Raw genomic sequence first — 229,585 nt, forward strand, 5'->3', positions numbered from 1 at the left:
AGACCGCCGAAGGGCAGGGCCAGCGTCGTGAGCCCGGTGGCCGCGAGGAGTTGGGTGGTGGCGAGCGAGAGGGTGGGCACGCCCTTGCCGACGAGGTGGCGGCCCATGTAGGTGAAGGCGAAGGCGTAGCTCGCTGCGGCGCCCAGGATGGCGAGCGCTCCCCAGCCCACCTGCCCCGACCGCTGCCACGGGGCGAAGATCAGCGCGGTCCCGGCGAGCCCGACCAGCAGACCGGCCACCCTGATCGCGCGGGGGCGGCGCTCGGCACGGGTGACGAGCCCGATCAGCAGCGACCACAGCGGGGTCGTCGCGTTCAGCACGCCCGCGAGCCCCGAGTCGACGCTCTGCTGGCCCACGCTGAAGAGGGCGAACGGAAGCGCGTTGCAGAAGAAGGCCGCCACCAGGACGTGGCCCCACACCACCCGGCCTGTGGGCAGCCGTTGGCGCGCGAACCGGCACGCCACCCCGAGGACGAGCGCGCCGAGCGCGCACCGGGCCAGGGTGACCTGGACCGGGGTCAGCCCCTCCAGGGCCAGGTCGATCCACAGGAACGTCGAGCCCCACAGGAGGGCGAGCACGCCGACGCGTCCGGCACTGATCACGGTTCTGCTCCTCGGGTGGCGGGTGGCGGGCCGCGGGATGGGGTCGCGGCTCCGTCCTCCCACGGTGTGGCACCCGATACGACAGGACAAGCAAATGGTTCTGCATCAACCGTTAACGTGTACTACATGCTCGATGTGCGAAGGATGCAGGTCCTGAGGGCGGTCGTCACCAGCGGATCGGTGACGGCCGCGGCGGCCCACCTGGGGTACACGCCCTCCGCGGTCAGCCAGCAGGTGGCGGCCCTGGAGCGGCAGGCCGGCATCCCCCTGCTCGAACGCGTCGGGCGGGGCGTCCGGCCGACGGCGGCGGGCCGGCTGCTCGCCGACCACGCCGCCGTCATCAGCCGCAACGTCGCCGAGGCGGAGACCGCCCTGGCCGACCTCAGGGCCGGCCGCACCGGGCGGCTCGCCGTCCGCTACTTCGCCACGGCGGGCGCGGCCCTGGTGGCCCCCGCCCTCGCCGGACTGCGCCGCGAACACCCGGACGTGCGGGTCGACTTGCGGATGACCGACCCCGAGGACCCGCTGCTGGAGGTGGAGCAGGGCCGCGCGGACCTCGCCCTGGTCATCGCGCCCCGGACGCGGCCGCGCGAGGACGTGGAGCTGATCCACCTGCTCGACGACGCGTACGACGCGGTGCTCCCGGCCGGGCACCGGCTCGCGTCCGAGGAGACGATCGCCCTCGTGGAGCTCTCGGACGAGCAGTGGGTCGGCAGCGAGCCGGCCGGCCCCTGCCTGGAGCCGGTCCTCGAAGCCTGCGCGGCGGCGGGCTTCAGCCCCGACTTCGTGGTGCAGAGCGAGGACTACCCGACGGCGCAGGGGTTCGTCGCGGCCGGGCTCGGCATCGGCCTGATGCCGCGCATGGGGCTGGGCCTCGGCCCGGGTCCCGGGGCCGGGGCCGGGGCGGGAACGGGCGCCGTGGCCCGCCATCCGGGGGTCGTCGTACGCCCGGTCCGCGATCCGCGCCCGACCAGGGCCGTCTACGCCGCGGTCCGCAAGGTCTCCATGGGCCGGCCGGCCGTACGCGCCCTGCTCGAAGCGCTCCGGCAGGGCTCGGCGCCCGCACAGGACCCCTCGGCCTGAGCCTCCCGGCCTCAGGCGGCCGAACCGACCCGCGCCGAGGCCGACTTGCCCTTCGACTCCGCGTCCGCGAGCGCCTGCGCGTACGAGGCCTCCGCGAGGGGGATGAGCCCGGCCATCGCCGGGACGGACGCGGCCAGGGTCAGCTCGGGGACGATGAAGTCGACCTCGGCGCCGAACATCTCGGTCAGGACCCCGTCCAGGTAGTTCTGCACGAACTCCATGCCCTCGCGCGGGGTGCCCGGCGCGTACGAGCCGCCGCGGCTGGCGACGACGGTGACCGGCAGGCCCTTGAGGGGGGAGTCCGGACCCGCGTTGCGGCCCATCACGATGACCTGGTCCAGCCACGCCTTGAGGGTGGAGGGGATCGAGAAGTTGTACATCGGGGCGCCGATCAGCACGGCGTCCGCCCGCTCCAGCTCGGCGACCAGCTCCAGCCGCTCGGCGAAGGACGCGGCCTGCTCGGGGCTGTGGGCGGAGGGGTCGGTGAAGGCGGCGGACCAGGCGAGGCCGTCGAGGTGCGGGACGGGGTCGGCCGCCAGGTCGCGGTAGACGACCGTGCCGTCGGGGTGCTGCTCCTCCCAGGCCTTGCGGAAGGCGGCGGTCACCGCGCGCGAGGCGGAACCTGCGGCGGCGGACTTCAGGGACGAGTCGAGGTGCAGAAGGGTGGCCATGGGAACCTCCGAGGAGAGCGCTTTTCCGTACGTCACTAGTAATAACACAGTCGCTTACTTTTTCTCACCCCCTAAGTCGCGGGTAGTACCCTGGAGCCATGGCGGACAAGGGGAAACACCAGGACGCGGGCGCCTGCAGCCGGGTGAGCGAGGGCATCACCCAGGTCTTCGGGCTGCTCGGAAAGCGCTGGACCGGCGTGATCGTGGCCTCGCTGATGGACGGCCCGGTGCACTTCGCCGACCTGCGCAGGTCCATCTCCGGCATCAGCGAGCGCATGCTCTCCGACCGCCTGGTCGAGCTCGGAGCGGCCGGCCTCGTCCTGCGCGAGGTGGACGAGGGACCGCCCCTGCGGGTCGCCTACCGGCTGACGGAGCGGGGCTCCGCGCTGAAGCCCGCGCTCACGGAGCTGGGCCAGTGGGCCGAGAAGTGCCTGATCAAGGACGGGGACGCCGGCTGACCTGCCGTAGTCGCCCCGCGTCCGCGCCAAAGTCGCTTGGGGCGTGCGGGCACGACCATTAGCGTGCCCACATGACCCTTGTACTGAACGACACCGTGCGAAAGCTCCTCGACGCCCCCCACCCCGCGGTGCTCGCCACCCTCAACCCGGACGGCAGCCCGCAGAGTTCGGTGGTGTGGCTGACCCGCGACGGTGACGACGTCCTGATCTCCACCGAGCGCGGCCGCCGCAAGGAACGCAACATCGTGGGGGACCCCCGCGTCGGCCTCACCGTCTTCGACCTGGCCAACTCCTCGCTCTACGCGGAGATCCGCGGCACCGCCACCGTCACCGAGGACATCGGCCGGGCCGTCGCCGTCCGCGTCGCCGAGGAGTACGAGGGCCCGGGCGCGGGCGAGGAGTACGCGAACCTCCCGGCCGAGAACGTCCGGGTCGTCATACGCCTCAGCCCCGCCAAGGTGCTCGGCAGCGCGGCGCGCTGAAGCCCTGCGGAAGGCCTTTTACGGGAGCCCCGGCCGCACCGCCGCCCAGGCGTCCACCGCCACCGCCAGGGGGTCGGACGCCGCGAGGTACGGCCGAGCCGGCTCCGTGCAGCGCATCAGGTTCTTGATGCGGCGCAGCCGCAGGATGGCGGGGCGCGGCAAGTCCCGCCAGCCGGGAGCCTGCTCGGCCGCCTGCGCCGGGGTCAGCTCGAAGAGCGCCAGCACGTCCCGGCACAGGGCGGCGGGGTCACGATCCGGATCGCCGTCCCCGCCGGGACCGAAGCGCTGGATCAAGTAGCTCCGTACGTACGGCCGTTCCTCGGGACGGCCCAGCCGGTCGAGCGCGGCGAGCGCGACGCGGCCCCAGCGCAGCCGCACCCCGTCGGGCAGCTCCTCGTCCTGCATCCGGAACGTGGCCAGGGACCGCAGCTGCTCCGAATCCGGCTCCTCCAGCAGCGGGGGCCCGGTGGCCAGCCACGCCTCCAGCTCCCCCAGCGCGTGCCCGGTCGGCGGTACGCACGTCAGTACCTGCCCCCGCGCGAGCAGAGCGACCACGGGCCCCGTGAGGTGCACCTTCGCCACGTGCCCCGCGTCGAAGGAGCCGACCGTGCGCCCGTACCGCTCGATCTCCCGCAGCCTGGTCCGCAGTTCGCCGGTCGCGTACACCTGCCCGGCCCGCGCCACCCCGCCGATGCACCGCACCACGCACACCCCGCCCGCGGCATCGGCCGCCTCGACGGCACACACCTGCAACTCCGCGAAGGACACCCGGCCCCACCCCTCTCCCGGCGGGGAGGCTACCCCCGGGAGCCCCGGCGCGCGGTCACTTCCGGGTTCACGGCGGGGCCCGACGGGCCGATCCGGCCGGTCATACCGAAGCCTCGCCGGCCCAGACCTCGGGCTTGACCAGCACAGGGTCCGCCACGGAGCGCGCGCCGGCCGCGTAGGCGAGCCAGCGCAGGTCCTCCCAGGAGAAGAAGGGCTCACCCCAGGTGTCCGCCCAGAGCCGCACCGCGCCCTCCTCCGCGGGCGAGCGCGTCATGTCCCACCAGGCCCAGCCCCGGACTTCCGTGTCGGGATCGAAGCGCCAGAGCCAGTCCTGCAGGCGCCAGGGCGTGTCACCGGTCCGCTCGGTGTACCGGCCGCGGCCCTCCGCCGCGAAGGGCTCCGGGGAGGCGCCGCCCCGGCAGGCGCCGGAGAACCACGCGGGAATCGTGTCGACGGGCACGTCGCCGTCGTCGTCGAAGGCCCCCGAGACGGCGATCTCCAGCACGGCGTCCAGGAGGCCGCGCAGCCTGCTCGCGTACTGCGCCGGGTCCCCGTCCACGCCGATCTCGAAATGGGCCAGGACCGGGGGCGCGCAATCTTGCTCCGGCCGGCGGGATGCCCGGGACCTCTCCGCGGCAAGGTCCGCAATTTCGTGCAGCATGTCACCATCTTCGCCAATGAGCCCGGACGTTGCCGTTCTCGTCGATGTGCACCCTCTGGGGGATGGATCCCCTCCGGCGCCGGACGGCGTCCTGAAGAAACGCGCTGTCGGGGACCCCGCCGGTTCCCTCAGGCCCCCGGGGCCGCCTCCATGACCAGGCGGATTTCCGTGACCTCGTAGCCGGCTCGGGTGAAGGCGGCGGCCATCGGGGCGTTCACGGTGTCCGTGGTGGCGGTGATGCGGTCGGCTCCCTCGGAGGCGTGGAAGCGGGTGATCTCGGCGAGGATCTCGTCGATCAGGCCCTGGCCGCGCTGCTCCGGGACCACGCCGAGGTAGCCGACGTTGCGGTGGTACGGGGTCGCGGAGGGGATCGCCATGCCGGCGAGCGTGCCGTCGGGCAGGTGGGCCAGGCGCCACCAGGAGCGCTCGCCCGGGCAGTCGGTGTAGAACTCGATGTCGTCGCGCGCCAGTTCCTCGGCGTCGATCGTGCGGAGCTCGTTCTGCGTGTGCAGGTCCAGGCTGCCCTGCGAGAGGCGGACGAAGGCGCCCTGGAACTCCTCGTCGGTGCCTTCGCGGAAGACGAGGCGGCCGGTGGGCTCGGCGGTCCCGGCGGCCGGGGTCCACTCGAAGCGGAGTCGCTCGATCTCGCGGACCAGACCGGAGGAGGCGGCCGCCTTCTGGCGCCAGGCGACCGCGTCGGCCAGGCCGTCGGGGGAGGTGCGCCAGTCGCGCGGCAGCGAGACGTTGTAGTCGGGGAGCTTGCCGAAGGCCTCGTGCCCGGCGGCGAGCAGCCCGGCGGCGACGGCGGCCGGGTCGGCCACGGAGCTCCGTACCTGGAGGCAGTCGAGCGCGATCGGCCGCTCGCTGTCGGCGCGACCCCACCACAGGGCGCGGGCCAGGATCTCGCCGTTCTCGTCCTCGGCGAACCAGGTCCACTCGGGGCGCATCTGGCCCGCGGCGAACTCTTCGCGGATCTTCTCGGGGGTGAGGGCGGGAACGGGGCCGTCGGCCGGGTAGGCCAGGGCGCGGTCCAGGTCGGTGGGGTCTGCTGTGGCAGCGCGGAAGTGCATGGCCCGATCATCACACCGGGCGGAGACGGTCTTCAAAGAGTTTCTGCACGTCAGAGGCAGTTTGGTACGGAATTCCGGCCCCCGGGTGGAATACCCGGGGGCCGGTCCGCCGGGCCGTCAGGACCAGGTGATCAGACGGCGCGGGTGCTCCAGGACGGCGGCGATGTCCGCGAGGAAGCGGGAGCCGAGTTCGCCGTCGATGAGGCGGTGGTCGAAGGACAGCGCCAGGGTGGTGACGTGGCGGGCCTTGACCTTGCCCTTGTGGACCCACGGCTGGAGCTTGATCGCGCCGACCGCGAGGATCGCGGACTCGCCGGGGTTCAGGATGGGCGTACCGGTGTCGACGCCGAAGACGCCGACGTTGGTGATGGTGATGGTGCCCTGCTGCATGTCGGCCGGGGAGGTCTTGCCCTCGCGGGCCGTGGCGACCAGCCCGGACAGGGCCTGCGACAGCTCGCCGAGCGTCTTGGCGTGGGCGTCCTTGATGTTCGGGACGATCAGCCCGCGGGGCGTGGCCGCCGCGATGCCCAGGTTGACGTAGTGCTTGAGCACGATCTCCTGGGCCGCCTCGTCCCAGGACGCGTTCACGTCCGGGTTGCGGCGGATCGCCACGAGGACGGCCTTGGCGATCAGGAGCAGCGGGTTGATCCGGAGCCCAGCGAGGTCCGGGTCCTCCTTGAGCTCCTGCACCAGCTTCATCGTGCGGGTCACGTCGAAGGTGATGAACTCGGTGACGTGGGGCGCGGTGAAGGCGGAGCCGACCATGGCCTGGGCGGTGACCTTGCGGACGCCCTTGACCGGGATACGGGTCTCGCGGGCGGAGCCGGACACCTCGGCCGGAGCCTGTACGGGGGCCGCCTGAGCCGCCACCACCGGCGCCGCCGGGGCGACCGGAACCGCCGGGGCCACCGTCTGCGGGGCAATGGCCGCAGCGGCCGCGGCGTGCACGTCCTCGCGGGTCACGACCCCGCCGTCGCCGGTGGGGGTCACCGCCGCCAGGTCGATGCCGAGGTCCTTGGCGAGCTTGCGCACCGGCGGCTTCGCCAGTGCCTTGCCCGCGCCGCCCTGGGCGGGGACCACCACGGGGGCGGCCGGAGCGGCCGGAGCCACAGGAGCCGCCGCCTGGGCCACGCCCGTGCCGTTCTGCGCGGCGACCGCGGGCTGCGGCGCAGCCTTGCGCGGGCGGCGCTTCGTAGAGGCGGTGGAGACTCCGTAGCCGACCAGAACGGGCTGGCGGGCCGCGGGGGCCTCGGGCTCCGCCTCGGCGGCGACCGGAGCGGCGACCGGAGCGGCCACAGCGGGTGCCGCTGCTGCCGCCTCTGCCGGAGCCTCGTCGCCGGAGCCGGTCTGCACCGAGATGATGACCTGGCCGACGTCGACGGTGACGCCCTCCTCGAAGAGGAGCGCGTGCACGACCCCGTCGAAGGGGATCGGCAGCTCGACGGCCGCCTTCGCCGTCTCCACCTCGCAGACGACCTGGCCGTCGGTGACGGTGTCACCCGGCTGGACGTACCACTTGAGGATCTCGGCCTCGGTGAGGCCCTCGCCCACATCGGGCATCTTGAATTCGCGGATCGTCATCGCAGGGCTCTCCTCAGTACGCCAGCGAGCGGTCGACTGCGTCGAGCACCCTGTCCAGGCCCGGCAGGTACTCGTCCTCCAGGCGGGCCGGCGGGTACGGGGCGTGGTAGCCGCCCACGCGCAGCACGGGCGCCTCCAGGTGGTAGAAGCACCGCTCCGTGATGCGAGCGGCGATCTCCGAACCCACACCGAGGAACACCGGCGCCTCGTGGACCACCACGAGCCGGCGGGTCTTCTCCACCGACGCCTGGATCCCGTCGAAGTCGACCGGGGACATCGAGCGCAGGTCGAGGACCTCCACCGACTTGCCCTCCTCGGCGGCCGCCGCGGCGGCCTCCAGGCAGACCTTCACCATGGGCCCGTAGGCCGCGAGGGTGATGTCGGTGCCCGCACGGGCCACCCGCGAGGCGTGCAGCGCGTCGGGGATGGCCTCGACGTCGACCTCGCCCTTGTCCCAGTAGCGGCGCTTCGGCTCGAAGAAGATCACCGGGTCGTCGCTGAGGATGGCCTGCTGGAGCATCCAGTAGGCATCGCTGGCGTTGGACGGCGAGACCACCTTCAGGCCCGGGACGTGCGCGAACAGCGTCTCCGGGGACTCCGAGTGGTGCTCGACCGCGCCGATGCCGCCCGCGTAGGGGATGCGGATGACGACCGGCATCTTGATCTTGCCGAGCGAGCGCGCGTGCATCTTGGCGAGCTGCGTGACGATCTGGTCGTACGCGGGGAAGACGAAGCCGTCGAACTGGATCTCCACGACCGGCCGGTACCCGCGCAGGGCCAGGCCGATCGCGGTGCCGACGATGCCCGACTCGGCGAGCGGGGTGTCGATGACCCGCTCCTCGCCGAAGTCCTTCTGGAGTCCGTCGGTGATGCGGAAGACGCCGCCGAGCTTGCCGACGTCCTCACCCATGATCAGGACCTTCGGGTCCTCTTCCAGGGCCTTGCGCAGGGAGTCGTTGAGCGCCTTGGCGATGGTGAGCTTCTGTACGGCCATGACGGTCACTCCCCGCCTTCGAAGGACGCGAGGTAGGCGGCGAACTGCGCGCGCTCCTCGTCGACGAGCGCGTGCCCGTCCGCGTAGACGTTCTCGAAGATCGCCATCGTGTCGGGGTCGGGCATGGAGCGGACGACCTCGCGCACCCGCTTGCCGAGTGCCTCGCTCTCCACCTCCAGCTCCGCGAAGTACGCCTCGTCGGCGCCTCCGGTGGCCAGCAGGTGGGCCTTCAGGCGCAGGATCGGGTCCTTGGCCTCCCAGGCCGCCGTCTCCTCGTCGCGCCGGTACTTCGTCGGGTCGTCGGAGGTGGTGTGCGCACCCATCCGGTACGTGAAGGCCTCCACCAGGGTGGGTCCCTCGCCCCGGCGGGCCCGCTCCAGCGCCCAGCGGGTCACCGCGAGGCAGGCCAGTACGTCGTTGCCGTCCACCCGGACGCCCGGGAAGCCGAAGCCCTGGGCGCGCTGGTAGAGCGGCACGCGCATCTGGCGCTCGGTGGGCTCGGAGATGGCCCACTGGTTGTTCTGGCAGAAGAACACCACGGGCGAGTTGTAGACCGCCGAGAAGGTGAAGGCCTCCGCCACGTCGCCCTGGCTGGACGCGCCGTCGCCGAAGTAGGCGATGACGGCCGAGTCGGCGCCGTCCTTGGCCACGCCCATCGCGTACCCGGTCGCGTGCAGCGTCTGGGAGCCGATGACGATCGTGTACAGGTGGAAGTTGTTGGTGGTCGGGTCCCAGCCACCGTGGTTCACACCGCGGAACATGCCGAGCAGGTTGGTCGGGTCGACCCCCCGGCACCAGGCGACACCGTGCTCGCGGTACGTCGGGAAGACGTAGTCGTCGTCGCGCAGGGCCCGGCCGGAGCCGATCTGGGCGGCCTCCTGGCCGAGCAGCGAGGCCCACAGGCCCAGCTCGCCCTGACGCTGGAGGGCGGTCGCCTCCCCGTCGAAACGGCGGGTCATGACCATGTCGCGGTACAGACCGCGCAGGTCATCGGTGGTGATGTCGGCGACGAAGGGCGCGAACTCCGCGACGTCGGGATTCTCCGCGACGTCGACGCGCACCCCCTCGGGCGTCAGCAGCTGTACGAGCTGGGGCTCGGCGTCATGCGTCTTCGCGGTGGCAGCGGCGGGCTTGGCGGCGCTTGCCGCGCCGGCCGGCCGCTTGGTGCCGCTGCGGCGCGGCTTGCGCGCGGCAGTGCTCTCCACGGTCACGATTGCTCCTCCGTCGGTCCGGCACCCGGGTTCTCCGGGGACCAGTGCGGCTCACCTGATCTCTGCCCGCGCACGGGGTGGGTGCGCTTCGGGTCTGGGATTCAGGCGTGACAGGTGCCCCGGCGAGTGCCCTGCGCAATGCACGTTACCCAGTGCGTCGCATATCTGCGAAACCCCGTTTGACCTGCGATTTTGCTTGGATTTCCAAGTAAATCGGCGGAACCGGGAACAACCACTGGTCACAGCCTTGCAGGGGGCCGGAACAACGGCACGTTATCCCGGCCGTCCCCGGCAGGGAAGGGGTGAGTGTGTGAAACTGAGTTCGTGCGCGAAAACGGAAAAATCAAGGTATTCCTCCTGGACGACCACGAAGTGGTACGTCGGGGAGTTCACGAGCTGTTGTCGATGGAATCGGACATCGAGGTGGTGGGTGAGGCCGGTACGGCCGCCGACGCGCTGGTCCGGATCCCCGCCACCCGCCCCGACGTGGCCGTTCTCGACGTCCGGCTGCCCGACGGCAGCGGCGTGGAGGTGTGCCGCGAGGTGCGCTCCCAGAACGAGGACATCAAGTGCCTGATGCTCACCTCCTTCGCGGACGACGAAGCGCTGTTCGACGCGATCATGGCCGGTGCCTCGGGCTACGTGCTCAAGGCGATCCGCGGGAACGAGCTCCTCAACGCGGTGCGTGACGTGGCGGCCGGCAAGTCCCTGCTGGACCCCGTCGCCACGGCCCGGGTGCTGGAGCGGCTGCGCGACGGCAAGAACGGCAAGGGCGACGACCGCCTGTCGAACCTCACCGAGCAGGAACGCAAGATCCTCGACCTGATCGGCGAGGGCCTGACGAACCGCGTCATCGGCGAGCGGCTGCACCTGGCCGAGAAGACCATCAAGAACTACGTCTCCAGCCTGCTGTCCAAGCTCGGCATGGAGCGCCGGTCCCAGGCCGCCGCGTACGTGGCCCGCCTGCAGGCCGAGAAGGGGCGCTAGCCTCCGCAGGCCTCCCTGCAATCGCTCCCCGCATTCGCTACACAGCGTTACGCCCCGTGGTCGCACGTTTCCACGGGGCGCGCTGTTTAATTCGGGACCAACGTCCCCGATGTGCGGGGCGGGATCCTCTTTTCCGGCAGGGTGTCGGTACCGGACAGTGGATGACATGTCCCCAGAGGAACTTCACGCCATCGAACTGCTGCGCCGCGTGCCGTACGGCCGAGCCGCCACCAGCATGCGCGCGCTGCCCTTCCTCGCGATCGCGCGCCACATCGTGGTGAACGGCAAGGTCGTCCTGAGAATGCATTCCGGTTTCGGCTACCACCAGGCCTGCAACGGCAGCGTGGTCTCGTACGGGGCCGACAACTTCAATTCCGGTGAGGCCGAGCTGTGGTCGGTGCAGTTCACCGGTACGGCGAACCTCGTCGAACCCACCACGGCCGAACTGGAACTGTTCGGACCCGCTCCGCACTTCGTGGACGGCGCGGTCTTCGACCCCGTCTACATGCGCATCGAGCCGCACCTGGTCACCGTCCACACCTTCGCGGGCACCATGGACCGGCAGTACCAGCACGCGCTCTGAGCGACCCACCGGGACTTTGGTCCCGAAGCGGAACGGCCCGGCGGCCATGTCGATGACATGGCCGCCGGGCCGTTCTCGTACCTCGGGACGACTACTCTGCGTCGGCCGGGTTGCCGTCGCCATCGGGCTTCGACGGCGTCGGCGACGGCGACGTCGGCTTCGACGGGCTCGGCGTGGGCGTCGGGGTCGGCGTGGGCGTCGGCGTGGGGGTCGGCGTCGGCGTGGGCGTCGACGACGGGGAGTACGACGGCGAGTACGAGTAGCTCGGCGTGGAGGACCTGCTGCGGCTCGGGCCCGGCGTGTACGAGCTCTCCGGCGCCGACTTGGACGTCGAGGTGTCCGGCTCCGGGGTGTCCTGCGTCGTACCCGCCGGGGAGGACACGGAGTTCGACGACGGGGTCCCGCCGTTGCCGGGGTCCTTCTTGCCGCCGAGGTTGTCGACGGCGTACGCCACGCCACCCGCGACCGCGAGGATGGCGAGGACCGCGAACAGCCACATCTTCCACTTGCCGCCGCCGGGGCGGTCGTCGTACCCGCCGTTCCCGTTGTACCCGCCCGGCCCGTTGTACCCGCCGTTCCCGCCGTGGCCGTTGCCGCCCCCGCCGGGGTAGGCGGAGCCGTCGTCCGGGTTCAGCGGCGGCACCATCGGCTGCTGGAACTGCGAGGTGTTGGAGTGCGAGCCGTACTGCGGCTGCCCCTGGCCGGGCGTGGCCATCGCCGTGGTCTGCGCCGGGCCGCGGCCGTGCGGCAGCGCCATGGTGACCGGGCCGGTGTTCCAGGTGCCGCTGTTGGGCCCCTGGTCGTGCAGCATCTGCAGGGCGTACTGGACCAGCCCGCGCATCTCCTCGGCACTCTGGAACCGGTCGTCCGGGTCCTTGGCGAGGGAGCGCATGACGAGCCCGTCGAGCTCCTGCGGGATGTGGGCGCCCTCCGGCAGCTGCGACGGCGGGATCGGCGCGTCCTGCACGTGCTGGTAGACCACCGACAGCGGAGTCTCCCCGGTGAACGGGGGACGCAGCGAGAGGAGTTCGTAGAGCAGGCAGCCCGTCGCGTACAGGTCGGAGCGGTGGTCCACGGCCTTGCCGAGGGCCTGTTCGGGCGAGAGGTACTGCGGCGTGCCCATGACCATGCCGGTCTGGGTCATCGTCGACTGCGCGCCGTGCAGGGCGCGCGCGATGCCGAAGTCCATCACCTTGACCGCGCCGGTGTCCGTGATGATCACGTTGGCGGGCTTGATGTCACGGTGCACGATGCCGTGCTGGTGCGAGTACGCGAGCGCTTCGAGCACGCCGGAGGTGATGATCAGCGCCTGGTCGGGGCCCGGGGCCTCGGCGCTGATCAGCAGGTCGCGGATGGTGCGGCCCTCGACCAGTTCCATGACGATGTAGGGGACGACGTTCGGGCCGACCCGGTCCTCGCCCGAGTCGTACACGGCGACCACGGCATGGTGGTTCAGGCCGGCGACCGACTGCGCCTCGCGCGTGAAGCGGGCCTTGGACACCGGGTCCTCGGCCAGGTCCGGGCGCAGCAGCTTGACGGCGACGGTCCGGCCCAGCCGGACGTCCTCGGCCGCGAAGACCTCGGCCATGCCGCCCCGGCCCAGACGGTGGGTCAGCCGGTAACGGCCGTCACCCACCAGGCCGCCCGCGCCCCAGTGCTCAGGACCCTCTGCCATCCCGGCGCCGCTTCCCTCGGGTTCGGGTGCCATCAGTCCTCACCGTCGTCTGTCTCGGCCGCCGCTCAGCGGTAGTCCTCATCGTGTGCTCCGACGAACGCTACAGCCTCGCAACCGGTCATTGTTCGGGTGACGACGCCCGCGGTCGACGACGCGTACCGCCTGTGGACCCCTTGTGGCCTTGTGGTCACGGAACGGGAACCCGGCTTGACGTGTGCTTGCCCTCCGGCAGACTGAGGCCGACATGCGCTCAGCCAGAGGCGTAGGGACACACCCGAGGGGAAGCAACAGTCATGAGCCAGGACGGCACTCAGGGCCAGTACGCGGGCGGCTCTCTGGCCGGTGGCCGTTACCAGCTAAGGGACTTGCTGGGCGAGGGAGGCATGGCCTCCGTTTACCTCGCCTACGACACCGCGCTCGACCGCCAGGTCGCCATCAAGACCCTGCACAGCGAGCTCGGGCGCGAGCAGTCCTTCCGCGAACGCTTCCGCCGCGAGGCCCAGGCTGTAGCGAAACTGTCGCACACCAACATCGTCTCGGTATTCGACACCGGTGAGGGCGTCGTCTCCTTCGCGGACCCCTCGATCGCCGACGGCGGTGTCATGCCGTACATCGTCATGGAGTACGTCGAGGGGCAGCCGCTCGGCTCCGTCCTGGACGGCGACATCAGGCAGTACGGGGCCATGCCGGCCGACAAGGCGCTGAAGGTGACGGCCGACGTGCTGGCCGCTCTGGAGAGCAGCCACGAGATGGGGCTGGTCCACCGCGACATCAAGCCGGGCAACGTCATGATGACGCGGCGCGGAGTGGTCAAGGTGATGGACTTCGGCATCGCGCGGGCCATGCAGTCGGGGGTCACCTCGATGACGCAGACCGGCATGGTCGTCGGCACCCCGCAGTACCTCTCCCCCGAGCAGGCGCTCGGGCGGGCCGTGGACGCCCGCTCCGACCTGTACTCGGTGGGCATCATGCTCTTCGAGCTGCTGACCGGGCGGGTCCCCTTCATCGCCGACTCCGCGCTGGGCATGGCGTACGCCCACGTACAGGAGGAGCCCGTCGCGCCCTCCTCCATCAACCGCTCGGTCACCCCGGCGATGGACGCGCTGGTGGCGCGGGCCCTGAGGAAGAACCCGAACGAGCGTTTCCCCACCGCCGCCGCCATGCTCGACGAGGTCGCGCGGGTGGCGGGCGCCGGGCACACCGGAGCCCCGGCCATCGTCCCGGGCGCGCACCCGACGAACAGCGGCGCCGGGCTCGGCTCGGCCGTGTTCCCGCCGGTGGACTCCGCCCTGCAGGCACCGCCGCCGTCGGTGCAGCAGCCGTACCAGGCGCCGCACACCCCGGTGCCGTCCGCGTACGCGCCGACGCCGCAGCCGATGGCGCACCCCGGGCCGCAGTCCGGGGCGTACGGGTACCCGCAGCAGCAGCCGCTGCACCAGCAGGCGCAGACCCCGGCGCCGTACGGGGTCCCGACCCCGCCGCCGTACACGATGTCGCCGCAGGGCGGGCATGGCGGGCAGAGCGGCCACGGGCCGGCCGCCGGTTCCGGGAAGAAGAAGAACATCCCCGTCCTGGTGGGGTCCGTCGTGCTGGCGCTGGCGGCCATCGGCGGGCTGATCGCCGCGCTGGACCTGGGCGGAGACGACAAGGACAAGGCCGGGCCGACGGACCCGGGCTCCTCGACTTCGGCGTCCGCCCCGGCGAAGGCCGGGCACAAGGGTCCGGACCCTTCGCGGACGATCGATGAGAAGAGGTGCAAGGAGGCGACGAAGGACCAGGACCCGGCCAAGGTGATGGCACCGGACTTCCGGACCATCGACCAGGTCTCGGTGAAGGCGTGCATCCGGGCCGCCGGCTGGAAGTACGACCCCAAGCCCAAGGACGAGGCGATCTACGGCGAGGGGACCGTCGTCCAGCAGCAGCCCGAACCCAACATCGCGTTCGACCCGACGAAGACCACCATCACCCTGTGGATCTCGACGGGCGACCCGGAGTAGGCGACCCGTAGTAGGCGGCCCGCAGTAGGCGCGGCGTAGAAGCCCGGCATCCCGAACGGCCTGTACGGGATGCCGGTTTTGTCCGGTTATGTAAATCTGAGTCCGTGACCTACGCCCGCGCGCTGCGCTGGACCGCCGGGGCAGCGTTGGCGACCGCCACGCTGCTGATGACGGCGCCCGGACACGCCGCGGCCTCCGGGTCCGCCCCGGGCCTCTCCCCCGGGCTGCCCTTCGCCTCCGCTTACGTCTTCGCCGCCGCTCCGGCTGCCGCGACCACTCCCGCCGCCGCTACCGATGCCGCTACCGATGCCGCCACCGACGCCGACTCTGCGGACCGGGTCTTCGAGGACCTCGCCGGAAGTTCCGCCGGGTCCGGGCGGGAACGGCCCGGGCGGCCGGTGGGCGAGCCCGCCAATCCCGAGACCGTGCTCGCCGCGCGCCCCGTCCCGGCGCACCCGCGCACCGAGCGGCTCCCGGCGGTCCCCGCGGCCCCCTCCGCACCCCCCGTGATCGGCGCGCTCGGCACCGAGCCGAACGAGCGGGCCGCCGATCTGGCCGCGCACATACTGCCGCTCGGAACGGGGTTCGCCCTGATGGGGCTGGGTCTCGGATTCATGGGAATGCGGCTGCGCCGGGGCATGTAGCCCCGGTCCCGCCATCGGTCCTGACCCCGCCCCGCCCCGGGTCCCGGCCCCGCCCCGACGCCGGTCCCGACCCCGGGTCCCCCTTGCGATGTAGGCCCCAGGATGGTTGCGGAGGGATACATACTCGGTATACATACTGAGTATGTCGATCCGCCACGGCCTTCTCGCCCTGCTGGAACGGGGCCCCCGGTACGGCTCCCAACTGCGCACCGAATTCGAGTCCCGCACCGGTTCCACCTGGCCTCTCAACGTCGGGCAGGTGTACACCACGCTCGCCCGGCTGGAGCGCGACGGCCTCGTCGCCCCCGGCGGCGAGGACACCGCCGGGCACACCCTGTACGCCATCACCGAGACCGGGCGCCACGAACTGCGCGAGTGGTACGAGCGTCCCGTCGACCGGGCCAACCCGCCCCGGGACGAGCTCGCCATCAAGCTCGCCATGGCCGTGGGCGCGCCCGGCGTGGACATCCGCGCCGTCATCCAGGCCCAGCGGCACGCCACCGTCCAGGCCATGCAGGACTACACCCGGCTCAAGGCCCAGGCGCTCGCCGCCATCGAGAGCGGGCGCGGCAACGAGCGCGACGACATCGCCTGGCTGCTGGTCCTGGAACAGCTGATCTTCCAGACCGAGGCCGAGGCCCGCTGGCTCGACCACTGCGAGTCCCGGCTCGTACGGCTGTCCGCGCGCGGGGAGCGCGCACCGGCCGAAGCCGAACCGCCCGAGGGCACCACCGTCCCGACCACACCCACACCCACGACCACCGACCGGTCTCTTTCCCGCACCGCCCGTACGCGGCGGGTCTGAACCACCGCTCAACGTCCCAGGGGGGAACCCTTCATGCCCGACCAGCCCGTATTGCAGCTGGACCAGCTCGTCCGCATCCACGGCAGCGGCGCCACCGAGGTGCACGCCCTGCGCGGGATCGACCTCTCCGTGTACCCCGGCGAACTCGTCGCCGTCATGGGCCCCTCCGGGTCCGGCAAGTCCACGCTGCTGACCCTCGCCGGCGGACTCGACACCCCGAGCAGCGGCAAGGTGATCGTCGAGGGCACCGACATCACCACCGCGAGCCGCAAGCAGCTGGCCGCCCTGCGCCGCCGCAGCATCGGGTACGTCTTCCAGGACTACAACCTGATCCCGGCGCTCACCGCCGCCGAGAACGTCTCCCTGCCCCTCGAACTCGACGGCGTCTCCGCCCGCAAGGCCCGCGTCAGCGCGCTCGCGGCCCTGGAGGAGATGAACCTCGGCCAGCTCGCCGACCGCTTCCCCGACGAGATGTCCGGCGGCCAGCAGCAGCGCGTGGCCATCGCCCGCGCCCTGGTCGGCGACCGCCGCCTCGTCCTCGCCGACGAGCCGACCGGCGCCCTGGACTCCGAGACCGGGGAATCCGTACTCGCCCTGCTGCGCTCGCGCTGCGACGCCGGCGCGGCCGGAATCCTGGTCACCCACGAGCCGCGCTTCGCCGCATGGGCCGACCGCGTGGTGTTCCTGCGCGACGGCAGCGTCGTCGACGAGACCCTGCGCAGCCGGGCCGACTCCCTCCTCTCCGGGCAGGCGGCCGCTCAGTGATCTCCTGGTACCACTCCTGGATCGCGGCGATCCGGATAGCCCGCCGCGACGCCTGGCGCTCCAAGGGCCGCAGCGCCCTCGTGCTGGCCATGATCGCCCTGCCGATCGTCGGCGTGAGCGCCGTCGACCTCACCATCCGCAGCTCGGAGCTCTCCACCGAGCAGCGCGTCGGACGGATGCTCGGCGCCGCCGACGCCCTGGTGACCGCCACTCACATGGGCACGGCCCTCTACCAGAGCCCCGACGGCGAGAACTACGCCCCGGTCGGCGGCTACGACAAGTACGAACCGAGCGCCAGCGGCCGCGACGAGGGCATGGCCGCCCCGCAACTCCCGGCCGGATCGCAGTCCGTCAAGGACAGCACCACCTACGCCAAGGTCCGCACCCGCCACGGGATCCTGGACGCCGAGCTCCGCGAGGTGGACCCGGCGAGCCCGCTGGTCAAGGGCCTGTGGACGCTGGAGCGCGGCCGGCTGCCGAAGGCCGCCGGCGAGATCCTCGCCACCGGCGCCTTCCTGGAGGAGTCCGGGTACTTCCTCGGCTCCAGCGTGACCCCGCGCGAGTCGACCACCACGTACAAGATCGTCGGCGTCTACGAGCTGCCCTCCGGCCTGAACACCCCGCAGCTCCTGGCCCAGCCCGGCACCCTGCTGGCCCCGCTCGACCGGGACCGCAAGGCCGCCGGCGGCACGGGGCTGGAGCCCCAGGACTCGTACCTGGTGAAGGTCGGCGGCGAAGGTTTCACGTGGAACATGGTCAAGGAGGCCAACGCCAAGCAGCACCTCCTCGTCAAGTCCCGCGTCGTGCTGCTGAACCCGCCGGCCGACTCCGAAGTGCCGCTCTACACGGAGCAGAACAGGGACGCGTGGCGGTACGAGGCCGGCCTCGGAACCACCGAACTCGCCATCGTCTCCACCGTCGTGGGCCTCGCCATGCTGGAGATCTGCCTGCTGGCCGGACCGGCCTTCGCGGTCGGCGCCCGGCGTTCGCGCCGCCAGCTCGGCCTGGTCGGCGCCAACGGCGGTGACCGGCGGCACATCCGGGCCATCGTGCTCTCCGGCGGCCTCGTCATCGGCGCCGCGGCGGCCGTCACCGGCACCGCCCTCGGCATCGCCCTCACCATCGGGCTCCGCCCGGTGCTGGAAGGCGTGATCGGCGAACGGTTCGGCAGCTTCGACGTCCGCCCGCTGGAACTGCTCGGCATCGGCCTCCTCGCCGTCCTGACCGGTCTCCTGGCCGCCATCGTGCCGGCCGTCAACGCCTCCCGGCAGACCGTGCTGGCCTCCCTCACGGGCCGCCGCGGCGTGCGCCGGGCCAACCGGGTGCTGCCCGTCATCGGGCTGATCGCCATCGCCGGCGGGGCCGCCATCGCCCTGTTCGGCTCCGTCGCCAAGATGGGCGAGACCGTCGTCGCGGGCGGCAGCGCCATCGCCGAGCTCGGCGTCGTCGCCCTCACCCCCACCCTGGTCGGCCTCTTCGGCCGGGCCGGCCGGTGGCTGCCGCTGTCGCCCCGGCTCGCCCTGCGCGACGCCGTCCGCAACCGGGGGCGTACGGCACCGGCCGTGGCCGCCGTACTGGCCGCCGTCGCCGGCACCGTGGCCGTGGCCACGTACCAGCACAGCCGGGAGATCCAGGCGCGGCACGACTACGTCGCCAGCCTGCCCTTCGGCACCGGGGTGATCGAGACCAACGAGTACACCGCGTTCCGGGACGTACCCGCGATGCGCGAGACGCTGTCGAAGGAACTCCCGGTGGCCGTACGGGCCGACGTGGAGCGGCCCGTCGTCGGCAAGCCGGGCTGCTCCCCGTACGGAGAGAGCGCGGAGTGCGGGCGGACCCAGATCGTCATCCCGAAGGTGCAGCGCTGCCCCCTCTACTCGACCGAGGAGGGACCGAGTGCGTTCCCCCTGGCCGAGCGGAAGAAGCTGGCCGCGGACTGGCGCTGCCAGGAGGACCGCAACGGCACCCAGTACTCCCTGGTCGTCGCCGACGAGAAGCTGATGGCCGTCATGGCCGTCGACGACCCGGGCGCGGCGGCCGCGCTCAAGGCGGGCAAGGCCGTCTCCTTCAAGAAGCAGAACGTGCTCGGGGACAAGGTCACCGTCCGGCTGGTCATGGGCCGGGACGAGCCCGCCCCGGGCTCCGCACCCGATGAGCCGCCGCCCGGCACGGACAAGGTCTTCGCCGCGTACCAGGTACCCGCATCGGTGAAGGGCTACGGCCTGGAACTGGTGCTGCCGCCCTCGGCCGCGAAGAGCGCCGGGATCACCTCCGTCCCCTTCGGCTCGTACTTCACCCTCGACGGGGACGCGAGCTCCGAGCAGCGCCAGCGCCTCGACGGGGCCCTCGACAAGCTGGGCCTGGACACCAACGTACGGATCGAGAAGGGCTACGAGGGCGACGACAGCCTGGCCATGCTCGTCCTGACCATCTTCGCGGGCCTGGTCACCATCGGCGCGGCCGGCATCGCCACCGGCCTGGCCCAGGCGGACGCCGAGGGCGACCTGAAGACCCTGGCGGCGGTCGGCGCACCGCCGCGCGTGCGGCGCACGCTCAGCGGCTTCCAGTGCGGGGTGGTCGCCCTGATGGGCGTGGTCCTCGGCTCGGCAGCCGGCATCCTGCCGGCGGTCGGGCTCCGGCTCACCGAACGGCGGGCCGCGGCCGACATGATCCGGGAGGGCATCGAGAGCGGCTACTCGGCGGCCTCCGAGGCCGTGCCGTACATCCCGATCTCGGTGCCGTGGACCACGCTGGGCGGGCTGCTGATCGTCGTCCCGCTGGGCGCGGCGCTGCTGGCGGCCCTGGTCACCCGTTCGAGCGGAGCACTGGCCCGCCGAGAGGTCTGACGGGTCCGGCGCCGCTCGATCTCTCTCTTGGTGCCCCCGCACAGGGTGGATCACGCCCGTGCGGGGGCACACCGTGTGAATACGAAGGTGTGCGAGAGAATGACGGCATGGAGATGCCGAGGAGTGAACGGTCGCAGGACAGCCCCCCGCCCGGCCTGATCGTTGGGCAGGACGGGATGCCGGTCGGCGGCGCCGATGACGAGTCGCGCGAGGTCCCGGTGACGGAGATGGTCGAACAGCCCGCCAAGGTCATGCGGATCGGCAGCATGATCAAGCAACTCCTGGAAGAGGTACGCGCCGCACCTCTGGACGAGGCCAGCCGGGTCCGTCTGAAGGACATTCACGCAGCGTCGGTGAAGGAGCTGGAAGACGGTCTGGCTCCCGAGCTGGTCGAGGAACTGGAGCGGCTCTCCCTTCCCTTCACGGAAGAGGCCATCCCCTCCGAAGCGGAACTGCGCATTGCCCAAGCCCAGTTGGTCGGATGGCTGGAAGGCCTGTTCCACGGCATCCAGACGGCCCTGTTCGCGCAGCAGATGGCGGCGCGGGCCCAGCTGGAACAGATGCGCCGCGCCCTCCCGCCGGGCTCCTCCCACGAGGACGACGAGGACGGCCCCCACGGCGCCATCCGCTCGGGCCCGTACCTCTAAAACCCACCCCGCCCCACCCCTCCGGGGCCGCCCAAGGCGGCCCCGGACCCATGTCCACGCTCCCAGCCCGCCCGGCACGCCTTCCAGCCCCGCCAACGCTTGAGACGCGGGGTCCGGGGCGGAGCCCCAGGCGGGTCCGGGCGCAGCCCGATACCCCTTCCCAGCCCGTCCGGCGTGCCTTCCAGCCCCGCCGGCGTTTGAGGCGCGGGGTCTGGGGCGGAGCCCCAGGGGGTCCGGGCACAGCCCGGTACCCCGATTCCAGCCCGTCCGGCGTTTGAGGACCGGGTCAGGGCAGAGCCCTGGGAACGGTGGAAGGGCGGGTAGGGGTCTTCGCCCCGCGCAGCGGCAAGGGTCGCTGCGCGGACTGCTGCCCCGCGCAGCGGCAAGGGTTGCTGCGGCGGCTGCGCCCCGCGCACCGGCACACCCCACGGCCGCCACCCCGGCACCGGGTAAGAACCCGGTAAACGCCGCAGCCCATCCGGCCCCAACCCCCCGCATACTCGGGGAATGACCTACGACGCCATCGTCCTGGCCGGCGGCGCCGCAAGCCGACTGGACGGAGCCGACAAACCCGGCCTCCGAGTCGGCGGCCGCCGCCTCCTCGACCGCGTCCTGGACGCCTGCGCGGACGCCCGCACCACCGTCGTCGTAGCCGCCCGCAGGCAAACGCCCAGGCCGGTGCAGTGGGCCCGGGAGGACCCCCCGGGCGGCGGCCCCCTCGCCGCACTGGACGCCGGGCTGCGGCACACCACCGCCCCGCTGGTCCTCGTACTCTCCGCCGATCTGCCGTTCCTGGACCGGGACACGGTGCACTCCCTGCTGCGAGCCCTCGACGCGCCCGAGCACCGCACCCGCGACGGTGCCCTGCTCCGGGACCCGGACGGCCGCGATCAGCCCCTGGTCGCCGCGTACCGCGCCGAGCCCCTGCGCAGGGAAATCGCCCTACTGGCCACCGAGCACGGCTCGGTGAACAATCTCCCCCTGCGCGCCCTCACCGCAGAACTCGACCTCGCCCCGGTCACCGCGGCAGCCCCACTCGCCTCCTTCGACTGCGACACCTGGGACGATCTCGCCGCCGCCCGCGCCCGAATCAGAGAGCATGGAACCGTGCTGGAGCAATGGATCACCGCCGTCAAGAACGAGCTGGGCATCGACGTCGCCGTCGACACCAAGACCCTGCTCGACCTCGCCCGTGACGCCGCGCACGGCGTCGCCCGGCCCGCCGCCCCGCTGACGACCTTCCTCGTCGGCTACGCGGCGGCCCACGCCGAAGCCACGGGCGCCGACCCCGCGCAGGCCGTGGCCGAGGCCTCCCGCAAGGCCGCCGAACTGGCCCTGCGCTGGGCCGCGGAAGGCGAGGCCGCCGGCCCGGAAGCGACCGGCCCCGCAGCCACCGGTCCCGAGGCGACCGGCCCGGAAGCGACCGGTTCCGGATGACCGCCGACCCCGACACCGACGCCGACCGCGCCCTCGACCAGGCCCTCGCGCTGGTCAGCCGCGCCCCCCGCTCCGGCGCCGCAGGCACCGCAGGCGCAGACCCCGCCACCGACACCACCGCCGGCGGCCACCGCGCCGCGCCCTGGCACCGGGCCCGGGAGACCGCGACCCGCGCCGGTTCGGCCGTCCGCGGCCGCACCCACCGGGTCCCCCTGCCGGCCGCCCTCGGCGAGGTGCTGGCCGCGCCCCTCGACGCCCTGGGCGACCTGCCGTCCTTCGACACCTCCGCGATGGACGGCTGGGCCGTCGCCGGGCCCGGCCCGTGGACCATCCGCCCCGGCGAGAGCGCACTGGCCGGGAGCGAGCGCCCCGCGCCCCTCGCGGACGGCGAGGCCGTACGGATCGCCACCGGCGCGCGGATCCCCGCGGACACCACCGCCGTGATCCGCAGCGAGCACTCCCGCGAGGCGGGCACCCTGCTGTACGCCGAACGGCCCGTCGCCACCGGCCAGGACATCCGCCCGCGCGGCCAGGAATGCCGCTCCGGCGACCTGTTGCTGCCCGCCGGGTCCCTGGTGACCCCGGCCGTCCTCGGCCTCGCCGCGGCCGCCGGGTACGACGAGCTCACCACCCGCCCCCGGCCCCGCGTGGAGATCCTGGTCCTCGGCGACGAGCTGCTCACCGAGGGGCCCCCGCACGACGGCCTCATCCGCGACGCCCTGAGCCCCATGCTCGGCCCCTGGCTGACCCGGCTCGGCGCCGAGGTCATCGCCGTCCGGCGGCTCGGCGACGACCCGGCGGGCGCCGAAGCACTGCTGGCGGCCGTCACCGGCTCGGAGGCCGACGTGGTCATCACCACCGGCGGCACCGCCTCCGGCCCCGTCGACCACGTCCACCCGGTGCTCGCCAAGGCCGGCGCCGAACTGCTCGTCGACGGGGTGGCCGTACGCCCCGGGCACCCGATGCTGCTGGCCCGCCTCGGCGACGGCCCCGACAGCCGCCACCTGGTGGGCCTGCCCGGCAACCCGCTGGCCGCCGTATCCGGGCTGCTCACCCTCGCCGAACCGCTGCTGCGCGCCCTCGCCGGACGGCGTCCGCGCCCCCGGTACGTGGTGCCCGTGGAGGGCGACGTACCGGGCCACCCGCACGACACCAGGCTCGTACCGGTCCTGCTGACCGAGGACCATGCCGTACCGCTGCGCTACAACGGGCCTGCGATGCTGCGCGGCGTGGCCGCCGCGGACGCGCTGGCCGTCGTACCCCCGAACGGGGCGCGATCCGGACAGGAGTTGGAGATCCTCGATCTCCCGTGGGCCTCAGGGGGATGTTTCACGTGAAACTTCACGGATCCGACGCGATGGCACGCGGCGCCGACGAGAAACTCGTCTCGCGCCGCATCAAACTGCCCAAGCGCATCGTCGAGAAGCCGCTCCGCCAGGTCTCCCGGCGCCTGCTGATGGCGCTGTTCGTGATGTCCCTGACGGTCCTGATCGTGTGGATCGACCGCGACGGCTATCACGACAACGCCAACAACAAGGTCGACTTCCTCGACTGCGTCTACTACGCGACCGTCACCCTGTCGACGACCGGCTACGGCGACATCGTCCCGTACAGCGACAGCGCGCGGCTGGTCAACGTCCTGCTGATCACCCCGCTGCGGGTGCTGTTCCTGATCATCCTGGTCGGCACCACCCTGGAAGTCCTCACCGAACGGACCAGGGAAGAGTGGCGGCTCAGCCGCTGGAGGAAGAACTTGCGTGAGCACACGGTCGTCGTCGGCTTCGGCACGAAGGGCCGTTCCGCCCTCCAGACCCTGCTGGCCACCGGCCTCAGCAAGGAACAGGTCGTCATCGTCGACCCCAGCGCCAAGGTGATCGACATCGCCAACGCGGAGGGGTTCACGGGCGTCGTCGGCGATGCCACGCGCTCCGAAGTCCTGCTGCGGGCCGAGATCCAGAAGGCCCGTCAGATCGTCATCGCGACCCAGCGCGACGATACGGCCGTGCTGGTCACCCTGACCGCCCGCCAGCTCAACCGCGGCGCGAAGATCGTGGCGGCCGTCCGGGAAGAGGAGAACGCACCGCTGCTGCGCCAGTCCGGCGCGGACGCGGTCATCACGAGCGCGAGCGCGGCGGGCCGCCTGCTCGGGCTCTCGGTGCTCAGCCCGAGCGCGGGCACGGTGATGGAAGACCTCATCCAGCAGGGCAGCGGGCTCGATCTGATCGAGCGTCCGGTGAACCGCAAGGAGGTCGGCAAATCGGTCCGGGACACCGACGACCTGGTCGTCAGCGTCCTGCGCGGCCACCGCCTGCTCGCGTACGACGACCCGCACGCGAGCCCCCTCCAGCTGACGGACCGTGTGATCTCCATCGTCCGGGCGGTCCCGCCGAGTTCGCCTCCGGTGGTCCTGGGCTCGGTGGAGTAACCCTCCACCCGGCGGGCCCTACCGGTAGCCTCCGGGCCATGTATGCGATCACCATCGAACAGCCCGGCGGCCCCGAGGCCCTGGTGTGGGCCGAAGCACCCGACCCGGTGGCCGGCGACGGCGAGGTCATCGTCGAGGTCGCGGCGAGCGCCGTGAACCGCGCGGACGTCCTGCAGCGGCAGGGTTTCTACAACCCTCCGCCCGGCGCCTCGCCCCATCCCGGCCTGGAATGCTCCGGGCGGATCTCCGCGATCGGGCCCGGGGTGTCCGGCTGGTCGGTCGGCGACGAGGTGTGCGCGCTGCTCGCCGGCGGCGGGTACGCGCAGCGGGTGGCCGTCCCGGCGGGCCAGCTGCTGCCGGTACCGGCGGGCGTGGACCTGGTGACGGCGGCGGCCCTGCCGGAGGTCGTCTCCACCGTCTGGTCGAACGTGTTCATGGTGGCCGGCCTGCGCCCGGGCGAAACCCTGCTGGTGCACGGAGGATCGAGCGGCATCGGGACGATGGCGATCCAGCTCGCGAAGGCCGTGGGCGCGCGGGTCGCGGTCACGGCGGGCGGCAAGGAGAAGCTGGCGCGCTGCGCCGAGCTGGGCGCCGACATCCTGATCGACTACCGCGAGCAGGACTTCGTGGAGGAGATCCGGGCAGCCACGGGCGGCGCCGGGGCGGACGTGATCCTGGACATCATGGGCGCGAAGTACCTGACCCGGAACGTGGACGCCCTCGCGGTGAACGGCCGCCTCGCGATCATCGGGCTCCAGGGCGGAGTCAAGGCGGAGCTCAACCTGGCCGCCCTGCTGGCGAAGCGTGCGGCGATCACCGCCACCACGCTCCGCGCGCGCCCCCTGGACGAAAAGGCGGCGATCGTCGCGGCCGTACGGGAACACGTATGGCCCCTGGTCGCGACGGGCCGCATCCACCCGGTGGTGCACGGCACCTTCCCCATGCGGGAGGCAGCCGAGGCCCACCGCGTCCTGGAGTCGAGCACGCACGTAGGCAAACTCCTGCTGACCACGTGAGCCGACCGGGTCAGCGGGCGCCGCTGCGCGGGACGGGGTCCCCTACCCGCCCTTCGCCCGTTCCCCGGGGCTGCGAAAATCCAGCCCCTCCGGCGTTTGAGGAGCGGGGGTCCGGGGGCCGGCCCCCGGAAACGGCGCCGCACGCGGCAAAGGGTCCGGGCAGAGCCCGGGGAACGGTGGAAGGGTGGGTAGGGGACTCCGCCCGCGCAGCGGCGCCCCCGACACCCACCCCCGCGGAGCTACAGGCTGCGCAGCAGCACCGACGGCGACTCGACGCAGTCGGCGACGTACCGCAGGAACCCACCCGCGGTCCCGCCGTCACACACCCGGTGATCGAAGGTCAGCGACAGCTGAACGACCTGGCGGACCGCCAACTCCCCCTGGTGCACCCACGGCTTCGGAATGATCCGCCCCACACCGAGCATCGCCGCCTCAGGATGGTTGATGATCGGCGTGGACCCGTCGACCCCGAACACCCCGTAGTTGTTCAGGGTGAAGGTGCCACCGGTGAGATCCGCCGGGGCCAGCTTCCCCGCCCGGGCCAGCTCCGTGAGCCGGGCGAACTCGGCCGACAGCGACTCCGCACTGCGCGCCTGCGCGTCCCGGACCACCGGAACCATCAGCCCCCGCTCGGTCTGCGCCGCGAAGCCCAGGTTCACGGCCGGCAGCCGGACGATCTCGTTCGCCGCGAGGTCCACCGTGGAGTTGAGCTCCGGGTGGCGGGCCAGCGCCGCCGTGCAGATGCGGGCGAGCAGCGCGAGCACCGAGATCTTGGGCCCGCCCGCGGCGTTCATCGCCGCCCGGGCCGCCATCAGCTCGGTGGCGTCCGCGTCGACCCAGCAGGTGGCGTCCGGGATCTCGCGCCGGCTGCGCGACAGCTTGTCCGCGACCGCGCCGCGCACCCCCTTGAGGGGGATCCGCGTGGCACCCTCCGACACGGCGGAGGCGACGACGGGGGCCGCAGCCACCGGTGCCTGCTCCGGTGCGCGCAGCGCCGTCTCGACGTCCGCGCGCAGGATCAGCCCCTCGGGACCCGAGCCGCGCAGACCGCGCAGGTCGACCCCGTGGTCCCGGGCCAGCTTGCGCACCAGCGGCGAGATGACCGGCACGGGCCCGGCGACGACGGCCGGTGCGGTGGCCGCCGGTGCCGCGACGGCGGGTGCCGCGACGGCACCCGCGCCCACCGGGGCCACGGCCGAAGCCCGCCACCCGGGAGCGGCCCCCGGCGCGGCGGAGCCGGGTCGCACCCGCCTCCGACGCGCCGGACGTGATTCGTCGGAGCCGTAACCGATCAAGGGCCGGGGCGCGCTCGCGGAGTCCGGGGTCCCCTCGGGGCCGAGGGCATCGGACGGCACGCTCACCGCGCCCACCGCCACCGTGATCAGCGGGGCGCCGACGGGCAGTTCGGTCCCCTCCTCGCCGAAGCGGGCGGTGACGACGCCCCCGTACGGGCAGGGCACCTCCACCATCGCCTTGGCCGTCTCGACCTCGACGACGGGCTGGTCGATGGCGACGACGTCGCCGACGGCCACCAGCCAGCGGACGATCTCCGCCTCGGTGAGCCCCTCGCCCAGGTCCGGCAGCTTGAACTCCATGACCTGCGGCATCAGTTCTCCCACTGCAGACGGGCCACGGTGTCCAGGATCCGGTCCACGCCGGGCAGGTGGTACTTCTCCAGCATGGGCGGCGGATACGGGATGTCGAAGCCGGTGACGCGCAGCACGGGCGCCTCCAGGTGGTGGAAGCACCGCTCCGTGATCCGGGCGGCGATCTCCGCGCCCGGTCCGCCGAAGCCGCCGGACTCGTGGACCACCACCGCACGCCCGGTCCGGCGTACGGAGGCCACGACGGTCTCCTCGTCGAAGGGGACCAGCGAGCGCAGGTCCACGACCTCCAGGTCCCAGCCCTCCTCGCGGGCCGCCTCGGCCGCCTCCATGCACACCGGCAGGGAGGGCCCGTAGGTGATCAGGGTCGCGCTGGTGCCGGTCCGCCGGACGAGCGCCTCGCCGATCCCGGGGACCGCCGCGGGCGCCTCGGGCGACCAGTCGGACTTGGACCAGTACAGCCGCTTCGGCTCCAGGAAGATCACCGGGTCGTCGCTGGCTATCGAGGCGCGCAGCAGTCCGTACGCGTCCTCGACGGTCGCCGGGGTCACGACGGTGAGGCCGGGGGTGGCCACGTAGTACGCCTCGGAGGAGTCGCAGTGGTGCTCCACGCCGCCGATCCCGCCGCCGTACGGCACCCGGATCGTGATCGGGAGCGGCATCGCGCCCCGCGTGCGGTTGCGCATCTTCGCCACGTGCGAGATCAGCTGCTCGAAGGCCGGGTACGCGAACGCGTCGAACTGCATCTCCACGACCGGCCGCAGCCCGTACATGGCCATGCCGACGGCCGCGCCGAGTATGCCGGCCTCGGCCAGCGGGGTGTCCGTACAGCGGTCCTCGCCGAACTCCTTCGCGAGGCCGTCCGTGATGCGGAAGACCCCGCCGAGCGCGCCGACGTCCTCGCCCATGACGTGGACGGTCGGGTCCTCGGCCATCGCGTCGCGCATCGCCCGGTTCAGGGCCTGCGCCATGGTCGCCGGCTTGGTGGTCGCCGGCTTCACCGCCACGGTGGTCATGATCCGTCCCCCTCTTCCTGCTCGGCCGCGTCCAGCTCGGCACGGAGCATGGCCGCCTGTTCGCGCAGCCGGCCGGTCTGCTGCGCGTAGACGTTTTCGAAGAGGTCCATCGGGTCGATCACCGGCTCCGCGTTCATCCCGTCCCTCAGCGCCGCCGCCATCGCCTCGGCCGCGTCCTTGGCGGCCTTGATGCCCGCCTCGTCCAGCAGGCCGCGCGCGGTCAGCTCGCGCTCCAGCAGATCGATGGGGTCGTGCGCCTTCCAGGCCTCGACCTCGGCGTCGCCCCGGTAGCGGGTGGCGTCGTCGGCGTTGGTGTGGGCCTCGATGCGGTACGTGACGGCCTCGATCATGGTCGGTCCGCCGCCGGACCGGGCCCGCCGGACCGCCTCGGACAGCACCTCGTGCATGGCGGCGATGTCGTTGCCGTCGACGAGGCGGCCGGGCATCCCGTACCCCACGGCCTTGTGGGCCAGGGTCGGGGCGGCGGTCTGCTTGGCGAGCGGCACCGATATCGCGAAGCCGTTGTTCTGCACGAGGAAGACGACCGGCGCCTGCCAGACGGCGGCGAAGTTCATGGCCTCGTGGAAATCGCCCTCGCTGGTGCCGCCGTCGCCGACCATGGCGAGGGCGACCACGTCGTCACCGCGCAGCCGGGCGGCGTGCGCCAGGCCGACCGCGTGCGGCAGCTGGGTGGCGAGGGGCGTCGAGAGGGGCGCTATCCGGTGCTCGCGCGGGTCGTACCCGGTGTGCCAGTCGCCGCGCAGCAGCGTCAGGGCCTGTACGGGATCCAGTCCGCGCGCCACGGCCGCGAGGGTGTCACGGTAGCTCGGGAAGAGCCAGTCCTGCTCCTCCAGGACCATGGCTGCGGCGATCTCGCACGCCTCCTGGCCGACGGTGGAGGGATATACGGCCAGACGGCCCTGCCGGGTGAGGGCGGTGGCCTGGGCGTTGTAGCGGCGGCCGCGCACCAGCTCGGCGTAGCACCGGCGCATCAGCTCGGGGTCGAGCCGGTCGGCGGCCGGGGTGCCCAGCACCCGGTACGGCTCGGGGTCCGGGAGCAGCGGGGCGGCATCCGTACGGGGCCTCCAGGCGGGCGGCGGGGTGGAGCGGTGGGACGCACCGGCACCGGGCAGCTCTTGGACCGTCATGGCGGCGTACACCTCCTCGTGGGAAGCGGGCAGGGAGGCCTCGGGTGTGAGGCCCCTCACCTACCGATTGTTCGGTTGTCCGGGCAATTTGGCTACAGGCGGCGCCAGGCTGTGGACAAAGTGGCGTCGACGCCCTGGTATGGGTGCAGGACGTCCAGGAGAGGCAGGCATCGGGCGATGACGGATGAACAAATGGCCGGAGCGGGTTCCGGGGCGGCGACCCCTGCGGGGGGCGCACTCGGGGGCGCGCCCGTACCGCCGGTAGCCCCAGGACCGGCGACGGCACCGCCCCGCCCCCTCGACCCGATCGACCGGTCGATCGTCCGGCTGCTCCAGGCGGACGGCCGGGCCTCGATACGCTCCGTCGCCGAGCAGGTCCACGTGTCCCGGGCCAATGCCTACGCCCGGATCAACCGGCTCATCGACGACGGGGTGATCCGCGGCTTCACCGCCCGCGTCAACCACGAACGCGCAGGCCAGGGCGCCTCCGCCTACATCACTCTCAAAATCGTCCAGAACTCCTGGCGCACGGTCCGCGAACAGCTCCGCGAACTCCCCGGCGCCGCCCACATCGCCCTGGTCAGCGGTGATTTCGACGTCCTGCTCCTGGTCCACACCCCGGACAACCGCACCCTGCGCGAGCTGGTCCTGACCCGCCTCCAGTCCATCCCGGAGGTCCTCTCCACGCGCACCCTGCTGGTCTTCGAGGAAACGGACCTCCTGTCCCGCGACCAGACCGCCGGCCCGACGATCAGCGAGGACTAGCCGCATGGCCCGGACCACCCCCGGCCCGCACCCGGATCTCCTCGCGGCGAAGGAGCTCGTCTACGACCCCTGCGGGTTCATCTGCTCACCGCCGGTCCCCGAAGCCGAGAGCGCCGAGTACGCCGCCCACGCCTTCACCCTCGACGGGCTCGCCGTCCGGTTCCGCGCAGCCAGGACGACCCCCACCAAGGCCGGCCAGTTCGTCACGCTGTGGCAGCGGTCCCCGGGCGGGCCCATCCGGCCCTTCGACACGGCCGACCCGGTCGACCTCTTCGTCGTCGCCGCCCGCGACGGCGACCGCACCGGCCAGTTCGTCTTCTCCATGGACGCGCTGCACCGCAACGGTGTCGTATCGGCAGACGGGTCCGGCGGGAAAAGGGCGTTCCGCGTCTACCCGCCCTGGGTGGCCGCCCCCAACCGGCAGGCCTCCGCCGCCCAGGCGTGGCAGCTCGACCACTTCCTGCCCCTGCCCTTGGCCGGGCCCGGGGCCCTGGCCCGCGCCCGCGAGCTCTACCGCCCCCGGGCCGCCCGCGGGGCGTAGCGGTTCACCGCTGGGTGCGCAGGCCGTCCAGGGCCATGCTGACCACCGCGTCCGCGAGCTGGTCGGGGGTGGTGCCCGGGTGCGGGCGGTACCACTCGACCAGCGAGTTGACCATGCCGAAGAGGAGGCGGGTGGCGAGGCGGATGTCCACGTCCGCGCGCAGGTCGCCCTCGGCGGCGGCGGCCTTCAGCAGCTCCGCGACCTGGTGGTCGAACTCGCGGCGGCGCTCCAGGGCCCAGCGCTCGGTGCGGGTGTTGCCCCGGACCCGCAGCAGCAGGGTGACGTAGGGGAGCTCCCGGGCGAGGACCTCGACCGTGCGGCGCGTGACGTACTCGACGCGTTCGACCGCGCGGCCCCGTATCGCCCCCGGCTCCGCCAGGACCGCGAAGAGCTCGTCCAGGGCCCGGCTGACGGCGCGGTGGAGCAGCTCCTCCTTGCCGGCGACGTGGTGGTAGATCGAGGACTTCGAGATGCCGGCGGCCTTGGAGAGGTGCTCCATCGAGGTGCCGTCGTAGCCGCGCTCGTTGAAGACCTGGACGGCGACGGACAGGAGCGTCTCGGGCGTGTACGTGTCCCGCTTGGCCGTGGTCATTCCGACTCCCCCGCCTCGTCGTCGGCGCCCTCTGCGTCCTCTGCGTCCTCGTCGGCCCCCGCCGCGTAGCCCAGCTTGTACAGCGCCAGCGACGGCGCGTACCGGCCGCCGGGGCAGCGCTCGTCGAGGTGGTGCAGCAGGTCGTACGCCCAGTCGCGGCCGAGCTTGTCGTGCCATTCGGCGGGGCCCGCCGGGTAGTTGACCCCGAGCCGCATCGCCGTGTCGATGTCCTCGGCGCCCGCCACCCCGCGCGCGACGGCGTCGGCGGTGAGGTCGATCAGCATCGCGACCGTCCGGGCGACGATCATGCCCGGGACGTCGCCGATGACGGAGACCTTCTTGCCGAGCTTCTGGAACAGCCCGACGGCCTCGGCGACCGTCCGCTCGCTGGTGTCCTCGCTGACGGAGAGCGCGATCCGGGTGGCGCCGCGGTAGTCGAAGGCGAGGTCGAAGTAGACGACGTCGGCGAACTCGATCGCCGTCTTGCCGTCGGCGAGCACGAGCTGCCCCTCGCCGGGGAGCTGGATGTACGGGCCCCCGTGCTCGACGGCCGTGACCGCGATCCCGGCCTCCTCCAGGAGGTCGAGGAGGCCCGCCGCCGGTCCGAGGTCACCGACGACGGTCACCTTCGCGGGCGCCTCCTCGGGGCCCGCGGTGTGCGGGGCCGCGACCTTCGCGTCGGGGCCGTACGGGTACCAGCCGTGGCCCGACTTGCGGCCCAGGCGGCCCGACTGGACCAGCCGGCGCTGCGCGAGGGAGGGGGTGAACTTGGGGCTACGGAAGAAGGACTCCCACACCGAGCGGGTGACGGCCTCGTTGACGTCCTGGCCGATCAGGTCGGTCAGCGCGAAGGGACCCATCTTGAAGCCGCCGCTCTCGCGGAGCACGGCGTCGATGGTCGCCGGGTCGGCGCCCTGCTCCTCGTACACCGCGAAGGCCTCGGCGTAGAAGGGCCGGGCGATCCGGTTGACGATGAAGCCCGGGGTGTCGGCGCAGCGCACCGGCGTCTTCCCCCAGCCCAGGACGGTGGCGTACGCGCGGTTCGCGGCGGCGGGGTCCGTCGCGAACCCGGAGACCACCTCGACCAGCGGGAGCAGCGGAGCCGGATTGAAGAAGTGAAGGCCCAGGAAGCGGCCGGGGTGCGCGAGTCCGGCGGCGAGCTCGGTGACCGAGAGGGAGGAGGTGTTGGTGGCCAGCAGCGCCTCCGGCGAAACCACCTCTTCGAGGGCCGCGAACAGGGCCCGCTTGACGGTGACGTCCTCGACGACCGCCTCCACCACGAGCGCCGCGCCGGCCAGCTCCGCCAGCCCGGCCGCCGATGCGATCCGGCCGATCGCGTCCTCGGCCTCGGCGCGGTCCAGCCGCCCCTTGGCGGCCATCCGCTCGACGCGGTCCTGGACGAATCCGACCGCGTCCGCGGCGAGCGGGGCGTTGATGTCGTAGATCAGCACGCGGTGACCTGCGAGAAGGGCGACTTGGGCGATGCCCTGCCCCATGGTGCCGGCGCCGACGACCGCCACTGTGCGGGACCGCTCGATTGCTGTCATGCCCAGATCCTCCCGCACCGACTTGTCCACAGGTCTGCCGGGCCCTCTTGTCCCGACCGATCGTTCGGTTACTCTAACTCCAGTCTGCTCTTGTTCATCCCTTCTTGCCTGCCCCGATCGCCTGATCCCGCCCGGCTCAAAGAGGAGTTGGTCCCTGATGGCCGCCGAGCTCACCGTCCCCCAGCTGTCCGCCAAGCACCGGCCCACCCTGGACCAGGCGCTGGCCACGATCCGCAGCCGCGCCTACTGGTCCCCGCACCCCGAGCACCCCAAGGCGTACGGGGAGACCGCGCCGGCCGACGGCCTCGCCGCCTTCGAGGCGCTGCGCGGCACCCGGCTCGACCTCGGGCAGCCCGGCACCGACGGCTGGACGGGCGCGGAGACCTCCCCCTACGGCGTGGAGCTCGGCGTCGAGTACCCGCACGTGGACCCGGAGGTGCTGCTGCCCGCGATGCGGGCCGGCATGGGCGCCTGGCGCGATGCCGGGCCCGAGGCGCGCGCCCTGGTCTGCATCGAGATCCTGGCCCGGATCTCGGCGCGGACGCACGAGTTCGCGCACGCCGTCATGCACACCAGCGGCCAGGCCTTCATGATGGCGTTCCAGGCGGGCGGCCCGCACGCACAGGACCGCGGCCTGGAGGCGGTGGCCTACGCGTACGAGGAGCAGACCCGCGTCCCCGGGCAGGCCGACTGGTCGAAGCCGCAGGGCAAGAAGGACCCGCTGGAGCTGGGCAAGACCTTCACGGCCGTGCCGCGCGGCATCTCCCTGATGATCGGCTGCAACACCTTCCCCACCTGGAACGGCTACCCGGGCATCTTCGCCTCCCTGGCCACAGGCAACCCGGTGCTGGTCAAGCCGCACCCGCGCGCCGTCCTCCCGCTGGCGCTGACCGTCCAGGTCGCCCGCGAGGTCCTCGCCGACGCCGGCTTCGACCCGAACCTGGTCGCGCTGGCCGTGGAGCGTCCGGGCGAGGGCATCGCCAAGGAACTCGCCGTCCGCCCCGAGATCAAGGTCATCGACTACACCGGGTCCACCGAGTTCGGTGACTGGCTGGAGACCAACGCCCGTCAGGCGCAGGTCTACACGGAGAAGGCCGGCGTCAACACCGTCGTCCTGGACTCCACCGACAACTACAAGGGGATGCTGTCCAACCTGGCGTTCTCCCTGTCCCTCTACAGCGGCCAGATGTGCACCACCCCGCAGAACCTGCTGATCCCGCGCGACGGCATCGAGACCGACGCCGGGCACAAGTCCTACGACGAGGTCGTCTCCGACCTCGCGGGCGCGGTCGGCGGCCTGCTCGGCGACGACGCGCGGGCCAACGCCCTGCTCGGCGCACTGGTCAACCCGGACGTGAAGGCCCGCCTGGAGGCCGCGGCCGGGCTCGGCGAGGTCGCGCTGGCCTCGCGCGAGGTGGCGAACCCGGAGTTCCCGGGCGCGGTCGTGCGCACCCCGGTGATGGTGAAGCTGGACTCGTCCAAGCCGGACGACTCCGCCCCCTACCTCTCCGAGTGCTTCGGCCCGGTCTCCTTCGCGGTGGCGGTCGACTCCACGGCGGACGCCCTCGAACTGCTGCGGCGCACCGTCCGCGAGAAGGGCGCCATGACGGTCGGGGCGTACACCACGTCCGCGGACACCGAGCGGGCCATCGAGGAGGTCTGCCTGGAGGAGTCGGCGCAGCTCTCGCTGAACCTGACGGGCGGGGTCTATGTGAACCAGACCGCGGCCTTCTCCGACTTCCACGGCTCCGGCGGCAACCCGGCGGCGAACGCCGCGCTGTGCGACGGCGCGTTCGTGTCGAACCGCTTCCGCGTGGTGGAGGTCCGCCGCCAGGGCTAGGCCTTCTCCTTCGGCCCACCCCAGTGGAAGAGGGTCATGGCCACGCTGGTGGCCAGGTTGTAGCTGGAGACCTGCGGGCGCATCGGCAGGGACACCAGGTGATCGGCGCGGGCGCGCAGCTCGGGCGAGATGCCGTGGCGTTCGGAGCCGAAGGCGAGCAGGCCCTCGTCCGGGAGGGTGAGGGCGCGGATGTCCTCGCCCTCCGGGTCGAGGGCGTACAGCGGGCCGGGCGGCAGCGTGCCGAGCTCCACCCGGTCCACGGTGGTGGCGTAGTGCAGGCCCGCGCCGGCCCGGACCACGTTGGGGTGCCAGGGATCCAGATCCCCCCGGGTGACCACGCCGGTGGCGCCGAAGCCGGCGGCGAGCCGGACGACGGCGCCTACGTTGCCCAGGTTGCGCGGGTTGTCGAGGAGCACGATCGGGGCCGTCCTGGGCCGTGCGTCGAGCCGGGCCCGTCCCTCGGCCCGCCCGGGCCGCACCGCGAGGGCCGCCACCCCGGTGGGGTGCACCCGCGCCACCAGCCCCTTGAGCGGCGCCCGCCGCACCAGCCGGGCGACGTCCGCCTCCACGTCCTGCGCCAACTCGCGCGCGAGCCCCCGTACGGCGTCCGGATCCTCGGCGACGACCAGCCGAACGTCCGCCCCGAACCGCAGGGCGTGCTTCAGCGCATGAAACCCGTCGAGAAGAACAAGATCTTCCCGCTCGACACCCTCCCGCCACTCCCGCTCGGTGTCCTCGATGCCGCCGGGGCCCCCATGCTGCTCACTCATACCGCCGACCCTACGGCTCCGGTCCCGCCGACCAAATCCAGCCCGTCCGGCGCTTGAGGACCGGGGTCCGGGGCGGAGCCCGGCACCCCCTCCAACCCATCCGGCGCTTGAGGACCGGGACCCGGAGCGGAGCCCGGCACCCCCTCCAACCCGTCCGGCGCTTGAGGACCGGGACCCGGGGCGCAGCCCGGCACCCCCTCCAGCCCGTCCGGCGCTTGAGGACCGGGGTCCGGGCAGCGCCCGGGGAACGGGCGAAGGGCGGGTAGGGGACTTCGCCCCGCAGGGCAGCCGGGCCTCAGCGCGGAACGGGACTGGGGAGCGCCGGCTCCGGCTCCGCGGAGGGATCCGGATCCGGCCCCGGCTCCGGAACGGACCGCCAGACACCCACCCGCCGCGCAGCGACCCACGCACCGAGCCACACCAGAAACCCGGTCGGCAAGAACACCGCGTCAGCGGCGATCATCGCCAACGAGAAGAACGGCAGCCCCAGCAACACCGCGATCCCCGCATGCTCCAGCATCATCAACGCCAGCAGCACGTTCTTGATCCGCCGGTTGAACAGCGTGAACGGAAAGGCCACCTGGACCGCGACCGTCCCGTAGGACAGCAGCATGACCAGCGTCCCGCTGCTCGCGAGGAAGGCCGAGACCCCGGGCCACGGGGTGAAGTAGTCCAGGTTCAGCGGGTAGTACAGCGCCGTGCCGTCCTGCCACCGCGAGCCCTGGATCTTGTACCACCCGGCCGTCGCGTAGATCAGGCAGACCTCCACCATGATCACCAGCATCCCGGCGTTGTGCAGCAGGTTGGCCAGGACGTCGAGGACCGCCCGCCCCTCCCCCTCCGGCTCGTAGCGGTCGACCATCCACCACAGCGCGGCGAGCACCCACAGGGCCGTGAAGACCACCAGCCAGCCGGTGCTCAGCCGCCCGGTCGCGGCCCCGTACGCGAACACCGCGCCGAGCACCCCCCACAGCACCGGCCCCGCCCGCCCGGCCGAGGCCGCGCCGAGGCGCCGTGCGCGGCGGGCGTCCAGCGACCACACCTGGGCGCAGCGGGTCAGCACGAGGTAGATCGCCATCAGGTGGATGACGTTGTCCCCGCCGTCGCCCATGAAGACGCTGCGGTTCTGCAGGGACAGCACGCCGACCGCGAAGACCACGGAGGTCGCCCGGGTGCGCCAGCCCAGCATCAGCAGGGCGGACGCCAGCACGGCCACGGCGTAGACGATCTCGAACCAGAGCGCCGAGTCCGACCACATCAGCACCGTGAAGGCACGGTTCGAGTCGATCAGCTGCCGCGCCAGCTCCCAGCTCCACGGCCCGTCCGGCCCGTACAGCTCCTGGCGGTGCGGGAACTCGCGCAGCAGGAAGAACAGCCAGGTGCCGGCGAAGCCGATGCGGACCACGGCGCTCTGGTACGGACCCAGCGCCTGCCCGCTGACCCGGGCGACCGCCCGGCCGGCGGAGGCTTTGAGCCCCCGCACACCGGGCCCCTTCACACCGGGCTCCCGCACACCGGGCTCCCGCACACCGGCCCCACTCACACCGTCCACCACGGCAGCTCCCGGTAGTACGTCTGGGTGTCGGCCTTCTCGTCGGACCACTCGGGCGCCGCGACCTCCGTCGTCGCCCCGCGCAGCTGGATCCGCACGATCCGTCCCTCGGCCAGGTGCCCGCCCTTGCCCACCGACGTATCGGCCGGCGTGCGCGGGTCCAGCCGGTCCAGGGCGATCCGGCGCAGGTACTGCTCGGAGAGTTCGCCGCGCTCGCCGGTGGACTTGTTGTCCTCGTCGTGGGAGTTGGTGAAGAAGTCCCAGGCCCGGCGGAGCTCGTTCTGCTCGGTGTGGCTCGGCAGCAGGCTGTGGCGGATGGCCGCGCCGTCCTCGGCGGAGAGCCCGCGCCAGTTGCCCGTCACCAGCAGGCCCTCGTCCGTCCGCACCTGCGCGCGGACCTCCACGGCGATGTTCTGCTGGAGCGGGTTGGGGGCGAAGAGCTTCCAGTTCTGTTCGAACTCGGGGTAGACCCAGCCGTCGATCACGCCCGCGTGCCGCTTGCTGACCGTGTTTGACGGGGCCACGTGCAGGAAGACGAGGGCCAGGTGCGAGCAGGCGGCCACCGCCACCGCGCCGAGCGCGAGGGCCGTGACGACCCGGTACGGCTTGGACAGGCCGGCGATTCCGGGCGCCCTGGGAGGGTGTGGAGCCTCACCTTCCGGGGGCTCGTGCTCGTTCGAATCCATCCCGCCCCGATCATCCGGTGTCCACAGGGTTGACCACAGAGGTTGACACCCTACGGGCCCTCGTCCCACCATTGAAGAGTACGAACCGAACGATCGGTCGGTCGGGCGGCACGAGGCGGGAAAAGACCTCTGACAGGGGGCCGTGATGGTGGCAGTGACCCCGGCAGCGACATCGGGGACCGGGGGGCGGGACGCCGGGCAGGACGCGGGGATCGGCGTGACCGCCGACCTCGGCGCGCAGCTCGCGGCGGCATTCGACGCGGCCGTGGCGGCCGACGAGCGGGTGGAGCCGCGCGACTGGATGCCCGACGAATACCGCGCCACCCTGGTCCGCCAGATGGCCCAGCACGCCCACTCCGAGATCATCGGCATGCAGCCCGAGGCGAACTGGATCACCCGCGCGCCCTCCCTGCGCCGCAAGGCGATCCTGATGGCGAAGGTCCAGGACGAGGCCGGGCACGGCCTGTACCTGTACAGCGCCGCCGAGACGCTGGGCACCAGCCGCGACGAGCTCCTCGACAAGCTCCACGCCGGGAAGCAGAAGTACTCCTCGATCTTCAACTACCCCACGCTGACCTGGGCCGACGTCGGCGCGATCGGCTGGCTCGTGGACGGCGCGGCGATCACCAACCAGGTGCCGATCTGCCGCTGCTCCTACGGGCCGTACGCGCGGGCCATGGTCCGGATCTGCAAGGAGGAGTCCTTCCACCAGCGCCAGGGGTACGAGCTGCTCCTCGCCCTCTCCCGGGGCACCGAGGCCCAGCACGCGATGGCGCAGGACGCCGTCGACCGCTGGTGGTGGCCCTCGCTGATGATGTTCGGCCCGCCCGACGCCGAGTCGGGGCACTCCGCGCAGTCGATGGCATGGCGGATCAAGCGCCACTCCAACGACGAGCTGCGCCAGCGCTTCGTGGACATCGCCGTGCCGCAGGCCGAGTCGCTGGGTCTGACCCTGCCCGACCCGGACCTGAAGTGGAACGAGGAGCGCGGGCACCACGACTTCGGAGCCATCGACTGGACGGAGTTCTGGGAGGTGCTCAAGGGCAACGGCCCGTGCAACGAAGACCGGATCGGACAGCGCCGCGCGGCGCACGAGGAAGGCGCCTGGGTGCGCGACGCGGCCGCGGCGTATGCGGAGAAGCAGGCGGCGGCCACAGCCGCCGCGGCGACCATCGGAAGCGAGGCTCGGGTATGACGCAGAACTGGCCCCTGTGGGAGGTGTTCGTCCGCTCGCGGCGCGGCCTCTCGCACACGCACGCGGGCAGCCTGCACGCCCCCGACGCGGAGATGGCCCTGCGCAACGCCCGCGATCTCTACACCCGGCGCGGCGAGGGCATCTCCATCTGGGTGGTGCCCTCCACGGAGATCACCGCCTCCTCCCCGGACGAGCGGGACCCGTTCTTCGCCCCGTCCGCCGACAAGCCCTACCGGCACCCCACCTTCTACGAGATCCCCGAGGGGGTGCAGCACCTGTGACGAGCACCGAGACGAGCAACGCATCAGGGACGGCCACGGTGGCGGCGGCCCTGGCCCTCGGCGACGACGCGCTGATCCTTTCGCACCGCCTCGCCGAGTGGGCGGGCCACGCGCCCGTCCTGGAGGAGGAGGTCGCGCTCGCCAACATCGCCCTCGACCTGCTCGGCCAGGCTCGTGTCCTGCTGTCGACGGCCGGAGACGAGGACGAGCTGGCCTACCTCCGTGAGGAGCGGTCCTTCCGCAACCTCCAGCTGGTCGAGCAGCCGAACGGCGACTTCGCCCACACCATCGCGCGCCAGCTCTACTTCTCGCTCTACCAGCACGAGCTCTACGGGGAACTCGCGCTCGGCGACGGCCCGTTCGCGCCGCTCGCCGCCAAGGCGGTCAAGGAGACCGCCTACCACCGCGACCACGCCGAGCAGTGGACGCTGCGGCTCGGCGACGGCACCGAGGAGAGCCGGCGCCGCATGCGGGCCGGCCTGGACGGGCTGTGGAAGTACACCGGGGAGATGTTCCGGCCGGTGGACGGGCTCGACGGGGTCGGCGGGATCGACTGGGCCGCGCTGGAAGGCCGCTGGCTGGCCGCGCTGGGCGGCGTACTGGAGCGGGCCGGACTGGAGCTGCCCGAGGGACCGCGGCACGGCGCCTGGGCCGCGGGAGCCGGCCGGCAGGGACTGCACACCGAGTCGTTCGGCCGCCTGCTCGCGGAGATGCAGCACCTGCACCGCAGCCACCCGGGGGCATCGTGGTGACCGGCACCAGTGCCGGCGCGGGCACCGGCACCGACAGGACCCGGCTGGAGGTGGAGCTGGCCGCGCTGGCCGGCTCCGTCCCCGACCCCGAACTGCCCGTGATCACCCTCTCCGAGCTCGGCGTGATGCGCGGGGTGCGGATGCACGAGGACGGCCACGTGGAGGTCACCCTGACCCCCACCTACACCGGCTGCCCGGCCATCGAGGCCATGTCCGCCGACATCGAGCGGATCCTGACCGACCACGGCATACCCGAGGTCCGGGTCCGCACCGTGCTGGCCCCCGCCTGGTCCACCGACGACATCAGCGCCGAAGGCCGCCGCAAGCTGGCCGAGTTCGGCATCGCCCCGCCGCGGCCGCACGCCGCCGGCGGACCGGTTCCGCTCACCCTGTCCGTCCGCTGCCCCAACTGCGGATCGACCGACACCGAGCTGCTCAGCCGGTTCTCCTCCACCGCATGCAAGGCGCTGCGCCGCTGCACCGCCTGCCGCGAACCGTTCGACCACTTCAAGGAGCTGTAGATGGCCGTGTCACCGCCGTCGCCCACGCCGGTGTCGCCTGCCGGCCCGGCGGCCGACGCGTCGGCGCGCCCCGTACGCCACGGCGCGTTCCACGCCTTGACGGTGACGGCGGTCGACCGGCTCACCGATGACTCCGTGGCCCTGACCCTGGCCGTCCCGCCGGAGCTGCGCGCCGAGTACCGGCACGCCCCCGGTCAGCACCTCACCCTGCGCCGCGGCGGTTCCGGTGCGGCGGCCGGCACGGCAGTGCCGTCGGAGGTTCGGCGCACCTACTCGATCTGCTCCCCCGCCCCGGCCGCGGACGGGCCCGGGCCCGCCGTGCTGCGGGTCGGGGTGCGGCTGGTGGAGGGCGGGGAGTTCTCCTCCTACGCCCACAAGGAGATCGCCGCCGGGGACGTCCTGGACGTGATGGTCCCGGCCGGCCGGTTCGTCCTGGACCCCGCGGCGGCGCCGCCCGCCGCGCACTACGCCGCGATCGTCGGCGGCAGCGGCATCACCCCGGTGCTCTCGATCGCCGCCACCCTCCTCGCCGCCCGCGCCGACGCCCGGTTCTGCCTGGTGCGCAGCGACCGCAGCGCGGCCTCGACGATGTTCCTGGAGGAGGTCGCCGACCTCAAGGACCGCTATCCCGACCGGTTCCAGCTCGTCACCGTGCTGTCCCGGGAGGAGCAGGAGGCCGGGCTGCCCTCGGGCCGGCTCGGCGAGGAGCGGCTGACGGAGCTGCTCCCCGCGCTGCTGCCGGTCGCGGAGGTGACGGGCTGGTTCCTGTGCGGGCCGTACGGCCTGGTGACGGGAGCGGAGAAGGCGCTGGGCTCGCTGGGCGTGCTGCGCACCCGGGTCCACGAGGAGGTCTTCCACGTCGAGGACACCGCCCCGCCCGCGCGCACCGTTTCGGCGGACGCCACCCGCGGCCGGGTCACCGCGCGGCTCGACGGCCGCTCGGGCACCTGGCCGGTGCGCGACGGCGAATCCCTGCTCGACGCGGTGCTCCGGGCCCGCGCGGACGCCCCGTACGCCTGCAAGGGCGGGGTGTGCGGCACCTGCCGGGCGTTCGTCGTCTCGGGCGAGGTGCGGATGGACCGCAACTTCGCGCTGGAGGAGCAGGAGACGGAGGCCGGGTTCGTGCTGGCCTGCCAGTCACACCCGGTGTCGGAGGACGTGGAGATCGACTTCGACCGCTGAGCCCGCCGCTGCCGTCCGCCTGCTGTGCCTTTTCAGGCTGTGCTTTTTCAGGCTGTGCTTTTTCAGGCTGTGCTTCTTCAGGCTGTGCTTCTTCAGGAACGTGTTCTATCTTGACGCACCGTCAGGCAGAGCACGATTCGGGTACGCGGGAGGACAGGCAGTGGACTTCACCTTCACCGAGGAGCAGCAGGCCGCCGTCGAGGCGGCCAAGGCCGTGTTCGCGGACGTGGCCCCCGACGGCGTGCCCAGCCCCGCACTCACACCGAGGGCGGTGGCCGATGAGTTCGACCGCGAACTGTGGGCCAAGCTCGCCGACTCCGACCTGCTGAGCCTGGTCCTGACCGAGGAGCACGGCGGCTCCGGACTCGACGCCATCGCCCTGTGCCTGGTCCTGCGCGAGGCCGCGAAAGTACTGGCCCGGGTGCCCCTGCTGGAGCACTGCGCCACCGCCATGGCCGTCCAGGCCCACGGCAGCCCCGAGCTGGCCGCCGCCCTGCTGCCCGGCGCCGGGCGCGGCAGCGTCGTCCTCACCGTCGCCGCGCACGGCCGCAGCGGCCACGACCCGGCCGAACTGGCCGTCACCGCACGGCAGGAACGGCAGGGCGCAGGCACCTGGCTCCTGGAGGGCCTCCAGACGGCCGTCGCCTGGGCGCACAGCGCCGACTGGATCGCCGTACCGGCCCACACCGGGGAGGGCGAGGCGCTCCTCGCGTTCGTCCCCCGGGGCGCCGAGGGCCTGTCCCTCGCGGAGCAGTACTCCACCAGCGGGGAGCGGCTCGCCGAGCTCACCCTCGACGGCGTACGGGTCCCGGCCACGCACCTGATCGATGCTCCCGGCGCCTGGGACCACCTGCGCCAGCTCCTGGCCACCGGGACCTGTGCGCTCGCGCTCGGCCTCGGCGAGAACGTGCTCACCATGACCAGCCAGTACACGAGCAAGCGCGAGCAGTTCGGCTTCCCGGTGGCCAGCTTCCAGGCCGTCGCCGTCCAGGCCGCCGACCGCTACATCGACCTGCGCGCCATGGAGGTCACCCTCTGGCAGGCCGCCTGGCGGCTCGACGCCTCCACGGGCGGAGCGGGCGGACCGCTGCCGAGCGCCGGCGATGTGGCCGTGGCCAAGATCTGGGCCTCCGAGGGCGTACGCCGCGTCGTGCAGACCGCACAGCACCTGCACGGCGGCTTCGGCGCCGACACCGACTACCCGCTGCACCGCTACCACGCCTGGGCCAAGCAGCTGGAGCTCCAGCTCGGCCCGGCCGCGGCCCACGAGGAGGCGCTGGGCGACCTGCTGGCCGCCCACCCCCTCGCCTAGGCCGTCACCGGGCCGGCATCAGACGACGAAGCCCGGGACGCCCGCGTCGGTGACGACCGGGCGGCCCGCGGCCTCCCAGTCCTGCATGCCGCCGGCCACGTTCACGGCGTCGATGTCCTGGCCCCGCAGGTACTGGGCCACCTGGGCGGAGCGTCCGCCGACCCGGCACATCACGTAGACCGGGCGCTCGTCCTCGATCTTCTCGGTCAGCTCACCGATGCGCGCCACGAACTCGCTCATCGGGATGTGCAGCGCGCCCTCGGCATGACCGGCCGCCCATTCGTCGTTCTCGCGAACGTCGAGGACAAAGGCTTCGGAGGGCAGGGCGGAGGCGGCCACCGAGGGAAGCGGTCCGGAGTTCATGTCTGTCGCCTTCTCTCGTCACGGATAGCTGAGCCAACCTATCCGACCGGGCCGGCCGGCCCTGCCGCCGCGGGGTTACTCGGCGGCGAGCGCCGCCAGCTCCGCCTCACGCTTCTCGACGTCGCCGAGCAGCTGCTCGGCAATCTCCTCCAGCAGCCGGTCCGGGTCCTCCGGCGCCATCCGCAGCATGGACCCGATCGCGCTCTCCTCAAGCTCCCGGGCCACCACCGACAGCAGCTCCTTGCGGCGCGAGAGCCACTCCAGGCGCTCGTACAGCTCCTCGCTCTCGCTCAGCCGCTGCTCGGCCGGCGCCGGGCCCTCCGCCCATTCCTGCGCCAGCTCGCGCAGCGCCTGCTCCTCGCCGCGCCCGTAAGCCGCGTTGACCCGCACGATGAACGCATCGCGCCGCTCACGCTCGGCCTCGTCCTGGGCGAGGTCGGGGTGCGCCTGACGGACCAGCTCGCGGTAGAGGCGGCGCACCTCCTCCGAGGGGCGCACCCGCTCCGGCGGCCGCACCGCGCGGTCCGTGAGCATCGCGGAGGCGTCGGCGGACATCCCGTCCGAGTCCATCCAGTCGTGGAACAGCTCGTCCACCCCGGGCATCGGCATCACCAGCGAGCGGGCATCGCGCGCACGGCGCAGGTCCTCCGGGTCCCCGGTCCTCGCCGCCTTCGCCTCGGCGATCAGGGCGTCCAGCTCGTCGAGCCGCGAGTACATCGGTCCGAGCTTCTGGTGGTGCAGGCGGGAGAAGTTCTCCACCTCCACCCGGAAGGTCTCCACCGCGATCTCGAACTCGATCAGTGCCTGTTCGGCGGCCCGCACGGCGCGCTCCAGGCGCGCCTCGGGCCGCTCGTCGGCAGCGGGGCCGGGGCCTTCGCCGGAGCCGGGCTCGGACGCTTCGGGAACTGTCTGCTCGCTCACCCGGCCAGCCTAAGGCCCCGGGGCCCGGGTGTTTCACGTGAAACATCGACCGGTTTCACGTGAAACATCCCGGCTACGGACTCGGTTCCCGGGCCCCGCCCGCTCAGACCACGGGCCACTCAGACCCCGCCCGCTCAGACCCCGGACTGCTCAGACCCCGGACTCCGCCGCGATCCGCCCCGACCGCACCGCCGCCACCAGCACCGCGTGGTCGGCCTCGCTCCGGTCGGCGTAGGCCACGGCGAAGTCGGCGATGGCCTCGTCCAGCTCGTCGCTCTTGCCGCAGTACCCGGAGAGCAGCCGCGGATCCGCGCTGTGCGCGTGCGCACGCGCCAGCAGGGCTCCGGTCATCCGCCCGTAGTCGTCGAACTGGTCGGCGGACAGCGCCGCCGGGTCCACGCTGCCCTTGCGGTTGCGGAACTGGCGGACCTGGAAGGGCCGCCCCTCCACCGTCGTCCAGCCCAGCAGGATGTCGGAGACCACCTGCATCCGCTTCTGCCCGGCCACCACCCGGCGGCCCTCGTGCTCCTCCGGCGGGGAGACGAAGCCGAGCCCGGGCAGGTGCGGCAGCAGCGCGGAGGGACGGGCCTCCTTCACCTGGAGGACCAGCGCCTCACCCCGGTGGTCGAGCAGCAGCACCACGTACGAGCGGGTACCGACGCTGCCCGTGCCCACCACCCGGAAGGCCACGTCGTGGATCGCGTACCGGGCCAGCAGCGGCAGCCGGTCGCCCTGCAGGGTCTCCAGGTACGGGCCCAGCGCGGCCGCCACGGCCGCCGCTTCCCCGTCGCCGACCCGGCGCAGCACGGGCAGCGCGTCCACGAAGGCCCGGCCCCCGTCGGGCGTGGGCTCGGTGGACTTGGCGGCGAACCGGGCGGAGGTGTTGTTGCGGGCCTTCTCCGAGACCCGTTCCAGGGTGCCCAGCAGGTCACGGGCATCGGTGTGCGAGACCAGTTCCTCGTCCGCGATGGCGTTCCACGCGTCGAGGGCCGGCAGTTTGGACAGCAGCCGCATCGTGCGCCGGTAGGCGCCCGCCGCGTCCTGCGCGGCCGCCCGGCAGGTGGCCTCGTCCGCGCCGGCCACCCGGCCCGCCAGCACCAGCGAGGTGGCCAGCCGCTTGAGGTCCCACTCCCACGGGCCGAAGACGGTCTCGTCGAAGTCGTTGAGGTCGATGACCAGCCGGCCGCGCGCGTCCCCGTACAGGCCGAAGTTGGCCGCGTGGGCGTCCCCGCAGATCTGCGCGCCGATCCCGGTGACGGGACCGCCGGAGAGGTCGTGGGCCATCAGCCCGGCCGCCCCGCGCAGGAAGGTGAAGGGGTTCGCGGCCATCCGGCCGACCCGTATCGGCGTGAGCTCGGCGACCCGGCCGACGTTGGACTCCTCCACCGCCCGCACCGCGTCCGGCCGGTCGGCCGGGGCCTCGAACCGCGCGTGCGCCGCCCGGGGCACCAGCGTGCGCAGCGCCTTGCCCGCCTCCCGGGGATTGCCGGCGGGCGAGCCCGCGGAGCGGCGCGGAGCGAACCCCTCGACCACCGGGATCCGTACCTTCGACTCCGGTCCCACGCCATGCTGCTGCGCTACCGCCGTCATGCGCCCCGCCCCCTGATCGCCATCGGATTTCGGCCCGACCGTACCTACAGCCCGGCGTCCCTGGCCAGCAGGGCCGCCTGCACCCGGTTCTCGCATTCCAGTTTCGCCAGGATCCGGCTCACATACGTCTTCACCGTGGCCTCGCTCATGTGCAGCCGCCGCCCCGCGTCGGCGTTCGACAGCCCCTCCCCCAGCAGCGCCAGCACTCCCCGCTCGCGCTCGCTCAGTTCGGCCACCCGGCGCCGCGCCTGCTCGTCCCGGCCGGCCGTCCGGCCGGACGCGAGCTGGTCCACCACGTGCCGGGTCGCGGCCGGAGACAGGTACGCGTCCCCCGCCGCGGCCGCCCGTACGGCGCCGATGAGTTCGCCGGGCGCCGAGTCCTTCAGCAGGAACCCCGCGCCGCCGCCGCTCAGGGCCCGCAGCACGTTCTCCTTCTCCCCGAAGGTGGTCAGGATCAGCGCCCGCACCTCGGGCGCCGCCCGCCCGAGCTCGGCCAGCGCCGTCAGCCCGTCCATCACCGGCATCTGGATGTCCAGCAGCACCACGTCCGGGCCGTGCGCCCGGGCCAGTTCCACCGCCTCCCGGCCGTTCGCCGCCTCGGCGACGACCTCGATGTCCGCCGCCGAGGTCAGGATCATCCTGATCCCGGCCCGGATCAGCGGTTCGTCGTCAGCGATCACCACGCGGATCACCTTGGCTGTCACCCCTGCTCCTACTGCTTGGCCTGGTACGCCTGCTTGTCGACGAGCTTGCCGTCCTTGAAGCAGAACCGGAAAACGCTGTCGCTGCCCAGGTCGGTGTCGTCGTCCGCCAGGAAGACCAGGCAGGCCGAGCCCTGCGGACGCGGCGGCCCCTTCCGGTCGAGCCCCTCGGTCAGGATGCTGTCCCCACTGGGCAGCTGAGAACGTACCGCTTCCTCCGGATCGCCCACGTGGACGGCGTCGTACTCGGCCTTGCCGAGCATCGCATCGCCCACCGAGCCCACCAGCAGCGCCACCGCGGCGCCGATCACGATCAGCAGCACCACCACGGCCGCGACCGCGATCCCGCAGCCCAGTGTCACGCCCCCGGCCCGGCCGCCCCCGCTCAGCAGCTTCCGGTCGATCGCGTCCCAGTCGACCGGCGCGGCGTTCGGGCCCAGGGTCCTGGCCTGCACCTGCTGGCCGAAGTCATCGGCGACCTCGCCCGCCCCCAGCTCCTCGGCCCCGGCCGGCTCGGTCCCGTACGGGAGCACCCCGGCCACCCGGAACCCGCCGCCCTCCACGGCCGCCGCGTAGACCATGCCGCCGACCAGCCGCGCCCGTTCGCGCAGCCCGGTCAGCCCCTGCCCGCCGGACACCACCTCACCGGCGCCCGGACCGGCCGCCGGGCCGTTGGCGATCTCCACCACCAAGGAGTCGTCCTCGTACCGCAGTTCCACCGTGATGGGCGCGCCCGGCGCGTGCTTGTAGGCGTTGGTCAGCGCCTCCTGCGCGATCCGGTACGCCGCGTGGTCGCACGCCGCGACCAGCGGCCTGGGCTGCCCCGCGGTGGTGAGCCGTACGTCCGTCCCCGCGCTCCGCGCCGACTCCACGATCCCGGCGATGCCCGCCACCCCGCGTGCGGCGGGCTGCGCCTCCTCGACCGGCAGCGGAGCCTCCACCCCGTCCCGCAGGATGCCGACGACCTCGCGCAGCTCGTGCATGGCGGAGACGGAGGCCTGGCGCAGGACGCCCACCGCCTCGCGCTGCCGGTCGGTCAGGACCGGATCGACCTCCAGCGCACCGGTGTGCACCGAGATCAGCGCGAGCTGGTGGCCGAGGCTGTCGTGCATGTCCTGGGCGATGCGCTGGCGTTCGCGCAGCCGGGCCTGCCCGGCGACCATCGCCCGCTCGCGCAGCAGCTGGGCGTTGCGCTCCTGGAGGGCGCGCAGCAGCGTATGGCGCTGGGACCAGTAGCGGCTGGCCAGACCGGGCATGACCACCATGGCCAGGAACATCAGCGCGCTGAAGACGACGACCAGCACCGCGCGGCCCTGCGACCACTCCTTGACCACATTGAGGGCGATGGCCAGGGCGAAGGCCGCGGTGAAGGCACCGAGCGCCCGTCCGACGCCGACGATGCGCCGCCCCGCCGACCAGCCGAGCGGGATCGCCACCAGGAAGGCCCCCGGCAGGTAGACGCCCACCGCCGAGCCGGCCACCAGCGTGAGCACCGGAAGCCGGCGCCGCAGCAGGGTCAGCACCACCACGGACACGGCACTGGCCAGCATCCGGGCCGCGGAGCCCTTGTCGAGCTCTTCGACCCCCACCCCGAGCAGCACCAGCACCCCGGCCAGGGCGAGATCCCCCGCCAGCATCCGACGGGTCCAGGGCTCGGGCCCCTTCACCCAGTCCCATCCCGCACGCGCCCTCGCCGTTACGTCCACCCGGCAGACCCTAGACACCACCCCGCCGCCGGGCTGCCCTCTTTAGTCGCGCCCCCCGCAACGAAAGTCTCCCGGCTCAGTACGGACGGACCCCCGGGCGCCCGGCCCTGGACGCTCCGCCGGGCCGGGCCGCGGTCATCGCCCGGCGTCGGCGGCACGGGGGGCGGCGGTGCGGTCTGAGTCCTCAGCAGCGGCCTCATCGGCGTGGCCCGTGCGGCCGACCTGCCCGGCGCCCCGCGACGCGGGGACCGTACGCTCCCCGGCCGCGGGCTCCCGGAAGCCGTGGCGGGACCACCAGCGGGCCAGCGGGGCCGGTGCCCACCAGGCCCACTTGCCCATCAGCGCCATGGTGGCCGGCACCAGCAGGCCCCGTACGACCGTCGCGTCGACGACCACCGCGATGACCAGGCCGACCCCGATCATCTTCATGAACAGGATGGACGAGGTCATGAACCCGCCGACCACCACGACGAACAGCAGCGCGGCACTGGTGATGATCTTCGCGGTGCGCTGGAGCCCGAGGGCCATCGACTCGATCGGATCGCCGCCGGCCTCCCACTCCTCGCGCACCCGGGAGAGCAGGAACACCTCGTAGTCCATGGCCAGGCCGAAGGCGATCGCCACGATGAGCACGGGGAAGTTGGCGTCCACCGCCCCGATGGGTTCGAAGCCGAGCAGCCCGGAGAGATGGCCGTCCTGGAAGATCCACTTGATGGCGCCGAAGGTGGCCAGGAGCGACAGCAGGTTCAGGAGCACGGACTTCAGCGGAAGCAGCAGCGAGCCGAAGGCCAGGAAGAGGACCAGGAAGGACACGACCGCGACGAACAGGGCCATCCACGGAAGACGTCCGCCGATCATGTCGACGATGTCCACGCGGGAGGCCGGCATTCCGGTGACCAGCGCCTTCGCTCCCTCCGGTGCGGCGGTGCCCCGGACCCCGTGCACCAGGTCCACGGCCGGCCCGGACATCGCGTCGGGCGCGTACCGCACGGTCACCCGCGCGTCGTTGCCCACGAAGGCGGTGGGCACAGCCGACCGCACGCCCGCGACCCCCTCCAGCCGGTCCGCGTACGCCTCTACGGCGCTCCGGTCGGCCGGGCCGTCGAAGCGGACGACCGCGGTCATGATCCGGCCGGGGTTGGTCTCGAACTCGGCGGCCAGGGCCTGGCTGACGACCTTCGCGTCCCCGCTCGACGGCAGCACCCACTCCCCCGGCCGGGCCCAGTTGACGCCGAGCAGCGGCGCACCGAGGCCGACCAGGACGGCGACGATCGCCAGCGAGGACAGCAGGGGCCTGCGCATGACCGCCCGGGCGGTGCGGTACCAGCGCCCCTGCGTCAGCGGCTTCGCAGCGCCGCCCCGGCCGCCCGGCAGCGGGATCCGCCACTTGTCGATGCGGTGTCCCGTGTAGCGCAGCAGCGCGGGCAGCAGCGTCAGCGAGCCGATCACCGCGAAGGCGACCACGGAGACGGCCGCGTAGCCCATGGAGGACAGGAACCGCGACGGGAAGAGGGCCAGACCCGCGAAGGAGATCGCCACGGCGAGCCCGGAGAAGGCGACCGTGCGCCCGGCCGTGGCCGTCGCGCGCCGGACCGCGGTGTCCACGTCCGCACCGGCATGCAGTTCCTCACGGAAGCGGTTGACCAGGAACAGCGCGTAGTCGATGGCCAGGCCGAGGCCCAGGATCGTGATGACGTTGATGACGGTGCCGGAGATCTCGGTGAACAGCGTCAGCACGCGCAGCACCACGAAGGAGCCGAGTGCCACGAAGGTGCCGACGGCCAGCGGCAGCAGCGCGGCGACCGCACTGCGGAAGATCAGCACCAGCAGGACCAGCAGGACCGGGACCGAGAGCATCTCGGCCCGGGCGATGTCCGCGCCGGTCAGGGCGTTGACCTGCTCCGTCATCGCGGCCACGCCGCCGAAGCGGGCGGTCACCCCCTCGGCCTCGAACTCCTCCTTGATCCTCGTCAGCGCCTCGACCTGTTGCCGGTCGTCGTCGGCGGCGAACTGCACCGTGGCGTACGTCCGGGTGCGGTCCCGCGATACGTAGGCGTCCGCGCCCCCGGCGCCGGGCTCCCATAAGGAGCTCAGGCGGGTGATTCCCGCACGCGGCACGCCGTCGAGCGCCGCCCGGACGGCGCCGCCGAACTCCTCGACGGTCCGACCCGCTTCCTTCGACTCGTAGAGCACGATCAGGTCGTTGGACTCGCGCCCCAGCGGGCCGGCGAGAACCTTGTCGGCCTCGACCGACTCACTGGCCGGGTCGTCGAATCCGGCGCCGCCCGTGAACGAGCCGAAGACGCCGGTGCCCCACACGCCGGCGAACAGCGTGAAGACGACCGCGGCGATCACGACCCACTTACGACGCCGCGCGGTGAATGCTCCGATGGAGGCAAACAATTTCTCTCCCTGGCTCGTATCGCTTTTGCTCAGGCTGCCGAGTTGTTTCGGCCTTCGACCCCGCGCGGTTTCGGTTCACGAATCTTCCGAAACCGGCGATTTCTCGAAATGCACGTTCGGATCGCTCGCCCTACGTCTTTCGCCACGCTCCCGGAAGGCACCCTCCCGGCCGCACTCCGCACGGGAGCACTCCGCACGGGAGCACCGAGCCGCCAGGCGGTACGCCGCTGCGCGAGCGAAGCGGCCGGCCTCCCTTCCCCGTTGTCCACAGCAACAGTAACCTAAGCTATCGATAGATTCACTATCACCTATCACCAGCCTAGGCGGCCACCCATGACCGACGTGATGCTGTTCCTCAGGGAGTTCGCCCGGACCCGTCGGGACACGGGAGCCATCGCTCCCAGCAGTCCCTTACTGGCCCGGGCCCTCACCCGCTACGTGATCCCCGGCCCCGGCAGGCCGCGCGCGGTGCTCGAAGTCGGCCCCGGCACGGGCGCCGTGACCCGCCACATCCAGCCGGCGCTGGGCCCCCTCGACACCCTCGACCTGATCGAGCCCAACCTCCGGTTCGCCGGTCTGCTGAGGCACTCCTACCGGGACGACTCGCGCATAGGCCTGCTGTCGGGACTGGTCCAGGACCACCAACTGGGCTCGTACGACACGATCGTGTGCGGCCTGCCCTTCGCGAACTTCGAGGCCCGCGTCGTGGAGGAGATCCTCGGGCAGCTGCTCGGCGCGCTGAACCCGGGCGGCACCCTGTCGTTCTTCGCCTACGCCGGCATCCCGCCGCTGCGCCGGGCGCTCACCTCCGGCGTGACCCGCGAACGCACGCTGGGCACCCAGGCCGTGCTGGAACGCACGCTGCGGCGCCACCGGTTCCGCACCGAGACGGTGCTGTGGAACGTACCGCCCGCCCACGTCCACCACCTGGTCCCGACGGCCCCTGCGCTCGCCTACAGCGGCTGACCCTCCGCCCGGGCGGACACGCGCTTGGACGCGTCCTCCTGCGCGATCCGGCGCAGGGCCGACATGGCCGCGTCTCCGAGGAGGGTGCCGAGGACGACGCCCTCCACCTTGCCGTCCGTACCGGGCACCCCGGCGAGGACGGCCAGCTCGGCGTCGGCCAGGCGTCCGGCTGCGGCCGCGTACTCGTCGAGCAGGGCCAGCAGATCGCCCCGGCCCAGGTCGCGGTAGGTCACGACGATCTGGACCAGCGCCTTCCAGCCGGGGTTCGTGGGCTTGACCTCCCAGCCGCAGCGCCGCACCAGCTCCTCGACGGCGCGTTCGGCACGCGCCCAGTCGTCCTCGGGGCCCGGCTCGGGCACGGCGCGGGTGACCGCGGACTGGGCGACGCCGAGCATGCCGTGGACCGTGCGGTGGGGCGAGTCGACCTCGCCGAGCACCTCGCGGACGGCCGCGATCGACAGGCCGCCGACCTCCAGCATCGCCCGGATCAGCCGGAGCCGGTGCGCGTGCGCCTCGGAGTAGCTCACCTGGTTCGGACTCGTCCGCTCGCCGGACGGCAACAGCCCTTCACGGGTGTAGTACTTGACCGTCGCTACCGAAACTCCGGTACTCCGCGCCAGCTCTCCGATACGCATTCCGTCAGGGTACTGCGTTCCCCCTCCGTGCTAACCCGCGACCACGACCCCGGCCACAACCCGGCCGGAGTCCGCGGCCCCGCGAATTGCCCAGCTTTTATCGGTACTGAAATCGGTCCCGGCCGAAGGAATCACGTACGTCCGCGGAAGCCGCTCCGGAGCTCCCCTCCGAGCCCGGCGATCCCGCTCTCGAACCCACCCGCGGCCCGGCCGCCCGAGACCCTCGTCACGCCCCGCGCCCACCCCGCCCGCATCCCCCGCGCCCGCCCCCATCCCCGGGGCACAACGAAAGAGCCCCCGCTCCGGATCTCTCCGGAGCGGGGGCTCTCTCAACTGTGCGCGAGGGGGGATTTGAACCCCCACGTCCCGAAGGACACTGGCACCTGAAGCCAGCGCGTCTGCCGTTCCGCCACTCGCGCAAGTGGCTACCAGCGGTTCTTCCCTTGCGGGCCGTTCCCCTGGCGACATCGGAACATTAGCACGTCGGATGGGGTGGATTCACATCGCTTTTCGTGCTCTCCCCACTCCCGCCGACGACCGCCCCTCCCGTACTCGGCCGCCGGTGCGGGACACTGTCCTCGGGGCGCCCCTACGATCGCTTGTGAGGACCAACACTCATGCGCACGTGACCGATGGGGAACCACCCGAATCCGCCATGCGTGGATACGATCAGTAAGCAGTACAGGGCGACAACGACGGAGGAGGTGCCCCATGGGAGTCCTGAAGCGGTTCGAGCAGCGACTCGAAGGTCTGGTGAACGGCACCTTCGCCAAGGTGTTCAAGTCCGAGGTCCAGCCGGTGGAGATCGCGGGCGCCCTCCAGCGCGAGTGCGACAACAACGCCACCATCTGGAACCGCGAGCGGACCGTCGTCCCCAACGACTTCATCGTGGAGCTGAGCACCGGCGACTACGAGCGCCTGAGCCCCTACTCGGGCCAGCTCGGCGACGAGCTCGCGGGCCTCGTCCGCGACTACGCCAAGCAGCAGCGCTACAGCTTCATGGGCCCCATCAAGGTCCAGCTGGAGAAGGCCGACGACCTGGACACCGGGCTCTACCGGGTCCGCAGCCGCACGCTCGCCTCCAGCACCTCCCAGTCCCCCGGCCAGCAGGGTCCGGGCCAGGGACAGGGCCACCAGGCCCCCCCGGCCCAGCCCGGCGGCTACGGATACCCGCCGGCCTCGGCGCCGCCCATGCCCGCCGGACCGCCCCCGGGCGGTCCCGGTGCACGCAGGCCGGGGCCCGGCGGACCCGGCGGACCGGCTCCCGTACCCACCGGCGGCGCCGTCCGGCGCCACTGGATCGAGATCAACGGCACCCGCCACCAGATCTCGCGCCCTACGCTCGTACTCGGCCGAAGCACCGAAGCCGACGTGCGGATCGACGACCCCGGCGTATCGCGCCGGCACTGTGAGATCCGGACCGGAACGCCCTCGACGATCCAGGATCTCGGGTCCACCAACGGCATCGTGGTGGACGGGCAGCACACCACCCGCGCTACGCTCCGCGACGGTTCGCGGATCGTCGTGGGATCCACCACCATCATTTACCGGCAAGCCGAAGGGTAAGCGGGGGCAATGTCAGAGCTGACCCTGACGGTCATGCGGTTGGGTTTCCTGGCCGTTCTGTGGCTGTTCGTCATCGTGGCCGTCCAGGTCATCCGCAGCGATCTCTTCGGTACGAGAGTCACGCAGCGCGGTTCCCGACGCGGCGGGAGCGCTTCCGGCGCCCCGGCGCAGCAGCAGGGCCGCCAGCCGGCGGCCCCGCCACAGCAGCGCCAGCGCCGCGGTGCGCCCACCAAACTCGTCGTCTCCGAGGGCACCCTCACGGGCACCACGGTGGCCCTCGCGGGCCAGACGATCACCTTGGGCCGCGCCCACGACTCCACGATCGTGCTGGACGACGACTACGCCTCCAGCAGGCATGCCAGGATCTACCCCGACCGTGACGGCCAGTGGATCGTCGAGGATCTCGGGTCCACCAACGGCACGTATCTCGACCGGACCCGGCTGACCACCCCGACGCCCATTCCGCCGGGCGCCCCGATCCGCATCGGCAAGACCGTCATCGAGCTGCGGAAGTAGTACGAGAATGAGCGAGCGGAGCGAGCGAGCCGCAGCGGTCCGTCCCACCGGGGACACGGACCCGAGCGCGCTCCAGGCCGGAGGGTGGGCAGTGTGGCTCGAGACCGGTTGTACCCCGAGGCAGCATCGTCGTCGACAGGGCAGGTGCGCATGAGTCTGTCCCTGCGGTTCGCCGCCGGATCGCACAAGGGCATGATCCGCGAGGGCAACGAGGACTCCGGCTACGCCGGTCCCCGTCTCCTCGCGATCGCCGACGGCATGGGCGGCCAGGCCGCCGGCGAAGTCGCCAGCTCCGAGGTGATCTCCGCCCTCGTGCAGCTCGACGACGACGTCCCGGGCTCCGACATGCTCACCGCGCTGAGCACCGCCGTGCAGCGCGCCAACGACCAGTTGCGCGTCATGGTCGAGGAGGACCCCCAGCTGGAGGGCATGGGCACCACGCTCACCGCCCTGCTGTGGACGGGCCAGCGCCTCGGCCTGGTCCACGTCGGCGACTCCCGCGCCTACCTGCTCCGCGACGGCGTCCTCACGCAGATCACCCAGGACCACACCTGGGTGCAGCGCCTCGTCGACGAGGGCCGGATCACCGAAGAGGAAGCCACCACCCACCCGCAGCGCTCCCTGCTGATGAGAGCCCTGGGCAGCGGCGACATCGTCGAACCCGACCTCTCCATCCGCGAGGTCCGGGTCGGCGACCGCTACCTGATCTGCTCCGACGGGCTCTCCGGCGTGGTCTCCCACCAGACCCTGGAAGAGACCCTCGCCGACTACCACGGCCCCCGCGAGACCGTGGCCTCCCTGATCCAGCTCGCGCTGCGCGGCGGCGGCCCCGACAACATCACCTGCATCGTGGCCGACGTCCTCGACACCGACAGCGGCGACACCCTGGCCGCGCAGGTCAACGACACCCCGGTCGTCGTCGGCGCGGTCGCCGAGAACCAGCACCACCAGCTCTTCGACGGCGGCAACGCCATGCAGACGCCGGCCGGCCGCGCCTCCGGGCTAGGCCGCCAGAGCCCCCCGCCCCCCGGCGCCTTCGGGCCGCCCGGCAGCGGCGAGGCCGCGGGTTACGGCGGTTACGGCGCCCAGGGACAGGGCGGCGGAGCCGACGCGTACGGCAGCTTCGGCGAGCCCGACCCCTACGACGGGGACTCCGGGTACGAGGACACGTACAACCACCCGCGCAGGCGCCGCGGCAAAGGGCGCAAGTGGACCACGCGCACGCTGACGCTGCTCGTGGTCCTCGGTGTCATCGGCGGCGGCCTCTACGCGGGCTACCGCTGGACGCAGACGCAGTTCTACGTCGGGGTCAAGGACGAGCACGTCGCGCTCTTCCGCGGGATCAGCCAGAAGCTGGGGCCGCTGGAGCTCTCCAAGGTGGAGACCGACCGCCCCGACATCGAACTGAAGTACCTGCCGACCTTCAAGCGCAAGCAGGTCGTGGACACGATCAGCGAGGGCAGCCTCGACACCGCCCGTACGAAGATCGACGAGCTCGGCACCCAGACCTCCGCGTGCAAGAAGGACGAGGAGCGGCGTGCCGCCGAGGCCCAGGGCAACCAAACGCCCGGCCCGGTCCTGACTGCCGCCGAGCAGCAGGTCGTCAACCTGTGCGAGAAGCAGTAGACATACGCGGGCACAGGGGGCCCGCCACACCATGAGCGTTGTCACCAACACGACCACCATCGGCGCCATCGAGCTGCCGAGCCGGCGGAACACCGAGCTCCTGCTGCTCGTGTTCGCCGTGGTCATCCCGATCTTCGCCTACGCCAACGCGGGCCTGGCGCTCGACGGAGAGCTGCCCCCCGGCATGTTCACCTACGGGCTCGGCCTCGGCATCCTGGCGGGCATCGCCCACTTCGTCGTACGGCGCTACGCCAAGTACGCCGACCCGCTGCTGCTGCCGATCGCCACGCTCCTCAACGGGCTGGGCCTCGTCCTGATCTGGCGACTGGACCAGTCCGGACGCCTGCAGAACCAAGCGAAGCGCGCCTACGGCGTCTTCACCGAGTCCGCGCCCCGGCAGATGATGTACACGGCGCTCGCCATCGCGATGTTCGCCGGCGTACTGCTGGTCCTCAAGGACCACCGCGTGCTCCAGCGGTTCACGTACATCTCCATGGCCGCCTCGCTGGTGCTGCTGATCCTGCCCGTGATCCCGGGCCTGGGAGCCGACGTCTTCGGCGCCAAGATCTGGATCAGCGTCGGCGGCTTCTCCATCCAGCCCGGCGAGTTCGCCAAGATCGTCATCGCCGTCTTCTTCGCCGGCTACCTGATGGTCAAGCGCGACGCCCTGGCACTGGCCAGCCGCCGCTTCATGGGCCTCTACCTGCCGCGCGGCCGCGACCTCGGACCGATCCTGATGATCTGGGCGATGAGCCTGCTGGTCCTGATCTTCGAGAACGACCTCGGCACCTCGCTGCTCTTCTTCGGCATGTTCGTGATCATGCTGTACGTGGCCACCGAGCGGACCAGCTGGATCGTGATCGGCCTGCTCATGAGCGTGGGCGGCGCCACCGTGGTCGGCGCCACCGCCAGCCACGTCCAGGCCCGCGTCAACGCCTGGCTCGACCCCTTCAGCTGCTACCTGACCTCCGACGCCTGCCAGCAGGTCGGCCAGTCGATCATGACCTTCGGCTCCGGCGGGGTCCTCGGCACCGGCTGGGGACAGGGCAACTCCGACCTCATCGGATTCGCCGCCAACTCCGACTTCATCTTCTCCACCGTCGGCGAGGAGCTCGGGCTCACCGGGGTCATGGCCTTCCTCCTGCTCTACGGCCTGATCATCGAGCGGGGCGTGCGCACCGCGCTCGCCGCCCGCGACCCCTTCGGCAAGCTCTTCGCGGTCGGCCTCTCCGGCGCCTTCGCGCTCCAGGTCTTCGTGGTCGCCGGCGGAGTCATGGGCCTCATCCCCCTGACCGGCATGACCATGCCCTTCCTCGCGTCCGGCGGCTCCTCCGTCCTCGCGAACTGGATCCTCATCGCCATCCTCATCCGGATCAGCGACACCGCACGCCGCCCTGCCCCGGCCCCGGCACCGTCCCCCGACTCCGAGATGACCCAGGTGGTCCGCCCGTCATGAACAAGCCCCTGCGCCGCATCGCGATCTTCTGCGGGCTGCTCGTCCTGGCACTGCTCGTGCGGACCAACTGGCTGCAGTACGTCAAGGCCGAGGATCTGAGCACCCGCAAGGAGAACCGCCGGGTCCAGATCGCCCAGTACGCCACCGAGCGCGGCAACATCATCGTCGAGGGCAAGCCGATCACCGGCTCCGCCGTCACCGACGGCAGCGACTACAAGTTCAAGCGGACCTACCTCGACGGTCCCCTGTGGGCTCCGGTGACCGGCTACGCCTCGCAGGCCTTCGGTTCCACGCAGCTGGAGTCCCTCGAGGACGGCATCCTCACCGGCAACGACGACCGGCTGTTCTTCGACCGCACCATCGGCATGTTCACCGGCGAGAAGAAGCAGGGCGGCAACGTCGTCACCACGCTGAACGCCGCCGCGCAGAAGGCCGCGTTCACGACCCTCGGCTCCAAGAAGGGCGCCGTCGCGGCGATCGACCCGCGCACCGGCGCGATCCTCGCCCTGGTCAGCACCCCCTCGTACGACCCCACGTCCTTCGCGGGCAACTCCAAGGCCGACGAGAAGGCCTGGGTCGAGCTCAAAGACAGCGAGGACAAGAAGCTGGTCAACCGCGCCCTGCGCGAGACCTACCCGCCCGGCTCCACCTTCAAGGTGGTCACCGCCGCCGCGGCCCTCGAGCACAAGATCGTCACGGACATCAACGCGCCGACCGACACCGAGGACCCGTACATCCTGCCGGGCACCACGACGCCGATGGTCAACCACGCCGCGAACTGCGGCAAGGCCACCCTCAACTACGCCCTGCAGGTCTCCTGCAACTCCGTCTTCGCCAACATGGGCGACAAGGTGGGGGCGGACAACATGGTGAAGACCGCCGAGAAGTTCGGCTTCAACAACGACAAGATCGACACCCCGGTCCGCGCCTTCGCCAGCGTCTACGACAAGAACATGAAGAGGGACGGCAACGCCCAGAGCTCCATCGGCCAGTTCAACACCGCGGCCACCCCGCTGCAGATGGCCATGGTCACCGCCGCCATCGCCAACAACGGCAAGCTGATGAAGCCGTACATGGTCAGGCAGCTGGAATCGCCCGGCCTCGACATCGTCGAGAAGCACGAGCCGGAGGAAATGAGCCGTCCCCTCTCCGTCGAGAACGCGAAGAAGGTCCGGGACATGATGGTCAACGTCGTCGACGCCGGCACCGGCGGCAAGGCCCGGATCAAGGGCACCGTCGTCGGCGGCAAGACCGGCACCGCCCAGCACGGCGAGGGCAACAAGAAGCGCCCGTACGCCTGGTTCATCTCCTACGCCGAGAACCCCGACGGCAGCTCGCCGGTCGCCGTCGCCGTCGTCATCGAGGACAGCGAAGCGGAGCGCGAGGACATCAGCGGCGGCGGCCTCGCCGCCCCGGTCGCCAAGGCCGTCATGGAAGCCGTGCTCAAGAGCAACAAGGGGTAACGGGCGGGGCCGAAGGCCACGCGAGAGCCGCAAGGGGCACACAGACGTGATCCGGGTCACTGTTCCCGCCCGGATCCGAGCGTACGGTACCGGTCCGGTATCAGCCTGTGGTCACGAACCGATCACCGACGATCGGCCGGTAGCCTTTGCGCGAACAGCACACCGCCGGACCACACACGGGTGCGGTCGGGACTGACGGAGAGGGCTGCACGTTATGGAAGAGCCGCGTCGCCTCGGCGGCCGGTACGAGCTGAGCCACGTGCTCGGCCGTGGTGGCATGGCCGAGGTCTACCTCGCCCACGACACCCGGCTCGGCCGTACCGTCGCCGTCAAGACCCTGCGCGCCGATCTCGCCCGCGACCCGTCCTTCCAGGCCAGGTTCCGCCGCGAGGCCCAGTCGGCCGCATCGCTCAACCACCCGGCGATCGTCGCCGTGTACGACACCGGCGAGGACTACGTCGACAACATCTCCATCCCGTACATCGTGATGGAGTACGTCGACGGCTCGACCCTGCGCGAGCTCCTGCACTCCGGCCGCAAGCTGCTGCCCGAGCGGACGCTGGAGATGTGCATCGGCATCCTCCAGGCGCTGGAGTACTCGCACCGCGCCGGCATCGTGCACCGTGACATCAAGCCCGCCAACGTCATGCTCACCCGCACCGGCCAGGTCAAGGTCATGGACTTCGGCATCGCCCGTGCCATGGGCGACTCCGGCATGACCATGACGCAGACCGCCGCCGTCATCGGCACCGCCCAGTACCTCTCCCCGGAGCAGGCCAGGGGCGAGCAGGTCGACGCGCGCTCCGACCTCTACTCGGCCGGCTGCCTGCTGTACGAGCTCCTCGCCGTCCGGCCGCCCTTCATCGGCGACTCCCCGGTCGCGGTCGCCTACCAGCACGTACGGGAAGAGCCCCAGCCCCCGTCGAACTTCGACTCCGAGATCACGCCCGAGATGGACGCGATCGTGCTGAAGGCGCTGGTCAAGGACGCCGACTACCGCTACCAGTCCGCCGACGAGATGCGCGCCGACATCGAGGCCTGCCTCGACGGCCAGCCCGTCGCGGCCACCGCCTCCATGGGCGCCGCCGGCTACGGCTACCCCGACCAGGGCCACGGCTACGGACACCAGGGCTACGACCAGCCCACCACGGCCCTGCGCACCGCCGACCCGAACCAGACCTCCATGCTCCCGCCGATGTCCCCGGGCGACGGCGGCTACGGGGCCACCGGGTACGCGGGCCAGGGCGGCTACGACCAGGGCGGCCGCGGCCGGCGTCCGCAGAAGAAGAGCAAGGCCTCCACGATCCTGCTGGTCACCGCCGGCATCCTCGTCCTGGTCGGCGCGATCCTGATCGGGCAATCCCTCTTCAAGACCACCGCCGACAACCGGCCCACGGTCCCCAAGCTCATCGGCGAGACCCTGGAGGCCGCCAAGGCCAACGGGGACAACGTCGGTCTCGTCGTCCAGCAGGACGGTGAGATGCCCTGCGACGCCGCCCCCAAGGGCAGCGTCTGCGAGCAGTCCCCGGCCGAGGGCCTCAAGGTCGACAAGAACTCCGTCGTCAAGGTGAAGGTCTCCACCGGACCGTCCAAGGTCGCCGTCCCGAACGTCATGCACCTGGCGATCGCCGACGCGGAGAAGGCGCTCCAGGACAAGGGCTTCCAGATCGAGAAGAAGACGGTCGAGTCCGAGCGGCCCGCCGGCACCGTCATCGAGCAGAACCCGAAGAGCGGCGAGGCCGACAAGGGCTCGACCGTCACCGTGACGGTGGCCAAGGAAATCTCCAAGGTGACCGTCCCGGACCTGTCCGGCAAGACCCAGGCCGACGCTTCGAAGGCCCTGGAGGCCCTCAACCTCAAGCTCGGCAGCGTCACCGAGGTGGACGCGGCCCCGGGCACGGCCCCCAAGACGGTCGTCAGCCAGGACCCCGGCCCCAACGGCCAGGTCACGGTCGGCTCGTCGGTCAACATCTCGGTCGCCAAGCCGGTCCAGCAGCTCACGGTCCCGAACCTGTTCGGCAAGACCATCAACGCGGCCAGGGCCGAACTCGCCTTGAGGGGCCTGGTCTTCGGATCCGTCCTGTCGGGCTCCTCGGACGGCAAGGCGAAGATCCTTAGCACGGACCCGGCCGTCGGCAGCCCGGTGACCCCCGGCATGGTGATCAACGTGAACACGGTGCCCGACGGCCAGCAGAACGGCGGCAACGACGGCGGCGGAGGCTTCATCGGAGGCCTCGGCGGCTGACCGCGCGGCAACGAGCACCAAAGGGTCCGGCCCCTCTCCATGAGAGGGGCCGGACCCTTTTCCGTACGCGTCTTCACGGGCAAACGAATCGGTGCTGCCGGTGGCCCTCCGAGCGGCCACCACGCGGCCTCCACGCAGCCCCACGCGGCCACCTGCGCCTTTCGGAGCGAGCCCCTGGCCCATCGCCACTCGGATGGGCGTCACGGCCGTCCACAGGGGGCTCCTGGCGGCCTGGGGCCCATCCCCGGCGGTCACGACCGGCAGCGTCACGACCGGCAGCGCAACGACCGTCAGCGCAGCTCCGCCGGAAGGCTCCGCTTCGCGTCCACCTTCTCCGTGCGGACCAGCTCGCCCCACACGATGTAGCGGTACTTCGAGGTGTACACGGGCGTGCAGGTCGTCAGGGTGATGTAGCGGCCCGGTGCCGTGCGGCCCGATTCCTTGGGGACCGGGCTGATCGAGTCCACGTTGTACTTCGAGGTCTGGCTCAGCTCGGCGAAGACCTTGTACACGTACCAGGTGTCACGGGTCTCGAAGACGACCGCGTCGCCGTTCTTCAGCTTGTCGATGTTGTGGAACTTGGCCCCGTGCCCGTCGCGGTGGGCCGCCAGCGCGAAGTTGCCCGCCGGGTCCCACGGCAGCGCCGACTTGACCGGCTCCGTGTAGTAACCGGCGACGCCGTCGTTCAGGACCTCCGAGTCGGTGCCCCGTTTCACCAGCACCTCGCCGTTCTTCATCGCCGGCACGTGCAGGAAGCCGATCCCGCCCTGGACGTCCAGCGCGCCCGGCGCCGCGGCCGAGGCCTGCGAGGGCGCCGCCCGGTCCCACTGCTCGCGCACCGCGTCCCCGCGCGCGGAGGCGTCCCGGTCCGCCAGGACGTTCGTCCACCACAGCGAGTACGCCACGAACAGCCCGAGCACCAGGCCCGCCGTGATCAGGACCTCGCCCAGCAGGCTCAGGAACCCCGCGAGGGCGCTGCGGTTCGGGGGCGGTGCGGCACGTGACACTGCGGATCCTCTACGGGCTGGTCAGCTCGGGCGGAGCACCCTGGCTGCGGGGGCGTTCAGCGGTCATCCTGCCCCATACGATCAGCCGGTAGGTGCTGGTGAACTCCGGGGTGCAGGTGGTCAGCGTGATGTACCGGCCCGCGGAAGTGAACCCCGATCCGGCGGGCACCGGCTTGATCACCGCCACGTTCGAGGGCGGGGTCTGCGCGAGCTGTGCGCTCATCTCGTACGTGTAGTACGCGTCCCGCGTCTCCACCACGATCTTGTCGCCCGGCACCAGCCGGTTGATGTAGCGGAACGGTTCTCCGTGCGTGTTCCGGTGGCCCGCCAGCGCGAAGTTGCCCTGGCGGTCGGCCGGCATCCCGGTCGCGAGCGGCGCCTCGGAGTAGTGGCCGACCATCCCCTTGTCGAGGACCTTCGCCTTGTTCGTGCCCTCCGCGACCGGCACCTTCACGTCCAGCTTCGGGATGTACAGGATCGCGAAGCCCTGGCCCGGTTCGAACGCCGTCGCCACGGGCGGGGCGGCCGCCCCGCCCGGATCGCGGTCCCAGTTCTGGAGCAGGGAGCCCGCCGCGTCATCGGCCGTCCGGTCCGCCAGGAAGTTCGTGTACCAGAGCTGGTAGCCGACGAAGAGCAGCATCACCAGGCCCAGCGTGATGAACAGCTCCCCGGCGAGCCTGCTGACGACCACCACCGGCCCGCCCGAGGCCGGCCGCCTGCGCCGCCGGCCGCGGCCCCGGCCACGCGTGCGCGTACGCTTCGCGGCCTCCTGCGCTGCCCTGCGTCGCGCTGCCCGGCCCTCGGTGGGCGCGGACGGCGCGAGCGCCGTCACGCGACGGCCTTGCCCACCACCGGGGCGAGCCCCACCGAGCGCTCCACCGCGCCCGCGTCACCGCAGCGCACCAGCCAGTTCGCGAGCATCCGGTGGCCCCACTCGGTCAGCACGGACTCGGGGTGGAACTGCACGCCCTCGACGTCGTGCTCGCGGTGACGCAGACCCATGATGATCCCGTCCTCGGTCCGCGCCGTGACCTCCAGCGTGTCCGGGAGGGTCGGCGGCTCGGCCGCGAGGGAGTGGTAGCGGGTCGCGGTGAAGGGCGAGGGCAGCCCCTCGAAGACGCCGAGGCCCTCGTGGACCACCGGCGAGGTCTTGCCGTGCAGCAGTTCCGGAGCCCGGCCGACGACGCCTCCGTAGGCGACGGCCATCGACTGCATGCCCAGGCAGACGCCGAAGACCGGTACTCCCGTGTCCGCGCAGTGGCGGACCATGTCCACGCAGACGCCGGCTTCTTCCGGCGTGCCCGGGCCCGGGGACAGCAGGACGCCGTCGAAGCCGTCCTGGGCGTGGGCGAGCTCGACCTCGTCGTTGCGCAGCACCTCGCACTCGGCGCCGAGCTGATAGAGGTACTGGACCAGGTTGAAGACAAAGCTGTCGTAATTGTCGACAACCAGAATGCGCGCGCTCACGGAGTCGCTCCCGATCCCTCGTCCACCGTCACATCGTTGAACGGAAGCAGCGGCTCGGCCCACGGGAAGACGTACTGGAACAGCACGAACACCACCGCGAGCACCAGCACGAGGGAGATCATCACGCGTACCCACGCGTTACCCGGCAAATGCCGCCAGATCCAGCCGTACATGCCGCCTGTGTCCTTTTCGTCCACGATCGTTCAACGCACCGCGGGGGCGGTACGTCCACAGCCTAAAGCCACCCGCCCGGCGCGGAGGGTCACCTTGCCAAACCCTCCGGTACGCCCTGTGCGAGGGTCCGCATACCGGTCAGTTCGGCCCAGACCACGAGCCGGTGGCTGTGGCCCCATTCCGGGTCGCAGGTGGTCAGCGTCAGGTACTTGCCCGGCCCGGTGAAGGGCGAGCGGGCGGGCACCGGATCGACGACGCCGACCTCGGTGGGCAGGGTGCGCAGCGCGTCGGCCCGGACGGTGTACGTGTACCAGCCGGTGGCGTCCTTGAGGATCACCGGGTCTCCGGGGCGCAGCTTGGGGATGTCCTTGAAGGGGTCCCCGTACGTGCGCCGGTGGCCGGCCACCGCGAAGTTCCCGTTGCCGCCGAGCCGTGCCGTGCCGGCGTAGTGGCCCAGGCCCTTCTTCAGCAGCTCGGTGCCCGTGCCCTCCAGGACCGGCTTGTTCCAGTCGCGGCCGAAGCGCGGTACGTACATCTCGGCGAAGGCCCGGCCCGGCGGGTACGCGGCGGGTTCCGGGGCGGCGGCCGGAGCCGCCGACTCGGCGGCCGCGGGCGCCGCGGACCAGCGGTCGCGCATGCGGGCCATCTCCCCGTCCATGGCCTGGTCGGCCTTGACCCCGGTCCACAGCAGGACGTAGACGACGAAGAGCACGATGAGCGAGCCCGCGGTCAGGCACACCTCGCTGAACGTCCGTACCAGCAGGCGCGGCACGTCGACGTTGCGGTCACGGGGTGGCGGGCTCCAGCGGCTTCGCATAGTGGAGGTCCACTGTGCCGGAGTAGCCCGGCAGTGTCAGCGCCTTGTGCTCGTCCACTTTCCAGCCGAGCCCGTACGCGTTCACGTACAGCTGGTAGTTCTGCAGCGCCGGGGAGGCCGCGAGGGCCTTCTTCAGCGCGCCGGGGTCGCCGACCGCCGACACCTTGTACGGGGGCGAGTACACCCGGCCCTGGAGGATCAGGGTGTTGCCCACGCAGCGCACGGCGCTGGTGGAGATCAGGCGCTGGTCCATGACCTGGATGCCCTGGGCGCCGCCCTGCCAGAGGGCGTTGACGACGGCCTGGAGGTCCTGCTGGTGGATCACCAGGTCGTTGGGCTGCGGCTCGGGCACGTTGGGGATGCGGGCCGTGGCGTTCGGGGGCGCGTCGTTCAGGGTGACGGTCACGGCCTTGCCGCTGATCGCCTCGGTGCCGGAGGCCGCGCGCAGGGCGGCCAGCTTGGCGTTCTCGGCCTCGGTGCTCCCGTTGTCGCGCTCGGCGAGGGCGTCGACCTGGCCGCGGGCGGTGGCGGTGCTCTTCTCCAGCTCCAGATTGTTCTGGCTGCGCTCCTGGATCAGGTCGGACAGCTTGAGGAGCGAGGCATCCGTCCGGATGTTCGTACCCTTGGAGGTGTTGAAGCTGGTGACGAAGATCAAGCCGGCCAGGGCGAAAACGGCGGCCGTGAGCAGCCGGACCGGTCTGGCACGGCGACGGGGACCCGCGGAGGAGTCGTCGGAATTGCTCAACGTACCCTTCTCCTTCAACGCCACAGGTCCACTACGCTAACGGACGCCCGGGGCAGGCAAGGTCCCCAGCCCATCGACAGGAGAGCCCCTCGTGCCGAAGTCACGTATCCGCAAGAAGGACGACTACACGCCGCCCCCCACGCGGACGCCGCAGTCGATCAAGCTGACGAACCGCAACTGGGTCGCCCCGGTCATGCTGGCGTTCTTCTTGGTCGGTCTGGCATGGATCGTCGTTTTCTATCTGTCCGAGACCCAGCTTCCGATCGAAGCTCTCGGAAATTGGAACATTGTGGTCGGATTCGGCTTCATTGCGGCAGGATTCGGCGTCTCCACGCAGTGGAAGTAGCCCGGCTCCGCAAGCTCTCCCCATGAGTTATCCACAGCGTCATCCACACCTGAGGAAAAGACAGAAGATCTGTGGATAACTCTGTGGAGAGTTGACGCCGGTGTGATCAGGTGAGTGCGGAAAGTTCGACCGTCCGGATCACGATCAGGGCCGTGGCCAGCAGGAACACCGCCACACAGGTGCCCCACTGGACGAATTTGCGATTCCGCGCGCCCATGTCCTTGGTGGGCCACAACAGGCCCAGCGCGACCAGCACACCGGTGACCAATCCACCGATATGGCCCTGCCACGACGCGTTCGCCCCCGGCAGGAAGGTCAGTACGAGCATCAAAACCGCCACGGCGACCAGTGGACGCACTTCGTCCCGCATCCGACGAGCCAGCACGATGGCGGCGCCGAGCAGGCCGAAGACGGCCCCGGAAGCTCCGAGCGTCGGGGTGTTCATGGGGGTCAGCAGATAGATCAACGCGCTGGCGCCCAGCGCCGACAACAGGTACACGGCGAGGTAGCGGGCGCGGCCGAGGGCCGGCTCCAGAATTCCGCCGATGAACCACAGGCCGATCATGTTGCCGAAAATGTGCCACCACTCGACGTGCAGGAACGCTGAAGTCAGTAGCCGGTAGTACTCACCCGTGGACACGCCTTCCGCCGGCCCGCCCGCCAGTTCGCGGTACCAGCCGATCAGCTCCAGTTGAATCGCCAGCCCGGGGAAGACAACGGCGGCGAGCCATACCGCCACGTTGATCCCGATCAGGATCTTGGTGACCAGGTACGGATCCGCGGCGACCACCCCGCCCGCGATCGTCCGCGGAGCGTTGGCCGCGCGCCCGTGGCCCGTTCCCGAGCCCCCGCGGACGCACTCGGGGCACTGGAAGCCGACCGAGGCGTCGATCATGCACTCGGGGCAGATCGGCCGCTCACAGCGCGTACAGCTGATCCCGGTCTCGCGGTCCGGGTGCCGGTAGCAGCCCGGAAGACGGTCGGTGTCCATCGGTCCCCTCGGTCGGCGGCGAGGCGGCGGTTTGCCCGCGCCCGTCCGGTACGTATCGAGGACGGACGGGCGGGGTCGAAAGGTTCCCCTGCGGTCAGCGCTTCTCGATGACGACGGACTGGATGATCACGTCGTCGAGGGGGCGCTCGGTGCGCGGGTTGGTGGCACCTGCGGCGATGGTGTCGACGATCTTCTGGCTGGCCTTGTCGCCGATCTCCCCGAAAATGGTGTGCTTGCGCGTGAGCCAGGCGGTGGGGGCCACGGTGATGAAGAACTGCGAGCCGTTGGTGCCCGGGCCGGCGTTCGCCATCGCGAGCAGGTAGGGCTTGGTGAAGGCCAGGTCGGGGTGGAACTCGTCGGCGAACTGGTAGCCGGGGCCGCCGGTGCCGTTGCCCAGCGGGTCGCCGCCCTGGATCATGAACCCGCTGATGACACGGTGGAAGACGGTGCCGTCGTAGAGCGGGTCCGTGGTCTTCTGTCCGTCCGTGGGACGCGTCCACTCGCGCTCACCGGTGGCGAGTTCGACGAAGTTCCGCACGGTCTTCGGAGCGAAGTTCGGCAGAAGCTCGATCTCGATGTCGCCGTGGTTGGTCTTCAGGGTGGCGTAGAGCTTCTCGGCCACGGATCTGCCTTCCTCATCGTCGTCACTGTCGGTTTCAGATCCTCCCACGGAGGGCTGCACCGGGCGGAAATCGTCCACCCGTATGCCCTGTCGCGCATGCCGGTCGACGGTATGGGAGGCATGATCCGACAAAGGGTGGAAAGGTGAACTGTGTCCGCCACCGAGGAGGAGGATCCCGTGACCCGCAAGGAAAGCGTGCGCCTGGCAGCATCAAGTGCCAGGGATACGGCGCGGCACGCAGCGGAAGTGGTGGCGCCGTACGCGGAATCCGCCAGGCACGCTGCGGTGCATTACGCCCACGAAGCAAATGAACGGCTCGCACCGAAGGTGTCGTACGCGGCCGGCGAGGCTGCCAAACAGGCCCGCCAGACGTACGACTGCCACGTACAGCCCCGGATCAAGTCGGCGCGCTCCCACGTACCGCCGAATGTGGACCGGGCCGCGACCAAGGCCGTGAAGCAGACCCGCCTGGCAGCCCGGAGCGCGGTGGACTACACGCAGCCGCGGCTGGAGAGTGCCTTCGCTGCGGCCCAGCCGGTGGCCGAGGAGGCCGCTTCCCGGTCGACGGCGGCGCTGGCGGCCCTGCGCGGCCAGGTGTCGGCCAAGGAGGTCCAGAAGCTCGTACGTCGCCACGAGCGGCGTGCGCGCTGCGGCCGCCTGTTCAAAGGCGCGGCCGTGGTCGGCGTCCTGGCCGGCGGAGCCTACGCCGCGTGGCGCTGGTGGGACCAGCAGTCGAACCCGGACTGGCTCGTCGAGCCGCCGGCCGCCACCGAGCTGCCGGCGCGGGAGCAGGAGGCTCAGGCCTCCTTCGACGAGGAGCTGGCGGCGAAGGAGCGCGACGGCGGGACGGAGTTCGTGTCCGGCCTGGAAGAGGAGGCGCAGGCCGCCCAGGAGCGGATCGACGCGGAGGACGCGAAGCGCAAGCACCGCTGAGGAACGTGGAACGAGAGAGTGGGGCCCGGATCCTTTCCAGGATCCGGGCCCCACTCTCGTTCGCTTTCCCCGCTCAGCTGGGGAGGGTGAGCTTCATCCCCGGGTGGATCATGTCGGGGTTCGAGCCGATGACGCCCTTGTTCATGGCGTAGAGCTCGCGCCAGCGGCCCTCGTTGCCGAGCTCGCGGCGGGCGATCGCGGAGAGCGAGTCGCCCGAGCGGACGGTGTACGTGCGCTGCGCCTTGGGCGCCGGCTTCGGCATGGGCGCCGCGGGCACCGCCTTGTGTGCGGCGGAGGTCGGCGTGGGCGTGTGCGCTGCGGGCCGTGCGACGGGGGGCGCCGGTGCCGCCTTGGGCGGCATCGGTGCGGCCTTGGGCGGCGCCGCTGCCGCCATGCGTTCGGCGGCCGCCTTGGTCGCCGCTGCCGAGTCGGTGTACTTGGTCCCGGTGTCGCCGGGCATCGAGGACGGCGGCGCCGGGGCGGCCGCGGCCTGCTGTTGCACCTGCTCAGCCGCCTTTTGGGCGGCCTTCTCGGCTTGTTCCTTCTTCTTGTCGGACCTCATGAAGTCGAACAGTCCCATGTGCGTACGCCTCCGGCATGGTGGTGCCCCCCTGGGCTGAGTGCCTTGTTCCACTCTCTGCCAGAAGGCCCGGGTCGGCCCTGTGACTGGGCCATCCGGGGGATGCCGGTCTGCTACTGGCGGGCCCTGCGAGCCGGCCTCGGGCTCTCCGACGGGGTCTCCAGATCACCCTTGACCAGCAGGTTCAGTACGCGCAGCACGGCCTCGCGGTCCGCGTCGGCGAGGGAGCCGAGGGCGTCGGCGTGCACCTGGTCGACGATCCGGCTGCTCTCCTGCGCCAGGGCGGCGCCCTGCTCGGTGACGACGATGACGCGGGCCCGGCGGTCGGTGCTGGACTGCCGCCGCTCGGCGAGGCCGGCCTTCTCCAGGGCGTCGACGGTGACGACCATCGTCGTCTTGTCCATGCCCCCGATCTCGGCGAGCTGGATCTGGGTCCGCTCCTCGCCCAGGGCGTGCACGAGCACGCAGTGCATCCGTGCCGTGAGCCCGATCCGGTCGAGGGCCACCGCCATCCGGGTGCGCAGGACGTGGCTGGTGTGGTCCAGGAGGAAGGAGAGGTCCGGCTCGTTCTGTGCGGGCGCCATGGCTGTCATGTCCACCAGTCTAGCAATTCAGTCCCCAACAGATCGTCTGCAACAGAACTATCTGATACGGTCTTACCAAGTCAGCCCGCCGCTCACCGACTGGGGACACAGATGCCTGCCACCTCCGCTCCCACCGCTCCTCCCACCACGCCGGCCACGCCCGTCGGGTCCGCTTCCGACCCGGCTGCCGCACCGCGCGGGCTGCGCTCCCGGTGGACCGCCCTCGGGGTGCTGTCCACCGGCGTCCTGATGACCGTCCTCGACGGCAGCATCGTCACCGTCGCGATGCCGGCCATCCAGAAGGACCTGGGCTTCTCCCCCGCCGGACTCAGCTGGGTCGTCAACGCCTACCTGATCGCCTTCGGCAGCCTGCTGCTCCTCGCCGGCCGGCTCGGCGACCTCATCGGCCGCAAGCGGATGTTCCTGGCCGGGACCGGCGTCTTCACCGGAGCCTCCCTGCTCGCCGGGTTCGCCGGATCGCCCGAGGTACTGATCGCCGCCCGGTTCCTGCAGGGCCTCGGCAGCGCCATGGCCGCGGCCGTCAGCCTGGGCATCCTGATCACGCTGTTCACCGAACCGCGCGAGCGGGCCAAGGCCATCGCCGTCTTCTCCTTCACCGGCGCGGCCGGAGCCTCCCTGGGGCAGGTGCTCGGCGGGGTCCTGACCGATGCCCTCGACTGGCACTGGATCTTCTTCATCAACCTGCCCATAGGACTGGCCGCCCTCGCGCTGGCCCTGCCCGCGCTCCCCGCCGACGGCGCTCATGCCCGGCCGGGTCTGCGCGCCGGAGCCGACGTCATCGGCGCCCTCCTGGTCACCGCGGGCCTGATGCTCGGCATCTTCACCGTCGTCGAGGTGGAACGCTACGGCTGGCTCTCCGCACACACCCTCGGCCTCGGCACGCTCTCGGTCGCCCTGCTCGCCGGCTTCACCGCACGCCAGGCCAGGACCCGCACCCCGCTGGTTCCGCTGCGGATCTTCCGCTCGCGGACCGTGGTCGGCGCGAACCTGGTCCAGATGCTGATGGTGGCCGCACTGTTCTCCTTCCAGGTCCTGGTCGCCCTGTACCTCCAGAACGTGCTCGGCTACGGAGCCGCCGAGACCGGCCTGGCGATGCTCCCTGCGGCCGTGGTCATCGGCGGGGTCTCCCTCTTCGCCTCGGCCCCGCTCAACGCCCGCTTCGGCGAACGCCGCGTCCTGCCGGCCGGACTGGCCCTGCTCGTCGCCGCCCTCGGCCTGCTGACCCGGCTCCCGGTCCGCGCCGACTACGTCACCGACCTGCTCCCCGTGATGCTGCTGGCCGCCGGCTTCGGCCTGGCCCTGCCCGCCCTCACCGCGCTCGGCATGTCCGGCGCCGACGAGCAGGACGCGGGCCTCGCCTCGGGCCTGTTCAACACCACCCAGCAGATCGGCATGGCGCTCGGCGTCGCCGTCCTGTCCACCCTGGCGGCCGGCCGCACGGACGCCCTGCTCTCCACCGGCGTCGACCGCGCCGCGGCGCTGACCTCCGGCTACCACCTGGCCTTCGGGATCGGAGCGGGACTGATGCTCACGGCTCTCGTGGTGGCCGCGACCCTGCTGCGGACCGGCCGGAGCCGGTGACTCCCGCCCGATGTTTCACGTGAAACATTCGGACACGACTGTGGGCCGCTCCACCGGAGCGGCCCACAGCCGTTCCATCAAGCCCTACTTCACGAAGAGGCTGTTCAGGGTGCCGTAGTCGAGCGCCCCTTCCAGAGCCCCGTACGTCCCCTGCTCCAGCACCTCCACCGCCGCGGTGCGGGCCGCCGCGTACGCCGCCTGTGCCACACCGGTTCCGACGCTGACCCGGCGCACCCCGGCCTTCGCCAGCTCGGCGACGGACGGACCGCCCGGCCCTGCCATGGCGTTGACCGGCAGCGGGCCCCGCGCGATCTCGCTCAGGGCGTCCAGGTCCAGCAGCCCCGGCACGAAGATGCCGTCGGCCCCGGCGGCGGCGTACGCCTCCACCCGCGCCAGTACGTCGGCGAGACGGCCGGACTCCTCGCCGATCCCGAACAGGAAGACGTCGGTACGGGCGTTGATCACCAGCTCCGGCAGCCCGGCCTCGGTGGCCGCCGCGCGGGCGGCGCGGATCCGGTCGGCCTGCTCCGAGGCGGTGTGGAGCGTACCGTCGGCCGCCTTCGAGTCCTCCAGGTTGATTCCGACGGCGCCCACCGCCACCACCTCGCGCACGGTGGCCGCGACGTCCTCGTAACCGCCCTCGACGTCCACGGTGACCGGGACGTCCACGGCCGCCACGATCCGCGCGGCCGCCGCCAGCATCTCCGCCTTCGTCGCGTGCTGACCGTCCCCGCGCCCGATCGACCAGGCCACGCCACCGCTGGTGGTCGCGATGGCCGCGGCCCCGGCCGACTCGATCACCGCCGCACTGCCCGCGTCCCAGGCGTTGGGGAGAACGATCAGCGACGCACCCAACTCCCTCAACCGCAGGGCCTTCTCGGTGGTCTTCGCTTCCACGCTCATCCGTACTCTCCTCAACTTCGGCCATGCTGAACGATCGTCATACCGCCCGACTGGGCAGAGATTAACGCGACGGGGCCCCCGGCCCGGCGTCCGCGCCGGGCCGGGGGCCCCGTCTCACCTCTGTCGAGCGCCGGTTACAGCGCGCGCCAGTCCAGGGTCGTGCGGGCCAGTCGCGCCACGTCGGCCAGCAGGGCAAGCCTGGCCGCGCGGACCGCCGGGTCGGGGTCCATCACCAGAACGTCGTCGAAGAAGGCGTTGATCGCGACGACCAGCGGGGCGGAGACCTCGATCAGCGCGGCGAGGTCGTCCTCACGGCCGGTCAGGGACTCGCGGACGGCCTGCGCGCTCTCGGCGAGGCGCAGCTCGGCGGGAGCGGTCAGCGGGGAACGGTCCACCGCGTCGGCGCCCTCCGCGGCGTCCGCGGGGAGGATGCGCACCACGCGCTGGAGTGCGGCGGTGAGCCCGTCGAAGGCCTCGGTGCCGACGTGGCGCTCCAGCGTGGCCAGGGTGCGGTCGCCGTGGGCGGGGCGATCGGCCCACACCAGGACGGCCTGGACCAGGCGGTGCTCGTGCCCGGCGTCGGTGAGCTGCTGCTCGTAGCGACGGGTGATCAGCTCGGCGGCCTCCGTGAGCCGCTCGGCGGGCACCTCGACGCCCTGGGCGGCGAAGCGGTCGGCCGCCGCGCGCAGCGCCTCGTGCACGCGGACGCCGGCCAGCGCGGGCGTGCTCCGCAGCACGTTGAGCAGACCGATGGCGGCCCTACGGACACCGAACGGGTCGGAGCTTCCGGTCGGCGCAGCGCCGATCACGAACATGCCCGTCACCAGGTCGAACCGGTCGGCGAGCGACAGTACGGCGCCCGCGTCGCTCGCGGGCAGCGCACCGCCGGCGGAACGCGGAAGCTCCATCTCGGCCAGGGCTCGCGCGACCTGCGCGGACTCTCCGGCGTGGCGGGCGTACTCCTCGGCCATCACTCCGGCCAGGCCGGAGAACTCGACGACCATCTGGGAAGCCAGGTCGAACTTGGCCAGCGACCCGGCGCGGCGCACCGTGGCGAGCGCCTCCTCGTCGAGCCCCGCGTTCGCGGCCAGGCCGAGCGCGAGGGCGGCGATGCGGTCGGCGCGGTCGGCGACCGTGCCGAGCCGGTCCTCGAAGGTCAGCTTGTCCAGCCGGCCGCGGAGCTCCTGGGGGGAGACCTTCAGGTCGGCGCGGAAGAAGAAGGCGGCGTCCTCGTAACGGGCCCGCAGCACCGCCTCGTTGCCCGAACGCACCACGTCGTCGTCGCACGTGCCGTTGGCGAAGGTGATGAAGTGGGGCATGAGGCGCCCGTCCGCGTCCAGCACCGGCAGGTAGCGCTGGTGCTTGCGCATCACGGTGGTCAGGACGCTCGCGGGCAGGTCGAGGTAGCTCTCGTCGAAGGATCCCCGCACCGGGTGCGGGAACTCCACGATGTCGGTGATCTCGTCGATCAGTCCGGACTCACCGGCGACGTCGATGGAGCCGCCGACCTCGGCCGCCGACTCGTGGGCTCCGCGCACCACCACGTCGCGCCGGGTCTCGCGGTCCAGCAGGATGCCGTGCATCTTGAGGAAGTGGGCGTAGCCCTCGGCGGACGCCACCTGGACGACCGGGTCGGGGGCGGTGCGGTGGACCCGGGTGCTGGTGCCCGAGGCGAGCGCGGAGACGGCGACCGGCAGGGGGGTGCTGCCGAGCAGGGCGAGCAGCCAGCGCACGGGGCGGGAGAAGGACAGGGTCGGGTCGTTCCACCGCATGTTGCGGCTGGCGCGCAGCCCGGACACGACCTCGGCCAGCAGTTCGCTGAGCACCTCGACCGCCGGGCGGCCCGGCTCCTCGCGGGTGAGCACGACGTACTCGACACCGCTGACGTCGGCGACCTGGAGGTCGGCCGGGTCGACGCCCTGGCTGCGGGCGAAGCCCAGCAGGGCGGGGGTGGGGGCGCCGTCCTTGTAGGCGGCGGCGGCCTTGGGGCCGCGCACGGTCTTGGCGGTGTCCGGCTCGTACGGCTCCACGCCGTCGACCGTGATCACGATGCGGCGCGGCGTGGCCATCGCGGTGATCGGGCCGTGGCCCAGCCGGGTGGCGGCGAGCTTGGCCGTGACCGCCTCGCGCACCGCGTCGGTGGTGGCGCGGACGTCGGCGTACGGGAGTTCCTCCATGCCGATCTCGAACAGCAGCGTCTCGGTGCTGGAGACCGTGGGCAGCGCGGCCCGCACGGCGGGGGCCGGCGAGGCCGCCACTCCGAGCGGGTACTCCAGTACGGCGCGGCGCTGCGCCCACAGCTTGGCCGACTCGTGCGTGAGGCCGCGCATCAGGGAGAAGGCCTTGGCCCGCTCCGTGGTGCTGAGCGCGCCGCGCGCGTCGAGCACGTTGAAGGTGTGGCTGCACTTGAGTACGTAGGTGTAGGCCGGGATGGGCAGTTCGAGGTCGATCATGCGCCGGGCCTCGGACGCGTACGCCTCGAAGAGCTTGTGGTTGGTGTCGACGTCGGCGTCGTCGAGGTAGTGGCGGCTCATCTCGTACTCGTTCTGGCCGAACACCTCGCCGTAGGTGATGCCCGGCGCGTAGGCGATGTCCTTGAAGTGGGACACGCCCTGAAGGTTCATCAGGATGCGTTCCAGGCCGTAGGTGATCTCCACCGACACCGGGGACAGGGTGACCCCGCCGACCTGCTGGAAGTAGGTGAACTGGGTGATCTCCATGCCGTCCAGCCAGACCTCCCACCCCAGCCCCCAGGCACCGAGCGCGGGCGAGGCCCAGTTGTCCTCCACGAACCGCACGTCGTGCGCGCTCAGGTCGACGCCGAGCGCCTGCAGGCTGCCCAGGTAGAGCTCCTGCGGGTTGCCCGGGTCGGGCTTGAGGATCACCTGGAACTGGGTGTGCATCTGGAGCCGGTTCGGGTTCTCGCCGTAGCGCGAGTCGTCCGGCCGCACGCTGGGCTCGACGTAGGCGACGCTCCAGGGCTCGGGGCCGAGCACCCGGAGGGCCGTGGACGGGTTGGCCGTTCCGGCCCCCACCTCCGTGTTCAACGGCTGCGTGATCATGCAGCCGTTGTCGCTCCAGTATTTCTGCAGGGTGAGGATCGCGTCCTGCATGGTCAGCGCGGTGTGGCCGTTCTTCATGGTGATCGAATCGCCTGTTTCCCGAGTCGGTGCGGCAAGGTGGTTTCGTGCGCGGGCGCCGTCGCACGCCCGAACGCCCCTGAGGTGCTCTTCCTGGATCTGACTCCGGTCCCGGACGACCGGAAGGCCCGCTCTCAGCAGACCCGGTCCAAGTCTGCCTCCAGCGTTCCCGCGAGCTGATCCGGGGGCAGTTCGTCGACGTCGTCGGCCGGCGGGCTGGCGTGCCGTCGCAGTCGCTCCTCGGCCGCCGCGACCGCCAGTGCCGCAGGCCGCCACACCTCGGCCGGGCCGTTGGTGCGCTCGCCGAGCAGTTTCAGCAGGGACCGGTAGTTCTGACCGCGTCCCCGGGCGACCGGGCGCACGCCTTCCATGGCGAGCACCGCCGCCGAGGACAGCGCGTCCAGGGCTATCAGATCGCTCACGCCGTGCGCCAGCGCGGCCGCGGCCGGGCCGGCCAGGACGGGGTGGGCCAGGCCCATGGCCTGCGTCAGGACCATGTTCACGCCGAAGGCGAGCTCCACGCCGATCGCACGGCCGTCCTCCTCGATCACGATGACGTTGGCGACATCGGACCACCCCCGGGGTCCCCGCAGAGCCACGTTGGCGTTGCGGCCGGTGACGCCCGGCATGCCGAAGACGTGCCGGAACGCTCCGGGGGTGTCCGTGGTGGGGGCCACGTCGAGGCCGGCCGCGACGCCGGCCTCCCGCAGGTCCAGGTCGTCGGCCAGGACACGCAGTCGTACGTCGTGGGCCGGGATGCCGAGCCTGTCCACCAGCAGGTCCCGGGCGAGCGCGGTGAGCCCCGGCGCGTCCCCGGAGGGTCCGAGTGCGCCGAAGGACATGAAGGAGCAGCCGAAGGGGGACATCTCGCCGGTCCGCCGGACGTGGTCGAGGTTGCGCAGGCGCAGGGCGGGCTGGACGAGGAAGGCGCGCTCGCTCACACCGCCGGAGAGCAGCGGTTTCAGCACGCTGATCGTGGAGTTGGTGTAGCGCACGCTGGGATCGTGCCGGGAGACCACCGGCCGGCGGTGGCGCTCCGTGTACCCGGACGCCAGACATGCGCCGCGGAACTCTTCCAGTACGGCGACCGCGGTGTCGGGGACCCCCTGGGCCGCGGTCGGCACCGGTCCGGTCGCCGGTCCCGTCGCCGGTGCGCCGGCCGGTCCGATCTCCGGTCCGATCGCCTCAGGGCCCGCGGTGCGGACCGCCTCCGCGTACGGCGGGAGCCTCACCATCCGGCACCGCCCTCGGGACGGGGCGCGACCGCCGCGGCGTCGAGGGAGAGCGTTTCGCCGTCCAGTACGGCCCGTACGCCCAGGGGCAGGGTCGTCATGGGGCTGGTGTGTCCGCTGGGGAAGCCGATGACGACGGGGAACTCGTGCCCGCTCAGCATCTCGGCGATCGCACGGCCCAGGTCCTCGGTCTGGTCCTCGTGGTACGGCCAGCCGAACACGATCCCGAGCGCCCCGTCGAACATTCCGGCCAGGTTCATCGTCAGGAGGTCCTCGGCGGCGTTCACCATCGAGTAGGGCAGCTGCGGTGTCTCCAACAGGACGATGCAGTCGGTGAAATCGGGCTGCCACGGGGTGCCGACCAGGCGCCTGAGGACCGGGAGGCAGCCGCCGGTGAGGGTTCCCGCGACCCGTCCGGGGCGCAGCACCTCGGTCTTCGGTACGGGACCTGCGCGCCGGGCCTTTCCGGGGGCGCTCCAGTCCCCGCCCTCCGTGACGATCCGCTCGGGCCTCGGCACCGGCCCGGCCGGGCGGGCGGAACCGGTCACCTTCAGGAAGTGTTCCGCCGTCTCCCGCAAGGGGGTCGGGTATTCGGCCCACTCCGCCATGATCGAAGGCCCGTAGAAGGTGGCCATGCCGGTTTCGAGGCGGATCGCCGTGTGGAGCGAGGTCATGTCCGAGTACCCGACGAAGACCTTGGGGTGCTCGGCGATGAGCCCGTAGTCGAGTTCCGGGAGCAGTTGCGCGGTGAGGCTGCCGCCGATGGCGCACATCACCGCACGGACCTCGTCGTCCGCGAAGGCCTCGTGCAGGTCCGCGACCCGCTGCTCGACGGTTCCGGCGGTCCACCGGCCGGTCGCGAGGGCGTTCTTGGCGAGCCGGGGGCGCAGACCGACGTCCCTCAGCGCCTGCAGCCCGCGCTCCAGGCGCCGGGGGTAGCGGCCGGCCGCGTCCGAGGCGGGCGAGACGACGGCGACCACGTCGCCGGGTGCCAGGGCGGGCGGCAGCACCAGGGCCGGCAGCGGGGAACGCCGCGGTTCGGCAGATGTCATGCGCGAGTCCTTCCCTCGGGCCGGATCTTTCTCCGGCAGATGGTGCTCCGGAAAGACATGTGACTCCTCATCAAATACGACGGACTTCGCATCCCGCCATCCCGTCGCTTCCGCGAAACCGCAGAACGCATTTCCGCCGGACGAGGGGAGATTTCCCGTAGGAGAGACGGTTCGGCGAACGCCCGAACGCGATCCGAAGGACCCGTTACGACGCGGTTCATCGCGAGGCCGGGCTATACGGAAATCGACCCCGACCTTAGATATCCACGCGTCTCATTGACAAGTCCGAGACACACCGTATGTCAGTGAGCCAGGTCACAGCCCTTGCAGCCGGAGGACGCCCCGTACCTGACCAGCGGGCCGGAGCATGCCAGACAGGAACCTGCCAGGCCGTTCCCTTGATGCCCCGGCAACCCCTGCGTAGCTTTCCGGCAGGAGAGGAACCGGCGAACCCGTTCCCACTCTCGATGTTGAACAAAGAACCACCAGGGAGATCCTCATGAAGTTCACGATGCGCGCCACTTCGATTCTTTCGGTAATCACTGCCGTTGTGGCACTGGGCGCCGTGGCCGCAAACGCTGACGAAATGGACACCTCGCGTGTGGCGTCGAATGTGGTGGCAAATGCGGCGGCAAATGTTGCGGCGGACGACGTTTACCCGCTGAGCCTCAACTGGGACTGACCGCCCCCTTCCTGCGCCGCGAAATTCGCGGCGCGCGGGTGAACGATCGCAGGCAATGAGCCGAGAAGGCTGGAAGGACAGGACAACGGGGTATGAGCGAAACAAATCTCTTGGTGTACTCGTGGAACGGGGTCACCCTGGAGGCACTGCTGGACCGTGGAGCCCGCGTCACGCTGGTCTTCGACCTGTGGGAGTCGACCCACCGGTCCATCGACCCCGCGCTGCTCGCCCGGGTGGACCGCCACTACGTGATCCGCAGCTACGACGCACTCAACGAGGTCGCGCAGCTCGCCGTCGAACTCCGCTCCACCGGAGTGAAGATCGACCGGGTCCTCAGCCTTTCGGAGTTCAGCCAGTTCAGCGCCGGCTACATGGCGACCCTGCTCGGTCTCGGCCAGCCCTCGATCGAGAAGTCCGTGCTCATGCGCGACAAGCGGGCCATGAAGGAGCGTGCCGCACGCGCCGGCATCGCCTGCGCCCGCTACGAGTCCCTCTCCACCACCGAGGTCGAGGGTTCCGTACGCCGCGTCGAGGAGCGCCTCGGCTTCCCCGTCATCGTCAAGCCCGCGGCCGGCCTGGGCTCGGTGGCCACCTCCGCGGTGAACAGCGCCGAGGAGCTCACCTCCGTACTGCGCGCCGCCGGAAGCGACACCGCGGAGAGCGGCCTCACGCAGTTCCTGATCGCCGAGGAGCCGATCGACGGCGACGAGTACCACGTCGACGCGGTCTGGGAGAACGGCGTCGCGCAGGTCCTGGGCGTCAGCCGCTACCTGCGGCCGCGCATGCTGGTGACGACTCCGGGCCGGGACAACGGCTCGATCCTGCTGCCCCGCGACCGCGAGCCCGAGCTCTACGCCGAGGTCGAGGAACTGCACGCCCGCATCAACGACGCGTTCGAGATCACGGACGACATCACCCACCTGGAGATCTTCCGGCGGGCCGACGGCCGGCTGTGGTTCTCCGAGATGGCCACCCGGTTCGCCGGCGGCGCCATCCCCGAGAGCTTCAAGCCGTACGGCGCGGACCTGCGCGAACTGTGGATCGACGCCGTCGTCAAGACGGACCGCGAACCGCTGGAGCTGCGCGCCCCGGACTATCCGTACGTCGGCTGGATCAACCTGGCCCCCACGGCCGCCGGTGTCATCACCGCGGAGCCCTCCGACGAGCAGATCGCGGCCTTCCCGTACGTCCTGGACACCATCCGGTCCCGTGCGGTGGGCTTCGAGATCGAGGAACTGCACCCCTCGGTGTGGTGCCTGATGCTGGTCATCAGCGCCGAGACCGAGCAGCAGTTCCGCGAGCGGGCCGCCGAGCTGGAGGCCGCGCTGGCTCCCTCCTACGCGACGGCGCCGGCTTCGTGAGCACCGCGCTGAACCCCTCCGAGGCGCCCGCCACCCTGGGTTTCGGAGCCCGCTTCACCGCGAGCATGATGCTGTCGCGGTGGACCCCCGACAACGGCTGGTCGGCGCTCGAACTGGTCCCCCACCGGCCTCTGGAACTGTCCCCCGCGGCCATGGCGCTGCACTACGGACAGGCGATCTTCGAGGGGTTGAAGGCGTTCCCCCACCCGGACGGTTCGCTCGCGCTGTTCCGGCCGCTCGCCAACGCCGTACGGTTCAACCACAGCGCCGAGCGCCTCGCCATGCCCGTGCTGCCCGTCGAGACCTTCGTCGACGCCTGTGCACGGCTGGTGCGCGCCGATGCCTCCGAAGTCCCGCGGGGCCCGGGGCAGAGCCTGTACCTCAGGCCGTTCATGATCGCGGTGGAGCCGAGCCTGGGCGTACGGCCGGCCCGGGAATACCTGTTCGCCGTGATCGCCTCACCGGTCGACCACTTCTTCGCGGACGGCTTCGAGGCCATCGACGTCTGGTGCCCGACCGACCGGATCCGTGCGGCCCCCGGGGGTACGGGGGCGGCCAAGTGCGCGGGCAACTACGCCGCCAGCCTGGCCACCAAGTCCCTCGCCCTGGAGCAGGGCTGTCACGAGGTCCTGTGGCTCGACGCCCGCGAACACCGCTTCGTGGAAGAGCTCGGCGCCATGAACTTCTTCGGCGTCACCCGGGAACCGTCGGGTGCGCCGCTCCTGGTGACCCCGCCCCTGTCGGGAACGATCCTGGCGGGCAACACGCGGGACACCCTCATCGAGATCGCCGCCGACCTGGGCGTGCGCACCGAACAGCGGGCCGTCGACATCGCCGAACTGACCACCGGCGAAGCCCGTTTCGAGGAAGCCTTCGCCTGCGGCACCGCGGCCTCCGTGGTGCCCATCGGCAGCGTGACGACCGCGGCCGGCCGGCACGTCGTCGGTGACGGCCGTCCGGGCGACCTGACCACCCGGCTCCGCGAGGAACTGGCCGCCATTCAGTACGGGGGCCGGCCCGACCACCGGCACTGGACGTACACCGTCTGACCCGGCCGTCCGGCTCTTCTGCCCTTCGGCTCCTCGGCCCTCGCGGGTCTCCGGCCCTCGCGGGTCTCCGGCCCTCGCGGGTCTCCGGCCCTCGCGGGTCTCCGGCCCCCGTGGCTCTCCGGCCCCCGTGGCCCCTTGCCTCTACGGCCCCTTGGCCTGTGTGGCCCCCGGCCTCGTGGCCCCTCGGCCCCCTGGCCCTCTCCATCCACAGGTGCACCTCGCATCCCATAGGTGCGCCTTGCCCTGTGCACCCTTCATCCCTAGGGAGAACACCTTGTCCACGCCCACTTACACGCACGGCGGATGGCGTCCCTCCGAGGACCGCTTCCTGGAGATCATCGACCAGCCGCTGTACCGCACGCTGGTGGACCTCCAGGACGTCGTGACCCTCGAGACCGCCGTCTTCTGGCGCGAGCGCGGCGTCAAGTCCGTCCACCTGCCGATCACCACGAACAGCATCTCCAGCCCGATGGGCCTGGGCAGCGACTCGCTCCCGGTCGAGATCGACCTGTTCGGCCAGCGCACGTTCCTCGCCGACTCGATGCAGTTCATGCTCGAATACGGCTGCCGCCTCAGCCCCCAGGGCAGCTGGTACCTGATGCCGAGCTTCCGCGGCGAGGACTGCGACGAGACGCACCTCAACCAGTTCTTCCACAGCGAGGCCGAGCTCCCGGGCGGTCTCGACGCGTGCATCGAGGCCGTCAACGCGTACATGCGCCGGCTGGCCCAGGCCGTCCTGGACCGTCACGCCGACGACGTCCGTGCCATCGCGGGCACCACCGAGCACCTGGAGCGCATGGCCGGGCTGGAGTCCTTCCCCCGCATGACCTTCGACGAGGCCGTCGCCCACCTGGGCGACGACCCGAAGGCGGTCGAGTACCAGGAGGGCTGGCGCACCCTGACCCGGCACGGCGAGCGCCGGCTGATGGACGAGGTCAGCCCGATCCTCTGGGTCACGCACTTCGACCACCTGTCGGTGCCCTTCTACCAGGCGTACGGCGACGAAGAGCAGCGCACCGCCCTCAACGGCGACCTGCTCTTCGGCATCGGCGAGACCGTCGGCTGCGGCGAGCGCCACGTCGACGGCGAGCAGGCGCGCAAGGCCCTGGCCCACCACGAGGTCCCCGAGGAGGACTACGCCTGGTACGTGCGCATGAAGGACGCGTACCCGCAGCACACCTCGGGCTTCGGCCTCGGCATCGAGCGCTGGCTGATGTGGGTCCTGAACCAGAAGGACATCCGCGAGCTCCAGCTCGCGCCGCGCCTGAACGGTGTCACCGTCACCCCGTGACCCGTACGGCCCGCCCACCGGCCCTTCCGGCACGGATCCGCACCCCCGGATCCGTGGCCGCGGGGCCGGTGGGCGGCGCCGCCGTTGCGACCCCGCGCACGGTGGTCCCGTAGCCCCGCAGGAGAAGACAGATGGCCCGGTCCACCGACGAGTCCACCGTCGCCAGGACGTCCGCACCGCACTGCTCGCTGCGCGAGGCCACCCACGCGTACCTGGCCGTCCGTCCCGCGCTGATCAGCGCGCACGAACAGACCGGCGTCGAACTCGTCTACCACCGCGACGACGCCCAGCACACCTACCGCCAGTCCGTGCCCGACCTGATGGCGACGCTCGGTGTGCTCGGCCGGGGGCTGCTCCCGGAACCGCCCGGCGCGGTGGGCGCGTTGGTCATCCCCATGCCCTACTACCGCCGGTTCAAGCCCGAAGGCACCCCGGTCGACCCGGCCACGTGCGGCCGGATCATCCGCGTCCGCAACCGGGAACTGCTGGACGACTGCGCGCGGTTCCGCCGCGACAATCCGCCCTCGGCCGGACTGCCCATGCCGGCCCTGATGGCCGATCCCTTCCGCGACGCGGAGGAGTTCGCCGCCGACCACGCCGATCGCCTCGGCGAGGTCTTCGCCCTCAAATGGCATCCGCCGGCGGCCGAAAGGCCCGTCTCCGCCTACGTGGAGCGCGGCTATCTCGACCTCGCCGCGGAGCTGGGCGTGCCCACCGTGATGCACTGCGCCCCCAAGGGCCAGCTCGGCGACCTGGCCGAGATCGCCGCGGACGCCGTCCCCGCCGCGCTCGCGGCGGGTGCCCGGATCAGCCTGGCCCACCTCGGCTTCGACGACCCCGCACTGCCCCGGATCCTGAACACCCCGGGGGTGTACGCCAACCTCGGCCCCTGGCAAGCGGTGTTCGAGGGGACCGCCGCCGACCCCGGCGCCCTGGACCGCGACGCCCGGCTCGCCCGGCTCATCACCGCGTGCGGGCCCAAGCTGATGCTCTCCCTCGACTCCCCCTGGCACCTCCAGCACCGGGACCACGGCCGCGTCCTCGGCACGGACACCGTCCCGGCCCTGCGCCGGATCCTCGGTTCGCTCGCGCTCAGCGGCACCGATCCGCAGGCCCTGCTGGCGGGCAACGCCCTGCCCTACCTGTTCGGGACGTCATGAACGGCCCCGACACCCCACCGAGTACCGACCCGACGCAGAAGGAGGAGCCGTGTCCCTGCTGAAGGACCTGCGCGCACTGCCCCCGAGCGCCCGGACCCTGCTCCTGCTCGGCGCCCTCAACAACGTCGGCTCGGGCCTGGTCCTGCCGTTCCTCGCCGTCTACGTCCACCAGGTCAACGGCCTCGGACTCGACACGGCCATGCACGCCGTGTCGGTGGCCGCGATCACCGCCATCGTCGGCGGCCTCAACGCCGGACGCCTCGCCGACCGGATCGGCGCCCGCCGTACGGCGGCGGCGCACATGGTGCTCAGCGCGGTGGGCATGACCGGGTTCGCCCTGGCCGGCGAGACCTGGCACTTCCTGGTGTCCGCCGCGATCTGGGGCATCGGCCTGGGCAGCTCCTCCGTCTGGAACACGCTGCTCGCCACATCGGTGCCCGCCTCGTCCCACCCGGTGGTCTTCGGGTCCAGCTTCACCCTGACGAACGCCGCGCTGGGCATCGGCGGTCTCCTCGGCGGCACGGTCGCCAGCGTCGCCCACCCGCTGTCGTTCCGGCTGCTGTACGGCGCCAACGCCCTCAGCTACCTCGCCATCGCCCTGGCCGTCTTCGCCCTGCGCAGCCTCGGGACCGACGCACCGGCCGGGACCGGCACACGCCAGGACTCCGCCCGGCCGCAGAGCTACCGCCAGGTCTTCACCAGCGGCCCGTTCCTGCTCGTCCTCGGCCTCGGGCTGGCCCTGTACTTCGTCTCGTACGGACAACTGGAGGCGGGCTACCCGGCCTTCCTGCTGACGGGCACGGCCGTGGGGCCGACCGGGATCGCCGTGCTGTTCGCCGTGAACACCGGGGCGGTCATCGGCTCGCAGCTGGTCCTGCACGAGCTGATCAAGCGGTGGAAGCACACCCGGACCATCGCCCTGGCCGGCGCCGCCTGGTCGGTGAGCTGGCTCCTCGTGCTCGCCGCGACGGCCTCGGGCACGGACTTCCAACTGCCGGTGCTCATCGCGGGCATGGTCCTCTTCGCCTGCGCCGAGACGCTGTACGCCTCGGGCATGCCCTCCCTGGTCAACTCCCTGGCCACCCCCGCCCTGCGCGGGCGCTTCAACGCCGCCTACGGCACGGCCACCTCGGCGGGCTTCGTCACCGGCCCCCTGGCGGCGGGCGCCCTGGTCTCCGGCGGCGGGGGAACCCTCCTCGTCACCGGCCTGTCCGTGCTCTGCGCGGTGGCGGCCGTGGTCGCCCTGGCCGGTACGGGCCTTCTCGCGCGGGCGGCTTCGGCAGCCTCGGCCGCCACGGCGCGGGAGACCGCAGCAGACGGGGAAGCCGCTGCGGAACCCGCCCCGGAAGGCACGGAGGAACCCACCCCGGACCCGGCGGCAGACCACCGGGAGGCGGTCCATGGCTGACCTCCTCATCCAGCCGCCGACACCGTTCCCCTTCCCGAAGGGAGCCCAGGAGGCAGCACAGCAGGCAGCCCGGGAAACCCCCCGGGAGACGCCCCACACCTGCCACGACCGCCGCCTCCTGCGCGAGCTGGCGGACCTCCTGGGGGCGCAACCGCAGGACGCCCCGGCCGCACTCCGCACCCGGCTGGCCCTGCTCGCCGAAGCCCGGGCCGAAGTGGAGCGGCTGCGCGGAGCCGAGCTGTCCTCGGCCGCGCGCGTCCTGGCCGGGCGGGCCCAGATCGTTCCCGGCGGGCTGCTCGTCGTGACCCGGGTCGACAACACGACCGGACGCAGACTGCGGCACCTGGCCTCGGCCGCGACCGGGCACCTCTCCCGCGGCATGGGCGTCGTCGTGCTGTGCACCGCGTACGAGGGCCGGGCCCTGCTGGTCTGCGCGGTCGGCCACCAGCTGCGTGCGCGGGGCGTGGACGCCCGGGACGTGCTCCAGGAGGCCGCGGCCGCGATCGGGGGGACCCCGGCGGGCCGGGGAGCCCGGTCGAGCGCCGCCGGACAGTGGACCGACGAGCTGGGCAGCGCCCTCTCATCGGCCCGCGCGAAGGCCTCGGCTCTGCTGCGGCGGAGCGTGGGGTGAGCGCCTACGGGGAGGCGAAGGCCTCAGAGCCAGCCGCGCTCGGCGGCCCGCAGGCCCGCTTCGAACCGGCTGCGCGCGTTGAGCCGGTCCATGATGTCCGACATCAACCGGCGGACGCTGCGCACCGAGAGGCCCAGCTGCTTGCTGGCGGCCTCGTCGGTCATGCCCTGCGCGAGCAGCCGCAGCAGCTCCCTTTCCTGGGGAACGAGCCCGTGATCGTCGGGGAGTTCGGCGGTGCCGAGCGGTCGGGCGGCTTCCCAGATGTGCGTGAAGAGCGCCAAGAGGGCGGCGACGGCACTCGGTTCGCGCAGGACGAGTGCGCCTCTGGACGAGTCCTCCGCGTCGATCGGCAGGACGGCGATTTTGCGGTCCACGAGGATGATGCGCATCGGCAGCACGGGATGCGTACGGACCTCTCCGCCGCATTCGTTCAGCCAGGCCGCGTATCGCCGGGTGGCGGTGTGGTTGCGGACGCTGTCCAGATAAATCGTGCGGATGCTCACCCCGCGCTCGACAATCCTCTCGTCGAGTTCCTGACTCGCCGCCATGCTCTCCGCCGTGAGCGAGGCTTTCGGAATGAGAGCAAGCACTTCCGTTTCGATCTGCTTGGACATTTCTTCCAGGTACACCCGTACCGAATCCATGCCCCGCAGATATTCGATGCTGCCGCCCTCTTCGGACCCGCTGCGCTCCTGCTCGAATTCGGCGATGATATCGGACATGGCCACGCGGGATTCGGCGAGTTCCTGCTGGCGTCCGAATATCTCCCTCTGCCGGGCGGATATCAGCTCGGCGAGCGCCACGCTCGGCTTCACCACGACGAGGGCACCCGGCTCCTCGCCGGAGGGCCTGATCAGCGAGAGGGCGGCCAACTCGTCGATCCCCGCCTGCACGTCGGACTCGCCCAGTCCGGTTTCCGCGACCAATGCGCCGGCGCTCCAGCGGGTGCCCCGGATCATCGCCCGGTACACCGCTTCACTTCGTTCGGCCAGACCCAGACCGGCGAGCGAGGCCCGTGCCGGCACCTCAAGCGCCAAAGATTCCTTCATCTCATCCATCCTCGCCCGGCAGAAGACTCAACGATACCCAGTTGCCGTGACCGGCACCGGATTCCCCAGCGGCTACCGGCGGTCACACCCGGCCAAAGGATTGCGGCGGCCGCCGCGCCGCACCGTACCGATCCGCCCCACATGGCGACATTCTTCCCCGCGCCGGCGCAGACCAGAGCTCCACCGCCCCCGGCCCGAAATCACCTCGGCCGATACGCCGAATAAGCGAACCGCACCTTTTCCATTGCACGCCTTCGACACGCATGACCAGTAATTCTGAGGGGGATTCACACCATGGCTCGTACGACTACGGTTTTGCTGGTCGGAGGTTCCGGTCACTGGGCCGGCCGGGAAAACCACGCCCCGGCGCTGCTCGAAATGCAGCAGTCCGGATGGCCCGTCCGCACCGCGGCCATCTGCGACCCGCGCAACCCCGAGAAGCGCGCCCAGGACGAGGACATGGCTCCGCTCCGGGAACTGCTCTGGAGGGACTCACCGGAGTGGCTGGACCCCGACGGCCTCAGCCGTACGGAACTGGAAGCCCTGCTGGACCGCGCCCACGCCACCCACCGGTTCTCCCTGGCGATCATCGCCTGCAACCCCGTCCACCACCGCGACTACATCCTCTGGGCGGTCTCCCGGGGCATCAGCGTGCTGTGCGACAAGCCCCTGCTGGTCGCCGAGGCCGCCGCGTACGAGCCGACGGCCGCCGAGCGCATCATCGGCGGCTACGCGGAACTCGAAACGGCGCTCACCCGGGCCCGCGCCTCGGGGCCGGTCCACCTCGCGATGCCGCTGCGCCGGCGGGCCAACGACGTCTACCGGTCGATCGCCTCCGACATCTCCGAGATCCAGCAGGCGCACGGGCAGGGCATCACCTCCATGCAACTGATCAAGAACGGGGGTCTCTTCCGGCATCCCGAGGAGTACCTGTTCGGTGACGCGCACGGGTACACCAGCGGCGTCGGAGCGCTCTCCTTCTCCAGCTACCACTACATCGACCTGCTGTCCTGGTACCTGGAACTGGCCCCGGGAGAGGCGACCGCCCTGCGGGTCACCAACCCGTACGTGCGCCGCGTCGGCGAGTTCCTGCGCACCCGTCAGGCCACCGCGCTCGCGGACCTGGTCGACGGCCCCGCGCGGGCCCGGATCCCCGAGCTGCCGCCGCAGGTACTGGCGGCCGAGGCCGACTTCGTCTTCAACCTCGAACTCCTCGGGCAGGACGGCCAGAAGGCCGGACTCGTGTCCTACGCCTGCCACTCCAACACCTACTCCCACCGCTCCGTCGGCCTCCAGCAGTTCGACCGCGACAACCGTCAGCCCTTCCGGGAGAAGGGCCGGATGTCCCAGTTCACCCTGGACATCAATCAGGGCAGCATCCAGCACATCGGCGTCTTCAAGAACGACGTGGTCGGCGAGGACTACCGGATCCGGGTGCAGCGGCGCCGGAACCCGGTCCTGGCCGACGAGTCCTACGTCGAGGAGGTGTTCGACAACGCCCACGCGGGCAGCTCGGTGACCCCGCAGGACGTCCTGCGCGCGATGGTGACCCTGTCGAGCGGCGAGGCCGCCCCCGCCCAGGTAGCCGACCGGATCTCCTTCTTCGAGGACCAGCGCCTGAGCCACCACCTGTTCGGCACGTTCTACGAGCTCATCGCCGCGAACGCCGAGGGGGTCGGTTCCGCGGAGCGGGTCGTCGAGCTGGCCGGGTGACCAAGGATCCCGCCGGCCGGCGAGGACTCCTGGCAGCGCTGCTGCTGGTGATGTTCCTCGCCGCCATGGACAGTGCGGTGACGGCCACCGCCGCCCCGCAGATCGTGGCCGACCTAGGCGAGGGCCCGGCCTTCAGCTGGCTCCTGTCCGCGTACGTCCTCGCCGCGACCGTTTCCGTGCCCCTGTACGGCAGGCTGGCCGACACCCACGGCCGGCGGCCCGTGCTCATCGGCGGAACCCTCCTGTTCCTGGCGGGTTCCGCCCTGTGCGCGGCCGGCTGGAACATGCCGGCCCTCGTCGCCTTCCGCTTCGTCCAGGGCCTGGGAGCCGGCGCGATCCAGGGGACCGTACAGACGGTCGCGGGCGATCTGTACGAGCCGCACGAGCGCGGCCGGATCCAGGCGGCGCTCGCATCGGTGTGGAGCGTCGCGGCCCTGGCCGGACCGGCCGCGGGCGGCGCGCTCGCCCAGTACGGCCACTGGCGGGCGATCTTCCTGCTCAACCTCCCCCTCGGCCTGCTCGCGGTGTGGCTCCTGGTCCGCCGCTTCCCGGTGGAGGACGTCCGCGGCGGCCCGGCCGGCCCGCTGGACTGGCGCGGCGCACTGGGCCTGCTGACGACCTGTACGACGCTCATGACGCTGCTGTCCCAAGGGGGCACCGCCTGGCCGTGGTTGTCCGTCCCGAGCGCATCGCTCCTCGTCCTCTTCCTGGCCCTGGTCCTGATCACCACGCGCATCGAGCGGCGCGCGGCCGAACCCCTCGTCCCCGGCTGGGTGTGGAAACGACGCGACCTGGCGGTACCGAGCCTCGTCCTGGGACTCCTCGGCATGGTCATGGTGGCCCCGCTGCTCCTCCTGCCGGTCTACGCGCAGACCGTGCTGGGACTCGGCCCGGCGGCCGGCGCGGCCGTCCTGGCCGGCATGACCTTCGGCTGGCCGACGGCCGCGGTCTTCAGCAGCCGCCTGTACCTGCGCATCGGCTTCCGCGGGGCCGCCCTGACCGGCGCCGCGACGGTGACCGTCGCCCTCGCGGCCACGGCCGCCCTGACCACCACCGGCGCGCACGCGGCGCCGTTCCTCGCGACTTCGACCCTGCTCGGCATCGGCCTGGGCCTGCTCCAGCCGGCCCTGCTCGTCGGTGTCCAGGCGGCCGTCGACTGGGACGGCCGGGGCGCCGTGACGGCGAACCTGATGTTCTGCCGGGAGACGGGCCAGTGCCTGGGAGCGGCCCTGTTCGGAGCCCTGTTCAACGCCGCCGGAAACCAGGGCATCGCGGCGGCCGCCCACTGCGCGGCCGCCTGCGAGCACCACGTCGCCGCCGGCCTGCGCCACGCGTACGCCGCGGGCGCCGGCTTCGCGGCCGCCATGCTGCTCCTGCTCCTGACGACCCGCAGGACCCCGGCCCTCTCGGCGCCGGGCACGAAAAAAGCCCCCTGAACCTGTGTTTCCGCAGGTCAAGGGGGCTTTTCAAAAGTGGAGCCTAGGAGATTCGAACTCCTGACATCTGCCTTGCAAAGGCAGCGCTCTACCAACTGAGCTAAGGCCCCGGATGTGGACATGCCGGTCCCCCGCGAGCGAGTGACCGTTCCGTAGGACAGAGTACCGGGTGTACCCCCTCATCCCGCAAAATGATAGGGACTCCCGCCCCGCGACCACTCTCCGTAAGATGCTCGCGAGGTTCGCACCAGCGAAGGGGAGTAGTAAGAGTGGACGCAGTACAGCAAGAGGCGACCGCCAGAGCCAGGGAACTCCAGCGGAGTTGGTACGGGGAGCCGCTCGGCGCGCTCTTCCGCCGGCTCATAGATGACCTCGGTTTGAACCAGGCCCGCCTCGCTGCCGTCCTCGGGCTGTCGGCGCCGATGCTGTCCCAGCTGATGAGCGGCCAGCGGGCCAAGATCGGCAACCCCGCCGTGGTCCAGCGGGTTCAGGCTCTCCAGGATCTGGCCGGCCAGGTGGCCGACGGGAGCGTCAGCGCGGGAGAGGCCACCGACCGGATGGACGAGATCAAGAAGACCCAGGGAGGTTCCGTCCTCAGCAACAGCACCAGCCAGGCCGCCACCGGCTCCGGCGCACCCACCGTCAAGCGCGTCGTGCGCGAGATCCAGTCGCTGCTGCGCTCGGTCTCCGCGGCCGGCGACATCATCGACGCGGCGGACACCCTCGCCCCGACCCACCCGGAACTGGCAGAGTTCCTCAGGGTGTACGGAGCGGGCCGAACCTCCGACGCCGTCGCGCACTACGAGGCGCACCAGAACTGACACGCAACGCACGCGACGGACACAGCTGACGACGGGGGACGGGCGCAGCAATGGGTGAGATCTTCGCCGGCCGGTACGAACTGATCGACCCGATCGGACGTGGCGGCGCCGGCGCCGTATGGCGTGCCTGGGACCACCGGCGCCGCCGCTACGTCGCAGCGAAGGTCCTCCTGCAGAGCGATGCCCACACCCTGCTGCGGTTCGTCCGCGAGCAGGCGCTGCGGATCGATCACCCGCACGTACTGGCCCCGGCCAGCTGGGCGGCGGACGACGACAAGGTCCTCTTCACCATGGACCTGGTCGCCGGCGGTTCCCTCGCCCATGTGATCGGGGACTACGGGGCCCTGCCGCCCCGGTTCGTGTGCACACTGCTCGACCAGCTCCTGTCGGGGCTGGCGGCGGTGCATGCGGAGGGCGTCGTCCACCGCGACATCAAACCGGCCAACATCCTGATGGAGGCCACCGGAACCGGGCGGCCGCACCTGCGGCTGTCCGACTTCGGCATCGCCATGCGCAAGGGCGAGCCCCGGCTGACCGAGACCGCCTACGTGGTCGGCACGCCGGGCTATCTCGCGCCCGAACAACTCCTCGGCTCCGAGCCGGACTTCACCGCCGACCTGTTCGCCGTCGGACTGGTCGGCCTCTACCTGCTCCAGGGGACCAAGCCCGACTCCCAGGCCCTCGCGGAGCAGTTCTTCACCCACGGCACCCCCGATGCCCCGGAGGGCGTTCCCGCGCCGCTGTGGGGCGTTCTGGCCGCGCTGCTCCAGCCGGACCCCCGGAGCAGGTTCCAGACCGCCACCGGGGCGCGCAGGGCCCTCGCCGAGGCCGTGGAACTGCTGCCGCCGCCCGGCCCGGACGGTGATCCGGTCGGGGCGGTCGAGGTGTTCGACCAACTGGGCCCGGTGCCCGCCGGTTTCACGCCCCGGTCGCTCCAGGAACCCGCGTACGAGACCCCGCCGACGGCCCCGCCCGCCGCGCCCGCGCAGCCGGCCGACGCCCCGACACCCGCCACCACTCCCCTCGGCGTGTTCGGCCCCTCGGAGACGGGCAGCTTCCACCTCCCGCCGCCCCTGCACGCCACCGCCCCGATGCCGCAGGCCGCGCAGCCGATGTCGATGCCGATGTCGACGCCGACCGCGCCGACGGCCCCGCATCCGTACGCCCCGGCCCCGCTGCACCCGGCTCCCCCGGCCGCACCCCGTACGACCGCCCTCGCGCCGCCGCCCAGGACGGTCACCGCCGGGATCCTGCTCGCGGCCGTCCTGTGCTTCGCCGTCGGGATCTGGGCCCTGACCCAGGTCTAGGCCGGCCCACGGCTCAGGCGGAACGCCGCCGGGACAGCAGGATCCAGCCGCCCAGGACGAGCAGCAGCAGCGTCCCCGTACCGAAGCCGGCGCCCGCGACCACGCGCATCACCGACCGGTTCGCGGCGGCGGCCTCGGCCTCCACGGCCGTGGTGCCCTCCTTGGCCGCCGTACGGTCCTCGGCCCCCACCCCGAATCCGCCGGCCGCGAGGTCCTGCGCGTAGGCCGGTGCCTTGCCCGGCGTGCCGATGATCTGCGTGCGCAGGGTCAGCGGGACGGGCACCGCTTCCTGGGTGAACTCCCCGACCTTCCCCGCCATGGTCACCGCGACGTAGTACCAGCCGGCCACCCGGACCGCGCCGACCTTCCGGTCGGAGGCGAAGCGGTTCTCGTAGGCCACCGGCGCGGTCCGCGGCAGGGTGAGCCCCGCCTGCTTCCCGTCGTAGGAGGCGTCCTCGCTCTCGATGAGCGACCGGTACGGGCTGTACAGCGAGACGGAGAGGCCGGGCGAGGCGTAGCCGGAGTCCTTCGTCGGCTTGCCGGCGGAGAGTTCGGCCGCGAGGCCCAGCTGCTGCCCCCAGTCGAGCGGCACCCGGTAGTAGAGGGTCTGGCCGGGCCTCAGCGCGTCCCTCCAGACCCCGCTGTCCAGCGCCCGCGCGTCGTTGAAGCCGGTCCCGCCGGAGCGCGGGGCCGCGTCGGTGCCGGGCAGGGTCGGGGAGGCGGAGGGCCACACGCTGGGGGCGGCGACGGGCGCGTTGCTGCCGCCGAGCTTCGGTTCTCGCTGGACCCGCAGCTCCAGGGGCCAGTCCGCGCGGTCCCCGTCCTTGGCCGTTTCGCGCGTGACCTTGACGTAGTAGGTGCCGCCCGCCTGGCAGCTGGCGTCCTCCTGCATGACCCGTGCTCCCACGGCGCTGATGGGGATGGGGTCGTAGCCGAAGGCCGCCCGCCCCGGGGTGCCCATGCAGGAGCGGTTCTCGATGGTGAGGACGTCCACCTCCAGGCCGTCGCCGTAGCCGACCTCGGCGCTGCCCGGGGGCTGAAGCACGGCGGAGACGTACACGGTCGAACTGTCGTCGAGGTTGAGCCGGTAGTACCGCTCCCCCGGTGCCATCGCGTCCTTGTAGACCGACCCGGCCTTCAACTCCGGCGCTCCGGCCGTGGAGGGCTTGCCCGCGACCGCCTGCGCCCCGTCCGCGCCCCGGTAGGCGGGCACCGGCTGCGGGGTCCCCGCAGCGGCCGCGGCCCCCGGCAGGGCCGCGACCAGCCCGAGGGCGGCCAGCGCCCCCGCAGCGGCCGTCCGTACCCGACGTACCCCACCCATCACACGCACCCACCCCGAGTTTGCCAACGCAAGCAAGTTCTTTGCATATCGCAATATTTCGTCACAGAGCAGCACAAAGCCCCGACCGCAGCGGCAGTCGGGGCTCTGGGATCAACCTCGGGTCTCACACACCGGAACCAGAAGGCACGGAGTCGGTTGCCTCCGTCCACAGGTCCTGCTCTGCGCGGTCCGCCTGGATCTGGCGGTACACGAGGAGCCCGCCGATGGCGGCCAGTGCGACCAGGAGCAGCTTCTTCACCGCGCGACCTCGTCTTTCGTTGACGTAGGGGACTTCTGGCGCCCAACAATACACACCGACCGATACCGATCGGTGACCTACCAGTACACCAACTGGCCCAACGACAAAGACCCCCAGGCCATGGGCCTGAGGGTCTTCGACACTGTGGGGCTAACAGGATTTGAACCTGTGGCCTCATCCTTATCAGGGATGCGCTCTAACCAACTGAGCTATAGCCCCATCCGCGCTGCGCGCTGACTTCTGAAGGTTAGCGCACAGACCCGGTGACTCCAAAATCGATAGCGGCGACCCGTCTGCGCAGGTCATCCGCCCCGTCCTCGGAGGCCTACTCGTCCTCGGCGAGCGTCAGCTCCACACCGCCGACGAAGCCCGCCGACAGGTTGTAGATGAACGCGCCCAGGGTCGCCAGCGCCGTCATGAGCACCACGTCGATGACCGAGATCACCGACGTGAAGATCAGAACGCGCGGCAGCGACAAGAAGCTCTGGAGGTCGAACCCGTTGCTCTCGTTCGAGCCGGTCGCCTCACTGATCGTGCCGCCGACGCTGGAGAAGATGCCCATGGCGTCCATGACCATCCACAGCACCACCGACGCCACGATCGTGCAGACACCGAGCGCGATCGACAGCAGGAAGCTGACCTTCATCACCGACCAGGGGTCGGCCTTGGCCACCCGGAGCCGCGCCTTGCGCGTCCTGGGTGCCATACGGGCCCCCGTGCGCGGCTTGCGCTGCGCACCGGGATCGCCCGCCCCCCGCGGCGCCCCGGGGCCCTGGGGCACCGAGTACGCCTGCGGCGGCTGGTAAGGCGGCTGAGGGCCGGCCCCCGCCTGAGTCTGATGCGACTGAGGCGACTGAGGCGGCTGCGGTCCTCGGGTGTCCGTCACGGTTCCCCCCTGGGAGTCCGCGGCGGGGCCACGGGCACCGTTCGCTCCAGTGTTGGCCGGTCCGGCGCCCGTGGCTCCGCTCACGCTTACTCCTCGTGCTCCCCAGCCGAGGGCTCCGTGCCCTCGGCGGCCTCCGCGGCCTGTCCTTCGACAGCCGCGTCGGTCCCGATCTCGTTCTCGCTGTCGTCGGCCTCGTCAGTTTCCTGACCGGCCTCCGCGTTGCGGGCGATGCCGACGACGGCATCGCGCTTGCCCAGGTTGATCAGCTGGACGCCCATGGTGTCACGGCCGGTCTCCCGTACTTCGTTGACGCGCGTACGAATCACACCACCGCTGAGCGTGATGGCAAGGATTTCGTCCGATTCGTCCACCACGAGCGCCCCGACGAGCGACCCGCGGTCCTCCACGATCTTCGCGGCCTTGATGCCCAGACCACCACGGCCCTGGACGCGATACTCCTCCACCGGCGTCCGCTTGGCGTAGCCGCCGTCGGTCGCGGTGAAGACGAACGTACCGGGCCGGACCACGCTCATGGAGAGCAGTTCGTCCCCTCCGCGGAAACTCATGCCCTTCACGCCCGAAGTGGCTCGGCCCATCGGGCGCAGCGCGTCGTCGGTCGCCGTGAAGCGGATCGACTGCGCCTTCTTGCTGATGAGCAGCAGGTCGTCCTCGGAGGACACCAGCTCGGCGCCGATCAGCTCGTCGTCGCTGCCGTCCTCGGTCTCCCGGAGGTTGATCGCGATGACGCCGCCCGACCGGGGGGAGTCGTAGTCCTTGAGCGCCGTCTTCTTCACCAGGCCGCCCTTGGTGGCCAGGATCAGGTACGGGGCGATCTCGTAGTCGCGGATCGCGAGGATCTGGGCGATCTTCTCGTCCGGCTGGAAGGCCAGCAGGTTCGCCACGTGCTGCCCGCGGGCGTCACGGCCGGCGTCCGGGAGCTCGTACGCCTTGGAGCGGTAGACCCGGCCCTTGTTCGTGAAGAACAGCAGCCAGTGGTGCGTGGTGGACACGAAGAAGTGGTCGACGAGGTCGTCCTGCTTCAGCTTCGTGCCGCGCACGCCCTTGCCGCCGCGCTTCTGCGAGCGGTAGTCCTCGGTCTTGGTGCGCTTGACGTACCCGCCGTGGGTGATCGTGACGACGATGTCCTCTTCGGCGATCAGGTCCTCCATGGACATGTCGCCATCGAAGGGCACCAGCTTGGAACGCCGGTCGTCGCCGAACTTCTCGACGATGGCCGCCAGTTCCTCGCTGACGATCTGGCGCTGGCGCTCCTCGGAGGCCAGGATCGCGTTGTACTCGTTGATCTTCGCCTGGAGCTCGTCGTGCTCGGCGACGATCTTCTGCCGCTCCAGGGCCGCGAGGCGGCGGAGCTGCATCTCCAGGATCGCGTTCGCCTGGATCTCGTCGATCGACAGCAGGCCCATCAGGCCCTCGCGGGCGATCTCGACCGTGTTGCTGCGCCGGATCAGCGCGATGACCTCGTCGATCGCGTCCAGCGCCTTGAGCAGACCGCGCAGGATGTGGGCGCGCTCCTCCGCCTTGCGCAGGCGGAACTTCGTGCGCCGGACGATGACCTCGATCTGGTGCGTCACCCAGTGGCGGATGAAGGCGTCGATCGACAGCGTGCGCGGCACGCCGTCCACCAGCGCCAGCATGTTCGCGCCGAAGTTCGTCTGCAGGTCGGTGTGCTTGTACAGGTTGTTCAGCACGACCTTGGCGACGGCGTCGCGCTTGAGGACGATCACCAGGCGCTGGCCGGTCCGGGACGAGGTCTCGTCGCGGACGTCGGCGATGCCGCCGACCTTGCCGTCCTTCACCAGGTCGGCGATCTTCTGCGCCAGGTTGTCGGGGTTGGTCTGGTACGGAAGCTCCGTGACCACCAGGCACTGGCGGTTCTGGATCTCCTCGACCTCGACCACCGCGCGCATCGTGATGGAGCCGCGACCGGTCCGGTACGCCTCCTCGATGCCCTTGCGGCCCACGACCAGGGCGCCCGACGGGAAGTCCGGGCCCTTGATCCGCTCGATGAGCGCGTCCTGGAGCTCCTCGTGCGAGGCCTCCGGGTGCTCCAGCGCCCACTGGGCGCCGGCCGCGACCTCGCGCAGGTTGTGCGGCGGGATGTTGGTGGCCATGCCGACCGCGATGCCGGCGGAGCCGTTGATCAGCAGGTTCGGGAACCGCGCCGGCAGGACCGTGGGCTCCTGGTTGCGGCCGTCGTAGTTGTCCTTGAAATCGACGGTCTCCTCGTCGATGTCCCGGAGCATCTCCATGGCCAGCGGCATGAGCTTGCACTCGGTGTAGCGCATCGCGGCCGCCGGGTCGTTGCCCGGGGAGCCGAAGTTGCCGTTGGAGTCCACGAGCGGCATGCGCAGCGACCACGGCTGGGCCAGGCGGACCAGGGCGTCGTAGATCGAGGAGTCACCGTGCGGGTGGTACGTGCCCATGACGTCACCGACGACGCGGGCGCACTTGTAGAAGCCCTTCTCGGGCCGGTAACCGCCGTCGTACATCGCGTACAGCACACGACGGTGGACCGGCTTGAGGCCGTCCCGTACGTCGGGCAGCGCGCGGGAGACGATGACGGACATCGCGTAGTCGAGATAGGAGCGCTGCATCTCGGTTTCGAGCCCGACGGGCTCGATGCGCATGACGGGCTGCTCCTGCGCGGAGTCCGCGGCGGTGGGGGTGGTTTCGTCGGCCATTGCTGGTCAGAAGTCCTTTCGAGCGGTCAGCTGAGCCGACTCAGATGTCGAGGAAGCGAACGTCCTTGGCGTTGCGCTGGATGAAGGAGCGCCGGGCTTCGACGTCCTCACCCATCAGCACCGAGAACAGGTCGTCGGCCTGCGCGGCGTCGTCCAGGGTGACCTGGCCGAGCACGCGGTGGTCGACGTCCATCGTGGTGATGCGCAGTTCCTCGGCGTTCATCTCGCCCAGACCCTTGAAGCGCTGGATCGAGTCTTCCTTGATCCGCTTGCCCTGCCCCTTGCCGAGCTCGACGAGGGCGTCGCGCTCGCGGTCGGAGTACGCGTACTCGAAGTCGTCCCGGCCCCACTTGATCTTGTAGAGCGGCGGGCGCGAGAGGTACACGTGCCCGGCCTCGACCAGCGGCCGCATGAAGCGGAACAGGAAGGTCAGCAGCAGGGTGTTGATGTGCTGGCCGTCGACGTCGGCGTCAGCCATCAGGATGATCTTGTGATAGCGCAGCTTCTCGATGTCGAAGTCCTCGTGGACACCGGTACCGAAGGCGCTGATCAGCGCCTGGACCTCGGTGTTCTGGAGGATCTTGTCGATGCGCGCCTTCTCGACGTTCAGGATCTTGCCGCGGATCGGCAGGATGGCCTGGTACATGGGGTTGCGGCCGGACTTGGCGGAGCCGCCGGCCGAGTCGCCCTCGACGATGAAGATCTCGCACTTGGTCGGGTCGTTGGACTGGCAGTCCGACAGCTTGCCCGGCAGCGAGGCGCTCTCCAGCAGACCCTTGCGACGGGTGAGGTCGCGGGCCTTGCGGGCCGCGACGCGCGCCGTGGCCGCGTTGATCGACTTGCGGATGATGTCCGCGGCCTCGTTCGGGTTGCGGTCGAACCAGTCGTTGAGGTGCTCGTGGACGACCTTCTGCACGAAGGTCTTGGCCTCCGTGTTGCCCAGCTTGGTCTTCGTCTGCCCCTCGAACTGGGGCTCGCCCAGCTTGATCGAGATGATCGCCGTCAGACCCTCGCGGATGTCCTCGCCGGCGAGGTTGTCGTCCTTCTCGCGAAGGAACTTCTTCTCGCGCGCGTAGCGGTTCACCAGACCCGTCATCGCGGCGCGGAAGCCCTCTTCGTGGGTGCCGCCCTCGTGCGTGTGGATCGTGTTCGCGAAGGAGTACACGCCCTCGGTGTACTGCGAGTTCCACTGCATCGCGATCTCGACCGAGAGGAGACGCTCCTTGTCCTCGGCCTCCACGTCGATGACGGTCGGGTGGATCAGCTCGCCCTTGCGCGCGTTCAGGTGCTTCACGAAGTCGACGATGCCGCCCTCGTAGTAGTACTTGACCGTGCGCGCCTGGTCGTCGTCGGTCACCTCGGCCGTGTCCGAGCCCACCGTCGCCTTGGCCGACTCGCGCTCGTCCGTCAGCGTGAGGGTCAGGCCCTTGTTGAGGAAGGCCATCTCCTGGAAGCGGCGCGCGAGCGTCTCGAAGGAGTACTCGGTCGTCTCGAAGATGTCGGGGTCGGCCCAGAACGTCACCGAGGTGCCGGTCTCGGACGTCTCCTCGTTCTTGGCGAGGGGCGCGGTCGGGACACCGAGCTTGTAGTCCTGGGTCCAGCGGTAGCCGTCGGTCTTGACCTCGACCGCGACCTTCGTCGACAGGGCGTTGACGACGGAGACGCCCACACCGTGCAGACCGCCGGAGACGGCGTAGCCGCCGCCGCCGAACTTGCCGCCCGCGTGCAGGACCGTGAGCACGACCTCAACGGCCGGCTTGCCCTCGGACTTCACGATGCCGACCGGGATGCCTCGGCCGTTGTCGACGACGCGCACGCCGCCGTCCGGAAGGATCGTCACGTCGATGGTGTCCGCGTGCCCGGCCATGGCCTCGTCGACGGAGTTGTCGACGACCTCTTGCACCAGGTGGTGCAGGCCTCGCTCGCCGGTCGAGCCGATGTACATACCGGGCCGCTTGCGGACCGCGTCCAGGCCCTCCAGGACCTGGATGGCACCTGCGTCGTACGCCTTGTCCTCACCGTTCCCGGCGGACTTGTTCTTCTCGTTGGGGTTGCCCGAATCGGCCACGAAGCGCCCTTTCTGGCACAGCACAGGCCGGACTCCGGGGCCGGCATGCATGCAAGCGGGAGCGGCTGCGTCGATCTGCGTTGTCAGCGGTGGTCAGCTTTACTCGACTGAATCCCGCGCGTGCGCGGGATTCTCGTTCAGTCTACCGGTATCACCCCCATGAATGGGCGTTTGCCGGTACCTGAGTCCGCATGTGCCGCCCCGAAACTCCACTCTCCGACTCCCCATATCCGGGGAGGGGCCCCAAGAGGCTCACACGGGCATTGAGCGCTTCGGGCTGTCAACCTCCCGCTACCGTGAGGGACACCACCCGCACAGCCGTCCGTACGTTCGTCCGCCGGATCCCTACTCACCCGTACGGGTGCGCGCGCGAGCGGGGCCGCGGACACCGGGGCAGGGGGCCGGAGCACGACCGGAACACGCACGGTCGGGCACTCCGGTTCGACCGCCCCGCGTTCGGGAGCGTGGAGCCGGACCCGCTGAGTCAGGCTGCGGAGTCAGGCCCGTTGAATCAGGCCCGTTGAGTCAGGCCCGCGGGCTCACCCGTAGGTGTCCCCCGGGCCGGTGCTCCCCGGGGCCCGCCAGGGGCCGTACCGCTTCGGGCCGCCGCCGGGACCGTGGACCTTGATCAGCCGGACGGTGCCCTGCCCCAGGTCCGCGTTGAGCCGGGCCACCAGCTGCGGGGCCAGCAGCTTCAGCTGCGCCGCCCACGCCGAGGAATCGCAGCGCACCACCAGCTCGCGGTCCTCGTACCGGTCCGGCACGCAGTGCGTCGCGATGTCCTGGCCGACGATCTCCGGCCAGCGCTCCATCACGCCCGCCACCGCCATCGGCATCTCCCAGCCGCGCTCCGTGCGCAGCCGGTCCAGCGCCGCCATCAGCGGCATCGGGTCCCGGCCGTCCGCGCGGGCGCCCGAGCGCAGACCCGGCCGGTAGGCGCCCTTCTTGTTCTGCGCCGCGTTGCCCCGGGCCCGCGCCTGCTCCCGCGCCGCCGCCAGGGCCTGACGCGCCAGGTCCACGCCCGACGGCTCGGCCGCCTTGCGCGGCGGGTCCTGCGATGCCGGTTCCTGCTCCTTGCCGCTCACAGCCGGGTCACCTCCCCGCCGGACACCGCGAACCGGGTCCCGACCAGCACCCCGGGCACGTCGTCGTCGACCGCGGCCGTCACCAGCACCTGCTCGCCGGGCGCCACCAGCTCCGCCAGCCGCTCCCGGCGCCGCGCGTCCAGCTCCGCGAACACGTCGTCGAGGATCAGCACCGGCTCGCTGCCCTCCGTGCGCAGCAGCTCGTAGGAGGCCAGCCGCAGGGCCAGCGCGTACGACCAGGACTCGCCGTGGCTGGCGTACCCCTTGGCCGGCAGCTCCCCGAGGCGCAGCACCACGTCGTCGCGGTGCGGGCCGACCAGGGTCACCCCGCGCTCGATCTCTCCCTTGCGCACCTCGGCCAGCGCGCCGAGCAGGACCTCGTACAGCGCCTCGCGCGTGCGGGCCTCGCCGCTGTCCACCTGCTCGCCCGCGGAGGACTTGTAGGCCGCGCCGAGCGGTCCGCCGCCGGGCGCGAGCTGCTCGTACGCCTTGTCCGCCAGCGGCAGCAGGGTCGCGAGCAGGTCGAGCCGGTGGGCCAGCAGTTCCGCGCCCGTGCGCGCCAGGTGCTGGTCCCACACGTCGAGGGTGGACAGGTCCATGGAGCGGCCGCCGTGCCGGCGGGCCATCGCCGCCGACTTCAGCAGGGTGTTGCGCTGCTTGAGCACCCGCTCGTAGTCCGAGCGGACGGCCGCCATGCGCGGCGAACGGGCCGTGACGAGCTCGTCGAGGAAACGGCGCCGCTCCCCGGGGTCGCCCTTGACCAGGGCCAGGTCCTCGGGGGCGAACAGCACCGTGCGCACGATGCCCAGTACGTCCCGCGGCCTGACCTGCGAGGACCGGTTGATCCGGGCGCGGTTGGCGCGGCCCGGGTTGAGCTCCAGCTCCACGAGCTGCTGGCGTTCGCCCTGGGTGACGGCGGCCCGGATGACGGCGCGCTCGGCGCCCATCCGCACGAGCGGGGCGTCCGCGGAGACGCGGTGGCTGCCGAGGGTCGCGAGGTAGCCGATCGCCTCGACGAGATTGGTCTTGCCCTGCCCGTTGGGGCCCACGAAAGCGGTGACGCCCGGGTCGAGGGGAACCTCGGCCCGGGCGTACGAGCGGAAGTCGGCCAAAGAGAGATGCGAAACGTGCATGTGGCGCCGACCTCCCCCGGCTTCCTGCTGCTTGCCGTGCTCCGCTCCACAGGCTGTGGACCTACAAGGTGTGGACCTGTGGAGCGGTTGTGGATTACTTCTTCTCGACCGCGTGGCCGCCGAACTGGTTGCGCAGCGCGGCGATCATCTTCATCTGCGGGGAGTCGTCCTGGCGGGACGCGAAGCGCGCGAAGAGCGAAGCCGTGATCGCGGGCAGCGGCACGGCGTTGTCGATCGCGGCCTCGACCGTCCAGCGGCCCTCGCCGGAGTCCTGCGCGAAGCCGCGCAGCTCCTGCAGGTGCTCGTCCTCGTCCAGCGCGTTGACGGCCAGGTCCAGCAGCCAGGAACGGATGACCGTGCCCTCCTGCCAGGACCGGAACACCTCGCGGACGTCGGTGACCGAGTCGACCTTCTCCAGGAGCTCCCAGCCCTCGGCGTAGGCCTGCATCATGGCGTACTCGATGCCGTTGTGGACCATCTTCGCGAAGTGGCCGGCGCCGATCTTGCCGGCGTGCACGGCGCCGAACTCACCCTCGGGCTTGAGGGCGTCGAAGATCGGCTGGACGGCCGCGACGTGCTCCTTGTCGCCGCCGTACATCAGCGCGTAGCCGTTCTCCAGGCCCCAGACGCCGCCGGAGACTCCGCAGTCGACGAAGCCGATGCCCTTGGCGGCCAGCTCGGCGCCGTGCTTCTCGTCGTCGGTCCAGCGGGAGTTGCCGCCGTCGACGACGATGTCGCCGGGCGAGAGCAGGCCGGCGAGCTCGTCCACGGTGGACTGCGTCGCGGCGCCCGCCGGGACCATGACCCACACCACGCGGGGGGCCTGCAGGCTGTCCACAAGTTCCGACAGGCTGTGGACATCGGCGAGGTCCGGGTTGCGGTCGAATCCGATGACGGTGTGGCCGGCGCGGCGGATGCGCTCGCGCATGTTGCCGCCCATCTTGCCGAGACCGACGAGACCAAGCTCCATCAGGTGGTTCCTTAAGCGTTGTGGCCGTCTGTGCCGGGGTGCTCCCCTGCCCGGGGACATCCCCCCGTGCCGAGCCTACGCCGGGCCGTGCCGCCCGGCGCCACGGGCACTCCGGGTGTCGGCGCCGAGGCGCCCGGCGGGCCGCGCACGAGGCTCCGTACGGGCTCCTGCGTGTCCGCTGCGGGCCCCGCGCGCCCGGCTTCAGGCCCGCTACGGGGCTGCGCGGGCGGGAGGCGCAACGCCCTCGGGCCCGGTCCGCGGGAAGCGGGGCCGGGCCCGAGGGGCTGCCGCGTCGTTTCCGGGATCAGCCGGAGAGGCGCACCGGCATGATCAGGTACTTGTACGCCTCGTCGGCCTCGGCGTCGACCGCCGGGCGGCCGCTGAGCAGCGCCGGCTTGGTGGACGTGGTGAAGCTGAGCTGCGCGGCCGGCGAGTCGATCGCGCTCAGGCCGTCCAGCAGGAAGGTCGGGTTGAAGGCGATCGAGATGTCGTCGCCCTCCAGCTTCGCGTCGACGCGCTCCACAGCCTGTGCGTCGTCGGAGGAACCGGCCTCCAGGATCAGCACGCCCTGCTCGAAGCTGAGGCGGACCGGGGTGTTGCGCTCGGCGACGAGGGCCACGCGCTTGACGGCCTCGACGAACGGGGCGGTCTCGATCACGGCGACCGAGTTGAACTCCGTCGGGAAGAGCGTGCGGTACTTCGGCAGGTCGCCCTCGAGGAGGCGGGTGGTGGTGCGCCGGCCGGCGCCCTCGAAGCCGATGAGGCCCTCGCCCTGGCCGGAGCCCGACAGCGCGATGGTGACCGTGTCGCCGCTGGTGAGCGACTTGGCGGTGTCCAGGAGGGTCTTGGCGGGCACCAGGGCCACGGCCGAGGCCTCGGGGTCCTCGGGCTTCCACAGGAACTCGCGGACCGCGAAGCGGTAGCGGTCGGTGGAGGCCAGGGTGACCTTGTCGCCCTCGATCTCGATGCGGACACCGGTCAGCACGGGCAGCGTGTCGTCGCGGCCTGCGGCGATGGCGACCTGGGCGGCGGCGGAGGCGAAGACCTCGCCGGGCACGGTGCCGGTCGCGGTGGGCATCGTCGGCAGTGCCGGGTACTCCTCCACAGGCAGGGTGTGGAGTGTGAATCGCGAGGAGCCGCAGACCACGGTCGCCCGTACACCGTCTGTGGAAATCTCCACCGGGCGGTTGGGCAGGGCCCGGCAGATGTCGGCGAGCAGCCGGCCGGAGACCAGGACGGTGCCGTCCTCCTCGACGTCCGCCTCGACGGAGACCCGGGCCGAGACCTCGTAGTCGAAGCCGGAGAGGGACAGCTTGCCCTCCTCGGCCTTCAGCAGCAGGCCCGCGAGAACGGGCACCGGCGGCCGGGCCGGGAGGCTACGGGCAGCCCAGGCCACCGCCTCCGCGAGTACGTCGCGCTCCACCCGGATCTTCACCGGAAACCGCCTCCTGCTGTTGCTCGCTCGTCTGCCGGCCTTCGTCGTCGGCTCGTCGATGCCTCGACCGTTGCCGGTGACCAGTCTGACGTACGGCGCCGACAGTCGTCGCTGCTGGCGGTCAAGTCGGGAGCGAGGTGTCGGGGAGGGCGATCCACCGAGTTGTGCACAGGACCTGCTTGAAAACCGAAACCGGGCTAACTCTCTATGGGGGTAGTAGTAGGGCCTGTGGAAACGGTGGATAACAGTGTTTTTGCAGGTCAGCCCGCGTTTTTTATCCCCACACCCTGTGGGCGACACCGGTGGACAACCACGTGTCTCTGTGGAGAACGAAAACTTCTGCACAGGCCATCCCCAGATGACCCCGACTACTCCACAGGTGCGTCCCCAGGTTTTCCCGAGTACTCCACAACCCAAACGTCGACTTCGGTGTGACCGCTTTCACTCGGGGCGGTGATGGAGGGTTCCCGGTTGCCGAACAGTGGACAACGGTGTGGGGAAGTCGTCTGATCCTGTGCACAGGACCCTGGAAGCTGTGGACCGACGGTGGACAACGCGGTGGACGAACCTGTGGATGAAAAATTCGTCCACAGCCTGTGGATAGCCGTTGCGCACAATTCCACAGGGGTCTGACCAGCCCTGATGGTGCCTCACACCTGGGCCCTGTGGACAGTCTTGTGGGTTCCCGGGGCCGTCCCCAGGCTGTGGACGCAAGAAAGTCGCCCAATCTGTGGATGAGTTGCCCCCAAGGGGGCGTATTCGAACAGATCAGGGGCGCACGCATGAAGAAGGGCGCCCCCGTAGTGACCCGGAAGCGCCCTCTTAAAGCGTTTGGAAGGGCTCGGCGGCGCCCGTACGGCACGTCCACAGAGCCGGTGTCAGCCGTTCTTGATGCGGTTGGTGAGCTCGGTCACCTGGTTGTAGATGGAGCGGCGCTCCGCCATCAGGGCACGGATCTTGCGGTCCGCGTGCATGACGGTCGTGTGGTCGCGGCCGCCGAACTGCGCCCCGATCTTGGGCAGCGAGAGGTCCGTGAGCTCCCGGCACAGGTACATGGAGATCTGCCGGGCGGTGACCAGGACCCGGCTGCGCGAGGAGCCGCACAGGTCGTCCACGGTCAGCCCGAAGTAGTCGGCGGTGGCCGCCATGATGTCGGTGGCGGTGATCTCGGGCGAGCTGTCCTCGCCGCCCGGGATCAGGTTCTTCAGGACGTCCTCGGTCAGGCCCAGGTCGACCGGCTGCCGGTTCAGGCTCGCGAAGGCCGTGACCCGGATCAGCGCCCCCTCCAGCTCACGGATGTTGCGCGAGATGCGGGAGGCGATGAACTCCAGCACCTCCGGCGGGGCGTTGAGCTGCTCCTGCACGGCCTTCTTGCGCAGGATCGCGATGCGGGTCTCCAGCTCGGGCGGCTGGACGTCGGTGATCAGGCCCCACTCGAAGCGGTTGCGGAGCCGGTCCTCCAGGGTGGCGAGCTGCTTGGGCGGCCGGTCGGAGGAGAGCACGATCTGCTTGTTGGCGTTGTGGAGCGTATTGAAGGTGTGGAAGAACTCCTCCTGCGTCGACTCCTTGCTCGCGAGGAACTGGATGTCGTCGACGAGCAGGATGTCCATCTCGCGGTAGCGCTTGCGGAACGCGTCGCCCTTGCCGTCGCGGATCGAGTTGATGAACTCGTTGGTGAACTCCTCGGAGCTCACGTACCGCACCCGGGTGCCGGGGTAGAGGCTCCGCGCGTAGTGCCCGATGGCGTGCAGCAGGTGCGTTTTGCCGAGACCCGACTCCCCGTAGATGAAGAGGGGGTTGTACGCCTTCGCCGGCGCCTCGGCGACGGCCACCGCGGCGGCGTGCGCGAAGCGGTTGGAGGCGCCGATGACGAACGTGTCGAAGAGGTACTTGGGGTTCAGCCGGGCGGTCGGCTCCAGCGGGCCCGAGGTGGATCCACCTGACGGGGCCGAGGGCGCGGGCCGGCTCGGTGCCTGCCGCGCGGGCGGCTGGTCGTACTGCTGCTGCTCGTACTGGCGGGAGGAGCGCTGCTGCTGGCCCTCGTACTGCTGCTGCTCGTACTTCTGCTGTTCGTAGCCGCCCTGGTCGTAGGACGAAGGCTCGGACTGCTGCATGTAGCCCGGCTGCGGGGAGGCGTACGGGTCGCGCTCGGGGAAGCCGCCGAGACGGGGCTGCTGCCAGCCGTAGTCGTCCTGCTGGCCGCCGCGGGGCCAGGCGCCGGGCTCGGAGCGCGGCTGCTGGTAGTCCGGGTAGGCGGGGCGGGCATTGGGGAGCTGGTCGTCCGAGGGGCCGGTGTGGCCGCCGGGTCCCGTGTGGCCCCCGGGGCCGTTGTGCCCGCCGGGGCGCTGGCCGCCGTACGGTTCGTAGCCGTCGTGGGAAGAAGACGGGGCCGGGGGCGAGGGCTCGCCCGCGGAGTCGTCGACGGTGATCGCGATCCGGATGGGGCGGCCGCACTCACGGCTGAGGGCGTCGCTGATGAGCGGGGCGAGCCGGCCTTCGAGGACGCGCTTGCCGTACTCGTTGGGGACGGCGAGCAGCGCGGTGTCCGCCACCAGGGCCAGGGGCTGACAGCGCTCGACCCACTGCTTGTCCTTGGGCTCGATGCTGTTCTGTCCCTCCCCGAGGAGCTTTTCGAGCACCCTTGGCCACACTGCGGCAAGATCGGCAGGTACGTCAGCCACAGAGCACGCTCTCTCAGAGGGGGTCCCACGAATGTGTGGTTCTTTGGGACGGTCGGGACAAAAAATCCAGGGTCAGGCAACGGTAGTCAGGCCAGCGGGTACGGTTCAAGTCGTTGTCCACAGCCTGTGCACAGTGTGGGGCACCGCCGCCTCGGTTTGACCGGATGGCGTAGCCGCGCGTACCGTAACGAGGTCGAGTTGTCGATGGCTGCTGCCGCCTGCCTACCGATGGGCGAAGATCACGGATCGTGATCGTTTTGCGGTGCCACTCGGGCGAACACGCGAGTTTTCTCCTCGTGGGCGCACGGTGACAGCCAGGCGATGTCCCGCCTAAACGATTTATTCTCTGGAGCCCTCGAGTGAGCAAGCGCACCTTCCAGCCGAACAACCGCCGTCGTGCCAAGACCCACGGCTTCCGTCTCCGGATGCGTACCCGTGCCGGCCGCGCCATCCTCGCGAACCGTCGTGGCAAGGGCCGCGCCGAACTCTCCGCGTAACTGACGGGCGGATCGTGACGTCGTGCTGTCTCCCGAACATCGGCTGAGGCGGCGCGAGGACTTCGCGAGCGCGGTACGTCGAGGTCGCCGGGCTGGTCGCCCGCTCCTCGTCGTCCACCTACGTACAAGCGGTGCAACGGACCCGCACGAGTCGGGGGAGATCGATCCCTCGACGCGTGCGGGTTTCGTCGTCAGCAAGGCTGTCGGCATCGCTGTCGTACGCAACCGGGTCAAGCGCCGTTTGCGCCATCTCGTCCGCGAGCGGCTGTCTCAGCTGCCCGAAGGTAGCCTGATGGTGGTACGGGCTCTGCCCGGAGCGGGTGATGCCGGTCTCGACGAGCTGGCCCGGGACCTGGATGCCGCACTGCTGCGGCTCTTGGGAGGCGTGGCTCGATGAAGTACCCGCTGCTCGCATTGATCAAGCTGTACCAGTGGACCATCAGTCCGCTGCTCGGGCCGGTGTGCCGTTATTACCCCTCGTGTTCGCACTACGGGTTCACGGCCATCGACCGGCATGGTGCGGTGAAGGGGACGGCTCTGACCGCCTGGCGGATCCTGCGGTGCAATCCGTGGTCCCCGGGTGGCGTGGATCACGTCCCACCCCGGAAACGCCCGCGTTGGCACGAGCAGCTGCGCAGTGCGTTGCGTAGATCTCGCAATGCTCAAGGAGCTTGATTAGTGGACACGATTGCCAGTTGGTTCACCTTTATCACCACGCCCGTCTCGTGGATCATCGTTCAGTTCCACAAGCTGTACGGTGCCATGTTCGGCGCGGACAGTGGCTGGGCCTGGGGCCTGTCCATCGTCTCCTTGGTGATCTTGATCCGTATCTGCCTGATCCCGCTCTTCGTGAAGCAGATCAAGGCGACGCGCGGCATGCAGGCGATCCAGCCGAAGATGAAGGCGATCCAGGAGCGCTACAAGAACGACAAGCAGCGCCAGTCCGAAGAGATGATGAAGCTGTACAAGGAGACGGGTACCAACCCGCTCTCCTCGTGCCTTCCCATCCTGGCGCAGTCCCCGTTCTTCTTTGCGCTCTACCACGTGCTCGCCTCCATCGCCAACGGGACCACGATCGGCAAGATCGACGGCCCGCTGCTGGAGAGCGCGCGTAACGCGCACATTTTCGGTGCCCCGCTGGCATCCAAGTTCACGGACAGCGCCGACAAGGTCGCCGCTCTGGGCGCCTCGGTCACCGACGTGCGGATCGTCACCGCGATCATGATCGTGATGATGTCGCTGTCGCAGTTCTACACGCAGCGCCAGCTGATGCAGAAGAACGTCGACCTCTCGGTCAAGACGCCGTTCATGCAGCAGCAGAAGATGCTGATGTACGTCTTCCCCCTGATCTTCGCGGTCATGGGCATCAACTTCCCCGTCGGTGTCCTCGTCTACTGGCTGACCACGAACCTGTGGACCATGGGCCAGCAGATGTTCGTGATCAACCGGAACCCCACCCCGGGCAGCCTGGCCCAGGACCAGTACCTGACGCGCCTGCTGAAGCAGATCACCTCGCACGGCGAGCTCAAGAGCCGGGGCAAGAAGAAGATCGTCGCGGCGATCGTGGCCAAGGGCCCGGACCGCAACGACAACGAGCGCAAGTTCATCACCGGTCTGAGCAAGCAGGGCCTGGCCGCGCAGGCGGACGGATCCGTGGCGAAGAGCGTCGAGGCGACCGCCGACGCCGACGCCGCCGGCGGCGGTGGTGCCCAGAAGCGGCAGCAGCCCAAGCGGCAGTCGAAGTCGCAGCGTCAGACGCCCCCCAGCAAGCCCTCTCCCAAGAAGTAAGAAGGAGTCCCTCCCGTGACGGAAGGCACCACCACCGCCGCCGCTGAGAGTGGCGACACCCTGACCCGCCTCGAGCAGGAGGGTGAGATCGCGGCCGACTACCTTGAGGGTCTACTCGACATCGCCGACCTGGACGGCGACATCGACATGGACGTCGAGGCGGACCGCGCCTCTGTCTCCATCGTCAGCGAATCCGCGCGTGACCTGCAGAAGCTCGTGGGCCGTGACGGAGAGGTGCTGGAGGCTCTGCAGGAGCTGACCCGTCTCGCCGTGCACCGCGAGACCGGGGACCGCAGCCGGCTGATGCTCGACATCGGCGGCTTCCGGGCGAAGAAGCGCGAGGAGCTGACGGCTCTCGGCGCCAAGGCCGCAGAGGACGTGAAGTCCTCCGGTGAGCCCCTGAAGCTGGACCCGATGACCCCCTTCGAGCGGAAGGTCGTCCACGACGCCGTGGCGGCCGCTGGTCTGCGGAGCGAGTCCGAGGGCGAGGAGCCGCAGCGCTTCGTCGTCGTGCTTCCGGTCTGACCGGAAGTCTGAGTGTCCGGCCCCGTCTGTCTCGCAGGCGGGGCCGATGTTTGTCAGCCTGGCAGTGACGGCGCGACGACGGTCGCGCCGGGCACGACGGGTTTTCACAACCATGCGGTACGGAAGGACGGTCCCCGTGACGGAGGCAGCTGAGCTTCCCCCGATGCCCGAAGAAGCGCCCCAGGCACCTGAAGAGGCGCGTGCGGTGTTCGGCGAGCATTTCCCGGAAGCTGTGCGGTATGCGGAGCTGCTGGCGGACGCGGGTGTCAAGCGGGGCCTGATCGGGCCGCGCGAGGTGCCCCGGCTCTGGGAGAGGCACCTGCTGAACTGCGCCGTGCTCTCGGAAGTGGTGCCCCAGGGCGTCACCGTGTGCGACGTGGGTTCGGGTGCCGGCCTCCCCGGCATTCCGCTGGCCCTGGTGCGCAGGGACCTGAAGATCACGCTGCTGGAGCCGCTGCTGCGCCGCACGAACTTCCTCCAGGAAGTCGTGGAGCTGCTGGGGCTCGACCATGTGACGGTCGTGCGCGGGCGGGCCGAGGAAGTCCTCGGCAAGCTCCAGCCGGTCCACGTGGTGACGGCGCGCGCGGTGGCTCCGCTGGACCGGCTCGCCGGCTGGGGTGTTCCCCTGCTGCGTCCGTACGGCGAGATGCTGGCCCTGAAGGGTGACACTGCCGAGGAGGAGCTGGTGGCGGCGAAGGCCGCACTGACCAAGCTCGGTGTGGTGAAGACCTCGGTGCTGCACGTTGGCGAGGGGATCGTGGACCCGCTCTCCACCGTGGTGCGGGTCGAGGTCGGGGAAAGCCCCGGCGGGGTGCGGTTCGCGGCGAAGCGGGCCAAGGCCGCCCGGGTGAGCCGTACGCGCCGGCGCCGCTGAGCCCTTGCCGGGCAGTGTTCGCAGGCATATCGCAGGGGTGTTGAGCCCTATAGGTATGGATTTCGGAGTGTCGTAGCGGCCGGATGACTCCGTCCGGGCATCGTGTTTCACGTGAAACGTCGCTCTCTGCTGCACGGAATCATCAGCCGCGGTCGTGCGGCTACGTCCCCCCGTCTCCGCAAAGGTGAAGGGGGGACGGAGTTGTCCACATCGGTGGATTCATCCACAGGAGTACGGGCCCCGCTGGTTCGCAACCCCGGTGACATGGCAGGCTCTGTTCATCGCGAGCCTGATGCCGAGGAGAGTGACACCGTGCGGTCAGACGCCAACCTTGCGGGGCCGATGGCCGATCCGGTCCCCGGTCCCCGCTCTGAATTCCCGGGCGACGATGTTTCACGTGAAACATCGGCCCCGCCCCTCGTGGACAACGAGGACACGCCCATCGGCCGTGCCGCCCAGATCGCGGTCGAGGCCCTCGGACGTGCGGGTGAGGGCCTGCCGAGGCCCCCGAAGACCCGGATCATGGTGGTGGCCAACCAGAAGGGCGGCGTGGGCAAGACCACGTCGACCGTGAACCTGGCCGCATCCCTGGCCCTGCACGGTGCGCGGGTCTTGGTGGTCGACCTCGACCCCCAGGGCAACGCCTCGACGGCGCTGGGCATCGACCACCACGCGGACGTGCCGTCCATCTACGACGTGCTCGTGGACAGCCGGCCGCTGATGGAGGTCGTCCAGCCGGTGGCCGACGTGGAGGGGCTCTTCTGTGCGCCGGCCACGATCGACCTGGCGGGTGCCGAGATCGAGCTCGTGTCCCTCGTGGCGCGGGAGAGCCGTCTCCAGCGGGCCATCCAGGCGTACGAGCAGCCGCTCGATTACATCCTGATCGACTGCCCGCCCTCGCTGGGCCTGCTGACGGTGAACGCTCTGGTCGCGGGCGCGGAGGTGCTGATCCCGATCCAGTGCGAGTACTACGCGCTGGAGGGACTGGGTCAGCTGCTGCGCAACGTGGACCTGGTGCGGGCGCACCTGAACCCGACGCTGCACGTGTCCACGATCCTGCTGACGATGTACGACGGCAGGACCCGGCTGGCTTCGCAGGTGGCGGAGGAGGTGCGCACCCACTTCGGCAAGGAGGTGCTGCGCACGAGCATCCCGCGGTCGGTCCGCATCTCCGAGGCTCCGAGCTACGGGCAGACGGTGCTGACCTATGACCCGGGTTCCAGCGGTTCCCTCTCCTACCTGGAGGCGGCGCGGGAGATCGCGCTGCGAGGGGCCGGATTCCAGTACGACCCCCAGCACCCCCATCAGGGTGCGGGCATGAACAACACGCACAGCGTGGCGGAGGGGATCCAGTGAGCGAGCGACGTAGGGGTCTGGGGCGGGGGCTCGGCGCGCTGATTCCCGCGGCTCCCCAGGAGAAGGTGCCGCCGGTGATCGGTGCCGGGTCGATGTCTCCGTCGGCGGTGCCGGTGCTGCCGTCGGAGCGGGGTATCGCGGCGGCGAAGCTGGCTTCGCTGGCGCAGGCCGATGTTTCACGTGAAACATCGCCGGTGGCCGCGCCCGTGAGTGAGCCGGAGCCGGTTGCCGCTCCGGCGGCCGGTGAGGTGGCGGGGGCTACGTTCGCGGAGCTCCCGATGGACTCGATCACGCCGAATCCGCGGCAGCCGCGCGAGGTGTTCGACGAGGACGCGCTGGCCGAGCTGGTGACCTCCATTCAGGAGGTGGGCCTGCTCCAGCCGGTGGTGGTGCGCCAGTCCGGTCCGGGCCGCTATGAGCTGATCATGGGCGAGCGGCGCTGGCGGGCGTGCCGGGAGGCCGGCCTGGACCGGATTCCGGCGATCATCCGGGCCACGGACGACGAGAAGCTGCTGCTGGACGCGCTCCTGGAGAACCTGCACCGGGCGCAGCTGAACCCCTTGGAGGAGGCGGCCGCGTACGACCAGCTGCTCCAGGACTTCAACTGCACGCACGATCAGCTGGCGGACCGGATCGGGCGTTCCCGTCCGCAGGTCTCGAACACGCTGCGCCTGCTGAAGCTCTCCCCGCCCGTGCAGCGGCGGGTGGCTGCGGGTGTGCTGTCGGCGGGGCACGCGCGGGCTCTGCTGTCGGTGGACAACTCCGAGGAGCAGGACCGGCTGGCGCACCGGATCGTCGCCGAGGGCCTCTCGGTGCGTGCGGTCGAGGAGATCGTGGCACTGATGGGCTCGGAGTCGCCGAGTTTGGTGAAGCCGAAGGGTCCGCGGGCGGGTGCCCGGGTCGCCCCGGCGCTCAACGAACTGGCGACGAGGCTGTCGGACCGGTTCGAGACGCGGGTGAAGGTGGATCTGGGCCAGAAGAAGGGCAAGATCACCGTCGAGTTCGCGTCGATGGAGGACCTGGAGCGGATTCTGGGGACCCTGGCGCCGGGCGAGGGCCGGGTGCTGGACCAGGGCGCTGCCGGGGAGTAACCCACAGCCTGGGGGCGGGTCGTGCCGGTGTGAGCCGGCGCCGCCCGCCCCTTTGCCTTGCTGCGGTTTCGGGTGATTCGAGCTGTGGATACGATGCGGTCATGGGTCGTCGGCTGGTACCGCTCACGCTGGACAACCTCCAAGACCTGCCCCGGCGTTGCCGGTCCTGTGTCTTCTGGGAGCTGGACCCCGTCAGCGGCGAGGCCGCCGTCAAGGCGGGGAATGCTTCCGAGGAGAAGGAGGCGTGGATCTCCGCCGTCCTCCTGGAGTGGGGCTCGTGCGGCCGGGTGGTCTACGTGGACGAGGTTCCGGTGGGATTCGTTCTGTACGCGCCGCCGGCGTACGTGCCGCGTGCGACGGCCTTCCCGACCAGCCCGGTGTCCCCGGACGCCGTACAGCTCATCACTTCGTGGATCATGCCCGGGTACCAGGGCCAGGGCTTGGGGCGGGTGATGGTGCAGACGGTGGCGAAGGACCTGCTGCGCAGGGGGTTCCGGGCCATCGAAGCGTTCGGGGATGCCCGTTGGGACGGTCCGGCCTGTCTGCTGCCGGCGGACCACCTGCTGGCGGTGGGCTTCAAGACGGTACGCCCGCATCCGACGCGTCCCCGGCTGCGGCTGGAACTGCGCTCCACGCTGTCCTGGAAGGAAGACGTGGAGCTGGCCCTGGACCGGTTGCTGGGTGCGGCCCGGAAGGAACCGGCGCTTCGTCCGCTGTGACCCGTGCTGCGTCCGCTGTGAGACGGGAGCAGGCTGGTCCCGGACCGTCCTGAACATGCGAACGGGGCCGCCCCTGGCAGGGGGCGGCCCCGTGTCACACGATCGCGTCCGGCCTGGGACGCGGGTGCGTCAGGCCTTGATGGTGACGAAGCCGTCGAGGTCGCGCAGGATGGCGGCCTTCGGCTTGGCGCCGACGATGGTCTTGACGACCTCGCCGCCCTGGTAGACGTTCAGCGTCGGGATGGACATGACGCCGTACTTGGCCGCCGTTTCCGGGTTCTCGTCGATGTTGAGCTTGACGATCTCGATCTCGTCACCGTATTCGGAGGCGATGGCCTCGAGGGACGGAGCGATCTGGCGGCACGGACCGCACCAGGCGGCCCAGAAGTCCACCAGGACGGGCTTGTCGCTCTTGAGGACGTCGTCATCGAAGCTTGCGTCGGTGACGGTCTTGAGGGTGCCGGCCACAACGGCCTCCTTCTTTTCCTGCGGGGAGTGGGGTGTGGTGCTGCTTTGGGGGTGTCAGACCGCCGCGTGCGCCTTCTCGGCGTCTGCGAGGGCGGCGAGGAAGCGCTCGGCGTCGAGGGCCGCGGAGCAGCCCGTGCCCGCGGCAGTGATGGCCTGACGGTAGGTGTGGTCGACCACGTCGCCCGCGCCGAACACGCCGGTGAGGCTGGTGCGGGTGGAGGGGGCGTCGACCTTGAGGTAGCCCTCCTCGTCGAGGTCGAGCTGGTCCTTGAACAGCTCGGTGCGCGGGTCGTGGCCGACGGCGATGAAGAGGCCGGTCACGGGCAGCTCGGAGGTCTCACCGGTCTTGGTGTTGCGCAGGGTGAGGCCGGTGAGCTTCTGCTCGCCGTGGATCTCCGCGACCTCGCTGTCCCAGGCGAACTTGATCTTCGGGTCGGCGAAGGCGCGGTCCTGCATGGCCTTGGAGGCGCGCAGGGAGTCGCGGCGGTGGACGATCGTGACGGACTTGGCGAACCGGGAGAGGAAGGTGGCCTCCTCGATCGCGGTGTCGCCGCCGCCGATCACGGCGATGTCGTGCTCCTTGAAGAAGAAGCCGTCGCAGGTCGCGCACCAGGAGACGCCGCGGCCGGAGAGGGCGTCCTCGTTGGGCAGGCCGAGCTTGCGGTGCTGGGAACCGGTGGTCACGATCACGGCCTTGGCGCGGTGGACGGTGCCGGCGGTGTCGGTGACGGTCTTGATCTCACCGGTGAGGTCCACGGCGATGACGTCGTCCGGAATCAGCTCGGCGCCGAAGCGCTCGGCCTGGCCACGCATGTTGTCCATGAGGTCCGGCCCCATGATGCCGTCCTGGAAGCCGGGGAAGTTTTCGACCTCGGTGGTGTTCATCAGCGCGCCACCGGCGGTGACGGCGCCTTCGAAGACCAGGGGCTTGAGCGAAGCGCGTGCGGTGTACAGGGCGGCGGTGTAACCGGCCGGCCCGGAGCCGATGATGATCACGTTTCGTACGTCGCTCACGGGTTGATTCCTCGTCTCTGCGGACTGCCTGCTGCCTACCGGGGGGCCGGTGTGGACTCTCACCCCACCCAACGGATCCTACGGCGCCTGCATTCCCGAGTTTTCCCCCCGAGCCTTCCGGCCGTTCAACTCCTCGAATAGGTACTGGTGAGCAGAGGCTTTCCGGGGACGGCCGAGGGGTCGGTGACACAGGCGGAGCCGACGAGATAGGCGTCCACGACGGCGGGATCGCCCGGGTGCGGCAGGACGATGAGGAAGACGTCCTTGCCCTCGTAGGTGCCGGACTCGAAGCCCAGGGGGCTCTCGGTGCGCCCGGTGGCTTCCTGCACGCAGGCGGGCGCCCGGGGCGTCCGGCCATCGGCCGGGGCGGGGCTCGGCTCGGATTGCGGGCTGTTCTCCACTCCGAAGGTGTTGTTCCCCTCCCCCGCAGCCTTGTCCCCCCGGCTGCCGGACGCGAGGAGCTCGCGCACCGTGCCGGGGAGCCCCTGGGCGGTGTACTCGGGTGTGCCGGACCTGGACTGGGCGGAGGATGCGTCGCTCCGCGCGTCTCCGGACAGGGCACGGTCGCCGGACGTCAGGCCGAACACCATGACGCCGGCGGCGCACGCCGCGAGGAGGCCGCCCGCGAGAGCGATCCGGCGGCGTGCGCGGCGCCGGCCGGGGCCGGTTGGGCCGGCCGGGTGACCGGAAGGCCGCAGGGCGCCGGGGTCACCGAGCGGTCCGAGCGGTCCGGGGGATGTTTCACGTGAAGCATCGGGACCGGGGACCTCTGGGGCCGCCGGGTCCGGATGGCCGGTGCCGGGCTCCTCGTGCCGGGTGGTGGCATCGAGGAGGGCTTCGGCGGCGAGGGCCGCGTCGATCCGGCCGGAGACGTCGACGGGCATCCGGGCCGGACCGGGCAGGGTGCCGAGCAGGGCCCGGATCTCCTCCAGGGAGGCACGGACGTCCTCGCACAGGGGGCAGTCGCCTAGATGGCTGCGGACCTCCGCGGTGCGGGACGGGGAGAGGAGGCCTTCCGCCAGCTCGGAGATCTCCGAGACGTCGGGGTGCCCGATCGTGCCGGTCGCGCCGGTTGTGGGGTTCATGCTCGTCCACCTCCGCCCTTCACTGCGTTGGGATCCGGGGCCGGGTCCCCGTGGTCTGCCGTCGGTGGGACGGTTGTCCCCGGTGTCCGGTTCCTTCCCCGCTCGGTATCGGTGTTATCCCCGGTATGTGTGCGCAGATGAGTGAGGAGCGGGACGAGTTTCGCCCTGCCGCGCGCGCAGCGGCTCTTCACGGTGCCGACGGGGACGTCGAGGAGGGCGGCGGCCTCGGCGACGGGGTAGCCCTGCATGTCGACGAGGACCAGGGCTGCCCGCTGATCGGCCGGGAGGGTGCCCAGGGCGGCCAGTAGCTGCCGGTGGAGGTCCTGGCGCTCCGCAGGGGCCTCGGCGGACTCGTGGGGCTCCAGAAGGCGCTCCAGGCGGTCCGTGTCGTCGAGGGGGGAGGTCTTCCGGGAGGCGGCCTTGCGGGCCCGGTCCAGGCAGGCGTTCACGGTGATGCGGTGCAGCCAGGTCGTGACGGCGGATTCGCCGCGGAAGGTGTGGGCGGCCCGGTAGGCGGAGACGAGGGCGTCCTGCACGGCGTCGGCGGCTTCCTCACGGTCGCCGAGGGTGCGCAGGGCCACGGCCCACAGCCGGTCGCGGTGCCGGCGTACGAGCTCGCCGAAGGCGTCCGGATCTCCGGCGGCGTGCAGCGACAGGAGGTCCTGGTCGCTGCGGCCGCCGGGTGTGGCTTCGTCCAATGCCGGCCCCCTCCCCTGCTGTCCGTCAGCCCGCGAACTTCACGTCCGTGATGGCCTGCTTGTACCCGGCTCCGGTGTAGGTGTCGCCCGGTGCCTTGGGCATCGCGGTGATCCAGAGCAGGACGTACCGGGTCTTGACCGGCTTCTCGCTGGTCAGGTTGAAGCTGCTGTCCGAGGTCTTGGCCGTGGCGATCTTCGGCATGCCGGAGATCTTGCCGGACGGGTCCAGGGAATCGACCGCGTAGAGCGTGGTGGTGGTGTGGTCGCCCGCGAACCGGAGCGCTATCGAGGCGCTGCTGACCTCGTGTTCGGCGCCGAGGTCGTAGACGATGCCGACGCCGGCCTTGTAGTCCGTGATGTCGGGGCCGTCGACGTAGTACTTGGTCCGCCAGTAGGTGGAGGAGTCCCCGTCGAAGGTGTTCTTGACGCCTCCGGGGTCCTGCTCCTTCCCGTCCGGGGAGTACTCGCGGGCCCGGGAGATGGCGAGGGGAACGGGCGCCACCTTCTCCGGGGTGTCGTTTGCCTTCTCGTGCGTGGTCTGGCTGCCGCTGGTGCTGCCCTGGTTGTTGCGGTTCAGCAGGGTGTCGGCGAGCTGCCAGCTGCCCAGGCCGAGGGCGGCGATCAGCAGGGCGGCGACGCCCCACTTGAGGACGCGGCCGGTACGGCTCTGCAGGGGCGGCGGCGGAGGTACGACGGTGAGGACCTGCGCGGTGGGCATGCCGGGGCCCTGGGGCCTGCCGTAGCTGCCCTGCTGGTAGGTGGTGTGCTGGTACTCCGGAGGCGCTGTGAAGGTGGGCTCCGGCGGCCGGATGCGGGGCATCGCGGCCACGGCCTTGGAGAGCTCTTCCGGGGTGGTGCAGGCGGGGTCCTGCCGCGAGGCGGTGGCCCCGTCGTTGGCGAGGGCACGCATGGCCAGCTCGCCCAGACCGCGGTGCACGCCCGCGCGGACCTGGTCGGGGGCGATCAGGCCGACGCCCTTGGGCAGGCCGGTGAGGCCGTAGGCGTCGTTCTCGTACGGCCAGCGCTGGGTCAGCGCGGCGTACAGGAGGGCGCCGATGGCCTCGGTGTCCGAGCGCTGCGGGGTCTCGCTGGTGATGCCGCGCAGGGCGGCGTTCACGGCGAGGCCGCGGATGCGGTACTGGCCCGAGGAGGTGCGCAGTATCGCGCTGGGGGTCAGCCGCAGGTGGGCCAGGCCCTCGCGGTGCGCGGCGGCCATGGCCTGGGAGACCTGGCTGACGAGCTGGTAGGCCTCGTGCGGCTCCATGGGGCCCGCGGCGAGGACCGCGGTGAGCTCCGTGGCGTCGGGGAGCCACTCGTGGACGACGTAGACGAGGTCGTTCTCCTCCACGGCGTCGAGGACCTGGACGAACCGGGGGTCGCCGAGCAGGGCCGAGGAGCGGGCGGCGGCCAGGACGGCACGGGCCCTCGCGTGGTCGGCGGGCAGCAGGTGGACGCCCACGGCCCGGCGCAGTTTCTCGTCCATCGCACGCCAGCTGCTGAATCCGTCCAGACGGGTGACGCACTCTTCGAGCCGGTAGCGTCTGGCCAGTTTGTGGCCGCTGTGCAGCTCGGGAGCGGCAGCGGGTGCCGGGTTCCTGCGATCGCCGTCCTTCTCGGGCATGGTTCCGTCCGCGGCTTGTCCGTTCTGGGTGTCCACCCCGTCGGCCGAGGCCTGGGCCGTCTCCGCGGCCAGCGGCTCGTCGCCGCTGTTGTCGGCCACGTCGACGGCAGCCGTGCTACGTTCCGCCACCGTCGTCCCCGCCTCCCCATCCGTTGCGCGCTGTCGGCCAGTCTGCGAAGCCAAGCCAATTGTGCCCACAGTCCACCGGTCTGCACGACACACCAGGGAGCAGGATGGTTGTACGCATCAGCGTCCCAGGCGTCCGCGGACCATCCCGACCATGGCGTTGAGTTCTTCGATGCGCATCCGCTTGGCGGCGACGAGGAACACCGCCGCCAGGGAGATGCCGCCGGCCACCAGTGCGGTGAGGGAACCGAGGGCTCCGCTGCCGATGAAGTGAAGGACGGCGTAGGCGACGGCGCCGGCCACGGCCGCGGCGGGGACGCAGGCGCCGATGAGCCGGGTGTAGGTGCGCATGACGTGCGCCCCGTCGAGGTCGCCGCCGAGTCGGGTGCGCAGTCGGCGCCAGGCGACACCGACGCCCACGGCGTAGCCGAGGCCGTAGGCGGCGGCCATGCCGACGACGGCCCAGCGGGAGGGGAGCACGAAGAAGGCGACGGCTGACATGCTCGCGTTGACGGCGGCCACGATGACCGTGTTGTAGAAGGGCGTCCGGGTGTCCTCGTAGGCGTAGAAGCCGCGCAGGACCACGTACTGGACGGAGTACGGGATCAGTCCGAGGCCGAAGGCCATCAGGATGAAACCGATGTTCTGGGCGCTCTCCGTGCCGGAACCGGCGTAGAGCAGGCCGGCCATCGGGACGCCCAGGGCGAGGAACGCGAAGGCGCAGGGCACGATCGCGACGGCCGAGGTGCGCAGTCCGTAGGAGATGTCGTCACGGACGGCGGCGGCGTCGCCGTCGTGGGCGGACCGGGAGATGCGCGGCAGGACGGCGGTCATGACGGAGACGGTGATGATGGCCTGCGGCATCTGCCAGAGCAGCAGGGCGTAGTTGTAGCCGGTGATGCCGGTACCGCCGTGGCCCTGCTTGTCGGCCACCTCGCCCGCCCAGGTGGCGAGCTGGGTGACGACGATGAGGCCGAGCTGGTTGGCGAGGACGAAGAAGAACGTCCACTTGGCCAGGCCGGCGGCCTTGCCGAGGCCGTGGCCCTTCCAGTCGAACCGCAGGCGCGGCTTGAAGCCGGCGTCGCGCAGGTAGGGAAGCATCGCCAGGGACTGGACGATGAGGCCGAGCAGGGTGCCCAGGCCCAGCAGGCGGACGCCTTCGGGGGTGATGCCGGCCTCGGTGACGCCCGTGGTGGTGAAGCCGCCGAAGGCCCAGATGAAGGCGCCGAAGGTGGCGATGACGACGATGTTGTTGAGGACCGGGGTCCACATCATCGCGCCGAACCGGCCGCGGGCGTTGAGGATCTGACCGAGGACCACGTGCACACCCATGAAGAACATGGTGGGCAGGCAGTAGTGGGCGAAGGCGACGGCGACGTCCAGCCGTGCCGGGTCGTCGGCGATCTTCTGCGACATCATGCCGATGAACAGCGGTGCCGCGAGCACGCAGACCACCGTGACGGCGCCCAGCAGGACCATGACGAGGGTCAGCAGCCGGTTGGCGTATGCCTCTCCCCCGTCCTCGTCGTTCTTCATCGCGCGCACCAACTGCGGGATGAAGACGGCGTTGAGGGCACCTCCGCCGACCAGGACGTAGATCATCGTCGGCAGGGTGTTGGCGACCTGGTAGCTGTCGTTGAGGGTGGCGACGCCGATCGCTCCGGCGATCACCAGGGTCCGCATGAAGCCGGTGATGCGGGAGACGATGGTGCCGGCGGCCATCAGGGCGCTGGACTTGAGCAGGCTGGAGGCGCGTCCGGCGGGCTTGCTCGGTGCCGGGGCGGCCACGGGCGCGTCCTCGGCCGGGGTGCGGGGCGCCGCGTCCTGGTCCCGGTAGAGGTGCGCGAAGGCATCGGGACGGGGGTCCTGGTCGGCGGCCTTGGTCACGAGGGAGTCCACACCGACGAACTGCGTGGTCGTGGCGTGGTCTCCGTAGGGCAGGTGCCGGGAGGGGCCGTCCGGCTCGGGCGGCGGGGTCTGGGCCCACACCCGGGGGTCCGGGGCGTACGAGGGGGCCGGTGGAGCCGCGTAGAGCGGCCCGGGCTCCTGGAAGGTGCCGGGCGGGGGCGGCGGGTGCGAGGCCCGGTCGTACAGGACCTCCGCCACCGGGTCCTGGGCGGAGAGGTCCTGCGCCCGGTACGGGTCGTAGGCGTAGGCGTCCTGGACATAGGGGTCGTGGTCCGGCGCTGGTGCGGGCGCGGGAACCTGTCCCGGCACCGGGGCGCCGGGGGCAGTGCTCTGGGAGGGCGCGGGCCCGCCAGTGCCCTGCGCACGGTCACCTTCGTACGGCGCGTTCATCGAAACCCCACCTCATCGTCCCCAGGCCGAACGGCCACGGCGTCGCTCAACGGTCCACTGTCTCACCCGTGCCGGACGGGTCCGCGCTTTGCGGTCCGGTGTCCGGGGACTCGTCACTCTGCTGCGTGTTCTCCTCGGCGGCGGCGCGTGCCGCGACGCGCTTGCGGCTGGCGTACATCTTGATGCCGGCCAGCACGAGGAGGAGCACACCGCCCGCGATGACGAGCATGACGGTCGGTGTCACCTCGGTGGCTTCGACGGTGAACTTGCGGGCCTTCCCGTAGGGCACTCCGTCAGTGGTGAAGAGCTGGGCGGTCACCTCGACCGGGCCGCTCGCGGTGGCGTTGGCGGGGAACTTCACGGTCTGGCTGTGGCCGCCCTGGACCGCTACTTCCTGCTGGGACTCCCCGCTGTCGCCGAACATCAGCCGGGTCGGGTTGGCGGACCGCACCCGGAGGACCAGGTTGTGGGTGTCCTGGACGAGGCTGTTCTGGACACTGACGGGGATGGTCGCGCTGTGTCCGGAGAGCGTCGCGTCGGACTTGGGAATGATCTTGACCTTCTCGGTCAGCTTGATCAGGTACCGCTGCACCTGGTCGCGATAGTCCCACGCGGCATCGCGGCGGCCGCGCCAGGAGGCGGACATCTCGCGGTTGGTGGTGTTGCCGAAGGGGATCTCGACGCGGTCGGGGGCGGTCAGGATCACCTTGAAGTGGTCGAGGGTGGTCTCGGTGGTGCGGATCTTCTCGAAGGCGGAGACCGGCAGTTCCTGCTTGCTCAGTGCCTCGGGGTACTGGCCGGCCCCCGGGACCTTGGTCGCGGCGCGGGGGTCGGGAGTCGCGGCGGCGGCCGCCTCCAGGGCCACGGCCTGGCTCCAGCGGCCCGCCTGCAGACCCCGTATGGCTGTGGCCATCGTCTGTACCTGGCTGGAGCTGGGCATGCGCTGCGGGGCGACGACGAAGCTGCGCTGGGTGTCGGTGTCCTGCAGGTTCAGGGCGAGGGTCTGGGCGAGGAACCGCTGTACCGCGAGGGTGGAGGTCCCGGTGCGGAGCATGTCGCCCTCGAAGGCGGTGGAGAGACCGGCGTCGGCGACGACCGCCGTGGTGCCCGCGCCGATGGGCCGGGCGGCCGACGGGGTGTAGCCGAGTGCACCGGTCTCCTGGAGGCTGTCGCTGCGGGTGAGGATGTTGTGGGCACCGGCCGACGTCGCGACGTTGACGATCGACGGGTCGATCGCCCCTTCCACGGGCCAGGAGAAGTCGGTGCTCGCGGGGACGTGCAGGACCGTCTCGACGGCTTGCTTCGCCTTGTCGGTGGCCGGCCGCAGCTGTCCCAGGGTGCCGGACACGTCCTTGCCGCGGTGGGCGAGCGAGGCGATGTCCGGATCGGCGAAGGGCAGTGCGACGACCTTCTTGCCCTGGACGGCGCTTTCCAGCGAGCTCAGCCACTGCTCGGCGACGGCCTTGTTCTTGCCCTGGACGGTCCGGCCGTCGGGGGTGCGGACCCGGTAGCCCTTGGTCATGGCGTCGACGGTGTAGAGCAGGTCCGGGTCGATGACCCAGGTGATGGGAAGGTCCTTGCCGAGGGTGACCATCTGTCCCAGACGCCCGTCGGACTTCAGCTCGGCGGCGAGGCTGTCGTCGAGGAAGACGGGGGTCTGCAGCTCGTCCGAGCCGGTCTCCGAGGTCAAGTGCGTGGTGGAGATCAAGGGCCAGACGTACGCGAGCTGGGACCGCTTGGCAGCGGCCTCCGGCTGCCAGGGCAGGAAGGTCCGCTTGATGCCGAGGACCCGCTCGTACTGGCGGCTCTCGGTCTCCCCGGACAGGGAGACGCCGAGCTGGTAGACGCCGTCCTCGTCCAGCTTCAGCTTGTTCACCGGAACCTTGAGGGTGAACGGCTGGCTGATCTTCGAGGGCAGCGAATCGATCTTCACGGCGAACTCGGCGCCGATCTCCGCCGGGTCGATGCCCGCCCGGAATCCGCCGCGATCCGCGACCTCGTCGATGGAGCCGCGGTCCGCCAGCGCCGGCCCGACCCGCAGACCCACGTGCGCGTCGGTGATCTTCTCGGAGCCGTTGTTGACCACGGTGCCCGAGATGGTGAGGGTGTCGCCCTTGATCGGGGCGCTCGGTGCCAGGGTGTCGAGCTGGATGTCGACGGCTGCGGCGGCCGTGTCGGCTGCCTGGGCTTCCGGGGCGTGCGAGTAGACCAGGCCGGCGAGTACCGGCGTCCCGGCGAGCAGGACGACAGCGCGCCGCAGCCAGCGTCGCCGGGCAGGAGCGAGGGGTGCCCCCTGGATGTCTGCCGCCTCGGCCAACGCGCTCGCCCGTCCCTCGAAGTGTCAGTGGTCGTCGTTTGTGCGTCCACGCATGGTAACGAGGCCCGCTGTGCGCGAGTGCCGCGCCTTGCTCCACATGATCGGGTCCGCCCCGGAGGGGCCGTGGGCCGGGGTGGCCCCAAAACACGGGAGCTCCCGGCGGGCCGGGCACGTACCCTTTTCTGTTGTGCCGAACGCCAACGAAGACAACCTCAGTGTCCTGAATCACGGGCAGGCCCGCGCGGTGAGCGAACTGCTGCGCATCGCCCCTGTCGCCGACGAGCTCGGCCGCCGTTTCCAGGAGGCGGGCTTCCGCCTCGCCCTGGTCGGCGGGTCCGTCCGCGACGCGCTGCTCGGGCGCCTCGGCAACGATCTCGACTTCACCACCGACGCCCGTCCCGAGGACGTTCTCAAGATCGTCAGGCCATGGGCCGACTCGGTCTGGGACGTCGGTATCGCCTTCGGCACCGTCGGTGCGCAGAAGGAGGCCCGCGTCGGAGACGTTGATCGAAGCTTCCAGATCGAGGTGACCACGTACCGCTCGGAGTCCTACGACCGGACCTCGCGCAAGCCCGAGGTCTCCTACGGCGACTCCATCGAGGAGGATCTCGTCCGTCGCGACTTCACGGTGAACGCGATGGCCGTCGCGCTCCCCGAGAAGGTGTTCGTGGACCCGCACGGCGGCCTGGAGGACCTCCGGGCGGGTGTCCTGCGCACCCCGGGCACGGCCGAGGACTCCTTCTCCGACGATCCGCTGCGGATGCTGCGGGCGGCGCGGTTCGCGGCCCAGCTCGACTTCGAGGTCGCCCCGGACGTGGTGGCGGCGATGACGGAGATGTCCGGCCGCATCGAGATCGTCTCGGCCGAGCGGATCCAGGGCGAGCTGAACAAGCTGCTGCTGTCCGCGCACCCGCGCAAGGGCCTGGGCCTCCTCGTGGACACGGGGCTGGCCGAGCACGTGCTGCCGGAGCTGCCGGCGCTGCGGCTGGAGAGCGACGAGCACCACCGGCACAAGGACGTCTACGACCACTCGCTGATCGTGCTGGAGCAGGCGATCGCGCTGGAAGAGGACGGCCCGGACCTGGTGCTGCGGCTCGCGGCGCTGCTGCACGACATCGGCAAGCCCCGGACCCGCCGGTTCGAGAGCGACGGACGGGTCTCCTTCCACCACCACGAGATGGTGGGCGCGAAGATGACCAAGAAGCGCATGACCGCGCTCAAGTACTCCAACGACATGGTCAAGGACGTGTCCCGGCTGGTGGAGCTGCACCTGCGCTTCCACGGCTACGGGGACGGGGAGTGGACCGACTCGGCCGTGCGGCGTTACGTCCGCGACGCCGGTCCGCTGCTGGACCGCCTGCACAAGCTGACCCGCTCCGACTGCACCACGCGCAACAAGCGCAAGGCGAACGCACTCTCCCGCACCTACGACGGGCTGGAGGAGCGCATCGCCCAGCTGCAGGAGAGGGAGGAGCTGGACGCGATCCGGCCCGACCTCGACGGCAACGAGATCATGCGTGTCCTCGACGTGGGGCCCGGACCGGCGATCGGCAAGGCCTACGCGTTCCTGCTGGAGCTGCGGCTGGAGAACGGTCCGATGGAGCACGAGGCGGCGGTCGCCGCTCTCAAGGAGTGGTGGGCGGCGCAGGGCTGAGGCGTTCAGGCCCTGAGGCGCCGAGGGCCCGGGCGGGCCGATGTTTCACGTGAAACATCGGGGCGGAGAGCCGGTCGTGCTGCGGTCAGGGCGATGTTTCACGTGAAACATCGCCCTGACGCACGAGGAGTGCCGCGGTAGCGGCGTAGAGCATCGCCACGCCGAGGTTCAAGGGGACGGAGTGCCCGTCGAGGGGGAGCACGAGAGCGGCCACCCCGGCGGCGCCGACGAAGGCGGCGTTGAAGAGCACGTCGTAGACGGAGAAGACGCGGCCGCGAAAGGCGTCCTTCACCTGGGACTGCACGACCGTGTCGGTGGAGATCTTGGCTCCCTGGGTGGCCAGGCCCAGTACGAAGGCCGCTGCCAGCATCGGTCCGGGCGCGAAGAACAGGCCGAGCGCCGGCACCAGCACCGCGGCGCTCGCGGCGCAGAGGGTGATGGTGCCGAGGGGCCCGAGCCTGCCCACCAGCCAGGGGGTGATGACGGCGGCCGCGAAGAACCCGGCCCCTGAAACACCGACCGTGACCCCCAGCAGAGCCAGCCCGTCGGCCTCGTTGTCCGACCAGGCGTAGCGGCAGAGCATGAGCAGCGTGACGAACAGGGCGCCGTAGCAGAACCGCATGACGGTCATGGCGGTGAGCGCCCGGGCCGCTTCGCGCCGGGAAGCCAGGTGCCGTAGGCCCTCGGCCAGGCCCCGCACGGTGAGGGCGGCCCCCTGGAGGACCGTCGGGTTGATCCGGCCGGGAGGGTGGTCGGGACCGAGGAGGTCCAGGGCCAGGCGCAGGGAGACCAGGGCCGCGCACAGGTAGAGGCCGGCTCCGAGGAGGACCACCAGGGCGTCGGAGTCGTCGGCCAGTATGCGGACGAGGAAGGCCATGCCCCCGCCGGCGACGGCGGCGAGGGTTCCCGCGGTGGGTGAGAGGGCGTTCGCGGTGACCAGTTGGCCGGGCGCGACGACCCGGGGCAGGGAAGCCGCGAGACCGGCCAGCACGAAGCGGTTGACCGCGGTCACGGACAGGGCCGAGGCGTAGAAGAGCCAGTCGGGGACGTGCGCGACGATCAGCATGCCGGTGACACAGGCGAGGAAGGCCCGCAGCAGGTTGCCGTAGAGGAACACCTGGCGGCGGCGCCAGCGGTCCAGCAGGACTCCGGCGAAGGGGCCGATCACCGAATAGGGCAGCAGGAGTACGGCCATGGCCGAGGCGATGGCCGCGGGCGAGGCCTGTTTCTCCGGGGAGAAGACGACATAGGCGGCCAGTGCGACCTGGTAGACGCCGTCGGCGGCCTGGGAGAGCAGCCGTACGGCGAGCAGGTTGCGGAAGTCCCGCAGACGCAGGAGTACGCGCAGATCACGTACGACAGCCATGAGGGAAAGGGTCACACACGCGGAGGGTCCCCGGGCATATTGCCCGGGGACCCTCCGTGGAAGAACTGCCGAAGTCCAGGTGTCCGTCAGGACACCGGGGTTTCGACTAGCGCTCGACCTCGCCCTTGATGAACTTCTCGACGTTCGCGTAAGCCTCGTCGTCGAAGTACTGCACCGGCGGGGACTTCATGAAGTAGCTCGAAGCCGACAGGATCGGGCCACCGATGCCCCGGTCCTTGGCGATCTTCGCGGCGCGCAGGGCGTCGATGATGACACCGGCGGAGTTCGGGGAGTCCCACACCTCGAGCTTGTACTCGAGGTTCAGCGGGACGTCACCGAAGGCGCGGCCTTCGAGGCGGACGTAGGCCCACTTGCGGTCGTCGAGCCACGCCACGTAGTCGGACGGGCCGATGTGGACGTTCTTCTCGCCGAGCTCGCGGTCGGGGATCTGCGAGGTGACGGCCTGAGTCTTGGAGATCTTCTTCGACTCGAGGCGGTCGCGCTCGAGCATGTTCTTGAAGTCCATGTTGCCGCCGACGTTGAGCTGCATGGTGCGCTCAAGACGGACCCCGCGGTCTTCGAACAGCTTCGCCATCACACGGTGCGTGATGGTGGCGCCGACCTGCGACTTGATGTCGTCGCCGACGATCGGGACACCGGCCTCGGTGAACTTGTCGGCCCACTCCTTGGTGCCGGCGATGAAGACCGGGAGGGCGTTGACGAAGGCGACCTTGGCGTCGATGGCGCACTGGGCGTAGAACTTCGCCGCAGCCTCGGAACCGACCGGCAGGTAGCAGATCAGGACGTCGACCTGGCGGTCCAGAAGGGTCTGGACGATGTCGACCGGGGTCTCGGCCGACTCCTCGATCGTCTCGCGGTAGTACTTGCCCAGACCGTCCAGGGTGTGGCCGCGCTGAACGGTCACGCCCGCACTCGGGACGTCACAGATCTTGATGGTGTTGTTCTCGCTGGCGCCGATGGCGTCCGAAAGGTCGAGGCCGACCTTCTTCGCGTCGACGTCGAACGCGGCGACGAACTCGATGTCGCTCACGTGGTAGTCGCCGAACTGGACGTGCATCAGACCGGGGACCTTGGCCGCCGGGTCGGCGTCCTTGTAGTACTCGACGCCCTGCACCAGCGAGGCGGCGCAGTTGCCTACGCCGACGATGGCTACGCGAACCGAACCCATTCCGGTTGCTCCCTGTTTGTTCTCGGACGAGGCCTGCGAGATGCAGACCTCACTTTGCAGTTTCGTCGGACGGACCGGGTCGTCTCTGATCCCGTCCCGCCCGCTCACTCTCGATGAGCTCGTTCAGCCAGCGCACTTCGCGCTCCACGGATTCCATGCCGTGGCGTTGCAGCTCGAGCGTGTAGTCGTCGAGCCGCTCGCGTGTGCGAGCCAGCGAGGCGCTCATCTTCTCCAGGCGCTCCTCAAGGCGGCTGCGACGGCCCTCCAGTACCCGCATGCGTACGTCCCGTTCGGTCTGACCGAAAAAGGCGAAGCGGGCGGCGAAGGACTCGTCCTCCCAGGCATCGGGGCCCGTGTGGGAGAGGAGCTCCTCGAAGTGCTCCTTACCTGCTGCCGTCAACCGGTAGACGATCTTGGCGCGGCGCCCTGCGAGTGAAGCGGCGAGAGCGTCCTCCGGGGCATTGCCCGGCTCTTCGATCAACCAGCCGTTGGTGACGAGCGTCTTGAGGCAGGGGTAGAGCGTCCCGTAGCTGAACGCCCTGAACACCCCCAGCGAGGTGTTGAGCCGCTTGCGCAGCTCGTAACCGTGCATGGGGGATTCGCGTAGCAGGCCGAGAACAGCGAACTCAAGAATGCCTGAGCGCCTGCTCATCCGCTTGCCCTTCCCCTGCCTCGGAGTCTTTATGTCGAGCTGATGTATCGGCTCGATACATCCAGACGATAGAACGGGTAGCCCTCAGCTACAAGTGGTGACACGGTGACCGGCGTCACATCACCGATTTGCGCGAGGCAAGTTGCCTGATTTGGGGTGAACTTCGGCACTGATTGGCTTTTGGGCGTGCGTAGTCTGTGCGCCATGACACCGGGGGGACCGGAACTCACCTGCCGCTTCCAGGCCACTCGCCTGCCCGAGGAGTAGTCGTTCGATGAGCGAGCACCGCCGCAAACCGCAACAGCCCCAGAGCGGTGGCCGCGCCGCCGCCCGTAGGGCTGCCCAGCAGCGCCCGTCCAGGGGCGCCGGGCGTGACGTCCCCACCGCGTCACCCAGTGGGCCGTATTCCCAGCAGCCGGGTCACGGCAGCCGTTCGGACGCCCGGAGATCCGCCGGCCGGGGCTCGGCAGGGCGGGGTAGGGGCGCCTCCGTGGGCGCCGGCCAGCCCAAGCGGTTCATCAACTACCCGCGCGGCGAAAAGATCGGCTGGAAGCGCTTCGTCCCGTCCTGGAAGCTCGTCAGCGGCTCGGCCCTGGGCTTCTTCGCGATCATCACGGTGGGCGCGGGCATCGGCATCGCTTCGGTGGGCACACCCGACGTGAACAAGACGGCCAAGGCGCAGAACAACGTCTTCTACTGGGCGAACGGCTCCCAGATGGTCGCAACCGGCGGGTCCGTCAACCGCCAGATCGTCTCCATCGAGGATATCCCCCGGTCCATGCAGAACGCCGTGATCGCGGCGGAGAACGAGTCCTTCGAATCGGACAAGGGCGTCGACCCGATGGGCATCGCCCGCGCCGTGTGGAACATGGCCAAGGGCGGATCCACCCAGGGCGGCTCGACGATCACCCAGCAGTTCGTGAAGAACCAGTACCTGGACTCGGACCAGACGCTCAAGCGAAAGGTCACCGAGCTCTTCATCTCGATAAAGCTGGGCGTCAGCGAGGAGAAGAACACGATCCTCGCCGGCTACCTGAACACCGCCTACTACGGCCGCGACGCCTACGGGATCCAGGCGGCCGCGCGCGCCTACTTCGGCAAGGACAGCAACAAGCTGAACCCCTCCGAGAGCGCCTTCCTCGCCGCCGTGCTCAAGGGCCCGAACCTCTACAACCCCGACGGCGGCATCGGCGCCGCGGCCACACCCGAAGCCAACTCCGAACGGGCCAAACAACGCTGGTCCTGGGTGCTGGACCGGGAGGTCAAGGTCGGGCGCATGCAGCAGGCCGAGCGGGACCAGTACAAGGAGTTCCCCCCACTGATCGAATCCGCCCAGGCCGCCGGCATGTCCGGGCAGATCGGCTACCTGGTCGATACGGCCAACCTCTACCTGGCGAAGAAGGGCATCAAGGTCGAGGACCTGGCCAAGGGCGGATACCAGATCCACACCACCTTCAAGAAGGAGAAGGTGGACGCGCTGGTCAAGGCCGTCGAGGGGACCCGCGACGGGATGCTCGACGAGAAGGCGAGGCCCGAAACGGACACCTTCGTCCAGTTCGGGGCGGCCTCGGTGGACGTCAAGACCGGCGGCCTCGTGGCCCTGTACGGCGGTCCCGGCATCGACAAGAAGCACTTCAACAACAACGCCAACACCTCGGGCGTCCAGGTCGGCTCGACCTGGAAGCCGTTCGTGCTGGCGGCGGCCATGCAGTACGGCACCCAGAATTCGAAGGGTGAGGGGATCTCGGCCAAGAGCAAGTACCAGGCGAACGACCTCACGGTGATCAACAACCGTGCGGGCGAGCCGCTGCGCGACGGCTCCGGCAAGCCGTTCCGGCAGAAGAACGAGAGCCCGACCCCCTACGGCTACGTGACCCTGAACGAGGCGATGGAGAAGTCCATCAACGTTCCCTTCGCCCAGCTCGTCTTCGACGTCGGCCACAGCAAGGTGAGGTCGGTCGCGAAGGCGTCCGGCCTCCTCCCGGAGTCCTTCGACCCCAACGACAACGCCTCCTTCGCGCTGGGCACGTCGACCCCCAGCGCCATCCGGATGGCCGACTCGTACGCCACCTTCGCCGCCTCCGGAATCCATCACGACCCGTACTCGGTGACCAGCGTCACGAAGGACGGCAAGGACGTCCCCGGCTTCGCGGCCCCCAAGGGCGAACGGGCCATGGACAACTCCATCGCGGACAACATCACCAAGGTCCTGCGCAACGTCGTCGAGAACGGCACCGGTACGAAGGCCAAGAAGCTGGGCCGGCCCGCGGCGGGCAAGACCGGTACCACCGACAAGAACATGTCGGCATGGTTCGTCGGCTACACCCCCGAGCTGTCCACCTCCGTGGCCCTGTTCCGCTCGGACCCGAGTGCGAAGAAGAAGGAACTGATCTCGATGAGGGGCGTGGCGGGCATTCCCTCCCTCCACGGTGGTGACATCCCGGCCGAGATCTGGACCAAGTACATGAAGGAGGCGCTGAACGGCGAACCGAAGTCGGACTTCCCGGAGCCCGACGAGCTCGGTGTCGTCGCTCACGCCTCGGGCGCTCCCTCGCCTTCTCCCTCGCCTTCCCCCTCGCCCTCCCCCTCGGCGTCTCCGTCCCCGTCGAACTCGCCTTCCCCGTCCCCCAGCCCGAGCCCTTCGCGCAGCAGCGGAAAGCCGACCTGCAAGCCGTGGGCCATCTGCGTGCCGAGCCCCAGCGCCAGTTCGTCCAGGTCGCCCTCGCCCTCGCCCAGCAAGTCGCGCGACAGGCCGAGCGGCGGTGCCGGAGACTTCCCGATAGGGGGCTCCACGGGAGGCTGACCCGAAGCCCCACAACACGGCCGGAGAGGGCCGTCGCACCCGGTGCGGCGGCCCTCTCCCCTGTGTCATGGGCGCCGGCGGCGCCGTACGGCAGGATGTGCGCATGACGAAGGTGCACGAGGACAGCCCCGTACTGCCCACCCAGCAGGACGAGGTGGCCGCCGCGGGGAGCGAGTTCATCGGCGGCCCGCTGGGCCGCTACGCCCGGCTGGGTGGTCACTGGCTGACCCCGGTGCGGGTCGTCGTGCTCGTCGCCCTGGGGATGTTCGCGCTCGGCATGGTGCAGAAGCTGCCCTGCTACGACTGGGCGTGGTTCCGCGGGGCCGGCTCCCAGTACACCCACGCCTGCTACTCGGACATCCCGCACTTGTACGTCGTACGCGGCTTCGCCGACGGCCTCACCCCGTACTTCGACCGGATCCCCGGCGACATGCAGTTCCTGGAGTACCCGGTGCTCACCGGGCTCTTCATGGAGGTCGCCTCATGGATGACTCCCGGCAGCGGCTCCATGCAGCACCGGGAGCAGATGTACTGGATGGTCAACGCGGGCATGCTCATGGTCTGCGCCGCCGTGATCGCGGTGTGCGTGGCCCGCACCCACCGCAGGCGGCCGTGGGACGCGCTGCTCTTCGCCCTCGCACCCGCCTTCGCACTCACCGCGACCATCAACTGGGACCTGCTGGCCATCGCCCTGACCGCCGCGGCGATGCTCATGTGGTCGCGGGGCGGGGCACGGTCCTTCGGTGTCCTGATCGGCCTGGCCACCGCGGCCAAGCTCTATCCCGTCCTGCTGCTCGGGGCCGTGTTCGTGCTCTGCTGGCGGGCCGGCAAGTGGCGTGCGTTCGGGGAGGCGGTCGGTGGCGCCCTCGTCGCCTGGCTCGTGGTGAACCTGCCCGTGATGCTCTTCGCCTGGGAGGGGTGGCAGAAGTTCTACACCTTCAGCCAGGAGCGGCCCATCGACTTCGGATCCGTGTGGCTGCTGATCTCCCAGCGCTCCGGAAACCCCCTCGAAGGCGCCAACACCTATGCGACGGGCCTGACGCTGCTGCTGTGCGCGGGCATCGGGCTGCTCACGCTGACCGCGCCCCGCCGCCCCCGCTTCGCGCAGCTGGCCTTCCTGCTGGTGGCGGCCTTCATCCTGGTCAACAAGGTCTACTCGCCCCAGTACGTGCTCTGGCTCATCCCGCTCGCCGCGCTGGCCCGGCCGCGCTGGCGGGACTTCCTGATCTGGCAGGCCGGCGAGGTCGTCTACTTCCTGGGGATCTGGTTCTACCTGGCCTACACGACCAGCGGGGACAAGCACCAGGGCCTGCCGCTGGAGGGCTACCAGGTGGCCATCGCGGCGCACCTGCTGTGCACGCTCTACCTGTGCGCGGTGGTCGTACGCGACATCCTGCTGCCCGAGCGGGACGTGGTGCGGCGCGACGGCTCGGACGACCCCTCCGGGGGCGTCCTGGACGGCGCCGAGGACGTCTTCACGCTCCCGCGGACGCCGAAGGCGCCGCAGGAAGCGGCGCCTTCGGAGGGTCAGCGAGTGGAATGGGGCGCACGCCCCGGGGAGTGACTCAGGCGTCGAGCACCCGGTCGAACTGCGTGGTGGTGTGGCGCAGGTGCGCCACCAGCTCGTCGCCGACCTTCGGCTCGGGAGAGTCCGACGGCACGAACAGGATGGACACCTGCATGTGCGGCGGCTCGGCGAACCAGCGCTGCTTGCCCGCCCACACGAACGGCGACAGGTTCCGGTTGACGGTGGCGAGTCCGGCGCGGGCGACGCCCTTGGCGCGCGGCATCACCCCGTGCAGGGCCTTGGGGGCCTCCAGGCCGACGCCGTGGGACGTGCCGCCGGCGACGACGACCAGCCAGCCGTCGGAGGCGGCCTTCTGCTGCCGGTAGCCGAACCGGTCGCCCTTGGCGACACGGGTGACGTCGAGCACCGCGCCGCGGTACTCGGTCGCCTCGTGGTCGCCCAGCCACAGCCGGGTGCCGATGCGGGCACGGAAGCGCGTCTGCGGGAACTGCTGCTGCAGCCGCGTCAGCTCCGAGGCCTTGAGGTGGCTGACGAACATCGTGTGCAGCGGCAGCCGGGCCGCGCGCAGCCGGTCCATCCAGCCGATGACCTCCTCGACGGCGTCGGAGCCGTCAGGGCGGTCCAGCGGCAGGTGCAGGGCGAAGCCCTCCAGCCGGACGTCCTCGATCGCCGTGTGCAGCTGGCCGAGGTCCTGCTCGGAGATCCCGTGGCGACGCATCGAGCTCATGCACTCGATGACCACACGGGCGCCGACCAGGCCGCGCACCCCGTCCAGCGAGGACACGGAGCGGATGACCCGGTCAGGCAGCGGCACGGGCTCCTCACCACGCCGGAACGGGGTGAGGACGAGCAGGTCACCGCCGAACCAGTCCTTGATGCTGGCGGCCTCGTACGTCGTCCCGACGGCGAGGACGTCGGCGCCCATCCGGGTCGCCTCCTCGCAGAGCCGCTCGTGACCGAAGCCGTAGCCGTTGCCCTTGCAGACGGGGATCATCCCCGGGAACTGGTCCTGGATCTGCTTCTGGTGCGCACGCCAGCGCGCGGTGTCGACGTAGAGCGTGAGCGCCATGCCCGTCCGGAGCCTCTCTCGATGAGCTGCGTGGTGCAGCGGTGCGGTGTGTGTGGATGGGGCGGAGTCAGCGACGCGACATGTAGATGTCGAGCGCCTTGTGCAGCAGCTTGTTGAGCGGGAAGTCCCACTCGCCGACGTACTCGACGGCCTCGCCGCCCGTGCCGACCTTGAACTGGATCAGCCCGAACAGGTGGTCGTTCTCGTCCAGGGTGTCACTGATGCCGCGCAGGTCGTAGACGCTTGCGCCGAGCGCGTAGGAGTCGCGCAGCATGCGCCACTGCATCGCGTTCGAGGGACGGACCTCGCGCTTGTGGTTGGCGGAGGCGCCGTACGAGTACCAGACGTGCTGGCCGACGGTGAGCATCGTGGCGGCGGCCAGCGGTTCCCCCTCGTGCGTGGCGATGTACAGCCGCATCCGGTTGGGGTCCTCGGAGTTGAGGGCCGTCCACTGGCGCTGGAAGTAGCTGAGCGGGCGCGGGCGGAACTTGTCGCGCTCGGCCGTCACCTCGTACAGCTTCTGCCAGGTCGGCAGGTCCTCGTAGCCGCCCTGGACGACCTCGACGCCGGCCTTCTCGGCCTTCTTGATGTTGCGGCGCCACAGCTGGTTGAAGCCCTTGAGGACGTCGTCCAGCGAGCGGTTGGCCAGCGGTACCTGGAAGACGTACCGGGGCTGGACGTCGCCGAAGCCGGCGCCGCCGTCCTCGGCCTGCTGCCAGCCCATCCGGCGCAGCTTGTCGGAGACTTCGAAGGCGCGGGGCTCGATGACGGAGGCCTCCACGTCGCGCAGGCGCTTGACCTCCGGGTCCTGGATGCCGGCCTTGATGGCGGTCGAGTTCCACCGGCGGATGACGACGGGCGGGCCCATCTTCACGGTGAAGGCGCCCTGCTGCTTGAGGTGCGCCAGCATCGGCTGGAGCCACTCTTCGAGGTTGGGGGCGTACCAGTTGATGACCGGGCCCTCGGGGAGGTACGCGAGGTACCGCTTCACCTTGGGCAGCTGTCGGTACAACACGAGTGCGGCGCCGACGAGTTCGCCGGACTGGTCGAACCATCCGAGGTTCTCGGAGCGCCACTCGTTCTTCACGTCGGCCCACGCCGGGACCTGGCAGTGGCTAGCCGAGGGCAGGCTCTGGAGGTAGCCCAGGTGCTGCTCTCGGCTGATGGTCCTCAGGGACAGGCTCATGCGGGGCGTCTCCTCGGCGGCTTCGCTGGCTATGGCGCGAAGCCTACTGCGACGGGGGCGCCACCCATCTGGGGGACAGGCCGTGCCTGGGCCGGTGGGAGGCCGGCGCCCCGTCGCGGAGGCACCCGGTCAGCCCAGCCAGCCGCCGAAGAGACCGCCGTGCGCCATGCCGAGGAAGAAGCCGATGGCCGAGGCTCCGAGGCCGATGATCAGTGCCGTGCGCTCGCGTGTCGTGGCGGAGATGAACTGGCCGTAGAGCCCGGTGGCGATCCCGATCAGCCCGGTCCACGAGCTGAGCAGGTGCAGATGGTGGAAGAAGGCCGTGACGAACGCCACGGCGCCGAGGACCAGAGTGACCGCCACCAGAGTGTCCTGGAGCGGATGGGGCTTGCCGTCGGTCGCGAAGAGCGAGATGGACTGGCGTTGCATTGCCTGTGCCATGGGAAGGCACCTCCTGGCTGCAGCAGAGCGGTGCTGCGGGCCGCCTCCGGCAGGGGCCGGGGGCTTAGCACCGAGAACACCCGATGCATACAGATTGTGGCCTCCTGGTGCCGGATTTCAACCGGAAGGAGTCGAGGAGGTAGTCTGTACAGCTGCGCGGTGTCTGCTCTGCAGATGCCGTGCGCACGCATCACGACCCTCCTGCCACGGAACGACCGTGGCCGCTGAGTCCAAAGGAGGTGGGTTCCACATGCGTCACTACGAAGTGATGGTCATCCTCGACCCCGATCTCGAGGAGCGCGCTGTCTCCCCGCTGATCGAGAACTTCCTTTCTGTCGTCCGTGAGGGCAACGGAAAGGTCGAGAAGGTCGACACCTGGGGCCGTCGTCGTCTCGCTTACGAGATCAAGAAGAAGCCCGAGGGCATCTACTCGGTCATCGACCTTCAGGCCGAGCCTGCGGTCGTCAAGGAGCTTGACCGACAGCTGAACCTGAACGAGTCGGTTCTCCGGACCAAGGTCCTCCGCCCCGAGACCCACTGAACTTCGGTTCAGCGGTAATCGGGACCGAGTAGCACAGCAGCCCAGCAGCAATCCCCGCCGAGAGGTTCATCCATGGCAGGCGAGACCGTCATCACGGTCGTCGGCAATCTCGTCGACGACCCCGAGCTGCGCTTCACCCCCTCGGGTGCGGCGGTCGCGAAGTTCCGTGTCGCGTCCACTCCCCGCACCTTCGACAAGCAGACCAATGAGTGGAAGGACGGCGAAAGCCTGTTCCTGACCTGCTCGGTCTGGCGTCAGGCGGCGGAAAACGTCGCCGAGTCCCTTCAGCGGGGCATGCGCGTCATCGTGCAGGGCCGGCTGAAGCAGCGGTCCTACGAGGACCGTGAGGGTGTCAAGCGCACGGTCTACGAGCTGGACGTCGAGGAAGTCGGCCCCAGCTTGAAGAACGCCACGTCCAAGGTCACCAAGACCACTGGTCGCGGTGGTCAGGGTGGATACGGCGGCGGTGGCGGCGGTCAGCAGCAGCAGGGCGGCGGCGGTGGCAACTGGGGCGGAGCCCCCAGTGGCGGCGCTGCTCCCCAGGGCGGCGGAGGTCCCTCCGACGACCCCTGGGCGTCCAGTGCGCCGGCCGGCGGCCAGCAGCAGGGCGGCGGCGGTGGCGGTTGGGGCGGAAGCTCCGGCGGCTCCGGCGGTGGCTACTCGGACGAGCCGCCCTTCTAGGGCAGCTCGCACCCCCACTTCTTGATTTCACAGGAGAGACACAATGGCGAAGCCGCCTGTGCGCAAGCCTAAGAAGAAGGTCTGCGCGTTCTGCAAGGACAAGACCGCGTACGTGGACTACAAGGACACGAACATGCTGCGGAAGTTCATTTCCGACCGTGGCAAGATCCGTGCCCGCCGCGTCACCGGCAACTGCACGCAGCACCAGCGTGACGTCGCCACGGCTGTGAAGAACAGCCGTGAGATGGCACTGCTGCCCTACACGTCCACCGCGCGATAAGGAAAGGGTGACCGAATAATGAAGATCATCCTGACCCACGAGGTCTCTGGCCTCGGCACCGCCGGCGACGTCGTCGACGTCAAGGACGGCTACGCCCGCAACTACCTGGTCCCGCGTGGTTTCGCGATCCGCTGGACCAAGGGTGGCGAGAAGGACGTGGCGCAGATCCGCCGCGCCCGCAAGATCCACGAGATCGCGACGATCGAGCAGGCCAACGAGTTCAAGGCCAAGCTCGAGAACGTCAAGGTCCGTCTGGCCACCCGCGCGGGTGACGCCGGTCGTCTCTTCGGTTCCGTCACGCCCTCCGACATCGCCACGGCGATCGAGGCGTCCGGTGGCCCGAAGGTCGACAAGCGCCGCGTGGAGCTGGGCTCCCCGATCAAGACCCTCGGCTCGTACCAGGTCTCCGTGCGTCTGCACGCTGACGTGGCCGCGACCGTCGGCATCGAGGTCGTCGCCGCCTAAGGGCTGCGCATGAAGGGCCGCACCCCTCTGGGGGTGCGGCCCTTCTTCGTTGTTTCACGTGAAACACGGGCTCGTTCGCCGGCTCTGTTTCACGTGAAACATTGCTCCAGGGCTGCTGCAGGCCTGGAGCGGGCTGCCTCGGTTTACCGGGTGGCTCCGGCGACCAGCCAGCGGCCCGAGCGGGCGCGCAGCTGGAGGGTGACCATCCGGACCAGCATCATCAGGGTCATGGCGCACCAGAGGGCCGTCAGCCCGCCGCCCAGGGCCGGTACGAGCAGGGCGGCAGGGGTGAAGACGGCGAGGGTCAGCAGCATGGCCCACGCCAGGTAGCGGCCGTCGCCCGCGCCCATCAGGACGCCGTCGAGGATGAAGACGATGCCGGAGACGGGCTGCGAGACAGCCACCACGAGCAGAGCCGGCAGCAGGGCGTCTTCGACGGCGGGATCGCTCGTGAAGAGCGGGATGAACACCGGGCGGGCCGCGATGACGAGGAGCCCCAGAACGATGCCGGAGCCGATCCCCCACTGCACCATGCGGCGGCAGACGGCCTTGGCGCCGTCGGTGTCGCCCGCGCCGAGGTAGCGGCCGATGATGGCCTGCCCGGCGATCGCGATCGCGTCGAGGGCGAAGGCGAGCAGGCTCCACAGGGAGAGCAGGATCTGGTGGGCCGCGATATCGGCGTCCCCGAGGCGTGCGGCCACGGCGGTCGCGATCAGCAGGACCGCCCGCAGGGACAGGGTGCGGACCAGCAGGGGCGCACCGGCCTGCGCGCAGGCCCGGATGCCCTCGGCGTCGGGCCTGAGGGAGGCGCCGTGCCTGCGGGCGCCCCGGACGACCACGACCAGGTAGGCGGCGGCCATGGCGCACTGGGCGATGACCGTGCCCCAGGCGGAGCCGGCGATGCCGAGGCCGGCCCCGTACACGAGGGCGACGTTCAGGGCTCCGTTGAGGGCGAAGCCGCCGATCGCGACGTAGAGCGGGGTCCGGGTGTCCTGGAGGCCGCGGATGACGCCGGTGGCGGCGAGGACCACGAGCATCGCGGGGATGCCGAGGGCGGAGATCCGCAGGTAGGTGATCGCGTACGGGGCGACGGTGTCGGAGGCCCCGAAGAAGGAGACCAGGGTGGGCGCCGTGGGCAGGACGACCGCGACGACGGCCGCGCCGAGGAGCAGGGCGAGCCAGATGCCGTCCATGCCCTGCCGGATGGCGGCCTGGAGGTCGCCCGCGCCGACCCGGCGGGCCACGGCCGCGGTGGTGGCGTAGGCGAGGAAGACGAAGATGCTCACGGCGGTGGTGAGCAGTGCGGCCGCGATGCCGAGACCGGCCAGTTGAGGTGTGCCGAGGTGGCCCACGATGGCGCTGTCGGCCATCACGAAGAGGGGTTCGGCGACGAGGGCGCCGAAGGCGGGGACGGCGAGTGCGAGGATCTCGCGGTCGTGCCGTCTCGGGGCAGCCTTCGGTGCGGTGGGGGCCTGTCTCATGTGCTCAATCTAATCTTCCACAGGTAATAGACGCAAGGGCTCTTGGATCCTTACCGCTGCGCCGATTCGAGCGTTCGTCCCACCCCGTTGGAGGCGATCTTGAGACAGTGGCGAAGATTTTTCTCCACCACGGTCGGTGGAGGGGGAAAGGCCAGGTCAAATGGGGTAGGTGGGTGGGGCAGGTGATTTTGTCCACAGCACTGTCCCCCGGTCCGTGCACAGCTTCCGGGGAGTTACCCACAGCATTGGCGCCGTCATCCACACCTCATCCACACAGCCTGTGGATAACAAGATTGGCTGACGTCGCTCCCGGGCCTACCTTGGTTCGATGTCCGACTCGCCGAGAGCCGATTCGGGTGCCCCAAATGTCAGAGCCGTGTCGTAGAAAGAGTGACACGGCAAGGTCCGCGTTGCGGACGGGAGGAGGCGGCCCGGTGAGCATGTCCGAGCCCATGGACGACCCCTGGGCCGACAGCGGTCCAGGTGACCGTCTGCCCGCCCGTACGCGCCGCAACGGCGAAGGCCGTGGCCGCGGGGACGAACAGAGCGACCGGGGCCGCGAGGGCGGCTCCTGGGACGGCGGAGGCGGCGGCTTCGAGCGGGTCCCGCCCCAGGACCTCGACGCCGAGCAGTCCGTCCTGGGCGGCATGCTGCTGTCCAAGGACGCCATCGCCGACGTGGTCGAGGTGCTCAAGGGGCACGACTTCTACCGTCCGTCGCACGAGACGATCTACCAGGCCATCCTCGACCTGTACGCCAAGGGAGAGCCGGCCGACCCGATCACCGTCAGCGCTGAGCTGACCCGGCGCGGTGAGATCAGCAAGGTCGGCGGGGCCCCCTACCTGCACACCCTGGTCCAGTCGGTCCCCACGGCGGCGAACGCCGAGTACTACGCGGAGATCGTCCACGAGCGGGCGGTCCTGCGCCGGCTGGTCGCCGCCGGTACGAAGATCACGCAGATGGGTTACGCCGCCGACGGGGACGTCGACGAGATCGTCAACAGCGCCCAGGCCGAGATCTACGCAGTCACCGAGCAGCGGACCTCCGAGGACTACCTGCCGCTCGGCGACATCATGGAGGGCGCCCTCGACGAGATCGAGGCGATCGGTTCGCGCAGCGGCCAGATGTCGGGCGTCCCGACCGGCTTCACCGACCTGGACTCGCTGACCAACGGTCTGCACCCGGGCCAGATGATTGTCATCGCGGCCCGTCCCGCCATGGGTAAGTCCACCCTCGCGCTGGACTTCGCCCGTGCCTGCTCCATCAAGGCCAATCTGCCCAGCGTCATCTTCTCCCTCGAAATGGGGCGCAACGAGATCGCGATGCGCCTGCTCTCGGCGGAGGCCCGGGTGGCCCTGCACCACATGCGCTCCGGCACGATGACGGACGACGACTGGACCCGGCTGGCCCGCCGGATGCCGGACGTCTCCGCAGCCCCGCTCTACATCGACGACTCCCCGAACCTGTCGATGATGGAGATCCGCGCGAAGTGCCGCCGCCTCAAGCAGCGCAACGACCTGTCGCTCGTCGTCATCGACTACCTCCAGCTGATGCAGGCGGGCGGCTCGCGCCGGCCCGAGAGCCGCCAGCAGGAGGTCTCGGACATGTCCCGAAACCTCAAGCTCCTGGCGAAGGAGCTGGAGGTCCCGGTGATCGCGCTGTCCCAGCTGAACCGTGGCCCCGAGCAGCGCACCGACAAGAAGCCGATGGTCTCCGACCTGCGTGAGTCCGGCTCGATCGAGCAGGACGCCGACATGGTGATCCTGCTCCACCGCGAGGACGCGTACGAGAAGGAGTCCCCCCGCGCGGGTGAGGCGGACCTGATCGTGGCGAAGCACCGTAACGGTCCTACGGCCACCATCACCGTGGCCTTCCAGGGCCATTACTCGCGGTTCGTGGACATGGCCAACACGTAGCATCCGCAGCATGGATGCCGCATTGGAAGATCATGTCCTCCTGCCCGCGACCCGGCGTGCGCTGAACCACCGGATCGCGGTCGCGCAGCGCGAAGGCCGGACCCCGTCGCTGGTGGCGGCCGTGGTGCGGGACGGCGAGGTGGTCTGGGAGGGGTCCCGGACCATGGTCGAGGGGCACGGCCCCGACGGAAACGTGCAGTACCGGATCGGGTCGATCACCAAGACGTTCACCGCCGTGCTGGTGATGCGGCTTCGGGACGAGGGCCTGCTGGAACTGGGCGACCCCATCGAGAAGTTCATCCCGGGTACGGGAGTCGGCGAGGTGACGGTGGGGCAACTGCTGTCCCACACCTCCGGACTGGCGGCGGAGACGCCCGGCGAGTGGTGGGAGCGCACGGCCGGCACGCTGCGACCGGAGCTCTCGGACGTCCTGGGCGAGCGCCCCTTCCGCTTCGAGCCCGGTCGGCGCCACCACTACTCCAACCCGGGCTACACCCTGCTGGGTTCGCTCGTCGAGGCCGTCCGCGCGAGGCCCTGGGAGGAAGCGCTCCGCGTCGAGGTGCTGGAGCCGCTGGGGCTGGCGCGCACGACGGCGCAGCCGGTGGCCCCGCACGCCGGCGGCTGGGCGGTGCACCCGTGGGCGGACGTGATGATGCCCGAACCCCTGGAGGACCTGGGGCTCATGGCCCCGGCCGGCCAGCTGTGGTCCACCACCGGCGATCTGGCGAAGTTCGCCGCCTTCCTCGTACGGGGCGACGCGCGCGTGCTGAGCGCCGAGTCCGTACGGGAGATGCGGACCTCGGCCACTCCCCCGGAGCCGGGCATCGCCGAGCTGGGATACGGGCTCGGGGTGCAGTTGACGCAGAGCGGCGGGCGCCGGCTCGCGGGCCACTCCGGCTCGCTGCCCGGCTTCCTCGCGGGCCTGTGGCTGAGCGAGGCGGACGACGTGGCGGCGGTGGCTCTGGCCAACTGCACTTCGGGGCCGGCGATTTCCACACTGGCGGCCGACCTGGTGGCCATCGTCGCCGAGGCCGAGCCGCGGATCCCCGAGCCGTGGCGGCCGCTCCGGGAGGCCGATTCCGTCGCGCTGGAGCTGTGCGGCCCTTGGTACTGGGGCACGGCGGCCCAGGCCGTACGGCTGACCTACGACGGATTCCTGGAACTGGGCCCGGTGAGCGGCACCGGCCGGACCGCCCGGTTCCGGCCGGAGCCGGACGGCAGCTGGACCGGGCTCGGCGGCTACTACGCGGGTGAGTCGCTGCGGGCCGTGCGTCGGCCGGACGGATCGGTGAGCCACCTCGACCTCGCCTCGTTCGTGTTCACCCGGGAGCCCTACGACCCGGATTCCCCGGTGCCCGGCGGGGTCGACCCGCAGGGCTGGCGGGGCATCGGCTAGCGGGCCGCTTCACCCCGCTGTGAGTTCACGCTCCAGTGGGGTGCGGAAGCGCGGAGTGACGCGGGCCTCCCCCAGCCAGGCGGCGAGCCGGGCGGCCTCGGCAGCGACGGCCTTCCCGGCTTCGCTGCCCGGGTCGCCCAGCAGCCGGTGGACGATCTCGCCGTCGCCGCGCTGGGCCCAGCCGCCGACGATCTCTCCGTTCCACCACACGGTGGGGCCGATGTTGCCGGAGCGGTCGAAGAGGGGCGGCCGGTGGGCGGGGTCGAGGTGGAAGCCCCGGTCCACCCAGCCCATTGCGCTCGGGTCCAGGGCGGGCAGCAGGGCGACCCAGGGCTCCGGCTCGGGTTCGGGCCCGGTGTCCCCTGGGCAGACGAGCGCGGTGGCGCCGTCCTCGAGCCGGACCTCGTCGGGGCCGACGACTGCGAGGGCCTTGCGGACCTCGGTGAGGGTCCAGCCCGTCCACCACTTGAGGTCGGCCTCGGTGGCCGGACCGTAGGCGTGCAGCCACCGGCGGGCGATCTCGGCGCGCGCCTCGGCCGCTGGTACGGCCGGCCACGGCTCCGTGTGGGTCCAGCGGTACTGGCTGGAGGTCCACGATCCACGGGGCCGGTCCCGGCGGATCCGGCCGTCGGCGGCCAGCAGGCGGATGACACGGGTGGCGACCCCGGTCTCGGTCTCGTAGTTCTTGCCCCGGCCGTAGACGAACTTCCGGCGCAGGGCGGGGACGGCCGTGGACAGCTGGCTGCCGCTGGAGGGGCCGTGCGCGTCGAGCGCGTCCAGCACGGCGCCCTCCACCTGGGCCAGCCAGTCCGCGTCGAGGCCCTGACCGTCCTCGTCGAGGTGCTTGAGGAAGGTACGGCGCTCCTTCACGGCGATGCCGCGGGCGGTGGAGGCATCGACGTAGGGGGCGAGTCCGGTGGAGACGGCGAAGAGCGTGTTGCGCATGCTGAGCAGCCGTACGAGGGTCACGTCCTCGTACAGGGCCTGCTCGATCGCGGCGGGCGCGCCTTCGCGCAGCCTGGCGCGAGCGGAGAGGAAGACGGTCGCGGCATCGGTGGCGTGCAGGGCGACGACGCAGTCCGCGGCCTCGGACACGGTGGCGCCGTGCGCCGACGGGGCCAGGCGGTGCCTGCGGCCGAGGCGCCGGCGGCGCTCCGAGGTGGTGATGCGGGGGAAGCTGCTCATCTTCCCGATCGTAGGCCGGGCGCCCGAGAGCGGCCCGGCCCACGCACGGGGTCTCAGAGCTGGAGCTTGAATCCGACGTGGGAAGCGGTGAACCCGAGCCGTTCGTAGAAGCGGTGGGCGTCGGTGCGGGTCACGTCCGAGGTGAGCTGGACGAGTTGGCAGTTCTCGGCACGGGACTGTTCGATCGCCCATTCGATGAACCGGGTACCCAGGCCGCTGCCGCGTTCCTCGGCGTGGATCCGTACGCCCTCGATGATCGAACGGGTGCTCCCCTTGCGGGAGAGCCCGGGGACGATCGTCAGCTGGAGGGTGCCGACGACGCGGCCCGCGCGGACGGCGACGACCACGTGCTGGTGGGGGTCCTCCAAGAGCCGCTTGAGGGCTGCCGCGTAGGGGGTGAGATCGTCCGTGGATTCCCGGGTGGCGCCGAGCGGGTCGTCCGCGAGCATCGCGACGATCGCGGGCAGATCCCCCTCGGTGGCGGGACGGATGATCAGACCGGAGTTGGTGTCGGTCATGGTCGGGTGCTCCTCGCTCAGCCTGCCGCCACGGTGAGCGGGGCCCACCGACGGGTCCAGTCACCGGGCAGCCCGGGGATGTCACGGGTCATGACGGTGTTGAAGGCAACGGAGCCGAGACCGCGTTCCTTGAGCCAGCCGATCAGCTCTTCGTGGCGTACGTCGACATCGGTACGCAGGTGCCGGTCCGTGGACGTCGCGAGGGCGGTGACGAGGGCCTGGGCCGTCCCGGTGTCACGGGCCACCAGGGGCCCGATGACGTGGGTGTCCATGTTCGGCCAGATCGCTCCGTAGCCGATCAGCTCGCCGGACGGGTCCTCGGCGACGAGCAGCCGGTCCGTGAAGGCCGGCAGCCGGGTGACCAGGTGGGTGCGGTCGGTGCCGAAGACCTCGGCGTCCAGCAGGAGGATCCGCGAGATGTCCTCGGCGCCTGCGGGCCGTACACGGATGGTGTCCCGCACGGGACCGGTGGCGTCCGGGCTGAAGGAGCCCCGCAGCATCTCGGCGCGGCCGGTGGTCTCGAAGCCGAGCTCCTCGTAGAGGGGGCGGCCGTACGGGGTGGAGTGCAGGGTGAGCGGAACGCCCTTGAGGACCTCGTCGCAGACGTACGTCATCAGGCGCCGGCCCAGACCCTGGCGGGCGAAGCGTTCGGCGACCAGGACCATGCCGATGGCCGCGAGTTCGGGATCGGCCAGCGGAGGTCCGTACCGGGTGACCACGCAGGCCGTGGCCAGTCCCTGTCCGTCGGGAGCATCGATGCCGTAACCCTGTCCGGCGGCGAGCAGCAGCCCCCACTTGTGGTCCTCGCGGGGCCAGCCGCGGTCTTCGGAAAGATCGGCGCAGTGGCGGAGATCGTCCACGGTCAGTGCGCGGATCGGGAGGGAGGAGAGGTGTGGTGGTGTCACGGCCCCAGACTGGTTCATCGACGGTGACCCGGTCCAGGGGATTTGGGGTGGATGTTTCACGTGAAACATCCACGCGAGGTCCGGTGGGCGACATCCACTGTTTCACGTGAAACGAACGTACTAGCCTGGCCGGTCATGACCCTCCTCCACCTGTTCGACCTCGACGGGACGCTGATGTACGGCTCGGCCTCGCCGGTCGAGATCTCACGGCAGCTCGGGCTGTCCGACGAGATCGCCGAGCTGGAGCGCGCCTTCGTCGCACGGGAGCTCCAGCCGCACCAGTTCGCGCTGGCGGTGCAGAAGCTCTGGACGGAGCTGACTCCGGCGCACGTCCGGGCGGCTTTCGACGGGGCCCCCTGGCTGTCGGGCATCCGGGAGGTCTGGCAGGAGATCCGGGGGCGCGGGGACTACTGCGCGGTCATCTCGCTGTCGCCGTCGTTCTTCGTGGAGCTGCTGCTGGAGTGGGGCGCGCACGCCGCGCACGGCTCGGTCTTCCCGGAAGTGCCCTTCACCCGGCCGGTGGACGTGGCCGGGATCCTGACGCCGGAGGGCAAGGTGACGGTCGCCGACCGGCTGTGCGCGCGGTTCGGTGTGACCCGGGCCGACTGTGTCGCGTACGGGGACTCCAGTACCGACGTGGCGCTCTTTGCGGCGGTCCCGGTCTCGGTCGCGGTGAACGCCCGGCCCTACCTGGTGGAGCGTGCGACGCACGTCTATGAGGGCCGGGACCTGCGCGAGGCATACCAGCTGACAGGGGTGGCGCGCACGGGAGTTGAGGCATCTTAAGGGGAAAGTGGGTTCGAAACGCGGAATTCCCGCATTTCCCCGCAAGCTCTGGGGCGGACTGGCACGCTGTGAAACCCGGAACCACGGATTCGAAGGCCGTGGGGCGTGCAGACCTACCGAGATGCTCGAAGCGAGGCACCGCATGGACGCTCCGCCCACCAGATCGGCAAGACGGGGGTCAACCCGGATACCGTCCGGGGACGGGGCGCCCGAGCCCTCCCCCGAACCCTCCCCCGATGCCGTGCTCATCCGCCGGACCCTCGCGGAGATCGGACCCGTCGCCGACAAGGTGACCTCCTACTTCTACGCCGTCGTCTTCACGGGATACCCGGACCTCCGAGGGCTGTTCCCCGCGGCGATGGACGTGCAGCGGGACCGGCTGCTGAAGGCGCTGCTGACGGCCGCCGAGCACATCGACAACCCCGAGGTGCTCACCGCCTACCTGCGCCGGCTGGGCACGGGGCACCGCAAGTACGGAACCCTGCCCGAGCACTATCCGCCGGTGGGAGAGGCCCTGATCGGGGCGCTGGCCAAGTACGCGGAGGCCACCTGGGGGCCGGAGACCGAGGCGGCCTGGGCGCGGGCGTACACCGCGATCTCCCAGATCATGATCGACGCGGCGGCCGAGGACGTGCCCAAGGCGCCGCCGTGGTGGCACGCGGAGGTGGTCTCGCACGATCTGCGCACCTCCGACATCGCGGTGCTCACCGTCCGCCCCGACCAGCCCTACCCCTTCCTCGCGGGCCAGTACACGACCCTGGAGACCCCGTGGTGGCCGCGGATCTGGCGGCACTATTCCTTCGCCTCGGCGCCCCGCGCGGACGGGCTGCTGTCCTTCCACGTCAAGGCCGTTCCGGCGGGTTGGGTCTCCAATGCGCTCGTCCGGCACGCCCGCCCCGGCGACGTGCTGCGCCTCGGGCCCCCGGCGGGATCGATGGTGGTGGACCACAGCACCGACAACGGAATGCTGTGCCTGGGCGGCGGCACGGGCATCGCCCCGATCAAAGCGCTGATCGAAGACGTGGCAGAGCACGGAGAGCGGCGTCCGGTGGAGGTGTTCTTCGGGGCGCGCAGCGACGACGACCTGTACGACAAGGACACGCTGCTGGGGCTGCAGCGCTCGCATCCCTGGCTGTCGGTGCGCCCCGTGGTCTGCGACGAGGGCCTCGCCGGGCAGCTGCCGCAGGCCGTCGGTACCCACGGGCCCTGGAGCTCGTACGACGCGTTCGTCTCGGGACCGGCCGCGATGATCCGCAGCGGGGTGGACGCGCTGAAGAGGATCGGGATCCCCGGTGAGCGGATCCGGCACGACGAGGTGGAGGAACTGGCGGGCGTCGCCGGCTGAATCCGACGGCGGCGCCCGCGTGCGGTGGGTCAGCCCAGGTCGGGGGCGTGCATCGCGCGCACGCCCTCGATGTTGCCGTCGAGGTAGTGGCGCAGGGACAGCGGGACGAGATGCACCGCGGCGATGCCGACGCGGCTGAAGGGCACGCGGACGATCTCGTACTCGCCCTCCGGCTCGTCGATCTCGGGGCCGTGCCGCTGACTGGGGTCCATGGATTCGAGATGGCAGACGAAGAAGTGCTGCACCTTGACGCCGGTCACTCCCCCATCGGCGATGTGCTCGACGGTGTCGACGAAGCAGGGCACGACATCGGTGATCTTCGCGCCGAGCTCCTCGTGGAGTTCTCGGTGGAGGGCGTCGACGACGGTCAGGTCCGAGGGCTCCACGCCCCCGCCGGGGGTGAGCCAGTAGGAGTCGACGCCGGGTTTGGTCCGCTTGATGAGGATCAGGTCGTCACCGTCGAGCAGGATCGCGCGGGCGGTGCGTTTGACCACTGGACGTTCGGTCATGGGAGAAGAGTGGCCCAGACTTCCGCTTCTGAAACGCGTGCCGGTGAAACCCGCCGGGCGGGGCTCCGGGCGGTCCGAGCCGCTGGACGGCGTGCTCGGACCGCCTTCCGGCAGGTGGTCAGCTCTTCGAGGCCGCCAGGTCGAGTGCCCGCAGCACGTCCGTGACCAGGTCCTCGGTGTCCTCGGCCCCCGCGGAGAAGCGGATGAAGCCCTCCGGAACGTTGTCGCCGCCCCACCGTCGGCGGCGCTCGGCGGTGGAGCGCACCCCGCCGAAACTGGTGGCGTCCTCGACGAGCCGCAGGGCGGCCATGAACCGTTCCGCGTGCGTGCGGTCGGGCAGGGTGAAGGAGACCACGGAGCCGAAGCCCCGCATCTGCCGTGCGGCCGTCTTGTGAGACGGGTCCGCCGGCAGGCCCGGGTACCGCAACCCGGTCACGTCGGCGCGGTCGGCGAGGGCCTCGGCGACGGCGAGGGCGTTGGCCCACTGGCGCTGGGCGCGCAGCTGGATGGTGGACAGGGACCGGTGGGCGAGCCAGGCCTCCATGGGGCCGGGGATCGCGCCGACCACCTTGCGCCAGCGGCGGATGCCCGCGGCGAGCTCGGCATTGCGGCAGACGACGTAGCCGAGCAGCAGGTCGCCGTGGCCGGTCAGGCCCTTGGTGCCGCTGGCCACCGAGAAGTCGGCGCCCAGTTCGAGGGGGCGCTGTCCGAGCGGGGTGGCGAGGGTGTTGTCGACGGCGACGAGGGTCCCGCCGGCGTGCGCCGCGTCCACGAGGCGTCGTACGTCGCAGACGTCGAGCCCCGGGTTGGACGGGGTCTCCAGCCACAGCAGCCGGGCTCCGTCGAGCACCGTGAGCTGGGCGTCCTCGCCGGTGGGGGCGGTGCGCACGTGGACCCCGTACGCCTCCAGCTGTTCCCGTACGAGGGGCAGCACCTGGTAGCCGTCGTCGGGCAGGACGACGGTGTCGCCGGCGCGTGCCTGGGAGAGCAGGACGGCGGACACCGCGGCCATGCCGGAGGCGAAGACGACCGTGTCCACCCCGTCCAGGCCGGGGGCCTCCAGCTCCCCGATGGCCCGCTCCAGCAGGGTCCAGGTGGGGTTGGTGTCGCGGCCGTAGGCGTAGGGGCCCTCGACGTCGCCGGGTAGGTGGAAGTGGGCGGCGAAGACGGGGCCGGGCAGCGGCGGCTCGTTCTTGACGGGCTCCGGCAGACCGGCGCGGACGGCGACGGTGCCGTCGCCGAGCCGCTCGGACGGCGCAGGCACGGCATCGGGGGCGTTCATCGGGTGTGCTCCTTCACGGCTTCGCTTACGGCGGCCAGCAGGCCGGGGCTCGCCGCCTCGACCAGGTGCAGGCACTCCTCGAATCCGTCGAGGGGGCCGTAGTAGGGGTCCGGTACGTCGGTCTGCCCGGCGGAGGCCGCCGGGTCGTAGGACCGCAGCAGCCGGACCTTGGCCGCGTCCTCAGGGGTGGGGGCGAGCGCCCTGAGGTCGCGCAGGTGCCCGGCGTCGAGCGCGATGACGAGGTCGAGGCCGGCGAACCAGGAGGCCCGGAACTGCCGGGCCCGGTGGCCCGGCTCGTACCCGGCGGCCTCCAGGACGGCTTCGGTGCGCGGGTCGGCCCCGTCCCCCTCGTGCCAGCCGCCGGTGCCGGCGCTGTCGACCTCGACCAGGCCCGAGAGCCCGGCGTCGGCCACGTGGGAGCGGAAGACCGACTCGGCCATGGGCGAGCGGCAGATGTTGCCGGTGCAGACGAAGCACACGCGGTACATGGGCGCCCGGCTTCAGTTCTTGTCGGGCAGGACCATGTTCAGGGCCCAGGAGACGATGGAGATGATCAGGGCGCCGACGATGGCCGACCAGAAGAAGTCGTTGACGTGGAAGCTGAGGTCGAACTGCTTGGCCAGCCATGAGGTCAGCAGCAGCATCGCCGCGTTCACCACGATGGTGAAGAGGCCGAGGGTGAGGACGAAGAGGGGCAGCGAGAGCAGCTTCACCACAGGCTTGACGATGAGGTTGACCAGGCCGAAGATCAGCGCGACCAAGATCAGGGAGAGCGCTTGGTGGCCCTTGCTGCTGTCGTCGGCCAGCGTGATGCCCGAGACGAGCCAGATGGCGACGCCCAGGGCTGCCGCGTTGGCGAGGGTCTTGACTACGAAATTCGTCATGTGTCTGATCGTTGCAGAGAAGGTCCCGGTGGAACATCAGCTGATCCGCGGATGCTTGCCGGACGCGAGAGCACAAGAGCACAAGGGGTAAGAAGAAGATGAAGGCCTTCCGGCTGGACGAGCTCGAGGCCGAGCGGGCCGCGAACCAGGGTGCCTACCTGCAGTTCCTGCGCGAGCGGAACATGTCGGTCGGCCTCTACGCGCTGGACGCCGGGCAGAACGATCCCCAACAGCCGCACGGCCAGGACGAGGTGTACTTCGTCGTCAGCGGCCGGGCCTCGATCACCGTCGGGGAGGAGACGACGATGGTCGCCAACGGGAGCGTGGTCTACGTGCCGGCCGGGGTGCCGCACAAGTTCCACCACATCACCGAGAACCTGAAGGTGATGGTCGTCTTCTCTCCGCCGGAAGGGTGAACGGACCCGGGGCTTAGGGTCCGGAGCCCTGTCCCCCTAGGGGTCGGATCAGGGGACTACGAGGGCTCGCGGGCCCCCGCCCGGGGCCGTGGCCTCCTAGCATCGAGAGCAGGAGTTCACCGGACCAGACGGACTAGGAAGAAGAGGTCGAGGACATGGAAGGCATCCGAGGGATATTCGAGGGCATGCCGTGGTGGGTCAAGTGGGTCGCCGTCCCGCTGCTGGTGCTGTTCGTCTTCGGTGGTGTGATCACCAGCATCATCGGTGCGCTGATCGGCTTCCTCTTCAAGGCCCTGCTCCTCGTGGCCCTCGTCGGAGGCCTGATCTTCGTCGTCAGGAAGTTCAAGGGCTCCGAGTCGAAGTCCTCCGCCGGAGAGTGGTAGAACTGGCGCAACCAGGGTCACAGTGGGATTAACCCAGCTGAGGGAACGTGAAGCGCTAAACCGCTCACAGCCCGGGAATCGGCGGATAGAGTGGCAATCTGTGCCGTTCCCTGGGCACCGAACGCCGGTACTACCGCTCTGACCTGCGGTTCTTTGGTACAGCCACCGAGCACGACCCCCAGGAGTCACGGCACACGCGGGGGCGGCCCCCGCAGGGCGGGCCCCCCCAAGGCCTGCCGCCACGCCTGGGGGTGAGCTTTGTCTTCGGTTCACAATGCCGGTGTGCCGACTCTGATCGGTTCGGTGCAGCGCGCGCTGAGGCTGCTCGAAGCGGTGGGTTCCCATAGCGAGGGAGCCCCGGCGAAACAACTGGCGCGCGAGGCCGGGCTCCCGCTTCCCACCGCGTACCACCTGCTGCGCACCCTGACCCACGAGGGCTATCTGCGACGCGAGAGCGGGGTCTTCGTCCTGGGGGACGCCGCGGGCCGTCTGGCCGGTGGCGGACTTCAGCAGAAACGTCGCAGCATGATCCTCGACTCCCTCGCGCACTTCCGCGACGCGGTCGGGGCCCCCGTCTACTTCGCGGTCTACCGCGAGGGTGAAATCGAGGTCGTGGGTGTCTCGGACACCCCGGCGAACCCGGCCTGCGAAGAGTGGGCCGATTTCCGCGAGACCGGCCACGCGCACGCCATCGGGCAGTGCCTGCTCGGCCAGCTCGACGAGAAGGCGCGCAAGGACTACTACGACCGTCACCCGGTCGAGGCCATCACCCCCTACACCGTGCGGGATCTGCGGGCTCTGGAGCAGCGGATCGGCTCCATGGAGCGGATGCAGCCGGTGGCCGAACGGCAGGAATACGCCCTGGGCACGGTGTGCGCGGCCATCCCCATCACGGCCGGCGACACCGCCGCGACCATGGCGATTTCTCTCCCTCTGCACCAGGAAAGTCGATTGCTGTATGCGGTCGATCGGCTACGGAGTGAAGTAGGCGCGCTGTTGAGCACCCTCTCGTTCTCTATCAGTATCTGAAAACTCACTCCTTGTGATCTGCAAGCGCTTACACCACTCTTGTCAAGAGGGCCTTGGGGGATCATTCCTGGCCACTTCCACTACAGCGGGGTAGGCAATGCGCGAGTCGGTACAGGCAGAGGTCATGATGAGTTTCCTCGTTTCCGAGGAGCTCTCGTTCCGGATCCCGGTGGAACTCCGGTACGACGCTCGTGACCCCTACGCAGTCCGTCTGACCTTCCACCTTCCCGGAGATGCGCCCGTGACCTGGGCGTTCGGCCGGGAGCTCCTTCTGGACGGCATCAACAAGCCGTGCGGTGACGGTGATGTCCACATCGCCCCGACCGATCCGGAGGAACTGTCCGATGTCCACATCCGGCTGCAAGTAGGTGCAGACCGGGCACTCTTCCGTGCGAGCGCGGCGCCACTCGTGGCCTTCCTCGACCGCACCGACCGGATCGTTCCGCTCGGCCAGGAGCGCAACCTCGGTGACTTCGAGGAGAACCTCGACGAGGCGCTCGACAAGATCCTCGCGGAGTCGCAGCAGAACGAGCAGAACGCGGGCTGACCGAAGCCCGGCCGGACATCCGCTGACCAGGGCGCGCCGGCACCCATCACGGCATCACCGCACCACCTGCATCAACCACAGCACCTGCATCACCTGCATCACCGGATTCATGCACCACGGCTCAGCGTGCCGACGCGCTGAGTGCTCCACCCTGCCGTTCCTCACGGCCGGCCGTGCGCGCGAACTGACCAGTCGCGCCCGCCGGTCCGCCTTTCAGCGCTTGCGTCGCCGACCCCGGCCGCCGCGGAGCGGCCCCGAGGCCGCTGTGGCCGCCGGGGATTCCGCGCGGTCGGCGGACACCACCAGCGCGGCCAGCGCCGTCGTCACGGGTACCGAGGCGACCAGTCCGATCGAGCCCACGAGGGTCCGTACGATCTCTTCCGCGACCAGCTCGCTGTTGGCCACCGAACCCATGCTGCTGTTCGCGATCGAGAACAAGAGGAGCAGGGGCAACGCCGCGCCCGCGTACGCCAGTACCAGGGTGTTCACCACCGACGCGATGTGGTCGCGCCCGATGCGGATGCCCGCACGATAGAGCCCGCGGGGGCCCATCGACGGGTCTGCCTGGTGGAGTTCCCAGACCGCCGAGGTCTGAGTGACGGTCACGTCGTCGAGTACGCCGAGCGATCCGATGATGACACCCGCAAGCAGCAAACCGCTCATGTCGATGTTCGGGTAGAGCCCGTGGATCAGCCCGGTGTTGTCGTCGGTGTTGCCGCTGAGGAATGCCCAGTCGATGAACAGCGAGCCCAGCAGGCCGATCAGCAGCAGCGAGATGATGGTGCCGAGGACCGCGACCGAGGTGCGGGCCGTCAGCCCGTGGCACATGTAGAGCGCGATCAGCATGATCGCGCTGGCTCCGACCACGGCCACGACCAGCGGGTTCGACCCCTGCAGGATCGCCGGGAGGATGAAGAGGGTCAGCACCGCGAAGCTGACGGCGAGGGCGATGAGCGCGAACAGCCCGCGCATCCGCCCGACGAGGACGACCGCGAGGGCGAAGATGCCCGCGAGGAGGGCCATCGGCAGCTTGCGGTTCACGTCGATCACGGAGTACTGGAGGTCCCGGGGCGCGTCCGGAGCGTAGGCGACCACCACGTCCTGGCCGTCCGTCAACTGTCGTGGAGCGCCCGGCTGGACGATCTCGATGAACTCGCGGCCCTTGTCGGGGCCGCTGCCCACCCTGATGGTGGCCTTCTTGCACTCGCCGGTCTGCGAGGCGAGGGCCTCGCGTCCCTCGGGGGTGGAGGTGTCGCCGGTGGCCGGCACCTGCGCGGCGTTCACGGATTTGCAGTCGACGTGTTGGAGCGCGACGACCGTGGCCTCCTGGGTCTGCCGGTCGAAGCCGACCCCGGTGCGTTCGTGGCCCGGCGCGCCACCGGGCCAGAGCACCGCCATGCCGATCACGACGGCGGTGGCGAAGGGGATCAGAACGGCCGCGATCACCTTGCGCAGGTGCTTCGAGACGGGGGCCGCCGGGCCATGGCTGTGCGAATGGCCATGGGAGTGCCCGGCGGAGCGGTCGGGCGAGTCACCGGGGTGCGCATGCGCGTGGCCGGGGTGGTCGGCGTGACCAGCGGGATCCGTGGGCTCGGTGGGGGGCTGCGGCGAGGACGTCACTGACTGATCATCGCAACAGATGAGGGGGCCCACTGTTCAGCACGCCACACATGACGCTAGCGTGGGGGCTACTTTGCACAACGCGGGAGCTCGGAGCACCGGGCTGAGAGGGCGCTGATCACCGTTCGCATTCGAATATGCGTACGGGAGGAGGCTGCGTCGACCGCCGAACCTGTTACCGGGTAATGCCGGCGTAGGGAGATTAGGTCTCATGACCATTCAGGACGCACGCACGCCTGCCGTCAGCCAGGACGCCGACGGCCAGACCGAGCGCCAGCCCGGCTGGCACAAGGGATACGTGGCGGGCTCCCGCCCCGACATCCGGGTGCCGGTTCGCCAGGTCCACCTCACCAACGGCAAGGACGTCACGCTCTACGACACGTCCGGGCCGTACACCGACCCGCAGGTCGAGACCGACGTGCGCCGCGGACTGCCGCCGCTGCGCGAGAACTGGATCATCAGCCGCGGCGACACCGAGGAGTACGCGGGCCGCCCCGTGCGCCCCGAGGACGACGGCATCAAGCACACCTCGCCGCGCGGTGGCCTCAAGAACCTCGACGCGGTCTTCCCGGGCCGTCCGCGCCAGCCCCGCCGTGGTCGCGGCGGCGCCGCGGTCACGCAGCTCGCGTACGCCCGCCGGGGCGAGATCACCCCGGAGATGGAGTACGTCGCGATCCGCGAGAACGTCTCCCCCGAGGTCGTCCGCGAGGAGATCGCCGCAGGTCGCGCGGTCATGCCGGTCAATGTGAACCACCCCGAGATCGAGCCGATGATCATCGGCAAGCGGTTCCTGGTGAAGGTCAACGCCAACATCGGCAACTCCGCCGTCACCTCCTCGATCGAGGAGGAGGTGGACAAGATGACCTGGGCGACCAAGTGGGGCGCCGACACGGTCATGGACCTCTCGACCGGCCGCAACATCCACACCACCCGCGAGTGGGTGCTGCGCAACTCTCCCGTGCCGATCGGCACCGTGCCGCTGTACCAGGCGCTGGAGAAGGTCGACGGCCGCGCCGAGGACCTGACCTGGGAGATCTACAAGGACACGGTCATCGAGCAGGCCGAGCAGGGCGTCGACTACATGACGGTCCACGCCGGCGTGCTGCTGTCGTACGTGCCGCTGACCGCGCGCCGCAAGACCGGCATCGTCTCGCGCGGCGGTTCGATCATGGCCGCCTGGTGCCTGGCGCACCACAAGGAGAACTTCCTCTACACGAACTTCGAGGAGCTCTGCGAGATCCTCGCGGCGTACGACGTCACGTACTCCCTCGGTGACGGTCTGCGCCCCGGTTCCATCGCGGACGCCAACGACGCGGCGCAGTTCGCGGAGCTGAAGACGCTGGGCGAGCTGAACACGATCGCCAAGCGGTACAACGTGCAGACGATGATCGAGGGCCCCGGGCACGTCCCGATGCACAAGATCAAGGAGAACATCGACCTTCAGCAGGAGATCTGCGAGGAGGCGCCGTTCTACACGCTCGGCCCGCTGACCACCGACGTCGCGCCCGCGTACGACCACATCACCTCGGGCATCGGCGCCGCGATGATCGCCTGGTGGGGCACCGCGATGCTCTGCTACGTCACGCCCAAGGAGCACCTGGGCCTGCCGAACCGCGACGACGTGAAGACCGGTGTCATCACGTACAAGATCGCGGCCCACGCGGCGGACCTGGCCAAGGGGCACCCGGGCGCCCAGGAATGGGACGACGCCCTGTCGGACGCGCGGTTCGAGTTCCGCTGGGAGGACCAGTTCAACCTGGCCCTCGACCCGGACACGGCCCGTGAGTTCCACGACGAGACCCTCCCGGCCGAGCCGGCCAAGACCGCGCACTTCTGCTCCATGTGCGGTCCGAAGTTCTGCTCGATGAAGATCTCCCAGGACATCCGCCGCCAGCACGGCGGCGACCTGGGCGCCGAGGAGATCGAGGCGGGCATGGCCGAGAAGTCCGCCGAGTTCGCGGCCGCGGGCAACCGCGTGTACCTGCCGCTGGCCGACTGACCCAGGCCCCGGTACATACGGACGGCCCGCGACACCGAGGGGGGAGTCGCGGGCCGCCGTTGCGTACGTCGTGTCAGCCCAGGGCGGCGAGGTAGCGGTTCGGTGCGTCGGGATCGGCGAGACCCCGCATGCTCAGCTGGGCGAGGCAGTGGTAGGCGAGGTCGGTCGAGTCGTAGACGTGGTGGGCGACCAGGGCCAGCTGCCTGAGCTGCTCGTCGGTCATGGACTCGGGGTGTCCGAAGTCGCGCACGTACACGACATCGGCTTCGAGGAGCTGGTGCCGGGCCACGCGGAAGTCACCGCCGAAGACCACGGGGGCGATCGGCCAGCGCTTGATCGCCGCGAAGGCGTGCGGGATGAATCCCTGGCCGCGCAGCTCCTGGTCCACGTCGCCGAACACGGGCTGGTCCTCGTACAGCGGGACGAAGGAGACCTCCGTGTGCACGGCCACGGCCTCGGCCAGTTTTCTCCGCGCGCCTTGGAAGACCATCAGCTCGGCCCCCTGGATGTCGATCTTCAGCAGGTCGAAGGTGCCGACCGCTTCGACGTCGTCCAGTCGCCGGGTGGAGACGGGGATCTCCTCGCGGATCCGGCCCCACTCGCTGAAGCCGTTGAAGAGCCCCAGCCTGTTCGTGTCGGGGCGGAAGAGGCTGGTCATCCCGGAGCTGGTGGCTACGAAGAGCGTGTGGGTGCCGCCGTCGCCGAGGGCGTCGGGCAGGTAGGTCTCGTACGGACCCTTGCGGCGTCGCAGGGTGTCCAGGGCATCGGGCTGGGGCTCGAATCCGGTCACCCTGCACAGGCCCGCCTCCAGCATGCTCCGGTACGGCGGGTCTCCGTCGATCGGGTTGGCGCCCACGTCGACCACGTGGGTCGGACGGGTCGGCCGCACCAGGTCGAGCAGCGGTGAAGCGGCGTGGGCCGCGGCAGTGACGGTCATGGGAGCTCTCCGGGTGTCCAGCTGACGGGGGCGTGAAAAGGGCGGACGGTCAGGCGAATGCCCGGGATCCCACGCCCAGCTTGCGGCGCGCGAACTCGAGGTTCGCGAGGATCCGGTCCTGCTGGTCGCCGGGCAGTTTGCCTTCCTGGAGCAGGCGTTCGCAGCAGTCCGACGACTCCTGGTACTCCCCGGTCCAGTAGGCGGCCACCGCGAGCTCGTCGAGTGCGCGCCAGTCGTGCCAGGCGAACTCGACGAAGAGGATGTCGTCCGGGTGCGGCACCCGTACCGCCTGCCGGGCGAACAGGTAGGCGAGGGGCCAGCGGCTTTCGAGGCGGCAGAGGCGGGCGAGGTCACCGAGGGCCTCCGCGCGTGAGGGACGGCTCTCGTGTGCGCGGAGGTAGCGGTCCATCACCTCGGCCGACGGCCTCTCGAGAGTGACCGCGAGCCTCGCGGCGTAGAGCTGCGCGCAGTAGGTCTCTTCGGCCCAGCCGCCCATGGCCACCCGGTGGTCGTAGGCGGCGAGGGACTTCTCGGGTTCTCCCGCGTCGCGCCAGCTCTGGGCCAGGTAGAACGCGTAGCGGGTGTTGTCGGGCTCTTTGGCGAGGCCTTCGGTGAGGACTTCCGCATCGCGCAGGTACTTCGCCCGCTGGCCTTCTTCCCGGAGGCGGGCCCCGCCGCCGATGGAGAGGATGTTGAAGCCCTCGATCACGTCGCGGCTGTACTCGGTTCCGGATTCGATGTACTCGTGGAGCACGCCCACGTACCGCCAGGGCAGCCGGGTGGAGACCAGCGCCGGCCGCCAGTGGACGATCGGACCGTCGTGCAGCGCGACCTGGTACGCGTCGAGCGTCAGGTCCGGCATCCGGAACCCGGGCTCGATCTGCATTTCGTCGTCGCCGTCGATGAACAGCAGGTAGTCGGCGCCGGCGCGGGCCAGTTCGATCGCCTCGGTGCGGCTGCCGTCGAACCCCTTCCACGGCCGGTCGTGGAGCGTGCCGGGCAGGTCGGCGAGACAGTCCCGGATGACGTCCTGGGTGCCGTCGGTGGAGCCCGTGTCCACGATCACCCAGGTGTCGATCAGGGGGCGGACCGACTCCAGGCACTTCCGGATGGTCGGGGCCTCGTTCTTGACGATCATGTTCAGGCAGATGGTCGGCCTCACCGCAGCACCCTCTCGTCGGACGGATCGCGGGCGACGTTAGGGAGTACGGCTGCCGATGGGTGGGCGGCACGCCGGTGGCGCTACCCCCCGGTGGCCGTCGGCGCAGCCGTTAGAGGGGGCCTGATCGGCCGATCTGCTGATAAATATCCCCGGCACCTCAAGATCCCGGCACATCCGTCCGTAAGCCCCAAGGACGTTCGAACTCGCAGCCGGAGCGCTACCCGTTCCGGCTCGCATTCCGTTCCGAAGGAGCGCTGCACATGAGTCGTGAGCACCAGACCAAGGTCAAACTCGGTCCTGTCCCCCGCAACCGCGCCTGGATCGCGGGAGGTGCCCTGGCCTCGCTGTCCCTCGTACTCATGGGCATGGCCACCCCCGTCATCGCGGCGGTCAATCCGGCGGTCGCGGCGGTGAGAGCCACGGCCCCGTCGGGCGGCGGCGGAGGCGATGACTGCGAGCCGCACGACGGGCCACCGCGCGACAGGAACCGCGGAGGCGGGGACGACGACGGGCACGGTGGCCGGGGAGACGACGACGGGCGCGACCACCACGACGGGCGCGACCACCACGACGGGCGCGGCGACCACGACGGCCGCGGCGACTGGGGAGACGACGAGGGGCGCGACCCCCACCACGGGCGCGACCACGGGTGCCCGCCCGTAGGCCCGACTGGGCCGACTGGGCCGACCGGTCCCGCGGGTGCGACGGGTGCGACCGGTGCGACCGGCGCGACCGGTGCCACGGGTGCGACCGGTGCTGACGGGGCCACGGGGGCGACCGGCGCCACGGGTGCTGACGGCGCTACGGGTGCTGACGGTGCGACCGGCCCGACCGGCCCGACCGGCCCGACCGGCCCGACCGGCCCGACTGGTGCTGATGGTGCGACGGGCGCTGACGGTGCCACGGGCGCGACCGGTGCTGATGGTGCGACCGGCGCCACGGGCGCTGACGGTGCCACGGGCGCGACCGGTGCTGACGGTGCCACGGGCGCTGACGGTGCGACGGGCGCGACTGGTGCTGACGGGGCCACGGGCGCCACGGGTGCAACCGGCCCGACTGGTGCGGATGGTGCGACGGGCGCGACCGGTGCTGATGGTGCGACGGGCGCGACCGGTGCCGATGGTGCGACCGGCGCCACGGGTGCCGATGGTGCGACCGGCGCCACGGGTGCCACGGGTGCCACGGGTGCGGACGGTGCCACGGGCGCGACCGGCCCGACCGGCCCGACGGGTCCGACAGGTCCGACGGGTGCGACCGGTGCGACCGGTGCGACCGGGGGGTGCAACGCCATCGCCAACTACAAGCCCGCCGCCAACCGCGAGATCAAGGCGGTAATGATCAACGGGGTCGCGTACGTCGGAATCCGGGGGATCCAGCCGAACCCGACGAACTTCGACTGGCACAACCTGACCATCGCCGCGCGGAACCCGGGCTATCCCACCGGGCTTGCGTGCGGCATCGCCGTCGATGAACACTCGAACGGGGCCAACATCGAGATCGCGACCATCGACGGGCGGGTCTTCGAGACCTTCTGCTCGGTCAACAACATGACACCGTCCCTGGACTGCGGGACGCCGATGGCTACGCACCCGTGGACCCAGGTTGTCCCCGGCCCCACGAGCGCTCCCCCGACGAACGTGGTCACCAAGAGCCAGCCCTTCAAGAGCCCGCCCGCCAAGAAGCCTGCCGTCAAGCACCAGGCTGCGAAGAAGCCGGCTGCCAAGCCCAAGCACACAGTCGACAAGGGCAACAAGCACCGCCCCTGACAGCAGCAGCATGACCCACCGGTGAACCCAAGCGCCGGGCCGCTCCTGAGGGAGCGGCCCGGCGTTCGTGTGCTTGCGCTGGAGTGCGCTCCAGCTTCTACAGTGCGGGCCCATGAGCATGCGATACCGAATTCTGGGTGGGACCGGCATCGAGGTCAGCACGCACTGCCTCGGCACGATGATGTTCGGCGCGGTGGGCAATCCGGATCACGAGGAGTGCGCGCGGATCATCCACGCCGCGCTCGATCACGGGATCAACTTCGTGGACACCGCGGACATGTACTCGGCCGGGGAGTCCGAGACGATCGTGGGGAAGGCCCTCAAGGGCCGGCGGGACGACGTCGTGCTCGCGACCAAGGTGCACTTCCAGATGGGCGAGGGCCGCAACCGCAGCGGGAACTCCCGGCGCTGGATCGTGCGTGCCGTCGAGGACAGTCTCCGCCGACTGGACACGGACTGGATCGACCTCTACCAGGTGCACCGGCCCGATCACGGCACGGACGTCGAGGAGACCCTGTCCGTCCTCGGGGATCTGGTCCGGGCCGGCAAGATACGGGCTTTCGGCTGTTCCACCTTCCCGGCCGAGGAGATCGTCGAAGCGCACCACGTCGCCGAACGGCGGGCTCTGCCGAGGTTCCGGACCGAGCAGCCGCCGTACTCGATCCTCGCGCGCGGGATCGAGAGCAGTGTGCTGCCGGTGGCCCGGAGGTACGGGATGGGTGTCCTGACCTGGAGCCCGCTCGCGTCCGGATTCCTGAGCGGGAAGTACCGGCTCGGCAGCGCCATCGACATGACCTCGGGGCGTGCGGCGCTGACTCCCGCCCGCTTCGACCCCACGATTCCGGGCAATGTCGCGAAGCTGGAGGCCGTGGAGCAGCTGGTGGAGCTCGCCGACTCCATCGGCTGCACGCTGCCCGAGCTGGCGGTGGCCTTCCCGCTGGCGCATCCCGCCGTCACCTCCGTGATCATCGGGCCGCGGACCATGGAGCAGCTGGAATCACTGGTGAAGGGCGCCGGGCTGGTCCTCGATGACACGGCTCTCGACCGGATCGACGAGATCGTGGAGCCGGGCCGGAATCTGTACCACCCGGACGGCGCCTGGCGTTCGCAGGCGCTGGCGGATGTCGCGCAGCGGAGGCGGGCACTGGCAGACCGGTCCGCGGCTTAGGCGGATGGACGCTCCCATGTTTCACGTGAAACAGAGACGGGTGTTTCACGTGAAACATGGCCCATGGCCGCAGGCTCTGGCTGCGCAGACCCGTGTGGCCGTGTAGCAGGCCGCCAAGTGGCGGTGTGGGCTGCGCCGTTCCGCTGACTCATGGGCGCGCCGGTCGGGCTCGCGGGGTCGGGGTCCTCAGGATTGCCCGCGGAGCCCGGTCGTACTTCCGGACTTCGCAGGTCGATTCGATCCGATGTCTGCGAGGAGCGGTACATGAGTTCTGAGAACAAGGCCCGTACCTACCTGGGGCCCTTGCCCCGACGGGCCGGCTGGCTGACGGGAGGCACGCTGGCCTCGGTGGCGCTGGTGCTGGGGGGTCTGGCGTCCCCGGCGGTCGCGCTGGCCGAGGCGTCCGGGAGCCCGGACCACTGCCAGTCCCAGCACCAGAGAGCGGGTGCGCCGTCGGCGGCTCACGGCGACGACTGCAAGGTGGGCCCGCGGGGCCCGCGCGGACCCAAGGGACCCAAGGGTGCGACGGGCCCGACCGGGCCCCGGGGCGCGACCGGTGCGACGGGCCCGACCGGGCCGCGAGGCTACCCGGGCGCGACGGGTGCCACTGGCGCGACGGGTGCCACCGGCGCCACCGGCGCGACGGGCGCGACCGGCGCCACCGGCGCGACCGGCGCCACCGGTGCCACCGGGCCGTGCAACGACATCGACAGCTACTCGCCCTCGAACACCGAGGACTTCCACGCCGCCCTCACCGGTGGGATCGCGTACGCGGGACGGGCATCCGTGCCGGGCGGCGTGCCGGTCTGGCAGAACATCAGCGACGCCGACGACAACCCGGGCTTCCCCGTTGGACGTGCCTGCGGCATCTCCATCGCGGCCCAGGGCAATAACGCGTACATCAAGGTGCTGACCACGAACGGCCAGGTGTACCAGACACACGGCGACGTGAACGGCGCGAACTTCATCTGGGACGAGGCCTGGACCCAGCTTCTGCCGGCTCCGAACCCGATGCTCGGACTCCGCAGCAAGGGCATCGAGTGGAAGGGCGACCTGGCCTCCTCCGGCGCGCCGAGCGGTCAGTAGCCGTCACCCCGGCTCGGTTTCCGGGCCGCCGAAGTCCGGGCTGGTGAAGTCCGGAGAGGAGTAACCGGGACGGGGCCCCTCAGCCGGGGCTCCCGGACTGGTGAAATCGGGCCGGGTGTATCCCAGATTGGGGATGCGCCCGGCTCCCGGCTTTCGGGGGGCCGGGAAGCCGGCCCCCGCGCTGGGATCGGCCAGCGCGTCCCGGAGGAACGGCACGATGCCCCGCTCCAGGAGGGCGTTGCGCCAGGCCTCCCGGGCCCGCGACACCTCGTCGGGCACTGTCTCGGTCTCGTCCGCGGCCACCTCGGTGGAACTGTTGCGGACGGCCGTGACGAGCAGCCCGATCACGGCGAAGAGCAGTGCCGCGGCGGTCAGCCCGCCGAAGAGCCAGCCCGCCGTCAGCATCGTGTCGGCGAAGGCCGGTTCGGGTTCGATCATCTTCAGGATGTAGCCCACCAGCAGGAAGATCAGCATGGCGGTGCCGGCCAGGACCGGCGCGAGGACCGCGACCACGGCGCTGACGCCCGCGCCACCGCCCTGCCCGTCGTCCTCCTCCCCCGTCGAACCGGGGGTGGACAGGATCTCGTCCTGCCGCTCTTTGCGGACCTTCACGTAATGGTCGTACTCGGCTGCGGCCGCGGCCGTCAGCAGCGAGGTGGCCCCCATGGCCATCGTGCGCAGCTGTTCGGCATTCAACCGTTCGCCGAGGGCGGCGAGTTCGGGCCGGTCGTTCGCTGTGCGCAGCGCCTCGTCGAGGAGCCGATCGAACTCCGGTCGGTCTTCGGTGAGCAGGTGCGGAGCGCTGGTCATGTGCATCCCCCGATGCTCCGTAGAGACCGGTATGCCCGCGTAGAACGGGGCGCCGGCACAAACGGAGGAGAGCCTGCTACGGATAGAGCGATGGTAGAGCGCCCACGCCGTACGTTGACAGGGGCTTTCCGGAAATACCCAGCTCCGGGAAGCCTCAGTCGTTCAGCGGGAGTTGCACGACGAGTAGTTTGCCCGCCATCGTCACGCCGCCGTCCATGGCGATGGCCAGGCCTTCCGCGTAGACGTGGGGGCCGACGACGGCCTCGGGACCGTGTGCCCCGTCGCCGTCCTCGGTGCCCACCTCGCCCAGCAGGTACGGGATGGGGCTGTGGCCGTGCACGACGCGACTGCCGCCGTAGGTGCCGATGAGCTCGCGTACGGCCTGGGGGCCGGTCTCCTCGTCGCGGAAGGCGAAGCGCTTGGTGAATTTGCGGAAGAGGTCCCAGGTGATGTCGGCGTCGTTGCGGTTGAGCAGTTCGTGGATGGTGTCGTTGACGTCCTCGACGGAGTCGCCGTAGTCGAGGTAGGCGGTGGTGTCGGAGTGGAGGAGCAGGTGGTCCTCCACCAGGACCGCCGCGTCCAGCCGGGACATCCACTGGAGGTGGACGTCCTGAAGCCGGTCCATGTCGGTGCGCTGGCCGCCGTTGAGGAGCCAGGCGGCCTGGAAGGTGGCGGTGCCGGCGCCGGAGACGACGGGGGTGTCCCCGAACCGCTTGGCGCCGATGAGCAGCAGCTCGTGGTTGCCCATGAGGGCCTTGCAGTAGCCGCCCGCGGCGGCGGCTTCGGCGGAGAGCCGCATGACGAGGTCGATGACCCCGATGCCGTCGGGGCCGCGGTCGGTGAAGTCGCCGAGGAACCAGAGCCGGGCGTTGCCGGCGGACCAGTTGCGGTCGGCGTCGATGAGCCCCTGGAGCTGCAGTTCGGCGACGAGTTCGTCGATGTAGCCGTGGACGTCGCCGACGACGTAGAGCGGTCCGGGGCCCTCGCCGGGGGTCTCTTGGGGAACGTACTGGATCTGGACGGTGTCGCCGGGGCCGCCGAGGGCGCCGCGCCCGATGACGGGGAGGTCGCGCTGCGTCGGGGTGTACCCCTCGGGGTCGCTGTCCTCGGGGACGTGGCCCATCGGACGGCCGGGCTCACCGAGGGCGCCGACGGCACCGTACGGGGCTTCGTGGCCGTATCCGTGCTGCGCGGGGACGGGTGCCGGGCCCGCGGCGTAGTACGCGGGGTACTCGCCGTAGACGGGGGCGTCCGCCCCGAGCCCCGCGGGGCCGCCCCTTCCGGCTGCTGCGGCCCCCGGGGGGACGGTATGCGAGGCGGGTTCGGCGACCGGCAACCGGAAGTCCCGCTCGGTGTCCGTCCGCACCGCGGGTCCCTGACCGGCCCCCTGAGTCATCGACCCCTCCACCACCGTCGCGCTGCCGTACACCTGCGGACCCGCCCGCCTCTTGGGCGGAGGGTCCGTGATGTCGTGCGCCCATCATAGGAATGCAGCTCGCGCTCTGTGACGCACCAGGGGTGGTGAATCCTGGGCGGAGCTGGTCCTTCCTGCCGGTTTCTCCCGATATCGGTGTTGCTGAAATCCTCGGCGGGGCTCCGGGCCCCGCCGTTGGGCCGGCGTGGTGGTCAGTCCTGTGCCGGGGATCGGGGCGGGCTGACGGTCGTACGGGGCTGCCTGCGCTGGGACGAGGTACGGATGATCAGCTCGGTCGGGATGACCTGTTCGACGGGTCCGCCCGTGTCGACGCCCTCGATGGCGTCGATGAGCAGCTGGACGACGGCGGTGCCGATGCGGCGGGGTTTGAGGGACAGGGTGGTGATGGGCGGTTCGGTGTTGGCGTACACGGTGGATTCGCTGCAGCACACGAGCAGCAGATCCTCGGGAACGCGCAGGCCGTAGCGCCGGGCGGCGGCGAGCAGGTCGGTGCCGTTGGGGTCGAACAGACCGTAGACGGCGTCGGGCCGGTCGGGCCGGGCGAGCAGCCGGTCGGCGGCGACGGCGCCGGCGCACGGATCGTGGGCGGGGTAGGACTCGTAGACGGGGTCCTGGCCCACGCGCTCGCACCAGCGCAGGTAGGCCGTGGTGGAGAGCCTGGTGTAGGTGTCGGTGGTGGTGCCGGTCAGCAGCCCGATGCGGCGGGCTCCGGCGGCGGCGAGGTGGTCGAGGAGGCCCAGTACGGCGGCCTCGTGGTCGTTGTCGACCCAGGCGGTGACGGGGAGTGAGCCGGCGGGGCGTCCGTCGGAGACGACGGGCAGACCCTGGCGGACCAGTTCGGTGACGACCGGATCGTGGTCGGAGGGGTCGATGACGACGGTGCCGTCGAGGGCCACGTTGGACCAGACGTCGTGTCGGGAGGTGGCGGGGAGGATGACGAGGGCGTAGCCGCGAGCGAGCGCGGCGGAGGTGGCGGCCCTGGCCATCTCGGCGAAGTACGCGAATTCGGTGAAGGTGAAAGGTTCATCCCCGTAGGTCGTCACGGTCAGGCCGATGAGGCCCGACTTGCCGGTACGGAGGGTGCGGGCCGCCGCGGAAGGGCGGTAGCCCAGCCGGTCTGCGACCTCGCGAACGTGGCGGCGGGTGGCGTCCGGCAGCCGTCCCTTCCCGTTGAGGGCGTCGGAGACGGTCGTGATCGAGACGCCCGCCGCAGCGGCCACGTCCCTGATGCCGGCCCGGCCCTGTCGGCCGGCGGCCCGCCGGGTGGTCTCGGTCCGGCTCACCTGATGCTTCCCTGCTGCTGTCATGGCGAGCCGATAGTAGGGCTCGGTGGGCAGAGCGGTCCGGATGCATATGCACCCGTTGACAGGCACGATTCTGCATGGTTCGCCACCCCCAATGACCTTGGAAATGAAGGCCTTTGGTTGCAAAGGGTGCCTGGTGCCCTTGTCGTCGGGACCGTGCATGCCAAAACGGTGCGCTGTCGGGCTCCACTCAACTCACCTGTACGAGGGACGCGCGCCACGGCGCAGGCCACCGGCGCACGCATATATGCGTGCGCTCTCCCGCATTCCAGGCGCCTGCCGTTCTCGGATGGACGGAATCCTCATAAGGTGAGGAGTATTGAGTCGACGGCGACGTCGTACGGGACGGTCGAGGAGGACCTGCGGTGAGCGAGAAGAGCCCGAAGCTGCGCGCCGAGCTGGACGGCATCCCCACCTACAAGCCCGGAAAGCCCGCGGCAGCGGGCGGTCCGGTCGCTTTCAAGCTGTCCTCGAACGAGAACCCGTACCCGCCCCTGCCTGGGGTGCTGGAGAGCGCGGTCGCGGCGGCCGGCCAGTTCAACCGCTACCCGGACATGGCGTGCACCGGCCTGGTGAACGAGCTCGCGGAGCGGTTCGGGGTTCCGGTCGAGCACATCGCCACCGGCACCGGCTCGGTCGGCGTCGCCCAGTCGCTGATCCAGTCGACGGCGGGTCCGGGCGACGAGGTCATCTACGCCTGGCGGTCTTTCGAGGCTTATCCGATCATCGTTCAGATCTCGGGTGCGACCTCGGTCCAGGTTCCGCTGGCCGAGGGGGACGTGCACGACCTGGACGCGATGTTCGAGGCGATCACCGAGCGGACCCGCCTGATCTTCGTCTGCAACCCCAACAACCCCACCGGCACCGCGGTCCGCCGTGCGGAGCTGGAGCGGTTCCTGGACCGGGTGCCCTCCGACATCCTCATCGTCCTCGACGAGGCGTACAAGGAGTTCGTCCGCGACGTCGAGGTCCCGGACGGCATCGAGCTCTACCGCAGCCGCCCCAACGTCGCCGTGCTGCGTACGTTCTCCAAGGCGTACGGGCTCGCGGGCCTGCGCGTCGGCTTCGCGGTGGCGCACGAGCCGGTGGCCGCGGCGCTGCGCAAGACCGCGGTGCCCTTCGGCGTCAGCCAGCTCGCCCAGGACGCGGCGGTCGCCTCGCTGCGGGCCGAGGACGAGCTGATGGGCCGCGTCGGGTCGCTGGTGAGCGAGCGCGCCCGGGTCTACGGGACGCTGCTGGCCCAGGGCTGGACGGTGGTGCCCGAGACGCAGGCCAACTTCGTGTGGATGCGGCTCGGAGAGCGGACCGCCGACTTCGCGGCGGCCTGCGAGAAGGCCGGCGTGGTGGTCCGGCCCTTCGCGGGCGAGGGCCTGCGGGTCACGATCGGCGAGCCCGAGGCGAACGACCTCTTCCTGCACACGGCCGAGGCGTTCTTCAAGGAGCTCTAGAGCTCCCGGGAGCTGGTCGGGTCGGCGCCGGTCGCACCGGCGGTGATCAGGCCGGCTCCGGTCGGCCCGGCTCCGGTCAGGCCAGTTCCACGCGGATGGGGTCGCCGTCGCGGACGGTGGCCAGCAGGCGGGGGTCGCCGTCGAACGAGCCGAGGACGTTGCACGGGCTCGCCAGGCGGCTCTCGCCCCCGCGGGAGATCGGGGTGGGGCCGTAGGGCAGCGCGAGTGCGTCGCCCTCGGTCCAGAACGCGACCGTGCCGGGCTCGACGACCTGCTGGGCGTCGTGCTCCAGCGCCACGGAGACGCCGGTGTCGAAGTAGACCTCCTCGCCCCAGGTGTTGGCGGAGGCGGAAATGGGGAGCGCGTCGGCGAGCGCCTTGGCGGTCGGGGTCTCGTCGAGCGTTGCGGTGAGCTGGCCGGCGGGCCAGAGGAATCGAATCTTCATGGTTCGCATTCAACAATCTGTTGAATTTATTCGCTAGAGGGGACCCCCCTCGAAGATGCCGACAGCAGTACGACATAATGCTTGTGAATGTGAACGCGTTCACAAGCGTGTCCTGCTTCCTCCCGGATTGAGTGGGATACGAGAGGCAAACTGCGGCTGTGACCACGGCGAAACGAAGGAGACGACGACGTGGACCTAGCTTTGGCGCCAGAGACCCTGGCGCGATGGCAGTTCGGTATTACGACCGTCTATCACTTCCTCTTCGTTCCCTTGACGATCTCTCTGGCCGCGCTCGTCGCGATCTTGCAGACCGCCTGGGTGCGTTCGGAAAAGGAGAAGTACCTCAAAGCCACCAAGTTCTGGGGCAAGCTCTTCCTGATCAACATCGCGATGGGCGTCGTCACCGGCATCGTCCAGGAGTTCCAGTTCGGCATGAACTGGTCCGACTACTCGCGATTCGTCGGTGACATCTTCGGAGCCCCGCTGGCCTTCGAGGCGCTCATCGCCTTCTTCTTCGAGTCCACCTTCATCGGCCTGTGGATCTTCGGATGGGACAAGCTGCCGAAGAAGATCCACCTGGCCTGCATCTGGATGGTCTCGATCGGCACCATCCTGTCCGCGTACTTCATCCTCGCGGCGAACTCATGGATGCAGCACCCGGTCGGCTACCGGATGAATCCCGAGCGCGGCCGGGCCGAGCTCACCGACTTCTGGCTGGTGCTCACGCAGAACACCGCGCTGACCCAGTTCTTCCACACCATGACGGCGGCCTTCCTGGTCGGCGGCGCGTTCATGGTCGGCATCGCGGCCTTCCACCTCGCCCGCAAGAAGCACATCCCCGTCATGCGGACCTCGCTGCGACTCGGCCTGGTCGTCATGATCATCGCCGGTCTGGGAACCGCCATCAGCGGAGACCTGCTCGGCAAGGTGATGTTCAAGCAGCAGCCGATGAAGATGGCCGCCGCCGAGGCGCTCTGGGACGGCGAGGCGCCGGCTCCCTTCTCCCTCTTCGCCTACGGCGACGTGGAAAAGGGCCACAACACGGTCGCCCTGGAGATCCCGGGCCTGCTGTCCTTCCTGGCCAACGACGACTTCACCTCGTTCGTCCCGGGCATCAACGACGTCAACAAGGCCGAGCAGGAGAAGTACGGGCCCGGTGACTACCGGCCCAACATCCCCGTCGCCTACTGGGGCTTCCGCTGGATGATCGGCTTCGGCATGGCCTCGCTCGGCGTCGGCATGCTGGGACTCTGGCTGACCCGCAAGAAGTTCATGCTTCCGCCGGGGCTGCGCACCGGTGAGGAAGAGGTCCCGCACCTGGTCCTCTTCAAGAAGGCGCTGAGCCCCAAGTTCACGAACTGGTACTGGATCGTCGCGCTCTGGACCATGGGCTTCCCGCTGATCGCCAACTCCTGGGGCTGGATCTTCACCGAGATGGGCCGCCAGCCCTGGGTGGTCTACGGGGTCCTGCGCACCAGGGACGCGGTCTCGCCGAACGTCTCCCAGGGTGAGGTGCTCACCTCGATGATCGGCTTCACGCTGCTCTACGCCGTGCTCGCCGTGATCGAGGTCAAGCTCCTCGTGAAGTACGTCAAGGCCGGACCGCCCGAGCTCACCGAGGCCGACCTCAACCCGCCGACCAAGATCGGCGGGGACGACAAGAACCCCGACCGGCCGATGGCCTTCTCGTACTGAGGCTGAGGAGACCACACCATGCAACTTCACGACGTCTGGTTCGTGCTCATCGCCGTTCTGTGGATCGGCTACTTCTTCCTGGAGGGCTTCGACTTCGGAGTCGGCGTCCTGACCAAGCTGCTGGCCCGCAACCGCACGGAGAAGCGGGTCCTGATCAATACGATCGGGCCCGTGTGGGACGGCAACGAGGTCTGGCTGCTCACGGCCGGCGGTGCGACCTTCGCCGCCTTCCCGGAGTGGTACGCCACCCTCTTCTCCGGCTTCTACCTGCCGCTCCTGCTCATCCTGATCTGCCTCATCATCCGCGGGGTCGCCTTCGAGTACCGGCACAAGCGGCCCGAGGACAAGTGGCAGACCAACTGGGAACACGCGATCTTCTGGACCTCGCTGATCCCCGCGTTCCTGTGGGGCGTGGCCTTCGCCAACATCGTGCGCGGAGTGAAGATCGACCAGGACATGGAGTACGTCGGAAACTTCTTCGACCTGCTCAACGTCTACTCGATCCTCGGCGGCCTGGTCACCCTGACCCTGTTCACCTTCCACGGCGCGGTGTTCACCTCGCTCAAGACGGTCGGTGACATCCGGGACCGCTCGCGCAAGCTGGCCATGCGGCTCGGGGTGGTGACCGCCGTCCTGGCGCTCGCCTTCCTGATCTGGACCCAGGTCTCGCGTGGTGACGGCTGGAGCCTGATCGCCATGATCGTGGCGGTACTGGCGCTGGTCGGGGCCCTCGGCTTCAACTTCGCGGGCCGCGAGGGATGGGCCTTCGGCCTGTCGGGCGTCACCATCGCGGCGGCCGTCGCGATGCTCTTCCTGACGCTGTTCCCGAACGTCATGCCGTCCTCGCTGAACGCCGCCTGGAACCTCACGGTCACCAACGCCTCGTCGAGCCCGTACACCCTGAAGATCATGACCTGGTGCGCGGCGGTGGCGACCCCGGTCGTCCTGCTCTACCAGGCGTGGACGTACTGGGTGTTCCGCAAGCGCATCGGCACGCAGCACATCGTCGACGTGCACTGAACCGTGCACTGAGTCGGCTCCGTCCGCTCCGCCCGTTCCTGCCTGGGGATGTTTCACGTGAAACCGATCGACCCGCGCCTGCTTCGGTACGCCCGGTCCACCCGCCTCTTCCTGGGGGCGGTGGTGGCCCTCGGGCTCGCCGGGGCGGGGCTGGTCGTCGGCCAGGCCATGCTGATCGCCGAGATCGTGGTCGGCGCCTTCGAGGACGGACTGGACGGCGCAGCCCTGCGGACGCCCCTGCTGCTGCTCGCGGCGGTGGCGCTCGGCCGGGGCCTGGTCGCCTGGCTGACCGAGCTGGCCGCGCACCGGGCGAGCGCGGCGGTCAAGTCGGAACTGCGCGGCCGGCTGCTGGAGCGGGCGGCGGACCTCGGGCCCGGCTGGCTGAGCGGACAGCGGACGGGCTCCCTGGTGGCCCTGGCCACCCGGGGAGTCGACGCCCTGGACGACTACTTCTCGCGGTACCTGCCCCAGTTGGGGCTCGCGATCGTCGTCCCCGTGGCGGTGCTCGCGCGGATCGTCACCGAGGACTGGGTGTCGGCGGCGATCATCGTGGTCACGCTCCCGCTGATCCCCCTGTTCATGATCCTGATCGGCATGGCCACCCAGTCCCGGATGGACCGCCAGTGGCGGCTGCTGTCCCGGCTCTCGGGGCACTTCCTGGACGTGGTGGAGGGCCTGCCGACCCTGAAGGTGTTCGGCCGCGCGAAGGCGCAGGCGGAGTCCATCCGCAAGATCACCGATGATTACCGGCAGGCGACGATGCGCACCCTGCGCATCGCCTTCCTGTCCTCGTTCGCGCTCGAACTGCTGGCGACCCTGTCCGTGGCGCTGGTCGCCGTCACCATCGGCATGCGGCTCGTCCACGGGGAGCTGGACCTCTACACCGGGCTGGTCATCCTGGTCCTGGCGCCCGAGGCGTACCTGCCGCTGCGTCAGGTCGGGGCGCAGTACCACGCGGCGGCGGAGGGGCTGGCCGCCGCGGAAGAGATCTTCGAGGTGCTGGAGACCCCGGTCGCCGCCTCGCAGGGGACGGCCGCTGTTCCGGTCTCGGGACTGCGGATCGAGCTCGACGGGGTGGCCGTCCGGTACGAGGGTCGGGGCGAGGACTCCCCCGGACCCGTCTCGCTGACCGTGGAGCCGGGTGAATGCGTGGCCCTCAGCGGGCCGAGCGGCGCGGGCAAGTCCACGCTGCTGCAGGTGCTGCTGGGCTTCGTGACGCCGAGTGCGGGCCGGGTCCGGGTCGGGGACGTGGACCTGGCCGGGCTCGCGCCCGAACAGTGGCGGGAGCGGATCGCGTGGGTGCCGCAGCGGCCGCACCTGTTCGCCGGGTCGATCGCGGAGAACGTACGGCTGGCGCGGCCCGGCGCCGCCGATGCCGAGGTGACCGCCGCGCTGGTGGACGCCGGGGCGTGGGAGTTCGTACGGGCTCTGCCGCGGGGGGCGGACACCCTCCTCGGCGAGGGCGGGGTCGGACTGTCCGCCGGGCAGCGCCAGCGTCTCGCGCTGGCGCGGGCGTTCCTGGCGGACCGGCCGGTGCTCCTGCTCGACGAGCCGACGGCGGCGCTGGACGGCGAGACCGAGGCGGCCGTGGTGGAGGCGGTACGCCGCCTCGCGGTCGGGCGGACCGTCCTGCTGGTGGTGCACCGGCCCGCGCTGCTGGCGCTGGCCGACCGGGTCGTGAGGGTCGGGGCCGGCTGTGCCGGGCCGCCCTCCCCCGCCGCGCCCCTTCCCTCGGTGCGGCCGGGACGGACGGCGCCGGGACCGGCTCCGCGCGATCCCGGCGAATGGATCCTCGGCGACACTCCGGCGCGGGCGGGCGCTGCGGGCGGCGACGGTACGGGCGGCGGCGGTGCCGACGGCCGTGACCCGCTCAGGCGGGTGCGGGGCGTGGCCAAGGCCTGGCAGGGACGGTTCAGGCTCGGGCTGTTCCTGGGAGCGCTGGCCGTCGGGTGCAGCGTCGGGCTGATGGCCGTCTCCGGATGGCTGATCTCGCGCGCCTCCGAACAGCCTCCCGTGCTGTACCTGATGGTGGCCGTCACCGCGACGCGGGCCTTCGGCATGGGCCGGGCCGTCTTCCGGTACGCGGAGCGGCTCGTGTCCCACGACGCGGTCCTGCGGATGCTCGCCGACCTGCGCGTTTCGGTGTTCCAGCGACTGGAGCGCATCGCGCCCGCCGGACTGCGCACCCAGCGGCGCGGGGATCTGCTGACCCGGCTGGTGGCCGACGCCGACGCCCTGCAGGACTACTGGCTGCGCTGGCTGCTGCCCGTCGGCACCGCGGTGCTCGTGGGCACCGGCTCGGTGGCGTTCACCGCCTGGCTGCTGCCCGCGGCCGGGGCGATGCTCGCCGTCGGGCTGCTGGCCGCCGGGGTCGGCGTACCGCTCGTCAGCGCGGTCTGCGCACGCCGGACGGAGCGCCGGCTCGCGCCCGCCCGGGGCGAGCTCGCCACCCGTGTGGCGGATCTGCTCACCGGAACCGCGGAGCTCACCGTTGCCGGAGCGCTCGGCGGGCGCAAGGCCGCCGCGAAGGACAGCGACCGCACACTGACCGGGATCGCTGCCCGCGCGGCCGCCGTCACCGGGCTCGGGAGCGGGCTGTCTTCCTTGGTGACCGGGCTGACCGTGGTGTGCTCGGCCGCCGTCGGGGCCGACGCCGTCGCCGGCGGCCGGCTGTCCGGGGTGGCCATGGCGGTGGTCGTCCTGACCCCGCTGGCCGCCTTCGAGGCCGTCAGCGGGCTTCCGCAGGCCGTCCAGTACCGCCAGCGGGTCCGGCGCAGCGCCGAGCGGGTCTACGAAGTCATCGACACGCCCGCTCCGGTCACCGAGCCGGAGCGGCCCGAAGCCCTGCCCGCCTCGCCCTTCCCGCTGCGGCTGACGGGGCTCGCCGCCCGCCACCCCGGGCAGGAGAAGGACGCGCTGAGCGGGCTCGACCTGACCCTGGAGGCGGGCCGCCGGATCGCGGTGGTCGGGCCTTCGGGAGCGGGCAAGACGACGCTGGCGCAGGTCCTGCTGCGCTTCCTGGACCAGCACGAAGGCTCGTACACCCTGGGCGGGACCGATGCGCGCGCCCTCGACGGGGACCACGTGCGCCGGGTCGTGGGCCTGTGTGCGCAGGACGCGCACATCTTCGACAGCTCGGTACGGGAGAACCTGCGCCTGGCCGATCCGGGGGCGAGCGAGGCGCGGCTGCGGGAGGCCCTCGCCGCGGCCCGGCTGCTTGAGTGGGCCGAGGGGCTCCCGGACGGGCTGGACACGCTGGTCGGCGAGCACGGCGAGCGGATCTCCGGTGGTCAGCGCCAGCGTCTCGCCCTGGCGCGGGCGTTGCTCGCGGACTTCCCGGTCCTCGTCCTGGACGAGCCGGCCGAGCACCTGGACCTGGCCACCGCCGATGCGCTGACCGCCGACCTGCTGGCCGCGACCGAGGGGCGTACCACCGTGCTGATCACGCACCGGCTGGCCGGCCTGGAAGAGGTCGACGAGGTGCTCGTCCTCGACGGCGGCGTCGTGGTCCAGCGCGGTGCGTACGAGGAGCTGGCGGCGGCTCCCGGTCCGCTGCGCGGGCTGCTGGAGCGGGAGCGGGAAGCGGACCTGACGGTCGGTACCGGGCAGGCTCGACTTTCCTCACCAAAGGGGACTAACTAGGCTCAAGGGCATGTCAGCGCAGGAGTCGCAGGAATCGCCCGAGTACCCGCCGGAGCCCTCATCGGCGACGTCCGACCCGATGGAGGCCGCGACCGCTGCCACCCGGAGTCTCCAGGGGCTTTCCACCGAGCTCACGGCCCGGGTGCCGCAGCTGCTGGAGGCCATGCGGTCGGTCGGTACAGGTCTCGAACTGCACTCCACGCTGGACCGGATCTGCGAGACGGCCGCCGAGCTCGCGGACGCCCGCTACGCGGCCATCGGCGTGGTCGACACCGAGGGCCGGGGGCTTTCGGACTTCGTCACCTTCGGCATCAGTGACGCGGTGGCGAAGAAGATCGGGCACCGCCCGGACGGGAAGCGCGGTCTGCTCGGCGCGCTGATCTCGCACCCCGACGCGGTGCAGCTCGCCGACCTGACCAAGGACCCGCGCTCGGAGGGCTTCCCCGCCCATCACCCGCCGATGAAGACCTTCCTCGGCGTTCCGATCCGCGTGCAGGGAGAGATCTTCGGGAACCTCTACCTGGCGGAGAAGAACGGCGGCGGCGAGTTCAACGACTACGACGTCCACATGGTCCGGGTGCTGGCGACCGAGGCGGGCATCGCCATCGGCAACGCCCGGCTCTACGAGGCCGCCACCCAGCGCGAGCGCTGGATCGACGGCTCGGTCGCCGTCACCACGGCCCTGCTGTCGGGCGGGGACGCGGACGACGCGCTCGCCGTCGTCGCCGAACAGGCCCGCCGGCTCGCCGATTCGGCCGCCGGGATCGTGATGCTGCCGGCCGAGGAGGGCGGGATGGAGATCGTCGCGGTCTCCGCGGAGAACCCGGCGACCTCCCTCGGTGTCGTCATCCCGGCCGAGAGCCCGGTGGTGGCCCGGCTCCTGGAGGGCGAGCCGGTCTTCGTGGACGACGCCGCCTCGGACCCGCGCATGATCAGTCGCCTGACCAGCCAGTACGGGGCCTGCATGATGCTTCCGCTGCAGAGCGGGGGCCGGGTGCTGGGGGCCCTCGTCACGCCGCGGGCGCGCGGGAAGCGCCCGTTCACCGAGGCGGAGCGGACCCTGGCCACGCAGTTCGCCTCGCAGGCGGCCCTGGCGCTGATGATGGCGGAGGCGCAGCGGGACCGGGAGCGCCTCGCGGTGTTCGAGGACCGCGACCGGATCGCCCGCGACCTGCACGACCTGGTCATCCAGCGGCTCTTCGCCACCGGGATGATGTTGGAGGGCGCCCAGCGCCGCTCCATCGTCCCGGAGGTCCGCGAGGGTGTCGGCAAGGCCGTGGACGAGCTCGACGTGACGATCCAGGAGATCCGCACCGCGATCTTCGCGCTCCAGCAGGGACCGGCGGAGGCCCCCTCGGGGCTGCGCACCCGGGTGCTGCGGGAGATCAACATGGCTGCCGTGCCGCTGGGCTTCAAGCCCGCGCACCGCTTCCTCGGACCGATCGACGCGGTCGTCGGCGAGCTCGTCGGAAAGAACCTGATCGCGGCCCTGCGCGAGGCGTTGTCGAACGCGTTCCGGCACTCGGAGGCGTCCCGGATCGAGGTGGTGCTGGACTCCACCGTCAGCCTGGCCGATGGACGGCCCGGGGTCCGGCTGGAGGTGGCCGACGACGGGGTGGGCATCCCCGAGGGCGGGCGGCGCAGTGGGCTGCGGAACCTGCGCCGGCGGGCCGAGTCGCTCGGCGGATCCAGCTCGTACGGCCCCGGCCTCGGCGAGGAGGGCGGCGGGACCACCCTGGTGTGGGAGGCCCCGCTGTAGCCGTGCTTCGGCTCGTGGCTACGCCTCGGTGCGGGCGGTCCGTTCGGCCAGGATGCGCTCGATGACCAGGGCGACGCCGTCCTCGTTGTTGGCGACCGTACGGCCCGACGCGGCGGCGATGACATCCGGATGGGCATTGCCCATCGCGTACGAGGTGCCGGCCCAGCCGAGCATCTCCACGTCATTGGGCATATCGCCGAAGGCGACCACCTCGGACGGGGAGATGCCGCGCTCCTCGCAGCACAGTGCCAGGGTGCTCGCCTTGGAGACCCCCGGGCCGCTGATCTCCAGCAGGGAGGTCGGGCTGGAGCGGGTGATCGAGGCGTACGCGCCGGCGACGGAGCGGGCCAGGGTCAGGAACTCGTCCGGAGCCAGCTCGGAGTGGTGCGCGAGCACCTTCAGCACGGGCGCCGAGTCGTCGTCCGTGGCCTCGTGGAGCAGTTCCTCGGCGGTGGCGACGTGGGCGCCCGGGTCCTGGAAGAACGGCGGGTACTGCGGCTCGTAGTTGATGCCGGTGGTCAGCTCGACGGCGAAGGAGGTGCCGGGGGCGGCGCCCCGCAGGGCCTCCACCACCTTGAGCGCCGTGACCCGGGGCAGCGGCCTGACCTGGACGAACTCCCGGCCCGTGGGCGGCTGGTCGGTGGAGTGCCGGTCGAGGGCATGGAGGTCGACGACGGCGGCGCCGTTCGCGCAGATGGCCAGGCCGTGGCCCTGGACGTGGTCACTGACCACACCCATCCAGCGGGCCGGGCGTCCGGTCACGAAGAACACCGCGATGCCTGCCTCTTCGGCGGCGGCGAGGGCGGCGACGGTGCGCTCCGAGACGGATTTGTCGTCGCGCAGCAAGGTGCCGTCGAGGTCGGTGGCGATGAGCCGGGTCGCGGGGGTTGGCCCGTCCGGGCACTGGGGAGCCGAGGTCACGGCTCCATCTTCGCCCATGGCAGGGGTCGGCGACGTTTCACGTGAAACATCGCGACATGGTTGTCAGTGGGCGGTGGAAGGATCTCCTCGCCGGTGCCGCTGCCGTTCGCGCTGCCGGGTCGGTGCCGGTTCCGATGACGTCACACGGGGGCGACGTGCTCATCCCTTCAGCTCGCGCGGCGGATTGCGATGCCTGTGGCGGCCCGCACGCGAAGTGGGTCGCGAGTCTGGCGATGGCCCTGTGCACGGGGTGCGAACGGGCGGGCACCCACCACCCGGAGCGTGAACCGGTGCTGGTGGGCGAGGTCCTGGCCGGTGCGGCCGACGCCCTGGCCCGCGCCGGCCGCACCGCGGCTCCGGCCCGCCCCTACTCCGCCGTCCTGCTCGCCCTGTGGCGGAAGAAGGCCCAGAGCGGCGCATGACGGCGCCGGGGGGGCACCCGCGACGAGGGCTGCGAGGCCGAGGGTCAGGCAGGGCGGGGTCAGGAGTTGCAGCCCGGCCGGACCGATCCGATCGTGTCGCCGGGATGCCGACGACCCGCTGTGGGGCGGACGTAGGCTCGGGGGCATGAGTCTGCGCCTGAGTACCGTGATCCTGCCCGTCGACCGCTGGCACGAGGGAGGCCGCTCCACGTGGCAGCGGGCCGAGGAACTGGGGTTCCACGCGGCCTACACCTACGACCACCTGTCCTGGCGGACCTTCCGCAACGGCCCGTGGTTCGGCGCTCTGCCGACGCTCACGGCCGCCGCGACGGCTACGGAGCGGCTGCGCCTCGGTACGCTCGTCACCTCGCCGAACTTCCGCCACCCGGTGACGCTCGCCAAGGAGCTGATCTCTCTCGACGACGTCTCCGGCGGACGGATCACCCTCGGCATCGGCGCCGGAGGCAACGGCTTCGACGCCACCGTGCTCGGCCAGGAACAGCCGTGGACCCCCAAGGAGCGCGCCGACCGGTTCGGGGAGTTCCTGCCGCTGCTCGACCGGCTGCTCACCGAGGACTCCGTCTCGCAGCGGGGCACGTTCTACTCGGCGGAGGAGGCCTTCAACATCCCCGGGTGCGTCCAGCGGCCCCGGCTGCCCTTCGCCGTCGCCGCGACCGGCCCGCGCGGCCTGAAGCTCGCCGCGCGGTACGGGCAGGCGTGGGTGACCACCGGCGACCCCAAGATCTTCGACGAGGGCACCCCGGAGCAGTCGGTGCAGGCCCTGCGCGGCCAGGTCGAGAAGCTCGGCAAGGCGTGTGCGGAGACCGGCCGGGAGGTGGCCGAACTGGACAAGGTCCTGCTCACGGGCTTCACCCCGGACCGGGGACGGCCGCTGGAGTCGGTGGCGGCCTTCGTCGACTTCGCCGGCCGCCACCAGGAGCTCGGCTTCACCGAGCTCGTGATCCACTGGCCGATCCCCGACTCCGACTTCGCCGCCGACCAGGGCGTCTTCGAGCGGATCGCCACCGAGGCGCTCGCACAGCTGGGCTGAGCGGATCGCCGCCGAGGCGCTCGCACAGCTTGGCTGAGCGGAGCCGGACCGAGCCGCTGCCGTCGCCCCGGGGTTCGGAGCGACGGCAGCGCCCGGCCTCAGGACGAGGCGCGCAGCAGGTGTTCCGTGGTCCGTTCGGCGCTCTCCAGGAGCCACTCCGGGGCCACGCCCTCGGGCAGCGCGCGTACCTCGGCCGCCAGCGCCGAGACCCGGGCGGCGCCGGCTTCGGGCCGGCCCAGCTCGTGCTCGGTCCAGGCGGCGTTGTTCACGCACTGGAACCGGGCCTGGAGGTGCTCCGGGCCGAGCTCCGCGTGGAGGGCGGCGGCCCGCTCCCACAGCAGGATCTCCTCCAGCCGCAGCGCTTCGAGCTCCGCCGCACCCAGCGGTTCGGCGGGCCCTGAACCCCGTCCTTCCTCCTCGTCCGCCTCCTCTTCCGCCTCCTCGTCGGCGCGGACCCGGCGGTCGAGGACCTGGGCGAGCTGGTTCCAGGTTTCGGCCAGTTCGGCCCGTGCCTCGGGGTCCTCGGGAGCCTGCGCCAGCGCGGCGGTCAGCACCTCGGCCGCCTCGCCCATCCGCGACCGGGCCTGTGCCACCCCCGCGTCGGTGATTTCTTCGCGCAGCCCGAGCCAGGCCAGCGACCGCAGGATCCGTACCTCGGCGACCGGCGCGTCCTTCGACCGACGGCGCAGTTCGAGGGCCCGCTCGTACGCCGCGACCGCCTCCGGGACCAGCTGTGCCTCGGAGAGCTGGTCGGCCGCGGCCTGGGCGAAGTTCGCCTGCGGACGCGGGTCCTCCCAGTCCTCGGCGAGCCCCGCCGCCAGCAGGTACTGCTCGGCCGCGCCCCGGGGATCCTGCAGATCGCGCAGCAGGTCGCCCAGGAACTCCCGTACGGAGACGGCCTGGCCCTCACCGTGCTCCAGCAGGTCCGGCAGCGTCGACTGCAGCACCTCGGCCGCCTCGACGGTGTGGCCCTCACGGGCGTGGCACCGGGCGAGCAGCAGCCGGGCCTGGGCCCCGCCGTCGGCGGTGAGCCCGGCCTGATCGAGCCAGTGCGCCGCGTCCAGAGCGTGCCGCGCGGCCTCCGCGTCGGCCTCGCTCTGCCCCAGCAGGATGTCGGCGAGGGTGAGCCGTACGACGCCCTGCGCCTTGGCGTCGGTCACCTCCGCGGCGTGCGTCAGACCCGCTCGGGCCGACTCCTCGGCCTCGTCCACCCGCTCCAGCGACATCAGCACGCCGGCCCGCAACACGAGCGGGTCCACGGCTAGCCACGGCCGGCCCGCCGCCACCGAGCGGTCGGCGGATCCGGCGAGCAGCGCCACGGCACGTTCCGGGTCGCCCTGCGAGAGGGCGAGCCGGCCCAGCATCTCCTCGGCCTCCGCCACCACGTCGGGCAGGGCCGCGGCGTAGGCATCGGCGAAGGCGGCGAGCTCGGCGGCCAGTTCGCCGTGCCCGTGCTGCCCATCGTGGCTGGCGCCGTGGCCGTGCCCGTGCCCGTCCCCGTGGCCGTGCTCGGGGTCCTCGGTGGCCTCGACCGAGCGCAGGTAGGACTCCACCCGGATCCCGGTCAGTTCCGCGAGCGCGATCCGCCGGGTCCGCAGCGGATCGTCCGCGTCCAGTGCCTCGGCGGCACGCAGGGCGACGGCCAGCAGCGCGCGCAGCTCCCCCGCCCCGGTGCCCGACTGTGCGGCCACGGTCGCCAGCCGCAGCTCGGCCAGGGCGGCGCGCTCCGCGAGCCCGAGCTCCCGGTAGCGCTCGCGTACGCCGGCCAGCAGTTCCGCGGCGTCGCCGGCGCCGGCCCGAGCGGCCGCCAGGGCCCGGTGGTCCGCCACATCGGCGGCGACCAGAGGATCGGCGCCGCTCGCGGCCTCGGGGTGCAGGGCCACCTGCTCCCAGAGGGCGTCCGCGCCGGGGTGCCCGAGGTCGCGTGCCGCACGGGCCCGTTCCACGAGTTCGGCGAAGCCCCCGGCCGGGGCCGCCGCCCGGGGTGCCGGGGCGGGCCCCGGCTGCGGGAGCGCCGCGAGCGCGGAGCTCCGTACGCCCAGCGGCAGGACCGCGGCCAGCGGGGCCGCACCGATCCGCGCGAGGAACCGCTCCGAGACCCGGGTGGAGCCGTTGCGCGCGTCGAACCGCCGGGCGATGTCGAGCGAGCCCGCGCGCAGCACCTCGTACAGCTCGGACACGGTGCGCGGATTGCCCTCGTAGGCGGCGGCCGGGTTCTGGCCGTGGCCCAGCTCCGTCAGGCGGCGCAGCAGGACGAGGATTCCGCCGTGGAAGGCCAGCTGATCGGAGAGGTTGGCGAGCGGGGACACGTGCGCCGCGTGCTCGGCGAGGATCTCCAGACCTCGGGACTCGTTCCCGGTGAGCGCGCAGAACTCGATGTGCCGCCCCACCGAGGGCAGCAGGCTCTCCTTGCCCCGGGCCAGCCGGTATCCGCGCAGATGGGCCGAGCGGGCTTCGTCGAACCGGCCGAGCCGCACCAGCGGCAGCAGCGAGGCGGCCAGCACCCGGTGGGGTTCCTCGGCGCAGGTTTGCTCACCGGAGAGCACCGGCTGCCAGACCCCCAGGGCCTCGGCGTCGTCGCCGCGCAGCACGGCGTACTGGCCCTGGCTGTTGAGCTCGCAGGCGTGGCAGTCGCTCATGTCGTCGCGGTCGGCGGCCTGCCAGCCGGCATAGGCGCGGCCGGCCCGCTCGTCGTCGGCGGTCGCGTCGGCGAACCACAGCTCGGCCTCGCGCACGGGACGCTCGCTGTAGCCGGCGATCCGGTAGCGGCGCTCCATCTCGTCCAGCCAGCCGGCGGCCGACTCCAGCGGGATCTCCGGAGAGTTGCCGATGGCGCTGGCGATCCACTTGAACTGCCAGAACAGCGAGTGGGCGTCCCACTCGTCGAAGGCGCCCGGGTCCTTGTCGTACTCCTGGAGCAGCCGGGCGAAGGGGACGAGCATCTTCGGGGACTCGGAGCTGTACAGGTAGGCGTTGATCAGGTTGTCCAGTGCCGCCCGGAACAGCGGGCGGTCCCCGGTCGCCTCGGCGGCGGCGGACAGCGCCTCGGCGTGGGCGTTGCGTGCGGTCCCGCCCGGAGCCTGGCGGTTCTCGGCCAGTCCGCGCTCGATCTCCTCGCGCGTCATCGTGCTCACTTCTGATCCTCCTGGGGGTCGGCTCCGGTGGCGCTGTCCGTGGTGCTGTCCGTGATGCCGACCGGGTGCGTCGCCCATTCCAGGAGCCCGAGGAAGGACCGGTTGAGCAGGGCGGTGTCGGCCGCGCGCAGCGGCCGCTGCGACCTCAGCAGGGCCTGGCCGTAGAGCGATTCGACGGCGGTGGCGGTCAGGGCCTCGTCGGGCAGGGCGGCGATCCGGCGGATGAGCGGGTTGTTGTGGTTGAGCACGAGGCGGGCGCGCGGAGCGGAGCCGCGCAGCGAACCGAGGATGCCGCTCCACAGCGAGTCGGCGGTCTCCAGGGCTGCCGTGCGGTCGCGCTCCTGACGGGCCTGGCGGTCGTCGAGGTAGAGCGCGGGAACGGCGGCGGGCTGGAAGGCGCGCAGGACGACGTCGCAGCTCTGGGGCTCCAGCCGGGTGCGGGCGGTGGCCAGGAAGGGGGCCAGGGCCAGTTCGGCGGAGGTCGGGACCGGATCGAGGCGCTCGGTGACGGCGCCCGCGTCGAGCTCGGTGACCTTGAGCTCCGGGCGTACGGAGGGCAGCATGGCCAGCAGATCGGCGTCGTAGGTGTAGCCGGCGTTGATGACGCCGAGGCCGTGGGCGGCCGCGATCGGGGCGATCTGGCGGAACTCCTCCACGGTCCGGGTGAAGTGGATCTCGGTGTGCGCGGCGGCGAACTCCTCCAGGTTCATCGAGCCGTCGCTGGTCTCGAACGGCAGCCAGGGCAGCATCAGGCCGAGCAGCTCGGTGTCGTGGCGGGCCAGCGATTTCACCCCGAGGTGGTGGACGCTCAGGAAGGCCGCCAGCCGCTCGGGTTCGCTGGTGGCGAGCTCGGCGAGCCAGGCGCGGACGCGGGCTCCGAGGGCCTCGCGCACGGCGGCCAGGGTCTCGTCGTCGTACAGGTTCTCGCGGGAGGCGGTGGGCCGCAGGGTGTCGGTGTCGAGGACTGCGCGCACGAAGAACGCCCAGTCGGGCAGCAGGTTGTCGGCCTTGTCGGTCAGCAGCATGCCCTTGAGGTGGACGCGGTGTCCGGACCGGTGGGCGGGGCTGGTCGGCTCGGGCAGGACGTACGCGACTCCGCGCACTCCGGCCACGGGCAGGTCGAGGTCGATGCTGTCGAGCGGGGTGAAACCGAAGAGCTGCGCGCAGTGCCCGGCGAGCGCGACGCGGCGGGCCGCGGGGGTGGGGAAGGGCCGGTCCCAGACGGCGGGCCGGTCGGTGACCGGGCGGGGTCCGGCGGCGGAGCCGTCGTCGAAGGTGATGTCGTAGGGCAGCAGGGAGCCGTAGTCGCGGGCCAGCTGCTCGACCTTGGCCGGGACGGTCCACTCCTCGGCGCCGGGGCGGGCCTCCAGGACCACGGTGGTGCCGGGCTCCGGGCGGGCGTCGGAGGGAAGTTCGCGGACGGTGTACGAGCCGTCGTCCGTGGCCAGCCACTCGACGGGCGCGGCCAGCGGATCGCGGGCGGAGCGGGTGACCACGCGGATCTGGCGGGCGACGACGAAACAGGCGAGCAGACCGATGCCGAACTGGCCGAGGAACTCCTGGCGGGTGGTCTCCAGGCCGTGCGGGCCTCCGCGCTTGGAGCTGCGTCCGATGGTGGCGAGGAGGGAGTGGGCCTCGTCGGCGGTCAGGCCGATGCCGCTGTCCTCGATGGTCACCCGGTTCCCGGTCGCCGACAGGCGGATGGAGATCTCAGCTTCGGGATCCAGGGCGTGGCGGGCGGTGACCGCGTCGACGGCGTTCTGGAGGAGCTCGCGGACGTACACGCGGGGGCTGGAGTAGAGGTGGTGGGAGAGCAGGTCGACCAGGCCGCGCAGATCGACCTGGAAGGTGTTCGGATGGGTTCCCTGGTTTTCTTCGGACGTCATGGGGCGTCACCTCGCGTGCTGGTACGGGTTGTTCGGCGACCGCGAGGTACCCCCCTCACAGATCCCGGAGTGAGGAACAGAGTAGGGGGATGATCTGACAATCCCCCGGTGAATTCAGGGGCCGCCGGGGCGTCTCCGGCTTATTGGAACCGCAGGAATTGCGGCGGCACGGAGTCCGCCAGCCACACCCCATTGGCGCTGACCCGAAAGACGTGCCCCGCTGCGCGCATCGCCCCCGCGTCGACGGCGAGGACGACCGGCCGGCCGCGCCGTGCGCCGACGCGGGTCGCGGTCTCCCGGTCCGGGGAGAGGTGGACGTGGTGGCGTGCCATCGGGCGCAGTCCCTCGGCGCGGATCGCGTCCAGGGCGGCCGCGACGGTGCCGTGGTAGAGGTACGCGGGCGGTTCGGCCTCCGGCAGGTCCAGGTCCACGGGGACGGTGTGCCCCTGGTTGGCACGGATCCGGCTGCCGTCGACGGCGAACCGCTGCTTGTCGTTGGCGGCGACCACGTGGTCGAGCTCGGCCCGGCTGATGGGGAAGCCGTGGGTGGCCGTGGCGCTCAGAAGATCGTCGATCTCCACCCAGCCGTGCGGGTCGAGCACCAGTCCGATGCGTTCCGGCTGATGGCGGAGGTGTTTCGAGACGTATTTGGACACCTTGACGGTGCGCTTGTCATCCATTCGCCCAGGGTGACGGCTCGGCCGGGGTCGGCGCAGCGAATTTTCGCCGTTCTCCCCAACCTGGACTCCCCCTATCGTGTTTCCAAGATACGGAATACATTTTCCGCTGAACTGCCACTCAAGGGGAAGAAAAGTATGACAAATAGTGCGTCTCTGTCGCGGCGTGCGACCGCCGAGCTCGTCGGCACCGCTGCCCTCCTCGTGGTCGTCATCGGATCGGGAATCCAGGCCGCCGCGCTCACCTCGGATACGGGCGTGGCCCTGGTGGCCAACTCGCTCGCCTCGGCCATCGGGCTCGGGCTGATCATCACGCTCTTCGGGCCGCTCTCGGGCGCCCACCTCAACCCGGTGGTGACCCTCACGACCTGGTGGGGCCGACGCACCGGCGGCGAAGGCCTCGAAGGCCGGGAAGCACTGGTCTACGTGACGGCCCAGATCGCCGGGGCCATAGGCGGCGCGGTCCTCGCGGAAGCGATGTTCGGCCGCGTCCCCGGAGCCTTCTCCACCCAGGTCCGCGACGGCGGACACCTGCTCGTCGGCGAGGTCGTGGCCACCGCCGGACTGGTCTTGGTGATCCAGGGCCTCGGCCGCATCGGCCGGCCGAAGCTGATCCCGGCCGCGGTCGCCGCCTACATCGCCGCCGCGATCTGGTTCACCTCCTCCGGCTCCTTCGCGAACCCGGCCGGCACCATCGGGCGCAGCTTCAGCGACTCCTTCACCGGCATCGCCCCGCAGTCGCTGCCGGGGTTCGTCGCCGCCCAGCTCGTCGGCGGAGTGCTCGGCCTGGTCCTCGCGGGCTTGCTCTACGGGAGCACCCGCCGGGCGGCCGCCTCCACGACGGCCGCCTCCACCGAGACGACCGCCTCCACCGCGACCACCGAGACCGCGACCACCGACACCACGACCGCCGACACCACGACCGCCACTGCCACTGCGCCCGCGGCGGCCACCACCGTGACCCCCGCCGCTCCGGTGGCCGAAACCAGCGTGCCCGGACCGGCGTTCCAGGCCGTCGGCTGACCCTCCGGACGTGGTTCCCCACAGGTCGGTCGGACTTGTCCACAGCCCTTTGCGCCGGTTTCGGCGGCAAAAGCGTGATCCGGCCTGTGGACTACTGAGCGAGCACTACCGGCCGCCGCGGCTGGCCAGATCGTTCATCGTCCGGGCCTGCAACTCCCGCTCCGTGGCGGCCCGGACGAACTCCGCCACATGATCCGGACCCACCAGCTCCTGCACGGCCCGCACGGTCTCCGCGGGCAGCGCCACCGGGGCCGGCCCGGACGGCTGGGGGGTCCCGACGGCTCCGAGGTGCTGCTGCAGGTGGCGGGTCGCGAAGAGGCGCATCGCCCGCGCCAGTTCCGCGTCCACCGTCTGCTGGGCCAGTGGCCGCAGCCTTCGTACCATCGTGGCCGCCTCGGCCGCGTCGGCGTCGGTCGGGGGGACGGCCCCCAGGTACCGGGCGAAGACGTGCTCCGTGGTGAACTCCAGGAAGCGCGAGGCGATGAGCTCCACCTGCCCGCGCAACTCCCGCAGATGACCGGTGATCGCGGGCAGCGGGACCCCGGCGGCGTACAGCTCGGCGGCCACGGACAGCTCCTGCGGGGACGGTACGAGGAACTGGTCCGGGCGCCCCGGGATCCGCTCCAGCACGCCCAGCTCGCACGCCTCGCCGACCGCTTCGTCGTCGGGCTTGCCGCCGAACCGCTCGTTCAGCTCGTCCCGGCTTATCCGGGCCGCTTCCTCATCCGTCCACGGTCCGTGCACCTCGGCCACCAGGCCCAGGACTCCGCCGAGACCGCGCCCCGCGTCCCAGGCCTCCAGCAGTTCCTTGATGGAAGCCAGGGTGTAACCGCGGTCCAGCAGGTCGGCGATCTGGCGCAGCCGCGCCAGATGCGTGTCCCGGTAGACGTTGGAACGGCCTCGGCGCTCCGGCTTCGGCAGCAGACCGCGGTCCTGGTACGCCCGGATCGTGCGGACGGTCGCACCGCTGTGGTGCGCCAGATCCTCGATCCGGTACTCGGCTACTGCCTGCTCGGACAATCCCGGCTCCCTACGACATGGCGGCTCGGCCGACCGCGCCCGCAGCGGACCGGGCGGCGGGTGAAGCCGCGAGGTACTCGACCGCCCTGCGCAGCGAGCCCTCCTGCGAGGGATGGTACGACCGCCGCAGGTAGCGGGGTATGGCCGTGCCGAGCTCTCTCCAAGTGGGCAGCAGCCCCTTGGCCACGGCCCGGTTGTGCTCGCGCAGCGAATAGCGGGTCCGTCCGCGCAGTTCGGGGTCGTTGCGCAGGAGGTAGGAGGCCCCCGCGATCCACAGCCAGCCCATGACTGGCGCGACCACGGCCATGCCCTCGATGCGCCGGAGGTAGCGGGGCAGGCCCGCTCCGCCGCAGTGCTGGTACATGTCGAAGGCGACGGACCGGTGCTCCACCTCCTCGGCGCCGTGCCAGCGCAGCAGGTCGAGCATGACCTCGTCCGCTCCGGCCGCGTCGAGCCCCTCGGCGCCGAGCACCCAGTCCCCGAGCACCGCCGTGAACTGCTCGATCGCGGCGACCAGCGAGAGCCGGAAGCGCAGCCACTCCTGCGCCGTGATCGGGGCACCGAACGGCGGGGTCTCCCCGAGCAGCTTCTCGAAGAGGAAGTCCACGTACTTCGTGTACGCCTCGGTGGGCAGCCGCTGTTCGGCGAGGTGGTCCAGGACGTAGGAGTGCTGCACGCTGTGCGTGGCCTCCTGGCCCATGAACCCCTTCACCTCACTGCGCAGCTTGGGGTCCGTGACCAGGGGCAGGCCCTCCTTGAAGACCTTCACGAACCACCGCTCACCGGCCGGCAGCAGCAGGTGCAGCACGTTGACGACGTGGGTGGCGGTGGGCTCGCCCGGTATCCAGTGCAGCGGGGTGGCCTTCCAGTCGAAGGCCACCCGCCGCGGCGCGATCGCGTACGGGGCAGCCCTGCCCGCGACCGCCTCGCTCACAGCTTGGGCTCCAGTTTCGCGAATCGCCGCAGGGTCCCCGGCGCGAACCGGGACATCCACAGGGCGCCCTTGGACTCGGGAGTCACCGGAACCACGGCCTGGTTCTTCACGACCGCGAGCAGGATCGCGTCCGCGACCTTCTCCGGCGGGAAGTTGCGCAGCCCGTAGAGCCGGGAGGACTTCTGCTGGCGCCGCTTCTCCTCGGCCTCGTCCACTCCGGCGAAGCGAGAGGTGGCGGTGATGTTGGTGTTGACGATGCCGGGGCAGATCGCCGACACACCGATCGACTTGGAGGCCAGCTCGGCCCGCAGGCACTCGCTGAGCATCAGCACCGCCGCCTTGGAGGTGCTGTACGCGGGCAGCGTCTTGGACGGCAGGTAGGCGGCGGCGGAGGCGGTGTTGACGATGTGCCCGCCCTGGCCGCGCTCGGCCATCTGCTTGCCGAAGAGCCGGCAGCCGTGGATGACGCCCCACAGGTTGACGTCGAGGACCTTCTTCCAGTCCTCGGCGGTCGTGTCCAGGAACGGCCCCGACAGGCCGATCCCGGCGTTGTTGACCAGGACGTCCACGATCCCGTACTCGGAGGCGACCTTCGCGGCGAGCTTCTCCATGGCCTGCTCGTCGCTGACGTCGACGCACTCGCCCCAGGCCTGCGGCGAGCCGACCAGGCGTGCCATGTCGGCGGTGCGGGCAGCGCCGTCGGCGTCCCGGTCCACGCACACCACCCGGGCGCCGGCCTCGGCGAACGCGAAGGCGGTGGCCCGGCCGATGCCGCTGGCGGCTCCGGTGACCAGGACCAGCTGGCCGCCGAAGCGGTCCGCGTACCTGCCCGGGGCCTTCTGCTCCGGCGCCCGCGTGGCGGGCTCCTCCCGGGAGGTGACGAACTCGGTGATCCACGCGGCCAGCTGGTCGGGCCGGGTCCGCGGCACCCAGTGCTTGGCCGGCAGGGTGTGCCGCACCAGGTCAGGGGCCCACAGCTCCAGCTCGTCGTAGAGCCGCTCGGAGAGGAAGGCGTCCCCGGTGGGGGTGATCAGCTGCACCGGTACGTGGGCGTACGCGTCGGCGCGCGGCCGGCGCAGCCGGGCCCGGACGTTGTCCCGGTAGAGCCAGGCTCCGTGCGCGGCGTCGGAGGGCAGGGAGGCCGTCGGGTAGTCCCCGGCCGGGATGTTCTCCATCCGCTCGATCAGCTTCGGCCACCGCTTGCCGAGCGGCCCGCGCCAGGCGAGCTCCGGCAGCACGGGGGTGTGCAGCATGTACACGTACCAGGACTTGACGCCCTGCTGCAGCAGCTGGGCGGCCCGGCGCGGGGTCGGCCGGGCCATCCGCTTCTTGATCCAGTGCCCGAAGTGGTCGAGGGAAGGCCCCGACATGGAGGTGAAGGAGGCGATCCGGCCCTCGGTGCGGGCGACCGTCGCGAACTCCCAGCCCTGTACGGAGCCCCAGTCGTGGCCGACCAGGTGCACCGGGCGGTCCGGGCTGACCGCGTCCACGACCGCGAGGAAGTCGTCGGTCAGCTTCTCCAGGGTGAACCCGCCGCGCAGCGGCTGCGGGGCGGTGGAGCGCCCGTGGCCCCGTACGTCGTAGAGCACGACGTGGAACCGGGAGGCCAGCCGCTCGGCGACCTGCGACCAGACCTCCTTGCTGTCCGGGTACCCGTGCACCAGGACCACGGTCGGCCGGTCCGTGTCGCCGAGTTCGACGACGCACAGCTCGACCCCGCCGGTGCTCACCCAGCGCTCGCGCGCGCCCGCCAGGCCCGCGTCCGTCATTGCGCTCATGCCGTCTTCTCCTCAGCCCAGCGCCGCACGTGCGGCAGATCGTCGTCCAGCCAGTACGCGCTCTCCTCGGGGTCCCGGGAGTCGGTGACGACCAGGATCTCCTCGAACTTCGCGCCGGTGCCCCGGAAGCCCAGGTGCGGCTCCACCGCCCACAGGCCGGGCTGGGGCGGGTGGTCGGAGAAGCGGTACGGGCTCCACAGCGGGGACCAGCCCTCGCGGTGGCCGCGCAGGGCATCGGAGGCCAGCCCCTTCAGGGCCTGGGTGCCGAACCCGAACGCGGTCGGTGCCCAGCTCCGCTCCTTGACCCGGTCTATCTTGTGCGCGATGACGCCGAAGGGGTAGGCCCGGTGCCGGTTGGTGTACCCCTGGACGATCATCAGTCGCTCCACCTCCTCGTAGATGTCGCGAAGGGAGCGGCGCTCGCGCACCTGGTCGAGGATCAGCGTGCGGTGCGCCTGCAGATCGGACATGAGCCGGTCCTGCACCGGGTTGAGGCCGAGGCTGCCCGAGTACCCGATGTCCGCGGTGTGGCCCTTGTAGACCGGGGCCATGTCGAGGATGAACGGCATCCCCGGCTCCAGGGCCCGGTTCGTCGGGAAGAACTGCAGGGGGATCTTGAAGCCGGTGAAGGCGGTCCGGTCCCCGAACCACGCGAACGGCATGTGGAACCAGTCCCGCACCCCGCGCTCGCGCAGCCACTCGCGCTGCATCCGCGCGGCTTCGCGCTCGGTCACGCCGGGGCGCAGCTGCGCCGCGACGGCCTCGGCGCACTCGTAGGAGAGGCGCTGCACCTCCTTGAACCCGCGCAGCTCGGCGGAGAGTTCCGTGGTGCGTCGCTTCGTGCGTTGCCTGGTGTCCCCAGCCATGCCAGCCGTCCGTCCATGTAGCCGTACGCGCCCGTAACTTGACACTGATGAATGTGACAATGACTGGAGATCACGTCAAGGCCCGTGCACGGACCTGTGGACAAACTTGTCCGGTACGCATCAGCCCTACGTCAGCCTTATGTCGGGGTCCGTAGTCCTGAAGGCGGAGAAAGGATCGAGCTCCAGGTCTGACGATCCGGGCTCCGTGCGCCACTAACGTCGTTCACGTGACTGTCATCGCGACCGAAAGCCTGAGCAAGCGGTACCCCCGAGTGACCGCCCTCGACCGGCTCTCCTTGGACATCGGACCCGGAGTTACCGGGCTCGTGGGCGCCAACGGAGCCGGCAAGTCCACGCTGATCAAGATTCTGCTGGGACTCTCCCCCGCCACCGAGGGCACCGCCGCCGTGCTCGGACTCGACGTAGCCACCCATGGCAGCGCGATCCGCGAGCGCGTCGGCTACATGCCCGAACACGACTGCCTGCCCCCCGACGTCTCGGCCACCGAGTTCGTCGTGCACATGGCGCGCATGTCCGGGCTCCCGCCGACCGCCGCCCGTGAGCGCACCGCGGACACCCTGCGCCACGTGGGGCTGTACGAGGAGCGCTACCGCCCCATCGGCGGCTACTCCACCGGCATGAAGCAGCGCGTCAAGCTCGCCCAGGCGCTGGTCCACGACCCGCAACTGGTGCTCCTCGACGAGCCCACCAACGGCCTCGACCCGGTCGGCCGCGACGAGATGCTGGGCCTGATCCGCCGCGTCTACACCGACTTCGGCATCTCGGTCCTGGTCACCTCCCACCTGCTCGGCGAGCTGGAGCGGACCTGCGACCACGTCGTGGTCGTCGACGGCGGCAAACTGCTGCGCTCCAGTTCCACCAGCGACTTCACCCAGACCACCACGACCCTCGCGGTCGAGGTCACCGACTCCGACGCCCACCCGGACGGCACCGCCGCCCTGCGCAAGGCGCTCACCGAGGCGGGAGTGACGCTGCACGCGGGAGAGGAGGAGGGCCTGCCCGGAGCCGGCCACATCCTCCTCGTCGAAGCCTCGGGCGAGGCCACGTACGACGTCGTCCGCGACACGGTCGCCGATCTCGGCATCGGCCTGGTCCGCATGGAGCAGCGCCGCCACCACATCGCCGAGGTCTTCCGCGACAGCGACGCGGCGGCCGCCCGGGCCGAACAGTTCGCAGCTCAGTCCGCCCAGGCCACCGCCTGGGCCGCCACCCAGCAGAAGGGAGCCGGTTCCGATGGCGCCTGACACCTCGACCCAGATCCACAACATCGGCTACCGGTCCTACGACGGCCCCCGGCTCGGCCGCTCCTACGCCCGCAAGTCGCTCTTCGCGCAGTCCCTGCGCGGCGCCTACGGACTCGGCCGCTCGGCCAAGTCCAAGGTGCTGCCGATGCTGCTCTTCGCGGTGATGTGCGTTCCCGCGCTGATCCTCGTCGCGGTCGCCATCACCGTGCCCGGCTCCACCGCGCTGCCGATCAAGTACACGACGTACGCGATGACCACCCAGGTGATCGTCTACCTCTACCTGGCCTCCCAGGCGCCGCAGTCAGTCTCGCGGGACCTGCGCTTCAAGACGGTGCCGCTCTACTTCTCGCGGCCGATCGAGCGCGTCGACTACGTCGTGGCCAAGTTCGCGGCCATGGCCTCGGCCCTGTTCATCCTCACGGCCACCCCGCTGCTGATCATGTGGATCGGCTCGCTCCTGGCGAAGTTCGACTTCGCCGACCAGACCAAGGGATTCGGGCAGGCACTGGTGTCGGTACTGCTTCTGTCGCTGCTCTTCTCCGGCCTCGGCCTGGTCATGGCCGCGCTCACCCCGCGCCGCGGCTTCGGCGTCGCCGCCATCATCGCCGTGCTCCTGATCCCCTACGGCGCCGTGTCCGCCGTCCAGGCCATCGCCTACGAGACCGGCTCCACCGGCGGCATCGAGTGGCTGGGCCTGTTCTCCCCGATGAGCCTCATCGACGGCCTGCAGACCGCCTTCCTCGGCGCCGACTCCGGCTTCCCCGGCAGCGAGGGCCCCTCGGGCGCCGTCGGCTTCGTCTACCTGCTCGTCATCCTCGGCCTCATCGCCGGCTCCTACGCCGCCCTGATGGCCCGCTACCGGAAGGCCGGGCTGTGAGCATCATCGACATCGACCACACCTCCCGCTGGTTCGGGAACGTCGTCGCCGTCAACGACGTGACCATGCGCATCGGTCCCGGAGTCACCGGCCTGCTCGGCCCCAACGGTGCCGGCAAGTCCACCCTCATCAACATGATGGGCGGCTTCCTCGCCCCCTCCACGGGCACCGTCACCCTCGACGGCACGCCGATCTGGCAGAACGAGCAGGTCTACAAGCAGATCGGCGTCGTGCCCGAGCGCGAGGCCATGTACGACTTCCTCACCGGCAAGGAGTTCGTCGTCGCCAACGCCGAACTCCACGGTCTCGACGAGGCGGCCGCCCAGCGGGCCCTGGCCACGGTCGAGATGGAGTACGCGCAGGACCGCAAGATCTCCACGTACTCCAAGGGCATGCGCCAGCGCGTGAAGATGGCCTCCGCCCTGGTCCACGATCCGTCGGTGCTCCTGCTCGACGAGCCGTTCAACGGCATGGACCCGCGCCAGCGCATGCAGCTCATGGAGCTCCTGCGGCGGATGGGCGACGACGGCCGCACCGTGCTCTTCTCCTCGCACATCCTGGAGGAGGTCGAACAGCTCGCCTCCCACATCGAGGTGGTCGTCGCCGGCCGGCACGCTGCTTCCGGCGACTTCCGCAAGATCCGCCGCCTGATGACGGACCGCCCGCACCGTTACCTGGTCCGTTCCTCCGACGACCGGGTCCTCGCCGCGGCCCTGATCGCCGACCCGTCCACCGCCGGGATCGAGGTCGACCTCAAGGAAGGCGCCCTGCGCATCCAGGCCGTCGACTTCGGGCGCTTCACCCAGCTGCTGCCGCGGGTCGCCCGCGAGCACGGCATCCGGCTGCTGACGGTCTCGCCTTCCGACGAGTCCCTCGAGTCGGTCTTCTCCTACCTCGTCGCGGCCTGAAGGAGCTGGCACTGATGTACAACCCCACCGTTGCCCGGCTCACCTACCGGGCCCTGCTCGGCCGCCGCCGCGCACTGATCCTCTGTGCGCTGCCCGTCCTGCTGATCGCCATCTCCATCGCCGTGCGCGCCTTCACGGGCCTCGACGACAAGGTCGCCGCCGATCTCCTCGGCGGTTTCGCCCTGGCGACGATGGTCCCGCTGATCGGTGTCATCGCCGGCACCGGCGCCATCGGCCCGGAGATCGACGACGGCTCGATCGTCTACCTGCTCTCGAAGCCGGTGAAGCGCCCGACGATCATCCTGACGAAGCTGACCGTCGCGATCGCCGTCACCATGGTCTTCTCCGCGATCCCCACCCTGATCGCCGGCTTCATCCTCAACGGCAACGGCCAGCAGATCGCCGTCGCCTACACCGTGGCCGCCCTCGTCGCCTCGGTCGCCTACAGCGCCCTGTTCCTGCTGCTGGGCACCGTCAGCCGGCACGCGGTCGTCTTCGGCCTCGTCTACGCCCTGATCTGGGAGTCGCTCTTCGGCAGCCTCGTCGACGGAGCCAAGACCCTCAGCGTCCAGCAGTGGTCGCTGGCCCTCGCGCAGAAGGTCGCGGGCGAGGGGTACGTGGACGCCACCGTCGGGCTGCCCACCGCGGTGATCCTGCTCGTCGCGGTCACCGTCGGCGCCACCTTCTACGCCGGACAGAAGCTCCGCAGCCTGAAGCTGGCGGGTGAGGAGTAGGACCTCCGGAGCCCGTACCGGCGTCCCACCGGCATCCGTACCGGATGTTTCACGTGAAACAGTGCCCCGCCCGGCCCACCGGCCAGGCGGGGCACAGCTTTGCGCGAGATCATCGGGAAATGATCGAGTACACCGAGCCCGAGCCCTCCAGGCCAGTGCGGTCATGGATACGCTCCGCGCCCGGCACCCACATCTGGCTGCTGATCATCGTGGTCACCAGCATCGTGGTCGTGATCGTGCCCGACCATCTCGAACACGTCCTGCTCCACCGCAACAGCAGCAACATCCACGAGCTCGCCCAGCACCCCGTACGAGCGCTGCTCAGCAGCGCGTTCTGGATCGAGGACCCGGCCTCGCTCCCGCTCTACTTCGTCCTCTTCGAGATCTTCCAGGCCAATGTCGAGCGCTGGCTCGGCACCCTGCGCTGGCTCTTCATCATCGCGACCGGACACATCACGGCCACGCTCATCAGCCAGAAACTGGTCCTGATGGCCATCCAGGACCACCGCGCCCCGCGCAGCATGGTCCACGTCGTCGACATCGGCGTCAGCTACGGACTCGCGACCGCCGTCGGGGTGCTGACGTACCGCCTGCCCGGTCCCTGGCGCTGGCTCTACCTCGCCGGCTCCGTGGCCTTCTTCGGACTCCCGCTGGTCTCCGGCGGGACCTTCACCGACTTCGGCCACGCCATCGCATTGGCCGTAGGCCTCCTCGCCTGGCCGCTGACCCGGCACCCGAACCTGAGCCGGATGCACGGCTGACGCACGGAAATTCACTGGTACGAGGCGTGCGGCGGGGGCAGAGTGAGCCGTGCGGGGAGAAACAAGAAGGTCCGGAACAGCCACTTCGAGCGCGCCTTGCGGCGCGGGCCGTTCCGGACCTTCCGTTCGTCTTCCGCCCGGTTACGCGGCGCCCAGCAGACGCTCCAGGACCACGGCGATGCCGTCCTCCTCGTTGGAGGTGGTGACCTCGTCCGCCACCGCCTTGAGCTCCGGGTGCGCGTTGGCCATGGCCACTCCGTGCGCGGCCCAGCCGAACATCGGGATGTCGTTGGGCATGTCTCCGAAGGCGATCGTGTCGGCCGCCTTCACCCCCAGCCGGCGCGCGGCCAGCGAGAGCCCGGTGGACTTGCTCAGCCCCAGCGGCAGGATCTCCACGACACCCGGACCGGCCATGACGATGCCGACCAGGCTGCCCACGGTCTCCCGGGCCACCTGGACGAGGGCGTCCTCGTCCAGCTCGGGGTGCTGGATGTACAGCTTGTTCAGCGGAGCCGACCACACCTCGGAGGTGTCCTCCAGGTAGAGCGCGGGAAGGCCCTCCTGGACCTGATAGCCGGGGCCGAAGAGCACCTCGCCCTCGACTCCGTCCCGGCTGGCGGCGATCGCCAGCGGACCCACCTCGGCCTCGATCTTCTCCAGTGCCAGCGCGGCCAGCTTCCGGTCGAGCGTCACCGAGGTCAGCAGCCGGTGCGCGCCCGCGTCGTAGACCTGAGCGCCCTGCCCGCAGACCGCGATGCCCTTGTAGCCGAGGTCGTCGAGGACGTGCCGGGTCCACGGCACGGCGCGGCCGGTGACGATGATGTGCGCTGCGCCCGCGGCGGTGGCCGCGAGGAGCGCCTCACGCGTGCGCTCCGAGACGGTGTCGTCGCCGCGCAGCAGCGTCCCGTCGAGGTCGGTCGCGACGAGCTTGTACGGGAACGGGGCCGTGCTCACTTGGTGATCGGCTCCAGGACTTCCCGACCGCCCAGGTAGGGCCGGAGCACCGGGGGAACGTGGACCGTGCCGTCGGCCTGCTGGTGGTTCTCCAGGATCGCGACGATCGTGCGCGGGACCGCGCACAGCGTTCCGTTCAGGGTGGACAGCGGAGCGGTCTTCTTGCCGTCGCGGTAGCGGATCGACAGGCGGCGCGCCTGGAAGCCGTCACAGTTCGAGGCGGAGGTCAGCTCGCGGTACTTGCCCTGGGTGGGGATCCACGCCTCGCAGTCGAACTTGCGCGAGGCGGAGGCGCCCAGGTCGCCGGTGGCGACGTCGATCACCTGGAAGGGCAGCTCCAGGCTGGTCAGCCACTGCTTCTCCCAGTCCAGGAGCCGCTGGTGCTCGGCCTCGGCCTCCTCCGGCGCGACGTACGAGAACATCTCGACCTTGTCGAACTGGTGGACGCGGAAGATGCCGCGGGTGTCCTTGCCGTACGTGCCGGCCTCGCGGCGGAAGCACGGGGAGAAGCCGGCGTAGCGCAGCGGCAGCTTGTCCGCGTCGATGATCTCGTCCATGTGGTACGCGGCGAGCGGGACCTCGGAGGTGCCGACCAGGTAGAGGTCGTCGCCCTCCAAGTGGTACACGTTCTCCGCGGCCTGGCCGAGGAAGCCGGTGCCCTCCATGGCGCGCGGGCGGACCAGCGCGGGGGTGAGCATCGGGGTGAAGCCGGCCTCGGTGGCCTGCGCGATGGCCGCGTTGACGAGGGCGAGCTCCAGCAGGGCGCCGATGCCGGTGAGGTAGTAGAAGCGCGAGCCGGACACCTTGGCGCCGCGCTCGACGTCGATGGCGCCCAGGGACTCGCCGAGCTCCAGGTGGTCCTTGGGCTCGAAGCCCTCGGCGCCGAAGTCGCGGATGGTGCCGTGCGTCTCCAGGACGACGAAGTCCTCTTCGCCGCCGACGGGCACGTCCGTGTGGACGACGTTGCCGAGGCGCAGGAGCAGCTGCTTGGCGGCTTCGTCCGCCTCGTTCTGCTCGGCCTCGGCCGCCTTGACGTCCTGCTTGAGCTGATCGGCCTTCTTCAGCAGCTCGGCCCGCTCCTCCGGAGAGGCCTTGGGGATGAGCTTGCCGAGCGACTTCTGCTCGTTGCGGAGTTCGTCGAATCGCATGCCGGAGGACCTGCGGCGCTCGTCTGCGGAGAGCAGTGCGTCGACGAGGGCGACGTCCTCTCCACGGGCGCGCTGCGAGGCGCGGACACGGTCAGGGTCTTCACGGAGCAGCCGGAGGTCAATCACCCCTCCAGGCTACCGGGCCGGGCTTCCGAGGAGCGCACCGATATCACGCTGCGTGTCACTTTGTCCCAATTGCCGCGAATGGAAAACTTCCTGCAGGAGGCTGGAAGCATCCCTTCCGTCGGGGCCGATAAAACGGCTCCATTCCCCGAAAAGGGGCGCAACGGCAGCGATCGGGCACCCTCTGAGCAGGAGGGAAGGGCCTTCCTTGTCCACAGGAATTCCCCAGGGGACCGGCTTATCCACAGGCTGTGTGCCGGATCTGTGGACACAGGAATAGATCAATCTCGACCATGGGGCGAGCGGGCCCAATCAGGGTTCAAACCACCCTCACACACTCATTCGGGTGGGAATGACTCGCCCCAAAGAGTTGATCGGTGATACAGGGGTGACGCCGTTCACCTCCCGCTCGTCAGCGCGAAACCTGCGCCACCCGACCGATTTGTCGACCTTGTCGTGTTGCCGTGTCGACTTGTCCCCAGGTCTGCATCGATCCCTGTGGATAACTCTGTGGACAGTGGACAGAGCGTTAGGGGCGCCCGTCGAGGCAACGCGTCAGCCAGTCCGAGGCCGCGGTGAAGTCGCCGTCGGAGGTGCCGGCCCGGGCGGTCTGGACGTCACCCTGAGCGACACCGGCGCGCGGGTAGGAGCCGAGGAAGCGGATCTGGGGACAGGTGCGCTTGAGGCCCATGAGTGCCTCGCCGACCCGGCGGTCGGAGATGTGTCCCTCGGCGTCGACGGCGAAGCAGTAGTTGCCGATCCCCGCACCCGTGGGCCGGGACTGGATCAGCATCAGGTTCACCCCGCGGACGGCGAACTCCTGGAGCAGCTCCAGCAGCGCGCCGGGTCGGTCGTCGCCCATCCACAGCACGATGGAGGTCTTGTCGGCTCCGGTCGGTGCGGCCGGGCGGGCAGGACGTCCGACGAGCACGAAGCGGGTCTCGGCGTTCTGCGCGTCGTGGATCTCGGTGACCAGCGGGACCAGCCCGTAGGTGGCGGCCGCGAACTCGCCCGCGAAGGCGGCGTCGAAGCGGCCCTCCTGGACCAGCCGGGCACCGTCGGCATTGGACGCAGCCGACTCCCACAGGGCGTCGGGCAGGTTCGACCGCAGCCAGTTGCGCACCTGAGGCTGGGCGACCGGGTGCCCGGTGACGGTTTTGACGTCCGACAGCTTGGTTCCGGGCCGCACCAGCAGTGCGAACGCGATGGGGAGCAGCACCTCGCGGTAGATCATCAGGGGTACGCCGGCAGCCAACTCGTCCAGGGTCGAGGTGACCCCGCCCTCCACCGAGTTCTCGATCGGGACCAAGGCGGCCGCGGCCTCACCGTTGCGCACGGCGTCCAGAGCGGCCGGGACCGAAACCATCGGGACGAGCTCCCGGGTCGCGGCTTCGGGGAGGGTGCGAAGGGCGGCTTCGGTGAACGTGCCCTCGGGACCGAGATAGGTGAAGCGGGTGGCCGACATGTGATCAGCCTAATGCCGGGGCCAGGACCCGACAGGGGCTGTTCACCCTTCGAGCAGCCGCTGGCCCACGTACTCCCCGGCGCGCGCGCCGGGCGGCACCGCGTACAGGCCGCTCGACTCGTGCCGGATGAAAGCCGAGAGGGCGTCGCCACGATCGAGCTTGCGCTGGACGGGGACGAAACCGCGGGCCGGGTCGGCCTGCCAGCAGATGAAGAGCAGCCCCGCGTCCGGGGTTCCGTCGGGGGCGATCCCGTCGTGGAAGGAGAAGGGACGCCGGAGCATGGCCGCCCCGCCGTTCTGTGCGGGTGCGGAGATCCGGGCGTGTGCGTTGGCGGGGATGACCGGCTTCCCGTCGGCGCCGATCTTGTCGAGGGCCATGGCGGTGGTCTCGCCGCCTCCGGTCAGCGGGGCGCCGGTGGCCTTCGTACGGCCGATGACCTGCTCCTGCTGGGCGAGTGACTGCTGGTCCCAGGAGTCGAGGAGCATCCGGATGCGGCGTACGACGGCGTACGAGCCCCCGGTCATCCAGGCGTGCTCCGGGGGGAGCGTGCCCTGGACGAAGATCCGCTGGTCGAAGTCGGCTTCGGTGGGCTTCGGATTGTTGGTGCCGTCCACCTGACCCATGAGGTTGCGGGCCGTCATGGGAGAGGCGGTGGCGCCGGGAGAGCGGTTGAAGCCGTTCATCTGCCAGCGCGGCCGGGCCGCCTCCCCCGCGTCCTTCTGTAGGGCGCGCAGCGCGTGGAAGGCGACCAGTGCGTCGTCGGAACCGATCTGCACCCAGAGATCGCCGTTGCTGCGCTGGGCATCGAGCCGGTCGGCGGAGAAGTCCGGCAGCGGGTCGAGGGCGGCGGGGCGGCGTGCGGTGAGGCCGGTGCGCTCGAAGAAGGAGTGGCCGAAGCCGAAGGTCACGGTGAGGGAGGAGGGGCCGGAGCCGAGGGCGATGCCGGTGTCGGCGACCGGTGCGGTCTCCCCCGCGGTCAGCCGCCGCGCGGTATCGGACCAGCGCCGCATCAGAGCGGCGGCCTCGGTACGCCCGGCACCGGGCGCCAGGTCGAAGGCGAGGACGTGCCCCTTGGCCTGGAGCGGCGTGGTGATGCCGGCCTGGTGATCCCCGTGGAAGGCCACCCGGGTGGCCCCGAGGCTGCCGGGGGCGCCGCCGGATCCCGTGGACTCGGACCCGGACACCGCGGACTGTACGAGGGCTCCGCCGGCGGCGCCGAGCGCGAGCCCGGCGGCGCCCGCGGCGCCGACCGTGCCCAGCAGACGGCGGCGGGAGATCTCGATACCGGGGAGTTCCGTGGTGCGCTCGGCGCTCTCGGTGCTCTCTGTGCTCTCGGTGGGGTCGCTGTTCTGGGTCACGCGGGTCAGCCGATCTTCACGTTCTTCTGGACGGTCGTCTGGTCGATGTCGGAGGTGCGGATGGTCACGTCGATCCGCCATTCCCCGGTCAGCGGAAGCTGGACGCCCGATGCGGTCCAGTGCCCGGCGGCGGCACGCTCGGGGAGGACCGGAAGCGGGCCGATCTCCTTGGCCTCCAAGGTGAAGGACACCTTGAGCTCGGGCAGGTCGAGCGGCTTGCCGTCGGGGGTCTCGGCCCATACGTGGAGGGTGTTCGCACCGACGCGGCCCGGGTCCAGCTGGAGCCGGACCGAGCCCTTGCCGTTCTGGCCGCCGGTGTCGAAGGGCAGCGTGACCTTGACCGCGCGGTCGGGAACGGCGGTGGCGGTGGAACCGCGACCCACCTCCAGCTCCGCGGCACGGCCGGGCTCGGTGCTGGTGAGGATGGTGGTGACGGCCAGTAGGACCACGGCGACGCCCGCCTCGGCGAGGACGGACCGGCGCAGGCCGGCGCGGTCCGGATCGGCGTCGCGCACCTGCTTCTCCCGCGCGGTGCGCCGCGCGGCACTCTGGCGGGCGAGCTGCGCGGCGCGCCGGGGGTCGGAGGCGACGGCGTCCGAGGCGTCGGGGACGGCGTTGGCGTCCGAGGCGACGGCCACGGGTGATGTTTCACGTGAAACATCGGAAGGGCTTGCCTCCTCCGCTTCCCGCTCGGCCTTGGCTTCGGCCTTGACCTCGGCCTCGCTCTGGCTCCCGGCCAGCCGCGAGGTCCACTTCCGCGAGGTGTAGGCGATGGCGACGACGACGGCCACGAGGCCGATCTTGACGAGCAGCAGCCGGCCGTAATCGGTCCCGGTCAGCGCGGACCAACTGCCGACCTGGCGCCAGGCCTGGTAGGTGCCGGTGCCGGCCAGGACGAGAACGCTGGTGAAGGCGACGGTGGAGAAGCGCCGGATCGCCGTGCGCTCGATCCCCGGGACCTTGTGGAGTGCGACGAGCAGTGCGGTGAGTCCGCCGAGCCACGTGGCGACGGCCAGCAGGTGCAGGATGTCGACGGGCATGGCGAGGGCGGGCTGGATGCCGGTGGAGGCGTGCTCGGACAGCGCCCAGGTGGCGGCGATGCCGCCGGCGACGACGGTCCCGCCGATGCCGAGCCCGAAGACGAGGTCGCTCTCGCCCTTGGCGTCCTCTTCGGAGACCTCGGAGGTGCCGGAGCCGCCCGGTCCGTCCGTGCCGTCCGCCGTGTGGCGCCGGGCATAGGAGCCGAACAGGACGGTGATGAACAGTGCGGCGGCGCCCAGGAGCAGCAGCCGCGAGACGAGCGAGGCCCCGGACTTGGTCTCCAGGACGGTCTTCAGCCCGGCCAGGTCGAAGGCGTCGGAGAAGTTCCCCGACCCGGTGTACGGGTTGCGGAGCAGCAGCATCACCAGGGTGGCCACGGTGAGCGCGACCCAGGCCCGTACGACCAGCTTCTGCATCGGCCGCTGCGCCGCGCCCCGGCGCCAGCACAGGAGGATGAAGGCGGCGGCGCCGACCAGTACGGCGAACCCGGCGTAGGCCACGTAGCGCGCGATGCCGTAGGCGACGGCGACGGGCCCGTCGCCCGCCGTCCGAGAGGGCAGGGAGACCGCGGTCTCGGAGGGTGCTCCGATGGAGAAGGTGAAGGCGCCGGAGATGGGGTGGCTGTCCGCGGATATGGCCTGCCAGGCGACGGTGTAGGTGCCGTCCGGCAGTCCCGGGCGCAGGGCGGTGCCGTAGCGGATGATGCTTCCGCTGCAGAGGTCGCGCAGTTCGCCGGTATCGACGCGCTTGCCCCGGGGATCCAGGACGCGGATGGAGTCGCCGTTCATGGCGACCCCCTCCGAGAAGGAGAGCGTGATCTGGGCGGGCGCCATGGCGACCACCGCCCCGTCCGTGGGGTCGCTCGCGGTCAGCGCGGCGTGTGCCGAGGCCGGCGCGGCAGCGGCGAAGAAGGCTGCCAGCAGAGCGGCGAGGACCAGCGCGAGCCGCGGCAGGAGTGCCGTGGCACGGACGCGGGCCGTGGATGGGGTCGGGGCGGTGGCCGTCATGGCGTGTCAGTCCCTCGGTCCGTCAGTGGGCGGTGCCATCGGAGGATGTCGGAGCCTTGTACGTCCGCTCCTTGACGTCCAGCTCGACCTTGACCGGGCCGGACTTCTCGAAGCGCAGTTCGATGGTGACCTTGTCACCGACCTTGGGGGTGTTCTTGAGCCCCATGAACATGACGTGGCTGCCGCCGCGCGCCAGCTTCAGCTCGCCGTTCGCGGGCACGTCCATGGACTGCACCTGCTGCATCTTCTGATCCTTGGTCTCGTGGATCTGCAGATCGTCGGAGAGCGGGCTCGTGGCGCCGGTCAGCTTGTCGGCCGTCTTGGAGTCGTTCTTGATGACCATGAACGCGCCGGCCATCTCGTCGTTCACGGGCTGCGGCATGTAGCCGCCGCTGACCGTCAGCTTCGGAGCGCCACCGGAAGCGGATCCGGAGTCCTTGCCGTCCGAGGAGCAGCCGGATATGGCGAGCGCGGCCGTCAGGGAGAGGGCGACGGCGAGGGTGCGGGTGCTGGTGGTGCGGGTGTTCACGGGTTCTCTCCCTTGACGACCTTCGGCAGGTCCTTGGTGTAGTCATCGACGGTGGTGCTCTCGCCGTAGAGGAGGTATCCCTCGTCGGTCTTGGGCGAGAAGGCGATGACCTGGGCGCCGTGCATGGACACGACGTTGCCGGCGGCGTCCGTCTTGGCGGCCTCGATACCGATGCCGAGGGTGCGTGCGGCGGCCTGGATGGTGGCGAAGTCCCCGGTCAGCCCGGTGAATGCCGGGTCCTGGGCCTTGAGCCACGAGCCGAGGGATTCGGGAGTGTCCCGTTCCGGGTCGGTGGTGATGAAGACGACCTGGAGCTTGTCTTGGTCGGCCTTGGGAAGTGCCTTCTTGGCGACGGCGATGTTGCTCATCGTCAGGGGGCACACGTCGGGGCAGCGGGTGTAGCCGAAGTAGATGAGCGTCGGCTTGCCCTTGGTCTGCTCGCGCAGGTTCCACGGCTTGCCGGTGGTGTCCGTGAGGACGACGTCCGGCTTGTCGAAGGGGCGGTCGAGCACGGTGGCGGAGCCGGCTTTCGCCTGGTTCTCGCTGATCTGGGTGACCTGGCCGTTCTTGGCCGGTTCGCCACCGCAGGCGGTGAGGGTGAGGGCGGCCGCCGCCACGAGGGCGGCGAGCGTCACACGTGTGGTGCGCATGGGAAAGTCCCTGGGATCGGGGGTGGTACGGGTGGATCCGCGAGCCCGGCCGGCCCGGATGACCGGCCGGCTGCGCGGAATCGGCAGGTCAGGAGGTCAGGAGGTGCGGCGCCGCGAGGCGATACCGAAGGCCACGCCGCCGAGTCCGATGACGATGCCGGCGATGCCGAGGGCCCGCGCGGTCGTGTCGGAGCCGCTCTTGGCGGCGGCCGTGTCGTGGCCGTCCTTGTGGTCGGCCGCGGCGCCGTTCTTGTCGCCGTCCGTCTTCGCGGCGGCGTCGTGGTGGTCGCCGCCGGCCGGGGCGGCGATCAGCTTCAGGACGGGCGCCGGGTTCTGCGGCTCCGCGGCGCCTTCCTTGGGCTCTTCGATCCAGCGGACGATCTCGCCGTTGTCGTAGGTCTGGATCGCCTTGAAGACCATCTTGTCCGTGCTGTCGGGCAGCTTGCCGACGGACAGCGGGAACTGCTGGAACTTGCCGGGCTCGATCTTGCCGCCCGACCAGGTCACCTTGGTGACGGCCTCGTTGATCTGCTTGCCGTGCACGGTGAGCGGCTTGTCGAGCTTGGTCTTCTCCACGTTCACGGTCCAGCCGGGAACGTCCTGCGGCATGACGGAGGACAGCGGCTGGTCGACGGGGAAGTTGACTTCCAGCTGGGTCGTCGAGGCGCCGTCCCGCTCGTTGGGGACCTTGAAGTTGATTGTCGCGTAGCCGCCCTTGGTGGCCTCGCCGGGCTGCACGCCGACGTGGGCGAAGGCCGTACCGGAGAGGAGGAGGACGGAACCGGCGGCGAGGGCGGCGGCGAAGGAGACGCGAGAGGTCTTCATGGCAGAAACACTCCACGGAAGCTGTGGTGACGGTGGCTCCGCGCGCGGCGCGCACGGAGTTCGCGGCACCGGTGCTCCCGTCGTGAGTCCCGGGGAGGAGAGGTGCCGCTTCAGGCTGCGAGGGCGAATGCCGTGGGCGGCCCGCGCCTGATCACCGTGTGCTGGAGTGCGTCCCTGCCCGTGGAGAGCCCGGAGCCGGTCCCGGCGCCCGCTGCCCGCGGTGTACGCACGGGCCGGTCCGCAAGACCCGCGCCGAGGGCCCGTACGTAGGCCAGCGCGGCACGCAGGGGGCGTACCGGTCCGGACGCGGCGGAGAGCCTGGACAGTTCGAGGAGGCGGAACAGCGCGGCGTCGCCGCGCCCGAGCAGCCAGCCGGCGGCGAGCGCGGCCAGCAGGTGCCCGATCAGCATGGCCGGGCTGAACAGCCCGACCAGTCCGGTGGCCGGCTCTACGAGGCCCTGCCCCATGTGGGCGTGGGTCATGTGCCCCTGCGCCTCGGCCTGCGCGGCCACGGCGTCCGGGTCCAGCCCGGCGCTCTCCAGGATCCGCCGGGCATCCGCCGGGTGGATCGGGACGGAGTTGCCCCCGCACACCAGCTGGGCGGCCAGCGCCGCTAGTGAGGTCTCCGAGGAGGTACCGCCGCCCGCCGAGGCCTTGTGCTGGCCGAGGCCGAACACCGTGTGCAGCGCGAGCTGTCCGCCCGCCAGTGCGGCGGCGATGCCGGGCAGCGAGCGGCGGCGTCCCGCGAGGGGGGCCGCCACCGCGAAGACGGCGAGGAAGCCGGCGCAGAGGGACCACCAGGGCACCGTCGCGCAGGAGGCCAGTGCGTGCCCGGCCGCGGACAGCACGACACAGACCGCGGTGAACACCGCGGCCCGGATCAGCCTGAGGCCGGGTCCGGCCTGCGTCGCGTGGGGGGCAGTCATGGCCGGGCCATCATCGCACTGGGCTTAGGCGCCGCATACGGCAGGTGCGACAGCAGGTTGGCATTCCCGCGCACGGATGCGGGGCGTCGGTCGGTGCCCGCGCACCCGGCCACTCCCCCAACCCCAGCCCGGCATCTGCGCGTACACCGCCGCATACACCGCCGCCCGGGAGCGCCGCATCGGCCGAACGAGGGCTCTGTCGGCCTTCTGGCGCTTAGCCCCCGCCCCGGGCGGCAATAGGTAACCGTATGAGCATCTGGTGGTCTCTCCACTTGAGGCGCGAAGCAGCGAGTGTGCCCCTCGCGAGGCGACTGCTGCTGGGGACGATGGAGACCGCGGGGGTGGACCCGGACATCTCCTTCGACCTGTCGGTGGCGCTGAGCGAGGCGTGCGCGAACGCGGTGGAGCACGGTGGCCGCGAACCCGTCCCGCGCTGCGGGTACCCGGACGACGCGACGTACCCGGACGACGCGACATACACGGACGACGCGGCCCCGGGCGGCGGATCCCCGGACGGGACCGGGGCGTACCACGTCACGGCCTATCTGGACGGGGACCGCTGCCGCATCGAGGTGAGCGACTCGGGCCCGGGGTTCCCGCCCGCGACGGTGGCCCGCCGCAGACCGTCCCTGGCCGAGCACGGCCGGGGACTGCACCTGATCGAGGAGCTCGCCGACCACGTCCGCTTCCGCAACCGGCCGGGCCGGGGCGCCGTGGTCAGCTTCGACAAGATGCTGAAGTGGCGGGACGACTCGCTGCTGAAGGTGTCGTAGACGCGCCGATGGGCGGAACCCGTGGAGGGTCCCGCCCATCGGCGCGTACGAGCGAGCGGTGGCGTCAGCCCTTGAGCCGTGCCATCCACGCCTCGACCTCGTCCGAGGTGCGGGGCAGACCGGCCGACAGGTTCCGGTTGCCGTCCTCGGTGACGAGGATGTCGTCCTCGATCCGGACGCCGATGCCGCGGTACTCCTGCGGCACGGTCAGGTCGTCGGCCTGGAAGTACAGACCGGGCTCGACGGTCAGGCACATCCCGGGCTCCAGCGTGCCGTCGACGTACGCCTCGGTGCGCGCGGCGGCGCAGTCGTGGACGTCCATGCCGAGCATGTGGCCGGTGCCGTGCAGGGTCCAGCGGCGCTGCAGGCCGAGCTCCAGGACGCGCTCGACCGGGCCCTCCAGCAGGCCCCACTCGACGAGCTTCTCGGCGAGCACGTGCTGCGAGGCGTCGTGGAAGTCGCGGAACTTCGCACCCGGCTTGACGGCGGCGATGCCGGCTTCCTGGGACTCGTAGACCGCGTCGTAGATCTTGCGCTGGATGTCGGTGTACGTGCCGTTGATCGGCAGCGTGCGCGTGACGTCGGCGGTGTAGAGGGAGTGGGTCTCCACACCGGCGTCGAGCAGCAGCAGGTCGCCGGAGCGGACGTCGCCGTCGTTGCGGACCCAGTGCAGGGTGCAGGCGTGCGGACCGGCGGCGCAGATGGAGCCGTAGCCGACGTCGTTGCCCTCGACGCGGGCGCGCAGGAAGAACGTGCCCTCGATGTAGCGCTCGGAGGTGGCCTCGGCCTTGTCGAGCACCTTCACGACGTCCTCGAAGCCGCGGACGGTGGAGTCGACGGCCTTCTGCAGCTCGCCGATCTCGAACGCGTCCTTCACGGCGCGGGCCTCGGAGAGGTAGACGCGCAGCTCCTCGTCGCGCTCCTTGGTGACCTTGTCGGTCAGGGCGGTCTCGATGACGGAGTCGTGACCGCGCACGGCGCGGACCGGGCCCTCGGCCTCGGTCAGCTCCTCGGCGAGCTTACGGACGTCCTTGGCCGGGATGCCCAGGAGCTGCTCGGCCTCCGTGAGGGAGTGGCGGCGGCCGACCCACAGCTCACCGCTGCCGGAGAGCCAGAACTCGCCGTTCTCGCGGTCGGAGCGGGGCAGCAGGTAGACGGTGGCGTGGTGGCCGGTCTCCCCCGCGGGCTCCAGGACCAGGACGCCGTTCTCGGTCTGGTCGCCGGTGAGGTACGCGTACTCGGTCGAGGCGCGGAAGGGGTACTCGGTGTCGTTCGAGCGCGTCTTCAGCCGCCCGGCGGGGACGACGAGACGCTCACCGGGGAAGCGCCGGGACAGTGCGGAGCGGCGGGCGGCGGTGTGCGCGGCCTGAGCGATCGGCTCCAGTCCGCGCAGCTCGGTGTCTGCCCAGCCCGTGCGCATGCTCGCGGCGAGCTCCTCGCTGACACCCGGGTACAGCCCGTTCTTGCGCTGCTTGTGCTTCTTCTTGGGCTGCTCTTCTTCCGGGGTCTCCGGGGTGAGCTCGTCAGCCACGTCTTCTCCTCAGTACGACGGACACGGACCGGGTATGGACCTCATCCATCGTATGTGTGAGCGGACGCCCCCCGACGGGTCGTGTGACAAATCAGCTAAACCCGGCCACACCGTCACACGCCCCGCCCCCGCCCCCGCCCCCGTCTCCTCATGTCCTCGTCACTCGAACCGCGCCGCGAGCAGCACGATGTCCTCGGAGGCGTCCGCCGGGGAAACGGGACCGTCCCCGCCGCCGTCCGGCAGCACCGTCCGCAGGATGTGGTCGCAGATGGCGGCCGGGTCCTCGCGGACGCTACGGGGGATCCCCGCGGCCGCGGCGTGCAGCCGCGCGTACGCCCGGTCCATCGGGTCCCCGGTGCGGCGGAGCAGCCCGTCCGTGTACAGCAGCACCGTTTCTCCCGGCGCGGGCTCGATCTCCACGCTCGGAGCCTCCCAGCAGGACAGCATGCCGAGCGGTGCGGAGAGGGTGGTCTCCACGTACTCGGTGCGCCGCTCGCCGATCAGCAGCGGCGGGGTGTGCCCGGCGCCGGCCAGGATGAGCTTCCTCCCCCGGCCGTTCGAGTTCGGGCCCCCGGCGGGCTCGCAGTAGGCGAACAGCGCGGTCGCCGAGCGCGCGGGCTCGGTCAGGCGCAGCAGCAGCTCCAGGTCGGACAGGACGGCGACGGGGTCCTCGCCCTCCATGACGGCGTACGCCCGCAGCGAGGCGCGCAGCCGCCCCATCGCGGCGACGGCGCTCGGTCCCGAGCCGGTGACGGAGCCGACGGCCAGCCCGAGGGCGCCCTCAGGCAGCGGCAGCGCGTCGTACCAGTCGCCTCCGCCGTGCGGGCCGGTGTGGTGCCGGGCGGCGAGCTGGACCCCGGGGATCCGGGGGAGCCGGCTGGGCAGCAGTTCCTCGGCGACGGTGGCCAGGCTGGAGCGGGCGCGCTCCACCTCCAGCATCCGGGCCAGGTGCTCGGCGGCGTGCCGGACGTACAGACCGGCCAGGTCGCGCTGGCGGTCGCTGGGCTCGGCCTGTTCGTCGTAGAGCCAGACGGCCGCGCCGAGCCGGCCGGTGGCCTCGGCGGTCAGCGGCAGCGCGTAGCTGGCGGCGTAGCCGAGACGGGCGGCGACCTCGCGGTGGCGGGGGTCGACGGTGGCGCCGTACGCGTCGCCGCCGGGGCCGGCGGTCGTACCGGGCTCGGGCAGGACCTCCGAGCCGCCGTTGGCGTCGGGCAGGCCGTCGAGGATGCGGCCGTAGGAGGTGGCGCTGCGCGGCACCGTCTCGATGTGGCCGAGGTCGGCGTGGCCGAGCCCGAGGCCGATCGTGGTGGTGGGGCCGAGTCCGTCGGAGGGCTCCAGGACGATCAGGCCGCGACGGGCGCCCACGAGGGCCGCACCCGCCCGCAGGAACTCCTGGAGGGAGGCGGTGAGGTCACTGGCGCGGGCGAGCCGCTCGGTGAGCTCGTGGAGGGTGGTGAGGTCGGAGACCATGCCCGCGAGGCGGTCCTGAATGACCGAGCTCGCGGCGGGGCCCTGCGCCGGTGTGTGGACCGTTCGCGGGCTCGTCGATGTGGACACGGCCGTGGGCGCCGGTGTGGGCGCCACAGTGTGCGGGGACGCTGTGACAGCTGGATCGATTCCAGCCACTTTCGGCAGATGCGGGGCGCTCATGGCGTCCGCCTTTCCAGCTGGTGCGATTCGCCATATAGCATCGCAAACCCCCAGATCATGCTGCGCCGCTATCAATGGATCCACATCTACACGCACACGAGGAGCGATGTCCAGCATTGCCCAGGTGGGAATCCTGGTGTCCGTGGGACGGCAACTCACTGTTCGGTCAGGGCTAGAACTTGGCCGGAAAATGCGGGAAGCGGGCGGTTTTTGCGGTCGACTGGGCGAGTCAGTCGGCCGGTCCGGGTACGTAATCCGTTGCACCCGGGGAGAGTTGGCGCAGTCCGGTGCCCGCCGGGAACCGTCGGGCACGGCCCGTCGTCCCCATCGACGAGAGCCGTCCCCCGCGCGGCCCCGGGTCGCGTACCGCCCCCGACGGACGTTTCATGGACCCGTAAGAAAACTGCACGAACCGTGTGAACCTGCTTCAGGCGGACAGTGACGCGAAACGTGCACGTGTGGTGAACCACCGCTTACATGGTGTGATGTGGCCCTCGGCGTTCAACGGAAAGGAACGAGCGCTCATGCGCGAGATCCTCGGAAGGCGTCTCCAGCGGCTCCGTAATCGCTTGCAATCCCTGCGTCCCGCCCCGCCGCAGGGTGATGCGCCGGCTCTTCTCGAAGCGGCGCTGACCTGCGCCAACATCTGGAACTGGCCCGTGTTGCCGGGCGTCGGACGCTCCGGCGCCGACAGTTCCCGGTGCGCCTGCCCCGACCCCGACTGCGTCGTGCCCGGCGCGCACCCCTTCGATCCCGGGCTGCTCGCGGCCACCACCGACCCCCGGATGGTGTCCTGGTGGTGGGCCAACCGGGCGGGTGCCCCGATCCTGCTGGCCACCGGCGGGAGCGCGCCCTGCGCGGTGAGCCTGCCCGCCGCGGCGGCCGCGCGTGCCGTCGTACGACTGGACGCCGAGGGGATGCGGCTCGGGCCGATCGTGGCCACCCCCACGCGGTGGTCGCTGCTCGTGGCGCCGTACTCGCTGGAGCGGCTCGGCGAGATCCTCTACGCCAAGGACCACGTGCCCTCCTCGCTGCGTTTCCACGGCGAGGGCGGCTACTTGCTGCTGCCACCCTCCACCGCGATCGACGGTGGCCAGGTCCGGTGGGAGCGCGAGCCCGCGGGTGCCGGAGAGATCTGGCTGCCCGAGGTGGAGGCGGTCGTGGACGCACTGGTGGAGGCGAGCAGCGGAGCCCCGGGCGGCGGAAGCCGGCTCGCGTACTGATGGGCGCGTACCCCGCGTACTGACGCCCGTGCACTGACGGATCACTCGTACGGGTGCCAGCGAGACGAGTTTCCAAGGGAATTGGGCGCGGGGATCTCCGTGCCCCATTCCCGCATCGCTATCTTCGGCGAATGAATCTCCGCCTGATCGGTATCGGCGCCGGTGTGTTGATCATCTTGTCGCTCCCGTTGGCGGGGGCGATCGCCGGGCCGGATTTCGCCGGTCAGAGCGACGGAAAGGGAGGCGGGCTGCTCTCCACCTTCGGCCTCGGTCACCCGGCCCAGGGAGATACGGGGTCCTCGGACTCCAAGGCCTCCGAGAAATCCGGGGCCTCCGAGGACTCCGGGGGCTCCGAGAAGTCCGGGGGCTCGGCCGATCCGGGCGGCTCGGGGGCGAGTTCCGCCTCCGGCCGGTCCCGTACGCCGGCCCCCGCCGCGGCGCCGGCCCGCCCGGGCCCGGCCGAACAGCCGCGCACGGACGCCCGCTGCGGACCCGAACTGTCCTCCCCGCAGGGGGTGGAGGCGCAGACGTGCGTCCTGTCGGGCGAGGGCCGGACGTGGGGGCGCAGCTACTACCGGAACACCAGCGGCCGCGCGCTCGACGCGGTGCTCACGGTGATGGGTCCGGCGGGGCGTACGGTGCAGATCCGCTGCGCGGTCGGCGCGGGCGACGAACCGGGGTTGTGCGAAACGCCGCGGGAGGAGTCGGCCGGGGTCCCGGGGGACTACTCGGCCGTAGCGGAATTTGCAGTTCCGGATGATGAAGGAGCCCTGCTCCTGCGGTCCGGGAGCAACTCACCGGTACCGGGTGACGGTTGAGCGTCACCGGAAAATCAAGGGCCCGGTCGCTGGCGACGGGGGATGCACCAGCGACCGGGCTACAAGAACCGTAACAAGAGATCGCCTGTTCGCAAATTCGATCTCTGATATTCGGACACCGATTTGCAGGCGATTAGCGGGAGTTGTGACTCCGGTCACCGGTGAGCGGTCACCGCTGACCCTCCCGCTGACCCGCCCGCGGTCCCTCGTGGCCGGCCCGCGAACGGGCCGGCCAACCCGGTCAGCTGAGCGTGACCTGGCGGTTGGTGAGGCCACCGCGGGCGCGGCGCTCCTCCGTGGTCAGCGGCGCGTCCGTCGCGAGGGCCGCGGCGAGCCGCTCCGCGAGCTCGGCCGCGGGCTTCTCCACGTCCTCGGCCGAGACTCCGGTCGGCAGGTCCCAGACGGGGACCATCAGGCCGTGGGCGCGGAAGGAGCCGACCAGCTTGGTGCCCTCGCCGAGCGAGGACGTGCCCGCGGCGGACAGCCGCGCGAGCGCGTCGAGCAGCTTCTCCTCGGGGTGCGGCATGACCCAGCGCAGGTGGTTCTTGTCCGGGGTCTCGCACCAGTAGGCGGCATCCACGCCGGTCAGCTTGACGGTCGGGATGGCGGCGGCGTTGGCGCGCTCCAGCGAGGCGGCGATCTCCGGGGAGGCGTTCTGGGCGCTCTCCGCTTCCGGAATCCAGAATTCGAACCCGCTGTGGACAACCGGCTCGAAACCGCCGTCCACGGACAGGAGATCCTGAAGTCGCGGACCCTCGGCCGGAACCCGGCGGGCCGCGACGACGGTGCCGGGCTCGGCGACGAGCGCGCGCTCCAGGGTGTCGGCCATGTCCCGGGCGAGGTCGCCGCTGGTCGAGTCGTTCTGCAGGCCGAGCAGGACGGAGCCGTCCTCGCGGCGCAGAGCCGGCGAGGCCAGCGGGAGTACGGTCACCAGCGTGACGGAGGGGACGCCCTCGGGCAGTCCGCCCTTGAGGGTGAGCGGCACGGTGGCAGCGGGGACGAGCTCGCGCAGCGCCACCCAGTCGCACTCGCCGGGCAGGCCCTCGAACGGCCGCGCCACGTGCTCGGTGACGGCGTGGGCGGCGGCCGCGCCGTGGCAGGCCTTGTAACGGCGCCCGGATCCGCAGGGGCAGGGCTCGCGGGCGCCCACCACCGGGATCTCCCCGTTGTTGAGCTGCGGCTTTGCGGACTTCGCGGCGGGGCGCTTCTTGGCCATCGTGGGTGTCTCCCGGTTGCGGCGGTACGGCGTCGGTCTGGGCGCGAGCCTAGCCGTTCGTGCCGCCACAACCGGTGGGGTGCGGCCGGAAGCACGGTCGGCGTGCGCTCCCGGACGGCCGCCATCCGTCCACCCGCGGTCGAGGACCGGTCGGATCAGGTATCCAGATCGTCGAAGGCCGTACTGAAATCGATCGCAGGGGGCGCAACGCGCGTAGCGAAATCCTCGTGCCGGGTCCCACAGGCAACGATCGCCCAGACGGTGACCTCACCCGCCGCTCCGTCCCGGACACCCCAGTCCTGGGCCAGGGCGCTGATGATGTTCAGCCCCCGCCCGCCCCGCGCGGTGACCGAGGGCTTGGCCGGGATGGGACGGGTGGGCCCGCCGCCGTCCGTGACCTCGACCGTCAGCCGCCCCGCCTTGTCGACGCGCCATGACGCGTGTATCCCGCCGTCCCCGATCTCCCGCGCGCCCAGCGGTCTGCCGTGCCGGCAGGCGTTGCTGAGCAGTTCGGAAAGGATCAGTACGGCGTCATCCACGATCGATTCGGACAATCCGCTGATGCGCAACTGCTCGCGCATCCGGTGCCTCGCCTCGCCCACGCCCGCAGGACCATGGGACACGTCCATGCACGACGACGTGGGCACTTCTTGTGCCACCATCAACGCCACCCCCGGAACCTCCTTAGCCCCACGCATGGTCTGGATGCCCCAATGGCCTGGACCGGAAACCGCCGGACCGGCGCCCTCTGACGCATTCGCGGCGACCGAACGCGCAGTGGATGCGCCGGTGCACACCCTGTAACGGATGTGTCGCCTGTGACGGGTGCGCAAAGTGGGATGTCAGCGGCCCAGCTGTGACAAAACCTGTCGCGGCCTGTTCGTGATGATCGCTTCCACGCCTAGATCAGCGCAGAGCTGAACATCTTCAGGATCGTTCACGGTCCACACGTGAACGGAATGCCCGGCGGCCTGAAGTTTGCGGATGAAGCCCGGGTGGTTGCGGACGATCCGCATCCCCGGTCCCGCGATCCGCACGCCGGCCGGCAGCCGGCCGTCCCGCATCCGTGGCGAGATGAACTGCATCAGGTAGACGGTCGGGACCGTCGGCACGGCCGCCCGCATCCGGTGCAGGGAGCGCGCGGAGAAGCTCATCACCCGGACCGGGTGCGGCCCCTCGGCGGGCGGGGCGTCCAGTGCGAAGCGCTTGAGGAGGAAGAGCAGCCGCTCCTCCACCTGTCCGGCCCAGCGGGTGGGGTGCTTCGTCTCGATCGCCAGCTGTACCGGCCGCCCGGCGTCCGCGACCAGCTCCAGCAGCCGCTCCAGGGTGAGTACGGAGGTCCGCTCGGGGTCCGCGTCCCAGTCGGGAGACTCCTCCCGGTCCTTCCACGAGCCGAAGTCCAGGGCGGCGAGATCGGCCAGCTCCAGGGCGGAGACGGCGCCGCGGCCGTTCGAGGTGCGGTTCACCCGCCGGTCGTGGACCAGGACCAGATGGCCGTCCGCCGTGAGCCGGACGTCGCATTCGAGGGCGTCGGCCCCGTCCTCGATGGCCTTGCGGTAGGCGGCCAGCGTGTGTTCGGGGGCATCCTCCGAGGCGCCGCGGTGGGCGACGACCTGGATGGAGCGCGGCGTTGCGTGGGTCACCGGCTCATGGTGCCACCGGGAGGGGCCCGGATGTCGGGGAGAGCCCTCCAGACGCTTGTGGGTGCTTCTGGGGATGCGCCCGAAATGTCGGAGATAAAGGATGGGGGAGACTCACAGGTCCGGCTTACAGTGCTCTGACGGGTCATGGGAAAGGCTTTGCCCAGGAACTTGTACGGCACGTCGAACGTTCAGTCGGACCGATATCGCCCGTATTTCTGAAGCCGTGTGTGACGAGGAGACAGCGCTGTGAGCACCGAGAACGAGGGCACCGCGGCCCCGACGCCCCCCGCGGCTCCGCCCGTACCCCCGGTGGCCGCGCCCGTCGACGCCGCGCCCGCTGCCCCCGTCGCGCCGCCCGCGCCCGCGCCCGTGGAGCCGGTGACGCAGCAGTTGCCGCCGACGCCCGCGCCCGGCGCCGAGCCGACCCAGCAGCTCCCCCACACCCCGGCGGCGCAGCCCGCCGCTGCCGTCCAGCCTCCGGCCCCGGCTCCGGCTCCCGCATATGCCGAGAACCCGGTCCCGCCGGTCACCCCGGCGTACGCCGAGGCTCCCGCTGCTGCCTACGCCCAGGCCCCCGCGCCGCAGGCGATGGGCGCCGAGGGCTGGCCTCCCCCGCCGCCCGCGGCCCCGGCGTACGGGGCCGGCGACGGCCAGGGCGGTGGCGGCTGGGGCGTGCCCCTGGCCACCGACGGCGCACCGCAGCCCAAGCGGAAGGGCAAGGGCGGCATGATCGCGGGCGTCCTCGCGGCGGCGCTCCTCGCGGGCGGCGTAGGCGGCGGCGTCGGCTACTGGGCGGCCGACCGGAGCGCCAACGGCTCCGGCTCCACCACGGTCAGCGCGGGCAACACGCCCAAGGAGCTCAAGCGCGATCCGGGCTCCGTCGCGGGCCTGGCCGCAGGCGCGCTGCCCAGCGTCGTCACCATCGAGGCCTCGGCCGGCGACGGCGAGGGCGGCACCGGCACCGGGTTCGTCTACGACCAGCAGGGCCACATCCTCACGAACAACCACGTGGTGGCCTCCGCGGCCAACGGCGGCAAGCTCAGCGCGACCTTCTCCGACGGCAAGAAGTACGAGGCCGAGGTCGTCGGCCGGGCCCAGGGGTACGACGTCGCCGTCATCAAGCTGAAGAACCCGCCGTCCGGGCTCAAGCCGCTGCCCCTCGGCGACTCCGACAAGGTCGCCGTCGGCGACTCGACCATCGCGATCGGCGCTCCGTTCGGCCTGTCCAACACGGTCACCACCGGCATCGTCAGCGCCAAGAACCGCCCGGTCGCCTCGGGCGACGGCTCCAGCGGCAAGAACTCGTACATGAGCGCCCTCCAGACGGACGCCTCGATCAACCCGGGCAACTCCGGCGGTCCGCTGCTCGACGGCCGCGGCGCGGTCATCGGCATCAACTCCGCGATCCAGTCGGCCGGCAACGGCGGCTTCGGCGGCGGCCAGGCCGGCTCCATCGGCCTCGGTTTCGCGATCCCGGTCAACCAGGCGAAGAACGTCGCCGAATCGCTGATCAAGACGGGCAAGCCGGTCTACCCGGTGATCTCGGTCTCCGTGGACCTCGCGGCCAAGACCGACGGCGCGAAGATCTCCGAGTCGGGTGCCTCGGCCAGCGAGCTGGTCGACCCGAACGGCCCGGCGGGCAAGGCGGGGCTGAAGCCCGGCGACATCATCACCGAGCTCGGCGGCAAGCCGATCGACAGCGGCCCGACCCTGATCAGCGAGATCTGGACGTACAAGCCGGGTGACACGGTGAAGCTGACCTACCTGCGCGGTGGCAAGCCGACCACGGTGGACATCACGCTCGGCTCCCGGGTCGGCGACAAGTAGCCGCCGGCCGCCGCGCACCACGCAGTCCGGCGGCGGCAGGACCAACTGGCTTGATGGTGAGGGGCCGTAGGCGCGATTGTGCCTGCGGCCCCTCCCAACGTCCGCTTATGCTTCAACCGTGTTCGATTCGCGGCACATACGGACGTTCCACGAGGTGGTCGCCTCGGGGTCCTACTCGGCCGCCGCCCGGGTCCTCGGGTACACGCAGCCCGCGATCACCCAGCAGATGAAGGCGCTCGAACGCGCCGTCGGCACACCGCTGTTCACCCGCGTGGGACGCCGCATGCAGCTCACCGAGGCCGGGGAGTCGATGGCCCGGCACGCCGAGGCCATCCTCGGCAGTCTCTCCGCGGCCGAGGCCCAGCTGAAGGCGTACGCCCGGCTGCGGACCGGCCGCGTCCGGCTGTGCGGCTTCCCCAGCGCCAACGTCACCCTGGTCCCGGAAGCCCTGAGCAGCCTGGCCAAGGAGCACCCGGGGATCCAGGTCGAGCTGCTGGAGGGGGAGCCCCCGGACTCCTTGCGCAGGCTGGAGCGGGGCGAGTGCGACATCACCCTGGCCTTCACCTACCCCGGCCTGCACGAGGAGGTCCCGGAGGAGGTCGCCGAGGTCAGGCTCATGGAGGACCAGCTGACGGTGCTGCTGCCGACCGGGCACCCGCTGGCCCGGCGGCGGGCCGTGCACCTCGCGGACCTCTCCGAGGAGCGGTGGATCGCGGGCTGTCCGCGCTGCCGGGCGAACCTGCTGCACGAATGCGCGGGGCTCGGCTTCGTGCCCGACATCCGGTTCGCCACCGACGACAACCTGGTGGTCCAGAGCCTGGTCGCACAGGGCCTGGGCGTGGCCATGATGCCCGCCCTGGTGCTGCCCTCGCTCTCGCTGAGCAAGGTGTGCGGGCGGGCCCTCCTGCCGGCCGCGCGCCGTCACATCGCCGCGCACGTGTACCGCGACCATCTGCGGGTCCCGGCGACGGCGGTGGTGCTGGAGGCGCTGAGGCAGGCGGCCTCGAACCGCGTCGGCTGCTGAGCCGGTCCGCCGGAGGGTCCTGCTCCACCCCAATCCATAAGCTGAGATTGGGATTTGGGCTCACAACTGTCGTTGGACGTGATGGGTGGGCTCCTCGACGCTCCCCTTATGACCACCACCACGCCGGCCCGCACGACCGCGAGGACGGCCGCCCTCGTCAGTGAGATCCGCACGGTCGTGGAGCGGGGGCTGGCCCCCGACCTGACCGCCTACCTCGTCGGTGAACGCCTCGCCCCGCACCTGGGGGCGCCCGGCCTGCTCACCGCCGAGCAGCGCGAGGGGCGCCCCGACCGCTACCGGCAGCACGTCCTGCACGCGGAGCCGGACGGCAGCTTCTCCGTGGTGGCCCTGGTGTGGCTGCCGGGCCAGGAGACCGCGATCCACGACCACGTCTCGTGGTGCGTGGCCGGGGTGCACGAGGGCGAGGAGAGCGAGCTCCGCTACCGCCTCGTCCCCGCCACGGCCACCACCGGCGCCCGGCTGGTGGCGACCGAGCACGTGGTCAACGGCCCCGGTGAGGTCTGCGGGTTCGCCCCTCCCGGCGACATCCACAAGGTCCGCAACTCCTGTCGCACGAAGGCGATATCCCTGCACGTCTACGGCGCCGACGTCGTACGCCTGGGCAGCAGTGTCCGCCGCGTCTACACGCTCCCGACCGACTGATGGCCCTGCTGAACCGCCCGGTGCGCGGGGCGGGATCGCCGGAGCCGGTCGATGTTTCACGTGAAACATCCTCATCGTGGCCCGGGTTGGGCCTCGCGGCCGCCGGGGTCCTGGTGGCCTGGTCCGTTCACCGGCTGGCGCCCTGGGCGCCGATGCTGACGGTGTCGGTGGTGCTCGGCATCGCAGCGGCTCACCTCCCCCGTCTACGGGGCTTCGTACGGGGCCCCGCGCGCCCGGGCCTCTCCCTGGCCGGGCGGCGCCTGATGCGGATAGGCATCGTCCTGTTGGGCCTGGCACTGGGACTGGACGAGGTGCTCCGGCTGGGCTGGGCCACCGTGGCGATGGTGGCCGCAGTGGTGGCCGCGACCTTCCTCGGCACCCTCTGGCTCGGCCGGCGGCTCGGACTCCCCGGGGACCAGCCGTTGCTGATAGCCACCGGGTACTCGATCTGCGGAGCCTCGGCCATCGGAGCCGTCAGCCAGGTATCCGGCAGCGACGAGGAGGACGTGGCCTCCTCGGTGGCCCTGGTCACCCTGTGCGGGACCCTCGCCATAGCGGTACTCCCGCTCCTGCAATCCCCGCTCGGACTCTCCGACCCCGACTTCGGCCGCTGGGTGGGCGCGAGCGTCCACGACGTCGGCCAGGTGGTGGCGACCGCGCAGACGGCCGGCCCCGGCGCCCTCGGTGAAGCGGTGCTGGTCAAGCTGATGCGTGTGGCGCTGCTGGCCCCGCTGGTCGCGGCGGTGGCCTTCTCGGTACGGGCCCGCAGGCGCGGAGCGCGCACCCTCTCGGGGCGCCGCCCGGCTCCGGTGCCGCTGTTCGTGGCCGGGTTCCTCGCCGCGGCCGCGCTGCGCGCCACCGGGGTACTGCCCGACGTAGCGCTGGAGTGGGCGCACACCGCCCAGGAACTGCTGCTGGCCGCCGCCCTGTTCGGCCTGGGCAGCGCGGTCCACCTGCCCACCCTGTCCCGTACGGGCGGCCGTGCGGCCCTCCTGGGCCTCGCGGCCTGGGTGGTGGTGGCCGGAGCCTCGTACGCGGGCGTCCTCCTCACCACCTGACGGGAGTTGGCCATTTCCTGGCCGGAACCGACCGAACGTTCCGACTGGTGACTGACATCTCGATCCCGGCGTGCCACTCTGCCCCCGATCCGCACCGACAACTCTTCATCCGGGCACGGCAGAAGGAGTCATGCGTGAATCGCCATCGGACAGCCATATCGGTCTTACTCGCGACGGGAGCCCTGCTCGCGGGTGCGTTGACGGCGGCCTCCCCCTCGGCCGCCGCGCAGCGCCCCGCCCCCGGCTCGTGGTCGGCCGAGCGGATGCGGGCCGCGACGCCGCTGGACATCACGGCCGCCCCGGGCATCGCCGCCCCGGGTGCGGCCGCCCGTACGGCGCTCACCACCGCGGAGCGCCCCACGACGATCGCCCCGACCGCCCCCGCCTCCCCCACGGCCTTCCCCCAGCCGGGCGGAGCCTGGACGTCCGGTGGCGCGGTGGTCAAAACCTCGGGCCGGGTCTTCTTCACCTTCAACGGGAAGAGCGCCTCCTGCTCCGGTGACTCGATCACCAGCGCCAACGGCAGCACGGTGATCACCGCCGGCCACTGCGTGAAGTACCAGGGCGCCTGGCACACCAACTGGATCTTCGTTCCGGGATACGACAACGGGAACGCGCCCTACGGGCAGTGGACGGCCACCAAGACCTTCGCGACCGACCAGTGGGTGGCGAGCGAGGACATGAACATGGACGTCGGCCTGGCGGTCGTCGCACCGCTGAACGGACGGACGCTCAGCCAGGCCGTCGGAGCCCAGGGCATCGTCTTCAACGGCGGCTACAACAAGAAGATGTACGCCTTCGGCTTCCCGGCGGCGGCCCCGTACGACGGCACCAAGCTCGTGTACTGCAGCGGCAACAGCGGCAAGGACTTCCTGCTGACCAAGGACCACAGCCTGCCGTGCAACATGACCGGAGGCTCCAGCGGCGGTCCCTGGTTCCAGGACTTCAACGAGGCGACCGGCCTGGGCACCCAGGTCTCGGTGAACAGCTTCGGCTACACCTTCCTGCCGAACCGGATGTTCGGCCCGTACTTCGGCAACGAGGCGAAGGCGGCCTACGACAAGGCCCAGACCGCCTGACCCCCGGCGAATCCCCAGCGCCACCCACCCCCACCGCCCGGTACTCTGTACCCGCCAGGTGGGTTGCCCGAGCGGCCTAAGGGAACGGTCTTGAAAACCGTCGTGGCGAGAGTCACCGTGGGTTCAAATCCCACACCCACCGCCAGGTCAGAGAAGTAGCAGGTCAGAGGGCGGGCATCCGAATCGGGTGCCCGCCCTCCCCGCGTGTGGGCCAGGGCCCGGGCCGCTGGCCCAGGTTCTTCAGTCCCTGGCCAGGGCGTCCGCGGAGGCCCGGGCGAAGCCTTCGGGGTTGTCGAGCATGATGTTGTGCCCGCAGTCCGGGATGGGGACGACCGCCACTCCGGCCGCCTCCAGGGCCTCGGTGCCGGGGAGGGGGCCGTCCTCGGCCGGGAGCAGGAAGGTGCGCGGGATCTTCAGCTGCAACAGCAGCTCGCGCATCGTCGGCGTCGTGCCCGCCGCCAGGTGGACGGCGCTGCGGTGCAGGGCGACGCGGCCCGCCAGACGCATCGTGGACCACCAGTGCGGGCTGACCCGGTCGCGCACCTCGGCCCAGCCGCCGGCCAGGAACTCCTGCTCGGTGTAGGCGGCGAGGCCGCTGCTGCCCGCGACGGCGGGGTCGGGCGGGGTCGGGTCCAGGTTGGCGTCGATCAGCACCAGCCGGGAGACGAGGTGGGGGTGCCGCTCGGCCAGCACGATGGCGACAGCGCCGCCCATGCTGTGCGCAATCAGCTCCGCGGGGCCGGTGCCGGCCTGCTCCAGCGCGGTGGCGAGAGCGTCGGCATGCGCCTCCAGCGTGTACGAGAAGTCCTCGGGCCGGTCGCTGTGCCCGTGCCCCAGGAGGTCGATCAGCAGGGATCGCCGCCCGGCGAGCAGCGGATGCGCGGCGCTCGCCGCGAAGTATGCGGGCGAGGTGGATCCCAGACCGTGCACGTAGATCCGCGCCGGTCCGTCTCCGGGCAGTTCGGCCCAGCGGATCTGGTCCCCGCTCGCCGTGACGACGGCACTTCGCATCCTGAGCTCCCCCAAGTCGATGTGGATCATGAGCGTACTGGCTCCCCGCGTACGAGCCGTGGAGTCAGCCGAACCAGACGACCAGCCGGACGCCCTCGTCCCCGTGCAGGCCCGCCAGGGTCCGCATGACGGACCAGACGGCGCCCCAGTCGCCGTCGGGCACGGTGTCCCGGCGACGGAGGCGGCCGATGCGGAAAAGGCGGTCGCCGTCGGGCCACTCCACGCCCTCGGGGAGGCCGCGGCCCGCACGGTGGAGGGCTCTGGGGTCGGTGATGCCGGAGAGCTCGGCGAAGCGGGTGAGGTCGGTGTTCCTGCCGTACAGCTCCCAGGTTCCGTCGGCGCCGCGGCGGTACTCGTGGACGCAGTCGTCCACCTCGTTCGAGAGCTCGTCCCAGTCCACGGCGGCCAGCTCCGCCCAGCTGATCCAGGACGAGCCCCTCGAATCCCGGCCCCAGGACTCGAAGGCGGTGCGGCTCTCCTGTGACGCGTCCGCGGGGAGCCCGCGGTAGTCGGCGAGCGGACGGAACGCGGTCGTCTCGCGCACGCCGAACAGCGACCCGAAGGCGGCATAGGAGCGGCCGTTGTAGAGGTCCGCGATGTCGGCGGCCTTGCCCCAGCTGCGGTCGTCCTCGTCCAGCCAGCGATCCCAGCGGCACTCGATGAAGCCGTAGATGTCTGTCCCCATGCGGGGAATTCTGCGCCGCCGGGCAGGCGCGGGCCAGGGATTTCCGGTGCGCCCGCCGGACCGGTGGCGGGGGTCCTGGCGGACACCCGCCACCGGTCCGGTCAGTAGTCCTAGAGGGTGATGGAGTTCGCGGCCTTCTGGATCGGCTCCATGACCTTGTTCATCATCCGTTCCTTGCCCGGCAGGCGGCCCAGGAGGGAGAGGACGGCCAGCTGGATCGAGATCTGGCGCTTGGTCCGCATGACCATGTGCTTGATGTTCGAGGGGCCGAGCTTCTGGTTCTCCTCCGCGAAGCCGCGCATCTCGCGTTCGTAGGCCGCGAAGCCGGTCGCGTGGTCGCCGCCGGCCGCCGCGAGCTCGCCCGCCAGGACGTAGGCGCCGACCAGACGCGGCGCGCACCGCTGTCGAACGCCACCTCCATGCCGTCCGCGGTCTCCGTGGCGGCGGTGATGGAGTCGCCGAAGAGGTACTCGACGCCGTCGGTTCCGTTGGTTCCGCCGGCTGCGTCGACGCTGAGGTCGTAGAGGATCCGGTTGAGGTCACCGCGCAGGATCTCCGCGTCGAGGACCCCGGCGCGGGAGACCACGTCGAGCGCGGCACCCCGGACGTCGATCTTGTAGCCGCCCTCGCGGAGGGAGGGGGCGCGCTCGACCACGGTCGGCCGGAAGCCGTGGTGGCGCAGCCAGTAGGCCAGGGCGGTGCCCGCGATGCCGGCACCCGATATCAGTACGTCTCGGTTCCGCATGGAAACCTGGTCCCCCGACCATGAGAAGAAGATCCGTCGCGCCGTGGGCGAGCATGGTGGGAGGGCTGAGTGGATGTCAACATCCGCCCGGAGATGGGGAGATGGCGATCGTTGGGCGAAGTTCCGGCCGGGTGTCACGTACGGATCCAGAGGGGTCGAATTATGCGATTAGCCCCTTTGAGTGGTGTTTGTCGGAAGAACGGCGCGGGGCGTGGAGGCGCTCCGGTTGCGCCCGCATCATGACGAATGTATTCAGATCCGCCCGTCGGAACATTCGCGAAAAGAGGGACCCGTCATGGCTCACCGCAGCACCATCACGTCGATCTGGACCACCGTCCTCGCGGCCCTCGTGGCCCTCCTCACCTCCCTCGGCTTCGGCGGCAAGGTCGCCCAGGCCGCCGCCACCCCGCTCTCCTCCTCCCCCGCCGCCGCCCCCGCGGCCGCCGCGGTGAACCGACCGGCCTTCATGGCCCGGCGGACCTGGAGGGCGATGATGCGCGGTGGTTCGCTCCCGCCCACCATCAAGCAGCGCATCCGCGCCGAGGCACACGGCAAGACCCCGTCCGTCCGCCGCTCCACCACTGCCCTGGCCGCCGTCTCCGGAGCCGGGTTCGAGTCCGGAGTGGACGACAGCGTCCGTAGCGCCACGATCGCCGCAGCGGTCCGCGTCGGAGCTGCTCGCAGGGAGATGGCGCTCGCCGCGTAGTGCGCGGCACGGAGCACTCGTACCGCGCAGACGCGGGACCCGTTCACCGCAGGGCCGTTAATCGCAGGACGCAGGACGCAGGACGCAGGACGCAGGACGCAGGACGCAGGACGCAGGACGCAGGACGCAGCGCGCGCAGGTGCAAGGTGTGGGCCCAGTGCGCGGCGCCCAGTACGCAGGCCACAGCAGCACCCAGCACCCAGCACCCAGCACCCAGCACCCAGCACTCGTACCGGCACCCCATGCCATCAGTAGGCCGCAGCATGCAGGAGCAACGCAGGAGCTAGTCAGCAGAACGCGAGAGCAACACAACGCAAAGCAGCGCAGGCGCTGGAGCCCGGTCGGTCGGTGTAAGTAGGCCGCGACCGCGGATCGCGCCGTGAAGGTGCCCCGGAGCGGGGCACAGTGGGAAGGCCCCGGCGAGCGCCGGGGGCGCGCAGGGGGCGTGAAGCTTGGCAGCGCAGGGCCGCATGCCCGGGAGACGGTGGGGTTCCCGGACGGCGCGGCCCTTTTCGGCATGTCCGGGGCCGGCCGGTTTGGCGGAACGGTTCAGCCCTTGCACGGCAGGGGTTTCGGCGGGGCTCAAGGCGCTGACCTGGGCCGTCAGGGGCGCGAATGGGGTTTATCCGGTGTTGGTCATACTTGCGGGGGAATCGAGGACTCCGGGGTGGTTCGCCGGGGATTCGGTGGGCAACTCTGGTCTCGCGACGTCGTCACCACACGGAACGACCGAGGCGGTCGGCCAACTGCCTTGGAGTACACCCCACTTCGGTTTCCTGGAGGATAAAGACATGGCAAGCATCCGTACCGCCCGCGTCATCGCCGCCGTCGCCGCTCTCCCCCTCGCCGTCGCCCTCTTCGGCGGGGTGGCATCGGCAGACAACGGCTCCTTCGCGAACGACGGATCGAATGCGAGCGTCGCCAGCATCATCGGCAGCGGCGTGGGTGGCAACAACCACGGCAACTCCTCCACCTCGCAGCAGGTGGCCACCGGGTCCGGCGCGTCCAACCAGAACAACACCGCGCAGGTCAACGGCTCGGCCTTCACTGCGATCGAACAGCACAACTCCACCGTGGCGGTGAATTTCTACCCCTGGTGGTAGCCGCGGCCTGAGCCGCACCGACTGTTGAGGGCGCCTGCGCGACCGGACCGGCTGGGGTCCGGTAGTGCGGGCGCCCTCGGGCGTTTTCCGTGCCCCGTCACAGTGCCCCGGCCTTGACATCCACCTGGAATCTGACGGACAGTCAGCTCCACTTGATGATGTGATGCCGGGAGGCCAGCGCCGTGCACCTCGCCCCGACCGAAGGCCAGTTGCGGCTCCGCGCCGAGCTGCGGGAGTACTTCGGAAACCTGCTGCCGGACGGGGTGCCCGAGGACCCCGCCGAGCAGCGCGCACTACTGCGCCGGATAGGCGCCGACGGACTCCTCGGCCTCGGCTGGCCCGTCGAGTACGGAGGCCAGGGCCGCGGACCGGACGAGCAGTTCGTGTTCTTCGACGAGGCCTACCGGGCCGGTGCCCCCGTCTCGATGGTCACCCTCAACACCGTCGGCCCGACCCTGATGAAGTACGGGACGCAGGAGCAGAAGGACTACTTCCTGCCCCGGATCCTCAAGGGCGAACTCGTCTTCGCCATCGGCTACTCCGAGCCCGAGGCCGGCACCGACCTCGCCTCCCTGCGCACCCGGGCCGTCCGGGACGACGGGGGCTGGCTGATCGACGGCCAGAAGATATTCACCTCCAACGCCCAGAACGCCGACTGGATCTGGCTCGCCTGCCGCACCGACCCGGAGGCTCCCAAGCACAAGGGAATCTCCATCATCCTGGTGCCCACCGACGACGCCGGCTTCTCCTGGACCCCGATCGACACCGTCGGCGGGCTGACCACGACCGCCACGTACTACGACTCCATCCGCGTGCCCGCCGGGAACCTCGTCGGCCCCGAGCACGGCGGCTGGGGCCTGATCACCAACCAGCTCAACCACGAGCGCGTCGCCCTCGCCGCCATCGGCATGCAGGCCGAGGACTTCTACCAGGGCGCGCTCGACCACGCCCGCACCCCCGACCCGGTCACCGGAGACCGCCCCGCCGACCGCCCCTGGATCCAGTCGCGGCTCGCCGAGGCCCACGCGCGCCTCGCCGCCGTACGCCTCCTCAACTGGCGCCTGGTCCAGGACGTCGGCGCCGGGACCCTGGCTCCGGGCGACGCGAGCGGGGTGAAGTTCCTGGGCACCGAGTCCACCGTCGAGGTGTACCGGATCTGCCAGGAGGTGGTGGGGGAGGAGGCGCTCATCCGGGGATCGGGCCCCGCGGTCTTCGCGGGCGGGGAGCTGGAGCGGATGAACAGGGCCGCCCAGATCAACACCTTCGGGGGCGGCGTCAGCGAGGTCCAACGGGAGATCGTCGCCATGATGCGGCTCGGTATGAAGGGAAGGAAGCGATGACCGCCACGCCCGCCACCGGAGCAGCAGGAGCGGAGACGAAAGCGGAGACGACATCGGAGGCGGACGCGGCGGCGCAAGCGGCTGCGGAAGCGGAGGCGGAAGCAGCACGCTTCCACACCCTGCTCACGTCCTTCGAAGGGCAGCCCGCCGCCACCGCCGGCCAGGGCAAGGACGCGGTCAACCAGCCGATGATCCGCCACTGGTGCGAGGCGATGGGCGATGCCAACCCCGCCTACACAGGGCCGGACGCCATCGCCCCGCCCACCATGCTCCAGGCATGGACGATGGGCGGGCTCTCCGGACACTCCGACCGCTCCTCGGCCTACGACGAGCTCCTCACGCTGCTCGACGGCGCCGGCTGCACCTCCGTCGTCGCCACCGACTGCGAGCAGGAGTACCTGAGGCCGCTGCGTCCCGGCGACGCGATCACCTTCGACGCCGTCATCGAGTCCGTGTCCCCGCGCAAGACGACCAAGCTGGGCACCGGCCACTTCGTGACCACCCGCATGGACGTCCGCGCGAACGGCGAACTCGCCGGGACCCACCGCTTCCGGATCCTCAAGTACGTTCCGGCGGCGAAGAAGGCCACCGGGGCGGAGCAGCCCGCCGAGTCGAAGAACCCCGCGACGGCCAAGCCCGCCACGGCCCAGCCCCTCACCGCCAAGCCGGCCCCCGCCAAGCCCGCCCAGCGCCCCCGCCCCGTGATCAACCGCGACAACCAGGGCTTCTGGGACGGCGTCCGCGAGCACAAGCTCCTGATCCAGCGCTGCACCGCCTGCGCGACCCTCCGCTTCCCCTGGCTCCCCGGCTGCAACACCTGCGGGAGCCCGGACTGGGACACGGTCGAGGCGTCCGGCGCCGGCACGGTGTTCTCGTACGTCGTCATGCACCACCCGCCCTTCCCCGCCTTCGACCCGCCCTACGCGGTGGCTCTCGTCGAACTCGCCGAAGGGGTCCGCATGGTCAGCAACATCACCGGAGTCCCGTACGACAAGGTCCGCATCGGGCTGCCCGTGCGCCTGGAGTTCCTGCGCGTGGACGAGGAACTGGAACTGCCCGTCTTCCGGGGGAGCGAAGCCTGATGGACTTCCACCCCACCGAGGAACAGGCCGCCGCGGCCGGACTCGCCGCCCAGATCTTCGGCGACCTCGCCACCCACGACCGCCTCGGCGCCGCCGGCACCGGCAGTGACGCCGAACTGTGGAAGGCCCTCACCAGCGCCGGGCTGACCGCCGCCGTCGAGGACGTCGGCCTGCTCGGCCTGGTGCTCCTGCTGGAGGAACAGGGCCGCACGACCGCGCAGGTCCCGTACGCCGCCACGTGCGTGTACGGGATCCTCGCCCTGACCCGGCACGGCACCGACGAGCAGCGTGCCCGGCTGCTCCCCGCGCTCGGCTCCGGCGACGCGGTCGCCACGGGGGCCTTCCCGGACCGGGGGCGGATCACCGCTTCGCCGGAGGGCCTCCTCACCGGCTGCGCTCCCGCTGTGCCCTGGCTCCGGGAGGCCACGCACGTCCTGGTCCCGGACCGGGCCGGAGCCCTGTGGCTCGTACGGACGGACGTGCCCGGGGTGCGTACGGAGCCGGTGGAGACCACCGCTCCCTGGTCGGCCGGGAGCCTGACGCTGACCGCCGCCGAGGCGGAACGGGTCGGCGGGGATGGCGCCTACGCGGACGTACTGGCCGTCGCCCGGACCGCCTTCGCCGGTCTCCAGGCGGGAGTCTGCGCGGGCTCGCTGGCGCGCGCCGTGGAGTACACCTCCACCCGCGAGCAGTTCGGCCGGCCGCTCTCCACCAACCAGGGCGTCATGCTGCGCGCGGCCGACGCCTACATGGACACCGAGGCGATACGGGTCACCGCGTACGAGGCGGCCTGGCGCGTGGACGAGGGCCTCCCGGCGGGCGAGCACGCGCTGACGGCGGCCTGGTGGGCCTCGGAAGCGGGCAAACGGGTCGTCCACGCGGGCCAGCACCTGCACGGCGGCATGGGCGCCGACCTCGACCACCCCGTCCACCGGCACTTCCTGTGGGGACGCCAGCTCGACGCGTACCTGGGCTGCGGCAGCGAACTGCTGGCCGAGCTCGGCGCGGTCCTGTCCGAAGACACGCCCGAGGGGGACGAGGCATGAACATCGGCGACACACTGCCGCCGCTGGAGATACCGGTCAGCCGCACCCTGATCGTCGCGGGCGCGATCGCCTCCCGCGACTACCAGGACGTGCACCACGACGCGGTGCTCGCGCGGGAGAAGGGCTCCCCGGACATCTTCATGAACATCCTGACGACCAACGGTCTGGTCGGCCGGTACATCACCGACCACCTCGGCCCGCGCGCGGTCCTGCGCAAGGTCGCGATCCGCCTCGGTGCCCCGAACCACCCGGGCGACACCATGACGCTGACCGGCACCGTCACCGCCCTCGACGGGGACACCGCCGAGATCCGCGTGATCGGCGCCAACAGCATCGGTCACCACGTCACGGGCACGGTCACCGTCACGCTGGACACGACGGCGAACGGCCCGGATGCCCCCGGCACTCCGGCCACCCCCGGCACCCCGGAGGGCACGGCATGAGCGTCCGCACCCGTGACCAGCTCGGCGGCCGCGCCGCCATCGCAGGCATCGGCGCCACCGAGTTCTCCAAGGACTCCGGCCGCAGTGAGCTCAAGCTGGCCGTCGAGGCCGTGCACGCGGCCCTCGACGACGCCGGGCTCACCCCTGCCGACGTGGACGGCATGGTCACCTTCACGATGGACACGAGTCCCGAGATCACCGTCGCCCAGGCGGCCGGCATCGGGGACCTCTCCTTCTTCTCCCGCATCCACTACGGCGGCGGCGCCGCCTGCGCCACCGTCCAGCAGGCCGCCCTCGCCGTCGCCACCGGGGTCGCGGAGGTCGTGGTCTGCTACCGCGCCTTCAACGAGCGCTCCGGCCGCCGCTTCGGCTCCGGCGTCCAGCAGCGCGAACCCTCGGCGGAGGGCGCGGCGCTCGGCTGGTCCCTGCCCTGGGGGCTGCTCACCCCTGCCTCCTGGGTGGCCATGACGGCCCAGCGCTACCTGCACGCCTACAACCTGACCCCGGAGGCATTCGGCCACGTCGCGGTCACCGACCGCCGGCACGCCGCGAACAATCCGGCCGCGTACTTCTACGGCAAGCCCATCACCCTCGCCGACCACGCCGCCTCGCGCTGGATCGTCGAGCCGCTGCGGCTGCTCGACTGCTGCCAGGAGACGGACGGCGGCCAGGCCATCGTCGTCACCACCGCCGAACGAGCCCGTGACCTGCGGCAGAAGCCCGCCGTGATCACGGCGGCGGCACAGGGCGCGGGCCGCCGCCAAGAGGCCATGTCCTCCTTCTACCGGGACGGCCTCACCGGGCTGCCGGAGATGGACGTGGTCGCCCGCCAGCTGTGGCGGACCAGTGGACTGCGTCCCTCGGACATCGACGTCGGCATCCTCTACGACCACTTCACGCCGTTCGTGCTGATGCAGCTGGAGGAGTTCGGCTTCTGCGCTCCGGGGGAGGCGGCCGATTTCGTGGCCGCGGACGCGCTGCCGCTCAACACCCACGGTGGCCAGCTCGGGGAGGCGTACCTGCACGGCATGAACGGCATCGCCGAGGCGGTCCGCCAGCTGCGCGGAACCTCCGTCAACCAGGTCTCGGGCGCCGCCCACGCTCTGGTCACCGCCGGTACCGGGGTCCCGACCTCCGGGCTGATCCTGGGCGCGGACGTCTGATCCGTCCCTTGTAGAAGCCCCGCGGAAGCCACGCCTCCTCCACCTTCAGGAGGTGGGGCGGGCCCCACCCCTACAACCTGAGGGGGATCCCGCTTCGGCACTTGCGGCCGATCCGGTGGGGCCGCGCCGCTCCTAGCGTGGAGGCATGACCACGCCTGTGTGCACGCTCGCCTCGAATCCGACGCCGTACCCGTCGTTCTCGGCGTACGTCCGGACCCGCGGCACGGTCCTGATGCGCACCGCGCGCTCGCTCACCGCCAACCCCTGCGACGCCGAGGACCTGCTCCAGACGGCGCTTGCCAAGACGTACGTCGCGTGGGACCGCATCGAGGACCACCGCGCCCTGGACGGCTACGTCCGCCGGGCCCTGGTGAACACCCGCACGAGCCAGTGGCGCAAGCGCAAGGTCGACGAGTTCGTCTGCGACGAGCTACCCGAGGCCGACGAGCCGCCGGCCGCCGACCCCGCCGAGGCACAGGCGCTGCGCGACGCCATGTGGCGCGCGGTGACCCGGCTGCCCGACCGGCAGCGGGCGATGGTCGTCCTGCGCTACTACGAGGACATGAGCGAGGCCCAGACCGCCGAGCTGCTCGGAGTCTCCGTGGGCACCGTCAAGAGCGCCGTTTCCCGGGCGCTGGTCAAGCTCCGCGAAGACCCGGAACTGACGCCCGTCCGCTGAGTCAAGGCGAGCCCGGCGCCACCCGCCCGATGTTTCACGTGAAACATCGGGCCCCGTTTTCTACTCTTGGGTAGTGACAGACCGAGCGGTACGTGCGCAGAATCGCAGCATCCGTAGCCGCCGCAGCGCCGCAGCGCTCACCGGGAGGACGCTTTGCTGAGCACCATGCAGGACGTACCACTCCTCGTCACCCGCATACTGCAGCACGGGATGACGATCCACGGGAAGTCCCAGGTCACGACCTGGACCGGGGAGGCCGAGCCGCACCGCCGCAGCTTCGCCGAGATCGGGACCCGTGCCACGCGCCTGGCCAACGCCCTGCGCGACGAGCTGGGCGTCCAGCAGGACGACCGCGTAGCAACCCTGATGTGGAACAACGCCGAGCACGTCGAGGCGTACTTCGCGATCCCCTCCATGGGCGCCGTCCTGCACACGCTGAACCTGCGGCTCCCTCCCGAGCAGCTGGTCTTCATCGTCAACCACGCGGCCGACAAGGTCGTCCTGGTCAACGGCACCCTGCTGCCCTTGCTCGTCCCGCTCCTGCCGCACCTGCCGACCATCGAGCACGTCGTGGTCGCGGGCATCGGCGACCGCTCCGCCCTAGAGGGCCTCGGCGTGCGCGTGCACGAGTACGAGGAGCTCCTCGCGGGCCGCCCGGACACCTACGACTGGCCCGAGCTGGACGAGCGCCAGGCCGCGGCCATGTGCTACACCTCCGGCACCACCGGGGACCCGAAGGGCGTCATCTACTCCCACCGGTCCATCTATCTGCACTCGATGCAGGTGAACATGGCCGAGTCGATGGGCCTGACCGACAAGGACACCTCCCTCGTCGTCGTTCCGCAGTTCCACGTCAACGCCTGGGGCCTGCCGCACGCCACCTTCATGACCGGCATCAACATGCTGATGCCGGACCGCTTCCTGCAGCCCGCCCCGCTCGCCGACATGATCGAGCGGGAGAAGCCCACGCACGCCGCGGCCGTCCCCACCCTCTGGCAGGGGCTGCTCGCCGAGGTCACCGCGAACCCGCGCGACCTGACCTCGATGAAGCAGGTCACCATCGGCGGCGCGGCGTGTCCGCCGGCCCTGATGGAGGCCTACGACAAGCTCGGCGTGCGCCTCAACCACGCCTGGGGGATGACCGAGACCTCGCCGCTGGGCACCATGGCCCACCCGCCGGCCGGTCTGACCCCCGAGGAGGAGTGGCCGTACCGCATCACCCAGGGCCGCTTCCCGGCGGGCGTCGAGGCCCGCCTGGTCGGCCCCGGCGGAGACATCCTGCCCTGGGACGGCGAGTCGGCGGGCGAGCTGGAGGTCCGCGGGAGCTGGATCGCGAGCTCCTACTACGGCGGCGCGGGCGGCGAGCCGACCCGCCCCGAGGACAAGTTCAGCGCGGACGGCTGGCTCAAGACCGGCGACGTCGGCGTGATCAGCACCGACGGCTTCCTCACCCTCACGGACCGGGCCAAGGACGTCATCAAGTCCGGCGGCGAATGGATCTCCAGCGTGGACCTGGAGAACGCGCTGATGGCCCATCCCGAGGTCGCCGAGGCGGCGGTCGTCGCCGTTCCCGACGAGAAGTGGGACGAGCGCCCGCTGGCCACCGTGGTCCTGAAGGAGGGGGCCACCGTGGACTACGCGGGGCTGCGCGCCTTCCTCGGTGAGTCGATCGCCAAGTGGCAGCTGCCGGAGCGCTGGGCGTTCGTCGAGGCCGTGCCGAAGACGAGCGTCGGCAAGTTCGACAAGAAGGTGATCCGCAAGCAGTACGCGGAAGGCACCCTCGACGTCACCAAGCTCGACTGAGCCCCACCGGGGTCACGGTCCGCCGGGGCTACTGCCCGCGCGTGAGCCAGGGCCGCAGCAGCTTGCTGATCGCCGGCATGGCCACGTAGGTCATCAGGGTGCTGAAGACGACGGCGAAGGCGGCCGTCCGCAGCACGAAGTTCAGGTTCACCAGGTACGGCCCGAGCAGCGCGTTGCCCGCGAGCGAGATCGGGAAGATGGCCAGCCCCGAGCTGATCGCCATCTTCCACCGCGGCGGCGCGGGCCGGGCCGTACCCGGCTTCGCGAACCAGGTCTCCATGCCGTGCAGTTCGCGCCGGGCTATCTCGGTGTGGTGGTGCCCGAGGCAGTTGGAGAACCAGGCGGCGCGCTCGGCCGAGTCCTGCCACCGCTGGAAGGCCGCGTGGTTGCGGAACCGGTGCACCAGGAACCAGGGCCCGCCCTCCACGGCCGGGCGGAACAGCCCGTACCCCAGGTGGTCGGGAAAGGCCGAGGCCGTCTCCAGGATCCCGTGGGCCCAGGCCTCGAAGTTCTCCTCGTGGCCCGGATCGACCTGTCGCGCGATGAGCAGGCTGACCTCCCCGTTGTCGGCGGGGACGGTCTGCTCGCTCGTGTCGATGATGGCCATGCGGCCAGAATGACTAGTTGGTGCCGATCTTGGCCAGCAGGTCCACGATGCGGCCCTGAACGTCGGCCGAGGTGGACCGCTCGGCGAGGAACAGCACGCTCTCGCCCGAGGCCAGCTTGGGCAGTTCGGCCGGCTCGATCCCGGTGGCCGTGTAGACGACCAGCGGGGTGTGGTTCAACTGCCCGTTGGCGCGCAGCCAGTCCACGATCCCGGCCCTGCGGCGGCGCACCTGCATCAGGTCCATCACCACCAGGTTCGGCCGCATCCGGGTCGCCAGCTCCACGGCGTCCGTATCGGCGTCGGCCCGCGCGACCTGCATGCCGCGCCGCTCCAGGGCGGCGGTCAGCGCGGTCGCGATCTCGTCGTGCTCCTCGATCAGCAGCACCCGGGAGGGGTGTTGCTCGCTGTCGCGCGGCGCGAGCGCCTTCAGGAGCACGGCCGGATCGGCGCCGTACGCGGCCTCGCGCGTGGCGTGCCCCAGCCCGGCCGTGACCAGTACGGGCACCTCGGCGGCCACCGCGGCCTGGCGCAGCGACTGCAGGGCGGTCCGGGTGATCGGCCCGGTCAGCGGGTCCACGAACAGCGCGGCGGGGAACGCGGCGATCTGCGCGTCGACCTCCTCGCGGGAGTGCACGATCACCGGCCGGTAGCCGCGGTCGCT

At 70.9% G+C, this 229,585-nt stretch carries 204 protein-coding genes, 4 tRNA genes, 3 pseudogenes and 1 riboswitch (2 of these 212 cut by a window edge); of the genes and pseudogenes, 104 read left to right on the forward strand and 107 right to left on the reverse strand.

What is annotated here, in order from left to right:
* On the reverse strand, positions 1–602 hold the 5' portion of the coding sequence (locus OG276_RS17855) for a DMT family transporter (protein ID WP_266906675.1). It extends 343 nt beyond the left edge of the window; the window shows 602 of its 945 coding nt (coding positions 1–602); the start codon lies at positions 600–602; the stop codon falls past the left edge of the window.
* 126 nt (positions 603–728) lie between these two features.
* Here OG276_RS17855 and OG276_RS17860 point away from each other — a divergent pair, with 126 nt between their 5' ends.
* On the forward strand, positions 729–1,685 hold the full coding sequence (locus OG276_RS17860; RefSeq protein ID WP_266906677.1) for a LysR family transcriptional regulator: 957 nt from the start codon (positions 729–731) through the stop codon (positions 1,683–1,685).
* A gap of 11 nt (positions 1,686–1,696) precedes the next feature.
* Here OG276_RS17860 and OG276_RS17865 read toward each other — a convergent pair whose 3' ends face one another.
* On the reverse strand, positions 1,697–2,356 hold the full coding sequence (locus OG276_RS17865; RefSeq protein WP_266906679.1) for an FMN-dependent NADH-azoreductase: 660 nt from the start codon (positions 2,354–2,356) through the stop codon (positions 1,697–1,699).
* Positions 2,357–2,454: 98 nt separating this feature from the next.
* Between OG276_RS17865 and OG276_RS17870 the strand changes: the two genes are divergently transcribed.
* Positions 2,455–2,814: a helix-turn-helix domain-containing protein gene (locus OG276_RS17870; protein WP_266906681.1), complete on the forward strand. Its 360-nt coding sequence runs from the start codon at positions 2,455–2,457 to the stop codon at positions 2,812–2,814.
* 71 nt (positions 2,815–2,885) lie between these two features.
* Positions 2,886–3,296 (forward strand): PPOX class F420-dependent oxidoreductase, encoded by a 411-nt coding sequence (locus tag OG276_RS17875; RefSeq protein WP_266906683.1) that lies wholly within the window; start codon positions 2,886–2,888, stop codon positions 3,294–3,296.
* 18 nt (positions 3,297–3,314) lie between these two features.
* Here the strand turns inward: OG276_RS17875 and OG276_RS17880 are convergent, their stop codons facing one another.
* The 6 genes from OG276_RS17880 to pdhA (OG276_RS17905) all read right to left on the reverse strand — a co-directional run bounded on the left by OG276_RS17880 (position 3,315) and on the right by pdhA (OG276_RS17905) (position 9,581).
* Positions 3,315–4,064: a hypothetical protein gene (locus OG276_RS17880; RefSeq protein ID WP_266906685.1), complete on the reverse strand. Its 750-nt coding sequence runs from the start codon at positions 4,062–4,064 to the stop codon at positions 3,315–3,317.
* A gap of 100 nt (positions 4,065–4,164) precedes the next feature.
* Positions 4,165–4,725, reverse strand: a complete 561-nt coding sequence (locus OG276_RS17885) for a hypothetical protein (protein WP_266906687.1) — start codon at positions 4,723–4,725, stop codon at positions 4,165–4,167.
* 128 nt (positions 4,726–4,853) lie between these two features.
* Positions 4,854–5,795 (reverse strand): GNAT family N-acetyltransferase, encoded by a 942-nt coding sequence (locus OG276_RS17890; RefSeq protein WP_266906689.1) that lies wholly within the window; start codon positions 5,793–5,795, stop codon positions 4,854–4,856.
* A gap of 117 nt (positions 5,796–5,912) precedes the next feature.
* A complete protein-coding gene (locus OG276_RS17895) occupies positions 5,913–7,376 on the reverse strand; it encodes a dihydrolipoamide acetyltransferase family protein (RefSeq protein WP_266906691.1) in 1,464 nt (487 codons plus the stop codon).
* A gap of 13 nt (positions 7,377–7,389) precedes the next feature.
* Positions 7,390–8,370, reverse strand: a complete 981-nt coding sequence (locus OG276_RS17900; protein WP_266906693.1) for an alpha-ketoacid dehydrogenase subunit beta — start codon at positions 8,368–8,370, stop codon at positions 7,390–7,392.
* 5 nt (positions 8,371–8,375) lie between these two features.
* Positions 8,376–9,581: a pyruvate dehydrogenase (acetyl-transferring) E1 component subunit alpha gene (gene pdhA, locus OG276_RS17905; protein WP_266906695.1), complete on the reverse strand. Its 1,206-nt coding sequence runs from the start codon at positions 9,579–9,581 to the stop codon at positions 8,376–8,378.
* A 324-nt stretch (positions 9,582–9,905) separates the two neighbouring features.
* Between pdhA (OG276_RS17905) and OG276_RS17910 the strand changes: the two genes are divergently transcribed.
* Positions 9,906–10,568 (forward strand): response regulator transcription factor, encoded by a 663-nt coding sequence (locus OG276_RS17910; protein WP_266906697.1) that lies wholly within the window; start codon positions 9,906–9,908, stop codon positions 10,566–10,568.
* A gap of 166 nt (positions 10,569–10,734) precedes the next feature.
* Positions 10,735–11,151: a pyridoxamine 5'-phosphate oxidase family protein gene (locus tag OG276_RS17915; protein WP_266906699.1), complete on the forward strand. Its 417-nt coding sequence runs from the start codon at positions 10,735–10,737 to the stop codon at positions 11,149–11,151.
* 91 nt (positions 11,152–11,242) lie between these two features.
* Here OG276_RS17915 and OG276_RS17920 read toward each other — a convergent pair whose 3' ends face one another.
* Positions 11,243–12,859: a protein kinase gene (locus tag OG276_RS17920; protein ID WP_266906701.1), complete on the reverse strand. Its 1,617-nt coding sequence runs from the start codon at positions 12,857–12,859 to the stop codon at positions 11,243–11,245.
* Positions 12,860–13,119: 260 nt separating this feature from the next.
* Between OG276_RS17920 and OG276_RS17925 the strand changes: the two genes are divergently transcribed.
* The 10 genes from OG276_RS17925 to OG276_RS17970 all read left to right on the forward strand — a co-directional run bounded on the left by OG276_RS17925 (position 13,120) and on the right by OG276_RS17970 (position 25,408).
* On the forward strand, positions 13,120–14,823 hold the full coding sequence (locus tag OG276_RS17925; RefSeq protein WP_266906703.1) for a protein kinase: 1,704 nt from the start codon (positions 13,120–13,122) through the stop codon (positions 14,821–14,823).
* Between the two features lie 104 nt (positions 14,824–14,927).
* Positions 14,928–15,467, forward strand: coding sequence for a hypothetical protein (locus OG276_RS17930; protein ID WP_266906705.1), 540 nt, complete (start codon positions 14,928–14,930; stop codon positions 15,465–15,467).
* Positions 15,468–15,609: 142 nt separating this feature from the next.
* Positions 15,610–16,272, forward strand: a complete 663-nt coding sequence (locus OG276_RS17935) for a PadR family transcriptional regulator (protein ID WP_266906707.1) — start codon at positions 15,610–15,612, stop codon at positions 16,270–16,272.
* Between the two features lie 33 nt (positions 16,273–16,305).
* Complete coding sequence (locus OG276_RS17940) at positions 16,306–17,037, forward strand: ABC transporter ATP-binding protein (protein ID WP_266906709.1); 732 nt, start codon at positions 16,306–16,308, stop codon at positions 17,035–17,037.
* On the forward strand, positions 17,034–19,883 hold the full coding sequence (locus OG276_RS17945) for an FtsX-like permease family protein (protein WP_266906711.1): 2,850 nt from the start codon (positions 17,034–17,036) through the stop codon (positions 19,881–19,883). Before OG276_RS17940 ends, OG276_RS17945 begins: the two co-directional genes overlap by 4 nt.
* A gap of 107 nt (positions 19,884–19,990) precedes the next feature.
* Positions 19,991–20,530 (forward strand): bacterial proteasome activator family protein, encoded by a 540-nt coding sequence (locus OG276_RS17950; protein ID WP_266906713.1) that lies wholly within the window; start codon positions 19,991–19,993, stop codon positions 20,528–20,530.
* Positions 20,531–21,037: 507 nt separating this feature from the next.
* A complete protein-coding gene (locus OG276_RS17955; protein ID WP_266906715.1) occupies positions 21,038–21,967 on the forward strand; it encodes an NTP transferase domain-containing protein in 930 nt (309 codons plus the stop codon).
* Positions 21,964–23,304 (forward strand): molybdopterin molybdotransferase MoeA, encoded by a 1,341-nt coding sequence (locus OG276_RS17960; protein ID WP_266906717.1) that lies wholly within the window; start codon positions 21,964–21,966, stop codon positions 23,302–23,304. The genes OG276_RS17955 and OG276_RS17960 overlap by 4 nt, the downstream gene beginning before the upstream one ends.
* Positions 23,292–24,392 carry a TrkA family potassium uptake protein gene (locus tag OG276_RS17965; RefSeq protein ID WP_266906719.1) on the forward strand — a complete coding sequence of 367 codons (1,101 nt, stop codon included), beginning with the start codon at positions 23,292–23,294 and terminating at the stop codon, positions 24,390–24,392. The genes OG276_RS17960 and OG276_RS17965 overlap by 13 nt, the downstream gene beginning before the upstream one ends.
* A 38-nt stretch (positions 24,393–24,430) precedes the next feature.
* Positions 24,431–25,408, forward strand: coding sequence for an NAD(P)H-quinone oxidoreductase (locus OG276_RS17970; protein WP_266906721.1), 978 nt, complete (start codon positions 24,431–24,433; stop codon positions 25,406–25,408).
* 239 nt (positions 25,409–25,647) lie between these two features.
* Here OG276_RS17970 and OG276_RS17975 read toward each other — a convergent pair whose 3' ends face one another.
* Genes OG276_RS17975 through pdhA (OG276_RS17985) form a run of 3 tightly spaced genes read right to left on the reverse strand, consistent with a single transcriptional unit; the run spans position 25,648 to position 29,176 of the window.
* Positions 25,648–27,015: a dihydrolipoamide acetyltransferase family protein gene (locus OG276_RS17975; protein WP_266906723.1), complete on the reverse strand. Its 1,368-nt coding sequence runs from the start codon at positions 27,013–27,015 to the stop codon at positions 25,648–25,650.
* Entirely contained in the window at positions 27,015–28,028 is a 1,014-nt protein-coding gene (locus OG276_RS17980) for an alpha-ketoacid dehydrogenase subunit beta (RefSeq protein WP_266906725.1), read from the reverse strand. The genes OG276_RS17975 and OG276_RS17980 overlap by 1 nt, the downstream gene beginning before the upstream one ends.
* Positions 28,025–29,176: a pyruvate dehydrogenase (acetyl-transferring) E1 component subunit alpha gene (pdhA, locus tag OG276_RS17985; RefSeq protein ID WP_266912898.1), complete on the reverse strand. Its 1,152-nt coding sequence runs from the start codon at positions 29,174–29,176 to the stop codon at positions 28,025–28,027. The genes OG276_RS17980 and pdhA (OG276_RS17985) overlap by 4 nt, the downstream gene beginning before the upstream one ends.
* Positions 29,177–29,353: 177 nt before the next feature.
* Here pdhA (OG276_RS17985) and OG276_RS17990 point away from each other — a divergent pair, with 177 nt between their 5' ends.
* Together OG276_RS17990 and OG276_RS17995 are read left to right on the forward strand one after the other, a co-directional pair.
* Positions 29,354–29,941: an Lrp/AsnC family transcriptional regulator gene (locus OG276_RS17990; RefSeq protein ID WP_266906727.1), complete on the forward strand. Its 588-nt coding sequence runs from the start codon at positions 29,354–29,356 to the stop codon at positions 29,939–29,941.
* A 4-nt stretch (positions 29,942–29,945) separates the two neighbouring features.
* Complete coding sequence (locus tag OG276_RS17995; protein ID WP_266906729.1) at positions 29,946–30,482, forward strand: MepB family protein; 537 nt, start codon at positions 29,946–29,948, stop codon at positions 30,480–30,482.
* A gap of 4 nt (positions 30,483–30,486) precedes the next feature.
* On the opposite strand, the gene OG276_RS18000 is transcribed toward OG276_RS17995, so the two are convergent.
* Complete coding sequence (locus tag OG276_RS18000) at positions 30,487–31,074, reverse strand: TetR/AcrR family transcriptional regulator (RefSeq protein ID WP_266906731.1); 588 nt, start codon at positions 31,072–31,074, stop codon at positions 30,487–30,489.
* A complete protein-coding gene (locus OG276_RS18005) occupies positions 31,071–32,621 on the reverse strand; it encodes a 3-hydroxyacyl-CoA dehydrogenase (protein ID WP_266906733.1) in 1,551 nt (516 codons plus the stop codon). The genes OG276_RS18000 and OG276_RS18005 overlap by 4 nt, the downstream gene beginning before the upstream one ends.
* A 157-nt stretch (positions 32,622–32,778) precedes the next feature.
* Here OG276_RS18005 and paaN point away from each other — a divergent pair, with 157 nt between their 5' ends.
* Positions 32,779–34,461, forward strand: a complete 1,683-nt coding sequence (gene paaN / locus OG276_RS18010) for a phenylacetic acid degradation protein PaaN (RefSeq protein ID WP_266906735.1) — start codon at positions 32,779–32,781, stop codon at positions 34,459–34,461.
* Here paaN and OG276_RS18015 read toward each other — a convergent pair.
* From OG276_RS18015 to OG276_RS18025, 3 genes are all read right to left on the reverse strand, one after another.
* On the reverse strand, positions 34,458–35,231 hold the full coding sequence (locus OG276_RS18015; protein ID WP_266906737.1) for an RNA methyltransferase: 774 nt from the start codon (positions 35,229–35,231) through the stop codon (positions 34,458–34,460). The genes paaN and OG276_RS18015 overlap by 4 nt on opposite strands.
* A 295-nt stretch (positions 35,232–35,526) precedes the next feature.
* Positions 35,527–36,714 carry an HTTM domain-containing protein gene (locus tag OG276_RS18020; protein ID WP_266906739.1) on the reverse strand — a complete coding sequence of 396 codons (1,188 nt, stop codon included), beginning with the start codon at positions 36,712–36,714 and terminating at the stop codon, positions 35,527–35,529.
* Positions 36,715–36,770: 56 nt separating this feature from the next.
* On the reverse strand, positions 36,771–37,469 hold the full coding sequence (locus tag OG276_RS18025) for a DUF5819 family protein (protein ID WP_266906741.1): 699 nt from the start codon (positions 37,467–37,469) through the stop codon (positions 36,771–36,773).
* Positions 37,470–37,614: 145 nt separating this feature from the next.
* Here OG276_RS18025 and paaA point away from each other — a divergent pair, with 145 nt between their 5' ends.
* The 6 genes from paaA to OG276_RS18055 all read left to right on the forward strand — a co-directional run bounded on the left by paaA (position 37,615) and on the right by OG276_RS18055 (position 42,712).
* On the forward strand, positions 37,615–38,664 hold the full coding sequence (paaA, locus tag OG276_RS18030) for a 1,2-phenylacetyl-CoA epoxidase subunit PaaA (protein ID WP_266906743.1): 1,050 nt from the start codon (positions 37,615–37,617) through the stop codon (positions 38,662–38,664).
* Entirely contained in the window at positions 38,661–38,945 is a 285-nt protein-coding gene (paaB, locus tag OG276_RS18035; RefSeq protein WP_243331024.1) for a 1,2-phenylacetyl-CoA epoxidase subunit PaaB, read from the forward strand. Before paaA ends, paaB begins: the two co-directional genes overlap by 4 nt.
* Complete coding sequence (gene paaC / locus OG276_RS18040; protein ID WP_266906745.1) at positions 38,942–39,697, forward strand: 1,2-phenylacetyl-CoA epoxidase subunit PaaC; 756 nt, start codon at positions 38,942–38,944, stop codon at positions 39,695–39,697. Before paaB ends, paaC begins: the two co-directional genes overlap by 4 nt.
* Positions 39,691–40,218 carry a 1,2-phenylacetyl-CoA epoxidase subunit PaaD gene (gene paaD, locus OG276_RS18045; RefSeq protein ID WP_266906747.1) on the forward strand — a complete coding sequence of 176 codons (528 nt, stop codon included), beginning with the start codon at positions 39,691–39,693 and terminating at the stop codon, positions 40,216–40,218. Before paaC ends, paaD begins: the two co-directional genes overlap by 7 nt.
* Positions 40,219–41,400, forward strand: a complete 1,182-nt coding sequence (locus tag OG276_RS18050; RefSeq protein ID WP_266906749.1) for a 2Fe-2S iron-sulfur cluster-binding protein — start codon at positions 40,219–40,221, stop codon at positions 41,398–41,400.
* A gap of 160 nt (positions 41,401–41,560) precedes the next feature.
* A complete protein-coding gene (locus OG276_RS18055; protein ID WP_266906751.1) occupies positions 41,561–42,712 on the forward strand; it encodes an acyl-CoA dehydrogenase family protein in 1,152 nt (383 codons plus the stop codon).
* A gap of 18 nt (positions 42,713–42,730) precedes the next feature.
* Here OG276_RS18055 and OG276_RS18060 read toward each other — a convergent pair whose 3' ends face one another.
* From OG276_RS18060 to OG276_RS18085, 6 genes are all read right to left on the reverse strand, one after another.
* On the reverse strand, positions 42,731–43,075 hold the full coding sequence (locus tag OG276_RS18060) for a rhodanese-like domain-containing protein (protein ID WP_266906753.1): 345 nt from the start codon (positions 43,073–43,075) through the stop codon (positions 42,731–42,733).
* Positions 43,076–43,150: 75 nt separating this feature from the next.
* Positions 43,151–43,909: a J domain-containing protein gene (locus tag OG276_RS18065; RefSeq protein ID WP_266912900.1), complete on the reverse strand. Its 759-nt coding sequence runs from the start codon at positions 43,907–43,909 to the stop codon at positions 43,151–43,153.
* 237 nt (positions 43,910–44,146) lie between these two features.
* On the reverse strand, positions 44,147–45,586 hold the full coding sequence (locus OG276_RS18070) for a DUF2252 domain-containing protein (RefSeq protein WP_266906755.1): 1,440 nt from the start codon (positions 45,584–45,586) through the stop codon (positions 44,147–44,149).
* 44 nt (positions 45,587–45,630) lie between these two features.
* Entirely contained in the window at positions 45,631–46,278 is a 648-nt protein-coding gene (locus tag OG276_RS18075; RefSeq protein ID WP_266912902.1) for a response regulator transcription factor, read from the reverse strand.
* A 20-nt stretch (positions 46,279–46,298) separates the two neighbouring features.
* Positions 46,299–47,924 carry a sensor histidine kinase gene (locus tag OG276_RS18080; protein WP_266912904.1) on the reverse strand — a complete coding sequence of 542 codons (1,626 nt, stop codon included), beginning with the start codon at positions 47,922–47,924 and terminating at the stop codon, positions 46,299–46,301.
* A gap of 204 nt (positions 47,925–48,128) precedes the next feature.
* Complete coding sequence (locus OG276_RS18085) at positions 48,129–50,396, reverse strand: MMPL family transporter (protein ID WP_266906756.1); 2,268 nt, start codon at positions 50,394–50,396, stop codon at positions 48,129–48,131.
* A 333-nt stretch (positions 50,397–50,729) separates the two neighbouring features.
* Between OG276_RS18085 and OG276_RS18090 the strand changes: the two genes are divergently transcribed.
* Positions 50,730–51,362 carry a class I SAM-dependent methyltransferase gene (locus OG276_RS18090; RefSeq protein WP_266906758.1) on the forward strand — a complete coding sequence of 211 codons (633 nt, stop codon included), beginning with the start codon at positions 50,730–50,732 and terminating at the stop codon, positions 51,360–51,362.
* On the opposite strand, the gene OG276_RS18095 is transcribed toward OG276_RS18090, so the two are convergent.
* Together OG276_RS18095 and OG276_RS18100 are read right to left on the reverse strand one after the other, a co-directional pair.
* On the reverse strand, positions 51,350–51,997 hold the full coding sequence (locus OG276_RS18095; protein ID WP_266906760.1) for a MerR family transcriptional regulator: 648 nt from the start codon (positions 51,995–51,997) through the stop codon (positions 51,350–51,352). The genes OG276_RS18090 and OG276_RS18095 overlap by 13 nt on opposite strands.
* Positions 51,998–52,333: 336 nt before the next feature.
* Positions 52,334–52,416: transfer RNA gene (locus tag OG276_RS18100), tRNA-Leu, on the reverse strand.
* Between the two features lie 292 nt (positions 52,417–52,708).
* Here OG276_RS18100 and OG276_RS18105 point away from each other — a divergent pair.
* The 6 genes from OG276_RS18105 (at position 52,709) to pknB (ending at position 60,869) form a co-directional block, all read left to right on the forward strand.
* Entirely contained in the window at positions 52,709–53,563 is an 855-nt protein-coding gene (locus OG276_RS18105; protein WP_266906762.1) for a DUF3662 and FHA domain-containing protein, read from the forward strand.
* A gap of 9 nt (positions 53,564–53,572) precedes the next feature.
* Positions 53,573–54,079: an FHA domain-containing protein gene (locus OG276_RS18110; RefSeq protein WP_266906764.1), complete on the forward strand. Its 507-nt coding sequence runs from the start codon at positions 53,573–53,575 to the stop codon at positions 54,077–54,079.
* A gap of 150 nt (positions 54,080–54,229) precedes the next feature.
* The gene (locus OG276_RS18115; protein WP_266906766.1) at positions 54,230–55,705 is read left to right on the forward strand and encodes a PP2C family serine/threonine-protein phosphatase; all 1,476 of its coding nucleotides are present in this window, start codon (positions 54,230–54,232) and stop codon (positions 55,703–55,705) included.
* A gap of 31 nt (positions 55,706–55,736) precedes the next feature.
* Entirely contained in the window at positions 55,737–57,161 is a 1,425-nt protein-coding gene (locus tag OG276_RS18120) for an FtsW/RodA/SpoVE family cell cycle protein (protein WP_266906768.1), read from the forward strand.
* Positions 57,158–58,624, forward strand: coding sequence for a penicillin-binding protein 2 (locus tag OG276_RS18125; protein ID WP_266906770.1), 1,467 nt, complete (start codon positions 57,158–57,160; stop codon positions 58,622–58,624). Before OG276_RS18120 ends, OG276_RS18125 begins: the two co-directional genes overlap by 4 nt.
* Before the next feature lie 214 nt (positions 58,625–58,838).
* Positions 58,839–60,869 (forward strand): Stk1 family PASTA domain-containing Ser/Thr kinase, encoded by a 2,031-nt coding sequence (gene pknB / locus OG276_RS18130; RefSeq protein ID WP_266906772.1) that lies wholly within the window; start codon positions 58,839–58,841, stop codon positions 60,867–60,869.
* A gap of 290 nt (positions 60,870–61,159) precedes the next feature.
* Here pknB and OG276_RS18135 read toward each other — a convergent pair whose 3' ends face one another.
* From OG276_RS18135 to OG276_RS18160, 6 genes and pseudogenes are all read right to left on the reverse strand, one after another.
* A complete protein-coding gene (locus OG276_RS18135) occupies positions 61,160–61,876 on the reverse strand; it encodes a class E sortase (protein ID WP_266906774.1) in 717 nt (238 codons plus the stop codon).
* A gap of 10 nt (positions 61,877–61,886) precedes the next feature.
* Positions 61,887–62,705, reverse strand: a pseudogene (locus OG276_RS18140) (class E sortase); the annotation flags it as partial.
* Entirely contained in the window at positions 62,705–63,343 is a 639-nt protein-coding gene (locus OG276_RS18145; RefSeq protein ID WP_254382122.1) for an aminodeoxychorismate/anthranilate synthase component II, read from the reverse strand. The gene OG276_RS18145 and the pseudogene OG276_RS18140, both read right to left, overlap by 1 nt.
* The gene (locus OG276_RS18150) at positions 63,340–63,540 is read right to left on the reverse strand and encodes a hypothetical protein (protein ID WP_254382427.1); all 201 of its coding nucleotides are present in this window, start codon (positions 63,538–63,540) and stop codon (positions 63,340–63,342) included. Before OG276_RS18150 ends, OG276_RS18145 begins: the two co-directional genes overlap by 4 nt.
* Positions 63,541–63,605: 65 nt before the next feature.
* On the reverse strand, positions 63,606–64,334 hold the full coding sequence (locus tag OG276_RS18155) for a class E sortase (RefSeq protein WP_266906776.1): 729 nt from the start codon (positions 64,332–64,334) through the stop codon (positions 63,606–63,608).
* Positions 64,303–65,079 (reverse strand): DUF881 domain-containing protein, encoded by a 777-nt coding sequence (locus tag OG276_RS18160; RefSeq protein ID WP_266906778.1) that lies wholly within the window; start codon positions 65,077–65,079, stop codon positions 64,303–64,305. The genes OG276_RS18155 and OG276_RS18160 overlap by 32 nt, the downstream gene beginning before the upstream one ends.
* Positions 65,080–65,170: 91 nt before the next feature.
* Between OG276_RS18160 and crgA the strand changes: the two genes are divergently transcribed.
* Entirely contained in the window at positions 65,171–65,425 is a 255-nt protein-coding gene (crgA, locus tag OG276_RS18165) for a cell division protein CrgA (RefSeq protein ID WP_250738676.1), read from the forward strand.
* A gap of 106 nt (positions 65,426–65,531) precedes the next feature.
* Here the strand turns inward: crgA and OG276_RS18170 are convergent, their stop codons facing one another.
* The gene (locus OG276_RS18170; RefSeq protein WP_266906781.1) at positions 65,532–66,416 is read right to left on the reverse strand and encodes a rhomboid family intramembrane serine protease; all 885 of its coding nucleotides are present in this window, start codon (positions 66,414–66,416) and stop codon (positions 65,532–65,534) included.
* 94 nt (positions 66,417–66,510) lie between these two features.
* Positions 66,511–67,038: a peptidylprolyl isomerase gene (locus OG276_RS18175; protein ID WP_266906783.1), complete on the reverse strand. Its 528-nt coding sequence runs from the start codon at positions 67,036–67,038 to the stop codon at positions 66,511–66,513.
* A gap of 177 nt (positions 67,039–67,215) precedes the next feature.
* On the opposite strand from OG276_RS18175, the gene OG276_RS18180 reads away from it, so the two are divergent.
* A complete protein-coding gene (locus OG276_RS18180) occupies positions 67,216–67,971 on the forward strand; it encodes a DUF5324 family protein (RefSeq protein ID WP_266906785.1) in 756 nt (251 codons plus the stop codon).
* A 73-nt stretch (positions 67,972–68,044) separates the two neighbouring features.
* Here the strand turns inward: OG276_RS18180 and OG276_RS18185 are convergent, their stop codons facing one another.
* Positions 68,045–68,551: a LysM peptidoglycan-binding domain-containing protein gene (locus OG276_RS18185; protein ID WP_266906787.1), complete on the reverse strand. Its 507-nt coding sequence runs from the start codon at positions 68,549–68,551 to the stop codon at positions 68,045–68,047.
* A 113-nt stretch (positions 68,552–68,664) separates the two neighbouring features.
* The gene (locus tag OG276_RS18190; RefSeq protein WP_266906789.1) at positions 68,665–69,144 is read right to left on the reverse strand and encodes a MarR family winged helix-turn-helix transcriptional regulator; all 480 of its coding nucleotides are present in this window, start codon (positions 69,142–69,144) and stop codon (positions 68,665–68,667) included.
* A 102-nt stretch (positions 69,145–69,246) separates the two neighbouring features.
* Between OG276_RS18190 and OG276_RS18195 the strand changes: the two genes are divergently transcribed.
* Entirely contained in the window at positions 69,247–70,737 is a 1,491-nt protein-coding gene (locus OG276_RS18195; RefSeq protein WP_266906791.1) for an MFS transporter, read from the forward strand.
* A gap of 84 nt (positions 70,738–70,821) precedes the next feature.
* Here the strand turns inward: OG276_RS18195 and OG276_RS18200 are convergent, their stop codons facing one another.
* From OG276_RS18200 to OG276_RS18215, 4 genes are all read right to left on the reverse strand, one after another.
* Positions 70,822–71,640, reverse strand: a complete 819-nt coding sequence (locus OG276_RS18200; RefSeq protein ID WP_266906793.1) for an isocitrate lyase/phosphoenolpyruvate mutase family protein — start codon at positions 71,638–71,640, stop codon at positions 70,822–70,824.
* Between the two features lie 134 nt (positions 71,641–71,774).
* Positions 71,775–74,780 (reverse strand): glycine--tRNA ligase, encoded by a 3,006-nt coding sequence (locus OG276_RS18205; protein ID WP_266906795.1) that lies wholly within the window; start codon positions 74,778–74,780, stop codon positions 71,775–71,777.
* Between the two features lie 134 nt (positions 74,781–74,914).
* Positions 74,915–76,015, reverse strand: coding sequence for a hypothetical protein (locus tag OG276_RS18210; RefSeq protein ID WP_266906797.1), 1,101 nt, complete (start codon positions 76,013–76,015; stop codon positions 74,915–74,917).
* Positions 76,009–77,064, reverse strand: a complete 1,056-nt coding sequence (locus OG276_RS18215; RefSeq protein ID WP_266906799.1) for an LD-carboxypeptidase — start codon at positions 77,062–77,064, stop codon at positions 76,009–76,011. The genes OG276_RS18210 and OG276_RS18215 overlap by 7 nt, the downstream gene beginning before the upstream one ends.
* Positions 77,065–77,563: 499 nt before the next feature.
* Between OG276_RS18215 and OG276_RS18220 the strand changes: the two genes are divergently transcribed.
* The 7 genes from OG276_RS18220 (at position 77,564) to OG276_RS18250 (ending at position 84,646) form a co-directional block, all read left to right on the forward strand.
* Entirely contained in the window at positions 77,564–77,746 is a 183-nt protein-coding gene (locus OG276_RS18220) for a hypothetical protein (protein WP_266906801.1), read from the forward strand.
* A gap of 92 nt (positions 77,747–77,838) precedes the next feature.
* Positions 77,839–79,107 (forward strand): acetyl-CoA carboxylase biotin carboxylase subunit family protein, encoded by a 1,269-nt coding sequence (locus tag OG276_RS18225; RefSeq protein WP_266906803.1) that lies wholly within the window; start codon positions 77,839–77,841, stop codon positions 79,105–79,107.
* Positions 79,104–80,156 (forward strand): branched-chain amino acid aminotransferase, encoded by a 1,053-nt coding sequence (locus OG276_RS18230; RefSeq protein WP_266906805.1) that lies wholly within the window; start codon positions 79,104–79,106, stop codon positions 80,154–80,156. Before OG276_RS18225 ends, OG276_RS18230 begins: the two co-directional genes overlap by 4 nt.
* 274 nt (positions 80,157–80,430) lie before the next feature.
* The gene (locus OG276_RS18235) at positions 80,431–81,447 is read left to right on the forward strand and encodes an amino acid--tRNA ligase-related protein (protein ID WP_266906807.1); all 1,017 of its coding nucleotides are present in this window, start codon (positions 80,431–80,433) and stop codon (positions 81,445–81,447) included.
* Positions 81,448–81,578: 131 nt separating this feature from the next.
* Positions 81,579–82,607, forward strand: a complete 1,029-nt coding sequence (locus OG276_RS18240) for a hypothetical protein (RefSeq protein ID WP_266906809.1) — start codon at positions 81,579–81,581, stop codon at positions 82,605–82,607.
* A 49-nt stretch (positions 82,608–82,656) separates the two neighbouring features.
* Complete coding sequence (locus OG276_RS18245) at positions 82,657–84,015, forward strand: MFS transporter (RefSeq protein WP_266906811.1); 1,359 nt, start codon at positions 82,657–82,659, stop codon at positions 84,013–84,015.
* Positions 84,008–84,646, forward strand: a complete 639-nt coding sequence (locus OG276_RS18250; RefSeq protein ID WP_266906813.1) for a DHHA1 domain-containing protein — start codon at positions 84,008–84,010, stop codon at positions 84,644–84,646. The genes OG276_RS18245 and OG276_RS18250 overlap by 8 nt, the downstream gene beginning before the upstream one ends.
* Positions 84,647–84,669: 23 nt before the next feature.
* Here OG276_RS18250 and OG276_RS18255 read toward each other — a convergent pair whose 3' ends face one another.
* Positions 84,670–85,695 carry a LuxR C-terminal-related transcriptional regulator gene (locus OG276_RS18255; protein WP_266906815.1) on the reverse strand — a complete coding sequence of 342 codons (1,026 nt, stop codon included), beginning with the start codon at positions 85,693–85,695 and terminating at the stop codon, positions 84,670–84,672.
* Between the two features lie 294 nt (positions 85,696–85,989).
* On the opposite strand from OG276_RS18255, the gene OG276_RS18260 reads away from it, so the two are divergent.
* Positions 85,990–87,408 (forward strand): Gfo/Idh/MocA family oxidoreductase, encoded by a 1,419-nt coding sequence (locus OG276_RS18260; protein ID WP_266906817.1) that lies wholly within the window; start codon positions 85,990–85,992, stop codon positions 87,406–87,408.
* The gene (locus OG276_RS18265; protein ID WP_266906819.1) at positions 87,405–88,844 is read left to right on the forward strand and encodes an MFS transporter; all 1,440 of its coding nucleotides are present in this window, start codon (positions 87,405–87,407) and stop codon (positions 88,842–88,844) included. Before OG276_RS18260 ends, OG276_RS18265 begins: the two co-directional genes overlap by 4 nt.
* A gap of 37 nt (positions 88,845–88,881) precedes the next feature.
* Here the strand turns inward: OG276_RS18265 and OG276_RS18270 are convergent.
* Positions 88,882–88,954, reverse strand: a tRNA-Ala gene (locus OG276_RS18270).
* Positions 88,955–89,113: 159 nt separating this feature from the next.
* On the opposite strand from OG276_RS18270, the gene OG276_RS18275 reads away from it, so the two are divergent.
* Together OG276_RS18275 and OG276_RS18280 are read left to right on the forward strand one after the other, a co-directional pair.
* Complete coding sequence (locus tag OG276_RS18275) at positions 89,114–89,665, forward strand: DNA-binding protein (RefSeq protein ID WP_243331094.1); 552 nt, start codon at positions 89,114–89,116, stop codon at positions 89,663–89,665.
* Positions 89,666–89,715: 50 nt separating this feature from the next.
* On the forward strand, positions 89,716–90,972 hold the full coding sequence (locus OG276_RS18280; protein ID WP_266906821.1) for a serine/threonine-protein kinase: 1,257 nt from the start codon (positions 89,716–89,718) through the stop codon (positions 90,970–90,972).
* 13 nt (positions 90,973–90,985) lie between these two features.
* Here OG276_RS18280 and OG276_RS18285 read toward each other — a convergent pair whose 3' ends face one another.
* The 11 genes from OG276_RS18285 to dnaA form a co-directional block, all read right to left on the reverse strand.
* Positions 90,986–92,293 (reverse strand): hypothetical protein, encoded by a 1,308-nt coding sequence (locus OG276_RS18285; RefSeq protein WP_266906823.1) that lies wholly within the window; start codon positions 92,291–92,293, stop codon positions 90,986–90,988.
* A 124-nt stretch (positions 92,294–92,417) separates the two neighbouring features.
* Positions 92,418–92,552, reverse strand: a complete 135-nt coding sequence (locus OG276_RS18290) for a DLW-39 family protein (protein WP_208809277.1) — start codon at positions 92,550–92,552, stop codon at positions 92,418–92,420.
* A gap of 145 nt (positions 92,553–92,697) precedes the next feature.
* A tRNA-Ile gene (locus OG276_RS18295) sits at positions 92,698–92,771 on the reverse strand.
* Between the two features lie 106 nt (positions 92,772–92,877).
* On the reverse strand, positions 92,878–93,522 hold the full coding sequence (locus tag OG276_RS18300) for a DUF3566 domain-containing protein (protein ID WP_266906825.1): 645 nt from the start codon (positions 93,520–93,522) through the stop codon (positions 92,878–92,880).
* Between the two features lie 2 nt (positions 93,523–93,524).
* Positions 93,525–96,140 carry a DNA gyrase subunit A gene (gyrA, locus tag OG276_RS18305; protein WP_266906827.1) on the reverse strand — a complete coding sequence of 872 codons (2,616 nt, stop codon included), beginning with the start codon at positions 96,138–96,140 and terminating at the stop codon, positions 93,525–93,527.
* A gap of 40 nt (positions 96,141–96,180) precedes the next feature.
* Positions 96,181–98,232, reverse strand: coding sequence for a DNA topoisomerase (ATP-hydrolyzing) subunit B (gyrB, locus tag OG276_RS18310; RefSeq protein WP_266906829.1), 2,052 nt, complete (start codon positions 98,230–98,232; stop codon positions 96,181–96,183).
* A gap of 515 nt (positions 98,233–98,747) precedes the next feature.
* Positions 98,748–99,293, reverse strand: coding sequence for a DUF721 domain-containing protein (locus OG276_RS18315; RefSeq protein ID WP_266906831.1), 546 nt, complete (start codon positions 99,291–99,293; stop codon positions 98,748–98,750).
* Positions 99,290–100,426, reverse strand: a complete 1,137-nt coding sequence (gene recF, locus OG276_RS18320; protein ID WP_266906832.1) for a DNA replication/repair protein RecF — start codon at positions 100,424–100,426, stop codon at positions 99,290–99,292. The genes OG276_RS18315 and recF overlap by 4 nt, the downstream gene beginning before the upstream one ends.
* 94 nt (positions 100,427–100,520) lie before the next feature.
* A complete protein-coding gene (gene gnd / locus OG276_RS18325) occupies positions 100,521–101,396 on the reverse strand; it encodes a phosphogluconate dehydrogenase (NAD(+)-dependent, decarboxylating) (protein ID WP_266906834.1) in 876 nt (291 codons plus the stop codon).
* Between the two features lie 304 nt (positions 101,397–101,700).
* Positions 101,701–102,831, reverse strand: a complete 1,131-nt coding sequence (gene dnaN / locus OG276_RS18330) for a DNA polymerase III subunit beta (protein WP_243331110.1) — start codon at positions 102,829–102,831, stop codon at positions 101,701–101,703.
* An 878-nt stretch (positions 102,832–103,709) separates the two neighbouring features.
* Entirely contained in the window at positions 103,710–105,512 is a 1,803-nt protein-coding gene (dnaA, locus tag OG276_RS18335; protein ID WP_266906837.1) for a chromosomal replication initiator protein DnaA, read from the reverse strand.
* Between the two features lie 359 nt (positions 105,513–105,871).
* On the opposite strand from dnaA, the gene rpmH reads away from it, so the two are divergent.
* From rpmH to OG276_RS18380, 9 genes and pseudogenes are all read left to right on the forward strand, one after another.
* Entirely contained in the window at positions 105,872–106,009 is a 138-nt protein-coding gene (gene rpmH, locus OG276_RS18340; RefSeq protein WP_100597229.1) for a 50S ribosomal protein L34, read from the forward strand.
* A gap of 22 nt (positions 106,010–106,031) precedes the next feature.
* Positions 106,032–106,406 (forward strand): ribonuclease P protein component, encoded by a 375-nt coding sequence (rnpA, locus tag OG276_RS18345; protein WP_266906840.1) that lies wholly within the window; start codon positions 106,032–106,034, stop codon positions 106,404–106,406.
* A pseudogene (yidD, locus tag OG276_RS18350) lies at positions 106,403–106,657 on the forward strand (membrane protein insertion efficiency factor YidD); the annotation flags it as partial. The gene rnpA and the pseudogene yidD, both read left to right, overlap by 4 nt.
* A 30-nt stretch (positions 106,658–106,687) precedes the next feature.
* Complete coding sequence (gene yidC, locus OG276_RS18355) at positions 106,688–107,797, forward strand: membrane protein insertase YidC (protein WP_266906842.1); 1,110 nt, start codon at positions 106,688–106,690, stop codon at positions 107,795–107,797.
* A gap of 15 nt (positions 107,798–107,812) precedes the next feature.
* On the forward strand, positions 107,813–108,322 hold the full coding sequence (locus OG276_RS18360) for a R3H domain-containing nucleic acid-binding protein (RefSeq protein WP_266906844.1): 510 nt from the start codon (positions 107,813–107,815) through the stop codon (positions 108,320–108,322).
* A gap of 163 nt (positions 108,323–108,485) precedes the next feature.
* Positions 108,486–109,196 carry a 16S rRNA (guanine(527)-N(7))-methyltransferase RsmG gene (rsmG, locus tag OG276_RS18365; RefSeq protein WP_266912906.1) on the forward strand — a complete coding sequence of 237 codons (711 nt, stop codon included), beginning with the start codon at positions 108,486–108,488 and terminating at the stop codon, positions 109,194–109,196.
* A gap of 264 nt (positions 109,197–109,460) precedes the next feature.
* Positions 109,461–110,552: a ParA family protein gene (locus OG276_RS18370; RefSeq protein WP_266906846.1), complete on the forward strand. Its 1,092-nt coding sequence runs from the start codon at positions 109,461–109,463 to the stop codon at positions 110,550–110,552.
* Positions 110,549–111,643: a ParB/RepB/Spo0J family partition protein gene (locus OG276_RS18375; RefSeq protein ID WP_266906848.1), complete on the forward strand. Its 1,095-nt coding sequence runs from the start codon at positions 110,549–110,551 to the stop codon at positions 111,641–111,643. The genes OG276_RS18370 and OG276_RS18375 overlap by 4 nt, the downstream gene beginning before the upstream one ends.
* A 101-nt stretch (positions 111,644–111,744) precedes the next feature.
* Positions 111,745–112,362 carry a GNAT family N-acetyltransferase gene (locus tag OG276_RS18380; protein WP_266906850.1) on the forward strand — a complete coding sequence of 206 codons (618 nt, stop codon included), beginning with the start codon at positions 111,745–111,747 and terminating at the stop codon, positions 112,360–112,362.
* A 129-nt stretch (positions 112,363–112,491) separates the two neighbouring features.
* On the opposite strand, the gene trxA is transcribed toward OG276_RS18380, so the two are convergent.
* From trxA to OG276_RS18415, 7 genes are all read right to left on the reverse strand, one after another.
* Positions 112,492–112,830 (reverse strand): thioredoxin, encoded by a 339-nt coding sequence (gene trxA, locus OG276_RS18385; RefSeq protein ID WP_266906852.1) that lies wholly within the window; start codon positions 112,828–112,830, stop codon positions 112,492–112,494.
* Positions 112,831–112,884: 54 nt separating this feature from the next.
* Positions 112,885–113,844: a thioredoxin-disulfide reductase gene (trxB, locus tag OG276_RS18390; protein WP_266906854.1), complete on the reverse strand. Its 960-nt coding sequence runs from the start codon at positions 113,842–113,844 to the stop codon at positions 112,885–112,887.
* Positions 113,845–113,969: 125 nt separating this feature from the next.
* Entirely contained in the window at positions 113,970–114,929 is a 960-nt protein-coding gene (locus OG276_RS18395) for an anti-sigma factor (protein ID WP_266906856.1), read from the reverse strand.
* Entirely contained in the window at positions 114,926–115,627 is a 702-nt protein-coding gene (gene sigM, locus OG276_RS18400) for an RNA polymerase sigma factor SigM (RefSeq protein WP_266906858.1), read from the reverse strand. Before sigM ends, OG276_RS18395 begins: the two co-directional genes overlap by 4 nt.
* Before the next feature lie 25 nt (positions 115,628–115,652).
* Positions 115,653–117,377 carry a protein kinase family protein gene (locus OG276_RS18405; RefSeq protein ID WP_266906860.1) on the reverse strand — a complete coding sequence of 575 codons (1,725 nt, stop codon included), beginning with the start codon at positions 117,375–117,377 and terminating at the stop codon, positions 115,653–115,655.
* Positions 117,378–117,494: 117 nt separating this feature from the next.
* Positions 117,495–119,672 carry a murein biosynthesis integral membrane protein MurJ gene (murJ, locus tag OG276_RS18410; RefSeq protein WP_266906862.1) on the reverse strand — a complete coding sequence of 726 codons (2,178 nt, stop codon included), beginning with the start codon at positions 119,670–119,672 and terminating at the stop codon, positions 117,495–117,497.
* A 46-nt stretch (positions 119,673–119,718) separates the two neighbouring features.
* The gene (locus tag OG276_RS18415; protein ID WP_266906864.1) at positions 119,719–121,989 is read right to left on the reverse strand and encodes a DUF6049 family protein; all 2,271 of its coding nucleotides are present in this window, start codon (positions 121,987–121,989) and stop codon (positions 119,719–119,721) included.
* A 187-nt stretch (positions 121,990–122,176) separates the two neighbouring features.
* Here OG276_RS18415 and OG276_RS18420 point away from each other — a divergent pair, with 187 nt between their 5' ends.
* Complete coding sequence (locus OG276_RS18420; RefSeq protein WP_266906866.1) at positions 122,177–123,643, forward strand: CCA tRNA nucleotidyltransferase; 1,467 nt, start codon at positions 122,177–122,179, stop codon at positions 123,641–123,643.
* 85 nt (positions 123,644–123,728) lie between these two features.
* Here OG276_RS18420 and OG276_RS18425 read toward each other — a convergent pair whose 3' ends face one another.
* From OG276_RS18425 to OG276_RS18435, 3 genes are all read right to left on the reverse strand, one after another.
* A complete protein-coding gene (locus tag OG276_RS18425; protein WP_266906868.1) occupies positions 123,729–125,009 on the reverse strand; it encodes an MFS transporter in 1,281 nt (426 codons plus the stop codon).
* Positions 125,010–125,115: 106 nt separating this feature from the next.
* The gene (locus tag OG276_RS18430; RefSeq protein ID WP_250738618.1) at positions 125,116–126,198 is read right to left on the reverse strand and encodes an inositol-3-phosphate synthase; all 1,083 of its coding nucleotides are present in this window, start codon (positions 126,196–126,198) and stop codon (positions 125,116–125,118) included.
* 49 nt (positions 126,199–126,247) lie between these two features.
* Positions 126,248–126,850 (reverse strand): PadR family transcriptional regulator, encoded by a 603-nt coding sequence (locus OG276_RS18435; RefSeq protein ID WP_250738617.1) that lies wholly within the window; start codon positions 126,848–126,850, stop codon positions 126,248–126,250.
* 490 nt (positions 126,851–127,340) lie between these two features.
* Here OG276_RS18435 and OG276_RS18440 point away from each other — a divergent pair, with 490 nt between their 5' ends.
* Together OG276_RS18440 and OG276_RS18445 are read left to right on the forward strand one after the other, a co-directional pair.
* Complete coding sequence (locus tag OG276_RS18440; RefSeq protein ID WP_266906870.1) at positions 127,341–129,653, forward strand: transglycosylase domain-containing protein; 2,313 nt, start codon at positions 127,341–127,343, stop codon at positions 129,651–129,653.
* 103 nt (positions 129,654–129,756) lie between these two features.
* Positions 129,757–131,217, forward strand: coding sequence for a glycosyltransferase family 87 protein (locus OG276_RS18445; protein WP_266906872.1), 1,461 nt, complete (start codon positions 129,757–129,759; stop codon positions 131,215–131,217).
* 1 nt (position 131,218) lies between these two features.
* On the opposite strand, the gene OG276_RS18450 is transcribed toward OG276_RS18445, so the two are convergent.
* The 3 genes from OG276_RS18450 to OG276_RS18460 all read right to left on the reverse strand — a co-directional run bounded on the left by OG276_RS18450 (position 131,219) and on the right by OG276_RS18460 (position 133,877).
* Positions 131,219–132,250, reverse strand: a complete 1,032-nt coding sequence (locus OG276_RS18450; protein ID WP_266906874.1) for an alanine racemase — start codon at positions 132,248–132,250, stop codon at positions 131,219–131,221.
* 67 nt (positions 132,251–132,317) lie between these two features.
* A complete protein-coding gene (locus tag OG276_RS18455) occupies positions 132,318–133,436 on the reverse strand; it encodes a peptidoglycan bridge formation glycyltransferase FemA/FemB family protein (protein WP_243331146.1) in 1,119 nt (372 codons plus the stop codon).
* Between the two features lie 129 nt (positions 133,437–133,565).
* Positions 133,566–133,877, reverse strand: coding sequence for a hypothetical protein (locus OG276_RS18460; RefSeq protein WP_266906878.1), 312 nt, complete (start codon positions 133,875–133,877; stop codon positions 133,566–133,568).
* A 250-nt stretch (positions 133,878–134,127) separates the two neighbouring features.
* Between OG276_RS18460 and rpsF the strand changes: the two genes are divergently transcribed.
* From rpsF to rplI, 4 genes are all read left to right on the forward strand, one after another.
* On the forward strand, positions 134,128–134,418 hold the full coding sequence (rpsF, locus tag OG276_RS18465; RefSeq protein ID WP_015034882.1) for a 30S ribosomal protein S6: 291 nt from the start codon (positions 134,128–134,130) through the stop codon (positions 134,416–134,418).
* Between the two features lie 72 nt (positions 134,419–134,490).
* Complete coding sequence (locus tag OG276_RS18470) at positions 134,491–135,099, forward strand: single-stranded DNA-binding protein (protein ID WP_266906880.1); 609 nt, start codon at positions 134,491–134,493, stop codon at positions 135,097–135,099.
* Positions 135,100–135,142: 43 nt separating this feature from the next.
* Entirely contained in the window at positions 135,143–135,379 is a 237-nt protein-coding gene (gene rpsR / locus OG276_RS18475) for a 30S ribosomal protein S18 (protein ID WP_005315025.1), read from the forward strand.
* 18 nt (positions 135,380–135,397) lie between these two features.
* Positions 135,398–135,844: a 50S ribosomal protein L9 gene (gene rplI, locus OG276_RS18480; protein WP_243331152.1), complete on the forward strand. Its 447-nt coding sequence runs from the start codon at positions 135,398–135,400 to the stop codon at positions 135,842–135,844.
* 143 nt (positions 135,845–135,987) lie between these two features.
* Here rplI and OG276_RS18485 read toward each other — a convergent pair whose 3' ends face one another.
* Positions 135,988–137,325, reverse strand: coding sequence for an MATE family efflux transporter (locus OG276_RS18485; protein ID WP_266906883.1), 1,338 nt, complete (start codon positions 137,323–137,325; stop codon positions 135,988–135,990).
* Positions 137,326–137,777: 452 nt separating this feature from the next.
* Between OG276_RS18485 and dnaB the strand changes: the two genes are divergently transcribed.
* Together dnaB and OG276_RS18495 are read left to right on the forward strand one after the other, a co-directional pair.
* Positions 137,778–139,241: a replicative DNA helicase gene (gene dnaB, locus OG276_RS18490; RefSeq protein ID WP_266912908.1), complete on the forward strand. Its 1,464-nt coding sequence runs from the start codon at positions 137,778–137,780 to the stop codon at positions 139,239–139,241.
* A 10-nt stretch (positions 139,242–139,251) separates the two neighbouring features.
* Positions 139,252–140,637 carry a serine hydrolase gene (locus OG276_RS18495; RefSeq protein ID WP_266906885.1) on the forward strand — a complete coding sequence of 462 codons (1,386 nt, stop codon included), beginning with the start codon at positions 139,252–139,254 and terminating at the stop codon, positions 140,635–140,637.
* A 9-nt stretch (positions 140,638–140,646) separates the two neighbouring features.
* On the opposite strand, the gene OG276_RS18500 is transcribed toward OG276_RS18495, so the two are convergent.
* From OG276_RS18500 to OG276_RS18510, 3 genes are read right to left on the reverse strand one after another with little or no spacing between them, the layout of a single operon-like run.
* Complete coding sequence (locus tag OG276_RS18500; protein ID WP_266906887.1) at positions 140,647–141,822, reverse strand: winged helix DNA-binding domain-containing protein; 1,176 nt, start codon at positions 141,820–141,822, stop codon at positions 140,647–140,649.
* A gap of 53 nt (positions 141,823–141,875) precedes the next feature.
* Positions 141,876–142,340, reverse strand: a complete 465-nt coding sequence (locus OG276_RS18505; RefSeq protein ID WP_266906889.1) for a GNAT family N-acetyltransferase — start codon at positions 142,338–142,340, stop codon at positions 141,876–141,878.
* Between the two features lie 17 nt (positions 142,341–142,357).
* The gene (locus tag OG276_RS18510) at positions 142,358–143,245 is read right to left on the reverse strand and encodes a GNAT family N-acetyltransferase (RefSeq protein WP_266906891.1); all 888 of its coding nucleotides are present in this window, start codon (positions 143,243–143,245) and stop codon (positions 142,358–142,360) included.
* Positions 143,246–143,380: 135 nt separating this feature from the next.
* Between OG276_RS18510 and OG276_RS18515 the strand changes: the two genes are divergently transcribed.
* Both OG276_RS18515 and OG276_RS18520 read left to right on the forward strand, forming a co-directional pair.
* Positions 143,381–144,031: an HAD family phosphatase gene (locus tag OG276_RS18515; protein WP_266906893.1), complete on the forward strand. Its 651-nt coding sequence runs from the start codon at positions 143,381–143,383 to the stop codon at positions 144,029–144,031.
* A gap of 121 nt (positions 144,032–144,152) precedes the next feature.
* On the forward strand, positions 144,153–145,376 hold the full coding sequence (locus OG276_RS18520; RefSeq protein ID WP_266906895.1) for a globin domain-containing protein: 1,224 nt from the start codon (positions 144,153–144,155) through the stop codon (positions 145,374–145,376).
* A 29-nt stretch (positions 145,377–145,405) separates the two neighbouring features.
* Here the strand turns inward: OG276_RS18520 and OG276_RS18525 are convergent, their stop codons facing one another.
* The 4 genes from OG276_RS18525 to OG276_RS18540 form a co-directional block, all read right to left on the reverse strand.
* Positions 145,406–145,885, reverse strand: a complete 480-nt coding sequence (locus OG276_RS18525) for an NUDIX domain-containing protein (protein ID WP_266906897.1) — start codon at positions 145,883–145,885, stop codon at positions 145,406–145,408.
* 118 nt (positions 145,886–146,003) lie between these two features.
* Entirely contained in the window at positions 146,004–147,167 is a 1,164-nt protein-coding gene (locus OG276_RS18530; protein ID WP_266906899.1) for a cystathionine gamma-lyase, read from the reverse strand.
* A complete protein-coding gene (locus tag OG276_RS18535) occupies positions 147,164–147,655 on the reverse strand; it encodes a low molecular weight protein-tyrosine-phosphatase (protein ID WP_266906901.1) in 492 nt (163 codons plus the stop codon). The genes OG276_RS18530 and OG276_RS18535 overlap by 4 nt, the downstream gene beginning before the upstream one ends.
* Positions 147,656–147,667: 12 nt before the next feature.
* Positions 147,668–148,051 carry a phage holin family protein gene (locus tag OG276_RS18540; protein ID WP_266906903.1) on the reverse strand — a complete coding sequence of 128 codons (384 nt, stop codon included), beginning with the start codon at positions 148,049–148,051 and terminating at the stop codon, positions 147,668–147,670.
* 98 nt (positions 148,052–148,149) lie between these two features.
* Between OG276_RS18540 and OG276_RS18545 the strand changes: the two genes are divergently transcribed.
* From OG276_RS18545 to OG276_RS18560, 4 genes are all read left to right on the forward strand, one after another.
* On the forward strand, positions 148,150–148,467 hold the full coding sequence (locus tag OG276_RS18545; RefSeq protein WP_266906905.1) for a cupin domain-containing protein: 318 nt from the start codon (positions 148,150–148,152) through the stop codon (positions 148,465–148,467).
* Positions 148,468–148,622: 155 nt separating this feature from the next.
* On the forward strand, positions 148,623–148,850 hold the full coding sequence (locus tag OG276_RS18550) for a DUF5326 family protein (protein ID WP_266906907.1): 228 nt from the start codon (positions 148,623–148,625) through the stop codon (positions 148,848–148,850).
* A gap of 291 nt (positions 148,851–149,141) precedes the next feature.
* Positions 149,142–149,879 (forward strand): helix-turn-helix domain-containing protein, encoded by a 738-nt coding sequence (locus OG276_RS18555; protein WP_323182410.1) that lies wholly within the window; start codon positions 149,142–149,144, stop codon positions 149,877–149,879.
* Between the two features lie 97 nt (positions 149,880–149,976).
* The gene (locus OG276_RS18560) at positions 149,977–150,426 is read left to right on the forward strand and encodes an SsgA family sporulation/cell division regulator (protein ID WP_243331178.1); all 450 of its coding nucleotides are present in this window, start codon (positions 149,977–149,979) and stop codon (positions 150,424–150,426) included.
* A 213-nt stretch (positions 150,427–150,639) separates the two neighbouring features.
* Here the strand turns inward: OG276_RS18560 and OG276_RS18565 are convergent, their stop codons facing one another.
* Positions 150,640–152,046 (reverse strand): YibE/F family protein, encoded by a 1,407-nt coding sequence (locus tag OG276_RS18565; RefSeq protein ID WP_266906911.1) that lies wholly within the window; start codon positions 152,044–152,046, stop codon positions 150,640–150,642.
* A gap of 72 nt (positions 152,047–152,118) precedes the next feature.
* Positions 152,119–152,263, forward strand: a riboswitch (TPP riboswitch).
* Here OG276_RS18565 and thiC point away from each other — a divergent pair.
* Positions 152,258–154,045 (forward strand): phosphomethylpyrimidine synthase ThiC, encoded by a 1,788-nt coding sequence (thiC, locus tag OG276_RS18570; protein WP_266906913.1) that lies wholly within the window; start codon positions 152,258–152,260, stop codon positions 154,043–154,045. It overlaps the preceding riboswitch by 6 nt.
* Positions 154,046–154,118: 73 nt before the next feature.
* Here thiC and OG276_RS18575 read toward each other — a convergent pair whose 3' ends face one another.
* Together OG276_RS18575 and OG276_RS18580 are read right to left on the reverse strand one after the other, a co-directional pair.
* Positions 154,119–154,982, reverse strand: a complete 864-nt coding sequence (locus OG276_RS18575; protein WP_266906915.1) for an FkbM family methyltransferase — start codon at positions 154,980–154,982, stop codon at positions 154,119–154,121.
* 49 nt (positions 154,983–155,031) lie between these two features.
* Positions 155,032–156,144 carry a glycosyltransferase gene (locus OG276_RS18580; RefSeq protein ID WP_266906917.1) on the reverse strand — a complete coding sequence of 371 codons (1,113 nt, stop codon included), beginning with the start codon at positions 156,142–156,144 and terminating at the stop codon, positions 155,032–155,034.
* Between the two features lie 260 nt (positions 156,145–156,404).
* Between OG276_RS18580 and OG276_RS18585 the strand changes: the two genes are divergently transcribed.
* The 3 genes from OG276_RS18585 to OG276_RS18595 all read left to right on the forward strand — a co-directional run bounded on the left by OG276_RS18585 (position 156,405) and on the right by OG276_RS18595 (position 160,164).
* Entirely contained in the window at positions 156,405–157,910 is a 1,506-nt protein-coding gene (locus tag OG276_RS18585; RefSeq protein ID WP_266906919.1) for a hypothetical protein, read from the forward strand.
* Positions 157,911–158,028: 118 nt separating this feature from the next.
* Positions 158,029–159,078, forward strand: coding sequence for an aldo/keto reductase (locus OG276_RS18590; RefSeq protein WP_266912910.1), 1,050 nt, complete (start codon positions 158,029–158,031; stop codon positions 159,076–159,078).
* A 264-nt stretch (positions 159,079–159,342) separates the two neighbouring features.
* Positions 159,343–160,164 carry a hypothetical protein gene (locus OG276_RS18595; protein ID WP_266906921.1) on the forward strand — a complete coding sequence of 274 codons (822 nt, stop codon included), beginning with the start codon at positions 159,343–159,345 and terminating at the stop codon, positions 160,162–160,164.
* Positions 160,165–160,167: 3 nt separating this feature from the next.
* Here OG276_RS18595 and OG276_RS18600 read toward each other — a convergent pair whose 3' ends face one another.
* From OG276_RS18600 to OG276_RS18610, 3 genes are all read right to left on the reverse strand, one after another.
* Positions 160,168–160,980, reverse strand: coding sequence for a hypothetical protein (locus tag OG276_RS18600; protein WP_266906923.1), 813 nt, complete (start codon positions 160,978–160,980; stop codon positions 160,168–160,170).
* A 148-nt stretch (positions 160,981–161,128) separates the two neighbouring features.
* Positions 161,129–162,385, reverse strand: coding sequence for a metallophosphoesterase (locus tag OG276_RS18605; RefSeq protein ID WP_266912912.1), 1,257 nt, complete (start codon positions 162,383–162,385; stop codon positions 161,129–161,131).
* Positions 162,386–162,600: 215 nt separating this feature from the next.
* Positions 162,601–163,716, reverse strand: coding sequence for a LacI family DNA-binding transcriptional regulator (locus tag OG276_RS18610; protein WP_214954921.1), 1,116 nt, complete (start codon positions 163,714–163,716; stop codon positions 162,601–162,603).
* 362 nt (positions 163,717–164,078) lie between these two features.
* Between OG276_RS18610 and hisC the strand changes: the two genes are divergently transcribed.
* The gene (gene hisC, locus OG276_RS18615; protein ID WP_266906925.1) at positions 164,079–165,161 is read left to right on the forward strand and encodes a histidinol-phosphate transaminase; all 1,083 of its coding nucleotides are present in this window, start codon (positions 164,079–164,081) and stop codon (positions 165,159–165,161) included.
* Positions 165,162–165,237: 76 nt separating this feature from the next.
* Here hisC and OG276_RS18620 read toward each other — a convergent pair whose 3' ends face one another.
* The gene (locus tag OG276_RS18620; RefSeq protein WP_243331197.1) at positions 165,238–165,606 is read right to left on the reverse strand and encodes a cyclophilin-like fold protein; all 369 of its coding nucleotides are present in this window, start codon (positions 165,604–165,606) and stop codon (positions 165,238–165,240) included.
* Between the two features lie 189 nt (positions 165,607–165,795).
* Here OG276_RS18620 and OG276_RS18625 point away from each other — a divergent pair, with 189 nt between their 5' ends.
* The 4 genes from OG276_RS18625 to OG276_RS18640 all read left to right on the forward strand — a co-directional run bounded on the left by OG276_RS18625 (position 165,796) and on the right by OG276_RS18640 (position 173,722).
* Positions 165,796–167,301 carry a cytochrome ubiquinol oxidase subunit I gene (locus tag OG276_RS18625; RefSeq protein WP_266906928.1) on the forward strand — a complete coding sequence of 502 codons (1,506 nt, stop codon included), beginning with the start codon at positions 165,796–165,798 and terminating at the stop codon, positions 167,299–167,301.
* An 18-nt stretch (positions 167,302–167,319) separates the two neighbouring features.
* Entirely contained in the window at positions 167,320–168,321 is a 1,002-nt protein-coding gene (gene cydB / locus OG276_RS18630) for a cytochrome d ubiquinol oxidase subunit II (RefSeq protein ID WP_266906930.1), read from the forward strand.
* Positions 168,322–168,378: 57 nt separating this feature from the next.
* Positions 168,379–171,963, forward strand: coding sequence for a thiol reductant ABC exporter subunit CydD (gene cydD / locus OG276_RS18635; RefSeq protein WP_266906932.1), 3,585 nt, complete (start codon positions 168,379–168,381; stop codon positions 171,961–171,963).
* 79 nt (positions 171,964–172,042) lie between these two features.
* The gene (locus OG276_RS18640) at positions 172,043–173,722 is read left to right on the forward strand and encodes a GAF domain-containing sensor histidine kinase (protein ID WP_266912914.1); all 1,680 of its coding nucleotides are present in this window, start codon (positions 172,043–172,045) and stop codon (positions 173,720–173,722) included.
* Between the two features lie 18 nt (positions 173,723–173,740).
* Here OG276_RS18640 and OG276_RS18645 read toward each other — a convergent pair whose 3' ends face one another.
* Entirely contained in the window at positions 173,741–174,661 is a 921-nt protein-coding gene (locus OG276_RS18645; protein WP_266906934.1) for a Cof-type HAD-IIB family hydrolase, read from the reverse strand.
* A gap of 137 nt (positions 174,662–174,798) precedes the next feature.
* Here OG276_RS18645 and OG276_RS18650 point away from each other — a divergent pair, with 137 nt between their 5' ends.
* On the forward strand, positions 174,799–175,065 hold the full coding sequence (locus OG276_RS18650; protein ID WP_266906936.1) for a hypothetical protein: 267 nt from the start codon (positions 174,799–174,801) through the stop codon (positions 175,063–175,065).
* Positions 175,066–175,210: 145 nt separating this feature from the next.
* On the forward strand, positions 175,211–176,116 hold the full coding sequence (locus OG276_RS18655; protein WP_266906938.1) for an LLM class flavin-dependent oxidoreductase: 906 nt from the start codon (positions 175,211–175,213) through the stop codon (positions 176,114–176,116).
* A 98-nt stretch (positions 176,117–176,214) separates the two neighbouring features.
* On the opposite strand, the gene OG276_RS18660 is transcribed toward OG276_RS18655, so the two are convergent.
* The 3 genes from OG276_RS18660 to OG276_RS18670 all read right to left on the reverse strand — a co-directional run bounded on the left by OG276_RS18660 (position 176,215) and on the right by OG276_RS18670 (position 181,816).
* Positions 176,215–179,250: a tetratricopeptide repeat protein gene (locus tag OG276_RS18660; protein WP_266906940.1), complete on the reverse strand. Its 3,036-nt coding sequence runs from the start codon at positions 179,248–179,250 to the stop codon at positions 176,215–176,217.
* Positions 179,247–181,136, reverse strand: coding sequence for an HSP90 family protein (locus OG276_RS18665; protein WP_266906951.1), 1,890 nt, complete (start codon positions 181,134–181,136; stop codon positions 179,247–179,249). Before OG276_RS18665 ends, OG276_RS18660 begins: the two co-directional genes overlap by 4 nt.
* 140 nt (positions 181,137–181,276) lie before the next feature.
* Positions 181,277–181,816: an RNA 2'-phosphotransferase gene (locus OG276_RS18670; protein ID WP_266906952.1), complete on the reverse strand. Its 540-nt coding sequence runs from the start codon at positions 181,814–181,816 to the stop codon at positions 181,277–181,279.
* 135 nt (positions 181,817–181,951) lie between these two features.
* On the opposite strand from OG276_RS18670, the gene OG276_RS18675 reads away from it, so the two are divergent.
* Positions 181,952–182,836 carry an aquaporin gene (locus OG276_RS18675; protein ID WP_266906954.1) on the forward strand — a complete coding sequence of 295 codons (885 nt, stop codon included), beginning with the start codon at positions 181,952–181,954 and terminating at the stop codon, positions 182,834–182,836.
* 105 nt (positions 182,837–182,941) lie between these two features.
* Here OG276_RS18675 and OG276_RS18680 read toward each other — a convergent pair whose 3' ends face one another.
* The 4 genes from OG276_RS18680 to OG276_RS18695 are packed head-to-tail and all read right to left on the reverse strand — an operon-like array spanning position 182,942 to position 187,434.
* Positions 182,942–183,856 carry a MerR family transcriptional regulator gene (locus tag OG276_RS18680; RefSeq protein ID WP_266906956.1) on the reverse strand — a complete coding sequence of 305 codons (915 nt, stop codon included), beginning with the start codon at positions 183,854–183,856 and terminating at the stop codon, positions 182,942–182,944.
* Between the two features lie 10 nt (positions 183,857–183,866).
* Positions 183,867–184,790 (reverse strand): metal-dependent hydrolase, encoded by a 924-nt coding sequence (locus OG276_RS18685; RefSeq protein WP_266906958.1) that lies wholly within the window; start codon positions 184,788–184,790, stop codon positions 183,867–183,869.
* Positions 184,787–186,559: an SDR family oxidoreductase gene (locus OG276_RS18690; protein ID WP_266912916.1), complete on the reverse strand. Its 1,773-nt coding sequence runs from the start codon at positions 186,557–186,559 to the stop codon at positions 184,787–184,789. The genes OG276_RS18685 and OG276_RS18690 overlap by 4 nt, the downstream gene beginning before the upstream one ends.
* 5 nt (positions 186,560–186,564) lie before the next feature.
* On the reverse strand, positions 186,565–187,434 hold the full coding sequence (locus OG276_RS18695) for a M24 family metallopeptidase (protein WP_266906960.1): 870 nt from the start codon (positions 187,432–187,434) through the stop codon (positions 186,565–186,567).
* A gap of 227 nt (positions 187,435–187,661) precedes the next feature.
* Between OG276_RS18695 and OG276_RS18700 the strand changes: the two genes are divergently transcribed.
* The 5 genes from OG276_RS18700 to OG276_RS18720 all read left to right on the forward strand — a co-directional run bounded on the left by OG276_RS18700 (position 187,662) and on the right by OG276_RS18720 (position 191,979).
* Positions 187,662–188,699: an ABC transporter ATP-binding protein gene (locus tag OG276_RS18700; protein ID WP_266906962.1), complete on the forward strand. Its 1,038-nt coding sequence runs from the start codon at positions 187,662–187,664 to the stop codon at positions 188,697–188,699.
* A complete protein-coding gene (locus OG276_RS18705) occupies positions 188,689–189,576 on the forward strand; it encodes an ABC transporter permease (RefSeq protein ID WP_266906964.1) in 888 nt (295 codons plus the stop codon). Before OG276_RS18700 ends, OG276_RS18705 begins: the two co-directional genes overlap by 11 nt.
* Complete coding sequence (locus OG276_RS18710) at positions 189,573–190,484, forward strand: ABC transporter ATP-binding protein (RefSeq protein WP_266906966.1); 912 nt, start codon at positions 189,573–189,575, stop codon at positions 190,482–190,484. The genes OG276_RS18705 and OG276_RS18710 overlap by 4 nt, the downstream gene beginning before the upstream one ends.
* 14 nt (positions 190,485–190,498) lie before the next feature.
* Positions 190,499–191,218 (forward strand): ABC transporter permease, encoded by a 720-nt coding sequence (locus tag OG276_RS18715; protein ID WP_266906968.1) that lies wholly within the window; start codon positions 190,499–190,501, stop codon positions 191,216–191,218.
* 119 nt (positions 191,219–191,337) lie between these two features.
* Positions 191,338–191,979, forward strand: coding sequence for a rhomboid-like protein (locus tag OG276_RS18720; RefSeq protein ID WP_266906970.1), 642 nt, complete (start codon positions 191,338–191,340; stop codon positions 191,977–191,979).
* Positions 191,980–192,120: 141 nt separating this feature from the next.
* Here the strand turns inward: OG276_RS18720 and OG276_RS18725 are convergent, their stop codons facing one another.
* From OG276_RS18725 to OG276_RS18765, 9 genes are all read right to left on the reverse strand, one after another.
* Positions 192,121–192,933, reverse strand: coding sequence for an HAD family hydrolase (locus OG276_RS18725; RefSeq protein ID WP_266906972.1), 813 nt, complete (start codon positions 192,931–192,933; stop codon positions 192,121–192,123).
* Complete coding sequence (gene serS / locus OG276_RS18730; RefSeq protein ID WP_266906974.1) at positions 192,930–194,207, reverse strand: serine--tRNA ligase; 1,278 nt, start codon at positions 194,205–194,207, stop codon at positions 192,930–192,932. The genes OG276_RS18725 and serS overlap by 4 nt, the downstream gene beginning before the upstream one ends.
* A gap of 526 nt (positions 194,208–194,733) precedes the next feature.
* Entirely contained in the window at positions 194,734–195,669 is a 936-nt protein-coding gene (gene pheA / locus OG276_RS18735; RefSeq protein ID WP_266906976.1) for a prephenate dehydratase, read from the reverse strand.
* A 42-nt stretch (positions 195,670–195,711) separates the two neighbouring features.
* Positions 195,712–197,037, reverse strand: coding sequence for an iron uptake transporter deferrochelatase/peroxidase subunit (gene efeB / locus OG276_RS18740; RefSeq protein WP_266912918.1), 1,326 nt, complete (start codon positions 197,035–197,037; stop codon positions 195,712–195,714).
* The gene (locus OG276_RS18745; protein ID WP_266906978.1) at positions 197,034–199,076 is read right to left on the reverse strand and encodes a copper resistance CopC/CopD family protein; all 2,043 of its coding nucleotides are present in this window, start codon (positions 199,074–199,076) and stop codon (positions 197,034–197,036) included. The genes efeB and OG276_RS18745 overlap by 4 nt, the downstream gene beginning before the upstream one ends.
* Before the next feature lie 22 nt (positions 199,077–199,098).
* A complete protein-coding gene (locus tag OG276_RS18750; protein WP_266906980.1) occupies positions 199,099–199,605 on the reverse strand; it encodes a copper chaperone PCu(A)C in 507 nt (168 codons plus the stop codon).
* The gene (locus tag OG276_RS18755) at positions 199,602–200,255 is read right to left on the reverse strand and encodes an SCO family protein (RefSeq protein ID WP_266906982.1); all 654 of its coding nucleotides are present in this window, start codon (positions 200,253–200,255) and stop codon (positions 199,602–199,604) included. The genes OG276_RS18750 and OG276_RS18755 overlap by 4 nt, the downstream gene beginning before the upstream one ends.
* A 96-nt stretch (positions 200,256–200,351) precedes the next feature.
* Positions 200,352–201,080, reverse strand: a complete 729-nt coding sequence (locus OG276_RS18760; RefSeq protein ID WP_266906984.1) for a YcnI family protein — start codon at positions 201,078–201,080, stop codon at positions 200,352–200,354.
* Between the two features lie 110 nt (positions 201,081–201,190).
* Positions 201,191–202,006 carry a hypothetical protein gene (locus OG276_RS18765; protein WP_266906986.1) on the reverse strand — a complete coding sequence of 272 codons (816 nt, stop codon included), beginning with the start codon at positions 202,004–202,006 and terminating at the stop codon, positions 201,191–201,193.
* A gap of 248 nt (positions 202,007–202,254) precedes the next feature.
* On the opposite strand from OG276_RS18765, the gene OG276_RS18770 reads away from it, so the two are divergent.
* Positions 202,255–202,779: an ATP-binding protein gene (locus OG276_RS18770; RefSeq protein ID WP_266906987.1), complete on the forward strand. Its 525-nt coding sequence runs from the start codon at positions 202,255–202,257 to the stop codon at positions 202,777–202,779.
* Positions 202,780–202,843: 64 nt separating this feature from the next.
* Here OG276_RS18770 and OG276_RS18775 read toward each other — a convergent pair whose 3' ends face one another.
* Positions 202,844–204,310, reverse strand: coding sequence for an aminopeptidase P family protein (locus tag OG276_RS18775; RefSeq protein ID WP_266906989.1), 1,467 nt, complete (start codon positions 204,308–204,310; stop codon positions 202,844–202,846).
* 159 nt (positions 204,311–204,469) lie between these two features.
* The gene (locus OG276_RS18780; protein WP_266906991.1) at positions 204,470–206,077 is read right to left on the reverse strand and encodes a PP2C family protein-serine/threonine phosphatase; all 1,608 of its coding nucleotides are present in this window, start codon (positions 206,075–206,077) and stop codon (positions 204,470–204,472) included.
* A gap of 407 nt (positions 206,078–206,484) precedes the next feature.
* Between OG276_RS18780 and OG276_RS18785 the strand changes: the two genes are divergently transcribed.
* A complete protein-coding gene (locus tag OG276_RS18785; protein WP_266906993.1) occupies positions 206,485–207,183 on the forward strand; it encodes a bifunctional DNA primase/polymerase in 699 nt (232 codons plus the stop codon).
* A gap of 131 nt (positions 207,184–207,314) precedes the next feature.
* The gene (locus OG276_RS18790; protein WP_266906995.1) at positions 207,315–208,001 is read left to right on the forward strand and encodes a hypothetical protein; all 687 of its coding nucleotides are present in this window, start codon (positions 207,315–207,317) and stop codon (positions 207,999–208,001) included.
* Between the two features lie 241 nt (positions 208,002–208,242).
* Here OG276_RS18790 and OG276_RS18795 read toward each other — a convergent pair whose 3' ends face one another.
* The 3 genes and pseudogenes from OG276_RS18795 to OG276_RS18805 all read right to left on the reverse strand — a co-directional run bounded on the left by OG276_RS18795 (position 208,243) and on the right by OG276_RS18805 (position 210,860).
* Positions 208,243–209,217 carry a DUF5926 family protein gene (locus OG276_RS18795; RefSeq protein WP_266906997.1) on the reverse strand — a complete coding sequence of 325 codons (975 nt, stop codon included), beginning with the start codon at positions 209,215–209,217 and terminating at the stop codon, positions 208,243–208,245.
* Positions 209,218–209,372: 155 nt separating this feature from the next.
* A pseudogene (locus OG276_RS18800) lies at positions 209,373–209,974 on the reverse strand (ATP-binding protein).
* An 85-nt stretch (positions 209,975–210,059) separates the two neighbouring features.
* On the reverse strand, positions 210,060–210,860 hold the full coding sequence (locus tag OG276_RS18805) for a glycerophosphodiester phosphodiesterase (protein ID WP_266906999.1): 801 nt from the start codon (positions 210,858–210,860) through the stop codon (positions 210,060–210,062).
* Between the two features lie 246 nt (positions 210,861–211,106).
* Here OG276_RS18805 and OG276_RS18810 point away from each other — a divergent pair, with 246 nt between their 5' ends.
* The 6 genes from OG276_RS18810 to OG276_RS18835 all read left to right on the forward strand — a co-directional run bounded on the left by OG276_RS18810 (position 211,107) and on the right by OG276_RS18835 (position 216,656).
* Positions 211,107–212,687, forward strand: a complete 1,581-nt coding sequence (locus OG276_RS18810) for a S1C family serine protease (RefSeq protein WP_266907000.1) — start codon at positions 211,107–211,109, stop codon at positions 212,685–212,687.
* 118 nt (positions 212,688–212,805) lie between these two features.
* Positions 212,806–213,711, forward strand: coding sequence for a LysR family transcriptional regulator (locus OG276_RS18815; RefSeq protein ID WP_266907002.1), 906 nt, complete (start codon positions 212,806–212,808; stop codon positions 213,709–213,711).
* Between the two features lie 108 nt (positions 213,712–213,819).
* Complete coding sequence (locus OG276_RS18820; protein ID WP_266907004.1) at positions 213,820–214,374, forward strand: cysteine dioxygenase family protein; 555 nt, start codon at positions 213,820–213,822, stop codon at positions 214,372–214,374.
* A complete protein-coding gene (locus OG276_RS18825; RefSeq protein WP_266907006.1) occupies positions 214,374–215,432 on the forward strand; it encodes a YeiH family protein in 1,059 nt (352 codons plus the stop codon). Before OG276_RS18820 ends, OG276_RS18825 begins: the two co-directional genes overlap by 1 nt.
* A gap of 134 nt (positions 215,433–215,566) precedes the next feature.
* Complete coding sequence (locus OG276_RS18830; protein ID WP_266907008.1) at positions 215,567–216,511, forward strand: serine protease; 945 nt, start codon at positions 215,567–215,569, stop codon at positions 216,509–216,511.
* Between the two features lie 57 nt (positions 216,512–216,568).
* Positions 216,569–216,656: transfer RNA gene (locus OG276_RS18835), tRNA-Ser, on the forward strand.
* A gap of 95 nt (positions 216,657–216,751) precedes the next feature.
* Here OG276_RS18835 and OG276_RS18840 read toward each other — a convergent pair.
* The 3 genes from OG276_RS18840 to OG276_RS18850 form a co-directional block, all read right to left on the reverse strand.
* Positions 216,752–217,522, reverse strand: coding sequence for an alpha/beta fold hydrolase (locus tag OG276_RS18840; RefSeq protein WP_266907010.1), 771 nt, complete (start codon positions 217,520–217,522; stop codon positions 216,752–216,754).
* Positions 217,523–217,586: 64 nt separating this feature from the next.
* Entirely contained in the window at positions 217,587–218,207 is a 621-nt protein-coding gene (locus tag OG276_RS18845) for a hypothetical protein (RefSeq protein WP_266907012.1), read from the reverse strand.
* A 110-nt stretch (positions 218,208–218,317) separates the two neighbouring features.
* Positions 218,318–218,509: a hypothetical protein gene (locus OG276_RS18850; protein ID WP_266913451.1), complete on the reverse strand. Its 192-nt coding sequence runs from the start codon at positions 218,507–218,509 to the stop codon at positions 218,318–218,320.
* A gap of 738 nt (positions 218,510–219,247) precedes the next feature.
* Here OG276_RS18850 and OG276_RS18860 point away from each other — a divergent pair.
* From OG276_RS18860 to OG276_RS18900, 9 genes are all read left to right on the forward strand, one after another.
* Entirely contained in the window at positions 219,248–219,658 is a 411-nt protein-coding gene (locus tag OG276_RS18860) for a DUF6344 domain-containing protein (RefSeq protein ID WP_266907014.1), read from the forward strand.
* Positions 219,659–220,449: 791 nt separating this feature from the next.
* A complete protein-coding gene (locus OG276_RS18865; protein WP_250738547.1) occupies positions 220,450–220,761 on the forward strand; it encodes a hypothetical protein in 312 nt (103 codons plus the stop codon).
* Between the two features lie 182 nt (positions 220,762–220,943).
* Positions 220,944–222,101, forward strand: a complete 1,158-nt coding sequence (locus OG276_RS18870; protein ID WP_266907016.1) for an acyl-CoA dehydrogenase family protein — start codon at positions 220,944–220,946, stop codon at positions 222,099–222,101.
* The gene (locus tag OG276_RS18875; RefSeq protein ID WP_266907018.1) at positions 222,098–223,183 is read left to right on the forward strand and encodes a bifunctional MaoC family dehydratase N-terminal/OB-fold nucleic acid binding domain-containing protein; all 1,086 of its coding nucleotides are present in this window, start codon (positions 222,098–222,100) and stop codon (positions 223,181–223,183) included. Before OG276_RS18870 ends, OG276_RS18875 begins: the two co-directional genes overlap by 4 nt.
* Positions 223,183–224,229 (forward strand): acyl-CoA dehydrogenase family protein, encoded by a 1,047-nt coding sequence (locus tag OG276_RS18880; RefSeq protein ID WP_266907020.1) that lies wholly within the window; start codon positions 223,183–223,185, stop codon positions 224,227–224,229. The genes OG276_RS18875 and OG276_RS18880 overlap by 1 nt, the downstream gene beginning before the upstream one ends.
* Complete coding sequence (locus tag OG276_RS18885) at positions 224,226–224,672, forward strand: MaoC family dehydratase (RefSeq protein ID WP_266907022.1); 447 nt, start codon at positions 224,226–224,228, stop codon at positions 224,670–224,672. Before OG276_RS18880 ends, OG276_RS18885 begins: the two co-directional genes overlap by 4 nt.
* Positions 224,669–225,835 carry a lipid-transfer protein gene (locus tag OG276_RS18890; RefSeq protein WP_266907024.1) on the forward strand — a complete coding sequence of 389 codons (1,167 nt, stop codon included), beginning with the start codon at positions 224,669–224,671 and terminating at the stop codon, positions 225,833–225,835. Before OG276_RS18885 ends, OG276_RS18890 begins: the two co-directional genes overlap by 4 nt.
* A gap of 145 nt (positions 225,836–225,980) precedes the next feature.
* Entirely contained in the window at positions 225,981–226,514 is a 534-nt protein-coding gene (locus tag OG276_RS18895) for a SigE family RNA polymerase sigma factor (RefSeq protein ID WP_266907026.1), read from the forward strand.
* Between the two features lie 153 nt (positions 226,515–226,667).
* Positions 226,668–228,317, forward strand: coding sequence for a long-chain fatty acid--CoA ligase (locus OG276_RS18900; RefSeq protein ID WP_266907028.1), 1,650 nt, complete (start codon positions 226,668–226,670; stop codon positions 228,315–228,317).
* A 28-nt stretch (positions 228,318–228,345) separates the two neighbouring features.
* Here OG276_RS18900 and OG276_RS18905 read toward each other — a convergent pair whose 3' ends face one another.
* Positions 228,346–228,924, reverse strand: a complete 579-nt coding sequence (locus OG276_RS18905; protein WP_266907030.1) for an antibiotic biosynthesis monooxygenase — start codon at positions 228,922–228,924, stop codon at positions 228,346–228,348.
* A gap of 13 nt (positions 228,925–228,937) precedes the next feature.
* A protein-coding gene (locus OG276_RS18910; RefSeq protein ID WP_266907032.1) for a PAS domain-containing protein crosses the window boundary here: on the reverse strand, positions 228,938–229,585 show its final stretch. Its footprint extends 2,817 nt past the window's final position; only the last 648 of its 3,465 coding nucleotides appear in the window; its start codon lies beyond the right edge, outside the window; it ends in the stop codon at positions 228,938–228,940.

Origin of the sequence: Streptomyces sp. NBC_00086 (assembly GCF_026343255.1) — a bacterium.
GTDB lineage: Bacteria > Actinomycetota > Actinomycetes > Streptomycetales > Streptomycetaceae > Streptomyces.

Excerpts from the sequence above, each read along its gene's own strand:
- OG276_RS18535 (WP_266906901.1), bottom strand. The coding sequence starts at position 147,655 with ATGTACCGCGTGTGCTTCGTCTGCACCGGCAACATCTGCCGCTCGCCC.
- OG276_RS18435 (WP_250738617.1), bottom strand. The coding sequence starts at position 126,850 with ATGAGCAGGCGCTCAGGCATTCTTGAGTTCGCTGTTCTCGGCCTGCTA.
- OG276_RS18760 (WP_266906984.1), bottom strand. The coding sequence starts at position 201,080 with ATGAAGACCTCTCGCGTCTCCTTCGCCGCCGCCCTCGCCGCCGGTTCC.
- OG276_RS18370 (WP_266906846.1), top strand. The coding sequence starts at position 109,461 with ATGGCAGGCTCTGTTCATCGCGAGCCTGATGCCGAGGAGAGTGACACC.
- OG276_RS18500 (WP_266906887.1), bottom strand. The coding sequence starts at position 141,822 with ATGAGCAGCTTCCCCCGCATCACCACCTCGGAGCGCCGCCGGCGCCTC.
- OG276_RS17890 (WP_266906689.1), bottom strand. The coding sequence starts at position 5,795 with ATGCACTTCCGCGCTGCCACAGCAGACCCCACCGACCTGGACCGCGCC.
- OG276_RS18895 (WP_266907026.1), top strand. The coding sequence starts at position 225,981 with ATGACCACGCCTGTGTGCACGCTCGCCTCGAATCCGACGCCGTACCCG.
- OG276_RS18840 (WP_266907010.1), bottom strand. The coding sequence starts at position 217,522 with ATGCGAAGTGCCGTCGTCACGGCGAGCGGGGACCAGATCCGCTGGGCC.
- OG276_RS18110 (WP_266906764.1), top strand. The coding sequence starts at position 53,573 with ATGTCAGAGCTGACCCTGACGGTCATGCGGTTGGGTTTCCTGGCCGTT.
- OG276_RS18070 (WP_266906755.1), bottom strand. The coding sequence starts at position 45,586 with ATGACGGCGGTAGCGCAGCAGCATGGCGTGGGACCGGAGTCGAAGGTA.
- OG276_RS17970 (WP_266906721.1), top strand. The coding sequence starts at position 24,431 with ATGTATGCGATCACCATCGAACAGCCCGGCGGCCCCGAGGCCCTGGTG.
- OG276_RS17885 (WP_266906687.1), bottom strand. The coding sequence starts at position 4,725 with ATGCTGCACGAAATTGCGGACCTTGCCGCGGAGAGGTCCCGGGCATCC.
- OG276_RS18880 (WP_266907020.1), top strand. The coding sequence starts at position 223,183 with ATGGACTTCCACCCCACCGAGGAACAGGCCGCCGCGGCCGGACTCGCC.
- OG276_RS18780 (WP_266906991.1), bottom strand. The coding sequence starts at position 206,077 with ATGCTGGACATCGCTCCTCGTGTGCGTGTAGATGTGGATCCATTGATA.
- OG276_RS18280 (WP_266906821.1), top strand. The coding sequence starts at position 89,716 with ATGGGTGAGATCTTCGCCGGCCGGTACGAACTGATCGACCCGATCGGA.
- OG276_RS18865 (WP_250738547.1), top strand. The coding sequence starts at position 220,450 with ATGGCAAGCATCCGTACCGCCCGCGTCATCGCCGCCGTCGCCGCTCTC.
- OG276_RS18655 (WP_266906938.1), top strand. The coding sequence starts at position 175,211 with ATGAGTCTGCGCCTGAGTACCGTGATCCTGCCCGTCGACCGCTGGCAC.
- OG276_RS18905 (WP_266907030.1), bottom strand. The coding sequence starts at position 228,924 with ATGGCCATCATCGACACGAGCGAGCAGACCGTCCCCGCCGACAACGGG.
- rpsF (WP_015034882.1), top strand. The coding sequence starts at position 134,128 with ATGCGTCACTACGAAGTGATGGTCATCCTCGACCCCGATCTCGAGGAG.
- OG276_RS18095 (WP_266906760.1), bottom strand. The coding sequence starts at position 51,997 with ATGCGTATCGGAGAGCTGGCGCGGAGTACCGGAGTTTCGGTAGCGACG.
- OG276_RS18430 (WP_250738618.1), bottom strand. The coding sequence starts at position 126,198 with ATGGGTTCGGTTCGCGTAGCCATCGTCGGCGTAGGCAACTGCGCCGCC.
- OG276_RS18485 (WP_266906883.1), bottom strand. The coding sequence starts at position 137,325 with ATGAGACAGGCCCCCACCGCACCGAAGGCTGCCCCGAGACGGCACGAC.
- OG276_RS18515 (WP_266906893.1), top strand. The coding sequence starts at position 143,381 with ATGACCCTCCTCCACCTGTTCGACCTCGACGGGACGCTGATGTACGGC.
- OG276_RS18585 (WP_266906919.1), top strand. The coding sequence starts at position 156,405 with ATGAGTCGTGAGCACCAGACCAAGGTCAAACTCGGTCCTGTCCCCCGC.
- OG276_RS18620 (WP_243331197.1), bottom strand. The coding sequence starts at position 165,606 with ATGAAGATTCGATTCCTCTGGCCCGCCGGCCAGCTCACCGCAACGCTC.
- OG276_RS18885 (WP_266907022.1), top strand. The coding sequence starts at position 224,226 with ATGAACATCGGCGACACACTGCCGCCGCTGGAGATACCGGTCAGCCGC.
- OG276_RS17955 (WP_266906715.1), top strand. The coding sequence starts at position 21,038 with ATGACCTACGACGCCATCGTCCTGGCCGGCGGCGCCGCAAGCCGACTG.
- OG276_RS18595 (WP_266906921.1), top strand. The coding sequence starts at position 159,343 with ATGAGTTCTGAGAACAAGGCCCGTACCTACCTGGGGCCCTTGCCCCGA.
- paaB (WP_243331024.1), top strand. The coding sequence starts at position 38,661 with ATGACGCAGAACTGGCCCCTGTGGGAGGTGTTCGTCCGCTCGCGGCGC.
- murJ (WP_266906862.1), bottom strand. The coding sequence starts at position 119,672 with ATGAACGCGCCGTACGAAGGTGACCGTGCGCAGGGCACTGGCGGGCCC.
- OG276_RS17875 (WP_266906683.1), top strand. The coding sequence starts at position 2,886 with ATGACCCTTGTACTGAACGACACCGTGCGAAAGCTCCTCGACGCCCCC.
- OG276_RS17995 (WP_266906729.1), top strand. The coding sequence starts at position 29,946 with ATGGCCCGGACCACCCCCGGCCCGCACCCGGATCTCCTCGCGGCGAAG.
- OG276_RS18825 (WP_266907006.1), top strand. The coding sequence starts at position 214,374 with ATGGCCCTGCTGAACCGCCCGGTGCGCGGGGCGGGATCGCCGGAGCCG.
- OG276_RS18170 (WP_266906781.1), bottom strand. The coding sequence starts at position 66,416 with ATGGACACCGACCGTCTTCCGGGCTGCTACCGGCACCCGGACCGCGAG.
- OG276_RS18155 (WP_266906776.1), bottom strand. The coding sequence starts at position 64,334 with ATGCGAAGCCGCTGGAGCCCGCCACCCCGTGACCGCAACGTCGACGTG.
- OG276_RS18695 (WP_266906960.1), bottom strand. The coding sequence starts at position 187,434 with ATGGCTGGGGACACCAGGCAACGCACGAAGCGACGCACCACGGAACTC.
- OG276_RS18745 (WP_266906978.1), bottom strand. The coding sequence starts at position 199,076 with ATGACGGCCACCGCCCCGACCCCATCCACGGCCCGCGTCCGTGCCACG.
- OG276_RS18505 (WP_266906889.1), bottom strand. The coding sequence starts at position 142,340 with ATGACCGACACCAACTCCGGTCTGATCATCCGTCCCGCCACCGAGGGG.
- OG276_RS18640 (WP_266912914.1), top strand. The coding sequence starts at position 172,043 with ATGGAGGCCGCGACCGCTGCCACCCGGAGTCTCCAGGGGCTTTCCACC.
- OG276_RS18785 (WP_266906993.1), top strand. The coding sequence starts at position 206,485 with ATGCGCGAGATCCTCGGAAGGCGTCTCCAGCGGCTCCGTAATCGCTTG.
- OG276_RS17860 (WP_266906677.1), top strand. The coding sequence starts at position 729 with ATGCTCGATGTGCGAAGGATGCAGGTCCTGAGGGCGGTCGTCACCAGC.
- OG276_RS18530 (WP_266906899.1), bottom strand. The coding sequence starts at position 147,167 with ATGAACGCCCCCGATGCCGTGCCTGCGCCGTCCGAGCGGCTCGGCGAC.
- OG276_RS18220 (WP_266906801.1), top strand. The coding sequence starts at position 77,564 with ATGAAGTTCACGATGCGCGCCACTTCGATTCTTTCGGTAATCACTGCC.
- OG276_RS18215 (WP_266906799.1), bottom strand. The coding sequence starts at position 77,064 with ATGACATCTGCCGAACCGCGGCGTTCCCCGCTGCCGGCCCTGGTGCTG.
- dnaB (WP_266912908.1), top strand. The coding sequence starts at position 137,778 with ATGGACGACCCCTGGGCCGACAGCGGTCCAGGTGACCGTCTGCCCGCC.
- OG276_RS18450 (WP_266906874.1), bottom strand. The coding sequence starts at position 132,250 with ATGGCGCTCACGCTCTACGTCGACACCGCGCGCTGGCGTGCGCACCAG.
- OG276_RS18670 (WP_266906952.1), bottom strand. The coding sequence starts at position 181,816 with ATGGATGACAAGCGCACCGTCAAGGTGTCCAAATACGTCTCGAAACAC.
- OG276_RS18090 (WP_266906758.1), top strand. The coding sequence starts at position 50,730 with ATGACCGACGTGATGCTGTTCCTCAGGGAGTTCGCCCGGACCCGTCGG.
- OG276_RS18200 (WP_266906793.1), bottom strand. The coding sequence starts at position 71,640 with ATGAGCGTGGAAGCGAAGACCACCGAGAAGGCCCTGCGGTTGAGGGAG.
- OG276_RS18705 (WP_266906964.1), top strand. The coding sequence starts at position 188,689 with ATGGCGCCTGACACCTCGACCCAGATCCACAACATCGGCTACCGGTCC.
- OG276_RS18795 (WP_266906997.1), bottom strand. The coding sequence starts at position 209,217 with ATGGCCAAGAAGCGCCCCGCCGCGAAGTCCGCAAAGCCGCAGCTCAAC.
- pdhA (WP_266912898.1), bottom strand. The coding sequence starts at position 29,176 with ATGACGGTCCAAGAGCTGCCCGGTGCCGGTGCGTCCCACCGCTCCACC.
- OG276_RS18575 (WP_266906915.1), bottom strand. The coding sequence starts at position 154,982 with ATGACCGTCACTGCCGCGGCCCACGCCGCTTCACCGCTGCTCGACCTG.
- OG276_RS18675 (WP_266906954.1), top strand. The coding sequence starts at position 181,952 with ATGACAAATAGTGCGTCTCTGTCGCGGCGTGCGACCGCCGAGCTCGTC.
- OG276_RS18115 (WP_266906766.1), top strand. The coding sequence starts at position 54,230 with ATGAGTCTGTCCCTGCGGTTCGCCGCCGGATCGCACAAGGGCATGATC.
- OG276_RS18600 (WP_266906923.1), bottom strand. The coding sequence starts at position 160,980 with ATGCACATGACCAGCGCTCCGCACCTGCTCACCGAAGACCGACCGGAG.
- OG276_RS18460 (WP_266906878.1), bottom strand. The coding sequence starts at position 133,877 with ATGGCACAGGCAATGCAACGCCAGTCCATCTCGCTCTTCGCGACCGAC.
- pheA (WP_266906976.1), bottom strand. The coding sequence starts at position 195,669 with ATGTCGGCCACCCGCTTCACCTATCTCGGTCCCGAGGGCACGTTCACC.
- OG276_RS18005 (WP_266906733.1), bottom strand. The coding sequence starts at position 32,621 with ATGACAGCAATCGAGCGGTCCCGCACAGTGGCGGTCGTCGGCGCCGGC.
- OG276_RS18470 (WP_266906880.1), top strand. The coding sequence starts at position 134,491 with ATGGCAGGCGAGACCGTCATCACGGTCGTCGGCAATCTCGTCGACGAC.
- rpsR (WP_005315025.1), top strand. The coding sequence starts at position 135,143 with ATGGCGAAGCCGCCTGTGCGCAAGCCTAAGAAGAAGGTCTGCGCGTTC.
- OG276_RS18770 (WP_266906987.1), top strand. The coding sequence starts at position 202,255 with ATGAGCATCTGGTGGTCTCTCCACTTGAGGCGCGAAGCAGCGAGTGTG.
- OG276_RS18455 (WP_243331146.1), bottom strand. The coding sequence starts at position 133,436 with ATGAGCCTGTCCCTGAGGACCATCAGCCGAGAGCAGCACCTGGGCTAC.
- OG276_RS18690 (WP_266912916.1), bottom strand. The coding sequence starts at position 186,559 with ATGACGGACGCGGGCCTGGCGGGCGCGCGCGAGCGCTGGGTGAGCACC.
- OG276_RS18060 (WP_266906753.1), bottom strand. The coding sequence starts at position 43,075 with ATGAACTCCGGACCGCTTCCCTCGGTGGCCGCCTCCGCCCTGCCCTCC.
- OG276_RS18190 (WP_266906789.1), bottom strand. The coding sequence starts at position 69,144 with ATGACAGCCATGGCGCCCGCACAGAACGAGCCGGACCTCTCCTTCCTC.
- OG276_RS18645 (WP_266906934.1), bottom strand. The coding sequence starts at position 174,661 with ATGGGCGAAGATGGAGCCGTGACCTCGGCTCCCCAGTGCCCGGACGGG.
- OG276_RS18560 (WP_243331178.1), top strand. The coding sequence starts at position 149,977 with ATGCGCGAGTCGGTACAGGCAGAGGTCATGATGAGTTTCCTCGTTTCC.
- OG276_RS18210 (WP_266906797.1), bottom strand. The coding sequence starts at position 76,015 with ATGGTGAGGCTCCCGCCGTACGCGGAGGCGGTCCGCACCGCGGGCCCT.
- OG276_RS18050 (WP_266906749.1), top strand. The coding sequence starts at position 40,219 with ATGGCCGTGTCACCGCCGTCGCCCACGCCGGTGTCGCCTGCCGGCCCG.
- OG276_RS18285 (WP_266906823.1), bottom strand. The coding sequence starts at position 92,293 with ATGGGTGGGGTACGTCGGGTACGGACGGCCGCTGCGGGGGCGCTGGCC.
- OG276_RS17865 (WP_266906679.1), bottom strand. The coding sequence starts at position 2,356 with ATGGCCACCCTTCTGCACCTCGACTCGTCCCTGAAGTCCGCCGCCGCA.
- OG276_RS18445 (WP_266906872.1), top strand. The coding sequence starts at position 129,757 with ATGACGAAGGTGCACGAGGACAGCCCCGTACTGCCCACCCAGCAGGAC.
- OG276_RS18715 (WP_266906968.1), top strand. The coding sequence starts at position 190,499 with ATGTACAACCCCACCGTTGCCCGGCTCACCTACCGGGCCCTGCTCGGC.
- OG276_RS18000 (WP_266906731.1), bottom strand. The coding sequence starts at position 31,074 with ATGACCACGGCCAAGCGGGACACGTACACGCCCGAGACGCTCCTGTCC.
- OG276_RS18820 (WP_266907004.1), top strand. The coding sequence starts at position 213,820 with ATGACCACCACCACGCCGGCCCGCACGACCGCGAGGACGGCCGCCCTC.
- OG276_RS17975 (WP_266906723.1), bottom strand. The coding sequence starts at position 27,015 with ATGCCGCAGGTCATGGAGTTCAAGCTGCCGGACCTGGGCGAGGGGCTC.
- OG276_RS18525 (WP_266906897.1), bottom strand. The coding sequence starts at position 145,885 with ATGACCGAACGTCCAGTGGTCAAACGCACCGCCCGCGCGATCCTGCTC.
- OG276_RS18610 (WP_214954921.1), bottom strand. The coding sequence starts at position 163,716 with ATGACAGCAGCAGGGAAGCATCAGGTGAGCCGGACCGAGACCACCCGG.
- OG276_RS17925 (WP_266906703.1), top strand. The coding sequence starts at position 13,120 with ATGAGCCAGGACGGCACTCAGGGCCAGTACGCGGGCGGCTCTCTGGCC.
- OG276_RS18195 (WP_266906791.1), top strand. The coding sequence starts at position 69,247 with ATGCCTGCCACCTCCGCTCCCACCGCTCCTCCCACCACGCCGGCCACG.
- OG276_RS18590 (WP_266912910.1), top strand. The coding sequence starts at position 158,029 with ATGCGATACCGAATTCTGGGTGGGACCGGCATCGAGGTCAGCACGCAC.
- OG276_RS18105 (WP_266906762.1), top strand. The coding sequence starts at position 52,709 with ATGGGAGTCCTGAAGCGGTTCGAGCAGCGACTCGAAGGTCTGGTGAAC.
- OG276_RS18890 (WP_266907024.1), top strand. The coding sequence starts at position 224,669 with ATGAGCGTCCGCACCCGTGACCAGCTCGGCGGCCGCGCCGCCATCGCA.
- paaA (WP_266906743.1), top strand. The coding sequence starts at position 37,615 with ATGGTGGCAGTGACCCCGGCAGCGACATCGGGGACCGGGGGGCGGGAC.
- OG276_RS18125 (WP_266906770.1), top strand. The coding sequence starts at position 57,158 with ATGAACAAGCCCCTGCGCCGCATCGCGATCTTCTGCGGGCTGCTCGTC.
- OG276_RS18015 (WP_266906737.1), bottom strand. The coding sequence starts at position 35,231 with ATGAGTGAGCAGCATGGGGGCCCCGGCGGCATCGAGGACACCGAGCGG.
- OG276_RS18545 (WP_266906905.1), top strand. The coding sequence starts at position 148,150 with ATGAAGGCCTTCCGGCTGGACGAGCTCGAGGCCGAGCGGGCCGCGAAC.
- OG276_RS17950 (WP_266906713.1), top strand. The coding sequence starts at position 19,991 with ATGGAGATGCCGAGGAGTGAACGGTCGCAGGACAGCCCCCCGCCCGGC.
- OG276_RS18240 (WP_266906809.1), top strand. The coding sequence starts at position 81,579 with ATGGCCCGGTCCACCGACGAGTCCACCGTCGCCAGGACGTCCGCACCG.
- OG276_RS18395 (WP_266906856.1), bottom strand. The coding sequence starts at position 114,929 with ATGAACCCCACAACCGGCGCGACCGGCACGATCGGGCACCCCGACGTC.
- OG276_RS17920 (WP_266906701.1), bottom strand. The coding sequence starts at position 12,859 with ATGGCACCCGAACCCGAGGGAAGCGGCGCCGGGATGGCAGAGGGTCCT.
- OG276_RS17980 (WP_266906725.1), bottom strand. The coding sequence starts at position 28,028 with ATGACCACCGTGGCGGTGAAGCCGGCGACCACCAAGCCGGCGACCATG.
- OG276_RS17895 (WP_266906691.1), bottom strand. The coding sequence starts at position 7,376 with ATGACGATCCGCGAATTCAAGATGCCCGATGTGGGCGAGGGCCTCACC.
- recF (WP_266906832.1), bottom strand. The coding sequence starts at position 100,426 with ATGCACGTTTCGCATCTCTCTTTGGCCGACTTCCGCTCGTACGCCCGG.
- rplI (WP_243331152.1), top strand. The coding sequence starts at position 135,398 with ATGAAGATCATCCTGACCCACGAGGTCTCTGGCCTCGGCACCGCCGGC.
- OG276_RS18520 (WP_266906895.1), top strand. The coding sequence starts at position 144,153 with ATGCTCGAAGCGAGGCACCGCATGGACGCTCCGCCCACCAGATCGGCA.
- OG276_RS17960 (WP_266906717.1), top strand. The coding sequence starts at position 21,964 with ATGACCGCCGACCCCGACACCGACGCCGACCGCGCCCTCGACCAGGCC.
- OG276_RS18860 (WP_266907014.1), top strand. The coding sequence starts at position 219,248 with ATGGCTCACCGCAGCACCATCACGTCGATCTGGACCACCGTCCTCGCG.
- OG276_RS18845 (WP_266907012.1), bottom strand. The coding sequence starts at position 218,207 with ATGGGGACAGACATCTACGGCTTCATCGAGTGCCGCTGGGATCGCTGG.
- OG276_RS18755 (WP_266906982.1), bottom strand. The coding sequence starts at position 200,255 with ATGCGCACCACACGTGTGACGCTCGCCGCCCTCGTGGCGGCGGCCGCC.
- pknB (WP_266906772.1), top strand. The coding sequence starts at position 58,839 with ATGGAAGAGCCGCGTCGCCTCGGCGGCCGGTACGAGCTGAGCCACGTG.
- OG276_RS18225 (WP_266906803.1), top strand. The coding sequence starts at position 77,839 with ATGAGCGAAACAAATCTCTTGGTGTACTCGTGGAACGGGGTCACCCTG.
- OG276_RS18665 (WP_266906951.1), bottom strand. The coding sequence starts at position 181,136 with ATGACGTCCGAAGAAAACCAGGGAACCCATCCGAACACCTTCCAGGTC.
- OG276_RS18025 (WP_266906741.1), bottom strand. The coding sequence starts at position 37,469 with ATGGATTCGAACGAGCACGAGCCCCCGGAAGGTGAGGCTCCACACCCT.
- OG276_RS18260 (WP_266906817.1), top strand. The coding sequence starts at position 85,990 with ATGGCTCGTACGACTACGGTTTTGCTGGTCGGAGGTTCCGGTCACTGG.
- OG276_RS17990 (WP_266906727.1), top strand. The coding sequence starts at position 29,354 with ATGACGGATGAACAAATGGCCGGAGCGGGTTCCGGGGCGGCGACCCCT.
- OG276_RS18185 (WP_266906787.1), bottom strand. The coding sequence starts at position 68,551 with ATGGGACTGTTCGACTTCATGAGGTCCGACAAGAAGAAGGAACAAGCC.
- thiC (WP_266906913.1), top strand. The coding sequence starts at position 152,258 with ATGACCATTCAGGACGCACGCACGCCTGCCGTCAGCCAGGACGCCGAC.
- OG276_RS18765 (WP_266906986.1), bottom strand. The coding sequence starts at position 202,006 with ATGACTGCCCCCCACGCGACGCAGGCCGGACCCGGCCTCAGGCTGATC.
- rsmG (WP_266912906.1), top strand. The coding sequence starts at position 108,486 with ATGCCCGAAGAAGCGCCCCAGGCACCTGAAGAGGCGCGTGCGGTGTTC.
- cydB (WP_266906930.1), top strand. The coding sequence starts at position 167,320 with ATGCAACTTCACGACGTCTGGTTCGTGCTCATCGCCGTTCTGTGGATC.
- paaN (WP_266906735.1), top strand. The coding sequence starts at position 32,779 with ATGGCCGCCGAGCTCACCGTCCCCCAGCTGTCCGCCAAGCACCGGCCC.
- OG276_RS18080 (WP_266912904.1), bottom strand. The coding sequence starts at position 47,924 with ATGCTGGCGGGGGATCTCGCCCTGGCCGGGGTGCTGGTGCTGCTCGGG.
- OG276_RS18875 (WP_266907018.1), top strand. The coding sequence starts at position 222,098 with ATGACCGCCACGCCCGCCACCGGAGCAGCAGGAGCGGAGACGAAAGCG.
- OG276_RS18205 (WP_266906795.1), bottom strand. The coding sequence starts at position 74,780 with ATGAAGAACGGCCACACCGCGCTGACCATGCAGGACGCGATCCTCACC.
- OG276_RS17915 (WP_266906699.1), top strand. The coding sequence starts at position 10,735 with ATGTCCCCAGAGGAACTTCACGCCATCGAACTGCTGCGCCGCGTGCCG.
- gnd (WP_266906834.1), bottom strand. The coding sequence starts at position 101,396 with ATGGAGCTTGGTCTCGTCGGTCTCGGCAAGATGGGCGGCAACATGCGC.
- OG276_RS18550 (WP_266906907.1), top strand. The coding sequence starts at position 148,623 with ATGGAAGGCATCCGAGGGATATTCGAGGGCATGCCGTGGTGGGTCAAG.
- OG276_RS17965 (WP_266906719.1), top strand. The coding sequence starts at position 23,292 with ATGTTTCACGTGAAACTTCACGGATCCGACGCGATGGCACGCGGCGCC.
- OG276_RS18380 (WP_266906850.1), top strand. The coding sequence starts at position 111,745 with ATGGGTCGTCGGCTGGTACCGCTCACGCTGGACAACCTCCAAGACCTG.
- OG276_RS17940 (WP_266906709.1), top strand. The coding sequence starts at position 16,306 with ATGCCCGACCAGCCCGTATTGCAGCTGGACCAGCTCGTCCGCATCCAC.
- OG276_RS17900 (WP_266906693.1), bottom strand. The coding sequence starts at position 8,370 with ATGGCCGTACAGAAGCTCACCATCGCCAAGGCGCTCAACGACTCCCTG.
- OG276_RS18720 (WP_266906970.1), top strand. The coding sequence starts at position 191,338 with ATGATCGAGTACACCGAGCCCGAGCCCTCCAGGCCAGTGCGGTCATGG.
- OG276_RS18790 (WP_266906995.1), top strand. The coding sequence starts at position 207,315 with ATGAATCTCCGCCTGATCGGTATCGGCGCCGGTGTGTTGATCATCTTG.
- OG276_RS17935 (WP_266906707.1), top strand. The coding sequence starts at position 15,610 with ATGTCGATCCGCCACGGCCTTCTCGCCCTGCTGGAACGGGGCCCCCGG.
- OG276_RS18255 (WP_266906815.1), bottom strand. The coding sequence starts at position 85,695 with ATGAAGGAATCTTTGGCGCTTGAGGTGCCGGCACGGGCCTCGCTCGCC.
- OG276_RS17870 (WP_266906681.1), top strand. The coding sequence starts at position 2,455 with ATGGCGGACAAGGGGAAACACCAGGACGCGGGCGCCTGCAGCCGGGTG.
- OG276_RS18250 (WP_266906813.1), top strand. The coding sequence starts at position 84,008 with ATGGCTGACCTCCTCATCCAGCCGCCGACACCGTTCCCCTTCCCGAAG.
- gyrA (WP_266906827.1), bottom strand. The coding sequence starts at position 96,140 with ATGGCCGACGAAACCACCCCCACCGCCGCGGACTCCGCGCAGGAGCAG.
- OG276_RS18540 (WP_266906903.1), bottom strand. The coding sequence starts at position 148,051 with ATGACGAATTTCGTAGTCAAGACCCTCGCCAACGCGGCAGCCCTGGGC.
- OG276_RS18425 (WP_266906868.1), bottom strand. The coding sequence starts at position 125,009 with ATGGCTGTCGTACGTGATCTGCGCGTACTCCTGCGTCTGCGGGACTTC.
- OG276_RS18120 (WP_266906768.1), top strand. The coding sequence starts at position 55,737 with ATGAGCGTTGTCACCAACACGACCACCATCGGCGCCATCGAGCTGCCG.
- OG276_RS18850 (WP_266913451.1), bottom strand. The coding sequence starts at position 218,509 with ATGCGCGGCTTCGCGGAGGAGAACCAGAAGCTCGGCCCCTCGAACATC.
- OG276_RS18495 (WP_266906885.1), top strand. The coding sequence starts at position 139,252 with ATGGATGCCGCATTGGAAGATCATGTCCTCCTGCCCGCGACCCGGCGT.